Below are 223,165 nucleotides of genomic sequence, written 5' to 3' on the forward strand. Positions count from 1 at the left end.
GGGGGGGGGGGGTTTCCCTTGCCCGGCCCGGGGGGGGGCGGTGGGGGGCGTGGGGGGGGGCGGGGGGGGGCGGGGGGTGGGGGGCCCCGGGCGGCCCCCGGCCCCACGACGCTCAGGAGGTGTGCCGGGCGGCGTTGGCGAGGATCGCGTCGCGCAGGTAGGCGGCGAAGCCCGGCCGGGCCTGGTCGAGGTTTCGCGTGAAACGCTCGTCCGAGACGTACATCTCGCCCAGGCAGGTGTGCATCTCGTACCCGCAGTCGTAGTGGTTGCGGGCGATCCCCTGCCGGTGGTCCTCGGCGGCGTCCATGGCCGCTTCGGAGCCGGCGGGCTCACCGGCGTCCATCAGAGCGACGAAGCGCCGGGTGAGCTCGTCGGCCTCGTCCTGGACGCGCTGCCAGTCCTCCTTGGTGTACGAGGCCGTACGCTGCTGCGACTGGCGGTAGGCGTCCGTGTCGCCCCAGCGTTCCCGCACCTCCTCCTGGTGCTCGTCGGGGTCGAAGTCACCGAAGACCTCGAACTTCTCCTCGGGCGTGAGGTTGATGCCCATGCTGCGTGCCTCCATGGCGTGCTCCACGGCCGCCGCCATCTTCTGCAGCTTCTCGATCCGGGCGGTCAGCAGCTCGTGCTGGCGGCGCAGGTGCGCGCGCGGGTCCGCGGCCGGGTCGTCGAGCAGTGCGGCGACCTCGTCGAGCGGGAAGCCGAGCTCGCGGTAGAACAGGATCTGCTGCAGCCGGTCGAGGTCGGCGTCGCTGTAGCGCCGGTGGCCCGCGTGGCTGCGCTCGCCCGGGGCGAGCAGGCCGATGTCGTCGTAGTGGTGCAGGGTGCGCACCGTCACTCCGGCGAAGCCGGCCACCTGTCCCACGGAGTAGCTCACTTCCGCTCCTTTCTGTGACGCCGTCCACGCTGCCTCCTCACGCCACGTGAGGTGCAAGCCCGGCCGCCGCCGGCGGTCCGGGCCGCGGGATACCGGTCTACCGGCTGAGCCGCGCGAACCGGCGCACCGCCAGCGGGAAGAACACCGCGAGCAGCACCAGCGGCCAGACGACGGCCGCCCAGAGGTGTCCCGACTCGCCGCCGGGGCCGCCGAACAGGTCCCGCACGGCGGTGGTGGTCTGCGACATCGGGTTCCACCGGACGACCGTGCCCAGCCAGCCGGGCATGGAGTCCGGCGCGGCGAAGGCGTTGGAGAGGAAGCCGACCGGCCAGACCAGGATCTGCACCGCCTGCACGAGCTCCGGCTTCCCCGCCACCAGGGCCAGGAAGATGCCGGCCCACAGCATGGCGAACCGGAAGAACAGCAGCAGGCCCACCGCGCCCAGGAACGCGCCGGGGCCGCCGTGGGCCCGCCAGCCGAGCGCGTACCCGACCGCGATCATCACCGCGAGGCCGGCCGTCGACTGGAGCATGTCGGCGGCAGAACGGCCCACCAGCACCGCGCCGTTCGCCATCGGCAGCGAGCGGAACCGGTCGATGACGCCCTTGTCGAGGTCCCGGGTGACGGCGATCATGGTGCCCTCCAGGCCGAAGGCCATGGTGAGGGCCAGCATCCCGGGGACCAGGTAGTCGACGTAGTCGCCGCTCACGCCCCGGCCGCCGCCGACCAGGTAGCCGAACATCAGCAGCAGCATGACGGGGAAGACCAGGCCGACGACGACGGGGACCGGCTGCCGCGCCCAGCGGGCCAGCTCGCGGCGGGTCATGGTCCAGCAGTCGGTCAGGGCGTACGTGGTCACACGGCCTCCTCGGCGTGGTCGGTGAGGTGCAGGAACACCTCGTCCAGGGTCGGCCGGCGCAGCGCCACGTCCTCGGCCTCGATCCCGGCCTGGCGCAGCGCCCGGACGACGCCGGAGAGCGCCGCCATCCGGTCGGTGACCGGCGCGCTGAGCAGCCGCCGGTCGGGGTCGACGCGGACGCCGGTGAGGGGCAGCAGGCCGGCCGTGGCGCCCAGCTGTGCGGCGTCGCGCAGGACGACGTCGATGCGGTCGCCGCCGGTGGCGGCCTTCAGTTCGTCCGGCGTGCCGTCGGCGACGACCCGGCCGGCGTCGACCACGGAGACGCGGTCGGCGAGCTGGTCGGCTTCCTCCAGGTACTGGGTGGTGAGCAGGACCGTCGTACCGCCGTCGACCAGGGAGCGGACCGAGTCCCACACCTCGGCGCGGCCCCGCGGGTCGAGTCCGGTGGTCGGTTCGTCCAGGAAGAGCACCTCCGGCTCTGTGATCAGGGACGCCGCGAGGTCCAGGCGGCGCCGCATGCCGCCGCTGTACGCGGCGACCGGCTTGCGTCCGGTGTCGGTGAGGCCGAAGCGTTCCAGCAGTTCCCCGGCACGCGCGCGGGCACGCCGGGCGCCCAGGTGGTGCAGGCGGCCGAACATCTCCAGGTTCTGCCGGCCTCCCAGTTCCTCGTCGAGCGCCGCGTGCTGGCCGAGCAGGCCGATGCGCAGCCGTACGGCGTACGCCTCGGTGACGACGTCGTGCCCGGCCACCTCGATCCGGCCGGCGTCCGGCCGGAGCAGGGTGGACAGGACCCGGACCAGGGTGGTCTTGCCGGCGCCGTTGGGTCCGAGCACCCCGTGCACCGTGCCGCGCGTGACCGTCAGGCCGAGCCCGTCCAGCGCGTTCCTGCTGCCGTACCTCTTGCGTGCCCCTTCGACGGTGATCGCCGCATCGGCCACTGCGCCTCCCCTATTAGTCAAAGTTGACTACTTGACTGGCGAAGGTAGTGCCCGCTCCCGGTCTTAGTCAAACTTGATTAGCCTCGATCAGCCGGCATCCCCGTGATGCCGCTCCCCCGTCGCGTACGGGTTCTCCTCGCCCTCCGCCAGGACGCCGACGAACGGCTCGCCCTCCCCGGCGAAGGTGTACGCGCCGCCGCGGATGCGCTCCACGAGGGCGCGGGTCCACTCGGCGCCCGTGTCGGCGGAGTGCACCCAGAGGTTCATGATCTCGCCGATGTGACCGAGTTGTCCCGGGCCGTCCTCGGGCGTGTAGTACGTCGTGACGGACTCGCGCCACTCCCCGATGGCCCGGATCCGCTCCTCCAGGAGGGCCAGCACCTCCTCACGGCCGAGGTCGACCATGAAGCCGAGGCCGGCGGAGAGCACGTCCGGCTTCTGGTCGTAGGCGGTGAGGGACTCCCGCAGCAGGGCGAAGTACTCCTCGGTGCCCTTCCCGGTAATCTCGTACTCCGTGCGCGGCGGGCCGCCCGCGGTGGACGGGGCGATCTCGTGCGCGTGCAGCAGTCCCTGCTTGGCCATCTGCTTGAGCGCGTGGTAGATCGAGCCGGGCTTGGCGTTGGACCACTCGTGCGCGCCCCAGTACTCCAGGTCGTTGCGCACCTGGTAGCCGTGGGCCCGCCCGTGCTGGCGCACCGCGCCGAGCACCAGGAGACGGATCACTGACATGCGGTCCAGGTTAGGCGCCGGACGGGGCCGGACCTGACGCCGGTCCGGCCCGCGCCGGTCAGAACGGGAAGCCGCTCCGGCCGTGCTGCACCGAGATCCACTTCTGCGTGGTGAAGGCGTCCAGCATCGTGTCGCCGTTCAGCCGGCCGATCCCGGAGTGCTTCTCGCCACCGAAGGGCACGATCGGCTCGTCGTGCACGGTGCCGTCGTTCACGTGGAACATGCCGGTGTCGATCCGCTTGGCGAACGCCACGCCCCGCTCGACGTCCGCCGTGTGCACGGCGCCGCTCAGACCGTAGGGCGTGTCGTTGACCAGGCGGACGGCCTCCTCCTCGCCGTCGAACGTGACCAGGAAGGCGATCGGGCCGAAGACCTCCTGCTTCAGCAGGGCGGAGTCGGCGGGCAGGCCGGTCAGGACCGACGGCGTGACGAGGTTGTCGGTGGCCGTGCCGCGCACCAGGGCGGTGGCGCCCTCGGCGAGGGCCTGCTCGACCACGCCGGTGAGCGCGTCCGCCTGCGAGGAGTTGATCACGGGGCCGATGACGGTCGCCGGGTCGCCGGGGTCGCCCGCCTTGAGGCTCTTCACCTTGGCGACGAACTTCTCGGTGAACTCGTCGGCGACCGCGCGGTCGACCAGCACGCGGTTGGCGGCCATGCAGACCTGGCCCTGGTGGACGAAGCGGCTGAAGACGGCGGCGTCGACCGCGTAGTCGAGGTCGGCGTCGTCGAGCACCACCAGGGCGCTGTTGCCGCCCAGTTCGAGCACCGAGCGCTTGAAGTTCGCGGCGCAGACCGTGGCCACGTGGCGGCCCACCGTGTCCGAGCCGGTGAACGAGATCACCTTCGGGACCGGGTGCTCCAGGAAGGCGTCGCCGATCTCCGCGATGTCGGTGACCACGACGTTGAGCAGACCGCCCGGCAGGCCGGCGTCCTCGAAGAGCTTCGCGACCAGGGTGCCGCCGACGATCGGCGTGTTCTGGTGCGGCTTGAGGACGACGCCGTTGCCGAGGGCGAGGGCCGGGGCGACCGACTTCAGGGAGAGCAGGAAGGGGAAGTTGAAGGGACTGATCACGCCCACCACGCCGACCGGGACCCGGTAGACGCGGTTCTCCTTGCCGTCGACCGGCGAGGGGATGATCCGGCCCTCGGGGCGCAGCGCCAGGTGGACGGCCTCGCGCAGGAACTCCTTGGCGAGGTGCAGTTCGAAGGCGGCCTTCAGGCGGGTACCGCCGAGCTCGGCGATGATCGCCTCGCTGATCTCCGCCTCGCGCTCCTCCACGAGCCGCAGCGCCTTCTCGAACACCGCGCGGCGCGCGTACGGGTTCGTCGCCGCCCACTGCTTCTGCGCCTGCTCGGCCGCCCGGTACGCGGCGTCGACCTCGTCGACGGTGGCTATCGTGATCGAGGCCAGCTTCTCGTTGTCGTACGGGTTGAAGTCGATGATGTCCCAGGAACCGGTCCCCGGACGCCACGCGCCGTCGATGTACTGCTGGGCGAGGTCGGTGAAGTACGACGACATGTGATCCCTCAATCCCCTAGCTGCCGCGAGCGAGCCGCCTGACTGGGCGTCATCGTACTTACGTTTCAAGAGAGTTGGAGAAGGCCCCGGAGCAGGTCCCGGCTCTCGTCCGGCCCCGGGCTGTCCTGTTGGAGCTCCTTGAGCGCCGTCTCGTACTGGGTGACGTCCTCGCGCTTGTCCAGGTACAGGGCGCTGGTGAGCTGCTCCAGGTACACGACGTCCGAGAGGTCGGACTCGGGGAAGCTGAGGAGCGTGAACGCGCCACTTTCGCCGGAGTGCCCGCCGAAGCCGAACGGCATGACCTGAAGCCGCACATTGGGGCGTTCCGACATGTCGATCAGGTGCTGGAGCTGTCCGCGCATCACCTCACGCCCGCCGTACGGACGGCGCAGCGCGGCCTCGTCCAGCACGATGTGGAACTCGGGGGCGTTCTCGGCGACGAGGTGCTTCTGCCGCTCCAGGCGCAGTGCCACCCGCCGCTCGACGTCCGCCTCGCTCGCGCCCTTCATGCCGCGCCGGACGACCGCGTGGGCGTACTCCTCGGTCTGGAGGAGGCCGTGGACGAACTGCACCTCGTACACGCGGATCAGCGACGCCGCGCCCTCGAGGCCCACGTAGGTGGGGAACCAACTGGGCAGCACGTCGGAGTAACTGTGCCACCAGCCCGCGACATTGGCCTCCCTGGCAAGGGAGAGCAGGGAGGCGCGCTCCTGCTCGTCCGTGATGCCGTACAGCGTCAGCAGGTCCTCGACGTCCCTCGTCTTGAAGCTCACCCGGCCCAGCTCCATCCGGCTGATCTTCGATTCCGAGGCGCGGATCGAGTAGCCCGCCGCCTCGCGCGTGATCCCCCGCGTCTCACGCAGTCGCCTGAGTTGTGATCCGAGCAGCATGCGCCGCACCACCGATCCGGGCTCTCCCGCGCTCACGTTCGCCAGCCTCCCCAACCGTCTTCAGGGGCCGAAGTCTGCCACTAAAACACTCCGAGCAGTACTCGCCCGGTTACGGAAACGGAATCGAGCCAAGGGGAACGCGCGCGAACGGGCTAGGAGTTGACAGCTTCCGTTCGTGATGCGGGATGAAGACGGCGCGAATACGACGGAAAAATTGCATAACAAGCGGTACGGGCAGGTCCATTTCGGTCACGTGCACGTGCATCTGCCCTTGCATCCGCGGTACGCATCCGAAAGCATGGTCCCGCACCACCGCGCCGCATCGCTACGACCGCGAATTCCCGGGAGTGCCTCGCATGGGGACGAATGGATCGACCATGCTCGAGCCGTTACGGCAGGGCCTTCCGCCACTCGACCCCGCGGCCGTCTCCAATGCCGCGTCGTGCGCCCTGCCGCCCCGCTACGAGGCGGTGCGCGAGGCCCGGCGGTTCACCCGGAGAACGCTCGACGGCTGGGAGATGGGCGACCGTTTCGACGACGCCTGCCTCGTCGTGTCCGAGCTCGTCACCAACGCCCTGCGGCACGCCCTGCCGGCCGACGCCCCGCGTCTGGCCGACCAGAACGGTCCCGTACGGCTGCACCTGATGCGCTGGCCCGAGCGGCTGGTGTGCGCGGTGCGCGATCCCAGCCACGACAGCCCGGTCGCCCGGGACACCGACGACTTCTCGGCGGAGTCGGGCCGCGGCCTGTTCCTCGTCGACTCCTTCAGCGACAGCTGGGGCTGGCACCCGCTCGCCGGCACGCTGGGGGGCAAGGTCGTCTGGGCGCTGTTCCGGCTCCGGCAGCCCGCCGGCTGACCGTCCGCGGCGCTCGTGCCGCGCGGTCGGGCGGGGGCGGCGCGTCGAGCGACGGTCCGGGCGCGCCTTCAGATCGCGATCAGGTGGTCGAACTCCCCGTCCTTGACGCCCAGCAGCATGGCCTCTATCTCCGCGCGCGTGTAGACGAGCGCGGGGCCGTCGGGGAAGCGGGAGTTGCGCATGGCGACTCCGCCGTCGGGCAGTCGCGCGAACTCCACGCAGGACCCCTGCGAATTGCTGTGCCGGCTCTTCTGCCAGGCCACGTCGTGCAGCTGCGTGGCCGCCATGCCGTTGTACACGCCGGACGCGTCGTCAACGTCGTACACGTCGTGGTCCACAGGTCGCTCCCCGGTGGTGCACTGGCTGGTATGGCCATTGATGCAGCGGTCAACTGGTCCGGATCATAACTCTGTTCACGTGCCGATGCATGAGCAAATGCACGTGCACGCGCGGTGTTCCTCCGGTTACAACGTCGACGACCGCCTCGCCGAAAGCCCTTGCTCTCTTTGACGCCCGCTCCGTGGAAGTCGTTCCCGCGCCTTCCCCCGAATTCGGAGAACATGCAACAACACGGCGGGCCGTCCGCCGGACCGGGCCCCGGTGCGGCGGGACGGGCGCCGTCGGCCCGTCCCGGGTCGACCCGCGTGACCAGGCACACGCCCGACTTCTGCGGGGAGTTGACACGGAGCCCTGGTAGCTTGCGGCTGACGTGGGGCCCACCCGGCCGTCCGGCTACAGCTTGGAGCTTGCGGTGACACTGGTGACTGCGGAGAGCACGGCGAGTACGGCGAACGCGACGAGCACCGCGGGCACGGCGCGGGCGGCTGCCCGCGCGGCCGGCCCCGGTGGCGCCCGGCGGTCCGTCCGGGCGGCTGCCGCGGCCGCCGTCCTGGTGGGCGCGCTGGCGCTCACCGCGTGCGGCGACGGCGGCGACGCCGACGACGAGTCCGGCAAGGGCACGTCCTCGGCCGCGCCCAGCGCCTCGGCGAGCGCCGGCACGGGCGGTACCGACGGCGGCTCGCCGTCCGCCGCGGCCGGCGAGCTGGAGGGAAGCTGGCTGGCGACCACCGACGGCCACGCCGTCGCCCTGGTGGTCACCGGCGACAAGGCCGCCCTCTTCGCCACGGGCGGGTCCGTGTGCAGCGGCACCGCGGCCGAGCAGGCCGGCACCCGCGCCATCCGCCTGAAGTGCACCGACGGCAGCACCGACCGCGCGAACGGGACGGTCGAGTCGGTCGACGGCACGTCGCTGAAGGTGAAGTGGCAGGGCGCCCTGGGCGAGGAGACGTACACCAAGTCCGAGGGCGGCACCGTGCCGCCGGGACTGCCGACCGCCGGTCCGGGGTCCTGAACCGCACCTACGAAGGAACCACGCCCATGCGCACCACCCAGTCCGCCCTCGCCGTCACGGCCGCCGTCACCGCGGCGCTCCTCCTCACCGCCTGCGGCGGGGGCGGCGACAGCGGCGCCGGAAAGAGCGGCACCGACGACCACGGCCCCGCCGCCTGCCGCATCGGGGAGCTGGGCGTGGAGATCGCGCCCAGTCCCGCCCCGGCCGCCGGGGACACGGGCACCGTCTCCGTGAACCTCGCCAACCACGGCCCGGCGTGCACGCTCGACGGCTTCCCCGCCGTCACCCTCACCACCGACGGCTCCCCCGCGAAGGTCCCCGCGGACGAGGCGGCGACCGCGCAACAACTGACCCTCGCCGCGGACGGCACGGCCGGCTTCACCCTGACCTACGTACGGGGCGGCGCCGACGGCCTCGCCGTCCGGTCGGCGGAGTTCGCCCTGCCCGGCGACGCCGCCTCCCACCGCATCCCCTGGTCGTTCGGGGAGGTGGCGACGAAGGGCGGGGCACCGGACGCCACGGTGAGCGCCTTCCAGCGCGCCGGGGACTGATCGCCGGGGCTGAGCGCGGGGGACTGACCGCCGGAGCTGGGCGCGGGGGCGCCCGTTCTACTGCCCGGGCAGCGGGCGCCGGTGGCCGACCCGGGCCCGGTCGGCCGCGCGGGTGCCCTCCGTCCAGCCCGCCGCGTCGTCGGCCCCCCGCAGCCGGGTCGTGGTCGTCTCCGGGAACATGCGCTCCAGGCGGTCGGTGACCGCGACCTCGCGGGAGGCGAGAACGGGGAGCAGATCGGCGTCCGCCGCCCCGGACTCTGTGGCCGTCCGCTCGGCGACGGCCCGCAGACGGGTGCCGGCGCGGTGGGCGTAGGCCGCGAGGAAGGACTGACGGAAGGTCTTGGTCCGCTTGCGTCCGCCGGCGCGCTGGGCGGCCTCCGCCTTCGTCATCGCCGTCTCGGCCTGCACCAGCAAGGAGGTGTAAAGGAGCTCGACCGCCTCCAGGTCGGTCTCGAAGCCGACCACGGTGGAGAAACCGAGCGCCTCGTTCCACACGGCCCGGCAGTGATTGGCGTCGGCCACCGCGTCCAGCAGTACCGCCTTGGCCTGCTCGTAGGGCCCCTCGACCCCGATGCGGCAGGCGCCCGGCGCGTCGGGCGAGGGCGCGTGGGCCGACAGCAGCGCCTCGTCGACGCTGTGCCGGGCCATCAGTTCCTGCGCCTTGGCGCTGAGCGCCTCCGCCTCCTGCGGGTAGCCGGTCGCCTCCGCCTTGGCGAGCAGCGCGCGGATGCGGGCGAGCGCGCGGGACTCCGGCCGGGGCTCGTCGCGGGACGGCCCCGCCCGCCGGGCCTCCAGCGGCTCCAGCACGGGCAGGCGCAGCAGCAGGCGGTAGAGCTCCAGTACGGCGGTGGCGTGCGAGAAGCGGTCGGTGCGGTGCGGCGCCGGCCGGTCCGGCAGGTCCTCGAGCTGCGCGGCCCAGCGGGGACCGCGCGGGCGGTCGTGGGCCGCCTGGCCCCGGATCAGCTCCGCCACCAGCGCCGCGTGCGCGTCGTCCAGCTCGCGCCGCACGATCCGTACGACGTCGGCGGGCTGCCAGCCGCGCCGCCAGGCCGTGGCCACGAACTCCTCGCCCCGCCGCGTCAGTTCGGCATCGGCCGCCGGGTCGGCCGCGAGCAGCGAGGCCGCGGCGTCGAGGGCGGTGTCGGCGGTGTCGTACAGGGCGGTCCCGAAGGCGCGGTCGACGGTGCTGGACGTGCTCACCCGGTGATGGTGCCACGACGCGACTGTCAACCATCGGTTGACAGTCTCCGGGGTGCAACCTACGGTTGACACATGACGACGAATCCGAGCAGCATCACGTCATCCGTACGTCTCGACGAACTCATCAACGCCATCAAGAAGGCGCACGCGGAGCCGCTCGAACAGCTCCAGGACGCCGTCATCGCCGGTGAGCACCTCGGCGAGGTGGCCGACCACCTCATCGGCCACTTCGTGGACCAGGCCCGGCGTTCGGGCGCGTCCTGGACCGACATCGGCCGGCGCATGGGCGTCACCCGGCAGGCGGCGCAGAAGCGCTTCGTGCCCAGGGAGTCGGCCGACCTCGACGCGAGCCAGGGCTTCAGCCGCTACACGCCCCGCGCCCGCAACGCGGTGATGGCCGCGCACAACGAGGCCGTGGCCGCGGGCGCCACCGAGGGCCTGCCCGAGCACCTGCTCCTCGGTGTGCTCACCGAGCGCGAGGGCCTCGCAGCCAAGGCGATCGCCCAGCAGGGCGTCCCCCTCGACGCCGTCCGCGAGGCGGCGACGGCGGCGCTCCCCCCGGCCGCCGAGGCGGTCCCGGAGCTGGTGCCCTACGGGCCGGCGGCCAAGAAGGTCCTGGAACTGACCTTCCGCGAGGCCCTGCGTCTCGGCCACAACTACGTCGGCACCGAGCACATCCTGCTCGCCCTGCTGGAGCACGAGAACGGCGAGGGCGTGCTGAGCGGCCTCGGCATCGGCAAGGAGGCGGTCGAGCGGTACGTCACCGAGACGGTTTCCCAGTTCCTGGAGACGTCCGAGGAGCCGGGTCAGGAGACGCCCGGGGCCCAGGACGACTGAGGCGAGGGGGGCTCCGGGGCGAGCGGCCCCGGGACCGGCGGGCGTCCACGGGGGGCGAGGGCGTCCCAGCCGTCCGGCGTACCGGGACGCGGTGCCGTCGTCGGCGGGCCGTTGTCGGACCCTCCTGTCACACTCGCGGCATGGCCGACCGGTGGGCGCTCGCCGTGACCGAGGACGGTGGCGTGGACGTCGCCCCCCTCGGTCCCGACGGCCTGCCCGCCGGCCCGGTGCGGCGGGAGCCCGACCTCGCCGAGGCCGTCCGCGGCAGGCCGGACGTCACCCGGTGGGTGTGGCGGTCCACCGCGGAGGTCTGCCCGCGTCTGCTCGCGGCGGGGGTGCGAGTGGAGCGGTGCTACGACGTCGAGGCCGCCGAAACGCTCCTGCTCGGCCACGAGGGTCGGTACGGGCAGCCGCACTCGGCCGCCGCCGCCCTCGCCCGCCTGCGCGGCGGCCCCGTGCCGCCCGACCCGCCCCAGCGGTCGGCGGAGCCGGGAGCGCAGTCCTCGCTGTTCGAACCGCAGGGCGCGCACCTGCCCCTGGACGACCTCCTCGCCGTCTACGCCGAGCAGCAGCGCCGCCACGACCGGTCCGCGCACCCCGACCGGTTGCGGCTCCTGACGGCGGCCGAGTCGGCGGGGATGCTGGTCGCCGCCGAGATGAACCGCGCCGGACTGCCCTGGCGGGCCGACGTGCACCGCGAGGTGCTCCACGACCTGCTCGGCGAGCGGTACGCGGGCGGAGGCGAGCCGCGCCGCCTGGCCGAGCTGGCCGAGGAGGTGTCCGCCGCGTTCGGGCACCGGGTGCGGCCCGACCTGCCCGCCGACGTCGTCAAGGCGTTCGCCCGGGCCGGCGTCAAGGTCGGCTCCACCCGCCGCTGGGAGCTGGAGACGGTCGACCACCCGGCCGTGGAGCCCCTGCTCGCCTACAAGAAGCTGTACCGGATCTGGGTCGCGCACGGCTGGTCCTGGCTCCAGGACTGGGTGCGCGACGGACGCTTCCGCCCCGAGTTCCTCGCCGGCGGCACCGTCACCGGGCGCTGGGTGACCAACGGCGGGGGCGCGCTGCAGATCCCCAAGGTGATCCGGCGGGCCGCCGTCGCCGACCCGGGCTGGCGACTCGTCGTCGCCGACGCCGACCAGATGGAGCCGCGCGTCCTCGCCGCGATCTCCCGCGACCCCGGCCTGATGGAGGTGGCCGGCCGGGAGACCGACCTCTACCAGTCGGTGTCCGACCGGGCCTTCTCCGGCGACCGCGCCCAGGCCAAGCTCGCCGTGCTCGGCGCGGTGTACGGCCAGACCTCCGGCGACGGCCTGAAGAACCTCGCCGCGCTCAGACGCCGCTTCCCCCGGGCGGTGGCGTACGTCGACGACGCGGCCCGCGCCGGCGAGGAGGGCCGGCTCGTGCGGACCTGGCTGGGGCGCACCTGTCCGCCGGCGGCCGGGTCGGCCGGCGACGACCCCGCCGAGGAGGCGGGCATCCCCCAGGACACGCCGTCCGACGCCCCCGGCCCCCAGGAGTGGGTGCCGGGCTACGCCTCCACCAACGCCCGCGCGCGCGGCCGCTTCGCCCGCAACTTCGTCGTCCAGGGCAGCGCCGCCGACTGGGCCCTGCTGATGCTCGCCGCGCTGCGCCGGGCCTGTGCGGACCTGTCGGCCGAGCTGGTCTTCTTCCAGCACGACGAGGTGATCGTGCACTGTCCGCGGGAGGAGGCCGACACCGTCGTCGCGGCGATCCGCGAGGCGGCCGACCTGGCGGGACACCTCACCTTCGGCCGGACACCGGTACGGTTCCCGTTCACCACGGCGGTGGTGGAGTGCTACGCGGACGCCAAGTGAACCCGACGGCAACAACTGAAGGCCAGGTCACGTGAAGTGACCTGGCCTTCGTCTGAGCCGCCTTCGGGATTCGAACCCGAGACCTACGCATTACGAGTGCGTTGCTCTGGCCATCTGAGCTAAGGCGGCGCGCTGTGCACACCATGGTGCGATCAGCAACGTCGGTAAGTCTACACAGTTTCCGGGGGTGCTTCGTACCCGCCCCGGAGGTGGGGGTCCGGGGCGGGAGGGACCGGTGGGGTGGTCACGAGCAGCGTGTGCCGTCCGCCGGCGGGGTGCCGCGCAGGAGGTAGGTGTTGATCGCCCTGTCGATGCAGGTGCTGCCGCGGCCGTAGGCGGTGTGGCCGTCGCCCTCGTAGGTGAGGAGGCGGCCCGAGGAGAGCTGGCCGGCCAGGGCCTTGGCCCAGCGGTACGGGGTGGCCGGGTCGCGGGTGGTGCCGACCACGACGATCGGGGCGGCGCCGGCGGCCTCGATGCGGTGCGGTTCGCCGCTGGGCTGCACCGGCCAGTAGGCGCAGTTCAGCGAGGCCCAGGCCAGACCCTCGCCGAAGACGGGGGACGCCTTCTCGAAGTCGGGCAGGGCCTCGCGCACCTGGTCCGGCGTGGAGAAGGACGGCGGGAGGTCGAGGCAGTTCACCGCCGCGTTGGCGAACATCAGGTTGCTGTAGCTGCCGCCGGCCTCGCGCTCGTAGTAGCTGTCGGACAGCACCAGCAGGCCGGCGCCGTCGTGCCGCTTCATCGCCGAGCCCAGCGACTCGCGCAACTGCTGCCAGGCGCCCTCGTCGTACATCGCCGCGATCACGCCGATGGTGGCCAGGGACTCGGTGAGTTTGCGGCCGTCGGGGTCACCGGTGGGGACGGGCCTGGCGTCCAGGTCGCCGAAGAAGGCCTTCAGCTTCCTGCCCGCCTGACCGGGTGTGGTGCCCGGCCCGCCGAGGGGGCAGCCGGCCCGGCGGACGCAGTCCTTCACGAACGACTGGAACGCCGTCTCGAAGCCCGCCGTCTGCTCCAGGTTCAGGCGGCGCGCGGACAGCGACGGGTCCATCGCGCCGTCCAGGACCAGGCGGCCCGCCCGGTCCGGGAACAGCCCGGCGTACGTCGCCCCCAGGAAGGTGCCGTACGAGGCCCCCACGTACGTCAGCTTCTCGTCGCCCAGCACAGCCCGCAGGATGTCCATGTCCCGGGCCGCCTCGACGGTCGAGACATGGCGCAGCAGCTTCGGCGCGCGCGCTCCGCAGCCCTCGGCGAACCCCTCGTAGGCGCCGACCAGCTCCTCGGTCTCCCCCGCGTCGTCCGGGGTGAAGTCCGTCTGCGTGTACGCGTCCATCCTCCGCCCGTCGAGGCACTCCACGGGCTCGCTGCGGGCCACGCCCCGCGGGTCGACGGCCACCATGTCGTACCGGGCGCGGACCTCCGCCGGGTAGCCGATGCCGGCGTACTGCTGGAGGTAGCCGACCGCGGAGCCGCCCGGCCCGCCCGGGTTCACCAGCAGGGAGCCGAGCCGCTTGCCGGGGCCGGTGGCCTTCTTGCGCGCCACGGCGAGGCGTACGTCCCCCTCGGCCGGCTTCTCGTAGTCGAGCGGCGCCTTCATCGTGGCGCACTGGAAGCCGGGGACGCCGCAGTCGCGCCAGCTCAGCCTCTGCCCGTAGTACGGGGACAGGGACGACGGCGTGGCGCCGGGCAGCGGGGCCAGGGTCGTCCGCGCCGTCCCGGTGGCTCCGCCCGCCTTCTCCGCGGCAGGGGAGCCGGCCGACGTGGACGCACCCCCGGCGGAGCAGGCGGTGGCGAGCAGCGCGGCGGCGAGCAGCGTCGTTCCGGAACGGGTCCTGCGGTGGGTACGCCTCGTGTGCATCCAACGAGCGTAACTCTCCGCGACGACGCGGACGCCTTACGTGCCGACCGTGCCCCGAACGAGTACCCCGGTCAACCGCCGTCGCTGTCCCGTCAGCCCGCTCTGAGCGCCATCGTCATGGCCTCCACCGCGAGCAGGGGCGGCACATTGCGGTCGAGGGCCTCCCCGCAGGCGGCGATCGCCTCGATACGACGCAGGGTGGACTCCGGCGAACCAGCGCGGGCGAGGCGCTCCAAGACGTCCATCGAGTCGGCGTTGGCGATCGCCACGCGGGAGCCGAGCTGGAGGGCCAGGATGTCCCGGTAAAAGGTGGTGAGGTCACTCAGGGCGAGGTCGAGGCTGTTGCGTTGCGTGCGCGTTCTGCGGCGCTTCTGGTTCTCCTCCAGATCCTTCATCACACTCGCCGTGCCGCGCGGCAGCCGACCACCCTGGGCCGCACCCAGGGCGGCCTTGAGCTCTTCCGCCTCCTTGCTGTCCATCTCCTCGGCGAGTTCCTTGGCGTCCGCCGCCGCCGCGTCCACCAGCTCCTGTGCCGCCCTCAGCGCGCTGCCGACGTCGTCGACCCGCAGCGGCAGCTTCAACACAGCGGCCCGGCGGTCCCGGGCGGCCTCATCCGTCGCGAGGCGGCGGGCCCGATCGATGTGCCCCTGCGTGGCGCGGGCCGCCGCGGCGGCGATGTCCGGCTCGACGCCCTCGCGCCGGACGAGCATGTCGGCGACGGCCTCGACCGGAGGCGTGCGCAGATTCAGGTGGCGGCAGCGGGAGCGGATCGTGGGCAGGACGTCCTCGACGGACGGGGCGCACAGCATCCAGACCGTGCGCGGGGCGGGTTCCTCCACCGCCTTCAAGACGGCGTTGCCGGACTTCTCGTTCAGCCTTTCGGCCTCCTCGACGAGGATGACCTGCCAACGGCCGTTCGCGGGGGAGGTGAAGGACTTACGGACGGTCTCCTTCATGTCCCGGTAGAGGATTTCCGCGCCCACCGCGACCACCGTGCTGACGTCGGCGTGGGTGCCGATGAGTGCCGTGTGGCAGCCGTCGCAGAAGCCGCAGCCCGGCGAGCCGCCGAGGGCACGGTCGGGACTGACGCACTGCAACGCGGCGGCGAAGGCCCGCGCCGTCTGCGTCACCCCCGCGCCGGGCGGGCCGGTGAACAGCCAGGCGTGCGTCATGCTCGACGCCTCGGGGAGAGGACCGTCGGTCGCGGCGGCGGTGACGAAGGCGTCCGCGTCCCGGGCGGCGGCGGCGAGCTGATCGCTCACCTTCTCCTGCCCGACGAGGTCGTCCCACACGGTCATGGGTCACGCCGTCCTTCCGTCGCACTCCGCCGCGCACTCTGCGCCGCGCCCTCCATTGTGGGGGGCGCCTCTGACAACGGGCGCCGGCCGGCGGACGCCGTCAGCGCCGTCCCCGGCCCCTCCTGCGGCCGCCACCGTCGCCGTCGCGGCCCTTGTCCCGGTCGTCGTCGCGGTCGTCGTCCCGCGGGCCGAGCAGTTCGTCCGCCAGGGTCGGCAGGTCGTCCAGCGGTGTCTCCTCGGCCCAGTCGGAGCGGCGCCGGCGGGGCGGCTCCTGGTCGGGGTCGACCTGGGGCAGTTCGCGCGTGATCTCCTGCGGCTCCCCGGACCGGTCGGCGCCGGCGGGGCCCTCCTCCCGGAAGTAGCCCGGCGGCACCCGGTCGGCCGGGTCGTCCCCGCGCACGGGGGGCAGCACCGCCGTCTCGTCCGCGGCGCCCGGCGTCACGGGCGGCAGCACCGCCGTCTCGTCGGCGGCGCGGGGGTCCACCGCCGGCAGCACCGCGGTCTCGTCCGCGGCGCCGGACGGCACCGGCGGGACGGGCAGCTCGGTCGTCACCTCGGACTCGGACACGCCGGACGCCCGGTCGTCGTCGCCGCGTCCGCGGGCCCGGTCCCCGGCCGTGCCGCGCTCGTCGCCCGCGTCGTCGTCCTCCACGTCCCGTGCGTCGCGCACCGGCCGCAGTACCGCCGTGTCCTCCGCCGAGCCGCCGGCCGCGTCGGCCGGCGTCACGACGGGCGTCGGCACGGTCAGCGCGTCCGAGGGGTCCGGCGCGGCAGGGGTGCGCCGGGGGCCGTCCGCCGCGGGCGGGGCCGCCGGCCCGGGGCCCGCCGCAGCCGCGGCCGCCGCCCGCTCCGCCGCCCGGCGTGCCTCCTCGGCCCGCATCAGGGCCTCCTCGGCCTTGCGCTGCTTCTCCAGGCGCCGGGCCTCGGCCTCGGCGCGCAGCCGCTCCTCCTCCTCGGCCTGCTTGCGGCGCCGCTCCTCCTCGGCGCGGCGCCGGGCCTCCTCCTCGGCGCGGGCCTTCTCCTCCGCGAGGAGCCGGGCCCGCTCCTCCTCCGCCTTCCGGCGGGCTTCCTCGGCCCGCTGCCGGGCCTCCTCGGCCTGCCGCTCGGCCTCGCGCCGCTGCGCCTCCTCCAGCTCGCGCCGCTTGCGCTCCTCCTCCTCGGCGCGCAGCCGCTCCAGCTGCTCGAGGCGCTCACGCTCCAGGCGCTCCTCCTCGGCCTTGCGCGCGGCCTCCTCCTCGGCCTTCCGCCTGGCTTCCTCCTCGGCCTTGCGGCGCGCCTCCTCCCGGGCCTTGATCTCGGCCTCGGACAGCGGCAGCACCTGGTCGAGACGGTGCCGTACGACGGTGGTGACGGCCTCGGGCTCCTGGCCCGCGTCCACGACGAGGTAGCGGCCGGGGTCGGCGGCGGCCAGCGTCAGGAAACCGGCCCGCACGCGCGCGTGGAACTCGGCGGGCTCCGACTCCAGGCGGTCCGGCGCCTCGGTGAACCGCTCGCGCGCGGTCTCCGGCGGGACGTCCAGCAGGACCGTCAGGTGCGGGACGAGACCGTCGGTCGCCCAGCGGTTGATGCGGGCGATCTCGGTGGGCGACAGGTCGCGCCCGGCACCCTGGTAGGCCACCGAGGAGTCGATGTACCGGTCGGAGATGACCACGGCGCCGCGCTCCAGCGCGGGCCGGACCACGGTGTCCACGTGCTCCGCGCGGTCGGCCGCGTACAGCAGCGCCTCCGCGCGGTGCGACAGACCGGCGCTCGACACGTCCAGCAGGATCGAGCGCAGGCGCTTGCCCACCGGCGTGGCACCCGGCTCGCGGGTCAGCACGACCTCGTGCCCCTTGCCCCGGATCCACTCGGCGAGAGCCTCCGCCTGGGTGGACTTCCCGGCGCCGTCGCCGCCCTCCAGGGCGATGAAGAAACCGTTCGCCGCCGGGGTCGGCGCCGGGTCGTCGCCGCCGAGCAGCGCGTCGCGCAGGTCGTGCCGCAGCGGCACCCCGGAACGGTCGTCGACCTTGGCCAGCACCAGCGCGGCCACCGGCAGCAGCAGCGCGCCGACCAGCATCAGCACGAAGGCGGCGCCCCCGTGCGCGAAGACGAACCTGCCGTTCTCCAGCCGGTGCGGCCCGATCGCCGCCGCCACGACCGGCGCGATCACCGCGCCGAGCGCCACGCAGACCCGGACGACGGCGTGCAGGTGCTCGGTCGTCCGCGCCCGGCGCTGGTCCTCGGTCTCCTGGTCGAGCAGCGCGTGCCCGGTGTTGGCGGCCACGCCCGCGCCGACGCCGGCCAGGGCGAGGAGCAGCAGCACGGTGGTGACGTCCGGGACGAGGCCGGCGGCCAGCAGGGCGACGCCGACGAAGGCGATCGCCAGGGACAGCAGCCGCCGGCGCGACAGGGACGGCAGCAGGGCCGGGGCCGTGCGGATGCCGACGACCACGCCGCCGGTCAGCACGCCGACCGTCAGCCCGTACAGCACCGGGCCGCCGCCCAGGTCCTTGGCGTGCAGCACCGCCACGGCGACCACGGCGGACACGACGGCGGCGACGGCCGCGCAGGCGAACACCAGCAGCGGCACGGCGCCGGTGCGGCCCTTGTCGGCGCCGGCGGCCGTCCTCGGGCGGCGCAGGCCCTCCAGCGGCGACCGGGCGCGCGGCGTGCGGGTCCCGGGCAGTTCGAGGAAGGTCACCAGGGACAGGGAGGCGGCGAACAGCCCGGCCGCCACGTACGAGGCGAGGGCCGCCTGGTGCTGGGCGAACCAGTCGACACCGGTGCCCAGCAGGTTGTTCAGCAGTCCGGCGACGACGAGCACGGCGGCGGCGAGGGGGATCGCCGCGAAGGTGGTGCGCAGCGACAGGCGGCGCAGGGCGTCCATGTGGTCCGGCAGGGGCCGTACCGTCGCGCCCTCCGGAGGCGGCGCGGGCAGCAGCGCGGGGGCCGCGCTCTCCCGGCACACGGTCCAGAAGCGCTCGGCGACGCCGGTGACGAAGCCGGTCACCAGGAGGACGGCGAGGGCGTCGTCCGGGGTCCAGTCGATCCACAGCGGCGCCACGATCAGTAGCGCTGCCCGCAGCCCGTCCGCGCCCACCATGGTCCAGCGCCGGTCGAGCGGACCGTCCTGGGAGGTGAGCGAGGTGAGCGGGCCGAGGAGGACCGCGCCGAAGAGCAGCGTCGCCAGGATGCGCACGCCGAAAACGGTCGCCACTGCGAACGCCACGCCCCGGTAGCCCCCGCCGAACGAGCCCGCGCCTATGGCGGCCTGCACGGCGAGGAGCACCAGCACCAGCAGGGCGAGGGTGTCGCCGACACCCCCCAGGAGCTGTGCGCCCCACAACCGCCTCAACTGCGGCCGGCGCAGCAGGGCGCGGACGGCACGCTCGCGGGAGTCCGCGACCAGGGCGTCGTCCGGGGCGGGGTGAGGGGCCGTTGGCTGGTCGGCTCGCGTCATGCGTTCAGCCTATCGGGCGCGACCGGCAGGCCGTGGTACCCGGCCGAACACACGCACGCCCCGACACCGAATCGATGCCGGGGCGTTCGCTCAGCGAACGAAAGTGTGCCGTGCGAGGGCCTGGGACCGGCTCAGTCCTCCGACGTCCGGGAGGCGGCCGTCTTCTTGGTGGCCGTCTTGGTCGCCGCCTTCTTCGCCGTCGTCTTGGCGGCCGTGCTCTTGGCGGTGGTCTTGGCCGCGGTCTTCTTGGCCGCCGTCTTCTTGGCCGGAGCCTTCTTGGCGGTGGTCTTCTTGGCCGCGGTCTTCTTCGCCGTCTTCTTGGCGGGTGCCTTGGCGCGCTTCTCGGCGAGCAGCTCGTAGCCGCGCTCCGGCGTGATGTCCTCGACGCTGTCGCCGGAGCGCAGGGTCGCGTTGGTCTCGCCGTCGGTGACGTACGGGCCAAAACGGCCGTCCTTGACCACGACCGGCTTCTCGCTGACCGGGTCGGTGCCCAGTTCCTTCAGCGGAGGCTTGGCCGCCGCCCGGCCGCGCTGCTTGGGCTGGGCGTAGATCGCGAGCGCCTCTTCGAGCGTGATCGTGAAGAGCTGCTCCTCGGACGTCAGCGACCGGGAGTCCGTGCCCTTCTTCAGGTACGGGCCGTAGCGGCCGTTCTGCGCGGTGATCTCGACGCCCTCGGCGTCGGTGCCGACGACACGCGGCAGCGACATGAGCTTCAGGGCGTCGTCCAGGGTCACCGTGTCCAGCGACATCGACTTGAACAGCGAGGCCGTCCGCGGCTTCACGGCGTTCTTGCCGGTCTTCGGGGTGCCCTCGGGGAGCACCTCGGTGACGTACGGGCCGTAGCGGCCGTCCTTGGCGACGATGGCGTGGCCGGTGGCCGGGTCGGTGCCCAGCTCGAAGTCGCCGCTCGGCTTGGCGAGCAGCTCCTCGGCGTGCTCGACGGTCAGCTCGTCCGGCGCCAGGTCGTCCGGCACGTCGTGGGACTGGTACTCCTCGGTGCCCTTCTCACCGCGCTCGACGTACGGGCCGAAGCGCCCGACGCGCAGCACGATGTCGTTGCCGACGGGGAAGGAGGACACCTCGCGGGCGTCGATCGCGCCGAGGTCGGTCACCAGTTCCTTGAGGCCGCCGAGGTGGTCCCCGTCGCCGTTGCCGGCGTCGGCCGCGGCGACGGCGCCCTCACCGGTGCCCTCGCCGAAGTAGAACCGCTTCAGCCACGGCACGGACTGGGCCTCGCCGCGCGCGATGGCGTCGAGGTCGTCCTCCATCCGGGCGGTGAAGTCGTAGTCGACGAGCCGCCCGAAGTGCTTCTCCAGGAGGTTGACCACGGCGAAGGACAGGAAGGACGGGACGAGGGCCGTGCCCTTCTTGAACACGTAGCCGCGGTCCAGGATCGTGCCGATGATCGACGCGTACGTCGACGGGCGGCCGATCTCGCGCTCCTCCAGCTCCTTGACCAGCGACGCCTCGGTGTAGCGGGCCGGCGGCTTGGTGGAGTGGCCGTCGACCGTGATCTCGTCGGCCGTCAGCGCGTCGCCCTCGGCGACCTGCGGCAGACGGCGCTCGCGGTCGTCCAGCTCAGCGTTCGGGTCGTCGGCGCCCTCGACGTAGGCCTTCAGGAAGCCGTGGAAGGTGATCGTCTTGCCGGAGGCACTGAACTCGACGTCCCGTCCGTCGGAGGCCGTGCCGCCGATCTTGACGGTGACGCTGTTGCCGGTCGCGTCCTTCATCTGGGAGGCGACGGTCCGCTTCCAGATCAGCTCGTAGAGCTTGAACTGGTCGCCGGTCAGTCCGGTCTCGGCGGGCGTGCGGAAGCGGTCGCCGGAGGGGCGGATCGCCTCGTGCGCCTCCTGCGCGTTCTTGACCTTGCCGGCGTACGTCCGCGGCTGCGCCGGCAGGTACTCGGCGCCGTACAGCTGCGTGACCTGGGCGCGGGCGGCGGTGACCGCCGTGTCGCTCAGGGTCGTCGAGTCCGTACGCATGTAGGTGATGTAGCCGTTCTCGTACAGCTTCTGGGCGACCTGCATGGTCGCCTTCGCACCGAAGCCGAGCTTGCGCGAGGCCTCCTGCTGAAGCGTGGTCGTACGGAACGGGGCGTACGGCGAGCGGCGGTACGGCTTGGACTCGACGGAGCGGACGGCGAAGCGGGTGTTCTCCAGCGCGGCGGCGAGCGCGCGGGCGTTCGCCTCGTCGAGGTGGAGGGTGTTCGCGCTCTTGATCCGGCCCAGGGAGTCGAAGTCGCGGCCCTGCGCGATCCGCCTGCCGTCCACGGTCTGGAGGCGTGCGACCAGCGACGACGGGTCGGAGGCGTCGCCCGCGCGGCCCGTGCCGAAGGTGCCGGTCAGGTCCCAGTACTCGGCGGAGCGGAAGGCCATGCGCTCGCGTTCCCGCTCGACGACGAGCCGCGTCGCGACGGACTGGACGCGGCCGGCCGACAGGCGCGGCATGACCTTCTTCCACAGGACCGGCGAGACCTCGTAGCCGTAGAGGCGGTCGAGGATGCGGCGGGTCTCCTGGGCGTCGACGAGCTTCTGGTTGAGCTGGCGCGGGTTGGCGACGGCGGCCCGGATCGCGTCCTTGGTGATCTCGTGGAACACCATGCGCTTGACCGGGATCTTCGGCTTGAGGACTTCCTGGAGGTGCCAGGCGATGGCCTCGCCCTCGCGGTCCTCATCGGTGGCGAGGAAGAGCTCGTCCGAGTCCTTCAGCAGATCCTTGAGCTTCTTGACCTGCGCCTTCTTGTCAGCGTTGACCACATAGATCGGCTGGAAGTCGTGTTCGACGTCGACACCGAGGCGGCGGACCTCGCCGGTGTACTTCTCGGGCACCTCGGCGGCGCCGCTGGGAAGGTCGCGAATGTGCCCGACGCTCGCCTCGACGACGTAGCCAGGACCGAGATAGCCCTTGATCGTCTTCGCCTTGGCAGGCGACTCGACGATGACGAGTCGGCGGCCGCCGTTCGCGGTCTCGCTGGTCGGGGACAACTTCGCTCTTCTCTCCGGTCGACGCTGGGGGGCCAGACCCAGGCAGTGTTCCCGGGGTCGGGTCGTGCTGCATTTCGGTCGTGACGCTGCGGAGTGTGACGGTACCTCCCGCCCCCGTGTCAAACGGGAAAAGCCCGCAACGGCCACTCGAACGGTAACCCGACGAACCCGGTTCCTGCGTCCGGAGTGCCCACCGGCCCGGATGCGTGTATCCGGAGCGCAGCCCCCCGATTACCGGGGGAGAAAAGCGACAGGCGTCCGGATCCGGCCGCTCACACGCGCGTCAGGCACCATGCCCCGACGGCCAGCGCGGCCACCGCGGCGGCCCCCGCGATCGTCGCCGATGCGACGGGCCTCACACCCAGCGCGACGGGCCGGCCGTGCCGCACCCGTGTCACGGTCCACACCAGCAGGCCGCCCCCGAACAGGGCGAACACCATTCCCGCGAAGATCGCCGGCCCGCTCTCCATGGTCCCCGTGCCCCTTTTCTCCGTCCGCGAGTGCCCAGCCTCCGGGAGGCTGTCACGCGCGGACGGCGGGCAGGCGAACCCGAGGTGAACGGGGAGCCGGCTGCGGCCTGCCCGTGGCTCGTTCGCCCCGGTCCGCCGCCGGTGCCGGGGCGCACCGGGGCGGTTTCCCGCGTCGTCGCACCGGTGCGGGAAACCGCTACGCCGGTTCCAGGAAGCCCTGCTCCACCAGCAGCCGGATCTGCGCGGGCGTGCGGTCGCGCAGCGCCACCGGGTCCTCGCCCACCAGCTGGGCGATGGCGTCCAGGATGCGGCCGGCGCTCATGGTGCCGTCGCAGACGCCCGCGAAGCCGGCGCCGACGGTGTCGACCCGGGTGGCCCGGCGCATGCCCCGGTTCTGGCGCAGGACGACGTGCTCCGGGTCCTCGGCGCCGGGCAGGCCGACCTGCTCCTGGACGACCTCTGCGGCCAGCGCGAAGTGCGCCTCGAGCAGGGCCGCGTCGTCGTGGTCCCGCAGGTAGTCGAGACGGGCGAAGTGCGCCCGCACGGTCTCCCCGAGCGGCTGCTCGATCGGGTGCGGCCACTCCTCCGCCGTGATCGACGGCTCCGCGGCCGCCGTCCTGCGCAGCGTGATCCAGCCGAAGCCGACGGCCTTGACCTTGCGCGCCTCGAACTCGTCCAGCCACGCGTCGTAGCGCGCCCGGTACTCGGTCTCGTCGCCGCGGTGGTCGCCCGCGTCCCTGAGCCACAGCTCGGCGTACTGCGTGACGTCCTGCACCTCGCGCTGCACGATCCACGCGTCGCAGCCGCGCGGCACCCAGGACCGCAGCCGGTCCGTCCACTCCTCCCCCTCCACGTGCTGCCAGTTGGCGAGGAAGTGCGCGAACCCGCCCTCGTTCAGGCGCTCCCCGGTGAGCTGAACGAGCGTGCGGCACAGATCGTCCCCGCCCATCCCGCCGTCCCGGTAGGTCAGCCTGGCCCGGGGGGAGATCACGAACGGCGGGTTCGACACGATCAGGTCGTAGGTGGCCCCCTCCTCGACCGGCTCGTAGAGCGAGCCCTCGCGCAGGTCGGCGGCCGGCGCCCCGGACAGGGCGAGCGTGAGCGCGGTGATGTGCAGGGCGCGCGGGTTGACGTCCGTGGCCGTCACGCGCGTGGCGTGCCGGGCGGCGTGCAGCGCCTGGATGCCGGAGCCGGTGCCGAGGTCGAGGGCGGCGGAGACGGGCGTGCGGACGGTGAGGCCGGCGAGGGTCGTGGAGGCGCCGCCGACGCCGAGGACGACACCCTCGGCGCGGTTGCCGATGCCGCCCGCGCCGCCGACCGCGCAGCCCAGGTCGGACACGATGAACCAGTCCTCGCCGTCGGGCCCGCCGTACGGCCGCACGTCCACGGTGGCCGCCAGCTCGCCGTCGACGGACACGAGCCATCCGCTCTCCAGGCACGCGTCGACGGGCAGGACGTCCGCCACGCGCGCGTGGGGCACCGGCTGCTGGAGGAGGAACAGCCGGACGAGCAGTTCCAGCGGGGTGTCGCCGCGGGTGGCCCGGAGCGCGGGCACGACCTCGCTGCGCGACAGTGCCGCGTAGGCGGGGGCGCCGAGCAGCTCCAGCAGTCCGTCGGCGGTGAAGGACGCCCCGAGCAGGGCGTCCCGCAGCCGCGCGGTGACGTCGGGGCGGTCGGCGGAGGGCAGGGGGGAGAGGCTGGCGTTACTCACTCCCCCATTGTGGCCCGCGCTCCGCCGCGCGCCCGCCGGACGGCGGCCGGTGCACCCCGGCCGCCGTCCCCGCCGTGCCCCGGTGTCAGCTCGTGGCCACCGGTACCGACGGGGTCGCCGACTTGCAGCTGGGCTGCTGGGCCATCGCCTTGCCGACGTCGCCCTCCTCGAGGGTCTTCAGCGCGTCGCTGCCGGACTTGCTGAGCTTGTTCAGCTCGGTGGCGACGTCCTTGAGGCCGTCGGCGAACTTCGCCTGGTCCTTGGTGTCGAGCTTCTCCATCTGCGTCTTCAGGGAGGCGTACGAGGCGGAGAGGCCGTTGAGCTCCTTGACCGCGTCCTGCTGCTTCTTCTCGCCGTTCTCGACGTCCGGCGCCCCGGCCTTCTGGACCGTGGCGGCCATCGCCTTGTAGGCGTCGGACATGTCCTGGAAGGCCTTCGCGTCGGTCTTCTGGACCTGCTCCGGAGTGCTGTTGTCCGAGGTCTCCTTCTGGATGGCGGCATTGGCGGACTCGATCTTCTTCGCCTGCGGCTGCACCCCGTCGCAGACCTGCTTGGCCCAGGAGTCCAGCTTGTCGTTGCCGTCGTCGCTGCTGCATCCCGTCAGCGCCAGTACCAGTACCGCACCGCCGGACAGTGCGGCCGCGAGCTTCTTGTTCACCGGATTGGTCCCTTCCATGGCTCTCGGCCCCGGAACATACACGCCGGACGGGGGACATTCGCAGGACGAGCATCCATTAAGACCGTATTGAAGCCATTTGCACCAAGAGAGAGAAGGCTCACGCGAGAGCGCGCGAACGCACCGCACGGGCGGGCGACGCGTCAGTACGCGCCGCCCGCCCGTGTGTTGAGCGGGACCGCCTGCCGCCGCCGGATCTGGCGGCTACGAAACCACCGCCGGATCGGGCGACTTGGGCTCCTGCCCGGCGTTGTCCTCGTCACCCACCGCGATGCCGCGCCGCTTGGACGCGTACACCGCCGCCGCGATGACGACGAACGCGACGACCGCGACCAGCACCCGCACGCCGACGCTCCGGTCGGCGCCGTAGGAGAACTTGATGACCGCCGGCGCGATGAGCAGCGCCACCAGGTTCATGACCTTCAGCAGCGGGTTGATGGCGGGACCCGCGGTGTCCTTGAAGGGGTCGCCGACCGTGTCGCCGATGACGGTGGCCTCGTGGGCGTCGCTGCCCTTGCCGCCGTGGTGACCGTCCTCGACGAGTTTCTTGGCGTTGTCCCAGGCGCCACCGGAGTTGGCGAGGAACACCGCCATCAGCGTGCCCGCGCCGATCGCGCCCGCCAGGAACGCGCCGAGCGCGCCGACGCCGAGCGTGAACCCGATGAAGATGGGCGCCAGCACCGCGAGGAGCCCGGGCGTGGCGAGTTCGCGCAGGGCGTCCCTGGTGCAGATGTCGACGACCTTGCCGTACTCCGGTGTCTCGGTGTGGTTCATGATGCCGGGCTTCTCCCGGAACTGCCGCCGCACCTCGAAGACCACCGAACCCGCCGACCGCGACACCGCGTTGATCGCCAGCCCCGAGAAGAGGAAGACGACCGCCGCGCCCGCGATCAGCCCGACGAGGTTGTTGGGCTGCGAGATGTCCATCATCAGGCTCATCGGCGCACCGTCGCCGCTGAGTCTCTCGCCCACGTCCCGCGCACCGGTGGTGATGGCGTCGCGGTACGAACCGAACAGCGCCGAGGCCGCGAGGACGGCCGTGGCGATGGCGATGCCCTTGGTGATGGCCTTGGTGGTGTTGCCGACGGCGTCCAGGTTGGTGAGCACCTGGGCGCCGGCGCCCTCGACGTCGCCGGACATCTCGGCGATGCCCTGGGCGTTGTCGGAGACCGGCCCGAAGGTGTCCATGGCGACGATGACGCCGACCGTGGTGAGCAGGCCGGTTCCGGCCAGCGCCACCGCGAACAGCGCCAGCATGATCGACGTGCCGCCGAGCAGGAAGGCCCCGTAGACGCCGAGGCCGATCAGCAGGGCGGTGTAGACGGCGGACTCCAGACCGATGGAGATGCCGGCGAGGACGACGGTGGCGGGACCGGTGAGCGAGGTCTTGCCGATGTCCCTGACGGGCCGCCGGGTGGTCTCGGTGAAGTAACCGGTGAGCTGCTGGATCAGGGCGGCCAGCACGATGCCGATCGCCACGGCGACGAGCGCGAGGATCCGCGGGTCGCCGCCCCTGCCGGCGATGGCGGCGTCGGTGACGCCGTCCAGGTCGGCGTACGAGCCGGGGAGGTAGACGAAGACGGCCACCGCGACCAGCACCAGCGAGATCACCGCGGAAACGAAGAAGCCCCGGTTGATCGCGCTCATGCCGCTGCGGTCGGCCCGCCGGGGCGCCACCGCGAAGATGCCGATCATGGCGGTGAGCACGCCGATGGCCGGCACGAGCAGCGGGAAGGCCAGCCCCGCGTCGCCGAAGGCCACCTTGCCGAGGATCAGCGCGGCCACCAGTGTCACGGCGTACGACTCGAAGAGGTCGGCCGCCATGCCCGCGCAGTCGCCGACGTTGTCGCCCACGTTGTCGGCGATGGTGGCGGCGTTGCGCGGATCGTCCTCCGGGATGCCCTGCTCGACCTTGCCGACCAGGTCGGCGCCGACGTCGGCGGCCTTGGTGAAGATGCCGCCGCCGACCCGCATGAACATCGCGATCAGCGCGGCGCCGAGGCCGAAGCCCTCCAGCACCTTAGGCGCGTCGGCCGCGTACACCAGCACCACGCAGGAGGCGCCCAGGAGGCCGAGTCCCACCGTGAACATGCCGACGACGCCGCCCGTGCGAAATGCGATCTTCATCGCTTTGTGCGAGACGAGGGTGAGATCCTTTTCCGGTTCACCCGGGGCCGGTGTCGCTTCCCGCGCCGCCGCAGCGACGCGCACATTGCTGCGCACGGCGAGCCACATGCCGATATAACCGGTGGCCGCCGAGAATGCCGCGCCGATCAGGAAGAAGACCGATCGTCCGGCACGCTGACTCCAGTCGTCCGCGGGCAGCAGCATGAGCAGGAAGAACACGACGACGGCGAATACGCCGAGCGTGCGCAGCTGCCGGGCCAGATAGGCGTTCGCGCCTTCCTGGACGGCAGCCGCGATCTTCTTCATGCTCTCGGTTCCCTCGCCTGCCGCGAGCACCTGGCGCACCAGGATCCCCGCGAGCACCAGCGCGGCCAGCGCGACGACCGCGATGACCGCGACCAGGGCGCGGTTTCCGTCGGTCAGTACGGCGGCGGCGACGGTCGAGGCATCGCCCAACTGATGAGGGGTGGAAAGCTCCGCCATTCGTCCTCCTTGACGCTTGGGCTGAGCTCAAGATGTGGACGGGATTGTAGGTACCGGAACCTGATCAAAACAGTGCACGACAAATGGAATTGACCTGTCAACCGGAAGGACCCCGGACGTAGTAATGCCCCTTCGGCATTAACGCCGTGATCCTTTCACCTGATCCTTTTTCGCGCGATTGATCGTGAATGAATTCACCTGGCTCCCGCACGGCACCACTGTATGCACGGCCCGCATCTTCCGCACATGACAAAGGGCCCTACGAGGTAGGGCCCTTCGGGTGATGCGAGTGTCAGACGGGCGGCAGCACCACGGTCGCGGTCGGCCACGTCATACGGATCAGTCCGCCGTCCTCGCCGGCCGAGACCTCCACGTCGTCGACGAGGCCGCTGATGACCGCGAGGCCCATCTCGTCCTCCTCGGCCTCCACGTCGTCGCCGGCGCCCCGGCCCGCGGCCCCGGGCACCGCGTGCGGCGCCTTGTCGCCGACCTCGATGGAGAACTGCTTCTCCTCCTCGATCAGCGACACGTGGACCGGCGCGGTGATGCCGATGTGCTGATGCAGGCCGACGGCCCGGGTGCAGGCCTCGCCGACGGCGAGCCTGACCTCGTCGAGGACGGCCTCGTCCACTCCGGCCCTGCGTGCCACCGCTGCCGCCACCAGACGGGCGGTGCGGACATGCTCGGGCAGCGCGCTGAAGCGGAGTTCGACGGTGGCCATGCATCCCCCTCGTACTACGGGCGTGCTGTCGAGGGGCCGGGCTGCCGACAGCCCAGCCCCTCCTTGGTTCGGTCGCCCCGGGCTCCGGCCCGGGGGACAGTCGTCAGTCGGTGGCCGCCACCGCTTCCTCGACCGAGGTGTGAATGGGGAACACCTTGGTGAGGCCGGTGATACGGAAGATCTTGAGAATGCGCTCCTGGTTGCAGACCAGGCGCAGCGAGCCCTCATGGGCGCGCACCCGCTTCAGTCCGCCGACCAGCACGCCGAGCCCGGTGGAGTCGAGGAAGTCCACGCCCTCCATATCGACGACGAGGTGGAAACTCCCGTCGTTCACCAGCTCGACCAGCTGCTCGCGCAGCTTGGGCGCGGTGTATACGTCAATTTCGCCACCGACCTCGACGACCGTACGATCGCCGACGGTACGGGTCGACAGGGACAGGTCCACGGATCCTCCAGCACCTTGCTATCGAGCGGTCGTCCCTCGGGACACCTCGGCTTGAAGCCCCCAGGACGGTTCGCCAGCCGCGATGGCATTCAATCACTTACCGGCAGGCGTGCACGACGCCTTGGCCCCATTGTCCGTCACGCCAGTGACACACTCGGTGCCGATGGCCACGAATCACCGATCCGATCGAACCCCGGCGGGGCCCGGCTCCCGGCCGGATCCGGGCACGGTCCTGGACCGGCTCGCCGCGGGACCGAGCCGGGCTGCGCGCATCACTCATACGGAGCACTTGCCCCCGCGTGCGGGCCGTCATGCCCTCTGGCCGGACCGGATTCGCCCGGAGGTCGTCGCGGCGGTGCGGGACGCGGGCATCGAGCACCCCTGGGCCCACCAGGCACGGGCCGCGGAACACGCCCTGGACGGCGATTCGGTGGTCGTCGCCACCGGCACCGCCTCCGGCAAGTCCCTGGCCTACCTCGTGCCGGTCCTGTCGACGCTCCTGGACGGCTCCGAGGCCCCGAACGGGCGGGGCGCCACCGCCCTCTACCTGGCTCCGACCAAGGCGCTGGCGGCCGATCAGTGCCGGTCCGTGAAGGAACTCGCACAACCACTGGGCACATCTGTGCGAGCCGCCGTGTACGACGGCGACACGCCGTTCGAGGAACGCGAGTGGATCCGCCAGTACGCCACCTACGTCCTCACCAATCCGGACATGCTGCACCGCGGGATCCTGCCGTCCCACCCCCGCTGGTCGTCCTTCCTGAAGTCGCTGAAGTACGTCGTCGTCGACGAGTGCCACACCTACCGCGGCGTCTTCGGCTCGCACGTCGCCCAGGTGCTGCGCAGACTGCGCCGGCTGTGCGCCCGCTACGGCGCGTCGCCCGTGTTCCTGCTGGCCTCCGCCACCGCCGCCGAGCCCTCGGTGGCGGCCCGCCGGCTCACCGGACTGCCGGTGGTCGAGGTCGCCGACGACGCCTCGCCCCGCGGTGAACTGGTGTTCGCCCTCTGGGAACCGCCCCTGACCGAACTGGAGGGCGAGAAGGGCGCACCGGTCCGCCGCACCGCCACCGCCGAGGCAGCCGACCTGCTCACCGACCTCACCGTGCAGGGCATGCGCTCGATCACCTTCGTACGCTCCCGGCGCGGCGCCGAGCTGATCTCGGTGATCGCCCAGGAACGCCTGGCCGAGGTCGACCGCTCACTGACCCGGCGGGTCGCGGCCTACCGCGGCGGCTACCTCCCCGAGGAGCGCCGCGCCCTGGAACGCGCCCTGCACTCGGGCGAACTCCTCGGGCTCGCGGCGACGAACGCCCTCGAGCTCGGTGTCGACATCTCCGGCCTGGACGCCGTGGTCATCGCCGGCTACCCGGGCACCCGGGCGTCGCTGTGGCAGCAGGCCGGACGCGCGGGCCGGTCGGGGCAGGGTGCGCTGGCGGTGCTGGTCGCCCGGGACGACCCGCTGGACACCTTCCTCGTCCACCACCCGGAAGCCCTGTTCGACCAGCCGGTGGAGTCCACGGTCCTCGACCCCGACAACCCCTACGTCCTCGCCCCCCACCTGTGCGCCGCCGCGGCCGAGCTGCCCCTGACGGAGGACGACCTGAAGCTCTTCGGCCCCGCCTGCGAGGAGCTGCTCCCCCAACTGGAGGCGGCGAAGCTGCTGCGCCGGCGGACCCGGGCCTGGCACTGGACGCGGCGTGAGCGGGCCGCCGACCTGACCGACATCCGCGGGGAGGGCGGGCGTCCGGTCCAGGTCGTCGAGGCCGGGACGGGCAGGCTGCTGGGCACGGTCGACGCCGGTGCCGCCCACACGTCCGTCCACGAGGGCGCCGTCCACCTCCACCAGGGCCGCACGTATCTCGTGCGTTCGCTGGACCTGGAGGACTCCGTCGCCCTGGTGGAGCAGGCCACGCCGTCGTACTCCACGGTCGCCCGCGACACGACGTCGATCTCCGTCCTCCGGACCGACCTCGAGGTCCCGTGGGGTGACGGACGCCTGTGCCTCGGCTCCGTCGAGGTCACCAACCAGGTGGTCTCCTTCCTGCGCAGGCGGCTGATCACCGGCGAGGTCCTGGGCGAGACGAAGCTCGACCTCCCTCCCCGGACGCTGCGCACGCGTGCGGTGTGGTGGACCGTGACCGAGGACCAGCTGGACGAGGCCCGGATCAACCCCGAGATCCTCGGCGGCGCCCTGCACGCCGCCGAGCACGCGTCGATCGGCATGCTGCCCCTGTTCGCCACGTGCGACCGCTGGGACATCGGTGGCGTGTCGGTGCCGCTGCACCCGGACACACTGCTGCCGACGGTCTTCGTGTACGACGGCCACCCGGGTGGCGCGGGCTTCTCGGAGCGCGCCTTCCACACGGCCCGGGCGTGGCTCACGGCCACCCGGGAGGCCATCGCCTCCTGCGAGTGCGACGCGGGCTGCCCGTCCTGCATCCAGTCCCCTAAGTGCGGCAACGGCAACGATCCGCTGCACAAGCGGGGGGCCGTACGGCTGCTCACGGTGCTGCTGCGAGGAGCGGCGGAGGCGGAGGCGGCGCCCGGGACGGAGGGACGGTAGGCGCCAGGCGCGGCGCCCACCCACGCCGTCGCGGCGCCCACCCACGCCGTCGCGGCGCCCACCCACGCCGTCGCGGCGCCTCGCCACTCCCCGCGGCGTCACGGGGGAGGTCTCGGCCCAGTCCCCGGGTCCGGTTCCGCCGGGCCGGCCCGGGCCCGGACCTCCGCCCCGAAGGGTCCCCGGCCCGACGCCGCGGTCACGTCGGAGACCTGGCCGGTCAGGACGCACCGCACCAGCCGCGTGCCCTGGGCCCGCGCGATCCGGTCCGCGTGGGCACAGGCCGCCGGACCGCCCAGCGACCAGTGGTCGGCCGCCGCCAGCGCCGCGAGGTCGGCCCCGCCGGCCGCACGGTGCCGGGCCGCGACGGCCTGCCCCAGAGCCAGCACGATGCCGAACACGAGGCACAGGACGGCGATCGCGCCGACACTCCAGACGGTGGCGGATCCCCGGTCGGAACCCTCCAGGGCGTGCCGGACGGCCGGTCGTCGGGACGAGAAACCACCGCTCATGGCCTCGGCCCCGCCGGCGCGTCCGCCGTCCGGCCCGGGGGCGCGTCCGCTGCCGGACCCCCTGCCGGATCGGCCGGCGTCCCACCCGTGTGGACCACGGCCGGGCCGGCCGCTCGCTCGACCGAGGCGACGGCCTCCTCCCGTACCTCGAAGGGCAGGCCGTGCAGTACCGGCGGTGCGGCCACGACCACCACACGGACCCGGTCCGCCTCCCGGGCGACGGTGACCCGCGCACCGTGCGGCGCCGCTTCCCGGGCGACCTGGACGACCGCGTCGGCCGGGTCCTGCCGGGCCGCCGCGCGAGCTCCCGTGCGGGCGGCGTCCACGCACTGGATCTGGGCGGCCACGACCAGCAGACCCCACACCAGCGCCATCGCGAACGCCACCAGCACCGGCAGCACCACGGCGGTCTCGGCCGTCACGAACCCCCCGTCGGCTCTCCACCGCGCTTCCCGCCCCGCCGACCGCTCACATCCGCGCATCGAGCGCCCGCTTCACGATGCCCTGGAGCTCCGCGCTGACCGCCCCGCTCGTCACCACCTTGTAGAGCACCACGGCGAACGCCACCGCCGCGACGATGCCCATCGCGTACTCCGAAGTGACCATTCCCGCGTCCCGCCGCAGCCCGGCCTGCCGCCGCCCCGCGCGTACTGCGCACACCAGGGCACGCAGCCATGCCCGTACCGATCGATTCATCACAACCCCCGTGAGGTTCGGTTCCGTCGTTCACTCGCTCGTCCGTCGGTTCACTCGCTCGCCGGCGCCACGCCGTTGCCCTCCGCTTCCGTCACCCACCTCCTCCGCCGCCCAGCACCCCGCCCGCGAGGCCGATCACCACCGGCGCCACGCCCACCGCGACGAAGGCGGGCAGGAAGCACAGCCCCACCGGCGCGGTGACCATGACGGCCGCCCGGCGGGCCCGGACCGTCGTGGCCCGTGCCCGGTCGGCGCGGGCCTGGGCGGCGAGCCGGGCGACCGGTCCGGCGGCGGGCATGCCGGACACGTCGGCACGCTCCAGCAGCCGCGCCAGGGCCGCGGCGTCCGGCAACGCGGCCAGCCCGCGCCAGGCACCGCCCGGTTCACCACCGAGCCGGACCTCCGCGGCGCCACGCGCCAGCGCGTCCCCGACCGGTCCGCCGAGGGCGTCGCCGACGGCCTGGGCCGCGACCACCGGGCCGGCCCCTGCCGCCACGCACGCCGCCAGCAGATCGGCAGCCAAGGGAAGTTGGCGGGCGGCCTCCACGGCGGTGGTCTCCTCCGCGGCCGATCCGACGGCCGGTCGTTTCGCGCGCCAACGCCACAGTGCTGCCGCCGCGGTCAGCCCCACCACGACACCGATCACGCCGCCCACCAGGGCCCATCCGGCGCCCACCGTTCCCACCAGGGGCAGCCACCTGCGCGCGGCGTCCAGTACCTCGCCGCGCCGTGGGCCGACCCGGGCCCGCTCCGGAACCATCAGCGCCGCGAGCCGCTTGCGCACCGCACGCTCCCGCCGCACAGCGCCGGCCCGGCCCACCAGCCACCCGGCGAGCAGCACCATCCCCAGAACCGTCCCCAGCCTGTGGACGACGTCCCCGTTCACGCCGCCGCCTCCGCGCCCCGCACGATCCGGGACACCCACCACACTCCGAGGCCCTCCAGCACCGCGCCGGCCAGCAGGCACCCCAGTCCCCCTCCGGTGTGCAGCAGGACGTGCAGCGGGTCGGAGCCGAGGGCGACACCGAGCAGGAGGCCCAGCACCGGCAGGCCGGCCAGCATCACCGCCGTGGCGCGGGCGCCCGCCAACTGGGCTCGCAGGTCGGCCCGCTGGTCCCGTTCGGCGCGCAGTGCGGCCTCCAGCCGCTCGAGCCCCGCCGCGAGGCCGGCACCCTGGTCGACGGCCACCCGCCAGCAGGCCGCGAGGCCACGCAGTCCGGCGGCGCCCGGTCGGTGTGCCGCCGCCGCGAGGGCGGCCGGGACGTCCCCGCCGAACCTGGCCGCCGCCAGTACCGCCGCCTGCGCGTCACCGAGTCCTCCGGAGTCGTGCACTGCGCACAGCAGTGCCTCCCCCGGCTGCCGGCCCGCCCGCACCTCGCCCGCGAGCACGCCGCACAGTGCGATGACCGCGTCCTGCCGGTGTTCCCGGCCCCGTCGATTCCGGCCGGCCAGCCGTACGCGCCGCAGCACCGGCACTCCGGCCGCTCCCGCGACGACCGGAAGCACCGAGGCGCCCAGTACGGCCAGCACCAGCCCGGCCGCCAAGGACCACCACTCGCCCCGCAGCCGACCGCGCACCTGCCGCAGCCCGTCCGTCACCCGGCTCACCGTGGGCGGCCCGGTCCCGGCCGTCCCGCCTCCCCGGAGCAGCAGGCGCGCGCGCCGTGTCCCGGTGTGCCACCCGACCGTCAGCCGGGCGCCCGCGCCCAGGCACGCCAGGGCGGCGGCCGTCGTCAGCTCACCTGTTCCCGTCATCGGTCGGCCTCCCTTCCAGGTGCCGCGCTCCGAGTCCTTCGCCGCGCAGCAGTTCCCGCAGCCGCTCCCACCCGCGCTCCGCAACGAACGCCTCCGCGCCCCACCGCAGCGCCGGGACCGTCCGCACCAGGCCCGACGGGTCCCGTTCCAGCACGTGCACTTCGGCGATGCGGCGCCGTCCCGCCCGGTCCCGCACCAGGTGCAGGACGACCGACAGGGCCGCCGCCAACTGGCTGTGCAGAGCTGCCCGGTCCAGTCCGGCGGCGGTGCCGAGTGCCTCCAGCCGGGCGGGTACGTCGGATGCGGCGTTGGCGTGCACGGTCCCGCAGCCGCCCTCGTGGCCGGTGTTCAGGGCGGCGAGCAGATGCACCACTTCGGGCCCGCGCACCTCGCCGACGACCAGCCGGTCCGGCCGCATCCGCAGGGCCTGCCGCACCAGGTCCTCCAGGCTGACCAGGCCCGCGCCCTCCTGGTTGGCGGGCCGGGTCTCCAGACGGACGACGTGCGGGTGGTCCGGCCGCAGCTCCGCCGAGTCCTCGGCGAGCACGATCCGCTCACCGGGGCCGACCAGCCCGAGCAGAGCGCTCAGCAGCGTGGTCTTGCCGCTGCCGGTGCCGCCGCTGACGAGGAAGGAGAGCCGGGCCCGCAGGAGCGCCCGCAGCACCCGGTCGCCGCCGGGGGGCACGGTGCCCGCCGCCGTCAGCTCGTCGAGCGTGAAGGCGCGCGGCCGCACCACCCGCAGCGAGAGGCATGTGCAGCCGACGGCGACCGGGGGCAGCACGGCGTGCAGCCGGGTGCCGTCGGGCAGCCGGGCGTCCACCCACGGCCGGGCGTCGTCGAGCCGGCGCCCGGCGACGGCGGCGAGGCGCTGCGCGAGCCGCCGCACCGCTCCGGCGTCCGTGAAGGCGACCGGCGTGAGCTCCAGGCCGCCGCCACGGTCCACCCAGACCCGGTCCGGGGCGGACACCAGTACGTCGGTCACGGACGGATCGGCGAGCAGCGGTTCCAACGGTCCGCTGCCGACGAGCTCCGACCGCAACTGCTCGGCGGCACCGAGGATCTCCGCGTCCCCCAGCACCCGCCCCTGCTCCCGCAGCGCCTGAGCCACGCGTGCGGGGGTCGGCTCGGCCCCGCTCTCGGCGAGCCGGCGCCGCACACCGTCGAGCAGCCCGGAGACCGGCCCCGCATCGGCCATCCCGGAACCGGCCCCTGGGACCGCCGGGGAACCGCGGCCCGGAGCCACCGCGGAAGCACGACCCGGGGCCACCGCGGGTACTCGCCCAGGAGCCACGACGGATGCGCGGCCCGGGGCTCCCGCAGACGCCTGCCCAGGGCCCACCCCAGCAACCCGGCCCGGGGCCACCGCGGACACTCGCCCAGGAGCCACCGCGGAAGCGCGGCCCGGAACCACCGCAGACGCCTGCCCAAGGTCCACCGCGGACGCACGCCCCGGGGCCACCGAAGACGCTCGCTCGACAGCCACCGCGGCAGCCGGACCCGTCGTCCTCCCGGGCGCTCGGCTCTCCGGCGGCGCTGCGGAGCCCGGACGAGCGTACGCAGTGATCCCCCGGGTACCAGCGGACGGCACCGAGACGACTCCCGTGCCGACGCCTGCCCTCGCACACGACCCGACGGCCGGCCCCGGCGACGACTCCTGACCCCCCGCCCCCGTGGCCGCCCACGCGGGCCGCCCGGACGCCCGCCGACGGCCCGCCCCTGCGGCAGGTTGCCCGGACGACACCCCACCGGCGGTGGCACGCTCAGGACCCACCCCCACGGCCACCGCACCGGTCGGCGTGCCCTCGCCCACGGCGTCGTCGTCATCCCACGCCGTCGTCATGCCGCACCGCCCGTCTCCGCCGCCAGCGCCCGCTCCCAGAACTCCCGGCAGAAGCGCGCCAGCGGCCCCCGCCCGGCGGCGCCCGGCGGCCGCTTGCCCTCGGTCGCCCGTGACAGCCCGGACTCGACGGGCACGTCACCGACCAGCGGAAGCCCGAGCAGCCGGGCCACCTCCCGGTCGTCGAGCCCCGGCGCGTACGGGCCCCGTACCGCGACCCTCAGGTCGCGCAGGACCATGCCGACCGCGGAGGCCACCCGCCCGGCCGCCGCGACGGCACGCAGTTCGGCCGGGACGACGAGGAGGCCGACGTCGATCTGGGCGAGGACCTCGGCGACCCCGTCGTCGATCCGACGGGGCAGGTCGACGACGACCGTGCCGCCCCTGCGCCGCGCAGCGGCGAGGACCGCCCGTACGGCCTGGGCCGGCACGGTGACGCAGTCCCCCCGGTCCCAGCTGAGCACGCGCAGCGAGTGCAGCTCGGGCAGCGACTCCTCCAGCGCACCCCCGCCGACCCGTCCGCGCGAGGCCGCGAACGCCGGCCACCGGAGTCCCTCGGCCGTCTCACCGCCGAGCAGGACGTCGAGGCCGCCGCCCAGCGGATCGGCGTCCACGAGCAGGCTGCGCAGACCCTGGCGTGCGGAGGTGACGGCGAGCGCGCAGGCCAGCGTGGACGCTCCGGCACCGCCCCGGCCGCCGATGACACCAACCGTGAGGGCGGGCCTGCCGACGCCCTCCGCGACGTCGGCGATGCGGTCGACCAGCCACTGTTCGCCGTCGGGCAGCATCAGGACGTGGTCGGCGCCGATCTCGACGGCCCTCTGCCAGACTCCCGGGTCGTCCTGGTCGCGGCCCACCAGCACCACGCCTCGTCTGCGGGTGGCCCCGCGTACGCGCCGGGCGGCGTCGTCACCCACCAGGACGAGCGGCGCCGCCTCCCAGCTGCCGCGCTGCCCGGATGCCGCCGGCCTCCCCGGCACCGAGTGGTGCACCTCGGGCGTGGCGCCCGCCGCCGCGCACAGGCGCAACAGGTCGTCCAGGAGTTCCGTGTCCTCGGTGACGATCAACGGGCCGCTCTGCCGCCCACCGGCGGCGGGCGGCGGATCGTGTGTGACGGTCCCGGTCATGTCTGCGTCCCCCTTCGTTCTCGTCGTGTCCTGCGTCGTCGCTTCACCGCTTCGTTGCGTTCCGCGCAACGGCGAAGCGTGTGAAGAACCGGAAGCCGGCCATATGCGTCCGGCAAAGCGGACCGGCCCTGTGAGTGGGCGCGGCCCGAACGCGTGGAATCACGGTGCAGCGATCCGCGAAATTGTGTGGATCTTGGTCGATAACTGTGGACAACTCCGCGGTTGTGAATATCGCCGTCACCCATACCGGCGGGTCCGGAGCCGCGCCCCGCTCCCGTCCCGCGCGGCTCCCGCTGAGCAGCCCGACAGCTACACACGGTAATTAAGCATGGGCATGACAACGCACTCGCCACTCACCGCCCACGTGCGCGAAACACGCCGACGGCAGAAGGGAAAACCCACCCGGACATGCGACGACCCCCGCCGGGGGGGAGAGCGGGGGTCGTCTCCACGGCCGACTCGGGGGGGGAGGAGTCGGACCGGGTTAGCACGGTCGCGAACGATCCGTGACTTCCATGGTGTACCCGAGAGCCTTCTCAGGCAAACCCACACGCCACACCTTACGCCGAATGGGCTGCGCCTATGCTCGGGGTCGTGGAAAACCACTCCTGGCCCCGTACCGCGGCCTTCTTTGACCTGGACAAGACGGTCATTGCGAAGTCGAGCACACTCACCTTCAGCAAGTCGTTCTACCAAGGCGGGCTGATCAACCGCAGGGCCGCCCTGCGTACCGCCTATGCGCAGTTCGTCTTCCTCGCCGGTGGCGCCGACCACGACCAGATGGAGCGGATGCGCAAGTACCTGTCCGCGCTCTGCCGCGGCTGGAACGTCCAGCTGGTCAAGGAGCTCGTCGCCGAGACACTGCACGACCTGATCGACCCGATCATCTACGACGAGGCCGCCTCCCTGATCGAGGAGCACCACACCGCGGGCCGAGACGTCGTCATCGTCTCCACGTCGGGCGCCGAGGTCGTCGAACCGATCGGCGAGCTCCTGGGAGCGGACCGGGTGGTGGCGACCCGCATGATCGTGGGCGAGGACGGCTGCTTCACCGGGGAGGTGGAGTACTACGCCTACGGCCCGACCAAGGCCGAGGCGATCCGCGACCTGGCGGCTTCCGAGGGGTACGACCTCGCCCGCTGCTACGCGTACAGCGACTCGGCGACCGATCTGCCGATGCTGGAGTCCGTCGGCCATCCCCACGCCGTCAACCCGGACCGGGCCCTGCGGCGCGAGGCCCTGGCGCGCGAGTGGCCGATCCTGGACTTCCACCGGCCCGTGCGGCTCAAGCAGCGGGTCCCCGGCTTCGCCGTTCCGCCGCGTCCGGCCCTCGTCGCCGCCGCCGCGATAGGCGCCGCGGCGGCCACCGCGGGCCTCGTCTGGTACGCGAGCCGGCGGCGGACGGCCGTGGCCTGATACGGACTCCCTCACCGTGTTTGAACGTGCAAGTAAAGAAGTGCGGCAAGGCCTTCCACTTGTTCCCGGCCGGGAGTACAAAGGAGTCAACGGCCCGCGAGACCAAGGACATCCGAAAGGATCACCTTAAGAACGCATTTGGCCCCACGGACCGAGCATGAACACCGGGCACCCACGCGACGTCGACCCGTCGATTACGGGCCAGCCGCACCAGGTGACGGGCAAAGTCCCGACCTGATGGGCATATATCGAGGACGCTTGGTAACTGGGTGAGCATGCCAGCGGCGGTACGAATTCTCGTACCGCCGCATTTGGTTGGGCCTCACCGGCGCCCGGTTACGCCGCTCCGCGCTGGAGCGCCTCGCACACCGCGGTCGACTCGCGCGCGCCCAGCTCCACCGCCCTGCCGCAGTGCGCGATCCAGGCGGCCATGCCCTCGGGAGTGCCGGAGACGTAGCCGTCGAGGGCCGTCAGGTAGGCCTCCCGCCCCAGCTCGGCGTGTCCGACCTCGGCCGCGCAGACCGACTTCGGATCCAGCCCGCTGCCGACCAGGACGATCCGCTCGGCCGCACGCGCGACCAGGCCGTTGTGCGAGGTGAAGGGGCGCAGGGCCAGCAGCTCGCCGTGCACGACGGCGGCGGTCACCAGCGCCGGGGCGGAACCCCCCGCGGCGACCAGCTCGGCCAGGCCGTCCAGCCGGCCGTGCGCCTCCGCGGCATCCGGCAGCGGCAGTCGGACGAGCGGCTCGTCCACCGGCTCGCCGTCCTGGCGCGGCCGTCCCACCTGGCCGGACTTGTCCGCGGCCGCCACCAGATGCAGCCGGGCCAGCACCCGCAGCGGGGACTGGCGCCAGATGGACAGCAGCTGTCCCGCCTCGGCGGTCAGCCGCAGGGCCGCTCCCACCGTGCGCGCCTCGTCGTCACCGCTGAAGTCGGTCCGCCGGCGCACCTCCTCCAGGGCCCAGTCCGCACCGGACAGCGCCGCCGAGCCCCGGGCGCCGCGCAGCGCCGCCTCGGACGTGATCTCGTTGCTGCGCCGCCGCATGATCCGGTGACCGTAGACCCGGTCCACGGCCTTGCGTACGGACTCCACGGACTCGGCCACACCGGGCAGCGATCCCAGGGCCGCGAGCGGGTCGGCGGTCGCGCCTGTCGTACTCATGGGTACGACACTACGCACCCCGGCGCCGCGCCCCACGAATGAGTGGTCTTCTTCACGCACCTCCACTTCCCCCTGCCACGTACAGCTATCGATCCACTACCCTTGGTGAACATGAAAATTGCTTTCGTCGGGAAGGGCGGCAGCGGCAAGACCACTCTGTCCTCCCTGTTCATCCGCCATCTCGCCGCCACCGGGGCACCCGTCGTCGCGATCGACGCCGACATCAACCAGCACCTGGGGGCCGCGCTGGGCCTCGACGAGGCGGAAGCGGCCGGGCTGCCCGCGATGGGCGACCACCTGCCGCTGATCAAGGACCACCTGCGCGGCACCAACCCGCGCATCGCCTCCGCCGACGAGATGATCAAGACGACGCCGCCCGGCGAGGGCTCTCGGCTGCTGCGGGTGTGCGAGGAGAACCCGGTCTACGACGCCTGCGCCCGGCCGGTGGACCTCGACGGTGACACGGTCCGCCTGATGGTCACCGGGTCCTTCACCGAGGCCGACCTGGGGGTCGCCTGCTACCACTCCAAGACCGGGGCGGTGGAGCTGTGCCTGAACCACCTGGTCGACGGCCGTGACGAATACGTCGTGGTCGACATGACGGCGGGCTCGGACTCGTTCGCCTCCGGCATGTTCACCCGCTTCGACATGACGTTCCTCGTCGCCGAGCCCACCCGGAAGGGGGTCTCCGTCTATCGCCAGTACAAGGCGTACGCCCGCGACTTCGGCGTCGCCCTGAAGGTCGTCGGCAACAAGGTGCAGGGGCAGGACGACCTCGACTTCCTGCGCGACGAGGTCGGGGACGACCTGCTGACGACCGTCGGGCACTCGGACTGGGTGCGCTCCATGGAGAAGGGCCGGCCGCCCCGGTTCGAGCTCCTGGAGGACGCCAACCACCGGGCGCTGCGGGCGTTGCGCACGGCCGCGGACGCGACGTACGCGCTGCGCGACCGGGAGCGCTACACGCGGCAGATGGTGCACTTCCACCTGAAGAACGCCCGGAGCTGGGGCGACGAGCGGACCGGGGCCGACCTCGCCGCGCAGGTCGACCCCGCCTTCGTCCTCGGCGAGGAGGCCGTCGCCCCGGCGTGACGACCACCGCGGCACGGCGGCGGCCGTCACCGGCGGCTGTCTACCGCCTGGTCGCCGGCGCGCCGGGCACGCCCTTCGGCGCCGGCGCCGGGGCGGCCGACAGGAAGGCCGCCCAGCCCTTCTCGGGGGCCCTGCCGACGTCCAGGGTGCGCAGCTTCTCCAGCGTCTGCGGGTCCTGTGCGTCCAGCCAGTCCACGAGCTGCCGGAAGGAGACACAGCGCACCTCCTCCTTGGTGCACACCTCCTCGATGACCTCCTCGACGGCCCGCATGTAGGTGCCGCCGTTCCACGACTCGAAGTGGTTCCCGATGATCAGCGGCGCGCGGTTGCCGTCGTAGGCCCGCTGGAAGCCCTGCAGCAGGCTGTCGCGCATCTGGTCGCCCCAGAACTCGCGCTTGGCGGGGTCGCCCTGGGTGGTGGTGCCCGACTGGTTGACCATGAAGTTGTAGTCCATCGTGAGCTGCTCGAAGGAGTGCCCGGGGAACGGCACGAGCTGCATCGACAGGTCCCACAGTCCGTACTTCTTCTTCGGCCAGACCTGGTTGTTCACGCCGCTGCTGTCGTACCGGAAGCCCAGCTGGCTCGCGGCCCGCATGAAGTTCTCCTGGCCCTCCAGGCAGGGGGTGCGGGCGCCGATCAGCTCCTTGTCGTAGTCGAAGGGGAGCGGTGAGGCGTCCCTCAGCCCGGTGTTGGTCTTCCAGGTCTTGACGAACTGCTTGGCCTGACTGATCTCGCTCTTCCACTCCTCGACCGACCACTCGCCGACGCCGCCCCCGGCACCGCAGAAGTGACCGTTGAAGTGGGTGCCGACCTCGTTGCCCTCCAGCCAAGCCTGGCGCAGCTGGGAGACGGTGTCGGTGATGCCCTCCTCGTCGTTGAAGCCGATGTCGGAGCGGCCCGGTGAGTGCTGCGGCGGCTGGTACAGGTCCTGCTTCTCCTTCGGCAGCATGTACACGCCGCTCAGGAAGTACGTCATGGTGGCGTCGTTCGCCTTGGCCACCTCACGGAAGTGGGAGAACAGCCGCTGGCTGTCCTCACCCGCGCCGTCCCACGAGAACACCACGAACTGCGGAGGCCTCTGCCCGGGCTTCAGGCGCTCGGGCCGCGGCAGGTGCGGCTGGGCACCGGTGTAGGCCGTGGAGCCGTCACCGATCAGCCGTACCGCGTTCTTGGGCGCCGGAGCCGCCTTTCCCTTCTCCTTCTGCGGGCCGTTCGTCCCGTGGTCGGACTGGTTGCCGTTGGAGCCGATCGCGCAGCCGGCCAACGACGCGGTGCAGATCGCGGCGATCACGGTGCGCTTGGCGAACCTGTGGGTGGCGGCCATGTTCCGCCCACCTTCTTCCTTCTCTCGGGCCAACGCCGACGAGGGCGATGTCGGGTGCTGTTCCGGGACGTGCCGTCAGCGCCGTCAAGGTGGCACGAGACCGAGAAGGAATTAATACGACAAGCCGATGAAAAGACCGATTCACTCGCCAGAGCGGGGCATTACTCCATTTGCGCGAAAAGTCTATGCCCGCCTTTTACTCTGAATTACTATTCGTTTACTGAGCGCAATCGAAAAGCGCTCAAGCGTCCCGCCGCTGTACGCCGTGCCCCACTGCCGCGAAACCGCCCCCGCCGAGCGGGGGACACCCCCTGACCGCGACCGCACAGCCCCGGAGGAGACGGGAAACATGTCAGCCTGCGTCCCCGCCCGCGCCGATTCGGCCCGGACCGAGCACGTCCACCCACCCCACAGCCCACCACCCGAGCGCCCCCGGCGGTTCCGCGTCGCGGGCGCCGACGTCTCGGCCGCGATCGCGGTCTTCCTGATCGCACTCCCCCTGTCCCTGGGAATCGCCCTCGCCACCGGCGCCCCCCTCCAGGCCGGCCTGGTCGCCGCCGCGGTGGGCGGGATCGTCGCCGGCCGGCTCGGCGGCTGTCCGCTCCAGGTCAGCGGGCCTGCGGCCGGACTCACCGTGGTCACCGCCGACCTCATCCAGCGCTACGGATGGCGTACGACCTGCGCCATCACCGTCCTCGCCGGCCTCGCCCAGCTCGGCCTGGGCTGTCTGCGCGTGGCGCGCACCGCCCTCGCCGTCAGTCCCGCCATCGTGCACGGCATGCTCGCCGGCATCGGCGTCACCATCGCCGTCGCGCAGCTGCACATCGTCCTCGGCGGCACCCCGCAGAGCGCGGTCCCCGACAACCTGCGCGCCCTGCCCGCCCAGATGGCCGACGTGCAGCCCGCCGACCTGGCGGCGAGCATCCTGACCCTGACCCTGCTGCTGCTCTGGCCCCGACTCCCCGGCCGGGCCGGTCAGTTGCTGGGCAAGGTACCCGCCGCTCTGATCGCCGTCGCCGGTGCCACCGCGGTCGCCGTCCTGGCGGGACTCCAACTACCCAAGGTCGACCTGCCCTCCTGGAGCAGCCACGCCCTGGCCACCCTGCCCGACGGCCCGGTGCTCGGCCTCGTCGCCGCCGTCCTCACCACCACGCTGGTGTGCAGCGTGCAGTCCCTGCTCGGCGCGGTCGCGGTGGACAAGCTCGTCGCCGCCCGGCCGGGCCCGACCGGCCGCGTCGGACGGTCCGACCTGGACCGCGAACTGCTCGGCCAGGGCGCCGCCAACGTCGTCTCCGGGTCACTCGGCGGCCTGCCCATCGCCGGTGTGGCCGTGCGCAGTTCCGCGAACGTCCAGGCCGGCGCCGTCAGCCGGAACTCCACGATGCTGCACGGCGCTCTCGTAGTGATCGCCGCACTGCTGATGGTCCCAGCCCTGGAGCTCATCCCGCTCGCCTCGCTCGCCGCCCTGGTCATGGCCGTCGGCCTCAAGATGGTGTCCCTCAACCACATCCGCACGGTGACCCGCCACCGTGAAGTACTGGTCTACGCGGTCACCACCTGCGGCGTGGTGTTCTTCGGCGTCCTGGAAGGCGTCGCGCTGGGCATCGCCGTGGCCGTCGGTGTCGCCCTGCACCGGCTGACCCGCACCCGCATCACGCACGTCGAGACGGAAGGAGTCCACCACGTCCACGTCCGGGGCCAGTTGACCTTCCTGGCGGTGCCACGGCTCAGCCGGGTCCTGCACCACGTGCCGCACGGTGCCGAAGCCGTCGTGGAGCTGGACGGATCGTTCATGGACCACGCGGCGTACGAGGCGCTGCAGGACTGGCAGAAGACGCACACCGCACAGGGCGGTTCCGTCGAGATCACCGGTCGCCGCCCCGGCCTCCGCATCTCCGAGCCGGCCGACACGGACGGCTGCCGCTGCCGCCCCTGGACGCCCTGGCGCAACCATCAGTGCGAACGCCCGCGGACGGCGCCCGCGCACCCGCCCGGCAGCGACCGGAAGTCCCGCACCGAGGGGACGGGGGAGACCGGTGGCACCCGCCTGACCGGCAGTACCGGGAGACCTGCGGGCTCCGCCGGGCCCGCCGGGCTCGGCGGAGCCGGCCGGTCCGGCGAGCCGGCCGGACCAAGCGGACCGACCGGGTCCGGCGGACGTGAACTGGTGCGCGGGATCGACGCGTTCCACCGCAACACCGCCCCGCTGGTGCGCGGCGAGCTGGCCCGGCTGGCGCGCGAGGGACAGCAGCCCTCCCAGCTGTTCCTCGCCTGCGCCGACTCACGGCTGGTCACGTCGATGATCACCTCAAGTGGCCCCGGCGACCTCTTCGTCGTGCGGAACGTGGGCAACCTCGTGCCGCCGCCCGGCGAGGAGAGCGGGGACGACTCGGTCGCCGCCGCGATCGAGTACGCGGTGGACGTGCTGAAGGTGCGGTCCATCACGGTGTGCGGCCACTCCGGGTGCGGGGCCATGCAGGCGTTGCTCGGCACCGGGACCGGGGAGGCGCGGACGCCGCTCGAGCGGTGGCTGCGGCACGGGGCGCCGAGCCTGCGGCGCCTGTCCGAGGACGAGGACTCCTGGACCCGGCTGGCGGGGCGGCGGCCCGCCGACGCGGCCGAGCAGCTCTGCCTGGCCAACGTGGTCCAGCAGCTCGAGCACCTGCGCGACCACGCATCGGTGTCCCGGGCACTGGGCGCCGGGGAGCTGGAGCTGCACGGCATGTACTTCCACGTGGGCGAGGCCCAGGCGTACCTGCTCGCCGAGGGGGAAGGAGCCGGACGGTTCGAGCTGGTGCGGGAGGCCGACCTGACCGCCTGAGCGTCACGACAGCCGGCGCGCGCGGGAGTGTGAGAGGCGTTACACACACTGAACCCCGCGCCGCCGGCGCCCGTGGGTACGGATGACCACTGGTCACGGAGACGGCGTCACCCCTAACAGGTCTAAACCAATTGCCCGTCGACCCTTGTCATCGGCCCCCCGGGTCTGATGAGGTGTGGCCTGGGACACAACGGACAACCCTGAGAAAGGGAGATGTCGTGAGCAATGACAGCTTGGCCAACCTCTTGAAGGAGGAGCGACGCTTCGCGCCGCCCGCTGACCTGGCCGCGAACGCCAACGTCACGGCAGAGGCGTACGAACAGGCCAAGGCTGACAGGCTCGGCTTCTGGGCCGAGCAGGCCCGCCGACTGACCTGGGCGCAGGAGCCGACCGAGACCCTGGACTGGTCGAACCCGCCGTTCGCCAAGTGGTTCAAGGACGGCACGCTCAACGTCGCGTACAACTGCGTCGACCGGCACGTGGAGGCCGGCCACGGCGACCGCGTCGCCATCCACTTCGAGGGCGAGCCCGGCGACAGCCGCGCCATCACCTACGCGCAGCTCAAGGACGAGGTTTCCAAGGCCGCCAACGCCCTGCTGGAGCTGGGTGTGCGCAAGGGCGACCGGGTCGCCGTCTACATGCCGATGATCCCGGAGACGGCGATCGCGATGCTGGCCTGCGCCCGCATCGGCGCCGCCCACTCGGTCGTCTTCGGCGGCTTCTCCTCCGACGCGCTCGCGACCCGCATCCAGGACGCCGACGCCCGCGTCGTCATCACCTCCGACGGCGGCTACCGGCGCGGCAAGCCCTCCGCGCTCAAGCCCGCCGTCGACGAGGCGGTCGAGCGCGCCGGTACCGTCGAGCACGTCCTCGTCGTCCGCCGCACCGGCCAGGACGTCGCCTGGGACGACTCCCGCGACAAGTGGTGGCACGAGACCGTCGACCGGCAGTCCGCCGAGCACACGCCGGAGGCGTTCGACGCCGAGAACCCGCTGTTCATCCTGTACACGTCCGGCACGACGGGGAAGCCCAAGGGCATCCTGCACACGTCCGGCGGCTACCTCACCCAGACGGCGTACACCCACTGGGCGGTCTTCGACCTCAAGCCGGAGACCGACGTCTACTGGTGCACCGCCGACGTCGGCTGGGTCACCGGTCACTCGTACATCGTCTACGGCCCGCTCGCCAACGGCGCGACCCAGGTGATGTACGAGGGCACCCCGGACACCCCGCACCAGGGCCGCTTCTGGGAGATCGTGCAGAAGTACGGCGTGACGATCCTCTACACCGCGCCCACCGCGATCCGGACGTTCATGAAGTGGGGCGACGACATCCCCGCGAAGTTCGACCTGGCCTCGCTGCGCGTCCTCGGCTCGGTCGGCGAGCCGATCAACCCCGAGGCGTGGATCTGGTACCGGAAGACCATCGGCGCGGACGCCACACCCGTCGTCGACACCTGGTGGCAGACCGAGACGGGCGCGATGATGATCTCGCCGCTGCCCGGCGTCACCGAGGCCAAGCCCGGGTCCGCCCAGCGCCCGCTGCCCGGCATCTCCGCCACCGTCGTCGACGACGAGGCCAACGAGGTGCCGAACGGCGGTGGCGGCTACCTGGTCCTCACCGAGCCGTGGCCGTCGATGCTGCGCACCATCTGGGGCGACGACCAGCGGTTCATCGACACCTACTGGTCGCGGTTCGAGGGCAAGTACTTCGCCGGCGACGGCGCCAAGAAGGACGACGACGGCGACATCTGGCTGCTCGGCCGCGTGGACGACGTGATGCTCGTGTCCGGGCACAACATCTCCACCACCGAGGTCGAGTCGGCCCTCGTCTCCCACCCGTCGGTCGCCGAGGCGGCCGTGGTCGGCGCGGCGGACGAGACGACCGGCCAGGCCATCGTGGCGTTCGTGATCCTGCGCGGTACGGCGGCGGAGACCGAGGACCTGGTCGCCGATCTGCGCAACCACGTCGGTGCCACCCTCGGACCGATCGCCAAGCCGAAGCGGATCCTGCCGGTGGCCGAGCTGCCCAAGACCCGCTCGGGCAAGATCATGCGCCGCCTGCTGCGCGACGTGGCGGAGAACCGGGCCCTGGGTGATGTCACCACCCTGACCGACAGCAGCGTCATGCAGCTGATCCAGGACAAGCTCCCGGCGTCGTCCAGCGACGACTGATCCGCGGGACCCTTCCGCGGCCCTTCCGCGGGACTGAATCGGCCGCCCGAGGGGCACCCGGCGAGCGATCCGCCGGGTGCCCCTCCGCATGGGCGTCCCACGGCACGAACACCCCAGCCCGTTCGCGCCGGAGCGACCCGTTAGGTACGCTAAGGAAAGCGTCAAAGTCACAAGTAGATCGTCAGGGTGCGCCGGGAAGTCTGGTCGGCACGTGTTTCGTGCTGCCCATCGACCGGAGGTCCCCCCGTGACGTCGCCCCGCACCCCCCGCAAGGCCTTCGGCCGGCTGTCGCTCCCGGAGCGGACGTACCTCACGGACGCGCTGCGCACCGAGACCGTCGGCGGGGTCCTGCTGCTCGTCGCCGCGGTCGCCGCCCTGATCTGGGCGAACATCCCGGCGCTCCACGACAGCTACGAGAGCGTCAGCCACTTCCACTTCGGCCCCGCCGCGCTCGGCCTGAACCTGTCGGTCGCGCACTGGGCGGCGGACGGGCTGCTGGCCGTCTTCTTCTTCGTCGCCGGGATCGAGCTCAAGCGCGAGCTGGTCGCGGGCGACCTCAAGGACCCGAAGGCCGCCGCGCTGCCCGTGGTGGCGGCCCTGTGCGGCATGGCCGTACCGGCGGTCGTCTACACGCTCACCAACACCGCGGGCGGCGGTTCCCTGGCCGGCTGGGCCGTGCCGACCGCCACCGACATCGCCTTCGCGCTCGCCGTGCTCGCCGTCATCGGCACGTCCCTGCCGAGCGCCCTGCGCGCCTTCCTGCTGACGCTCGCCGTCGTCGACGACCTCTTCGCCATCCTGATCATCGCCGTCTTCTTCACCGACGGCCTGAACTTCGCCGCGCTCGGTGGCGCCGCCGCCGGCCTCGCCCTCTTCTGGCTGCTGCTGCGCAAGGGCGTGCGCGGCTGGTACGTGTACGTCCCGCTCGGCCTCGTCGTCTGGGGCCTGATGTACAACAGCGGCGTCCACGCCACCATCGCCGGCGTCGCGATGGGCCTGATGCTGCGCTGCCACACCCGGGAGGGCGAGGAGCACTCCCCCGGCGAGCACATCGAGCACCTCGTGCGCCCGCTGTCGGCCGGTCTCGCCGTACCGCTGTTCGCGCTGTTCAGCGCGGGTGTGTCCCTGTCGGGCGGCGCGCTGGCCGACGTGTTCACCAGGCCGGAGACCCTCGGCGTCGTCCTCGGTCTCGTCGTCGGCAAGACGCTCGGCATCTTCGGCGGCACCTGGCTCACCGCACGCTTCACCAGGGCCTCGCTCAGCGACGACCTGGCCTGGGCCGACGTGTTCGCCGTGGCGACGCTGGCCGGCATCGGGTTCACCGTCTCGCTGCTCATCGGCGAGCTGGCCTTCGACGGCGACGCGGCCCTGACCGACGAGGTGAAGGCCGCCGTCCTGACCGGGTCGCTCATCGCGGCGACCGTGGCGACCGTGCTGCTGAAGATCCGGAACGCCAAGTACCGCCGCATGATCGAGGACGAGGAGCGCGACGACGACCTCGACGGCGTGCCGGACGTGTACGAGCAGGACGACCCGGCGTACCACCTGCGCATGGCGGCCATCCACGAGCGGAAGGCCGCCGAGCACCGGCGGCTCGCCGAGGAGAAGAAGTCGGCGCGGCTTGCCGAAGTGCCGGGCGGGGCAGGCGAGGAGGGCGACGGTCCGGCATGATCTGACGAGACGGTACAAAAGACGGGACCGTTCGCAGTCGGACAGAAGACGACGACCGCACGGAACCGTACGCAGCAAGCCAGCAGAAGAGGGAGACCGCGATGAGCGCACCCGACGGCAGCCCGGTCGGCACCGAACGCAGCATCGGCCAGCTGTTCGCCTCGGCGACCACCGAATTGTCGGCGCTGGTGCACGACGAGATCGCGTTGGCCAAGGCGCAGCTGAGGCAGGACGTGAAGCGCGGCGCGACCAGCGGCGGCGCCTTCTCGGCGGCGGGACTGCTCCTGGTGTTCTCGCTGCCGATGCTGAACTTCGCCCTGGCCTACGGCATCCGGACCTGGAGCGGCTGGAACCTCGCGGTCTGCTTCCTGCTGTCCTTCGCGGCGAACGTCCTGGTCGCCGGGCTCCTCGCGCTGATCGGCGTCACCTTCGCCAAGAAGGCCAAGAAGGGCCGCGGCCCGCAGAAGGTCGCCGCCTCGGTGAAGCAGTCGGCGGGCGTCCTGCAGAACGCCAAGCCGCACCCGCGCCCGGAGCTGCCCGCCGACCGGTCGCCCGAGGCCATCGAGGCTGTGGCACGCTCGTCCTCATGACGGACCCCGCCACTCCATCGGCGCAGCCCACCTCGGTCGTACGACCCGGCATCCCCGGCGGGCGCGAAGTGACCCACCGGGACGTCGCCGCCAACGGCGCGCGCTTCCACATCGCCGAGCTCGGTGACGGGCCGCTGGTGCTGCTGCTGCACGGCTTCCCGCAGTTCTGGTGGACCTGGCGGCACCAGCTCACGGCGCTCGCCGACGCCGGTTTCCGCGCGGTCGCCATGGACCTGCGCGGCGTCGGCGGCAGCGACCGCACGCCGCGCGGCTACGACCCCGCGGGCCTCGCCCTGGACATCACCGGCGTGATCCGCTCGCTCGGCGAGCCGGACGCCGCGCTGGTCGGCCACGACCTGGGCGGATACCTGGCCTGGACGGCCGCGGCGATGCGGCCCAAGCTCGTGCGGCGGCTCGCGGTGTCGTCGATGCCGCACCCCCGGCGCTGGCGCTCGGCCATGCTCGGGGACGTACGGCAGACGCGGGCGGGCTCGTACGTCTGGGGCTTCCAGCGCCCCTGGATCCCGGAGCGGCAGCTCACCGCGGACGACGGCGCGCTGGTCGGCCGGCTGATCCGGGACTGGTCGGGGCCGCGGCTGCCGGACGACGAGGCGGTGGAGATCTACCGCCGGGCCATGTGCGTCCCGTCCACGGCGCACTGCTCCGTCGAGCCGTACCGCTGGATGGTCCGCTCGCTGGCCCGCCCCGACGGCATCCAGTTCTACCGCCGCATGAAGCGGCCGGTGCGCGTGCCGACGCTGCATCTGCACGGCTCGCTGGACCCCGTGATGCGGACACGGAGCGCGGCGGGATCCGGGCAGTACGTCGAAGCGCCGTACCGCTGGCGGTTGTTCGACGGGCTCGGGCACTACCCGCACGAAGAGGATCCGGTCACTTTCTCCACCGAACTGATCAACTGGCTGAAGGATCCCGAACCCGATCGGTGACCGAACGAGCGCGCCCGGTATCCGAACCGGTGCGCTTGTCCGATGAACGGCCACTTGCCTGGCGCATAGGCCAATTGGGGCCCTCCGGAGCGGTTATAGACCTTGGGGCGGGGGCACACGTCCCGGTATGGGCTGGACGCACGACTACAGTGACGTAGCACGCGACGGCCGCTCCACGAGCGGCGCGAGCACCCACCGACGCGGAGGCACCCCGCAACTGGCGGGGACGGATCTACGGGTGGTGGGAATTCCGCGCATTCTGCGCCGCAGGGCACGCTGGGTCTCCGTACGGCTGCGCCATCCGCGCGGCTGAGCACCCCGCGGGTCGCCTCCGCGCGGCCGGACTCCCGGCCGGACTCCCCTGGGAGCCTGACTCCGTCAGAGCGCGCAGCTGTCGCTGTCCACCTGCTGGTTGGCGGTGCGGCCCTCGCTGATGTCCTCGCGGATCTCCTTCGTGGTGAGCGCGTAGCCGGTGTCCGGGTCGTCGAGGGACTTGGCGAACACCACGCCGTAGACCTCGCCCTGGGGCGTCAGCAGCGGGCCGCCGGAGTTGCCCTGACGGACGGTCGCGAAGAGCGAGTAGACGTCGCGGCGGACCGTGTCGCGGTGGTAGATGTCCGGGCCGCTGGCCGTGATGCGTCCGCGCACGCGTGCGGCGCGCACGTCGTACGCTCCGTTCTCGGGGAAGCCCGCGACGATCGCGTCGTCCTCCCGGTTCGCGTCGTCGTCCGTGAACCGCAGGGCGGGGGCCCGCAGTTCCGGTACGTCGAGTACGGCGATGTCGCGCTGCCAGTCGTAGAGGACGACCGTCGCGTCGTACTTGCGGCCCTCGCCGCCGATCTGCACGGTGGGCTCGTCGACGCCGCCCACCACATGGGCGTTGGTCATCACGCGGCGCTCGGCGAAGACGAATCCGGTGCCCTCCAGGACCTTGCCGCAACCGGTGGCCGTGCCCATCACCTTGACGATGGATCGCTTGGCGCGGGTCGCGACGGGGCTGTTGACGAGGGCCGGGTCGGGCGGCTGGACGTCGGTGATCGGCTCGTTGGAGAACGGGCTGAAGACCTGCGGGAAGCCGTTCTGCGCGAGGACGGAGGAGAAGTCCGCGAACCAGGTGTCGGCCTGCGCGGGCAGCGCACGGGAGACGCCCAGCAGCACCTTGGAGCTGCGGACCTCCTTGCCGAGCGTCGGCAGCGTGGTGCCGGCCAGGGCGGAGCCGATGAGCCAGGCGACGAGGAGCATGGCGACGACGTTGACCAGGGCGCCGCCGGTGGCGTCCAGGGCGCGGGCCGGGGACCAAGTGATGTACCGGCGCAGCTTGTTGCCCAGGTGCGTGGTCAGGGCCTGGCCGACGGAGGCGCAGACGATGACGACGACGACCGCGACGACGGCGGCGGTCGTGCTCACCTCCGCGTTGTCCGTCAGGGCGTCCCAGACGACCGGGAGCAGATAGACGGCGACGAGACCGCCGCCGAGGAAGCCGGTCACGGACAGGATGCCGACCACGAAGCCCTGGCGGTAGCCGACGATCGCGAACCAGACGGCGGCCAGCAGCAGCAGGATGTCCAGCACGTTCACTGATTCAGGCCTCGCCTCGTCGTCCTACGCTCACACCGGTCACCCTGTCATGACCGCCAGTCCAGCGGGACCTGCTTGTCCCTGTCCCAGGGCCGCTCCCAGCCCGCGAAGTGCAGCAGCCGGTCGATGATCCCGGCGGTGAAGCCCCACACCAGGGTCGATTCGACCAGGAATGCCGGTCCCCGGTGGCCGCGGGGGTGGACGGCGGTGACCCGGTTGACCGGATCCGTGAGATCCGCCACGGGGACGGTGAAGACCCGGGCCGTCTCGTTCGGATCGACGACACCGACCGGGCTGGGCTCGCGCCACCAGCCGAGCACCGGCGTGACGACGAAGCTGCTGACCGGGATGTACAGCTTGGGCAGGGCGCCGAAGAGCTGCACACCGGCCGGGTCGAGCCCGGTCTCCTCCTCCGCCTCGCGCAGGGCGGCCCGCAGCGGGCCCTCCCCCTGCGGGTCACCGTCCTCCGGGTCGAGGGAGCCGCCGGGGAACGAGGGCTGGCCGGCGTGCGAGCGCAGGGAACTGGCCCGCTCCATGAGCAGCAGCTCCGGCCCCCGGCCGCCCTCGCTCTCGGGTCTGCCCTCGCCGAACAGGATCAGCACGGCGGACTGCCGCCCGGCGCCGTCGGCCGGGGGAAGGAAGCGGCTGAGCTGCCCCGGCCGTACCGTCCGCACGGCCCGCGCGACCGGCTCCAGCCAGCCGGGCAGGCCCACCTCGCTGAGCGCGACGCCCTCAGTGTTGCCCGCCCGTGTCATCGCCACCCCCGTTCTGCCGTGTCCAACGCCCGACGCACCCGAGATCGTTCCGTCATCCGGCACCGAGGGGCGGCGCCGGGGTGCCGCCCGCGTCCAGGTAGGACTGCGGGGGCCTGAGCCGCTGACCGGGGAGGCCGCCCTTCTCGTACTTCAGCAGCTTCCGCGCCTTCTCCGGGTCCGTCTCGCCCTCGCCGTACGCCGGGCAGAGCGGGGCGATGGGGCAGGCGCCGCAGGCGGGCTTGCGGGCGTGGCAGATGCGGCGCCCGTGCCAGATCACGTGGTGGGACAGGTCCGTCCAGTCGCTCCTGGGGAACAGCGCGCCGACGGCGGCCTCGATCTTGTCCGGGTCGGTCTCCGCGGTCCACTGCCAGCGGCGCACCAGGCGCTGGAAGTGCGTGTCCACGGTGATGCCGGGGCGGCCGAAGGCGTTGCCGAGGACGACGAAGGCGGTCTTGCGGCCGACGCCGGGCAGCTTGACGAGGTCGTCGAGGCGACCGGGGACCTCGCCGCCGTGGTCCTCCGTCAGGGCCTTGGACAGCCCTATGACCGACCTGGTCTTGGCCCGGAAGAACCCGCACGGGCGGAGGATCTCCTCGACCTCCTCGGGGTTGGCGGCGGCCAGGTCCTCGGGGGTCGGGTACCTCGCGAAGAGGGCGGGCGTCGTCTGGTTGACGCGCAGGTCGGTGGTCTGGGCGGAGAGCACCGTGGCGACCAGGAGCTGGAAGGGGTTCTCGAAGTCCAGCTCGGGGTGGGCGTACGGGTACACCTCGGCGAGCTCGCGGTTGATGCGGCGGGCGCGGCGGACCAGGGCGGTGCGCGACTCGTCGCGCGGGGGGTGCGGGGCGATGGTCTTCGCCGGGGCCACGCCCTGGACCGGGGCGGCGGCCTTGGTGGGCACGACGGCGGGCTTCCTGGCCGGCGCCTGCCTCTTGAGCGGCGCCGCCTTCCTGGCCGCGGCCGTCCTCTTTCCGGCCGACGCCGACTTCTTCGCCGGCGCCGTCTTCCCGGCCGACGCGGCCTTCTTCGCGGGAGCCGGCTTCTTCGCCGGCGCCGCCTTCCCGGCCGGCGCCGCCTTCTTCGCGGGAGCCGTCCGCTTCGCCGGCGCCGGCTTCTTCGCGGAAGCCTTCTTCCCGGTCGGCCCCGGCGTCTTCTCGGGCCCGGCCGGGTCGGTCTCGGCGTTCTTCTTCAAGGCACCCTTCTCCGCGGTCACTCGCTTGGCAGGCGCCGCCTTCTTTGCCGTTTTCGCCGTTTTCCTACCGCCATCGGGAGCCTGTTCGCCCACAGCGGAATCGCGACGTACAACCACCCGCGCAGCCCCCTAGGCCTGTGCTCTCACCGGCGATTTGGACACCCGGCCAGCCTACGACCCGGCACGGACATCCGCCCCGGACCCCGAAGATCGGCGTCCAATTGGACCCCTGCCGCTTACCCCAGGACATGTGTGCGGCATCCTTGTGACAGATCACACTGTTTGGACTGTCCGGCAAAATGGGCACCACGGACCCCTGGTACACCGGGGGAACAAGATCCTCTGAGCCGGTCGACAAGGAGAGAACTCGTGGACGACGTTCTGCGGCGCAACCCGCTCTTCGCGGCGCTCGACGACGAGCAATCCGCGGAGCTCCGCGCCTCCATGAGTGAGGTGACCCTCGCCCGCGGCGACTCGCTGTTCCACGAAGGCGACCCCGGAGACCGCCTGTACGTGGTCACGGAGGGCAAGGTCAAGCTCCACCGCACGTCCCCCGACGGCCGCGAGAACATGCTGGCCGTGGTCGGGCCGAGCGAGCTGATCGGCGAGCTGTCGCTCTTCGACCCGGGCCCGCGCACGGCGACCGCCACCGCGCTCACCGAGGTCAAGCTGCTGGCCCTCGGTCACGGCGACCTCCAGCCCTGGCTGAACGTGCGCCCGGAGGTGGCCACGGCGCTGCTGCGCGCCGTCGCGCGCCGCCTGCGCAAGACCAACGACGCCATGTCGGACCTGGTCTTCTCGGACGTCCCCGGCCGCGTCGCCCGCGCCCTGCTGGACCTCTCCCGCCGATTCGGCGTGCAGTCCGAGGAGGGCATCCACGTCGTGCACGACCTGACGCAGGAGGAGCTGGCCCAGCTGGTCGGCGCGTCCCGCGAGACGGTCAACAAGGCCCTCGCCGACTTCGCCCAGCGCGGCTGGCTCCGGCTGGAGGCCCGTGCGGTGATCCTGCTGGACGTGGAGCGGCTGGCCAAGCGCTCCCGCTGACGCACCTCAGTCGGGCCGCTGGATGAGCCCGTGCTCGCCCAGGTACTCCAGCTGCGCCCGCACCGACAGTTCCGCCGCCGGCCACAGTGAGCGGTCGACGTCCGCGTACACCTGGGCGACGACCTCGCCCGGTGTCCGGTAGCCGTCCTCCACGGCCGTCTCGACCTGGGCGAGGCGGTGGGCCCGGTGGGCGAGGTAGAACTCGACGGCGCCCTGGGCGTCCTCCAGGACCGGCCCGTGGCCGGGCAGCACCGTGTGCACGCCGTCGTCGGCCGTGAGCGACCTGAGCCTGCGCAGGGAGTCCAGGTAGTCGCCGAGCCGGCCGTCGGGGTGGGCCACCATCGTCGTACCGCGGCCCAGGACGGTGTCGCCCGTCAGGACCGCCCGGTCGGCCGGGAGATGGAAGCTCAGGGAGTCGGCCGTGTGTCCCGGGGTCGGCACGACCCGCAGCTCCAGGCCGCCGACCGTGATGACCTCGCCCGCCGCCAGTCCCTCGTCGCCCAGGCGCAACGCCGGGTCAAGGGCCCGCACTTCGGTGCGGGTCAGCGCGGCGAAGCGCGCGGCGCCCTCCGCGTGGTCCGGGTGACCGTGCGTCAGCAGCGTCAGCGCGACGCGCTTGCCCGCCCGCTCGGCGGTGTCGACGACGTTCCGCAGGTGGGTGTCGTCCAGCGGACCCGGGTCGACCACGACGGCCAGGTCGGAGTCGGGCTCGGCGAGGATCCAGGTGTTCGTGCCGTCCAGCGTCATCGCGGACGCGTTCGGCGCAAGGACGTTCACCGCGCGAGCGGTGGCGGGCCCCGAGAGGACCCCGCCGCGCGGCTGGCCGGGCAGTGCTGCTGCGTCCGTCATGCGGGGGCTCCCCCGGTCGGGTCGGAAGGCGCCGGGCCGGAAGGCGCCGGGCCGGCGGGCGTGGCCGACGTCGTGGTAGGCACGTGCTTGGTGAACTCGTCGTGCCCCGGCCAGGAGAGCTCGATCTCGCCCTCGACCAGCCGCGCCCGGGCCAGCACGGGCGTCATGTCCCGGCCCGGCGCCGACGCGAGCGCCTCGGCCGCCGTGCCGTGCTCCGCCAGCGCGCGCAGGGTCGCGATCGTCGGCGGCATCATCAGCAGCTCGCCCTTGTCGTACCCCGCCGCCGCGTCGGCCGGGGTGATCCACACCGTCCGGTCGGCCTCCGTGGAGGCGTTGCGGGTGCGCTGGCCCTCGGGCAGGGCGGCCACGAAGAACCAGGTGTCGTAGCGGCGGGCCTCGAACTCCGGGGTGATCCAGCGGGCCCAGGCGCCCAGCAGGTCGGAGCGCAGGACGAGGCCCCTGCGGTCCAGGAACTCCGCGAACGACAGGTCCCGGGCGACCAGGGCCGCGCGGTCGCTCTCCCAGTCCTCGCCCGTCGTGTCACCGACCACCGAGCCGGGGGTGGGTCCGGCGAGCAGGACGCCGGCCTCCTCGTAGGTCTCCCGTACGGCCGCGCAGACGATGGCCTGGGCGCCCGCCTCGTCCACGCCGAGCCGGTCCGCCCACCACGCGCGCGTGGGGCCCGCCCAGCCGATGGCGCGGTCGTCGTCGCGGGGGTCGACCCCGCCGCCCGGGTAGGCGTACGCGCCGCCGGCGAAGGCCATGGAGGTGCGCCGGCGCAGCATGTGGACGGCGGTGCCGTCGCCGGTGTCCCTGAGGAGCATGACGGTGGCCGCGCGTCTCGGCGTGACCGGGGTGAGCGTGCCGTCCGCCAGCGCGCGGATGCGGTCCGGCCACTCCGGGGGGTACCACTGACCATTCGCCTGCCCATTCGCCATGGCCGGAGGCTATCCGGTGACGGGCGGATGTTCGAGTGGCCCCCGGGGCCGGGCGGGCGTCAGCCGGGCAGGCCGGCCAGCCAGTCGGTGAGCAGCCGGTTCGTCTCCTCGGGGCGTTCCTGCTGGAGCCAGTGGCCGCAGCCGTCGAGGAGGTGCGAGGCGGTCAGGCCGGGCAGGGTGGCCGGGTAGGCGGCGATCGCGTCGGACAGCCAGGTGGTGGAGGCGTCCAGGGCGCCGCCGAGGAACAGGGACGGCTGGGTGACCGGGGCGCCCGCGTGGCCGGCCAGGTCCGCCCAGTCGAGGTCCATGGCGCGGTAGCGGTTGAGGGCGCCGGTCAGGCCGGTGCGCTCGAACTCCCCCGCGTAGACGTCCAGGTCCTCCTCGGTGAGCCAGGCCGGCAGCCGCCCGCCGGCCGGGAAGCGGTCGCGCAGTCTGCCGCCGGGGGCGACGAGGTGCGGGTCGGGCGCCTCCGGCCCCGGCATCGTCTCGGCGGACAGGGCGGCGTAGAAGCCGGCGAGCCAGCCGCGTACGTCGGGCTCGATCTCCGCCTCGGCGCGGCCGGGCTCCTGGAAGTAGGAGACGTAGAACTCCTGCCCGGCGAAGGGTCCGGAGGGGGCGCACATGGCGGCGAACGCCTCGCTGGGCCTCGGCCCGCCCGGCGGGGTGTACGGCACGCTCAGCAGGCCGACCGCGCGGAACACGTCGGGCCGCAGCAGCGCGGAGTGCGCGGCGATCGTCGCGCCCCAGTCGTGGCCGACGATCACCGCGGAGCGCTCGCCCAGCGCCTCCACCACGGCGACGTTGTCCGCCACCAGGTCGAGCATCCGGTACGCGTCCACCGCGCCGGGCCGGGAGGACCGCCCGTAGCCGCGTACGTCGATCGCGGCGGCGCGGAAGCCCGCGGCGGCCAGTGCGGGGAGCTGGCGGCGCCAGGAGTACCAGGACTCGGGGAAACCGTGGACGAGCAGGACCAGGGGCCCGCTGCCCTGCTCCACGAGGTGCGTCCGGCCCGCCGGTGAGGGCACGAGCCGGTGGACGGGGGGCTGGACGGGGACGGGCGACTGCGGCATGGATCCTCCGGGCGGGTCGGTCGGTGCGGCGCCGGCGGCCATCCTGCGAGGGCGGCCCGGGCAGGGGCCAGGCTTGTTGCCGGTCCGGCAAAACGGCCCGGGTCACCCGGCCGGCCGCCCGTACCGGCGGCGCCGGACCCCAGGCCCTGCAGCCCCGGGCCCCGGGCCCCGGCCCCGGCCCCGGCCCCGGCCCCGGCCCCACCGTCCCGCGTACTCGGCGCCGTCGGTGCGTCCGCCGCGGCGGGTCACGCCTGGGTGAGCTCCACCTGGATCTCGACCTCCACCGGCGCGTCCAGCGGCAGCACCGCGACGCCGACGGCGCTGCGGGCGTGCACGCCCTTGTCGCCGAGGACCGCGCCGAGGAGTTCGCTGGCGCCGTTGAGGACGGCCGGCTGGCCGGTGAAGTCCGGCGCGGAGGCGACGAAGCCGGTGACCTTGACCACGCGCGCGACGCGGTCGAGGTCACCGGCGACGGACTTCACGGCGGCGAGGGCGTTCAGCGCGCACGTGCGGGCCAGGTCCTTGGCCTCCTCGGGCGTCACCTCGCCGCCCACCTTGCCGCTCATGGGCAGCTTGCCGTCCACCATCGGCAGCTGGCCGGAGGTGAAGACGTACGGGCCGGACTGCACGGCCGGCTGGTAGGCGGCCAGCGGCGGGACGACCTCGGGCAGCGTCAGGCCGAGCTCGGCCAGCTTCTCCTCGACTGCGCTCACGCCTGCTTCTCCCGCTTCAGGTAGGCCACGAGCTGCTCGGGATTGTTCGGCCCGGGCACGACCTGGACGAGCTCCCAGCCGTCCTCGCCCCAGGTGTCCAGGATCTGCTTCGTGGCGTGGACGAGCAGCGGCACGGTTGCGTATTCCCACTTGGTCATGTGGCCGACTCTAGCCGCTGCCCGGGACCCGGCAGACGGCCGACCGATGCCACGTTCTCCACGGCCACCGGCGTACTCCGGGGGCGGACTGGTTACGCTCGAATACGTGAGCAGGCTCCAGGTCGTCAGTGGCAAGGGCGGAACCGGCAAGACCACGGTGGCCGCGGCCCTAGCGCTGGCCCTGGCCACCGAGGGGAAGCGCGCGCTTCTCGTCGAGGTCGAGGGTCGCCAGGGCATCGCGCAGCTCTTCGAAACGGAGGCGCTGCCTTATGAGGAGCGGAAGATCGCCGTCGCTCCCGGGGGCGGGGAGGTGTACGCCCTCGCCATCGACCCCGAACTGGCCCTTCTGGACTACCTCCAGATGTTCTACAAGCTGGGCAGCGCCGGACGGGCCCTGAAGAAGCTCGGCGCGATCGACTTCGCGACCACCATCGCACCGGGGGTCAGGGACGTCCTGCTGACCGGCAAGGCCTGCGAGGCGGTGCGGCGCAAGGACAGGAACGGACGGTTCACGTACGACTACGTCGTCATGGACGCGCCGCCCACCGGGCGCATCACGCGCTTCCTCAACGTGAACGACGAGGTCGCCGGGCTCGCCAAGGTCGGCCCGATACACAATCAGGCGCAGGCCGTGATGCGGGTGCTGAAATCGCGGGAGACCGCCGTGCACCTGGTGACCCTGCTGGAGGAGATGCCGGTCCAGGAGACCGCGGACGGCATCGCCGAGCTGCGGGCGGCCCGGCTGCCGGTGGGACGCGTCGTCGTCAACATGGTCCGGCCCTCGCTGCTGGACGCCACCGACCTGGACCTCGTACGGAGCACCCCGCGCACGGCGATCGCGCGGTCCCTGTCCGGGGCCGGGCTCGGCGGGGCGCGGCGGGGCGGGCACGCCGAACGGCTGGTGGACCCGCTGCTGGAGCAGGCCGACGAGTACGCGGAGCGGTACGCGCTGGAGCAGGAGCAGCGGGCGGTCCTGGGCGCACTGGACCTGCCGCTGCACGAACTGCCACTGCTCGCCGAGGGAATGGACCTGGCGGGCCTGTACGAGCTGGCCACCGATCTGCGGAAGCAGGGGATCGCATGAGCCCGGACCCGGACCGGCGGGGGGAGAGCGGGCGCCGTCTCTCCGCCGCGCGTGTGCTGGACGTCGATCCGCTGCTGGAGGACCCGAGGACACGCATCGTGGTGTGCTGCGGCTCGGGCGGGGTCGGCAAGACGACCACCGCGGCGGCCCTGGGCCTGCGCGCGGCCGAGCGGGGCCGCAAGGTGGTCGTCCTGACCATCGACCCGGCCCGGCGGCTCGCCCAGTCCATGGGCATCGACTCGCTCGACAACACCCCGCGCCGGGTGAAGGGCGTCGACGACTCGGCAGGCGGTGAGCTGCACGCCATGATGCTCGACATGAAGCGCACCTTCGACGAGATCGTCGAGGCGCACGCGGATCCCGACCGGGCGGCGGCGATCCTGGGGAACCCCTTCTACCAGTCGCTCTCCGCGGGCTTCGCGGGCACGCAGGAGTACATGGCGATGGAGAAGCTGGGGCAGCTGCGGGCGCGGGACGAGTGGGACCTCATCGTCGTCGACACGCCGCCGTCCCGCTCGGCGCTGGACTTCCTGGACGCGCCGAAGCGTCTCGGGTCCTTCCTGGACGGCCGGCTGATCCGCGTCCTGCTGGCCCCCGCGAAGGTCGGCGGCCGGGCCGGCATGAAGTTCCTGAACGTCGGCATGTCGATGATGACCGGTGTCCTCGGGAAGGTGCTCGGCGGGCAGTTCCTGAAGGACGTCCAGACGTTCGTGGCCGCGATGGACTCCATGTTCGGCGGGTTCCGTACCCGCGCGGACGCCACGTACAAGCTGCTCCAGGCGCCGGGCACCGCGTTCCTGGTGGTCGCGGCCCCGGAGCGGGACGCGCTGCGCGAGGCCGCGTACTTCGTGGAGCGGCTGGCGGCCGAGGACATGCCGCTCGCCGGTCTGGTGCTCAACCGCGTCCACGGCAGCGGCGCCGACGGGCTGTCGGCCGAGCGGGCGCTCGCCGCCGCGGAAAATCTTGAGGATCCCGGCATTGTGGATCAGGACGACGGGAAAGCTGGAGTTCGTAACTCTCCCGACACGTACGGCAGTTCAGATGCCCCCGGCACGGAGGCCGCCGCCTCGTCCCACGCCGGAAGCCCGACCGACGCCCACGCCGGAGCCGCCACCGAGGACGCTTCGGACACGCCGGAGCGATCCGCCGACCAGCTCACCGCGGGCCTGCTGAGGCTCCACGCGGAGCGCATGCATCTGCTCTCCCGCGAGCAGCGCACGCGTGACCGCTTCACCGCGCGGCACCCCGAGGTGGCGGTCACCGAAGTGGCCGCACTGCCCGGCGACGTGCACGACCTGGCGGGGCTGCGGGACATCGGGGACCGTCTCGCGACGGGCCGGCCCGAGCTGCCCGAGCCCGGTGTCTGAACCGACCGGGGCGTCCGCCGAGGGGCGCCCCCGGCCGCCTCAGCCCACGGCCGCGAAGTTCTCGTAGACCTCGTCGTCGTCGAGGGGCACGATGCCGGCCCCTCGCTCGTACTCCGTCCGCGCCGTCTCCAGCAGGCGGCGCCAGGAGGTCACGGTGGGCCGCCGGCGCAGCAGTGCGCGGCGCTCCCGCTCCGTCATGCCTCCCCACACGCCGAACTCGACGCGGTTGTCGAGCGCGTCGGCCAGGCACTCGGTCCGCACCGGGCATCCGGTGCACACCGCCTTGGCCCTGTTCTGCGCTGCTCCCTGAACGAACAGTTCGTCCGGATCGGTAGTGCGGCAGGCGGCCTGCGCACTCCAGTCGGTAACCCAGCCCATACCGGCGCCGTCCTCTCCCGAATCGAGGCTCCCCCACGGCGGCAGCGGCATATTCACCGCCGCCAGTTGAGGACGTTACGGAAGGTCGGGACAGCGCAACACCCCCGTCGGGCCCAATCTTGAATGGCCCGAACGGACTATGCGTAAGCGGCAGATCACCCGGGGGAGTGAGCCGGCGACATGCGTGACAACCCTGGCATTCGGGTCATCTCCGGTGTGCCACAACGGACACCGCGTGACACACGAGGTGGATCCGGGCACGCATCCCTCGCACCGTGGCACGCGCTCTCCCGCACCAACGCGCCCCCCAGCGGGGCCTCTCGGAAGAAACCCGAGCGGGTCCGGAACGATTCGGGGTCGCCGGACGTATTGATACGTGGCCTCACTGCTGTGACAGTTGGGTGCAGCTTAGGCCAAGGCATATACGCGTGTCCGGCGAATGAGAACGTAGGCTGCCTCCATGCCAAAGAAGCGCTCGGGCGGTGGTCTGTCGCCAACGCAGCAGGCCGCCAAGTTCCTCGGTGTCAGTGTGCTCGCGGGAGCCGTCCTGGCCGGCATCGCGTTGCCGGCCGTGGGCGCGCTGGGGCTGGCCGCCAAGGGTTCGGTGGAGAGTTTCGACGAACTCCCGGCCAACCTGAAGACGCCGCCGCTCAGCCAGCGCACCACCATCCTCGACTCCCAGGGCGGCACCATCGCGTCCGTCTACTCGCGCGACCGCACGGTGGTCGGCCTGAAGGACATCTCGCCGTACATGCAGAAGGCGATCGTCGCCATCGAGGACTCGCGCTTCTACCAGCACGGCGCGGTGGACCTGAAGGGCGTGCTGCGCGCGCTCAACAACAACGCCCGCAGCGGCGGGGTCTCCGAGGGCGCGTCCACGCTCACGCAGCAGTACGTGAAGAACGTCTTCGTCGAGGAGGCCGGTGACGACCCGACGAAGGTCGCCCAGGCCACCCAGCAGACCATCGGCCGCAAGATCCGCGAGCTGAAGTTCGCGATCCAGGTGGAGGAGGAGCTGGGCAAGAAGAAGATCCTGGAGAACTACCTCAACATCACGTTCTTCGGGCAGCAGGCCTACGGCGTCGAGGCGGCCGCGCAGCGGTACTTCTCCAAGAGCGCCAAGGACCTCAACCTCCAGGAGGCCGCCCTCCTGGCCGGCGTCGTCCAGTCGCCCACCCGCTACGACCCGGTGAACGACGAGGCCGAGGCCGTCAAGCGGCGCAACGTGGTGCTGACGCGCATGGCCGAGGTCGGCGACATCTCGCGGGCCGAGGCGGACAAGGCGCAGAAGGCGCCGCTCGGGCTGAAGGTGAGCCGCCCCAAGAACGGCTGCATCACGGCCGTGAAGGGCGCGAGCTTCTTCTGCGACTACGTGCGCTCCGTGTTCCTGAGCGACCCGGTCTTCGGCAAGACGAAGGAGGCCCGGGCCAAGGTCTGGAACCAGGGCGGTCTGACGATCCGCACGACCCTCGACCCGCAGGCCCAGAAGTCGGTCCAGCAGTCGATCAAGGACCACGTCAACTCGGGCGACGAGGTGGCGACCGCCGCGACGATCGTCGAGCCCGGCACCGGCAAGATCGTCGCGATGGGCCAGTCCCGTCCGTACGGTGTCGACGTCAAGCAGCACGAGACGACGCTCAACCTCTCGGTGAACCAGGTCATGGGCGGCGGCGCGGGCTTCCAGCCGGGTTCGACGTTCAAGCCGATCGTGGCCGCGGCGGCCCTCGAGGGCGGGATGCCGGCGACGAAGACGTACTCCTCGCCGTACAAGATGGACTACCCGGCGCCGGTCGCGGCCTGCGACGGCAAGTCGTGGAACGAGCCGGGCGTCGAGCTGACCAACGAGAACGAGACCGAGGTCGGCCCGTACGACATGAAGGAGGCGACCGCCAAGTCGGTCAACACCTACTACGTGCAGATGATCAGTGACATCGGCGTCTGCCCGGTGACGCAGATGGCCGAGAAGATGGGCGTCGCGCGCGCCAACGGCCAGAAGCTCGAGCAGACCCCGTCCATCGCCCTCGGCGTCACCGAGGTGTCCCCGCTGACCATGGCGAGCGCGTACGCGACCTTCGCCTCCCGCGGCATGTACTGCACGCCGGTCGCCATCGAGTCGATCACCCAGCGGCTCGGCAACAAGGACAAGTCCCTCGAGGTGCCGAAGTCCACCTGCTCGCGCGCCATGTCCGAGACCACGGCCGACACCGTCAACACGCTGCTGAAGGGCGTGGTCGAGGACGGTACGGGTACGCAGGCCGGCCTCGGCAGCCGGGCGAGCGCGGGCAAGACCGGTACGACCGACGAGCGGTACGCGGCCTGGTTCGTCGGCTACACGCCCAATCTCGCCGGCGCCGTGTGGGTCGGCGACCCGAAGCACGACCGGCAGATGGTCGACATCACCATCGGCGGCGTCCCGTACGACAAGGTCTTCGGCGGCGCGGTCCCCGGACCGATCTGGCGGGACATGATGTCGGGCGCGCTGGACGGCAAGCCCGCTCCCGAGTTCAGCCTGGTCGACATCCCCGACGCCGACAAGGGCAAGGACAAGGAGAAGGACAAGGGCGACGGCGGCGGCCGCAACGACGGGAACAACGGCGACCAGGGGGGCGGCGGCGACGCCGGCTTCCCGGGTGGCGTGTGGGGCGACCTCTTCCAGGGCCAGGGCAACGGCGGGAACGGCCCCGGCGGCCGGCGCAACTGAGACCCCGGCCCCCCCGCTCATGGCGACGGCCCCCTTCCCGGTGCGGAAGGGGGCCGTCGGTGTGTGTACCGCGCCGGCTCAGCCGGCCAGCAGCTTCCTGACCGCGGCGGCGACCCGGCCGCCCTCGGCCTGACCGGCCACCTTCGGGTTCACGATCTTCATGACGGCGCCCATGGCGCGCGGGCCCTCGGCACCGGCCGCCTTCGCCTCCTCGACGGCCTGGGCGACGATCGCGTTCAGCTCGTCGTCGGAGAGCTGCTTGGGCAGGTACGCGGCGAGCACCTCGCCCTCCGCCTTCTCCCGCTCGGCCTGCTCGGGGCGGCCGCCCTGGGCGAAGGCGTCGGCGGCCTCGCGGCGCTTCTTCGCCTCGCGGGTGATCACCTTCTGCACCTCGTCGTCGGAGAGCTCCCGCTTCTCCTTCCCCGCGACCTCCTCCTTGGTGATCGCGGCGAGCGTCAGCCGGAGCGTCGAGGAGCGGAGCTCGTCACGCTCCTTGATCGCGGCGTTGAGGTCGTCGTGCAGCTTCGACTTGAGCGTGGTCATGGGTGCGATTGTCGCAGGTGCGGCGGGAAGGACGCCCGTTCATTTAGGGGACCTCCCGACGGGCCCCCGTGCGGTCGGCTCCGTCCACCGTTTCTGACACGATGGAGGTATGCGCGCGCGATACGGAGTACCCCTGGGAATCACGGCGGTTGGCGCCGCCGGTCTGGCCTACGCGGCGGGCTTCGAGGTCCGTTCCTTCCGCCTCCGACGGGTGACCGTCCCCGTCCTGCCGTCCGGGATGCGTCCCCTGCGCGTGCTCCAGGTCTCCGACATCCACATGGTCGGCGGCCAGCGCAAGAAGCAGCGCTGGCTGCGCTCGCTGGCCGGGCTCCGCCCCGACTTCGTGATCAACACGGGCGACAACCTGTCCGACCCGGAGGGCGTCCCGGAGACGCTGGACGCGCTGGGCCCGCTGATGGAGTTCCCGGGCGCGTACGTCTTCGGTTCCAACGACTACTACGGCCCCAAGCTGCGCAACCCCGCCCGGTACCTGCTGGAGAAGGCGCAGGGCCGGCACGGGCTGAACGGCAACGCGCCCGCCGTCGGCGCCGTCCACAACCCGTGGGAGGACCTGCGGGACGGTTTCGACGCCGCGGGCTGGCAGAACCTGACGAACACGCGCGGCACGCTCAAGGTCGAGGGGGTGTCGGTCGAGCTGACCGGCCTGGACGACCCGCACATCAAGCGGGACCGGTACGCGGAGGTGGCGGGCGGCCCGTCCGGCGCGGCGGACTTCTCGATCGGCGTGGTCCACGCGCCCTACCTGCGCGTCCTCGACTCCTTCACGGCGGACGACTATCCCCTGATCCTCGCCGGCCACACCCACGGCGGCCAGCTGTGCATCCCCTTCTACGGCGCCCTGGTCACCAACTGCGACCTGGACACGGACCGCGTGAAGGGCCTGTCCACCCACACGGCCGAGGGCCGGACGGCGTTCCTCCACGTGTCGGCGGGCTGCGGCACCAACCGCTACACCCCCGTCCGCTTCGCCTGCCCGCCGGAGGCGACGCTGCTGACGCTGGTGGGGCGCGAGCAGCGGCGGTAACCCGCTCGGACCACTCCATATGGTCCGGAATGTCCGGCCTTCCTAGCGTGAGGCCATGACAGCTCCGATACCCAGGGACATCCCGGACCTGCCCGCGGTCACGCGCCCGCCCAGGCTCCTGCCCTCACCGGTCCCGGCGAGGGCGGTCCTGACCCCGGTCCGGCGCCTGCCGGCCGCCGTCTTCCGGCTGCTCACCGCGCTGCTGGCGCTGACCGGCGCGGCGCTCGAGCTGACCCTCGGACCGCCCCTGCGGGCCCTGAGCCACTTCACGGTGCAGAGCAGCGTCCTGCTGGCGCTGGTCATGCTCGCCTCGGCCCGCCGCGCCTGGTCCGCCCGGCACCCCCTGTCCGGCGGTGTGACGGGCGCGGCACTGCTCTACGCCGTCGTCGCCGGCCTGGTGCACCACGTGCTGCTGGCTAACGCGTCCAGCCCCTTCGCCGTGGCCGACGCCGCGGGGTCGGGCCGGCACGCGGTCGCCGTCCAGATCATGTGCACGGCGGCGCCGGTCGCCGCGGTCCTGGACTGGCTCCTGCTCACCGGCACCGGGCGCCTGCACCTGCGCCAGACCGCCGGGTGGCTCCTCTACCCGCTGGGCTACCTGGGCTTCTCCCTGGCCCGCGGCGAGCTCCTCATCCCCGGCACGGAGGACCGCTACCTCTACCCCTTCCTCGACGTCGACCAGCACGGCTACCGGGGCGTCCTGGGCAACGCCCTCCTCCTGGGCCTCGCCCTTCTCGCCCTCGCCACCCTCCTCGTGGCCCTGGACCACATCCGCCCGGATCCGCTCCGCCGTCGCTGGTAAACCCGATTTCGTGTCCGGGCGCGGGTGGGCTAAAGTAAACGACGTCGCCGCGACGAGCAGCGACAATCGGGGTGTGGCGCAGCTTGGTAGCGCGCTTCGTTCGGGACGAAGAGGTCGTGGGTTCAAATCCCGCCACCCCGACAGAGAAACACCAGGTCAGGCCCGGTGCTGAGAGATCAGCGCCGGGCCTGATTTGCATTCCGACCCCGTTTTGGGAGCCATTTGGGAGCCAACTTCGAAATCCGGCTCCCCGGGGAGCCACTACCGGAGAGCTGCTGCGCGTGCGCGCAGCAGGTCATTCAGCACGCGCACCGGTGATGTGGGACACATCGCCAGCCGCGCGTCGAGCGCCGCCTCCCACTGCTGGGTCAGCCCGGACATGAGGCGCTTGCGCATGCCCGGGGTGACGTGGGCATAGCGCGCCGAGACCGAGCCGTCGATGTGGCCCATGCGCTCGTCCATGAGGACCCTCTCCGTGCCGAGGTCCTCCATCACGGTCCGGTGGGTGTGGCGCAGGCCGTGCGGGGTGAGCCCCTTGGCGATCGGTACCCAGCAGGAGTCGGCCCGCTCGCTGGAGTTGCGTCCTCGTGCTGGCACACCGGGCCACGGCTCCCCGAGCAACGGCACCGGCCGCGCCTCCTGCGGGGCCTTCTTCGGGTACCAGCCGGAGACCGCTGGGGTGAACAGCCAGGTGGCGAAACCGTTTCGGCGCCAGTGGGCTGCGTGCTCTGACACAACACCACCCCGCACGAACCCCAGGTCCGCGATGGCCTGTTCCACCTTTGCCCGCGTAGCCTCGGTGACGCGGTCGGGGTGGTTGAGGACGTTGGACACCGTCCCTGTGGAGACTCCAGCGCGGCGCGCGACATCGACGAGCTTCGCGCCTTGGTGGCCACCGGTGCGGGCTGCGCCCTGACCTCGGAAGACGTATGTCCTGCCGTGACACGGGCACGGCGTCGGCTTCGTTCGAGCGACGTGGTTGGCAACCAGGGCCGACAGCCAGTCCATCGCGTCGATCTTGCGGTAGCTGTCGTCCTTGGGCGGACAGCGCACCAGCTCGCCTGTGTCGAGTTCGTACAGCTGCCACTCGACGCGAACGGCGCCGGGGCGGGCGAACTCCGTCTCCAAGCCGACGATTTCGCCCCACCGCATGCCGGTGTACCCCTTGAGGACGACAGCCACGAACTCGTCGTCGCGCCCAGACAGCAGAGCGGCCCTCTCGGCGGCCATCAGGATGCCGAGCGCGTCGGTGACGACCTTCTCCGGGCCGCGGTCGCGGGAACGGCCGGCGCGCTTGCCGCGTCCGCGCCGTCGGGCAGCCGGGTTGGACGTAATCAACCCCTCGTCGATCGCGTCCTCGAAGATCAGGTGGAGCGTCGAGCGCCAAGTCTTGACGCTGGAGGCCGCGTAGACGGCCCTCTCCTTCTTCTCCCACAGGTCGACGTCCGTGCGCAGGATGCCGGCGAGCGCCTTGTCCTCGAACTCGGGAAGCAGGTGCTCCTCGATGTGGCGCTTGTAGTTCTGCATGGTCGAGGCGGCCAGGTCCTGGGCCTCGTACCAGCGGTTCGCGTACTCGCCAAAGATCTCCTGACCGAGTCCGGGATCGCGCCAGTCGCCGCGCCGGTACTTGTTCTCGGCCTCGCTCGCGGCGCGTTGGGCTTCGCCCTTGGTGGCGAACCGAATCGCCTTACCGTTCTCATCGACGACCGTGAGGTGCTTGCCGGGTGCGGTCTTGTACCGACCGCGCCAGTAGTTTCCGCGCTTCTCCGCGAAACCCACGTACTTCTCTCCTTCCTCGTCGTCTAAGCGGCGGTCCCGAACTGGCTTTGGCGTGCTCGGCGTGGTGGCCGGGAGCGCAGGCGAGCCGAGGGCGCGGCAGACGGCCGGGAAGGCTGGGACGTTGGCGCTTTGGGAGCGGGAGCAGGCGCTGTGGGGTGCTGCGGTGAGGCAGGGCGGGCCTCGTGCATGCGGATGATCTCGGCGAGGTGCTCGCCGGTGAAGCGGTAGGCGCGGCCGACGCGCGTGAAGGGGATGAGCCGTCGACGGGCACGGTCCTTGACCCACCAGGCAGAGCAGCCGAGCACCGCAGCGACCTCCTCGGGAAGGTAGAGGCGCGGGAGGACAGCGTCGGAGTGCGGAGTCGGTGCCGAGACAGGCGGTATCGCAGATTCGAGCAAGGGGTGAGTCCTCTTCTGGCAGGCAAAGTGCGGCAACACCGGCCCGCCGGTCGATCGCAAGGGATGAGGGTGAGGTGCCCGTGCTGGGGGTTTGCGGTCCCAGGACGGGGAGCGGGGTGGGAGGCTACGCCTCGCCGGAAGAGCCGACGTCGCGGTTCTCGCCGGGCGGCAATCCGTACACCTCCATCAAGTGCTTGGTGGACGCCTCGGCGATTGCGGTGGAGACCATCACGTCTGCTTCCTCGCGGATGTCGGGGTGTTCGGCGAGGTACACGTCCAGGTCGTCACGCGCCTTGGTGTAGGCGGCGTTGGCACGCTGGGTCTCGCGGAAGGCGTCGACGACGGCGTCGATGAGTTCCATGGCGCGGGCCTGGGCGGCGAGCTGGGGAGGGCCGACGAGGTTGCGCAGGTCGAGGCCGAAGACCTCGGCGAAGCCGATGGCCTCATCCAGGTTGATGCGGCGCTTGCCGTTCTCGATGCGCCAGACCGCGGATGGGTTCATCTCGAAGCCGGCCTCGTTCAGGCGGTCGGACAGGGCGTTGGTGCTCCAGCCGCGTGCCTCGCGCTCCAGCTTGATGCGCACCGCGACGTTCGCCTCGCCGCTGAGCAGTACGCCCTGCGGGGAGTCTTCGTCGGTCACGGCCACCTCCTTCCCTTCGTAGCGAGCCACTGCCATATGCAGCGACCCCTAAACAGTAGCATGGATTCTGCGAGATGCAGAACACTTCTGCCATCGGCAATTTGTGTGGCATAGTGGTAGTCCCCACCGCAGTAGCCCGAGGAGCCCTCACGCCCCACGTCCCATGACCCCGCACGCAAAAAGCCCCCGGCTGTCACCGGGGGCCAAGCGCAAACCTCTCAACCGCCATCCCTAGCGATCGACCCGCGTGGCCGGGATTGCCGTCCCATATGGCCCGCGAGCAGAGGAGCTAATGCCAAGTATGACCGATCCTCAACCGAATACGCCATCCCTCCAGGCCGACGGCACTCCGCCGGGGCCACCGGCCGCCGCAATCGGCCAGCCGATCCACACCGCGCCGCCCGCGAGCGAGGCCCGCAACGACGACCCCGATGCCGTGCCTGTGTCCGAGGGATCCGAGGGATCCGAGGGATCCGAGGGATCCGAGGGATCCGAGGGATCCGAGGGATCCGAGGGATCCGAGGGATCCGAGGGGACGCAGATACTGGCTGACCTCCGGGCCCGTATCAAGCGCTTCGTCGTGATGCCGAGTGAGGAGGCCCTCACCGCGGTGACCCTGTGGGTGGCGGCCACCCATCTGCAGCCCGCGTGGCAGCACGCGCCGCGCCTGGCGGTGGTCGGTCCGGCCAAGCGGTGCGGCAAGTCCCGGCTGCTCGACGTGGTGACCGAGACCGTGCACGCACCGCTGATCACGGTCAACGCCAGCCCTGCGGCGATCTTCCGCTCGATCACCACCGAGGATCCGCCCACACTCCTCGTCGATGAGGCCGACACGCTGTTCGGCACAGCCAAGGCGGCAGAGCGCAACGAGGACCTGCGCGGCCTGCTGAACGCCGGCCACCAGCGCAACCGGCCCACCTTGCGCGTCACCGGCCCTGAACACACGCCGGTCGCCTTCCCGACCTTCGCCATGGCCGCTCTGGCAGGCATCGGCGACCTGCCCGACACGATCATGGACCGGTCGGTGGTTATCCGGATGCGCCGCCGGGCCCCGGGCGAGACCGTCGCGGCGTTCCGCACCGGGCGGGACACTCCCGCCCTGCATGCCATCCGCGACCGCCTGACCGCCTGGCTCCAGCCCTTGCACGCCGAGGCGATGGACAACGAGCCCGACATGCCGGTCGAGGACCGCGCCGCCGACACCTGGGAGCCGCTGGTGATCGCCGCTGACCTCGCCGGAGGCGATTGGCCCATGCTGGCCCGTACGGCCTGCCGGGCAATGACCGCTCATGAGTCGGGCAAGGACGCGGACACAGGACTGCGCACCCGCATCCTGCTCGACATCCGCCGGATCTTCGCCGCCGAGCGGGATCCCGCCGCGCTGCGGACAAGCCGGCTGCTCGAAGAGCTCAACAACGACGAGGAAGCGCCCTGGGCTGAGTACGGCCCTACCGGGCTGACCTCGCGCCGCCTCGGGATTCTGTTGGAGGACTACGGTATCCGGCCGGGCAATCACCGCTTCCCCGGCGGTGTCCAGGCCAAGGGCTACGCCCGAAACCAGTTCCTCGACGCCTGGGCCCGCTACTGCCCCTCGCTGGAGGCCGAAGCGGCGAAACCCGCCGAGCCCGGCGAAGCCGCAGGGTCCGCCCCCGGCACCGCAGCCTGACCCGACTCGACCCGTCACACCCGTCCCCGCGCAGGTCAGCGCAGGGACGGGTGATCGGCCCGCAACGGGTCAACCCGACATTGTCACGCCTCCCGTACCTGCCCTGACCAGGCATGCAACGGGTGGTACGAGTCGCCGCACCTCTCGCGGCCACGCCTCCTGCGCCCTGGCCGCCGCCCAAACCCACCTGGAGTGCTCCCGCTTGACCTCTCGCACCGCCACCACCGCGCCCTCCGCTATACCGGGTACCGCCGCGATCCGCTTCGGCATCGCCCTGCTCGCAGCGGTGGCCTTCGCCCTGTCCTATGACGCCCTGCGCCAGATGGCCGTCGCCATCCACATCCGCGGGCTGCTCACCTACGCCTTCCCGCTCGTGATCGACGGCTTCATCACAATCGGCGTCGGCGCCCAGCTCATGCTGCGCACGGCCCCACTGCGCTCCCGGCTGTACGTAGGGACACTCGTCGGTCTGGCCACGGGGGTGAGCATCGGGGCCAACGCCCTGCACGCCATCCGCCTCAACCAGCAGAGCCGTCCGAACGGGCTGCACCTGGACAACGCCACCGTCGGCGCCCTGTCCGCCCTCGCTCCGCTCGCCCTGGCCGGCGCCGTCCACCTCTACCTCGTCATCCGCCGCCACCCCACACCTCACTCCGAGGGAGTCGAGGCCACCGAAAGCCACAACCGTGCCCACCGCAGCCACAACGACATCCGACCTGCTGCCATCACCGAAGATGGCTCCGGTCAGCCCGAGCCGGCGGGTCTCGACGTGACGGACCGGCAGGCCAACGTGGCGCGGGGTGTTGCCAAGGTGGCGCAGGCCGCCACCAATGCGCCGGGTCCCCAGCAGCCTTCTCCCGACCCGGAAGACCGGCAGCCCCGCATGGTGTCCGACGAGCTCCTCGCCATCGCCCGCACCGCGCCACTAGGACGCGGAGGCCGTGCCTCGCGCCGCCACATCGAAGCTGCAATCCGCGGCAAGGGCCTCCCCCTCAGCAAGGCCGACGCGGAAACGCTCAAGGACATCCTGCAGGCCGAACTCGACGAGGCCGCCTCGCAACAGCCGGCCGAACCCGACAAGGCCCCCGCTGGCGTCTCCTGAGCCCTAGGGCCACCCCCCGTCGCTCATCCCGCTCAACTCGTACCACTCGTCCCCGCACAGGTCAGCGCGGGGACGAGTGACCGACGAGCAACGACTCCACCCGACATCACCCCGCCCACAACGTCCCTGGAGAACCTTCTCATGCACGTTCCGCACGACGAACCCCCCACCACCAAGCAGGAGATGACCACCACTCCAGCCACAACCGCGCCAGCAAGGTATCCCGCTGGACCGTCCAAGGACGGCCGCAGCGGGGAAGTCTCCGCCCCGGGGGTGGCGGAGGACCTCGGGCACCAGGGGGCACCCGAGGGAGAACAGACCGCCGACACCGCCGCCGCTGTGCAGCTGCCGCGTGCTGCCGAAGCAGCCGCGCTGCACCGTGTCGCCCGACGCCGCAAGCCCGACCCGAACGGCCAGCGCAAGGAACGTGTCGACGCCCGCTACAGCATCGACGAGAAGGCCGAGATCCTCGCCATGGCCCGGTCGCTGAACATCGCCGGCGCCCACTACGTCGGCGCTGTCGTCATGGCACACGTCCACGGCGACCTCGCCCTGCCCGGCCAGCGCACCCCGCTCGACGACTACATCGACGAGCTGACCGCGCTGCGTGGCGAGGTCGCCAAGATCGGCCACAACATCAACCAGATCGCCAAGAAGCTCAACTCCGGCGGTCATCCACACCCTGGGGACACCACACTCCTGGCCCAGGCCGAACACACCCTGACCGCGGTCGGCGCCACCGTCCGCCACATCGCCACAGCCGCGAACCAGGCCGTCGCCAAGAAGGCGGCCCAATGATCGCGAAGATCGGCAGCGGCAAGGAGACCGCGGGCCTGATCCGGTACCTGTTCGACACGAAGAAGGCCAAGGACCACACCGACCCGCACCTGGTCGCCTCCTGGGACGGCTTCGCCCCCGACCCCGGCCGCACCGACGACCTCGACGCCACCAGGAGCCTCCTCGTGGCCGACCTGGACCTGCACGTCAAGCAAGCCCGGCGGCTCGGCCGCGCTCCCGAGCGGCACGTGTGGCACTGCTCGATCCGCGCCGCCGAGAGTGACCGCATCCTCAGCGACGAGGAATGGGCCGACATCGCCCGCCGCGTTGTGGCGGCCACCGGCATCGCGCCCGACGGTGATCCGGACGGATGCCGCTGGGTCGCCGTCCGCCACGCCCCCGACCACATCCACATCGCCGCCACCAAGATCCGGGCGGATCTGCGCACCGCCCGCCACTGGAACGACTACCACACCGCCGACCGTGAACTCGCCGCCATCGAGAAGGAATACGGCCTGCTCCAAGTCGTACGCGGTGACCGCACCGCCGCCAAGCGGACCACCCGTGCCGAGCAGGAGAAGGCCCGCCGCGCCGGCCACGAGAAGCCCGCCCGCGAACGGCTGCGCGCCACCGTGCGCACCGCCGTGGCCGCCGCCACCAGCGTCGAGGAGTTCGTCCACCTGCTCAGCCACATCGACGGCGTGCTCGTCGAGGTCGTCTACTTCCCCTCGGGTGACGTGCGCGGCTACAAGGTCGCCAGCGAAGACACCACCACCGCAGACAACGAGCCCGTCTGGTTCTCCGGCTCCGAACTCGCCCCGGACCTCTCCTTCCCCAAGATCCAAAAGCGCCTGGAGAGCATCGCCCCACAGTCCGCTGGGAAGCCAGGCCGGCGCAGGCCCAACCCCTGGCACCAGGCCACCGCCGCCGCCGAACGCATCCCCCACCACCTCGACCAGACGGACGACGAAGCCTCCCAGGCCCACCTCGCCGCCTTCGGCGAAGCCATCGACGCCCTCCCCCTCCTCGCACCCCAGCCCCTGCGGCCCCAACTCCGAGAGGCGGCCACCGCGTTCGAACGCGCCACCCGCTCCCGCATCCGGGCCGAACACCACCACGCCCGCGCACTGCGCGGCGCAGTACGGGCGATGGTCCGCGAGCCAGCCCCCAAGGACGGCGCCGCCCTGGCGATGTTCCTGGACGCGGCGATCCTCGTGGTCATTGCCGCTGCCCGCTGGCACCAGCTCCGCCACCACGACCAGCAGGTCGCCGCCGCCCAGCAGACACTGCTCCACCTCCAGGCCGCCTACGACCAAGCCGCAGTCGCACCCCTGGCCTCCCTCGCGCAGCGCCAGCCACCCCAGCAGGCCGTGGAACGGCAGATCCGCCGCCTACGCCAAGTCGTGCCCGCGCACGCGGAGCAGATCATCGAAGACCCCGCCTTCGCGGCTCTCACCACCGCCCTCGCCGAGGCAGAAGCAGCCGGACACGACCCCGAACGGCTCCTCCAGCAGGTCGCCGACCAGCGCGCCCTGAACGACGCCCGCCGCCCCGCACGGGTCCTGACCTGGCGCATCCAACGCCTCAGCGAAAGGCCGGCACCCAGCGCACGGGCCCGCGCAGCACAGGCCCGCAGCACAGCACGAGTCGGCAGCGCAGCACGGCGCCCCGACGCTCCAGAGCACACGCCAGGAGCCGCCCCGGCCTCACCGCCGTCACAGGCACGGCGGCGCTGATCACGACCGCACGGACGGCCTGGGAGTGTGCCCTCCATGCGTACGGGCCCTGGGCCGGGGCGCGGCAGTAGGGTCTTTCGGAGCTCAGGTGCGGCTGGGCTGGCAGGTCAGGGCAAGGGCTGAGCCCGTCGGTGAACGCGGTGCCCGCCCTGTCCGAGAGTCCTCACGACACATCAGCCCGAGGCAACCGGCGCCGCCGTCCCCGGCGCTCACGCATCAGCGGCGACCAGCGCAGTGAACGACTCCAGTCGCTGGCGCTGACCGGCGGAAAAAAGCGAAACATAGCCGACGATCGCCGGTTGGGCAAACCGGCGATCCTCCGGACCATTGATGTCTGCACCCACCCGACTCCCGTACAGGAGCACCCGTATGCCCGAAACCGAAGTTCGACCCCGACCCGAGATCGTCGCCCTCCTGTGCGACACGGACTTCAAGCGCCGGCCTGACACCAACACCTACAGCCACCGCGACGGACGCCCGTTCAGCAAGGAGGAACAGGCCCTCGCCTTCAGCGCCACCCGCGTCGAACTCGAAGAGGTGAGCGAACAGCTCGCGCGGTACAGGGAGTACCGCCGTACATGGAAGGAAGCGCCGGAAGCCTTCCAACGTTTCCTCGCCCCGTTCATGGAACAGCTCACCGCGAAGAACCTCGGCAACGCCGTCCAGCTCATGAGCGAGAACGACCGAACCGAGTTCGACCGGCTGCTTGGCCTCATGATCCACCCGCTTCGGCCCTTCACCCCGAACATTTTCTGACGACGGCCCGCGTCCCGCCACGACCCATGCGAAGTCCATCGCTACGGGGGGTGACGCGCGGGGAGACACCAGAACAAAGCACCGCAGTACGAAGCCGGGCCTCCCCAACGGGAGGCCCGGCTTCACAGCGTGGGAAGCCCTGGAGCGTGCAGGATCCGGTCGCGTGTGCTCTCCGACAGCACCCGGCGCAGCGCCGGTGCACTGGAACTGAGGGAATCGGCGAGCACGGCGACAAAGTCATGCGGCACACCGGCGCCGAACGACACCGACAGGGCGGTCACAAGGCTGCCTCGGCCTTGTTGAGCGCCTTGGCCAGGTTGGCGTCCACAAGCCCCGGCGCCCCCGAGACGAGCAACAGGACGTTGCCGATCCGGATCGCCGTCTGCTTGACGACGCTGCGCTGCCCACCGATCGAGTAAGTGAGCAACTGGCTCCACTGCTCGTCGCCCAGGTCGGGGGCCGCCGTCACCTGCGTACCCACGTTGACGACGGTGCTGCCCGACACCACCTGGTACGTCGGGCAGGAGACCATCGCATCGAAGACCTCCCCGATGCCCTTGGACAGCTTCGCCGCGGTGTCGCTGTACAGCTCCTCGGCCAGCTCGGAGTTGCTGCCACCGGCGTAGGTGAAGGACGCCTTCGCCTTGCGGGGGAAGGCGAGGCTTGAGCCGGTCGCGGCGTCGCCGAGCTTGGCCAGTGCCGGGCAGCCGACCACGGCCACATCGTCGTCCGCTGCGGGGCGCTGTGGCATGCGGGTGTAGTCCCCGCCGAGGTCGTTCTCGTCCAAGAGGAGCTTGGCCAGTGCGGTCGAGGACAGCGGGGCGAGCGCCGGGGCACTCTCGCCGTCCGAGTGCACCGGGGCGGTCATGGAGGACATTGGGCCGGAGGAGGCGGCGCTGCCATGGGAACAGCCCGCCAGGGCCAGGATGGCGAGGGCGCTGAGGCTGAAGGCGGTTGTGGTGTGAAGGCGCATAGGAAACCCCTTGGTGGCCTGCGAAGCGGACGGTCTGACCAGGCCGGCCCTCCGGGCGCCGGCAGTGCGAAGGGGAGTGGGGGTTTCGGGAGGTCAATGACCGAGGTGGCGCAGGCCCTCTTCGAGAGTGGGGTGGAACCGGTCGACGGGACCGGAGTGGCGGTTGAACCAGACGGCATCCAGGCCGGGCTCCTTCGTCTCGTGGCCCGCCCGGCAGCGCAGCCATATCGAGTCGTCGCGCATGCAGAAGACGATCCAGTCCCGGTACGCGCCGCACCCGGGGCACGTACGGACCTCGCCGTCGACGACGAGCGGCTGCAGCCAGCGCATCATCACCCCGGCCACCTCCTGGCGCGACGGCACCCGCAACTTCGGCGGCAGGAAGTCGGGCACAATCGCTTCCTCCGCGACAGGGTCCTGTGAGGTCGGCTCGGGGCAGTCGGGCCACGGCCGCGTGGCCTGCAGCCGCAGGAGCAGCGCGTGGCCCGCACGCTGGGCTTCACGGAACGCGCGGTCCTCGCGAGCGCGTCGGAACAAGAACAAGGCTCTCTCCTTCTCTGTCATCTGTCAGGCGCGGGGGCGCGCCTCGCCTGACCTGCTACCACTCGGGAGATCGGCGACGAGCCGCTTACGACAGCGGCTCCTCTCGGGCGCCGTCAGTTACGGCGGAGGACGATGAGCCGCCCTTCGGCGCTTGCAGGGACGGTTCGGCGGCGCACCGGAACCGGTGAAGCGAGCGAGGAGGCGAACGCCGCCACCAGCTCATGGGGGACGCTGGCGCTGAAGCTGGCACACCACAAGTACGGGGCGCTGACGACGGGTTCCGCCCATGCCTGCCAGCCCACCAGGTCGGGGCGCGGGTCGGCGTCCTCGATGAGCGGCGGCAGCATCTCCAGGGAGACACTGCAGGAGAACCCGGGGTCCGTGGCGGTGGTGCGGGGGCGGTCCACATCGCGGATCCAGCCTCGGGCACTCAAAGAGTTGAGGACCGTCTCCGACCCCTCGAAGCCGACGTCGGGTGCCTCGCGGGCGTCGATCGCCACGAGGAGATCGGCGAGCACCTCGTACGGGACGCCGGCCGTGAAGTACGCGTTCCACGCCGGCATCGCGGAGGCGGCATACGGGCGGGCGCTCAGCTGCCAGGCAACCGGGAGACCGCCCAGTTCGAACGGATAGGCCGCGAGGATCCATTCGGCGCCGCGCAGCTCGTCGGGGCTGACGTACAGCAGGGTGTGGCGGGAGGTAGGCCACATGCGCCAGCCGAGGCCAGCCAAGGTGTCGCCGATCCGTTCGGCGAGTGCGCCGTCGTCACCCGCCAGATGGCGCGGGGTGACCCAGTACACAGGGTCCGGCGAGTCGGGATGGGAGGGTTCGCTGGGGTGGTGCGGGTGCAGGGGCGCCTCCGTGGGCTCAGGAGAAAAGGTTTCCGTCAAGGCGTTGTACGTTGACATGCCCCTGCAGCGGTGCACCAGTCATTGCCGGATCTTTCCTGTCTGCCCCCGGCGAACTGTGTTCTTGGACAGCTGTAGGGTCTCAAATTTCGTGTCGGAATCTCACTGTCGATGTCGGATGGAAGTCGGATCCGACACCGAGATGAGATTCGCAGGTCGCTGCTGCACCTCATTCGAGTGGAAGCGTTGCGGATGTGCTCCCGTCGGCGTCTTGGGCGGGAGCATCGTGCTGCCGGGGGGCAACTCCAACTCGAGAGTGGGGATGGAGTCGGAACTCACCGTCGATGGTGCGCCGACACCGGAGAGGCGCCTGCCGGTGAGACGACCGTAGCCTCGCGCTGACGCCGAGGCTCTGGCCAAGTACTCGATAGATCAGGCGTGACCAGCGGTACCGCGCATCTGTACACCTTCGGTGAGATGGGTCGGCTGCTCACCTATGACGAGGGGATCAACTGCGGACCGGTCATCACTCCTGGGCGGAGGTGGTCAACTCCATCATCGCCTGGGCGTAGGTTGCGCCGTCAATCTCCTCCTCGTCGTACTGGCGCATCAGCTCGTCGATCTTGGCCTTTAGCTCTGTCCGGTCCTCGTCATCTCCCAACATGTCAGTGCCGCAAGGTGGGGACAGTAGCGCGACACGTACCGCACGGACGGCGCTTTCCCCAGACGAGGGCACTCTGGCCCCTTCCACTTTCGAGCCGGTCGCGCGCCTACTGTCCACCTTCGGTGAGACGGACCAGCCTCCGTCCATCTTCAGTGAGACACGGCCCAACTCCAGTGAGACAGGTTACGAATCGTCAACTCTGCTTCCCGGAAAGGCCCCGAAAGCGTCGAACCAGTCGACATGTCGAATCGCTCGACATGCCGTGAGGGGCATGGACTCCACTGTCGACCCACTCGACACCGAACCGACAGACGTGCGCGGCGCGGCGCTGGCCGCTCTGCGCGGCTGGGCCACCCGCCGCGACCGCCTCGCCGACAACCGCGCCGACTTGATGGCCGCCGCCTGGTGGGCGGGCACCCGCACCGTCGCCGAACTCGCCCGCGCCGCCGACGTCTCCCGCGACACCGTCTACGATGACCTGCGCGCCCGCGGCGTCGAACCCACCGACAAGACAGCCGAAGGCGTCGGCATCCTTCCGCCCTACGCACCGCTCACCGCCGAGCCCGTGCGGGAACTCGCCCAGCACGCATGGTCCCTAGTCCGGCCCGCGATGCTCACCTGCCGGCCCGACTGGGCGACTTGGGCCGCCTGGCACCTGAGCATCGCCCTGGACCGCATCGGCATCCTGCTGGAGGACTCCACCAACTCCGACCGGAAGGTGGACGCGGGCGAGAGCCTTCTCGCGCTACTGGCTGCTGCCCAGGAGGCCGCGCAGAAGCACTGGGCGGAACTGGACACCCCCCGCAAAGAGCATCTGACGGCGTTTCGGACCGCCGTCCCCGTCGGGGGCGAGGGCCAGGCCGTGATCCACGGCGTCGAGCTGACCCTCGGCCTGTCAGGCTCCCGAGAGACCTTCAGCGTCAGGTTCGACCCCGATCCCTTCGAGCCCGCCGGATGGACCGCCGTGAGCAGCGACCACCCGCAGCTGGGCCCCTAGCTCACGGCCGCCGACCGCCTGGCGATCCAGACCGCCGTGCACACGCTCGGCCGCCTCCTCAACCGCCGCCTGTACCCGGACGACACCGACGGCAGTGACTCGGCGATGTCCGAGCCCGGCCCTACTGTTCCTCCCGTGCGGCCCTGGCCCGCTACGGACACCCGCGGGTGACTCGGCGGTCGGACTCGAAGGGGCCTGAGCTGATCCCGATCACAGCTGCCTCCCTCGCCGAGTGGCAGCGGGCCCGCGACGCAGGCCGCCTCGGTGAGTACGACAGCAGGTTCGGCATCACAGCCGAGCTGCCCGTTTCGGTATGGGAAGGCCACGACCCCGAACAACTCGCCTCCGAGGAGTTCGAGGAAGTCTGGGCTTCTACCCGTCCGCAGATCGAGTCCCGGCCAATCTGACCTCTCGGCGCCGCGGAGGCTTCTTGGGATCATCTCGGCGGCCCCGACCCTTCCCCGCACCGTCCGAGCCGTCGACACCGCTCAGCTCCTGGACCTGGCCCAGGAGGCCGCCATGCACGGCTTCAGCCAGCGGCTCCCGGTCGACTGGCTTCGAGAGCACCTCGCCGCAGATGCGACGCACTACCTGTTCCCGACACTCGTGCAGTGGCTCACGCACCGGCCCGAGACGCCGCTGCAGTGGAGGTGCCAGCAACTGCTGACCGTCAGCACCGGCGAACAGATCTGGGGTCTCCTCAACGTTCTTCCCGACACCTTCGACAAGATCCCGGAGACCTTGGGACACGGCGTCCAAGAAGGACATCCTCAGCCGCATCGAGCGAGCAGTGAAGGTGCATGAGTGGGTGGAACGGATGGTTGCCGATGCAGGTTCGTGACGCCCTTGAGAGTGGTGGAGGCGGCTGGACAGCCCGAGGAAATGACACCGCTCTGAGACAGCCGCCTGCCGACATGTCGTGAGACTGAGGGGGGAACGTCCAGGTCGCAGCGTCGACACATGACGTCGAAAGTGAGAACCTACAACAGCGAAGAGTGTCAAACGCCGTGGTCAGGTTCACGCACGCGGGAACAGGCGATCCAGCTCTTCACGGGCCCAGCGGCAGTGGTCCACACCGCAGGGGGTAAGACCACGCGCCTCTGCTTCGGACTCGAACTGCGTGTGGAACGAGTCAGGATGCCGACCGGCACCGGAGACACGGCCGCAGCTCATGCTGTAGTGGTAGATCTTGAGGGCAGCGCCGATGGTGGTCCGGGTCCAGACAACGGGGTCGTTCCAATGGGCCCTTAGGCTTGCCTCCCGTGCTTCGAGGGCTTGACGTTCACTGGGGATCGGGTCGAGGGCGGTAGCGAAGTCCCCGCGTGCCAGTCCTCGAACGCGCTGACTCTCTCCGCTGTCTTGGAACAGGAGGCGGTCGGCGTCGGTCTCGTGAGTCATGCACCGCTCGCGGATAGCTTGTGCTGCCTGACTGCGCCGCCGCTCATAGGCTTCCCGATCCGCGAGAAGCTGCTTGAGCTGGCGCCCTCGGTGTTCGTTACGCCAGACGAGTAGGTCCGAAGTACTGACGTCCACGGTGCTGGTCCCCCCAATGCGCGTTGTGCGCGCGAGCGTACATCGCGAGCCGAGGACGGGGCCGCAGTCTGCTCGGTGTGTGGACGGAGGGAACCGCACGTCCGTGACTACCGCGACTGGGTTGGCTGACACAGAACGTCAGTCGCCTAAGTACGGTGACACGACGACTAAGTTGGGTGACAACGGACAAACTGAACTGATTCCATCGTTGGTGCGGGCGAAGAAACCCCGTGCGCGCGACAGGCAGGGTGCACATAGTTGCTGCATGGACCCGATTCACGCTGCGCGTGCCGTTGTAGACGAACGTCACTCTGACGCTCGGGCGGCATTCCTAGGAGGCAGCGTCGTCACGGGCCGCCGCACGCCGACGTCTGACCTCGACATCGTGGTGCTGCTCCATGGAGCCCCGGCGCCCTACCGGGCAAGCTTCCGGCACGATGACTGGCCGGTGGAGCTGTTCGTGCACACCGAGGCGAGTTGGTACGCGTACGTCGAGCGGGAAGTACACAAGCGCCGATCGCCACTGCTGTGGATGTGCGCCGATGGGCTGCTGCTCTTCGACATCGACGGAGTCGGTGCCCGCCTCGCTGCTGAAGCCCGAAGGCTGACCGCCGCGGGACCGCCCACCGTGTCGGCCGAAGAGATCGATGACCGCCGCTACGCGATCACCGACCTCCTCGACGACCTCTCGGGAAGCACCGACCAAGGCGAGCGGCTGTTCATCGCCACCGAATTGGCGCGACGAACCGGTGAGTTGGCCTTGGCTATCGGCGGGTCTTGGAATGGAGGCGGGAAGTGGCTGGCTCGTCGACTTGAGTCCACGGCACCAGGGCTCAGCATGCGCTTGCATCACGCCGTCCGTGAGGTGCTGGACGGTCAGATCGAGCCCCTCCTCGACGTGGTGGACGAGGTACTCGGGCAGGCCGGCGGCCGGTTGTGGGATGGCTACAAACGCGGCGGCGTAGCGCCATGAGTGGGCTGGAATCTGGCCGGGCGAGCGGCCTCGCTCGGCACCCGGCGCGGGCGGGGAGTGCGCAGAAACGGGTCGAGAGAGGCGCTGAGGCGCTGGCACTCTGGGGCGATGTTGTTCAAGCTCACCGGGTCCAGCTGCTCGGGCAAGACGGCGCTCGCTTACGCCGCGGTCGGCAGGCTCCGGCGGATCGTCGTGCACGACTTCGATGAACTCGGTGTGCCGGAGGGCGCCGACCTTCACTGGCGCCACCGCATGACCGAGATGTGGGTGCGACGTGCGCTGGAGTACCAGGAACGCGGCGTTGACCTTCTGCTCACGGGACAGTCTCCTCTGGGCGAAGTCCTCGCCGTGCCCTCCGCGCCACTGCTGAACGGTATCGCCGTGTGTCTGGTTGATGTCGCCGACGAGGTCCGGCGCGCTCGCCTCGCCGAGCGTTCCCCCGGCCGGTGGGACGCTCCGGCGGTCGACGCCTTCCTCGGCTGGGCTGCATGGCACCGGCAGCACGCCCTCGACCCCCGCCACCGGCCCGACGTCATCATCGACAACAGCTGGCCCGAGATGGCCTGGCACCGCTGGACCAACTGGCACGCCGATGATCCCCGCTGGCGCACTCAACTGCTCGACACCACGGACCAGCCCGTCACGGAATCCGTAGACCTGGTCGAGCGGTGGATCACCGAGCAGCGCGACGTGTATCAGGCTGGCCAGCTCGCCCTGAGCCATGGTTGGGCTTCATGATCCGTTCGAGCCGTGGGTGAGTTCCTCGGCATCGGCGACCATCGCCCGTCGCATGGCCGCGCTCACGGCAGGTTCTCCCCAGCCAGGTGAGTTTCTTGATTGCCACCGCTGCCGCACGCTCCGTATCCTGCTGGGCAACGCGTTGAAGGAGACGAGTAGCCAGGGATCACGCGAGCAGAGAGAGCCGCCGGAAGCTGGGAAGGTGGTCTCGCGTCCCGAGGTGAAGACCCTCCTGAGCGCGGGGAGGAACGACCCCGTCTGGTGGTCCAATGCCCCGCCGGCCGGCCCCCGTCACCGGGCCTGAATGAGGCCGCCACTCTGTGGCGGCGAAAGTGCGGTGGCACCGCGAGTTGCCCTTCTCGCCCGCACTCCCAAGGGATCATGACGACGTCCTTCGGAGGACCGAAATGATCCACAGCCGCGTACACGTCTCCGACCTGCGAGAACACGTCGGCCGTACCGTTTCCGTCTGCGGATGGGTGAACACCCTCCGCCTGCAGCGCAAGATGCAGTTCGTCATCGTGCGGGACAGCACCGGCATGGTGCAGGTGACCCACAAGCGTGACGACGGGCCACTGGAGGCCCAGCTCGAAGCCCTCACATCCGAGTCCGCCGTGAGGATCACCGGCCGCGTCGTCGACGCGGCCCAGGTCAAGCTCGGCGGCCTTGAGATCGTCCCCGAAGCGGTCGAGGTCTTGAACCCGGCCGCCACGCCGCTGCCGATCGACGAGCACACCGGCCTGGAGCAGCGGATGGACTGGCGCTTCCTGGACGTGCGCCGCCGTCCCGCCACCCAGCTGATGTTCGCCGTGCAGACCACCTTGGAACAGGGCATGCGCGAGTACGCCTACGCGCAGGGCGCCACTGAGATGCACACCCCCAAGCTCATGGGCACCGCCTCGGAGTCCGGCGCGGAGGTCTTCAAACTCGGCTACTTCGGCCGCAACGCCTATCTGGCGCAGTCGCCGCAGTTCTTCAAGCAGATGGCGATCGCGGCCGGCGTCGACAAGGTCTTCGAGATCGGGCCGGTCTTCCGCGCCGAACCGTCGTTCACCTCCCGGCACGCCACCGAGTTCACCGGCGTCGACGTGGAGCTGGCCTGGATCGACGGGGTCGAGGACGTGATGGCGTTCGAGGAGCAGATGCTCGCCCACGCGATCGCCAAGGTCGCCGACGCGCACGGTGAGGCGATCGCCGAGCACTTCGGTGTCGAGGTCACCGTACCCACGACGCCCTTTCCCCGCATCACCATGGCCGAGGCGCACGAGATCCTGCGCAAGGGCGGCTGGGACCCGGCAGGGGTCAAGGAGGACCTGGACCCGGAGGGTGAGCGGGGCATCTCGGCTCACATCAAGGAGGCCACCGGGCATGAGTTCGTGTTCATCACGCACTACCCGGTCGGTATCCGGCCCTTCTACCACATGCGGCCGGCCGATGACTCGAGCGTGACCTTGAGCTTCGACCTGCTGTGGAAGGGCCTGGAGGTCACCACCGGCGCGCAGCGCGAGCACCGGTACAACGTGCTGCTGAAGCAGGCCGCCGAGAAGAGCATGAGCACCGAGCCGATGCAGGACTACCTGAACGCGTTCCGGTACGGGTGCCCGCCGCACGGGGGCCTCGGCATGGGCCTCGGCCGAGTGCTGATGGTCATGCTCGGCCTGGACTCCATCCGTGAGGCCACCTTCCTCTTCCGCGGGCCGAACCGGCTCACGCCGTAGCCGGTCGTGGTTGCGGCCCACGACACGGGCGAGCGCCTCGTGTCGTGGGCCGCGGTATCAGTAGCGGACGTTGCGCAGGTCATGCATCCATGCCTCGCTGGGGTTCTTGTCCCAGTACGCCCGCAGCGCCAGCTCACGCTCGGAGAAGAGGCCCTGGTGGCACAGGCCACCGTGGGAGAGGGTGACGCTCATCGCGAGCTCCGACTCGGTGGTGACCCAGTGGGGTGCCAGAGCGTGGCTCCACAGCTGGTCCCCGGGCCGCATGGTGACGGAGTGGCGATCGGCCACGTCGTGCTCGGGCGGTTCCTCGCCGGTCGTCTCACCGATGACCGCCGCATCGGCTGACAGATGCTTGTCGGGGTCGAGGTAGCTGTGGAACGTCTTGGTGCCGTGGACCTGCCAAACCAGTCCGTGCGAGTTGTCATTGTGGTACGTCGATGACGCACCCTCGGTGGACAGGAACAGGATGGGTGCCAGTCGCTGCCAGGTGAAGCCCCGGGCGGACAGGTGGGTGCGCCAGGGGATCATGACCTCATCCTGAAAGTCGCTCAGGAGGTCGTCGTAGAAGCGACTGAGGTTGAAGTGCACCAGCCGGAACGGCCAAGTGACGACCTCTTCGAGCGGGGCGGTGCGGAAGGCAGCGGTGCGGTCCATGCGCGCCTGCCAGTCGTCGTCCCCAAGGATCGTGAACCGGACCTCTTCGTCCTGGCGGATGTGGTCCAGGACGTCCACGGCGGGCAGGAACGTGTAGTCGAAGCGAACGTCCAGCGGGAAGTTCGGCGGCTGCCGCCACCGGCGGGTGAAGTCATCACGAGTCGTGATCGTCATAGGGCAGTCCATGGAGTCGTGTGCGGGCAGCCCGCCCTCACGCCTGCGCGGCACACGACGCACTGCGTTCGTCGGACGCGGCGGAAGGGCGGCAGATGGCAGCGCAGTCCGGGATCACCCGGTCCTGCGCCGGAGCGGTCAGGAACTGTCTGATCTCGGCACGGGGCGCGTTGACGCTGACCGACGCCTGGCCGTAGGGGCAGCGCCGCATGCGGCCGTCAGCGGACACGTACGCGGTCCCCGAGCGGCACGACCAGCGCTCGCCCCCTATGGCGGGCAGCTGGAGATCCCGCAGCTCGCCGAGGTACTCCCGGTACCGGTCGGACAGATTGAAGTAGCGGCCCAGCACGTCGGCGTCGAGATGTTGCTGGACCAGATAGTCCTGCACCGACTTGCCGTCGCGGCGCAGGGCACGCTCGTCGAGGACCACCGGGCTGAACTGGACCTCCACTCCTGCGTCGGATACGAGGCCGGCCAGGTCTCGGCACTCGCTGTCGCTCAGGCCCCAGCAGGTGACGTGCAGGATCTTCGTCTCGGTACTGATCGCGCGCAGCGTGTCGATGCCCGAAGCCGCTGTGCGGGTAGTGCGTCCCAGCAGCATCGCGCCTTGTGAGTCGGCGGAGACGGTCACGTTGGCCAACAGATGCGCCACCGTGGAGAGGGTGACGACCTCGGCCACGGCCCGAGCTGAGGTCACCATCGACACAGACATACCGAACTGGCGGGCCAGCCGCACGAGCTGCCTGAGCTGCGGGTGGTGGGTCGGTTCGCCGCCGGTCAGGGACACCCCGTCCACGCCCATCTCCTTCAGCCGCGACAAGGTGCGGGCGTAGGTCGCGGTGTCGAGGAAGCCGTGAGCGCGGTCGGCACGGAAACAGAACCCGCAGGCCACCTTGCAGTGCCCCGCCGTGGAGATCAGCGCCGTGCGAACGTGGGCGTTCATTGCACCCCCGTGTTGTCCCACACGGCGATCTCCACGGTGCTCGTGTAGAACGCGCACATCTCGGGGTCCGGGGTATCGCCGCCGATGAGGGCCTGCTCGTTGCGGGACGGGCCGCCACAGATCGCGAGTGCCGGGCAGTTCCCGCACTCGGGGATGGGAGCGACCCTCTTCGCCACGCCGGTCAGGCTGTCCGGATCGGCTCGTACCTCATCGAGGGTGCGCAGGAACGACGGCTCGGTGAAGTTGATGTCGCACAGGCTGACCCGGTTGCCGGGCAGCAGGGCGGCGTTCAGGCTGCGGTCGCCCTGCATGTGGTCGAACAGCATCGGCCGGCGGGTGTCCAGGGCCTGGAAGGCGCGGTCCAGGACGGAGAACAGCATTCCGCCTCGTGCCAGGGCGGTCAGCCTGGCCTCGTACAGCTCGCGTGCCAGGTCGGTGCCGTTGACTTGCCAGCGGCCCGCGGTCGGGATGGGCGTGTTGACGTAGATGAACTTCAGCCCAAGGTCATCGATGATCCACCGGACGGTCTCGGCGAGGCGTCCGATGTTCGCGGCCGTCGGGGTGAGGTTGCAGCCCACGTGCAGCCCATCGGCCTCGACGAACCGGGCGACGTTACGGCGGATCCGGTCGTCTGCGGGCTGGCCGCCGAGCAGAAGGCGGTGCGCGGAGTTGATGCCCGGAGGGCCGTCGATGGAGATACCGACTCCGTACTCGTACGCCACGAAGTGGTCGAGGGCATCGTCGGTCAGACGGGCGCCGTTGGTGACGACTGTGCGCCGCACCCTCGCCACGTCGTAGCGGTCGGCGAGGGCGTCGGCGAGCTGGTCGCCGTACTGCATGAGGTCGAAGCGGATGGTCGGCTCGCCGCCGAACCACTGGATGGACACCTCTTCCTGCCCGGCGTTCTGCTCGAACAGGAACTCCAGGCCCTCGGAGAGCTCTTCCTTCGTCATGTCCGGCTTGCCGGTGTTGGTATCGACGAAGCAGTAGGTGCAGGCCATGTTGCAGCGGTCGGTGAGGACCACGCGCAGACCGCTGATACGAGAGGGGCTGGCGTTCAGGCCGAGGAATCGAAGTCGGTCACGGAGTGCTTCGCGCCGGTCGGCCACGGGGCCGCCGGGGGTGAAGCCGAGCCCTGCGAGGGCTTCATGAGTCGCGGTCGGGGGGACCCCGGCGAGGTCGTGGACCTCGCCGGAGTCGATGAACACACTGTCCAGCGCGACCGGGTCGAGGAGAACCGCTTCCCCGTCCCGCTCGTACTGGAAGTATTTCCCCCACAGCATCCGGGGGACGGCCATGGTGGTCAGGCCGCCGTTTCCTCTTCGGCGATCCCGAGTTCGCCCATGACCTCGCGGACCTTCTCCTCGGCCGCGGCCTGGAGCTTCGCCGAGGTGGCCGGCGAACCACCGTCGGCGAGGACGATCACACCGGGCAGCGTCGGGTTCGGCGCGATGACCGTGATGCCGGCCGGGTCGGTACCGATGACCATGATCGCGTTCTTCAGTTCGACCCAGTCGGTGCGCTCCTTGAGGGCCTCGATGATGCGGCCCTGCTTCTCCTGGAAGGAGGCGCGCTCACCCATCCACACGCCCGCCTTGGACTTGGAGTCCACGACGTCCGCGTAGATCAGGTGGTCCTTCTTCTCTCGCCTGGCTTGAGGCATGGCTGATCCTTCCTCGTGCGCTGGATGTACTCGAATAACCCCCGGAGACCGGCGGGTGCCGCCCCGCTCGGGGGGTGCGGGCGGGGCGGCGCTTGGCAGCACTGCGACGACAACCGGGCACGGGGTTGTGCAGGCCCCCGGTCTTCAGCCCCGCCGCTCTGCGGTGCACAGCAGCGTGGTGAGACGTGGCTTCGCAGTGACGTGGTGACATCATGCTGACCCGTAAGGTCCTATTCGAGGACTCTGGCAGGTCATCAAGAGGTCTTATAGGGGACCTTGTTGCTCTCTGAGGGGTGTGTTTGCGCCACGATGAGGACATCGCATGTCGCTCTCTGACGAGAGCTCGTCCCGGAGGAGATCCATGGCGCGTCCCGCAGGCAACATCAAGCTCAAGGCCGCCCGTCTGGCTGCCGGATACAACTCCCAGCAAGCCCTGGCCGACGCCATCACCAAGGTGGCGCCAAGCCTCGGCATCAGGGGACTGGCTGTCGGCGTCCGACAGATCCGACGCTGGGAATCCGCCTCACCGCCCTGGCCGCAGCCCGATGTGCACCGGGTCCTGACCCACCTCCTGGGGCAGAGCATGGAAGACCTCGGATTCACACCTCCGTGGGGAAGCGCGCGAACCCAGCCCAGCACCGCGACCGGCAGCGCCCCCCGAGCACCCCTGGCCGGAGCCAGGCTCGCTTCCGTCCCCGCTCAAAGCGGAGCCACAACACAGCCGACGACTGTCGGCAGGGATTTCGAGGCTGTCACCCGCGCGCATCGGCACCTGTACTGGTCCGTCGCTCCTGCCGTGCTACATCCGGCGATCCTGGAGCATGCGCGTCTCGGTTGCGCTCTCCTCCCAGAGACGGCGAACCCAACCCGTCAGACCGTCGCGGCCGCACTGGCCGAGTCCTACCTGCTGGCCGGCCGTATCGAGTTCTTCGACCTGCAACAGCCAGGGCAGGCTTCAGAGACCCTCCTACGGGCTCTACAGGCTGCAGGCGAAGCAGACGACCCTCTGCTCGGAGCGGCCATCCTCGCGCACATGGCCTTCATCCCGGGCTGGGCGGACGACCGGGAAGCCGCAGTCGAGCGCATGCTGGCCGCCCGTACCTACGCCCGCCGCGGGTACGCATCAGCGGAGTTCTGGGCGTGGCTGGACGCCGTAGAGGCGGAATGCGAGACCCGCTGCGGAGATCCTCACGCAGCCCTGCGCTTGATCCGCCGCGCCGAGGACACACTCGCTGCCGGCTCCGAACATGCCACCCCCGACTGGGTGGACTGGTTCAGCCCCGTCCGCCTCTCCGCGTTCAAAGGCAACACGCAGTTGAAGGCCGGCCACCTGCCGCAGGCTCGCCAGACGCTCCACGACGTACTCGACGGTCTGCCACCCGAGTCGGACAAACAGCGCACCGTCGTCCTTGGCGACCTCGCTGCGGTCGAAGCCGCGGATGGCAAGCCGGAGGAGGCATGCAGGTACGCCATCATGGCCCTCGACCAGTTGGCTATCACCTGGTACGCCACTGGTATGGATCGCATCCGGGAGGTCCGGCGCACGCTCGCTCCCTGGCAAAACGAGCAGTGCGTCCGGAACCTCGATGACCGTCTCTACGACTGGGGCACGACGGTCAGCGCCCTTCAGCGTTGAACTTGGCGATCTTTTCTGGCAGTTCCGCGAGTGAGTCGATGCGCATGGTCGCGATCGCGTCCGCGTCCGGGTCGCGTTGTTGGATCGTGCCCCAGGGGCCGCGTCGGATGAGGGCGGTCAGGAGCCCCGCCTGCACGGCAGGACGGATGTCGTTGTCGAGCCGGTCACCGACGTAAAGGATCTCGCCGGGCTCGGCAGGCGTCGCCTCGATGGCGTGCTCGAAGAAGCTGATGTCCGGCTTTGACGCCCCCCAGTCGTCACTGGTGGCGATCATGTCGGAAGGAAGGTCCAGCCCGCGCAGCAGACCGCCGGCCCGCACGGTCTGGTTCCCGGCGATGCCAACCCACAGCCCTGCTTCACGCAGGGCGGCCAGGGTGGGCCGAACGTCCGGATAGAGGTCGTCCTCGCCGAACCACTCCGGCTTGCCGGCAGCCGCGCGCTTCTCCCGCTCCTCGGTCAGGTCGAACCCGGGCCGGAACTCCTGGAACGTCTCCCGGTAGTCGCGCCCCTGCGCGATGACCGCCCCGAACATCGCCGCGAAGGTGTGCCGTGGCACCCCCAGCCAGTCCGCCCACGTTCCGTACTCCCGGGTCTCGTCAACGAGACACTCGCCCACGTCGAATACCACCGCACGAATCATGCTCCGCAGGTTAGACGGTCGGGCTCAATGGCGAGGCACCCATGTCGGACCGCGACCAAATACTCCCTCCGCCCTTGGCCTGAGCGCAGAGACCACCACGCCCGCAGCGCGTCTGCAACCGTGCGCTGGAGAGGCGCCTTCCGCGAGGGCTGGCCCCCGAAGCAAGCGGCAGCGATCACACGGACAGGTCATTGACGTCTAGACGTCAAACGCTGTAGCCTCACGGCATGAGTGAACGCTTGCGCCCTGGTCAGGTCAGAGATGCCATCGTAGTGTTCCTGCGCGACCGCAACGGAGCCGACGCCAGCGTCGCGGAAATCCGGGAAGCCGTATCAGGACGAGTCGGGAAAGACGTTCCCGCCTCTTCCGTGCGTTCGTACCTGAATAACAATACCCCGACAGTATTCTCCCGCACTGCACGCGGCCGATACCGACTGACGAGCACCCGATGACAGTCACACAGATGGAATTCGCAGGCTACGCCCCAGCGTTCACTCACGGGAACGCCTCCTTGTATCACGCCGATTGCATCGATTGGCTCGCCGCTCAACCGGATAACTCGATCCACGCAGTGGTCACAGATCCACCGTACGGAATCATCGAGTACACTGAGAAAGAACAGAAAAAACTGCGCCACGGAAAGGGAGGGGTGTGGAGAATTCCCCCCACATTGAATGGGCATAAGCGATCTCCGCTCCCTCGCTTTACGACGCTGAGCGACGCTGAGCGAGATGCCCTAGCCAAGTTCTTTCATCAGTGGGCAAAGGCGCTGGTTCCGGTATTGACTCCGGGAGCCCACGTGATGGTTGCATGTAACCCTCTCCTCTCTTACCTCATCAGTGGTGCAGTAGCTGATGCAGGGCTGGAAAGGCGCGGGGAGATTGTACGAAGGGTAATGACCATGCGCGGCGGCGACCGCCCCAAGAACGCGCATGAAGAATTTTCCGACGTGACTGTGATGCCCCGGTCGATGTGGGAACCGTGGCTACTGTTCCGTAAACCCTTCGAGGGGACCGTGGCAGACAACCTTCGCAAGTGGGGCACGGGTGGGCTCAGGCGGGTGAGTGAGCAGCAACCGTTCGGTGACGTAATTGATTCCTCGCCCACTCGCCCACCTGAGAAAAAACTAGCCCCGCACCCAAGCCTGAAGCCCCAAGCTTTCTTGCGTAAGGTCGTTCGTGCAGCCCTCCCGCTAGGGGAAGGTGTCGTGCTAGACCCATTTGCTGGCTCTGGTTCGACCTTGGCCGCAGCCGAGGCCATCGGGTACAAGAGTGTCGGGGTTGAAAAAGACGCCGACTACGTTTCGCTGGCCTCAGGCTCGATCCCTGCATTGGCAGCCTTCAAAGTGAAGGACTGATCCAGGTTGATGCCTGCTTCTTGGCAGAATCCCTTAAAGCGCTGAATCAGCTTCGGGTGTTGTTGAACCACCGCAAGGTAGAAAAGGAATTCCTGCACCGCAAGACGCTGCTTGGGGAGGTCCCAGTACGCAACATTACTCTCCATGCGGCCACGGTCAAAGGCGAGTATGTCTCGCTCGGCAAGCCACTCAATCGCCTCATCGCTGAAACTTTGCGCAAACGCGACGGCTGTGCAGTTCGGCCATCGACTGAGATGTTTAACGAACTGATTGAACTGGTGGGTATTGTCAAGAGTCATGTCCATGTCTTTGACTTCGACACTCAATTCGAGAGTGTCACCGATCCAGCCATCCACATCCCCTGTGGCGCCAATCCGAGCGGACCCTGAGCCGACCCGTTGAATTCGCAATGTAACGTTCGGACTGTCAGCACGGTAGTAGGCGTAGGCAAGACCCTGGAGAACCGAACCTGCTGGCTCACCCCTCTGGGTATTGGGAAAGTGCCGAATGACGTATTCAAACGGACGAATTGCCCGTTCTTCTCCCGATCGACTCTCCTGCTCTTCAAGAGCCAGAGCCTCATCCCATAGAGCATCCGCCAGTGCAGCACGCTCGCCGGGGCTCATCTCGCAGATCAGCTCGAATTCTCTGCGATGCTGCGTCCAAGATTGGGTAGCATGAGGAGCCGCATTCGGATATCCAATGCGGAGCAGACCTCCAAGGATCACCCTCTCAGCGAGATTATAGTAGGTGCGCAGCGAAACGGAGGGTGTCCCGAGGGTCAGGGTATTGAGTTTCCTGCCAGCAGATTCTTCATGGGGCGGGTGAACTTCAAACACATGTTGAAGTGACTCGACGCCATCTTGAGAGAGGATTTGTTCGGCTACCCCGATGTACGCCAACAAGACGCCGAGAAGAAATCTGCGCCGCTTGTTCTGCTGGCGCAGTGCCAGAACCTCGGTCACCCGCTCGCTGGCCTGAGGGCGTGAGCGAGCTGCGAACCCTTCGGGGAAGCCCAACGCTTCCTCGTACTCTGAGAGCGGGGGGTTACCGCCTAGCGTAGCCATTGGATCATGCTATCCAGATCGCCGCCTCGCGGGAACAGCAAGGGACGAGACAAAGAGGCCAACGCCCTCGGGGCGAGCAGGATCGGAGCGGTCCCCTGACCCATCTGGCCAGAGCCTTGCGGTCCGGTTGACCCTCGCGTCGCCAAAAGCGGATGAACGACTCCATGCTCCACTCTGGTGTTGCCACGGAGAGCGCGCCAGACTGAACCACTGGAGCTTGCATGCTCGCCGAATGCCCGCGCCAACGAGCATGGGATTGGGTGAGTAGGTTGAGGTCCCCGGGGCCACTCAAGGCGGCGTCCTCCTGACAGGCACCGCCTGGGAGGCCCCGGTCTTGTACTGAAACAGGCACAACGCACCCGAGCGGGCTCCTGCGGTCACCTCGAAGTCCAGCACGCCCTCACCGAACGTGTTCTGGACCAGGCAGCCGTCGGCGCGCGACACGCGCTCTGCATTGACCTCGCTGGGAGCCATCTGGGAGCCAACCTGCTCCCCAAGCCCCCTCCAGACCACCCGAGACCACCGCACCCCAACGCCCTGACCAGGCAAAACACCGAACGACCCGGCACCAACCCCGCCCGAACCTCATTCGGGACGAAGAGGTCGTGGGTTCAAATCCCGCCACCCCGACAGTGGTCAGAGGGCCTGGTGTGCAAGTGACACCGGGCCCTCTGTCGTGTTCGCATCCGACCTCGCGGGGCCGGTAGCGGGCCTACGCGTCGACCAGGTCTCTGGCGAAGCGTCAGCGAGCGAACAAAGAGGTCGTTCCTCTGTTACCGGGCGATGACAATTCGTTCATCGGTCGAGGTCAATCGGGCAGCACACTTGGCGCATCGCCCGCTGCCAGGGGCCGGACCGGACGCCGGGACGGAAGGCAGCACGGGCCGTATCTCTCGCTCGCACCACTCACGCTCGTGTCATCCCTGGGGGGATCCATGTCTGCCGCGCTCTCGCGTCCCCGCGTCGTCCTGCGTGCCGCCGTCGCCACCGCCGCACTGGCCGGCGCACTGTGCGCTCCGACCGTCGCCTTCGCCGCCGACCCCGGCACCGCGTCGCCGGAGTGCACGGTGACGAAGACGATCGGCGCGAGCTTCGGCGGCTGGACCATCGACATGACCAACAGCACCGACGGGCCGACGGCCGTCCTCAAGGACGACACCGGCAAGGCCCAGGCGACCGTCGACCGCACCCACCCCGAGGACCTCGCCAACGGCCTCAGGATCAAGGACGCCGACACCACCACGCCCCTGCTCCTCGACCGCTCCCAGGGCGACCCCGCCCCCTGGCGCACCACCCCCTTCCCCACCCTCCCCGACAACTGCACCACCACGGACGACGACGGCAAGGACACCACCCAGCCCGCGGACACCGGCACCCAGCCGGGAACGGGCGGCACGCAGACCAGGGTCGTCCCGGCCGGTGGGGTCGCGGCGGGTGCCGAGAGCACCGAGGGGACGGACACCGTCCTGCTGGCGGGCGGCGCCACCTTGAGCGCGGCCGGTCTGGCCGGTCTGGCCTTCGTGGTGCGCCGCCGTCGTGGAATCGGCGCGGGTGTCTGACACCTCGCCCTCGTGTCGGGCGGGCCACCGGTGCTTCCGGCGGCCCGCCGTACACGTCCCCCCAGTACCTTCGAGGAGGCAGCGATGAACGCCGCACCCCCGTCCGCCTCCGGCACGGCGACCGCTCCGCGTCCTTCTCGCCGTCTTGCGTGGGCCGCCGCCGGGGCTGTGGCCGCCCTGGCCGTCGGCGGCTGGATGACGGTCAGCGGCCTGAACGGCCCCGCGGCCGCACCTCCCGTGGCGGGCGCACACGTCACCGCCTCCGCCCGCACTCCCGCCGCGACGCCCACCCCGGCCGCGGCGGCCAGCCCGGCCGCTGCCGCCTCGCCGGCCGCGTCCGCGCCCCCGCCGGCCCCGCTGGACTCCTCGCGGCCGGTCCGCGTCCGGATCCCGGCCGCCGGTGTCGACACCGGCCCCGTACTCGAACTGGGTCTCGCCTCGGACGGAACCGTCCAGGTGCCGTCCGAGGAGCAGGCCGACCTGATCGGCTGGTACCGAGAGGGCGTCACGCCCGGCCAGACCGGGCCGGCCGTCCTGATCGGCCACTACGACACCGCCAAGGGGCCGGCGGTCATGCGGAACGTCGCGCGTGTCGGGCCGGGCGACACCATCACCGTCGACCGTGCGGACGGCTCCACCGCCGTCTTCGCCGTGACGGACCTGGAGCAGGTGGACAAGAAGCACTTCCCCACACAGCGGGTCTACGGCGACACCACGGCGCCCGAACTGCGACTGGTCACCTGCGGCGGCGACCTGCAGGACGGTCACCGGCCCGACAACATCATCCTTTACGCGGACCTCGTCCGAACCTCCCAGCCCCGACAGTGAGGCGTCAGGCCGTGAAGGCGCGTTCGGGTTCGTCGTGGTGGGTGTGCAGTTCCCAGTAGAGGGGGGCGATCTCCTCGGCCGGGGCCGCCGGGACTCCGGGCGGGGCGTCCGTGCCGACCCACACGCCGATGACCGCGTGTGCGGCCCGGACTCCGGTGTCGGCCAGTTCCTTGTGCAGGCCGAGCACCCAGTTGCGCAGCGCGGCCTGGGCGGCGTTGAGGTTGCCGAGCATCGGGGTGGGGTCGATCGAGCCGGCGCCGTTGGTGTAGATCAGGGTGCCCGCTCCGGCCTCGCGCATCGCGGGCAGCACGGCGCGGGTGGCGGCGATGGCCCCGTGGAGCAGGAGGTCCATCGCCCACTGCACGTCGGCCGGGTCGGTCTCGGACGGAGCGGTGAGCTTGGCGGAGGCGAGGCTGCCCGCGGGGGAGTACTCCAGGACGTCGATGCCGCCGAAGCGCGTGGCGGCGCCCTTGAGCGCCTGGGTGAGCGCTTCGTGGTCGAGGACGTCCGCCGGGAACGCGGCGGCGGTGATGCCTTCGGCGTCGAGCCGGGCGACCAGGTCGTCGAGCTTGTCCCGGTCGCGGGCGATGAGGGCGACGTCGAAGCCGCGGGAACCGAAGGTACGGGCGATGGCCAGTCCCATACCGGGGCCGGCTCCGACGATGGCGATGCTGGGCACAGTGAATCCCTCTCCCGGGCGCTGGAGAAACACGGAACTGAGGTGTTCCGTGTTGTGAGGTGACCATAGGGCCGGGCAAACCCGGAACGCAAGTGTTCCGCGTTTCGGGGTATCGTCGTCGCATGCCCGACATAGACAACGCCGCCGCCCCGGGCCGCCGCCGGGGCACCCGCGGGCCCGCTCAGAACGAGGACGTGTCCGCCGCCATCGAGAAGGCGGCCTTCGACGAACTGACGGCGGCGGGCTGGAGCCGCCTGGCCATGGACTCGGTCGCCAAGCGGGCCGGCGTCGGCAAGGCCGCGCTCTACCGACGGTGGGCGTCCAAGGAGGCCATGCTCCTCGACCTGGTGACCCGCCTGGTGCGCCGGGAGGTGCCCGAGGCTCCCGACACCGGCACCCTGCCCGGCGACGTCCGCGGTTTCCTCGACGTGGCCGCCACCCAGACCGCCGACCCCCGGGTGGTCCGGATCGCCGCCGACCTCCTGGGTGAGTCGGCGCGCAACCCCGCGCTCGCCGAGTCGCTGCGCATCGCCGTCCTCGCACCTCGCCGGGAGGCCGCCGCCGCCATCCTGCGGCGGGCCGTGGACCGGGGCGAACTGCCCACCGGGCTCGACCGTGAACTGGGCACCGACCTGCTGATCTCGCCCCTGCTGCTCCGGCTGCTCGTCCCCGGCGCACCGCCCGTGGACGCGGGTTATCTGGACACGCTGACCGCCGCCGTCGTCGCCGGACTCGCCGCCGCCACCCCGGCCGGGCGGCGGACGAAGCACTGACCGGGTCGCCCTAGCCGAGCGCGGCCGGGGGCCGTATGCCGAGCCACTGCTCGGCGTCCCAGGCCTCGAACCGCTCCACCTCGGTGAAGCCCAGCTTCGCCGCCAGGCGCATCGAGCCGGTGTTGGCGGTCTGGGTGGTGAGCACCACCGGCTCGCCGGGAAGGGCACCGGAGAGCCAGCCGAGTGCCGCCGCGCACGCCTCGGCGGCGTACCCGTGGCCCCACGCCCGCGGCAGGAACAGGTAGCCGAGATCGGGCTTCCCCTCGGCAGCCGGGCGGCCGTGTCCCGTTGCCCGCCTGAGCAGGATCTGGCCGATCATCGCCCCGTCGAGGTCGACGACGAAGTGCCCCGGACGCCGCCCTGGCACCTCCGGCATCTCGCGTTCGAGCTCGGCACGCGGGCGGGGGCCGCCGAGGTAGGTGTGCACCTCGGGCGAGGCGTACAGGTCGACGAACGCCGCGCGGTCCCGGGCCTCGGACGCGCGGAGCACGAGCCTCTCGGCCCTGATCGGCTCGGGCGGCCAGGCCGTGGATTCCAGATCTTCCATCCGGCGCACGCTAACAGCGGGGCGCCGACGTCAGCAGTACGGCGGTTGGTTGGTCAGGGAGGCCGCCACCCGCATCCACACGCCGAACAGCCGGTAGAGGCCGGGCAGGTCGCCCCGCGCCCGGACGGTCCTGGCGTCCACCGACGTGACCCCCGGTATCCCGAGGAGCGTCGAGGCCACCGAAGCCGACTGCCAGCGGACCGTCAGCTCGGACGGGTCCGCGGGAGCCTCCGGCGCCTCGGGCACCGTGGAGAGACGGGCGGCGACCGCCTTCTCGACGGCCGCCCGTGCCTCCTCCGCCGGCCGCAGCTCCGCCGCGAACCGGTCCCGCGCGTACTTCACCGGCACGGTCGTCACCGACGCGTCCCACTCGGTCATCTCCGCGCAGGCCATGTCGTCGCCGGTGAGGACCGCCATCGGTACGCCGATGGCGGCCGCGGTGGCGTGCGCGAGGCCGATCTCGCCCACGGGCCGGCCGTCCAGCCACATGTCCTCTATCTCGTGCCCCATGAAGCTGTGGCTCAGCACGCCGAGGGCACCGGCCCGCGCGTGGTAGCCGACGCAGACCACGGCGTCGTGCTCCGGGGTGAGGCCTTCGAGCATCCCCATCTGCTTGGGCTTGCCGCGGACGAGGCGGGCCGCCGGATGCAGCGACTCGGGCAGGATGTTGCGCATCGGGCCGTGCGCGTCGTTGACGGTGACCTCCGTGGCGCCGGCCGTGACGGCGCCACGGATCGCGGCGTTGACGTCCTCCGCCATCATCAGCCGCCCACGCTCGTAGTCCCGGCCGCCGGGCTGGACGTCGTCGGCATCCACGAGCCCCGAGATGCCTTCCATGTCCGCACTGATGTAGATCCGCACTGCGCAGTCTCCTCGAGCCAAGTCGCTTCGGGACGGAGGAAAGTGCCTGCTCCGCCGGCCCCGGCAAGCCTAAGCTCGGATCATGACCTTGAAGTGGCAGAACGTGATCGTCCACTCGGCGGACCCGGCGGCCCTGGGACAGTGGTGGGCCGAGGCTCTCGGGTGGGTGGTGGTCCACACCTCCGACGTGGAGTTCGCGATCCGTCCGGAGGCGGGCCAGGCACCGGGGCTGGAGTTCGTCCTGCTCGACGAGCCCAAGAAGGCAAAGAGCCGGCTGCACCTCGACTTCGTGCCGGACGACCAGGACGCCGAGGTGGCCCGCCTCGAGGCCCTCGGCGCACAGCGCGTCGACATCGGTCAGGGTGACCAGTCGTGGGTCGTCCTGGCCGACCCCGAGGGCAACGAGTTCTGCGTCCTCGGCCGCCGGCAGCAGTAGGCGACCGCCGCCGGCCGCCTCACCGGCTGTCGCCGGCCGGCACGTCCACCTCCGCCCAGACCGTCTTGCCCACCGGGTCCCGGGGCTCGGCGCCCCAGCGGGTGGCGAGCATGTCCACCAGGAACAGGCCCCGGCCCGACTCTCCTTCCGGCGGTGACGTCGGCGGACTCGCGGGCGGCCGCTTCACGGAGGCCGCGTCCGCGACCTCGATGCGGAGCGTGCCCGCCGTCCCGTCCAGGTCGAGCCGGAGGCCGAAGTCGTGGCCCGGGACACGGCCGTGCCGGACGGCGTTCGCCGTCAGTTCGGCCACGACCAGGGCCACCGCACCCGACACGTCCGACTCCGGCGGGAGCCCCCACTCCTCCAGGCACCGTACGGCCAGGTGCCGGGCCCGCCGGGCGCCGAGCGGGGTGGAGGCGAACTGCCGCCTGAACGTGCGGGGTTCGCCATTGACGGCGGTGCCGGGGTCGTCCGGCGAGGTGGTCGTTCCTGTCAGCACGGCTGGCACGTCCTTGTCCGTCGATCTGGACGACGGCGCGCAGCGCGCACGCGTCGTCACGTTCCGCGTTCAAGGGTCGTCCCGTCGGCCTACGCTCGAAAGGTGACACAGCCTTACCTTTCGGTTCGTAAGCAACGGAAGTGACGCCTTGGCCAACGCAATTGACCCGAGCGCGTCCATGGCCGCGCTCTTCGGCGCGCGCGTACGCAGGCTCCGCACGGCGGCCGGACTGACCCAGGCCGAGCTCGGCGCGATGACGCACGTGGTGGGCACGCGGATCACCCAGATCGAGCGAGCGTCCGGCGCGAAGCCCACGCTGGAGCTGGCGCGGTCCCTCGACGCCGCCCTCGGTGCGGACGACTTGCTCGTCGAGCTGTGGCCGTACGTGTATCGCGAGGCGTTTCCCGACTGGTCGCGCAAGTTCATGGAGTACTCGGAGCGGGCGGTGGCCATCAGGCAGTACGCGGCCCATGTGGTGCCCGGTCTGCTGCAGACCGAGGACTATGCGCGGGCGGTCCTCAGCCTCGATGCGCTGCTCGACAGCGAAGAGGAGCTGGAGGAAAGGGTCGCTGCCCGCATGGGGCGCCAGGAGCGGTTCAGTTCGAGCGACCGGCCGGAGCTGTGCGTCATTCTGGACGAGGCGGTGCTGAGACGTCCGATCGGCGGACGAGACGTGACACGGCAGCAGTTGGGACGCTTGCTGGATGCGGCGGCCGACCGCCACAACACGATCCAGGTCCTGCCGTTCGACCAGGGCGGGCACGAAGCAATGGGTGGATCGCTGACCCTTCTTGCTCTCCCGGACGGCTCGGAGGTGGCCTACACAGAAGGTTCCGACTACGGCCAACTCATCGAGGAACCGGCCAAGGTCGTTCGCTACAAGGTGATTTACGATCGGCTACGGGCGGCAGCCCTGCCTCCTCTCATGTCGCTCGACATGATCCGGTCCATGACGGAGGGCAACTACCGTGCCTCGAATGTCCCGTCCCGATCCGAGCGGCGCCGTCTGGCGCAGGAGCAGCTACAGCAATCAAGCAGGGGGCGACTGCGTGGAGGTGGCCGACGGGGTTCCCTCCCTCGTCCCCGTCCGTGACAGCAAGCGCTCCGGGGGGCCCGTCGTGGCCTTCCGGGTGGGTGCGTGGGCCGCGTTCATAGGTGAGTTGAAGGCCGTCTCGCCCCGCCTCTGAGTCAACCGGGCACCGGTCGCCGACTGCCCTCCGGGTCCGCCGGTGCCTCGTTCGCGAGGGGCCGGTGGGCCACTGACCTCCCCAAAGAACCGGGGAAAGAACTACCCACCCACCCACCCTCCCGGCCGCGTCACCCGTCCGAGTGGCCGGCTTGCGGGGGCGGGATGCGGGCGGTTACGTTCGCCGCGACAACCGCAGATGGACGACGGCCCCCGGCCGGGACGGCAATCCCGATCGAGGGCCTGACCGATCAGGAAGTAGACCCCTTCCCGATGGCTGACTCGCAGTCTAACGCGCGCCTGCGCGCCGACGCCGGAGCTCCGACCTCCGGCGTGATCCACCTCCGCACCCGGCTCACGGCCGACTTCACGGTGATCTCCAACGCCCTCGCCCAGCGGCGCGGCAGCGCGGTCACGATCGGCGTGGCGGTCTACATCCTCTCCCTGCCCGACGGCGCCCCCGTCAGCATCGCCGCGCTGTGCGAGCACTTCACCGAGGGCGAGATCCTCGTCTCGCGGGCGCTGCGGGAGCTGGAGGCCGCCGGGTACCTGGAACGGCGGCGCGAGCGGGTGGCCGGCGGGCGTATCCGCACCCGGACGTACTTCTCCGACGTACCGGGCGGCCCCGCCCCGTCCGCCCCGGACGGCCCGCCCGAGCCGCCGAAGCGGGCCCGGCCCCGTGCGCGGGCGGCCACCGGGGAAGCCGTACCCCCCGCGGCGCCCGCACCCGCTCCGCAGGAGCCCGTACCGTCGGCCGACGCCGATCCGCCGGCCGACGACAATCCGCCGGCCGCCGCCGATCCGCGGGCGGTCGCCGTTCTGGCGGCGCTCCGCCGGGTCGATCCGCGCCTCGTCCTGTCGGAGCGGGAGGCCGTGCGGCTCGCGCCGGACGTCACCCGGTGGCTCGCGGCCGGTGTCACGGCCCACGAGATCACCGACTGGCTCACCGCCCGGCTCCCCGACCGCCTCCTGAGCCGCCCGGCGGGCATCCTCGCGTTCCGCCTGAGGGAGACGCCCCTCCCCGCCCCGCCGCCGCGCCCGCTCCCCCGGGCCGCGGAGCCCCCGGCCGTCCTGCCCTTCCAGACCTGCGACGGCTGCGAACGCGCCTTCCGCGCACAGACCCCGGGCCACTGCCGGGACTGCCGCCCCGCACCCGACCTCCGCGCGGCGGGCTGAGCGGGTGGGCGGGTGTGCGCTCCAGACCCGAGTGGGAGGCTTCATGTGGGACGATGCGAAATGCGGCATCGGTACCGGTGCGAAGAGGAGGTGGGGGATGGTCGACAGGTTCGAGGACGGGCTGCTGACTCCCACCGAGACGGCCTCCTACCTGGAGATTCCGCAGTCGACGCTCGCCTCGTGGCTGAAGGGCACGGCCGCCGGCGCGCCCTTGGTGCACCAGGTGGAACCGGTGCGCAAGGGTCAGCCCTCGGTGCCCTTCATCGCCGTTGCCGAGGCGCACGTCCTTCGCTCGCTCCGCTCCCTGGGCCTGCGCATGAGTGAGATCAAGGAGGCGGCTGCCGCGGTGCGTGACGCGTTCGCCACGCCTTACGGCCTCGTCTCGAAGCGCATCGCCACCGACGGGGTGGACATCTTCGTCGAACACGGCCTCGGCGATCTGCGGAGGGCACGGGACGGGCAGGCGCCCATCCACGAAGTGGTCTCCGGCTATCTGCGCTACCTGAACTGGGACGCGGGCGACGACTTCCCGTCCAGCCTGCGGCTGAGGCAGTACCCGGACTCGGTTCCCGTCGTCATCGACCCGAGGTTCGGCCACGGCCTGCCCGTCGTGGCGGCCAACCGCGTCTCGGTCAAGGCCATCACCGACCTGTGGGAGGCCGGGGAAACCGTCGAGGACATCGCGTACGACTTCGGAATGGCGCCCGAGCAGGTGGACGCGCTTCGCCGTGCAGTGGTGCGCCTTGCCGCCTGAGTTCTTCCTCGACCGGAATCTCGGCCGTCGTGTCGCCGAGGGACTGCGATCCTCCGGATGGACCGTGCACCGCATCGGTGACGTCTTCGCAGACGACGGACAGGACGTAGCGGACGAGGAGTGGATCGCTCACGGCCTCGACCGGTCCTGGGTTCCGCTCTCGAAGGACGGACGGATCAAGACCAGGGATCTGGAGATCCGGCCCGTCCTGGAACGCGAGGCCGTGCTGTTCTACCTCGACAACCAGCAGCTCCGCAGCGTGGACATGGTGGGACGGCTGGTCGCGTGCCGTGACGCGATCCACCGTGCCGTCGAGAAGGGCGGCCCAGCGGCCTACGCGGTGCGCCACGACCGCATCGACCGCACCTGGCCCTGACCGCCGGGCCACTCGACGGGCCGTGGCCCGCATCGTCGGGTGACAGGTTCTTCAAAGGTTCTTCATCGGTCGCCGCCTACCTTCGGGCTGCCCGTCGCGGTCGCGGTCGGGTGGGGTGAGGAGGCGGGAGAACCGATGAGGGCGAAGCGGGTGCTGCTGGGTGCGGTGGCGTCGGTCGCGGTGTGGGGGCTGGCCGGCTGCGGAGGCGACAGCGGTGGGGCCGAGATGCCGTCGGCCGGTGGGGGCGGCGCCTCCGCGCCGGCCGGGAAGCCGGAGGCGGGCAAGGACGTGCTGGCCGAGTACGTGGAGGGCAAACGCACGTGGGTGGCGTGCATGCGCCGGAACGGCATCGACCTCGACGACCCCGACGACAAGGGCCAGATCGACTACGGCAGCGGGGACGCCGTACGAGCCATGAAGAAGAACCCCAAGTTCCTCACGGCCACCGAGAAGTGCGCCTCGGTCGATCCGCCCCTGCCCGAGGGCCTGGAGGAGATGATCAACCCCCGGCCCAGGCTCAGCGCCGAGCAGATCAGGGCCGCGCGCGACTACGCGGCGTGCATGCAGAAGAACGGCGCCCCCGACTACCCCGACCCCGGCCCGGACGGATATCCGGCGAACGACAACTCGGGCGTCTCCGTGTGGGACCAGAGCTCGGCCGGTGCCCAGCGTGCGGCGCGGGTCTGCGCGCCGATCAGCGGCGACCCGACCGGCCGGCCGCCGGCCAAGGGCTGACGATGACGGCGCAGACGGACGACGCGCACATGACGGGGCTCGCGGCGCGTCCGCCGCGCGGACGGCGCACGGCGCTGATCGCCTCGGCCGCGGTCGTGGTGGCGGGGGTCGCGGTGGTCGGCGCGCTCGGGCTGGGCGGCGGCGGGGACGAGGGGCCGGGCGCGCCGCCCCGGTCGGGCTCACTCGTCGCCGTGGCCCGGACGACGCTCACCGAACGCACGCAGGTGGACGGGGAGTTGGGGTACGGGACGGAGCTGCCGCTGCCGGTCAAGGCGGACGGGACCGTCACCCGACTGCCCCAGCAGGGCGCGACGGTCGGACGCGGCGAGGAACTGCTCCGGGTCGACGACCGGCCGGTGGTCCTCCTGTACGGGACGCTCCCCATGTACCGGTCCCTCGGACTGCGCGCGGAGGAGACAGAGGACGAGGCGGGTGACCGGAGCGCCGGTCAGGACGACGCCGGTGAGCCGGACCAGGGGGGCCGGGGTTCCGGGGGCGAGCAGCCGACGGGTGAGGCCGGGAGTGCCGGAGCGCGGCCGGCGCCGCGCGAGATGCGGGGGATGGACGTCATGCAGTTCGAGACCAACCTCGCCGCCCTGGGCTACACCGGGTTCACCGTGGACGAGACGTTCACCGCCGGCACCGCCGACGCCGTCCGGCGCTGGCAGAGGTCCCTCGGCGTGGAGGAGACCGGCACCGTCGGGGTGGGCGACGTCATCTACTCCGCGGGGAGGGTGCGCATAGGCCGGGCCGGCGTCCGCCCCGGCGCGGCGGTCGGCGAGAACGCCCTCACCTACACCGACACGGCACGAAAGGTCGTCGTCGACGCCTCCGCCGCCGACGCCGCCTGGGCGGTGCGCGGCGCGTCCGTCACCGTCCGGCTGCCCACCGGTGCGTCCGTGCCGGGCACCGTGGCGGCGATCGGCGGGCAGGCGTCCCCGGCCGAGGGCGGAGGCGGCGACGGCGGCGGGGAGGGCGGGGCGGGACAGCCCGCCACGGTCCCGGTGACCGTCACCCTCCGGGACCAGAAGGCCCTGGGCCGGCTGGAGAGCGGGCCGGTCACCGTCGAGTACGTGGGCCGGGAGGTCAAGGACGTCCTGGCCGTTCCGGTGTCCGCCCTGGTCGCACTGGCCGAGGGCGGTCACGGCCTGGAGACCGGGGACGGGCGGTTCGTCGCCGTGCGGACCGGGCTCTTCGCGGACGGCAAGGTGGAGGTCAGCGGTCCCGCGGTCCGCGAGGGCATGAAGGTGAGGATCCCCGAGTGACGGCGGTCGTGCGGTTCGAGGAGGTCTCCAAGACCTACCCCGGCGGTGTGGCGGCGGTCCGGGACGTGAGCCTGCGCATCGAGCGCGGTGAACTCGTCGCCGTCGTCGGCCCGTCGGGCTCCGGCAAGTCGAGCATGCTGCACCTCATGGGCAGCCTCGACCGCCCCTCCGCGGGCCGCGTGCTCGTCGACGGGCACGACGTGGCGGGGCTGTCCGACCGGGAGGTGTCCGCCCTGCGGGCCACCCGGATCGGCTTCGTCTTCCAGCAGTTCCACCTCGCGGTCGGCGTCCCCGTGCTCGACTCGGTCGCGGACGGCCTGCTCTACGCGGGCGTCCCGCAGCGGCGCCGCCGGGCCGAGGCGGCGGCCGCACTGGACCGGGTCGGACTCGGCCACCGCGTGCACCACCTGCCGCACCAGCTCTCCGGCGGCGAGCGCCAGCGCGTCGCGGTCGCCCGCGCGGTGATCGGCGGGCCGTCGGTCCTGCTCGCGGACGAACCGACCGGCAACCTCGACACGGCGTCCGGCGCCACCGTCCTCGCCCTGCTGCGGGAACTGAACGCGGCCGGGACGACCGTCGTCGTCATCACCCACGACCGCGGGATCGCCGGGGGGCTGCCGCGCCGGATCGAGATGCGCGACGGCCGGCTGGTCGGCGACACGGCCCTTGGTACGGCGATCGGGGTGCCGCGGTGACGGACGACGGCATGGACCGCGGCAAGGACAGCGGTACGGAGTCCGGCCCGGGCACCTCGCGGTCGCGGTCGGCCGGGCGGGGGCGCTCTCCGCTGCGTGCCGCGCGGCTCGGCCCGGCGGACGTCGTACGGCTCGGCGGCACCGGGCTGCGGACCCGGCCCCTGCGGGTCTTCCTGTCCGCGCTCGGCATCGCCATCGGCGTGGCCGCGATGCTGGCGGTGGTCGGCATCTCCGGGTCCGGGCAGGCGGAGGTGGACCGCCGGCTCGACGCCCTCGGCACGAACCTGCTGCGGGTCGCCCCGGGCGAGACGGCCTCCGGTGCCGCGGCCGAACTGCCCCCGGAGTCCGTGGCGATGATCCGCCGCATCCCGCCCGTGCAGCGGGCCGCGGCGACCGGTGCCACCGGCGTCGACGTCTACCGCAACGATCACATCGCCGTCGGCCGCACCGGCTCGCTCACGGTCCTCGCCGCCGATGCCGAGCTGCTGCCGGCCGTCGGCGGGCACGTCCGCAGGGGGCGGTGGCTGGACTCCGCGACGCAGGACTACCCGGCCGTCGTGCTCGGGTCCACCGCGGCCCGGCGACTCGACGTGTACGCGCCCGGCACCCGGCTCTGGCTCGGCGGACGCTGGTTCTCGCTGGTCGGGGTGCTCGACCCGGTGCCGCTCGCGCCGGAGATCGACAGCGCGGCGCTGGTCGGCTGGCCGGCGGCCCGGACCTGGCTCCGCTTCGACGGACACCCCTCGACGGTCTACGTCCGCGCCCAGGACAGCCGCGTCGCGGCCGTACGGGCGGTCCTGCCGGCCACGGCGCACCCCGAGAGACCCGGCGAGGTGCAGATCTCCCGCCCCTCCGACGCGCTCGCCGCGCGGGAGGCCACGGAGTCGGCGCTGACCGGCCTGCTGCTCGGCCTCGGCGGGGTGGCGCTGCTGGTCGGCGGGGTCGGGGTGGGCAACACGATGGTCATCTCGGTCCTGGAACGCCGCCCCGAGATCGGCCTGCGCCGGTCCCTCGGCGCGACCCGGGGCCAGATCCGCACCCAGTTCGTCGCGGAGTCGCTGCTGCTGTCGCTGATCGGCGGGCTGGGCGGGACCGTGGCCGGGACGCTGATCACGGCCGGCTACGCGCTCAGCCGCGGCTGGCCGACGGTCGTGCCGGTCTGGGCGAGCGCGGCCGGGGTCGCCGCCACGCTCGCCATCGGCGTGATCGCGGGCCTGTATCCGGCGGTACGGGCCAGCAGACTGTCCCCGACGGAGGCCCTGGCCGGGAGCTGAGCCGGAGCCTCCCGGCCGGGACACGGTCCCCGTGCGGGCCGGGGCCACGTCCGGGCCGGGGCCACGTCCGGGCCGGGGCCACGTCCGGGGCGGGGTCGTGTCCGGGCCGGGGCCACACCCGGGGCAGGGCCACACCCGGGGCAGGGCCACACCCGGGCCGGGGCCACACCCGGGCCGGGGCCACGTCCGGGGCGAGGCCACGTCCGGGGCGGGGTCGTGTCCGGGCCGGGGCCACGTCCGGGGCGGGGTCGTGTCCGGGCCGGAGGCACGTCCGGGGTGGGGAGCGGTGGCGCTCCGGGCGGCGCCCGGGTGTCCCGTACCGTGCAGGTCCGACCGAGGGGGTTTTCGTTGAGCGCACGCGTGCGCGTTCCGGCGGGCGGTGCAGGGGGAGGACGGTCATGAGTTTCCGTGTCCGGGTGCTGGGGCTGCTCATGCTGGTCGCCCTGACCGCCACCGCGGCCACCGCCTGGCTGACCCTGCGCCAGGCCAACCGCCAGGTGCGGGAGACCGTCAGCGCCGGGCAGCAGGACGTCGCCCGGATCACCGGCGAGCTGCGCGCGTACGGACTCGCGCACGGCACCTGGGACGGGCTCTCCCCGACCGTGGCCGGGCTGGCCCGGGCCACCGGGCAGCGCGTCCGCGTCGCCACCGAGACCGGTGTCCTGCTCGCCGACTCGGACGCCCTCGCGGGCCGGACCCCCCGGCCGCCGTCCGGCCGGCCCCCGGTCCTCGTGGACCCGCGCCCGGTGCTGCGCGTGCCGGACGGGCAGGTGCCGCGGATGGTGCTGAAACAGGCCGCCGCCGCGATGGCCGACTACCGGGCGACGGCCGCGTACGCCGCCTGCCTGACCCGGGCCGGGGCCGAGGTGACGACCCGGCCGGACCGGAACGGGGTGCCCCGGGTCGCCACGGGCCACCGGCCCGCGCAGTGCCGCGAGCCGGGGGACGGCGGGACGGACCCGCTGACCCGGCAGGACCTCGACGCGCTCGGGCCGTGCACCGCCGACGGGCGGTTCGCCGCCTGCGTACGGCGGGTGTTCAACGAGCGCGTCCGGTCCGCCGCCCCGCCGCGCCTGGAGGTCCGCGTCGGCGTCCGGGACGAGTCGCCGCCCACCCTGCCCGCCGCCCCCGCCGTCGCCGTCGCGGCCGGCGTCGCCCTCGCCACGGTCCTCGGCGCGCTGCTGCTCAGCCGCGCGGTGCTGCGCCCGGTACGGGCCATGACGCTCGCCGCCGGAGGGCTCGGCGCGGGCGACCTCAGCCGGCGCGTCCCCGTCTCCGGGCGGGACGAGATCGCGCGGCTCGGCAGCGCCTTCAACCGCATGGCCGACTCCCTCCAGGCCGGTGAGGAGGGGCAGCGCCGCCTCACCGGTGACATCGCGCACGAGCTGCGCACCCCGCTGGCCAATCTGCGCGGCTATCTGGAGGCCCTTCGGGACGGTGTCGTCGAGCCGACCCCGGAACTGCTGGCCTCCCTGCACGAGGAGGCGCTGCTGCAGCAGCGGATCGTGGACGACCTCCAGGACCTGGCCCTCGCGGAGGCCGGCGCCCTCACGTACCACCCGTGCGAGGTCGATCTGCGCGAGCTGCTCGACACCTGCCGCACCGCACACCTCGCCCAGGCCGAGACGGCACGGGTCGCGCTGGAACTGGCGGCGCCGCACCCGGTGCGGGTCACCGCCGACCCGGACCGGCTGCGCCAGGCCGTCGGGAACCTCCTCGGCAACGCGCTGCGCGCCACGAGGCCCGGGGGCACCGTGACCCTGGCCCTGGGCGTGCGCGGCGGACGGGCCGCGGTGGAGGTGCGGGACACCGGCACGGGCATACCTGCCGAGGACCTGCCGCACCTCTTCGACCGCTTCTGGCGGGCGGACCCCTCCCGGGGGCGGGCGACCGGGGGCAGCGGACTGGGGCTGTCCATCGCCCGGCAGATCGTCACCGACCACGGCGGGAGTGTCGAGGTGCGCAGCGAGGTCGGGGTGGGGACGGTGTTCACGCTCGCCCTGCCGACCGCTCCCGGCGGGCCGGCGGCGCGCTGAACCGGCCACCGCCGCGCGACCCGGCCCCGGCGGGTCAGGAGCGCGCCGGGCCGGTGCCGTCCGCGAGGCGGTAGCCGCGTCCGTAGACCGTCTCCAGGCGGTGGGGCAGGCCGGGCTCGGTCGCCAGCTTCCGGCGCAGGTTCATCACGTGCGCGTCGACGGTCCGCTCCTGCACGTCCCGGTCGAAGCCGAAGACGCGCTCGATGATCTGCGCCCGGGTGAAGACCCGGCCGGGCTCCCTGGCCAGGGCCTCCAGGACGGAGAACTCCTTGGCGGTCAGTGTCACCGGCCGCCCCGCCACCCGGACCTCGAAGCGCGCGGTGTCCACCTCCACGTCGCCGACGCGCAGCACCGCGGGCTCCGCCGCCCCGGCCCTCTTCCCGGACCGGCGCAGCAACGCCCTCACCCGGGCGGTGAGTTCGCGGGGGCTGTAGGGCTTGGTGAGGTAGTCGTCGGCACCGAGGTCGAGGCCGAGGAGCATGTCCTCCTCGGTCGTGCGGGCGGTGAGCAGCAGGATCGGCACGTCCGACTCGGCGCGCAGGATCCGGCACACGTCGAGTCCGTCGACCAGCGGCAGCATCACGTCGAGGACGACGAGGTCGGGCGCGGACGACCGGGCCCGTTCCAGCGCCGCGCGGCCGTCCGCCGCGACCTGGACCGCGTTGCCCTCCCGCTCCAGGTAGATCCGGATCAGCCGGGACTGCTTCTCGTCGTCCTCCGCCACCAGAATCCGAGCGCTCACCGCTTCTCCCCCACCCAGGCCCCGCGCATGTCCAGCACCGTAGTACAGGCGGCCCCGCGCCCGGCCCGGATCCACGGCTTGCATGACCATGCGAAGTGATGCATACTTTTTCCATGTCCAAAGTCCTCACCTCCCTGCCCACCGGTGAGCGCGTCGGTATCGCCTTCTCCGGCGGCCTCGACACCTCCGTCGCGGTCGCGTGGATGCGCGACAAGGGCGCCGTGCCGTGCACCTACACCGCTGACATCGGTCAGTACGACGAGCCCGACATCGCCTCGGTGCCCGGCCGTGCGAAGACCTACGGCGCCGAGATCGCGCGCCTGGTCGACTGCCGTGCGGCACTGGTCGAGGAGGGACTGGCCGCGCTGACCTGCGGGGCGTTCCACATCCGCTCGGGCGGGCGCGCGTACTTCAACACCACGCCCCTCGGCCGCGCCGTCACCGGCACGCTGCTGGTGCGGGCCATGCTCGAGGACGACGTCCAGATCTGGGGCGACGGCTCGACGTTCAAGGGCAACGACATCGAGCGGTTCTACCGCTACGGCCTGCTCGCCAACCCGCACCTGCGGATCTACAAGCCCTGGCTGGACGCGGACTTCGTGACCGAGCTGGGCGGCCGCAAGGAGATGTCGGAGTGGCTGGTCGCCCACGACCTGCCCTACCGGGACAGCACGGAGAAGGCGTACTCCACCGACGCCAACATCTGGGGCGCCACCCACGAGGCCAAGACGCTGGAGCACCTCGACACCGGCGTGGAGACCGTGGAGCCCATCATGGGCGTGCGGTTCTGGGACCCGTCGGTCGAGATCGCCACCGAGGACGTCACCATCGGCTTCGACCAGGGCCGCCCGGTGTCGGTCAACGGCAAGGAGTTCGCCTCTCCCGTCGACCTGGTGATGGAGGCCAACGCCATCGGCGGCCGCCACGGCATGGGCATGTCGGACCAGATCGAGAACCGGATCATCGAGGCCAAGAGCCGCGGCATCTACGAGGCGCCGGGCATGGCCCTGCTGCACGCGGCCTACGAGCGCCTCGTCAACGCGATCCACAACGAGGACACCCTCGCCCAGTACCACGCCGAGGGCCGGCGGCTCGGCCGGCTGATGTACGAGGGCCGCTGGCTGGACCCGCAGTCGCTGATGATCCGCGAGTCGCTCCAGCGCTGGGTCGGCTCGGCCGTCACCGGCGAGGTCACGCTGCGGCTGCGGCGCGGTGAGGACTACTCGATCCTCGACACCACGGGCCCGGCGTTCAGCTACCACCCGGACAAGCTGTCGATGGAGCGCACCGAGGACTCCGCGTTCGGCCCGGTGGACCGCATCGGCCAGCTCACCATGCGCAACCTCGACATCGCCGACTCGCGCGCCAAGCTGGAGCAGTACGCCGGCCTCGGCCTGATCGGCACCGCCAACCCGGCCATCGGTGCCGCGCAGGCGGCGGCGACCGGGCTGATCGGCGCCATGCCCGAGGGCGGCGCCGAGGCCATCGCCTCCCGCGGCGAGGTCTCCGGCGAGGACGAGCTGCTGGACCGCGCCGCGATGGAGTCCGGCACGGACTGACGCGGACGCCCGGTCCACGGCCGAGGGGCCGGTCCGACGCACAGGCGCCGGACCGGCCCCTCGTCGTGTCGGGCGGGCCGGGTCGGTCCGAGTGGTCCCCGGGGGCCGCCCGGGCGCACTCTGGGAGAGGATCTCCTGGCCCACAGGCACCCAACCGGGAAGGACCCGCCCCGTGATCATCTTCGGCACCAAGGGCTACCTCTACCAGCTCGCGATACTGACGCTGGTCTGCCGCTCCTGCGGCACCCCCTCCGCGCACACGCTCAGGAAGCGCGTCGTCAAGTTCACCCTGTTCTTCGTGCCGCTGTTCCCCTTCTCCACGAAGTACGCGCTCCAGTGCACCTTCTGCGGCGCCGAGCAGCGGGTGACCAGGGAACAGGCCGAGCAGCTCCAGGCCCAGGACGCCGCCGGACAGGGCGGACCCGTGTACGGACAGCCGCAGCAGCAGCCGTACCAGTCCTAGGCCCCCGCCCGCGTTGCCGGTTCCCGGCAGCGTTGCATACCCTCTCGTTGCCGGACCCGCGCACCGGGCGTGACCGGCAGGGGGAGGCGGGGCGTGGGGGAACGGCAAGAGACGTATCTGACCGGGTACGCCGACATACTCGCGCAGGCCGCCGCCACCGGACGCCGGCTGAACCGTGACGAGCTTGAGGAGCGGCGGCGGCTCGGCGAGCAGGCCGCGGAGGAGGGCCACAGCCTGCGCGCCCTCGTCCGGGGGCACCTGGACGCCACGCGCGCCCACTGGCCCGGCGAGGCGAGCGGCGCGGGCACGACGGACAGCGTGCTCGGTGCCGTCGGCCAGGCCGTCGACGCCTTCGCCGAGGGATACGAACGCGCCCAGCGCCTCGCCGTACGGCAGGAGGAGGCCGCGCGGCGGGAGTTCATCGACGACCTGCTGTACGGACGCAGCGACCTGGGGCGCCTCGCGGAGCGGGCGGAACGTTTCGGCCTGGTGCTGTCCCGGGCCCACGCCGTGGCGGTGGCGCAGGCGCCCGAGGCGTACGACGACACCTCGCCCGTCACCCGGCTCGTCGAGACCGCGCTCATCGCCCGCTTCGGGGACCGGCGCATCCTGATCGCCACCAAGAACGGACAGCTCATCTGCATCGCGCCCGGCGACCAGGAAGAGATCCTCGCCTTCTTCGCCAAGCAGGCCTACGCCGCCACGGAAGGCAGCCGCGTCGCCGTCGGCCGGGCCCGGACCGGCGCGGGCGGCGTGGTGCACAGCTACGAGGAGGCGCTGAGCACCCTCGAACTCGCCGACCGCCTGGAACTCGACGAACCCGTGGTGCGCGCCGCCGACCTGCTGGTCTACCCGGTGCTCACCCGCGACCGGCAGGCCATGGCCGACCTCGTCCTGAGCGTGCTGGGCCCGCTGCGCGGCGCCCGGGGCGGTGCCGAGCCGCTGCTGCGGACCCTGGAGGTGTACTTCGACGCCGGGTGCACCGCCGCCGAGGCCGCGCGGCGCCTCGCGCTCAGCGCGCGGGCGCTGACCTACCGGCTGGACCGCATCCACCAGCTGACCGGGGCCGACCCGGCCGACCCGGCCGACCGCTACACCCTGCAGACCGCGGTCATCGGGGCCCGGCTCCTGGGCTGGCCCGCCCAGGAGATCTGAACGTCAAAGATCAGCGACAGGGCGGGCGGCACGTCCCCCGTGGTGCCCGGCCCGATGAGCCGGCCCCTGCGTGCCGTCCCCCGTCCCGCCCGTCGCTGAGCTTCGATGAACGCATCGTGGCACGGCAGTTGACGGTGCGTCACTGCCGCAGTCCGGCAATCTTCACGCGTGTTCAGTGCCGCCTCGCCCTCTGGAACCGGCCGGGCCGCTCGGGCAGTCTCCTCCGGTGTGGTGAGCCTTCCGAACCAGGTACCGCCGGGCGGGGCGCCCGGCGACGCGTCCGCGCACATGGTGGTGTGCGGCGACGACGGGCTGGCCCACCGGCTGGCGGCCGAACTGCGCGGGGTCTACGGCGAGCAGGTCACGCTCGTCGTCCCGCCCTCCGTGGGCCGGGTGCGCCAGCCCGTGGTGGGCCGGGCCCGTGCGGCCTCGGCGGCGCTGCTGGACCGCTTCAACGCGGCCGTCAACCGCACCGGCAACGGCGACGCGGGCGGCCTCGGGCGGGAGCTGGAGGCCGCCGAGCCCACCGAGGACGTCCTCGCCGAGGCCGGCGTCGACCGGGCCGCCGCCCTCGCCCTCGTCTACGACGACGACGAGACCAACATCCGCGCCGCCCTGACCGCCCGCCGGCTCAACCCCCGGCTGCGGCTGGTCCTGCGCCTGTACAACCGGCGGCTCGGGCAGCACATCGAGGCCCTCCTCGACCAGAGCGCCGCGCTCGCGGCCGGCGACGGGCGCCCCGCCGGACCGGACGGCGTCGAGGCCTCCACGACCGTGCTCTCCGACGCCGACACGGCGGCACCCGCCCTCGCGGCGACCGCGCTCGTCGGCACCAGCAAGGTCGTCCAGACGGACGGGCTGCTGCTGCGCGCGGTGGAACGGCAGCCGCCGCGCGCCGGCGAGGTCGCCGACCCCGGGCTGTGCACCCTGGCCCTGCTGTCCGCGACGAGCAACGACCCCGCGGGCGCGGACGGTTCGGAGGGCAGCGGCGAGCAGGGGCCGCAACTGCTGCCCGACGCCGCGGCGGTGGAGGCCGCCACCGGACGCGGCACCGTCGTGCTGGAGCAGGTGTCCTACTCGGGGCCGCCGCTGCCCGCCGGACGGGCCGCGGTGCCGCCGTTCGCCTCGCTGTTCTCGCGGCGGCTGCGGTGGTCGCTGTTCGGCCTGGCGGCCTGCGTGGTCGCGCTCGCCGTGGCGCTCATGTTGCTCACCGGCGACCATCCCCTGCACGCGACGTACGTGACGCTGCTCGACCTGTTCGCCATCAACGAGCCCGCGCACAACAAGGACTCCGGGGAGCAGGTCCTCCAACTGCTCTCGGGCTTCGTCGGACTGCTGCTCCTGCCGGTGCTGCTCGCGGCGGTGCTGGAGGCCCTGGGCACCTTCCGCAGCGCCTCCTCGCTGCGCAAGCCGCCGCGCGGGCTCGGCGGCCACGTCGTCCTGCTCGGCCTCGGCAAGATCGGCACGCGGGTGCTGACGCGGCTGCGGGAGATGGACATCCCCGTGGTGTGCGTCGAGGGCGACCCCGAGGCGCGTGGCATGGCGACCGCACGGCGGCTGCGGGTGCCGGTGGTGCTCGGCGACGTCACCCAGGAGGGCGTCCTGGAGGCGGCCAAGATCCACCGCGCGCACTCGCTGCTCGCGCTGACCAGCGTGGACACCACCAACCTGGAGGCGGTGCTGTACGGCCGGTCCGTGCGGCCCGACCTCCGCGTGGTGCTGCGCCTGTACGACGACGACTTCGCGACCGCCGTGTACCGCACCCTGCGCGGCGCGCACCCGGGGGCGCTGACCCGCAGCCGCAGCGTGACCCACCTGGCCGCGCCCGCGTTCGCCGGGGCGATGACGGGCCGCCAGATCCTGGGGGCGATCCCCGTGGAACGGCGGGTGCTGCTGTTCGCGGCGGTGCGGGTGGCGGGGCATCCGCAGCTCGAGGGGAAGACGGTCGGGGAGGCGTTCCGGGCGGGGGCGTGGCGGGTGCTGGCGCTGGAGGTGCCCGGTGAGGGACGGGACGGTGCCGGTACGGGCGCCGGTGCCGGCGCGGAGAGGGGCCGGGAGTCCCGGCTGGTGTGGGAGCTGCCCGACACGTACGTCCTGCGGGGCGAGGACCGGGTGGTGCTGGCGGCGACCCGGACGGGCCTGGCCGAGCTGCTGGGACGGCGGGCCCGACAGCGGGCGGGGCTGTAGGGACGCCGGGCCCTGCTCCCCGGCCAGGGGGCTCCGCCCCCTGGACCCCCGGCCTACGCCCACCCACCACCCGACTCCGGCGGCCGAGAGGCCAGGCCCCGGGCCGATCCGGCTGGCCGGGAGGCCGGAAGGCCACACCCGAGGCCGATCCGGGTGGCCGGAAGGCCACACCCGAGGCCGATCCGGGTGGCCGGAAAGCCGCTTTCCCGGGTCGGCCTCGGCGCCGGGGACTACCCCTGCGGGAGGTGCCGCTTCGCGAAGTCGAGCTCCAGGGCTACCTGCTTGATGCGCTCGTCGACCACCAGGGAGCCGTGGCCCGCGTCGTAGCGGTAGACCTCGTGGACCGCGCCCCTCGCCTCGAGCCGCTCCACGTAGTTCTCGATCTGGCGGATCGGGCAGCGCGGGTCGTTGACCCCCGCGGAGATGTACACCGGGGCCTCGACCCGGTCCACGTAGGTCAGGGGCGAGGACGCCTCGAAGCGGTCGGGGACCTCCTCGGGGGTGCCGCCGAGCAGCGTGCGGTCGAGGGCCTTCAGTCCCTCCATCTCGTCGTGGTACGCGGTGACGTAGTCGGCGACCGGGACGGCGGCGATGCCCAGGGTCCACGCCCCGGGCTGGGTGCCCAGGCCGAGGAGGGTCAGGTAGCCGCCCCAGGAGCCGCCGGTGAGGATCAGCCGGGCCGGGTCGGCGAGGCCGGAGGCGACCGCCCACTCGCGCACCGCCGCGATGTCCTCCAGCTCGATGAGCCCGACCCGGTGCTTGAGGGCGTCGGTCCAGGCCCGGCCGTATCCGGTGGAGCCGCGGTAGTTGACGCGGACCACCGCGTACCCGTGGTCGACCCAGGCCGCCGGGCCCGCCGCGAAGGAGTCGCTGTCGTGCCAGGTCGGCCCGCCGTGGATGTCGAAGACGGTCGGGAGCGGCCCGGTCGCGCCCGCGGGCTTCTGCACCAGGGCGTGGACGCGGCCGCCGGGGCCCTCCACCCACACGTCCTCCACCGGCACCGAGCCGGGCGACTTCATGCCGGGCGGGTCGAGCACCACCCGGCCGGTCGTGGAGCGCACCGCCGACGGCTCGGCGGCCGAGGACCACAGGTACTCCACGCTGCCGTCGGGACGGGCCGTCGCCCCGGAGACGGTGCCCGCGGGGGTCCCGACCTCCACCAGCTCCCGCTCGGCGAAGTCGTACCGGAACAGCTCGCTGCGGGCCTCGAAGCCGTGCACGATCAGCAGGCCGCTGCCGTCCGGGTACCACTCGGCGCTCACGTCGCCGGGCAGCTCCAGCGCCAGGTCCGTCTGCTCGCCGGTCACCACGTCCCACACCAGGGGCTCCCAGCGGCCCCGGCGCTGGTGCCCGATGAGCAGGCGGGTGTCGCCGTCGACGGGAGCGAAGCCCAGGACCTCCAGGCCCAGCTCCTTCTCGCCGCCGTCGGTGTCGTCGAGCTCGGCGACCGTCGTGCCGTCCGGGCGCAGGACGCGCAGCGCCGAGTGCATGGCGTCGCCGTGCTCGGTGTGCTCGATCGCGATCAGCGTGCCGTCGTGGGAGAGGTCGCCGACGCCCGCCGACTCGCGGTGGCGGTAGATCTCCGACGGGGCGCCGCCCGTCTGCGCGAGGTGGATCGTCGTACCGTCCTCGTCGGTCGAGCGGCCGACCACCGCCGTACGCCCGTCCCGGCCGAGGGCGAGGCCCGCCGGGTAGGAGGGGTCGAGGCCCGGCACCGCGAGCTCGTCCTCACCGCCCGCGAAGGACTGGCGGCGCCAGACGCCGAACTCGTCGCCGTCCTTGTCGTCGAACCACCAGATCCACGCGCCGTCCGGGGAGAGCACGCCGTCCGTCGTGCCGTTGGGCCGGTCCGTGACCTGCCGCTGCTCACCCGTCGAGCGGTCCCAGGCGTACAGCTCGTACGTCCCCGTCGCGTTCGACACGAACAGGGAGCGGTCCGGCGCGTCCTCGGCCCAGTCGGGCAGCGAGACGCGCGGTGCCCGGAACCGCTTCTCCCAGTCCGGCATCCCCTCGCCCTGCCCCCGCACGCCGTCCCGTACGTCCCGCGCGTCCTGCCGATCCGGTGAGACCGGCCCGTTGCTCTCAGTCATGGCCCCATAGTGCCTCGTCGCGGCGACAACGCGCGGATCGGATCCCCAGCCTGTGGACAACCTCGTTCATCCACGGCCCCGCGGACGGGTCACCGGCGCGCGCCCCGTACCGTGGGGGCGTGTACCGGTTTCTGCTGACCCCCCGATGGTGGGGAATCAACGTCTTCGTCGTGCTCGCCATCCCCTTCTGCATCTTCATGGGGTCCTGGCAGCTGGGCCGGTTCGAGGACCGGGTGCAGGACCACAACAGCGCCACCACCCAGGCGGAGTCGGCCCGGCGGGAGGCGGCCCGCCCGCTGGCCGAGCTGCTGCCCGTCGACCAGGCGACGGTCGGCAAGCAGACCACCGTGAGCGGCCGGTACGGCGAACAGCTCCTCGTACCCGACCGGAAGCTGGACGACCGGCAGGGGTACTACGTCCTCACCCTGCTGCGCACCGACGCCGGCCGGGCACTGCCCGTCGTGCGGGGCTGGCTGCCCGGCGAACCCGACCCGGCGAAGGCCCCGGCCCCGCCCGCCGGCGAGGTCACCGTCACCGGCGCGCTCCAGGCGTCCGAGACGCCCGGCAACAACGGCGTCAGCTCCCGCTCCGGGTGGCCGCAGGGCCAGACGGGCGTGATCAGCGCGGCGTCGCTGGTGAACCTCGTGCCGTACGACGTGTACGACGGGTGGGTCACGCTCAACACGGGCGACTCCGGGATGCGGGCCGTGCCGGTGAGCGCGCCGCAGAACACCGGGCTGGACCTGAAGGCCTTCCAGAACCTCGGTTACACCGCCGAGTGGTTCGCCTTCGTGGGCTTCGTCGTCTTCATGTGGTTCCGGCTGCTGCGCCGGGAGGTGGAACTCGCCCGGGACGCGGAGCTGGGCATCGTCCCGGACGCCGGGAACGCCGGGGATGCAGACGGGACCGCCCCCGACGCCGAGCGGGAGCCCCGGCCCAGCCCGTCCGGCGTCTGAGCACGGACGCGCGGGTCGCCGCCCGGCCCGCCGGTCACGTACCGGCCAGCACTCCCGTCCAGTACACGGTCCCCGCGCACGCGTGGGGCACCGTGACCGCGGCCGATCCCGAACCCGTCTCCGGGGTGTAGGACACCGTCACGCTGCCTTCGGCCGGTCCCTCCGTGGTGACCAGCTGGGTCGTGGTGCCGGTGTCGCCGCCGGTGGAGGTGCCGGTGGTGGCGGTCGGGTCCCCGGTGGGCGTCGGGTCGGGCGTGGGATCGCCGGAGCCGCCTCCCGTGCCGCCGCCGGTGGTCGGGCAGGTCTCCGAGGGGACCCAGGCGAACCGCACCTCGTAGGAGGCGCCGGACGCCAGCGTCCGCGGGGCCGACTCCAGCGACGGGTCGGGCAGCGCCGCCGCGGCGTCGCCTGCCGCGTGCCGGGCCGTGCCGATCCTGGCCGGGTCCGCCGCGCCCTGCGGGGTGACGGCCACGCTGCCGGGACCGCTGACGGTACAGCTGTCCGGGGAGACGTTGGTGACGCGGAAGGAGCCGTAGACGGCGCCCGCGGAGTCGGGGTCGGCGCTGCTCGCGACGGCCGGGCCGAGCTGCTGCGCCAGGCACGCCGGGAGGTCCGCGGGACTGCTCGCGGAGGGGCCGGCGCCGGTGGCCGAACCCGTGGCGGCGCCGGTCTCCTCGTCCTTCGGCCGCTGCGTCGGGTCGGACTTCTCCTTGTCCTCGGTGCTCCCGGAGGAGCCGGCGATGCCGCTCTCGCCGCCGGCCGGGTCCTTCCCCTGGCTGGTGCCGCCCTGCGCCTGCGAGGCGTTGCCGGCCACGGACGGGTCGGCACCGGGGCCGGTGGACTTGGTCACGTGGACCAGGGCGGGGACCGCCGTGCCGATGAACAGGGCGGCGGCGGCCATGCCGACCGCGGCCTGGCGCTTGCGGGCCCGCCGCGCCGGTACCGCCCGGCGGAGGTGGTCCAGGGTGCCGTCGCTCGGCTCCATGTCCCGCACGGCGCTGTGCAGCATCCTGCGCAGCGCCAGCTCGTCGGCAGCGAGCCCGGCGGGGCCCCCGGTGCCGGGGCCCTTGTCGGCGGGGCCGTCGTTCACAGTTCCGTTCCCAGCGTGCGTGTGCTTCGGCTCGTGCCCGGCCGGCTCGGCCGGTTCGTGGGCGTCGTGTCCCTCGCGGGCGTCGTCGGCGTCACGGCCCTCGGGGGCCTCGCTCCGTGCCTCGTTGCCGTCGCCGCTCATGCCGGCGCCTCCATGGCCACCCGGAGCGCCGCGATGCCGCGCGATCCGTACGCCTTCACCGAGCCCAGCGATATGCCGAGCGTCTCGGCGACCTGCGCCTCGGTCATGTCGGCGAAGTAGCGCAGGACCAGAACCTCGCGCTGGCGGCGCTGGAGTCCCTTCATCGCCTTGATCAGGGAGTCGCGCTCCAGCTGGTCGTAGGCGCCCTCCTCCGCGCTCGCCATGTCCGGCATGGGCTTTGAGAGCAGCTTGAGGCCGAGGATGCGGCGGCGCAGTGCCGAGCGCGAGAGGTTGACGACGGTCTGCCGCAGGTAGGCCAGCGTCTTCTCGGGGTCGCGCACGCGCTTGCGCGCCGAGTGGACGCGGATGAAGGCCTCCTGGACGACGTCCTCGCAGGACGCGGTGTCGTCGAGGAGGAGGGCGGCGAGACCGAGCAGCGACCGGTAGTGGGCGCGGTAGGTCTCGGTGAGGTGGTCGACGGTGGTGCCCGCCGCCACGACGTCCTCGGCGCCGTCACGCTGATTCGGAATGCGGGCCGGCCGCGCAGCGGGCATCGGCGCGATCACCGGCATGCCACCGGCCGCGCCGGCCGCACGGGGACGGACCGGCCGGACGGGGGCCCGCACGGCGGGACCACGCGCTGCGGTGAATTCGAGTACCTCTGCCACGCCAGTTGGACACGTCCGGCCCCGTGAGGGTTGTACGTGCCGGGCGTCACGTTCCCGTGTCCGCCGGGCAGGTGTCCGGCTGACGGTGCGTCATAGGCCCTCATCGTCCCGCTCTTCCCTTATGTCCCATGTGAACGAGCGTCCCCACGCCCGCCCCCGGCGCCCCCGCGCCGGTCGCGCGCCCCCGCGCCCTGGATGGGTGACCGCAAAGACGCTCCCCGCCCTTCGCACGGTTGCGGAGGGCGGGGAGGAAATCCTCTGATGTCAGGGCTGCCGGGTACAAGTGGTCCGGACCGACTTCCGGATCACATCTCGCTCATGGATCCTACAAAGCAACCCCACGGCGGCCAGGGCTTTTTGCGCGCCGGCCCGGTCAGCCGAACTCGGCCGCGACCAGTTCGGCGATCTGCGCGGTGTTCAGGGCGGCCCCCTTGCGCAGGTTGTCCCCGCACACGAAGAGCTCGAGCGCCGTCGGGTCGTCCAGGGCCCGCCGCACCCGGCCCACCCAGGTGGGGTCGGTGCCGACCACGTCGGCGGGGGTGGGGAACTCACCGGCGGCCGGGTTGTCGAAGAGGACGACGCCGGGCGCGGTGGCCAGGATCTCGCGGGCCCGGTCGACGGTGACCTCGCCCTCGAAGCGGGCGTGCACGGTCAGGGAGTGCGTGGTGACCACGGGGACCCGTACGCACGTAACCGCCACCGGCAGCCGCGGCAGTCCGAGGATCTTGCGGGACTCGTCCCGCACCTTCATCTCCTCCGACGACCAGCCGTCCTCACGCAGCGACCCGGCCCACGGGACGACGTTCAGGGCGACCGGCTCCGGGAACGGCCCGGTGTCGTCACCGACGGCCCGCCGCACGTCGCCGGGGTGGACCCCCAACTCGGTGCCGGCCACGAGGGACAGCTGCCGGCGCAGGGTGTCCACGCCGTCCCGCCCGGCCCCGCTCACCGCCTGGTACGAGGAGACGACCAGCTCGCGCAGCCCGAACTCGGCGTGCAGCGCGCCCAGCGCCACGATCATGGACAGCGTCGTGCAGTTGGGGTTGGCGACGATGCCGCGCGGCCGCATCCGCACCGCGTGCGGATTGACCTCGGGCACGACGAGGGGCACGTCCGGGTCCATCCGGAACGCGCCCGAGTTGTCGACCACCACCACGCCCTTGGCGGCGGCGACCGGCGCCCACCGGGCGGCCACCTCGTCGGGAACGTCGAACATGGCGACGTCGACCCCGTCGAAGGCCTCCTCGGTCAGGGCCGTCACCTCGACCTCCTCACCGCGCACGGCGAGCTTGCGGCCGGCCGAGCGGGGCGAGGCGATCAGACGGATGTCGCCCCAGATGTCCGCATGCTGGGACAGGATCTGGAGCATCACCGAACCGACGGCGCCGGTCGCTCCGACGACGGCCAGGGTCGGCCGTCCGGAGCGCCCGGCGCCCGGGATGTCGGACATCAGCGCCCGGTGCCTCCGTAGACGACGGCCTCGTCGCTGTCGGAGTCCAGCCCGAAGGCGGTGTGCACGGCGCGCACGGCCTCGTTCACGTCGTCCTTGCGGGTGACGACCGAGATGCGGATCTCGGAGGTCGAGATGAGCTCGATGTTCACGCCCGCCTGGGACAGCGCGGTGAAGAAGTCGGCGGTGACGCCCGGGTTGGTCTTCATCCCGGCGCCCACCAGCGAGATCTTCCCGATCTGGTCGTCGTAGCGCAGGGAGTCGAAGCCGATGCCGGGGCGGTTGCGCTCGAGCGCGTCGATGGCCTTGCGGCCCTCGGACTTCGGCAGGGTGAAGGAGATGTCCGTCAGGCCCGTGGAGGCGGCGGACACGTTCTGCACGACCATGTCGATGTTGACCTGGGCGTCGGCGATCGCCCGGAAGATCGCGGCCGCCTCACCCGGCTTGTCCGGCACGCCGACGACCGTGATCTTGGCCTCCGACGTGTCGTGCGCGACTCCGGAGATGAGGGCCTGCTCCACCTGCTTTTCCCCTTGCTTGATCGGCTCGCTGCTGACCCATGTGCCCTGCAGTCCGCTGAAGCTGGACCGCACGTGGATCGGGATGTCGTACCGGCGGGCGTACTCCACGCAGCGGTGGAGGAGCACCTTGGAACCGGAGGCGGCGAGCTCCAGCATGTCCTCGAAGGAGATCCAGTCGATCTTCTTCGCCTTCTTCACCACGCGCGGGTCGGCGGTGAACACGCCGTCGACGTCGGTGTAGATCTCGCAGACGTCCGCGTCGAGCGCGGCGGCGAGCGCGACGGCCGTGGTGTCCGAGCCGCCCCGGCCGAGCGTGGTGATGTCCTTGCTGTCCTGGCTGACGCCCTGGAAGCCGGCCACGATGGCGATGTTGCCCTCGTCCACCGAGGTGCGGATGCGGCCCGGCGTGACGTCGATGATCCGGGCTTTGTTGTGGACCGAGTCGGTGATGACACCTGCCTGGCTGCCGGTGAACGACTGGGCCTCGTGCCCCAGGTTCTTGATCGCCATGGCCAGCAGGGCCATGGAGATACGCTCTCCGGCGGTCAGCAGCATGTCGAGCTCGCGCCCGGCAGGAATCGGGGAAACCTGCTCCGCGAGATCGATCAGCTCGTCCGTCGTGTCGCCCATCGCGGAAACGACGGCGACCACCTGGTTGCCGTTCTTCTTCGCTTCCACGATCCGCTTGGCGACGCGCTTGATGCCCTCGGCATCGGCTACGGAGGAGCCTCCGTACTTCTGCACGACAAGGCCCACGTGCGCTCCTCGCTCATCCGTCTGTTTCCGCACGTACGTACCTGTACTGCGGTCGGTTCATTCTATCGAGCGTCCGAAATCCCCCCTTGCGGTATCGCATGGTGAGACCGGGTACTCGCTCAGGCTGGCTCATGCCCAGGAGGGCCCGGGTCACTCGGGAAAGTGCCCTGTGTCACACGTTCACAAGAGCCATGGTGGGCCCCGACCGGCACGTCCCGCACGCCTGCTTCGCCCTCTCGGGCGGGTGCTCCTACTTGACCGGGCGGAGGCCCAGGGGGCCCGCGATCTCCTGCACCATGACCCGGCCGGCCTCCCGCTCCAGGGCGTCGTCGCCGAGGTCCTGGTCGGTGTCGAGACCGTCCAGCTCCTCGAGGGGCTGGTTCAGACGGACGTGGGCGACCACCGACTGGAGCGCCCGCAGGGTCGCCGAGGCCGTGGAGCCCCAGTTGGAGAAGTAGGAGAACTGCCACCACCACAGGGCCTCCGTGGTGCGGCCCGCCCTGTAGTGGGCCATGCCGTGGCGGAGGTCGGTGATGACGTCGGTGAGGTCGTCGGAGACGCGGGCCGGGACAGGGGCCCTGCGCGGCTCGTAGGGGTCGAAGACCTCGGAGTAGACATCGATCGGTTCGAGGAGACGGGCGAGGTTCTCGCGGAGCTCGTCCACGTCCAGCTCCGGGCCCAGGTCGGGCTCGTACCGCTCGTCGGGGACGATGTCCTCGTGGGCGCCCAGGCGCCCGCCGGCCAGCAGGAGCTGGGAGACCTCCAGGAGGAGGAAGGGGACGGCCGAGTCCGGTTCGTCGCCCTTGGCCACTTCCGTGACCGCGACCAGGAAGCTCTCGATCTGGTCGGCGATCTGGACCGCGAAGTCGTCGGGGTTCTGGTCGGTGGCGTGCAGCGTGGCGTCAGACATCTAGGAGTCGTCTCCCCTCGAAGGCGCGGCCGAGGGTCACCTCGTCCGCGTACTCCAGGTCGCCACCCACAGGGAGGCCGCTGGCCAGGCGGGTGACCTTGAGGCCCATGGGCTTGATCATGCGGGCGAGATACGTGGCCGTGGCCTCGCCCTCCAGATTCGGGTCCGTGGCCAGGATCAGTTCCGTGACCGTGCCGTCCGCCAGGCGCGCGAGCAGCTCACGGATCCGCAGGTCGTCCGGGCCCACTCCGTCGATCGGGCTGATCGCGCCGCCGAGCACGTGGTAACGGCCGCGGAACTCGCGGGTGCGCTCGATGGCGACGACGTCCTTCGGCTCCTCCACCACGCAGATGACGGAGGGGTCACGGCGCGCGTCGCGGCAGATGTTGCACCGCTCCTCCTGCGCGACGTTCCCGCAGGTCGCGCAGAAGCGGACCTTCGCCTTGACCTCCATGAGCGCCTGGGCGAGGCGCCGGACGTCGGTCGGTTCCGCCTGGAGGATGTGGAAGGCGATCCGCTGCGCGCTCTTGGGACCGACGCCGGGCAGCCGCCCCAGCTCGTCGATGAGGTCCTGGACCACGCCTTCGTACAACGGACTGCCGTCCTTCCTGAGGTTCCTGCACTACGTACGGTAGAGGTCCCCGGCCCGTCTTAGAAAGGCAGACCCGGGATGCCGCTGCCGCCCAGGCCCTGGGCGAGGGGGCCCAGCTTCTGCTGCTGGAGGCTCTGCGCGTTCTCGTTGGCCGCCTGCACGGCGGCGACGATCAGGTCGGCGAGGGTCTCGGTGTCCTCCGGGTCCACCGCCTTCGGGTCGATCCGGAGACCGCGCAGCTCGCCGGAGCCCGTGACGGTGGCCTGCACCAGGCCCCCGCCCGCCTGTCCGTCGACCTCCGTCCGCGCCAGTTCCTCCTGCGCCTTGGCGAGGTCCTGCTGCATCTTCTGGGCCTGCTGGAGCAGCTGCTGCATGTTGGGCTGGCCACCACCGGGGATCACGTTCAGCTCCTGTCACCGCTGTCGCCGCGCCGCCGCGGCGGGTTGTTTCCCGTTCGGCACGAGCCTACGTGGTCCGGGCGGCCCTCGCCCAAGCACTCTTTCGAGTGACTGTGGCGCGCGCCCTCTACCTGATCACGGCCCTCTTCCGGGCGGAGAAGCGGCCGAAACCGGCTCCGCGCCACCCATTGGGCGGTAGGAAGGATCCGGCGCGTCAGCCTCGGGTGCCGCCCGAGCGCGGCGGCGTCGTCACGGACGGTGATCAGTAGGGAGTGCCGGGTGGGTCAGCCGGAGATGCAGCCCGAGGGGCCGCCGCAGGACGGGCCGCGCGGCGAGAGCCCTGCCGCGGCCGCGGCGTTACCGGGCGACGACCTGGCCGGACGGGCGCTGCCGCTCGGCGACTGGGCGCTGCCCGCGGAGCGGCTGGACGAGCTGTACCGGTGGGTGGAGCGAGGCGCGCTGGAGACGGCGGCCTGGTATCTCACGGACCGGGTGTGGAAGCGGCGGGGGGCACGGCTGCTGCGGGGCGGGACCGCGGTGGGGGCGCTCGCCGGGGCGGTGCTGCCGCTGCTGGACATGACGGGGGTCGCGGGCGGGGGCGCGCCCTGGGGGTATCTCGCGCTGCTGCTCGGGGCGGCGTGCGTGGCCGGGGACCGGTACTTCGGGGTGACCTCCGGGTGGATGAGGGACGTGGCGACGGCGCAGGCGGTGCAGCGGCGGTTGCAGGCGCTGCAGTTCGACTGGGCGTCGGAGAGCGTCCGGGAGGTGCTGGGGCCGGCGGACGGGACGGCGAGTGAGGCGGCCGAGCGGTGCCTGGGGGTGCTGCGGCGGTTCACGGAGGACGTGACGGAGCTGGTGCGGGCGGAGACGGCCGACTGGATGGTGGGCTTCCGGAGCGGGGCGGCGCCGTTGGGGTTGCAGGTGGTGGGGGACGGTGCGGGGCGGCCGGACGCGGGGGCGGGGGCGCCGGGGAGGTTCTCCGTGGCGCCGAACGGGGCTCGGCCGAACATGCCTCGGCAGCGGCCGCCCGAGCCGAGGTGAGGGGCGGGTGCCTGGGGGTTCCTGCGGTGGGCCGGTGTTCGGGGGTGCCCTGTGCTGATGGCGGGCGGGGGTGGGTCGCGTTGCCCGGCGCTGCGGGGTGCCGCTGCGCCCACCCGTGCCGCCCCAGCGGCACGACTGCCCGCAGCTGGGGCGGTGTGAATGACCGCAGCTGGGGCGGCGCGGAGTGGTGGGCCGCAGCCGGGGCCGGCGGGGTGGTGGGGCGCGGCTCAGCGGCTGGTTACTCCGGGGTGTAGGTCAGGGATTCCCCTGTTGTGGTGTTGGTGCGGGTGAGGGTGCCGTTCGGCTGGACGGTGACCTCGGTGGGTTCTCCCGGGGTGCAGGAGGAGGCCGGGCCCGTCGTCACCGTGGAGGGGCCGAGGCGCAGGGGGCCGTCGGTGCCCGGGTCGGTGGTCAGGTCGGCCTCGAAGACGCAGTGGTAGGTGCCGTTGCCGGCGGGTCCGTCGGCGACGAGGGACATGACCGTGTCGCCGACCTCGCCCTGCTGGATGGTCAGCCGGCGGGTGTGCACGCCGGAGGCGTTGTCGATGGTCGTGGCCCATGTGCCCAGGTACGCGGCCGGGACCGTGCCGTCCGGGGACGTCGGGGTGTCCGCCGGGCTCGGCGTGCCGTCGGTCGGGGCCGGTCCGGCCGTGTCGGTGCCCGGGGTCCCGGGGGCGGTCGACGCGGTCGTCGGATCGCCGCCGGCCCCGTCGTCCTTGCCGCCGCTCATCAGCGCGTAGACCGAGCCGCCCGCTCCGAGCGCGACGACCAGGGCGACGACGGCCAGCAGCGCGGTGGAGCGGCCCCTCCGGGACGGTTCCTGCGGAGGCGGGTAGGGCGCCGGTCCGTACGGCGTGGTGCCGCCGGGCGCCGGCCCGTAGGGCGGGGTCGAGCCGAGGCCGCCGTACGGGTGGTGCGGCGGCACACCCTGCGCCCCGGGCGGCTGGAACCAGGGCGGTGCCGGGGCGTAGCCGTGCGCGGGCGGCGGGGAGGGGTGCGGTTGCGGGTGGCCGGGCGCGGGGCCCGCGGGCGGAGGCGTCGGGGCGCCCGGGCCGCCCACCACGAGCGTGGGGAGGTGGTTCGTCGGCGCGCCGCTGCCCGGCTGCCGCGGGGGCGGCGGCGCCTGGGCGGGGTCGCCGGAGCCGGCCGCGGGTGTCTGCCCCGGCGACCCGGCCGCGGCGGCGGACCCGGCCGCGGCGGAGCCCACGGCGGGCGGCGACGCCGGTACCGGCGGGACCGCGCCTCCCGCGGCTCCCGCGACTCCCGCGTCCGACGGGTTCTCCGGGTTCTCCGTGTCCAGCAGCCGTACCGCGTGCCGGCCGAGCTGGGCCACCAGCGCACCGGGCAGCCACGGGTCCGTGGACCGGCCCTGCGAGACGGTGTCCTGCGCGCCCGTGCGTTCCAGCACCGCGGCGAGGGAGGGACGGGCCGCCGGGTCCTTCCTCAGGCAGTCGCGGACCAGGTCGGCGATGCCCTCGGGCACGCCCTCCAGGTCGGGTTCCTCCTGCGCGATGCGGAACATCAGCGCGTGCACGCCGCTGTTGGCGGTGCCGAAGGGCAGGACGCCGGTGGCGGCGTAGGCGAGGACCGAGCCGAGGCAGAAGACGTCGCAGGCGGGCGTGATCCGGTCGCCGCGCACCTGCTCGGGCGCCATGAAGCCGGGCGAGCCGACGAGCGCGCCGGTGCGGGTGAGCCCGCCGTCGGTCACCGTCTCCAGGGCCCGCGCGATGCCGAAGTCGATGACGCGGGGGCCGTCGATGGTGACGAGCACGTTGGACGGCTTGAGGTCGCGGTGCACGATCCCGGCGGCGTGGATGTCCTGGAGGGCGTGCGCGAGCCCGGCCGCCAGGATCCGTACCGAGCGCTCCGGGAGGGCGCCGTGGTCGTGCCCGACGACCTGCTGGAGGCTGGGCCCGGCGACGTATCCGGTGGCGACCCACGGCACGGCGGCCTCGGTGTCGGCGTCCAGCACGGGCGCCGTCCAGTACCCGCCGACCCGGCGCGCGGACTCGACCTCCTGGCGGAACCGCTGGCGGAACTCCTCCTGCGCGGCCAGTTCCTCGCGCACCAGCTTGACGGCGACGGTGCGCCCGCGGTCCGACCGGGCGAGGTAGACCTGGCCCATGCCGCCCGCACCGAGCCGCCCCAGCAGCCGGTAGCCCCCGATGCTCCCCCAGTGCTGACCGCCTGGGGGAACCCCCAGCGGGTCCCCGCCCCCGAGCTCTTGCATGTTGCGCCGCCTTCCCCCCGCACGTGAGCAACATCCCGAGGATAGTGCGGGGCGGCGCCGCGGGGCGCGGACATCGTGTCTACGGTTCCGTAACAGGCGCGCGCGAGGCGGCGGCCCGGTCCGCGCCGCGTGGACAACCTGTCGTGGAAAGCCCCCGACCGCAGACAGGACGCCGATTCCGTTTCCGCATCGCGGACATCTACCCTCGGCCGCATGACCCTTCAGCCCAATCCCCAGGCCGGCGCCGCCGTGAAGGCCGCGGACCGCGCGCACGTCTTCCACTCCTGGTCCGCCCAGGAGCTCATCGACCCGCTCGCCGTCGCGGGCGCCGAGGGGTCGTACTTCTGGGACTACGACGGCAAGCGCTACCTCGACCTCGCCAGCGGCCTCGTCTACACCAACATCGGCTACCAGCACCCCAAGGTCGTCGCCGCGATCCAGGAGCAGGCAGCGCGGATGACGACGTTCGCGCCCGCGTTCGCCGTCGAGGCACGCGCGGAGGCCGCGCGGCTGATCGCCGGGCGGACGCCGGGCGACCTGGACAAGATCTTCTTCACCAACGGCGGTGCGGACGCCGTCGAGCACGCCGTGCGCATGGCGCGGCTGCACACCGGGCGGCCGAAGGTGCTGTCGGCGTACCGCTCGTACCACGGCGGCACCCAGCAGGCCGTCAACATCACCGGCGACCCGCGCCGCTGGGCCTCGGACAGCGGCACGGCCGGTGTCGTGCACTTCTGGGCGCCGTTCCTGTACCGCTCGCGCTTCTACGCCGAGACCGAGGAGCAGGAGTGCGAGCGGGCGCTGGAGCACCTGGAGTCGACGATCGTCTTCGAGGGCCCGGCGACGATCGCGGCGATCATCCTGGAGACGATCCCGGGCACGGCGGGGATCATGATGCCGCCGGCCGGCTACCTGGCCGGGGTGCGCGAGCTCTGCGACAAGTACGGGATCGTCTTCGTCCTGGACGAGGTCATGGCCGGCTTCGGGCGCACCGGCACCTGGTTCGCCGCGGACCTCTACGACGTCGTGCCGGACCTGATGACCTTCGCCAAGGGCGTGAACTCGGGCTACGTCCCGCTGGGCGGCGTCGCGATCTCCGCACGGATCGCCGAGACGTTCGCCGAGCGGCCGTACCCCGGCGGGCTGACGTACTCCGGGCACCCGCTGGCCTGCGCCGCCGCCGTCGCCACGATCAACGTGATGGCGGAGGAGGGCATCGTCGAGCACGCGGCACGGCTCGGCGCCGAGGTCGTCGAGCCCGCGCTGCGGGACCTGGCCGAGCGCCACCCCAGCGTCGGCGACGTGCGCGGCACCGGCATGTTCTGGGCGCTGGAGCTGGTCAGGAACCGGGAGACCCGGGAGCCGCTGGTGCCGTACAACGCGACCGGCCAGGACAACACCCCGATGGCCGCGTTCTCCGCCTCCGCCAAGGCCCACGGCGTGTGGCCGTTCGTGAACATGAACCGGACCCACGTGGTGCCGCCGTGCAACATCGGCGAGGCGGAGCTCAAGGAGGGCCTGGCGGCGCTGGACAGGGCACTGTCCGTGGCGGACGAGTACACGGAGTAAGCCCCGCCGTACGGCCGGCCTCGCGGGTCCCCGGGGCGCGTAAGGTGACGTGCTCGTACACGCTGGACAGGTGTACGAGCACGCGCCCGCACCCTACGAGGAGACGTTCGACCATGCCCGGCCCCAGCGGCGCCGTGACGCGCAGCACCCTGCGGCGCCAGATCGCCGACGCGCTCCGCGACGAGGTGCTGGCCGGACGGCTCCTGCCCGGGCAGGAGTTCACCGTCAAGGAGATCGCCGAGCAGTACGGGGTGTCCGCGACGCCCGTGCGCGAGGCCCTGGTCGACCTGTCCGCACAGGGGCTCCTCGACACCGACCACCACCGCGGCTTCCGCGTGCACGAGTACTCCGTCGCCGACTTCCGCGCCATGATCGAGGCCCGCAGCCTCGTCACCGACGGGATGTTCGTCGCCCTCGACGAGGACCACCAGGGCCTGCGCTTTCCCTCGGGCCAGCGGCTCGTCGCCGCCCTCTCGGGGGTGCGCCGGCGCGGCGAGGAGGCCCGGCGCGCCGCCGTGGCCGGGGACCTCACCGTCCTCATCGGCTACGACCTGCGCTACTGGCGGGAACTGGCGCTCCTGTTCGGCAACCCCTACCTGTCCGACTTCCTGCACCGGCTGCGCCTGCAGAGCTGGGTGTGCACCGTGCGGCACCTGCGCCGGCTCGGCGACCCGCGCGGTGCCCTGTGGTCCGGGCACACCGAGCTGGTCGACGCCCTCGCCCGCCGCGACGCCCCGGCCGCCCGCGCCGTCGTCGACGCCTACAACGCCCACTCCCTCGCCCTCATCGAGCGGATCACCGGGGAATGAGCGGCCGGCGAATCCGGCGGGACGACCGGCGCCGACGTGTCGTGCCGCGTCCCCAGATGGGTATGGGACCTGCACGTACCGCGCACCGACTACGCTTCCTTGACCACCGTGCTGTGTGAGGAGCCCTCTTTTGGCCTGTGACCTGTGGCTGGTACCGCTCGTCGACATCCTGTGCCACACGCCGGACAACCCGTTCGCCGAGGAACTCGCGCAATACGACAAGGTGCTCGCCGAGGCGGGCCTGCCGCCGGTGCCGGTGTACCAGTACATGCCGGGCCTGTCCGGCGAGGTCGCCCCGGTCGCCGGCTTCGACTACGACGCGCTGCACTTCCTGCGCCGGGCGTACCTGCTCCAGGTGTGCGGGCTGCCGGTGACTCCGGTGGACGAACTCGGCGGGGACTACGAGCAGTTGCTGGAGATGTTCGAGGCGACGGCCCAGCAGTCGCACCTGGTCTGGCACTACGACCACGCGGGGGCCTACGTCCCGGTCGACTTCCCGCATCCGCTGTCCAGCGACGAACTCCTCGAGAACGGCGGCCCGTTGGGGTCGTCGCACACCCTCCTGCGGGAACTGGAGGCCGTCGCCCCGGCCCTCGGCATCGATCCGGCCAACCCGCCGGCCACGCCGCAGCCGCCGCTCGCCCCGACGGAGCTGGAGGAGCCCGCCGTGGCGGCGCCGTACGATCCCAGCCCCTTCGCCCGTGAGCGCCATGTGTGGCTGGGGCTGCACGCGGCGGCCACGCGGAGCCTGGCCCAGGGGTCGATGATCGTCTTCAGCTGACCGGCCGGACCGGCCGGCGCGGCTCAGCGCATCTGCGAGAGCCCCTTCGCCAGGTCGTCGCCGTTCATGATCGGGCAGACCTCGACCTCGGCGCTCATCTCGGTGAAGAACCGCTCGTTGAGCGCGGGGAGTTCCGAGCTGTCCTGCATGTGGAAGAAGAGCAGCGCCGTCCGCCGGCCGTCCAGGGCGCCGAAGTACGCCGCCTCCGGCTTGATGTGCTCGAGGGTCTCCCGCATCACGTCGGACATCCTGCCGCTGCGGACGAGCTCGTTGGCCCGCTCCGTGTCCAGCGTCGCCTTGAGCATCACGCGCATCGCACTCACCTTCTCCTGCCGACGCGCCGTGTACGGCCAGCCTATGCCCGCCGGGAGGCCCGTGCCCCTCGGCCCGGCACGGCGCCCAAGGTCAGCGGACCAGGGAAATCCCCGGTGGCCAGAGCACGCCTTCGGCCAGCAGCAGCGACGGTCCCAGATGCACGGGGCACACCCTCAGCGGTGCCCGGCGGTGCCGGGCGACCTCGAAGCGGACGGGGTCGCCGCAGCTCCCGGGGTCGCCCTCGGCACCGTACGGGCCCTGGCAGGAAGCGGCACGGTCGCGGTCGGTCATGTCCCCGATCCCACACCGTGCCGGGGGCTGCCGCCCGGCCGGGAGGGCCGAACGGCAGCCGGGAGGACCCGGTGGGCCTAGAGGAACGAGTTGATCTCGATCGTCTCGGTCCGGCCCGGGCCCACGCCGATCGCGGAGATCGGGGCGCCGGACATCTCCTCGAGCGCCTTGACGTAGGCCTGCGCGTTCTTCGGCAGTTCGGCGAAGGTCTTCGCCTTGCTGATGTCCTCGCTCCAGCCCGGCAGCATCTCGTAGACCGGCTTCGCGTGGTGGAAGTCGGACTGCGAGTACGGCAGCTCCTCGACGCGCTTGCCGTCGATCTCGTACGCCACGCAGACCGGGATCTGCTCCCAGCCGGTGAGGACGTCGAGCTTGGTGAGGAAGAAGTCGGTCAGGCCGTTCACGCGGGTGGCGTAGCGGGCGATCACCGCGTCGAACCAGCCGCAGCGGCGGTCGCGGCCGGTGGTGACACCGCGCTCGCCTCCGATGCGGCGCAGCGCCTCGCCGTCCTCGTCGAACAGCTCCGTCGGGAACGGGCCGGCGCCGACGCGGGTCGTGTACGCCTTGAGGATGCCGATGACCCGGCTGATCTTCGTCGGGCCCACGCCGGCGCCGGTGCAGGCGCCGCCCGCGGTCGGGTTCGACGAGGTCACGAAGGGGTACGTGCCGTGGTCGATGTCGAGGAGCGTGCCCTGGCCGCCCTCGAAGAGGACCACCTTGTCCTGCTCCAGGGCCTGGTTGAGGACCAGGACCGTGTCGGCGACGTACGGACGGAGCTTCTCCGCGTAGCCCAGCAGCTCTCCGACCACCTGGTCGACGGCGATCGCGCGCCGGTTGTAGAGCTTGGTGAGCATCTGGTTCTTGACGTCGAGCGCCGCTTCGACCTTCTGGGTGAGGATCGACTCGTCGTAGAGGTCCTGGACGCGGATGCCGACGCGGTTGATCTTGTCGGCGTAGGTCGGGCCGATGCCGCGTCCGGTGGTGCCGATCTTGCGCTTGCCGAGGAAGCGTTCCGTCACCTTGTCGACGGTGACGTTGTACGGCGTGATGATGTGCGCGTTACCGCTGATCAGGAGCTTGGACGTGTCGACGCCTCGCTCGTTCAGCCCGCTCAGCTCGGAGAACAGGACCGACGGGTCGACGACGACGCCGTTACCGATGACCGGCGTGCAGCCGGGAGACAGGATTCCGGAAGGGAGCAGGTGAAGGGCGTACTTCTGGTCGCCCACGACTACCGTGTGGCCGGCGTTGTTGCCGCCCTGGTAGCGCACCACATAGTCGACGGAACCACCGAGCAGGTCCGTCGCCTTTCCCTTGCCTTCGTCACCCCACTGAGCACCGAGCAGCACAAGTGCGGGCACGCGCGTACACCCCTTCCGGGCGGGGCATGTCCATGGTCGAGGGCGTACGCGGAGGTCTCCGCCGCGTGCACCGCGACCGTCGTTGGCCGCCAACCGTCGGACCGGATGCCCCGGAATAGACGAAGCCCCTGGCGCAATAGCGCAAGGGGCTCTTGCACAAAGATGCTACCCGAGGAAGCGAGGCATGGCCGAGGTGGCGACTTCCGCGAGATCATCCGCGACGCCCGATCAGCTTCTGGTGGTCGTCGATCCGGTCGCCCGGCGGACGGACGGCGAGTCCGTCCGGATCGCGAAGGACGTGCTCGGCGCGGGAGTGGCGCACACCAAGGTGTGCCTGCCCCAGGACCCGGAGGAGTTCGCGCGGGCGCTGCGGAGGCGGGGTTCCCGGCACCCCGTCGTGATCGGCGACGACCGGGCGCTGCTGCGGGCCGTCACGCTGCTGCACCGGCAGCGGGAGCTGGCGGGGTGCGCGCTGTCGGTGGTGCCGGTGGGGCCGGTGCTCGGCCTCGCCCGGTCGCTCGGGCTGCCGACGGGCGCGGTGGCGGCGGCGCGGGCGGTGCTGGACGGGGCGGTGCGGCGGCTCGACCTGCTCGTCGACGACAGCGACGGGGTGGTGCTGGGCGAGGTGGGCATTCCGCCGGCCCCGGGGCGCGAGGACGCGGAGGCCGACACCGGGGCGCACGCGATGGCCCGGCCCTGGCTGCGGACCTGCCAGTCCCTGGTCCGGACGCTGGCCCCCGCGCGGCCGGCCCGGGTCGCCGCCGGACCCGGCACGGCCGGCCCGGCCCGGCTGCGGGTGGAGGTCGACGGGGTCACGCTGGTGGACCTGGACCGGCCGGTCGAGGCGGTGTCGGTCCTGCCGGGGTCCGGGGGGCTGGCCGAGGTGGAGGTGCGTCCGCTGCCGGCGGGCGCGGAGACGGCACCGCTGACGGCGACGGGGCGGACGGTGACGGTGTCGGGGGCGCACTACCGGTACCGGGCCGACGCGGTGGTGTCGGGCCCGGTGCGGACGCGGACGTGGGTGGCGCGGGAGGGGGCGTGGGGGCTGACCCTGCCGGAGTGAGGCCGGGGGGCCCGCCCGGTGGCCTAGCCGGGGCCGAAGGTCCTCTCGCGGTGCTCGCGCCAGCGCTCCATCATGGCCACGATCTCGCCGTCGACGAACTCGAAGAAGGCGAGCGTCTCGGCCATGCGACGGCCCGCCGGAGTGCCGGCGCCGAGGCTGGTGACGCCCTCGCGCAGGGCGCTCTCCCACCGCTTGAGGACCGCCTCGCGGCTGGTCAGCGCCTCGTACCACTGGTTGCTGTGCACCCGGTACCGCTCCCGCCGGGAGCCGGGTTCCCGCTCCCGCGACACCATGTGCTGCTGGGCGAGGTAACGGACGGCCCCCGAGACGGCAGCGGGGCTGACCCGGAGCTGCTCGCCCAGTTCGGCGGAGGTCAGGGAGCCCGAGTCGGAGGCGAGCAGCGCGGCGAACACCCGGGCCGGCATGCGCTGCATCCCGGCCTCGACGAGCTGCGCGGCGAAGCCCTCCACGAATCTCGACACCGCCTCGGGGTCGCGCCCCGGCTCCCTCGCATCCGCTTCTTCCGTCATCGTCCGATCATCCCTCACGACCCTGACGGTTTCTTAACTTCACAAACTTCTGAACGAAGCGTACTTTCCGAATCATGACGAAGGCAATCAGCGTCTCCGGACTGCACAAGTCGTTCGGCCGGACGCACGCGCTGGACGGCCTCGACCTGGACGTCGAGGCCGGCGAGGTCCACGGCTTCCTCGGCCCGAACGGGGCCGGGAAGTCCACCACCATCCGCGTCCTGCTCGGCCTGCTGCGCGCCGACTCGGGCGCCGCGCAGGTGCTCGGCCGCGACCCGTGGGCCGACGCCGTGGAGGCCCACCGCCGGATCGCGTACGTGCCCGGCGACGTGACGCTGTGGCGCAACCTCTCCGGCGGCGAGGTCATCGACCTCTACGGGCGGCTGCGCGGCGGCCTCGACACCCGGCGCCGGGCGGAACTGGTCGAGCGGTTCGAACTTGACCCGACCAGGAAGGGCCGTACGTACTCCAAGGGCAACCGGCAGAAGGTCGCGCTGGTCGCCGCCTTCGCCTCGGACGTGGACCTGCTGATCCTCGACGAGCCGACCAGCGGTCTCGACCCGCTGATGGAGGAGGTCTTCCAGCGGTGCGTGGCCGAGGAACGGGACCGGGGCCGCACGGTCCTGCTCTCCTCCCACCTGCTGAGCGAGGTCGAGGAGCTGTGCGACCGGGTCAGCATCATCCGCAGGGGGCGGACCGTGGAGAGCGGTTCGCTCGCCGACCTGCGCCACCTGACCCGGACCAGCGTGACCGCGGAACTCGCCGGCGCCCCGGACGGGCTGGCCCGGCTGCCGGGCGTGCACGGCCTCGACGTCCGGGGACGCCGGGTGCGGCTCCAGGTCGACAACGACCGGCTGGACGCGGTGCTCAGGTCCCTGACCGAGTCCGGCGTGCGGTCGCTGACGTCGACGCCGCCGACGCTGGAGGAGCTGTTCCTGCGGCACTACCGCGCCGGGGCGGCCGGGGAGGTGGCACCGCGATGACCACCACGACCGCCACCACGGCCTTCGCCGCCCGGTCCGGCGGCTCCCGCCACCTGGCCGGCACCGGGACGCTGCTGCGGTTCGCCCTGCGCCGCGACCGGGTGCTGATCCCCGTCTGGGCCGGGGTGAACGCGCTCATGGTGCTCTCCATGCCGGGCACCCTCCAGGGCCTGTACGGCACCCCGGCCGAGCGCGCCGGTCTGGTGCGGCAGACGGAGACCAACGCCTCCCTGCGCGCGATGGTCGGCCCCGTCTTCGACGACTCGCTCGGCGCGCTCACGGCCTGGCGCGTCGGCGTCTACGCCGCCGTCCTCGCGGCCGTCATGAGCCTGCTGGTCGTCGTCCGCCACACCCGCGACGAGGAGGAGAGCGGCCGGCAGGAGCTGGTCGCGTCCGGGGCGGTCGGCCGCCGAGCCCCGCTGACCGCGGCCCTGCTGGCGGCGGCGGTCGCGAACGGCGTCCTGGCGGTCCTGGTGGCCGCCGGGCTGGCCAGGCGGGGAGCGGCCGGCGCGGTGGCCCTCGGCCTCGGGATCGCGGGCGTCGGGATGGTTTTCGCCACGGCGGCGGCGGTCGTCGCACAGCTCACGGAGAGCGCGCGGCTCGCCCGGGGGCTGACCGCGTCCGTGCTGGGCGCCGCCTTCGTCCTGCGCGCGGCGGGCGACGCGGCCGAGCACGACGGCTCGTCGGTGCTGACGTGGCTGTCGCCGCTGGGCTGGCTGGAGAACCTGCGGGCGTTCGCCGCCGAGCGGTGGTGGGTGCCGGCGCTGATCGGCTGCGCGGCCGTGGCACAGGGCGCGGTGGCCTACGGGCTGGCGGGGCGCCGGGACCTCGGCATGAGCTTCCTGCCGGCCCGGCCCGGCCCGGCGCACGGCCGCCTGGCCACGGCCGGCGCGCTGGCCTGGCGGCTCCAGCGGGGCGGCGTGCTCGGCTGGAGCGCCGGGTTCCTCCTCGCCGGGGTCGTCTACGGCGGGCTGACGGAGGGTGCGGCCGATCTGGTCGGTGACAACGAGCGGGCCCGCGCGGTCGTCGAGCGGATGGGCGGGCAGGCCGGGCCGGCGGACGCGTTCGTGTCGGCGATGGTCGGGATGCTCGGGCTGGTCGCCGCGCTGTACGTGGTGGCGTCGGTGCTGCGGCTGAGCGGTGAGGAGACGTCCGGAAGGGCGGAACCGGTGCTCGCCGGGGCCGTGGGCCGGCTGCGGTGGGCCGCCGGGCACCTGGTGATCGCCTTCGGCGGCGCGGCCCTCCTCATGCTGCTCGCGGGGCTCGGCTTCGCCGCCGGGTACGGCAGGGACGCCGGGGCGGTCCTGGGCGCGTGTCTGGTGCAGGTGCCCGCGGTGTGGGTGGTCGGCGGGGTGGCGGTGCTGCTCCACGGGGTGCTGCCGCGGGGGGCGGTGGCCGCGTGGGGGGTCGCGGGGGCGGTGCTGCTGCTCGGGTGGGTCGGGCCGGCGCTGGACGTGCCCCGGGGGGTGCTCGGTCTGTCGCCGTTCGGGCATCTGCCGAAGGTGCCGGGCGGGGCGATGAGCTGGCCGCCGGTGCTGGTGCTGACGCTGCTCGCGGGGGTGCTGGTGGGCGTGGGGCTCGCGGGGCTGCGGCGCCGGGACGTCGCGGGGTGACCGGGCGTCGGTGCGCGGCGGGGTGGGTGCGCGGGCCGGCGCTTGCCGGTGCCTCCCCCACTCTCGGCTTCGCTCGAGCGGGGGGACCCCCACCGCCCACCCGTGCCGCCCTGGGGGTACCTCCCAGGCCCTTCAGGCACTGGGGGAGGCACGACTGCCCGCGGCTTCGTTGGCCGGGACGCCGGGGTGGGTTACGTGGTTACGTGCAGGGCTTTCAAGCCACGCATGACGAAGTTGGGCCTGCGCTTCGGTTCCCCGGCCAGGGTCAGGGCCGGGGCACGGGTCAGCAGGGCGGTCATCGAGGCCGCCAGCTCGATGCGGGCCAAGGGGGCGCCGATGCAGTAGTGGATGCCCGCGCTGAAGGAGATGTGGGGGTTGTCGCGGCGGGTGAGGTCGAGGCGGTCCGGGGCGGTGAAGACGGCCGGGTCGTGGTTGGCGGAGCCGAACAGCATCGCGATCTCCGCGCCGCGCGGGATCGTCGTCCCGTCGATCTCGATGTCGTCCAGCACCCAGCGTTCGAAGAGCTGGAGCGGGGTGTCGTAGCGCATCAGCTCCTCCACGGCGGAGGGGATCAGCGAGTGGTCCGCGCGCAGCGCCGCCAGCTGGTCCGGGTGGCGGAACAGGGCCAGCCAGCCGTTGACCGTCGCGTTCACCGTGGCCTCGTGGCCCGCGTTCAGGAGCAGGACGCAGGTCGAGATCATCTCCTGCTCGGTGAGGCGGTCGTCGTCCCCGTCGTGCGCCGCGATCAGACCCGAGATCAGGTCGTCGCCCGGCTCCGCGCGGCGGGCCGCGATCAGTCCGCGCAGGTAGTCGGAGAAGTCGAGCGACGCGCGGACCGCCTTCGCCGCCGTCTCCCCGGACGGGTTCAGCTCGTACATCCCGCAGATGTCCGCCGACCAGGGGCGCAGCGGCGCCCGGTCGGACTCCGGGATGCCCAGCATCTCGGCGATCACCGCGACCGGCAGGGGTTCCGCCACGTCGGTCAGCAGGTCGCCGCCGCCCGCCGCGACCAGCCGGGCCACCAGGCGGTCGGCCAGCGCATGCACGTAGGGCCGCAGCCGCTCCACCGTGCGCGGGGTGAACGCCTTCGACACCAGGCGCCGGATACGGGTGTGGTCCGGCGGCTCCAGGTCGAGCATGCCGTGGTCGTTGAGCGTGTGGAACGGCTCGTGCTCCGGCGGGGGCGGGGTGCGGCCGAAGTCCTCGTGGGTGAAACGGTGCCGGTAGGTGCGGCCCAGCCGGCGGTCGCGCAGCAGCGCCGAGACGTCCGCGTGGTGCGGGACCAGCCACTGGTCGGTGGGCTCGTAGTAGTGCACGCGGCCCCGGGCCCGCAGCTCGGCGAAGGCGGGGTAGGGGTCGGCGACGAAGTCCGCACTCCACGGATCGAAGGCTGCCATGGCCGGACGCTAGCGCGGCCGGACCGTCCCTGACCAGGGCCGCCGTTCAGCCCGGGGTCACCAGGCGGGCCTCGTAGGCGAAGACGGCCGCCTGGGTGCGGTCCCTCAGGCCGAGCTTCACCAGGATCCGGCTGACGTGCGTCTTGATCGTCGACTCGGCGACCACCAGGCTCTCGGCGATCTCCCCGTTCGACAGGCCCTGCGCGATCAGCACCAGCACCTCCGTCTCCCGGTCGGTGAGGTCGCCGTACGCCCCGTGCGCCGACGGCAGCGCGCGGGGACCGTCGGACAGCTTGGAGAACTCGGTGATCAGGCGCTTGGTGACCGACGGGGCGAGCAGCGCCTCGCCGGCCGCCACCACCCGGACCCCGTCGGCCAGTTGGCGGGCCGAGGCGTCCTTGAGGAGGAAGCCGGAGGCACCCGCGCGCAGCGCCTGGTACACGTACTCGTCCAGGTCGAAGGTGGTCAGCACGAGCACCTTCGCCGCGCCGTCCGCGGCGATGATCCGCCGGGTGGCCTCGATGCCGTTCAGCTCGGGCATGCGGATGTCCATCAGGACGACGTCCGGGGAGAGTTCGCGGACCTTCTCGACCGCGTCCCGGCCGTTGACCGCCTCGCCGGCGACCTCGATGTCGGGCATCGCGTTCAGCAGGACCGAGAAGCCCTCGCGCACCATCATCTGGTCGTCGGCGATCAGGACCCGGATCGTGCGGTCGGTCATGCGTCACCTTCGCTCACGGCGGTGACCGGCAGGAACACCGCCACCTCGTACCCGCCGTCGCCGGTCGGGCCGGCCGTCATCTCGCCGTTCAGCATCGACACCCGCTCCCGCATGCCGGTGATGCCGTGCCCGGCGCCGGGCGAGGGCTTGACCAGGGACGGTTCGGGCGCCGGGTCGTTGACGATCCTGAGGCCCAGGCCGCCCAGGACGTAGGAGACCTCGACGCGGGCGGTGGCGCCGGGCGCGTGCCGCAGGGTGTTGCTGAGCGCCTCCTGCACGATCCGGTACGCCGACAGCTCCACGCCGGGCGGCAGTTCGCGCACCGCGCCGGTCACCGCCCGGTCGACGGCGAGGCCCGCGTCGCGCACGTTGGCGAGCAGTGCGTCCAGGTCGGCGAGCGTGGGCTGCGGGGCGTCCGGCGCCTCGTAGTCCTCGGCGCGGACCACACCGAGGACCCGGCGCAGCTCGGTCAGGGCCGCCACCGCGTTCTCCCGGATGGTGGCGAAGGCCCGCTCCAGCTCCTCGGGCGGATGCTCCACCCGGTAGGGCGCGGCCTCGGCCTGGATGGCGACCACCGACATGTGGTGGGCGACCACGTCGTGCAGCTCCCGGGCGATGGTGGTGCGCTCCTCCAGCAGGGTGCGCCGGGACCGCTCGTGCGCGGTGACGGATCGCTGCGCGGTCACCTCCTGCCGGGCCTCGCGGCGGACGTGCCGGACGGCGACCAGCAGCAGGGCCAGGGCGGAGAGCACCAGCATGGGCGCGGAGGTGTTGAACTCGCCGTCGCCGATCAGGGTCTGCACGACGAAGGCGTAGGCGGCGGTGAGCACCCACATCCACGCGGCGGTGCGGGGCCGGGTGCGTATCGCCACGATCACCAGCACCGCCAGGTGGCAGATGAACGCGCCGGGCTGCCACGGCCATTCGCCCAGGCTGCCGTCCAGCAGCGCGACCAGCGGCGTCGCCGCCATCGACATCCAGAAGGCGCCGACCGGCCGGAACAGCGTGGCCAGCACCGGTGCCGCGCACACCAGCCCGCTCAGCAGGGCCACCGGCCCGGTCAGGGAGCCGTCGGCGACGGACCCGCCGAACATCGCGATCAGGGCCACGGCCGCCACCACCGAGTGCGGCAGGCGGGCGGCGTACCCCCGCGACCTGCCGGTGAGCCGACGGGTCAGCGGGCCGTCCGTCGCCATCGGCGGCAGCGGACGGCAGGCGAAGGCGTCGTGGAACAGGTCCTGGCGCAGTCCGCTCAGGGCGTCCATGGCCAGCCGGTACTCGGGGCTGCGCACGCCGCCACTCCCGGAGGGGACGGTCCGTGTCTGGGTCGTCTCGGTCACCCGGTAAACGGTAGGCGCGGCCCGGACCGCGGTCGTCAGCAGTGAGAAGGGTTCTCCGGCGTCCGTCTCAGGTACTACGGGCCCGGCCGCTCAGTACCCGGAGGGCCGCACCAGACCCGACTCGTACGCGAACACCGCCGCCTGCGTCCGGTCCCTGAGCCCCAGCTTCACCAGGATCCGGCCCACGTGCGTCTTCACCGTCTGCTCGGCGACGACCAGCCGCGTGGCGATCTCCGCGTTCGACAGGCCCTGCGCGATCAGGGCCAGCACCTCGGTCTCCCGCTCCGTCAGGCCGCCGACCCGTTCCTTCAGCGGGGCCCGGGGCCGGTCGCGCAGCCGGGAGAACTCGGTGAGCAGCCGCCGGGTGATGCCCGGCGCGAGCAGCGCGTCCCCGGCCGCCACCACCCGGACCGCCTCGGCGAGCTGGTCGGCGGACGCGTCCTTCAGCAGGAACCCGGACGCGCCGGCCCGCAGCGCCTCGTACACGTACTCGTCCAGGTCGAAGGTGGTCAGCACGAGCACCCTGATCCCGGGGGTCGCCGTGGTGATCCGGCGGGTGGCCTCGATGCCGCCCAGTTCGGGCATGCGGATGTCCATCAGGACGACGTCCGGGGCGAGTTCCGCGACCTTGGCCACGGCGTCCAGGCCGTCCACCGCCTGCCCGACCACCTCGATGTCGGGCTGGGTGTTGAGCAGCACGGTGAAGCCCTGCCGGACCATCTGCTGGTCGTCGGCGATCAGTACGCGGATCACACGGCCGTGGCTGCCGGTCGTCATGGGGTGTCGTCCTCGGTGGAGTGGTCGGTGGAGTGGCCGGTGGAGAGGTCCTGGCCGTCGGCGGGCAGGAACGCGGTCACCCGGTAGCCGCCGTCGGGCAGCCGCCGCGCCTCGAGGGTGCCGTCGAGCATCGCCACCCGCTCCCGCATGCCGAGCAGCCCGTGTCCCGCCCCCTGCGACGGCGCCGGGGCCCGCGTGGGCGGGGTGTTGGAGACGTCGACGCGCAGCCCGGCCGGCAGATGCGTGAGGTGGACCCGGGCGGTCGCGCCCGGCGCGTGCCGCAGGACGTTGCTGAGCGCCTCCTGCACGATCCGGTACGCCGACAGCTCCACGCCGGGCGGCAGCGGCCGGCGCCGGCCGTCCTGCCCGGCGGTCACGGTCAGTCCGGCGGCCCGGGTGTTCTCCACCAGCGCGTCGAGCCGGTCGAGCGTGGGCTGCGGGGCGTGCGGGGCGGTACCGCTCCGGTCGGGCGCCGTCCCGGGGGCGTCGGGATCCTCGGAGCGCAGCACGCCGAGGACCCGGCGCAGTTCGGTCAGCGCCTCCAGGGCGTTCTGCCGGATGCCGGCGAGGTTCTCCTTCAGCTCGTCCGGCGGGTCCGCGACGAGGTGGGGGGCGACCTGGGCCTGGATGGAGATGACGGACATGTGGTGGGCGACGACGTCGTGCAGCTCGCGGGCGATGCGGCTGCGCTCCTCCAGCAGGGTGCGCCGGGCGCGTTCCTCGGCGGTGAGCGAGGTCTGCTCCGCGAGCTGCGTGCGGGCCTCGCGGCGGCCGCGCAGGGCGATGCCGAGCACCGTGGCGACCGCGAACAGGATGACGGCGAGCAGGCCGGTCGGCTGGTAGTCCGGCGCCCCCACCACGCCCTGCACGACGTAGGTGGCCAGCACGCTCAGGGCGAGCGCCTCCAGGGGCACCCGGGTGTGGACCCGCAGGGCGAGCAGCAACAGGACGAACAGGTGCGCGATGAGTCCGGCGGCCGTCCAGGGCCAGGTGAACTTCGGTCCGCCCGCGGTCATCTCCGCCCGCACCGCGAAGGCCCCCACCAGCATGGCCGCCGTCGACAGCCACCACGCCGCGACCGGCCGCCACAGCGCGAGGACCATGGCGCCGGCCTCGGCGACGGCTATCAGGAAGGCGAGCAGGGGATCGATACCGCCGCCCGCCCCGGACCGGGCGGAGGGGTCGGTCCCGCCGCCCTCGCCGAGCTGGGCCGCGTCGCCGAGCAGCACCCCGAGCGCGGCCAGGCAGACGATGCCGTGCGGGACCCAGCGCAGCCACACCGACGGCGGCAGCGGGTCCGTACGCCAGGTCCACAGGTCGTCGCGCAGCACCCTCAGCCCGCGCGCGCCGGTCGCACGCTCGTTCCCCCCGGATCTCACGCCGCCCAGCCTAGACATGACGGGCCCCCTTCGTCGTCGCCCGGGTCCGCGGGCGGTGGGTGCGGACGACGCGCGAGCGGCGCCGGCCGTTGCCGCGCTCGAAGGCGTGGAAGGCCGCCCAGCAGACGCCCAGGGCCAGTGCGAAGACCGGCAGCCAGCCGAGCCGGGCCGCGATCCAGCCCGGTCCGTCGGGCGGCGTGTGCAGTCCGGGCAGCCGGCCCGCGAGGAGACCGGTGGCGGTGGTCGCCATCATGGCCGTCTGGTGCCACAGGAAGACCGTCATCGCGAAGAGGTTGACCAGTGCCACCGCCGCCCAGGCCACCGGCCGCCGCAGCGCGCGGCGCAGCCGTCCGCGCAGCAGCAGGGCGAGGCCGCACTGGGCCAGACCGAAGGCGACGGCGGCCAGCGTCGGCGGGTTCAGGTTCGAGACGGCCGCGCCCGGGACGCCGACCATGGACGCCGGGTAACCCGCCCCGGCGACGAGTGCCGCGGTCGCCGCCGTCCCGCCGGCGAGCAGGATCCAGCCGGCCCTGCGGTGCTCCAGCTCCCCGCGGGTCCAGGCGGCGCCGAGCGTGTAGGGCACCGCCCAGCCCGCGGCGAGATTGATCCAGCCGAGCCAGGACGGGCCGCCGAGGCCGAAGCGCAGCAGGTCGACGTGGAGGACGACGACCAGCGGCCACAGCGGGTGCAGCCGGGCCAGCAGCGGCGTCGCGGCGGTCAGCGCGGCGAAGACCAGCAGGAACCACAGCGGGGACAGGGCCAGTTTGACCAGCGTACGGGCCGTCCCGTGGTCGGCGCCGGTCAGGAACAGCAGGGCCGCCGTCACCGTCCACAGGGCGAGGACGGCCACGACCGGCCGGAACAGCCGGCCCAGCCGGGCGGCCAGCCACCGCCGGTACGGTGTGCCCCGGTCCCGGGCCGCGGCCCAGCCACGGGTGGCCACGTGCCCGCCGACCAGGAAGAACACGGCGAGGGTCTGGAAGGCCCAGGACACCGGGGCCAGCCGGGGCATGTGCTGGAGGGGGCTGGCGGTGTGCAGGCCGCCGCCGCCGGACACCAGGGCCGTCACCAGCCAGTGGCCGAGGACGACGCCGAGGACGGCGAGGGCGCGCAGCGCGTCGACCGCGCGGTCCCTGCTCGCGGGCGTCGCCGCGTCGATCCGGGCGGCGGTGAGCCGCACGGCCTCGCGGACACCGGTCCCGGCCGGTCGCCCCGGGTCAGTCACGGGTCACCTCCGTGGTCTCGCCCAGGACGATCCGGGCCAGGTTGGCAAGGGAGCGGGAACCGGCGTCGAAGTAGTCGCTGTGGCCGCCGTCGCCGGCGTCGAAGACCCGGGCGCCGAACGCCGGGGAGACCGGGTCGGTGCCGAAGCCGACGGTCGTGCCGAACAGCCCGGCGCTGACGTGCGGGACGTTCTCCACCCAGTCGTCGGCGCCCCGCGCCGCCCAGATCCGGGCGCTCGTGCCCAGGCCCGCGGCGGAGCCGGCGCCGGTGCCGGGGCTGCCGACCAGGGCGATGTCGGCGACGTCCAGGCCGGCGGCGGCACGGGCGCAGACGACCGAGCCGTAGGAGTGGCAGACGAGGCTCACCCGGGCGCGGGGGCCGGTGACGCCGCGCAGGTCGCCGACCAGGCCGCGCAGCTCCGGGGCGGCTTCGTCGGCGCGGCCGGTCGTGGCGACCGCGGTGCTGACGGTGCCGGGTGTCCGGTAGCCGAGCCAGGCCACGACCGCCGTGCGGGTGCCGTCCGGCGCCCGCACGACGAGCTGCCGGTGCAGGGCGAGGGCGGCGGCGCGGAACCGGCCGTAGGTGTCGAGGCCGGTGTCGGAGCCGGGGACCAGGACGGCGACGCGGTCGGCGTGGGCCAGGTCGCCGAGGACCTCCGTGGCCAGACCGGCGCCCCGGCCGTCGAAGGCGAGCAGCTGCCGGGCCGGGCCGGCCAGCGAGCGGTCCGCCGCCGCGCGGTGACGGTCGCCGTGGGCGCCGGCCATCCGGGCCGCCTCGGCCGCGTTGGCCCGGTTGGCGGCGTAGACGTCCGCCAGCGTGTCCGCCGTCGGGGCGGCCAGCACGGCGGGCGGCGGGGCGGGGATCCCGGGCCGCGCGGCGGCGGAGAGGGGGAACGCCACGGCACCGGCGACGAGTGCCGCCAGTGCGGCCCTGCGTGCTCTTCCCGCGCGCCGCCGCCAACGTACCGCCGTACCGGGCCCCATGGCCGCTCCCCTCCCGCACGCCCGCTCATCGGGCGTCCTGGGAAAGGACGTTATGGATCGGAGCGGGTAACCGGCGTCCCGCCGGAGAGCTCACCCCGGGGGTAGCTCTCAGGTACTACGGGGGTGACGGGGCGCCCCGTCCGGGTGCCGCCGCCGCTCACCACGCGAGCTGGGCGATCTCCTCCGCCACCACCGCGCACGCGTCCGCCGCCGGGTCGATCAGCGGGAAGTGGCCGACGTCCTCCAGCAGCGTGACGCCCACCATCTCACCGGCCCTCGCCGCCGCGTCGGCGTATGCCTCGGCGACCGCCTGCGGGACGTCCACGTCGGCGCGGCCCTGCACGACGGTGGTGGCGATGCCGGTGGGCAGCAGCAGGGCCGGGTCGGCGTACGGCCGGCGCCCGGCGTAGTGCTCCTCGCCGCCCAGGAGCTGCCGCGCCGCCTGGCCGCACACGTCCAGCTTCCCGGCGACCTCGAAGTCGGCGATCGGGGCGAGCGCGACCACACCGCGCAGGGACGGCGGGCGGTCGAGGCGCCACGGCGCGCCGGCCGGCAGCACGTGCCGGGCCGCCGCCCACAGGGCGAGGTGGCCGCCCGCCGAGTGGCCGGTGAGCACCGTGCGGCGCGCGTCGGCCCCCGGCAGGTGCCGCTCGGCCAGGGCGGGCAGCGCGTCCAACGCGGCGGCCACGTCGTCGAAGGTGTCGGGCCAGCGCCCCGCGACCGCGTCGTCGTCCGTCCCGTGCCGGTACTCCACGTTGGCCACGGCGAAGCCCCGGCCGGCCAGGAAACCGGCGAACGGGCTGACATGGCGCCGGTCGTACGGCGCCCGCCACGCGCCGCCGTGCAGGACGGCCACGACCGGCGCGGGCGTGCCGGGGCCGCCCGCGCCGCGCGGGAGGTAGAAGTCGATCACCTGGTCGGGGTGGTCGCCGTACCCGGCGGTGCTGTCGGGGCCGACCGCCGGATGCGAGAAGGCCGACCTCTCCTCCGCGGCGCTCCGCGCGGCAGCGGTGCCCGGTCCTGCGGCGGCGTCCGGCATGCTCCAACCTCTCAGCGTGGAAACGATGTTGGCGGACCGGGGAGGGGAATCGGCCGTCGGCGGGACGTTATCAGGCCGGTGACGTGCGCGGACACGGGGATGTCACGCTGGGTGAGTGCGGCGCCCGGGCCGGCCGGGACCGGCCGGGCGCCGCGCTCACCCGCGGACCGTCCCTCAGTCCGTCCGCGCCGGGGCCTCCGCCAGGACCTCCGCGAGCACCCGCGCCGCCCGCTCCACGTCCGCGAACCCGACGTACAGCGGGGTGAAGCCGAAGCGCAGCACGTCGGGGGCGCGGAAGTCGCCGACCACGCCGCGTCCGATCAGGCGCCGCATGACCTCGCCGGCGTCGTCGCAGCGCAGCGCCACCTGGCTGCCCCGCTCGGCATGCGCGGCCGGCGTCACGGACTCGACCCGCCCGCCGGGGACGTACTCCCCGACGCAGCGCAGGAAGAAGTCCGTCAGGGCGAGGGACTTGGCGCGCACCGCCTCGACGGTCACCCCGTCCCACACGTCGAGGGACGCCTCCAGGGCGAGCATGGACAGGATGTCCGGCGTGCCGACCCGGCCGCGCACCGCACCGGGGGCCGGGGCGTAGCCGGGCCGCATGCCGAAGGGCTCGGCGTGCGAGTTCCAGCCGGGCAGCGGGGAGTCGAAGCGGCCTTGGAGGTCGTGGCGCACGTACAGGAACGCGGGCGAACCCGGGCCGCCGTTGAGGTACTTGTAGGTGCAGCCGACCGCCAGGCCGACGCCGTGCTCGTCCAGCCCGACCGGCAGGGCGCCCGCGCTGTGGCACAGGTCCCAGACGGCGTACGCCCCCGCCGCGTGCACGGCGGCCGTGAGCGCGGGCAGGTCGTGCAGCCGGCCCGTGCGGTAGTCGACGTGGTTGAGGAGCACCGCGGCGGTGCGGTCGCCCAGCGCCGCGGGCACCTCGGCCGGGGCGACGGCCCGCAGCGTGCACCCGGTCATCCGGGCCGCGGACTCGGCGACGTACCCGTCCGTGGGGAAGGTGGTGGCGTCGACGAGGATCTCGTCCCGCCCCTCCCCCGCCATCCGGACGGCCGCGACGACCGCCTTGAAGACGTTCACGCTGGTGGAGTCGCCGACCACGATCTGCCCGGCCGCCGCCCCGACCAGCGGGGCGATCCGGTCGCCGATCCGCTCGGGCGCGGTCCACCAGCCGCTCTCGTCCCAGGACCGGATGCGCAGCTCGCCCCACTGACGCCGCACGACGTCCGCGACGCGGTCGGGGACGTGCGCCGGCAGGGCGCCCAGCGAGTTGCCGTCCAGGTACGTCACGTCGTCGAGGACGAAACGACCGCGCACCCCGGCCAGCCCGTCGGCGGCGTCCAGCCTCTCCGCCTCGCTCATCAGCTCAGACATACGACCGCGCCGTCCACAGCTCGGGGAACACGCTGCCCCGGGCCCGCTTCTCCAGCCAGGCCACCCCGGCGGAACCGCCGGTGCCGGTCTTGGAGCCCATCGCGCGGCGGGTGGCGACCAGGTGGTCGTTGCGCCAGCGCCACACCAGCTCGGCGACGTCGGTGAGCGCCTCGCCGAGACGGGCCAGGTCGCCGTTCTGGTCACCGGAGTACACGGCCGTCCAGGCGGCCTCCACCTCGGGCGCCGGCTCGTACTTCCGGGTGACGTCCCGCCGGAGCACGGCCTCCGGGATGTCGTACCCGCGCCGGGCGAGCAGCCGGACCACCTCGTCGTACAGGCTCGGCTCGTGCAGCGCCTTCTCCAGCTCGGCGTGGACGCGCGGGGCGCCGCGGTGCGGGACGAGCATGGAGGCGGACTTGTCGCCGAGCAGGAACTCCAGGCGGCGGTACATCGCCGACTGGAACCCGGAGCCCTCGCCGAGGGCGCTCCGGTAGGAGTTGAACTGGGCGGGCGTGAGGCCCGCCAGGGGCGTCCAGGAGGCGTTCAGGGCCTCCAGCTCGCGCACCGAGCGCTTCAGCGCGTCGGTCGCCGGCCGGACCCGGTCCTCGCGCAGGGCACCGGCAGCGGTCTCCCACTCGTGGACGATGACGGTGAACCACAGCTCCATGACCTGGGTGGTGACCAGGAAGACCATCTCTCCGGGGTCGTCGGAGAGGGTGTGCTGGAGGTGGGTGAGCACGTCCGCCTTGACGTAGTCCTCGTACGGCGTGCTGCCCTCGAAGTCGAGATTCGGGGCGTCGTGGGACATCGCTGTCTCCTGATGGCACTACGGGTAGCGGTCCGCCCTGCCGTTACCGGCACGGGGCCCCGGTCCCCAACGGCATCCTCCGCAATGCTCCCAGGAAACCGCAAGGCCCGCCCGTCGCGGGCCCTGCGGGACGCGGTGTCAGCCCAGCACCTCGGCCGCCGTCGGCGAGGAGTCCCTCAGGAACTGGCTGCAGCGCTCGTACTCCTCCTTCTCGCCGATCGCCTGGGCGGCGCGGGCGAGGGCGTGCAGGGCGCGCAGGAAGCGCGGTTGGGCTCGTGCTCCTAGGAGAATGGTGAAAGATGTAACTGAGAGCATGAGGGGGAACGGTATGACCGAGCAGGAGTGGCTGGACAGCCTTGCGGCCCAGCTGCCGGAGCGGGACCTGGAGTGGGTGGTGGAGCTTGCCAGGATCTGCTCCGCGGAGTGGGCGGGGGACAAGCCTCCGACGGGGGAGATTTGCGAACCCGCCGCGCCAAGCGTCGCTGTCCATGACGGAGGCGATTCGAGGGCGCCAGCGAGTCGAGGAGGTTTCCAGGTTCCGCCTCAGAGCGACGGGATCTGAACTCATGATCTCTACGTCCCGAATGGCGTTCGGTTCAACCCAATGCGGTCCCGCCACGCCCGGACGACCCATGGCACTACGGGCGTCGGCCGCGCGGCCATGCGTTAACAGCCTCCTCTGGGGGATGCCGCTGTAGCCATTTGCGTGCGGCCTCTTCGCCGAAGCCGTGTAGCTGGAGGACTTCAAGGGCGGCTGCTCGTACGGTTCGCGCTTTGTCTACGTGGTCCAGGTGGGCTTTCATCCGCGCCACCACGTCGTCGTAGTCGTAGTCGTAGCGGCCGTTGACCTTCTGAGCGAACAGCGGCAGGAGTTTGTAGTAGCGACGTTCACTGATACCGATCTGCGTCCACGGGTACCGCTCCGGCGCCTCACCCTTCCGGTGCTGCATGACCGCGATGCTCGCCTTCCGGCGCACGTACCGACGAGTAGCCTCCGCGCCCCGCGCTGGATCGAATCCGGGGTGGATCAGTTGTTCGAGCAGCGTTGCGGCCGCAGAAGCCCTGTCTGGAGCACGGGTCTCACGCTGGATGCGATCGACCTGCCGCGGGTACGCCCTCGCGACGGCGTTCGCCAGCGCCGGCTCATCGCCGCTGATGTAGCCGTGCCAGTAGCCCTTCAAGACCACCTGGCATGCGATCTCGTACGAGGTCGAGACCGGGTCGACGGTGATAGTCGGAATGCCGTGGCCGTGGATAGCCTTCGCAAGCCTTCTCCATGGCCGATCGGTAGGGACCTGAACCTGCTCGGGCCAGATGCGGGCCGTGAATGCCCAGTCTGCGGGGTGTCGCGTCATTGGAACCGCGATCAGGATGGCCTCGACAGCTGCAAGCGGTGAAGTCTCTTCGCTGGTAGTCGCCTTCTCCAATAGAAGCTCGATAAGCCGTCCGTCGTCCTCGGTCTCACTCGTCACCCAGATGAGGCGCCGGGAGATTTGGAACCACCACCCATTGACGGAGACCCCGAGGACCGGGACATAAAAGCGAACAGCAGGGTCCATGATGTGTCGAAATAGACCTTTTCGCTGCTCGTGATCCACCGATGTGCCCAGCCAGTGGAGGACGTAGTCCGCCGACAGGCGCCCCGACTCTGAAGCCCCAGCGACGAGCTGACCGGCAATCCAGAGTGCGTCAGCGGCACGCGCGGCCTTCGACACAGGGCTGGCCAAGGGTGAAACCTGCAGGACGGCCGCAATCTCGCCGTTCACCGGGTCCGGGACCTCCCATGCTCCCGCCCCCGGCTCCATCGATCCGACCCGCAGATCTGGGACGTCCACAAAGGGCAAGCCGTTGGGGTCGATGACCGAGGTCGTTCGGCGCAGCGGCTGGAAGCTTCGGCCCGAGAGCACGTCGATCTCGCGACCAACCCCGGCAAGCGTGTCCCTCAGCAGGTCGCGGTCTGGGCTACCACCGATCATCTTCGCGGCGTCGTTGACAAGACCCTCAGACCAATGTCCCATCCGGGCAGTATACGAGGGCATGGAGAACGAAAATCCCGCTCTCGCGCGGGCGCGATCGTACGAATCCGAGCCGCAAAGCATCCGCGCGCCTGAGGGCAAGTCCGATTTGACGCCCCGCTTCAAACTGATCTTTTCCACGGTGACTGCACTGACGGTCCTCGCCCTTATCTTGAATGTGCTACTGGCAGCGTTCGGGGGAGACTCCGAGCAGGTGCAGGCCGCCGCCGAGGCATGTTCCACGACCTACATGATGGGCTTTGGGGCGATCGTGGGACTCATCGGCGGCAAGGTGGCGTGAGACGTGCTTCTGCAGGTTGAGCGAGCCGCCGCTGGCAAGGGGGACCCGGCTTCCGCCTGTCACCTGAGCACTGGCTCGATGTCCGCCGGATCGAAGATCGGCCCGTTGGAAGCGGGCTTGATGATGACCGCGCGGAAGACCTTGAGGACCGCGGCGCGCTGCTGTTCGATCGCCAGGTTCTCCCACCGACCCCGTATGTCGATGGGGCCCGCCGCGAAGGTCGCGGCCTCGGCCCGGTGCAAGGCCCGCTCCCGGAGCAGCTCCGCGATCTGCTGCTCCAGATCCTCGGTGAGCGCGATGTAACGAGCGGCCGACATGCGCTTCTCCTGCCACGCCTGCTTGAACTCGGCCATGTCCCGTTCCAGGGAGGCCAGTTGCTCCTCCTTGGTCCATTCCGGCGCCCGCTCACGGACGCTCGCCAGCGCCTTGTCCGAGCTGAGGAACACGGCGTTCCTGATGAGACGGTCGACCGGTTCGCCAGCCCTGGCCACTCCCCCGCATCCACCGTCGTTCTTCCCGGGGCACGCGTACTTGAACTGCGATGACGTCTTCGACTTCCGGTACGACGGGAAGGCCCGCATCTTCGTGCCGCACCGCCCGCACCGGGCGATGCCGGAGAGCAGGTACTTGGTGGCGTTGTCCCGTACGGCACGCCCCTCCGACTCCCGCCTGACCTTCTCCGTCAGCAGGTACCAGTCGTCGGGGGTGATGATCGGCTCCCAGTCACCGACGACGGGAGCACCGCTCTCATCCAGGAACAGCTCCCCCTGGTGCATCCGGTAGCCGCAGATCCGCGGGTTCATCAGCATCCGCTTGATCTTGGAGTCGTCGAAGACGCCTCCGCTGTGCGACCTGACCCCCTTGTCCCGCCACTCACGCGCGATCGACGCCCAGCGGATACCGCCCAGGAAGCCCTTCACCGCCTTGCGGAGGTTCTCCGCCTCTTCCGGCACCAACGTCCGCCGGTCCTCGCGGTTCCATCCGTACGGCGCCCGGCCGCCGGGGAGCTTGCCCTGCGTCGCCAGTTCCAGGTGCTTGCGCTTCGTACGCCGTGAGGTGTCCGCCGAGGACTTGTTGGCGATGGTGACCTTGATCCGTGCGATGAACCGGCCGTTCTCCGTGGACAGGTCGATGTCCGAGGCCGAGACGGAGTCGAAGACGAGGTGACGCTTCCGGCGCTCGGCGTCCTCGTACTCGTCGATCCATGCCTCCAGTTCACGCGGCTGACGCGTGAAGCGGTCGATGTCCCAGGCGACGACCCCGTCGATCCGACCGGCCTTCAGGTCTTCCAGCATCTTCCGGAACTCCGGGCGGACCGTCTTGCGCTTGTACGCGGAGAGGTCGTTGTCCTCGTAGACCTTGGCGACCTCCCACCCCCGGGCAGCGCAGTGCAGTCGGCAGTCCTCCTCCTGCCGTGCGACGCCCAGCCCCTCGGCCTCGTCGTCCTTGCTGATCCGGGTGTAGATGCCCACCTGTACGACCCCGGAGGATCCCCGTCGTGCTGCCATGCGTCGGATCGTCCCATGGCTCGATCAGGTACATCAAGCGCCCTTCTCATATCCACTTGGTCCACGGTCTATATTCCGCAGAGGCATCCCGGAGACCCATCCCCAAGTGGCAGACTGCTTACATGACGACGCACAAGAACTTGCTCGGCGGCCCGGACCCGACATACCTGCCGGAGAACGAAGAGGCATACCGCCTGCTGGGCGAGGAGTCCCAGCCCCCGGCCGAGGTCGCGGCGAAGCATCCGACGTTCTCGCTCGCCTGGGCGATGCTCGCGGACGACGCCTTCGAGGCGGGGCGAGTGATCGAGTCGTACGCCTACGCACGCACCGGCTATCACCGCGGTCTGGACTCATTGCGTCGCGCCGGCTGGAAGGGACACGGGCCCATCCCTTGGGACCACCGGGCCAATCGCGGGTTCCTGCGCTGCCTCGCCGCCCTCGCTCGTGCCGCCGGCGAGATCGACGAGAAGGACGAGACGGAGCGTTGCTGGCAGTTCCTCAAGGACAGCAGCGCCGAGGCGTACACCGAACTGAAGCGGTAGTCACCGCAGTTGAGACGTCTGTGCCGCCGTCACTCAGACAGCGTCGGCGGCACGGAATGCAAGAACAACCCGATTACATGCAGCGCCATTCTCCCACGGCACCGGCCCGTGGCCCTTCCAGCCGCTGCGGCGCAGGGCGTCCAGACCGCGGTGGTAGCCCGTACGGGCGTAGGCGTAGGACTCCACGACGCCGCCGCGCTCGTACGCCTCGTCGGCCAGGCGGGCCCAGGCCAGCGAGGACGTCGGGTACTTCGCGGCGACGTCGGCGGCCGGGGTGCCGCCCGCCAGCAGCTCGCGCGGCCCGGGGTCGTCGGGGAGGTGGGTCGGGGGCGGTCCCCCGAGGAGGTTCTCGTGAATGGCCATGGGGACAAGTCTGCGCCATGCCCGGGTGCGGACGTGCGAGGGCCCGGCACCGCGGTGTCCCGCGGTGCCGGGCCGGTCGTGCGTCGCGCGGGTTACTTGATCTTCTGGCCCGACGAGCGCAGGTGGCCGCAGGCCTCGAGGACGCGCGCGGCCATGCCGGCCTCGGCCAGCTTGCCCCAGGTGCGCGGGTCGTAGGTCTTCTTGTTGCCGACCTCGCCGTCGATCTTCAGGACGCCGTCGTAGTTGGCGAACATGTGGCCGGCGACCGGACGCGTGAAGGCGTACTGGGTGTCCGTGTCGAGGTTCATCTTGATCACGCCGTTGTCCAGCGCGGTCGCGATCTCCTGCTCGGTGGAGCCGGAGCCGCCGTGGAAGACGAAGTCGAACGGCTTGCTGCCGGCGGGCTGCCCGTACTTGGCGGCGACGCCCTCGTTCAGCTCCTTCAGCAGCTCGGGACGGAGCACCACGTTGCCCGGCTTGTACACGCCGTGCACGTTGCCGAAGGATGCGGCGAGCAGGTAGCGCCCCTTCTCGCCCAGGCCCAGCGCCTCGACGGTGCGCAGCGCGTCGTCGACCGTGGTGTAGAGGGAGTCGTTGATCTCGTGCGAGACGCCGTCCTCCTCGCCGCCGGTCGGGGTGATCTCGACCTCGAGGATGATCTTCGCGGCGCGGGCGCGCTCCAGCAGCTCCTCGGCGATGGCCAGGTTGTCGGCCAGGGTCTCGGCGGAGCCGTCCCACATGTGCGACTGGAACAGCGGGTTGCGGCCGGCCTTGACGCGCTCCTCGGACACAGCGAGCAGCGGGCGCACGTACCCGTCGAGCTTGTCCTTGGGGCAGTGGTCCGTGTGCAGCGCGATGTTCACGTCGTACTTCTCGGCGACGATGTGCGCGAACTCGGCCAGCGCGACGGCGCCGGTCACCATGTCCTTGCTGTGCTGGCCGCCCAGGAACTCGGCGCCGCCGGTGGAGATCTGGACGATGCCGTCGCTCTCCGCCTCCGCGAAACCGCGCAGGGCCGCGTGCAGCGTCTGGGAAGAGGTCACGTTGATGGCCGGGTAGGCGAACTTTCCTGCCTTCGCCCGGTCCAGCATCTCGTTGTAGACCTCGGGAGTTGCGATGGGCATGTCCGCTCCTTGTATGTGCGGGTGGGCGTGATAGGTGCTTACGGCCCTGACCTAGACCTTGGGGGCGACGTCATCGTCGGCCCCATCCTTCCAGACGGGGCGGAATACTCCGAGTGGACCTCAGTCGAGGCCCAGCTCGTCCTTGGAGTAGGCGTACCGGTACGGCACCCCCGCGCCCTCCTGGATCTTCTCGGCGGCGCCGGTCGCCCGGTCGACGATCGTCGCGACGGCCACGACCTCGGCGCCGGCCTCGCGCACGGCCTCGACCGCGGTGAGCGGGGAGCCGCCGGTGGTGGAGGTGTCCTCGACGACGAGGACGCGGCGGCCCCGGATGTCCGGGCCCTCGACGCGCCGCTGCATCCCGTGCGCCTTGGCGGCCTTGCGGACGACGAACGCGTCCAGGCGCTTCCCGCGCGCGGCGGCGGCGTGCAGCATGCTCGCGGCGACCGGGTCGGCGCCCATGGTCAGCCCGCCCACCGCGTCGAACTCCAGGTCGTCGGTCAGGTCCAGCAGCACCTGCCCGACCAGCGGCGCGGCCTCGCCGTCCAGGGTCACGCGGCGCAGGTCGACGTAGTAGTCGGCCTCCAGCCCCGAGGAGAGGGTCACCTTGCCGTGCACCACGGCCTTGTCCTTGATCTGCTGCAGCAGCGCCGCGCGTACATCCGTCATGCGCACCAGCTTAGAGCCGGGTCCAGCTCCAGGCCGTCGTGGCCTCCAGCGGCTCCAGCGGCGTGACCAGGCGCGGGAGGGTGTTCAGGCCGTTGGGCGGCCCGGTCTGCGGCTCCACGCAGACGGCGGCCTCCTGCTCGTCGTAGACCACGGCCCACTGCTCCGGGCTGGTCACCCTCAGCTCCAGCCGGCCGGGCCAGGTCAGGGTCACGTCGACGCCGTCCGGCATGCCGAAGCAGTCGTCCCAGGGGCCCGGCTTCGGGTCGGTCCGGTTGCCGGTGGGCAGGTGGTCGTCGCCGCGCTCCTCCTGCCAGGCGGGGTCGAAGGCGATCGCCACGTCCGACCCGTCGAGGCTCCGGTTGAACCACGGGTGCCAGCCGATCTGCGCCGGGAAGGACGACTCGTACGTCTCCACGGACATGGTCAGCGTCAGCGCGTCCTCGGCGAGCGCGATCACCTGCGTGACACGGCCCGAGTAGGGCCAGGGGTCGACGAGGTCGTACGTGATGACGGCCTCGTCGTCCGAGACGCGGGCGGTGCGCCAGGCGCCGTCGCGGGCGGTGCCGTGGATGGCGTGCGGCGGGGAGTTCAGCGGCATCCGGTGGACGGCGGCGCCGTCCCGGAAGCGGCCCTCGCGGATCCGGCCGCACCAGGGGACCATCGGGAAGCAGCCGTAGCGTTCGCCCTGGCGGAGCAGCTCGGTGCCGCCGACGCGGAGCCCGCCGATCCGGCCGCCGTTGCCCGGCAGCACGGTCGCCTCCGCGTCACCCGCGGTCAGCGTGATGGGTTCGTTGCTCACGCCACGACCCTACTGGGGCGATCAAGGGGGCGCCGGTGCCGGCTCAGTGGCGTCTGTTGCGCAGGGCCCGGCCGGCCACGATCGCCGAGGCCACGACCAGCGCCGCCGCCGGGGCGGCCCAGCGCAGGGGGGTGGCGGAAGCGTTCGCCTGCGGCGCCGGCACGGGCGCGTACCGGCCGCGCGGCGGGGCGTGGTCCACCTCCTCGGCACTGCGGCCGATCATCGTGCGCCGGGCGTGCGCGGCCTCGGCGGGCGGTCCGGCGGCCTCGGGGCCGGCGGGGACCTCCGGGGCCTCCCCGGCACCCTCGTGGGCGCCGGCCGGGCCCTCCTCCGCGTCGGCGTCCGGGCCGAGGGAGGACGGGGGGACCTCCGTGTCGAAGACCGACGTGGGCCGCGGCTCCACCTCCGCGGCGGGCGGCGCCTTCTCCTCCGCCGCCGCCGCGCCCAGGTTCTCCGCGAACCGCGTCAGCAGGCGGCCGGTGGCCGACGTCACCGTCTCCTCCGGCAGCTCCGTCACCCGCCCGTCCGCGGTGGCCGTCCCGGTGAACGCGAGAGTGGCGCCGTCCTCGGCGTCCCGCACCCGCAGGACGAGCGCGAGCGTGACCGCACCGGTGCCGCGCGACTCCGTGGCGTCGCCCTCGACGACGTACGCCCCGTCGTCGCGCGCGGACAGGCGCAGTGAGCCCCGGTAGGTGATGGAGTGGCTCCCGATGCGGACCTTCAGCCGTCCCGCGACGGGCTCGGCACCGGCGTCCTGCTGGAGCCCCGGGATCGCCCGGGCGACCCGGACGGGGTCGGCCAGCACGTCCCTGAGCCGCTCGGACGGAACCGGAACGAACACCTCATGCTCCATGTCAGCGCAGCCTACCCAGCGGGCGCCCCGCGCACCCCCCGTCGGCACAAACTCACCCGCCGCCCGCGGCTCCCCCCGGCGTCACGAGGCCCGTCTCGTACGCCAGCACCACCGCCTGGGCCCGGCTGGTCAGGCCGAGCTTGGACATCGTGCGGTTGAGGTGGGTCTTCACCGTGGCCTCGCTGATGAACAGGCGGTCGGCGGCCTCGGCGTTGGTCAGGCCGCGGGCCACCAGCCCGAGGACCTCCGCCTCCCGGCCGGTCAGCGACGTCAGCGCGGGCGGCGGCCCGGCGTCGGAGGGCTTCGCGGACCGCGTGTCCGACATCCGCGTGAACGCCTCCACCAGGCGCCGGGTGACCGCGGGGGCGAACAGCGCGTCACCGCCGTGCACCGCGGTGACCGCGGCCAGCAGCCGTTCGGGACCGGCGTCCTTGAGCAGGAACCCGGAGGCTCCGGCGCGCAGGGCGCCGTACACGTACTCGTCCAGGTCGAAGGTGGTGAGGACGAGGACGCGGGGCGCGGGGTCCACCGCCTCGGCGAGGATCCGCTCGGTGGCCTGGATACCGGACATGCCGGGCATGCGGATGTCCATCAGGACGACGTCGGGCCGGGTCTCCGCGGCCAGCGCCACCGCCTCCGCCCCGTCGGACGCCTCGCCGACGACCTCCATGCCGGGGGCGGCCCGCAGCAGCGCGGCCAGCCCGCTGCGGACGAGGAACTGGTCGTCGACGACGAGCAGCCTGATCGGACGGTCGGGCGGGCGGTGGGCCGGACGGTCTGCGTCGGTCATTCGCGGACGGTGTCTCCCCGGCGTGCGGTCTGTACCGGCGTCGGCAGGGTCAGGCGCACGCCGAATCCCCCCTCGCTGCGCGGGCCGACGGCGATCGTCCCTCCGTAGAGCTTGGCCCGCTCCCGCATGCCGATCAACCCGTGGCCGCCGCGCTCGGGGATTGTGTCCGAATCCGCCCCCTGCCGCCGGCCGTCGCCGGGGCCGTCGTCGGTCACCGACACCGTCACCTCGCCCGCGCGGTAGGCGAGTTCGACGGCGGCGTGCGCGCCGGGCGCGTGCTTGAGGACGTTGGTCAGGGCCTCCTGGACCACCCGGTACACGCACAGCTGCACGCCGGGCGGCAGGGGGCGCGGTGTGCCCGTGACGCGCAGGTCGACGCCGACGCCGCCGGTGCGGACCCGGGCGGCCATCTCGTCCAGCTGGTCGAGCCCCGGCGCCGGGGCGCCGTCCGCGCCCTGCACGCCGTCGGCGCGCAACAGGCCCAGCATGCGGCGTAGTTCGGCCAGGGCCTCGCCGCTCGCGCCCTCGATGGTGTCGAGGGCGTCGCGGGCCGTGGGGGCGTCGGAGTGGAAGACGAAGCGGGCGAGGCCGGCCTGGACGTTGATGACGGCGATGTGGTGGGCGACCACGTCGTGCAGCTCGCGGGCGATCCGCACCCGCTCCTCGGCCACCTCGCGCCGGGCCCGTTCGGCCTGCTCGGCGCGGAGTTCCCGGGTGAGTTCGCCGGTCCGGCGGGCGACGTACCCGAACCTCCACAGGACGAGCGGGAAGCCCACGGCCTGGCCGACGACGGAGGCCATGGCGTCGGCGCCGCTGACCAGGCCGGCCCAGATCCAGACACCGGCGAGCAGGCCGGCGGAGGCGGCGGCGACGCGGGTGGCGCGCAGGGAGGCCACGGTGTAGACGGCGAGCATGGGGCCGAAGGAGCCGGCCACGGGCCACTGCCCGAGGGCGATGTAGACCGCCCAGCAGCCGTGCGAGACGAGGCAGACGGTCACGGGGGCGCGGGTGCGCAGGGCGAGCGGCAGGTTCACCAGGGCGACGAGCGTCCAGGCGAGCGGGCCGAGCGCGGGCCACCCCTGGGCGACGGCCTCGGTGCCGAGCAGGACGGCCACGGTCGTCAGCGCCGCGGCGATCAGGCCGTCGGCCGCCAGGGGGTGGAGGCGCATTGCCGCAGGGTAGGCCCGCCCGCCGGGCGGCGGCGTCATCCTTCCGCGGTACCGCGGAAGTTGCAGGAACCGCGCGTCTGCCGCGCCGGATCGGCCCCGGTGTCCACCCGCTGCGGGATTCCGGGGCGGGCGGGGCGGCCGTAGGTTCTCGGTGCGAGCGATCCACAGGGGGGCGCGGCGGCCCGTCCGGGTCCGGGGGAGGGACGGGCCGCCGCGCGGGGTCGTACGGGGGACGACCCCACGCACGCACCGGGGCGGCGCAGAGGGGGACGCGTGCCGGGCGCTGGGCACTGCGGCGGGCCCGGCACCGCGGGCTCAGTACCGCGGATGCACCAGCGTGGACGGCGGCAGGCCGGGCACGCGCGTGCGGGCCGCCGACCGGGCGGCGGCGGTGAGGGACTGCCGGGTCAGGGTGCGCGGACGCGGGGCCGCCGCGTCGAGGCGCAGGCCGGGGGGTGTGCGGGCGGCGAGCAGGAAGCCCCAGTCCCCGGGGACGCGGGAGGTGCCGGCCGTCCGGTCGGGGTCCGCGGTGAACCCGGGGGCGCGGCCGCCGACGCGGTAGGCCACGGTCCGCAGACCGGCCGCGCGCAGCGTCGCGTCGACGGTCCAGAACGTGCGGGGCCGCGCGGAGACCGGGCCGGCGTGCACGACCAGCCGCCCGTCCGGCGCGAGCACCCGTCGCAGCAGGCCGTAGAACTCCTGCGAGTACAGCTTGGTGGCGGCGGTGATGCCCGGGTCCGGCAGGTCGCAGACCACCACGTCGTACGCGGCGGTGGGCGTCGAGCGCAGTCCGCGGAAGGCGTCCGCGGCGGTGACGTGGACGCGCGGGTCGCCGTAGGCGTGCTCGTTCAGCGCGGACAGGCCGGGGTCGTGCCGGGCCAGCCGGGCGAGATCCCGATCGGGTTCCACGAGGTCGACGCGGCGCACGTCCGGATGGCGCAGCACCTCCCGCGCCGCGAGGCCGTCGCCGCCGCCCAGGATCAGCACGCGCGCCCGCGGCCCGGTCATGGCCGGCCGCACCAGGGCCTCGTGGTACCGGCGCTCGTCACCGGCGCCGACCCGCAGCCGGCCGTCCAGGAAGAGGCGGAGGGACCGGCCGTCGGTGCCCCCGGTGAGGACCACCTCCCGCACGTCGGTCCGGACGGCCACGCGGACGTCCTGCCCGTAGAGCGCGTGCCGGGCGGCGCGTTCGAAGTCGCCGGAGAGGGCGGCCGCCGAGGTGAGGACGGCGAGCACGACGGCGTTGGCGACGACCAGCAGCCGGCGGGCCCGGCGGGTCAGGTCCCGCCGGAACAGACCGAGGACCAGGGCGGCGCCGACGGCCGCGTTGACCGCGCCGGTGAGCAGGGCGCCGGTCAGCTGGCCGAGGAAGGGCAGCAGCACGAAGGGGAAGGCGAGGCCGCCCACCAGGGCGCCGACGTAGTCCGCGGCGAACAGGTCCGCGACGGCGCCGCCCGCGTCCTGCCGGCGGATGCGCTGGATCAGCTCCATCAGCAGCGGCACCTCGGCGCCGATCAGCAGGCCGATGGTGAGCGAGAACGCGACCAGCAGGAAGCGCGGGCCGTCGGACCAGGGGCCGCTCCAGCCGCCGGTCCAGGCGAAGACGGCGTACAGCGCCATGGCGCTGGTCCCGCCGACGAGGGCGAGGACGGCCTCGATCGCGCCGAAACCGGCCGCCGCGAACCGGCGCAGCCGCTTGGCGGCGAGCGAGCCGATGCCCATGGCGAACACCATGACGGACAGGACGACGGACGCCTGGGTGACCGAGTCGCCGATCAGGTACGAGGCGAGGGCGACCAGTTCGAGTTCGTACACCAGTCCGCAGGCCGCGCAGACGAAGACGCCCGCGAGGACCAGGAACCGGCCGGTGCCGGGCGGCACGGGCAGCGGGGCCGCCGTGCCGGGCGCCGCCGGTCCGGGTCTTCCCGCGCCCTCCCAGGACGGCGGTGCGGGTGGAGCGGGAGCCTGCGCTTCGATCACGCAGTGACGTTACGTCACACCTCCACTGCGCATCGTCACCCGCAGGTGTGAAATCCGTGCGCCGTGGCGCCTTGCGGGTTTGCGCGTCTCACGCCCCGGAGGGACTGAGCTGCGCCGCCGGCACCCGGACGCCGACCCGGGTCCGGGTCGCCACGAGCTGGCCGTCCTGCGGATAGGCGTGCCAGGTGCGCCAGTGCACCTGCCCCTCGTGCCGGTGCGCGAGCAGCGCGGTGAAGGCGTGCGGGCTGCCGGGGAAGACCCCGGCCAGACCGTGCGGGTGGTCGGCGACCAGGGCCAGCAGTTCCTGGGCGCGGCCCGCGAAGGAGCCCGGCGTGAGCAGCTCCACGCGGGCGGCGAACTCGTACTCCCAGTCGCCCACCCGCTTGGCCACCCCCAGCGGAAGCGGGGTGCTGCCGCCCGGGATGCACGCCACCGTCTCCGAGCAGCCGCCCCGCTCGTCCTCCAGCAGCACTTGGTGGGAGGCGCCGAGAAGCCTCAACTCGAGTCTGGCCCCCGTCAGTTCGATGTCCAGGCTGGCCAGCGCGGGCAGCGGCTCGCGCCCCAGCGCCCAGGCGAGGTCGGCGGCGCGGGTGTCGGTGTAGGCGGTGTTCAGGGTCGTGAGCATGGATCGGCTCCGCAGGCACACAGGAGAGGAAGGCGGGCCTGCACCCCCCGGTCACTGTCGGGGAGGCGGCCCGGTCAGCCCGTTCGGCCGGTCAGGAGGGGGGTCAACAGGTCGTCCGGGGGCTGCGTGGATGAGGGAGAGGGAATCATGAACTGCTACGGCAACACAGCGTTTTTACCCAAGTTCGTGGGCTTTCCATCCCTCGGGGGGCTCCACAGCTCAACTGTTCAACCACGGCGTGCGCCCGGACCGCCCGACGGGCGCCGGTGTGCGAGAGCGCCCGCCGGGTGTGAATCCCGGCGGGCGCTCTGGGTGGGGCCGCGGGGGCCCGGCCCAGGTGCGGGCCCCTCGGAACGGATGCGGTTGTCTCTGGCAGGAGCTCAGCTGCCCCGTGTCAGCTGCCTCCACCGCATCCGCCGCCCCCTCCCCCGCAGGACGACCCGCCTCCGCAGGACGAGCCGCCACCGCAGGACGAACTGCTTCCGCAGGAGGTGCCGCCCGAGGACGAGCCGCCGTCACCCCCGCCGGCCCACCAGCTGTTGTTGCCGCTGTTGTGGCTTCCGCCCGACGACCGCGAGCCCCGGCCGCGCCTCCGGGCGGCGGAACTCCGCCGTCCACCGGATGCGGCCCTCGCGACGACCAGAGCGACGATCACGATCAGGATGATGCCGAAGACCATGGCGTCACCCTCCTTCCGATTCCCCCGGACCCACGCCCGGAAGTTCCCCCGAAGCAACCCCCCGTGGGCGCCTCGCTTTCCGTGGTGCTCGTTGCGTGAACGGGGGATGCCCTCGCCCGCCACGCGCCAAAGCAGAGTTGAGGAACTCCAGAGCTTCGGCGCAGGATGGCCGCCATGACCTCCAGCGCACGCCCCTTCCTCAACCGCCGGCTCGCCGCGTTCGGGACCACGGTCTTCGCCGAGATGTCCGCCCTGGCGGCCAGGACCGGGGCGATCAACCTGGGCCAGGGCTTCCCCGACACCGACGGCCCCGAGGAGATCCGCGAGGCGGCCGTACGCGCCCTGCGCGACGGGCGCGGCAACCAGTACCCGCCGGGCCCGGGCGTCCCCGAGCTGCGCGCCGCCGTCGCCGCGCACCAGCAGCGGCGCTACGGCCTGTCCTGGGACCCGGACACCGAGGTCCTCGTCACCGCCGGCGCCACCGAGGCCATCGCCGCCTCACTGCTGGCCCTGCTGGAACCCGGCGACGAGGTGGTCGCGCTGGAGCCGTACTACGACTCCTACGCGGCCTGCATCGCCATGGCGGGCGGTACCCGGGTGCCGGTGACCCTGCGCCCGCACGACGGCACGTTCCGCCTCGACCTGGACGAGCTGCGCGACGCGGTCACCGACCGCACCCGGCTGCTGCTGCTCAACACCCCGCACAACCCGACGGGCACCGTCCTGACCCGCGCCGAACTCGCGGCGATCGCCGAGCTGGCCGTGGAGCGGGACCTGCTGGTGGTGACGGACGAGGTCTACGAGCACCTGGTCTTCGGCACGGCCGAGCACGTCCCCCTGGCGTCCTTCCCCGGGATGCGCGAGCGCACCGTGACCATCAGCTCGGCCGGCAAGACGCTGTCGTTCACCGGCTGGAAGGTCGGCTGGATCACCGCCCCGCCCGCCCTGGTCACCGCGGTCCGCTCGGCCAAGCAGTACCTGACCTTCGTGACGTCGGGCCCCTTCCAGTACGCCGTCGCCGAGGCCCTCGCGCTGCCCGACTCCTTCTTCGCCGGCTTCCGCGCGGACATGGAGGCCAAGCGGGACGTCCTCGCGTCCGGCCTCGCGGAGGCGGGCTTCGGCGTCTTCCGGCCCGCCGGGACCTACTTCGTCACCACCGACATCCGCCCCCTCGGCGAGAGCGACGGCTTCGCCTTCTGCCGCGGCCTGCCGGAACGCGCGGGTGTCGTCGCCATCCCCAACGCCGTCTTCTACGACCACCGCGAGGCGGGCGCCCCGTTCGTCCGCTTCGCGTTCTGCAAGCGGACTGGCGTGCTGGAGGAGGCCGTCCGGCGGCTGAAGACGCTGGGGGGCTGAGAACGGCGAGAGCCCGGCCCCGGCACACGACCCCGTACGGCGGTCGGTGCCCGGCCGGGCTCCCCGGTGGCGGGGGCGGACTACTCGCCGCCCTCGTCCTCGGGCTTCTCCGCCTCGTTGACCTCCTGCTCCAGTCCGAGCTGCTCCACCAGCCAGCGGTCGAACTCGATGGCGGCGCGCACCCAGCTGACCGTCGAGGAGACGAAGTGCTCCAGGCTGACGCCCATGCCGATCAGCATCTGCGCCTCGCCGATCAGGCGGACGGTGCCGTCGTCGTGGGTGTGCGAGTAGACCTTGGGCCACAGGGTGCGCCGGTTCCAGTCGTCGAGCGACTCCAGCAGCTGCGGCTTGTCGTCGATCTGGTGGGGGCGGTCGTAGAACGTCCGCACCGAGAAGATCTGCTGATCCCCCTCGCCGCGGAACATGAAGTACGTACGGAACTGCTCCCACGGCGCCGCGAGGTCACCCTCGTCGTCGACGACGTACTTGAGCTCCATCTGTTCGAGGAGCTGCTTCACGAGATCCTGATCCGGGACGACGGGGCCCGCCGGTCCTTGGGGCTGCGGCTCGGGCTGGCCCCCGAAGTTCGGAATCGAGGACGGGTCGATGCTCACCGTGTTTTTCCCTTCGTACGGATCACACCATCCTCCCCCATGCGGGGAGGGGGGTGGCAAGCCCGCCGTGGCACTGTCAGCCGTGGGCTGACACGATCCGTCCGGTCGGGCGGGAGCAGCGCGGGCCGCAGGGGGACGGGCATGGGGCGGGGACGGATCCGGTGGGGGCCGGTGGCGGCGGTCGCGGCCCTGCCGGTCCTGTTGCCGACCTGGCTGGTCGTGGCGGTGGTGCGGTTCTCGACCAGCGACCATCCGCTGGGCGGGGGTCCGGAGGAGGTGCCGTGCGCCGAGGCGCCGGCCTTCGGCGGGGCGGAGCCGCCCGCGGGGGCGTACGACACCGAGTGCACGGTGCGGACGTGGCTGGACACGAGCTACTACGCCGCCTTCCGGATGCCGCGGTCCGGCGTCGGGGACCGGCTGACGCACACCTGCGGCGAGCGGCCGGGGACGAGCCTGTGCAGTGGGGGCGGCGACGTCTGCCTGGACCTGGACGGCGCGGCGCACCCGCCCCCCGCCGGCGTCGGCGCGAACGCCGTGACGGTCGACGTGGTCCACGAGAGCGCGGGCACCGCGCGGGTGCGGTTCCCGGCGTTCACCGTGTGACACGGGGTGGCCGTGTCACACGGTGGACCGGCACGTCAGAGGGTCTTGCCGGTGGCCGGGCCCACGATCAGACCGTCGCCCTCGCCGTCGCCGAAGCGGTCCACGCGGACCGTGTCGCCGTCCTTGATCTCGCCGGCGAGGATCTCGCGGGCGAGCCGGTCCCCGATCGAGGTCTGGACGAGGCGGCGCAGCGGGCGGGCGCCGTAGGCCGGGTCCATGCCCTCGTCGGCCAGCCAGGCCAGGGCCTCGTCGGTGACCTCCAGGGTGAGGCGGCGCTCGGCGAGCCGCCGGGCGAGCGCGTCGATCTGGAGCCTCGCGATCCGGCTCAGCTCGTCCTTGCTCAGGGCCGAGAAGACCACGAGGTCGTCGAGCCGGTTGAGGAACTCCGGCTTGAACGACGACCGGACCACCTCCAGGACCTGCTCCTTCTTCTCCTCCTCCCCGGTCAGCGGGTCGACCAGGTACTGGCTGCCCAGGTTGGAGGTCAGCACCAGGATGGTGTTGCGGAAGTCGACCGTGCGGCCCTGTCCGTCGGTGAGGCGGCCGTCGTCCAGCACCTGGAGCAGGATGTCGAAGACCTCGGGGTGCGCCTTCTCCACCTCGTCCAGCAGCACGACGGTGTACGGCCGCCGCCGCACGGCCTCGGTGAGCTGGCCGCCCTCCTCGTACCCGACGTATCCGGGCGGGGCGCCGACCAGCCGGGCGACGCTGTGCTTCTCGCTGTACTCCGACATGTCGATGCGGACCATGGCCCGCTCGTCGTCGAAGAGGAAGTCGGCGAGCGCCTTGGCCAGCTCGGTCTTGCCGACACCGGTCGGGCCGAGGAAGAGGAACGACCCGGTGGGCCGGTCCGGGTCGGCGATCCCGGCGCGGCTGCGCCGTACGGCGTCGGACACGGCCCGTACGGCCTCGGTCTGCCCGATGAGCCGCTTGCCGAGCTCGTCCTCCATGCGCAGCAGCTTCTGCGTCTCGCCCTCCAGCAGCCGCCCGGCGGGGATGCCGGTCCAGGAGGCGACGACGTCCGCGATGTCGTCGGCGCCGACCTCCTCCTTGACCATGGTGTCCCGGGCGACCTCCTCCTCGGCCTCGGAGGCGGCCTCCAGGTCGCGCTCCAGGTCCGGGATCTCGCCGTACAGCAGCTTGGAGGCGGTGTCGAAGTCGCCGTCGCGCTGGGCGCGTTCGGCCTGCCCGCGCAGTTCGTCGAGCTTCTCCTTCAGCTCACCGACCCGGTTGAGGGACTGCTTCTCCTTCTCCCAGCGGGCGGTGAGGCCGCGCAGCTCCTCCTCCTTGTCGGCGAGGTCGCGGCGCAGCCGCTCCAGGCGCTCCAGGGAGGCCGCGTCGGTCTCCTTGCCGATCGCCAGCTCCTCCATCTTCAGCCGGTCGACGGCACGCTGGAGCTCGTCGATCTCGACGGGGGACGAGTCGATCTCCATGCGCAGCCGGGACGCGGCCTCGTCGACCAGGTCGATGGCCTTGTCGGGCAGGAAGCGGGAGGTGATGTACCGGTCGGAGAGGGTGGCGGCGGCCACCAGGGCGCTGTCGGCGATCTGCACCTTGTGGTGGGCCTCGTAGCGGCCCTTGAGCCCGCGCAGGATCGCGATGGAGTCCTCGACGGTCGGCTCGGCGACCAGCACCTGCTGGAAGCGCCGCTCCAGCGCGGGGTCCTTCTCGATCCGCTCCCGGTACTCGTCCAGCGTGGTCGCGCCGACCATGCGCAGCTCACCGCGGGCGAGCATCGGCTTGAGCATGTTCCCGGCGTCCATGGCGGAGTCGCCGCCGGCCCCGGCCCCCACGACGGTGTGCAGCTCGTCGATGAAGGTGATGATCTGGCCCTCGGAGTCCTTGATCTCGGCCAGGACGGTCTTCAGCCGCTCCTCGAACTCGCCGCGGTACTTGGCCCCGGCGACCATCGCGCCCAGGTCCAGCGCGACCAGCCGCTTGCCCTTCAGCGACTCGGGCACGTCCCCCTTGACGATCCGCTGGGCGAGTCCCTCGACGACGGCGGTCTTGCCGACGCCGGGCTCACCGATGAGGACGGGGTTGTTCTTGGTGCGGCGGCTGAGCACCTGCACGACCCGCCGGATCTCCTGGTCCCGCCCGATGACCGGGTCGAGCTTCCCGTCCCGGGCGGCGGCCGTGAAGTCGGTGCCGAACTTCTCCAGTGCCTTGTACTGGCCCTCGGGGTCCGCGGTGGTCACGCGGCGCCCTCCCCTCGCCTTGCGGAAGGCCTCCTGCAGCTTCTTCGCACTGGCTCCCTGCCCCTCCAGTACCTCACCGGCCGCGCCGCCCTTCGCGGCGATGCCGAGGAGCAGGTGCTCGGTGGAGAGGTACTCGTCCCCGAGCTCCTTGGCGCGGGCCTGGGCGTCGGCGACCACGGCGAGCATCTCACGGTTGGGCTGCGGCGGCGCGACCGTGGACCCGGCGACGCTGGGCAGCCCGGCGATGATGCGCTCGGCGCCGGAGCGCACGGCCGCGAGGTCGGCCTCGACGGCGGCGAGCAGGTCGGTGATGTTCTCGTTGTCCTGGCCCTGGAGCAGCGCCAGGAGCAGGTGCGCGGGGGTGAGGTCGGGGTTTCCCTCGGTCAGGGCCCGGTTGCTGGCCGCGTTGATCGCGTCCCGGCTCCGGTTGGTCAGCTCGGCGTCCACGTTCTGGCTTCCCTCCTAGCGTCGGCCGTCGACGGTCCGGCCATGTCTCCCAGTGCTGACTCGTCCAACTGGCACAAAGTTGAGTCTATTCCACTCAAGGGAGAAGCGGCGCCGGGTCGGTGCCGTGGGCGCGTTTCGGCCAGGCCGGGAATCCGCCGGTACCCGGAAATGTCCCCGCATACGACAGCGGCGTCACCGTGTTCAGGTCACGGTGACGCCGCTGCCGGGGGGAAGCACCTGAGCGATTTGTTACGACGGGGGAATCGCGTCAGGCACTGCGGGGGGTGGCCGAGATGGTCCTCACTTCGGAGACCTCCGGCTGCGCGAGCCGGTGGTCCCTCTGGTCCAGGTTCACAAAGATCATTCCGTAGCGGACGGCGCACCGGACGGGCTGCGGCGCCCCCCGAGGCCGCCGCAGACACCGGTACGCCCGCACGTCACCGTCATCGTCCAGCGTGACGACGACCGGCTCACCGAAGACGGTCACCATCAGGGAGTCACCGGAGTGGGGGATCGCGGTGACCAGGTCGATGAAGTGCCAGCCGGAGCGGTAGGCGGTGGCCATCTCACGGCGGAAGGATCGGTCGTCGGGTGGAGTGGTCACGGCGATCAGTCCCACACGCTGTCGCCCGGGAAAGCCGCCGGCTCACCGCCGGGGCCCGCGATCGCCACTGAGTGAACGCCACCCGCCTCGTGCTCACCGCTCTTCGCATCGAGGCCGGCCAACGCACCGAAGGCCACGACGGCGGAGAAGGCGGTAACAAGCACCGAGCGAAGCATTCTCATACGCATAGTCGGCTTCGTCCTCACTTGATGGTCCCCTCATTCCCCCGTCGGATAAGACGATGTCTCATTCGGGCACGTCATGGCCACACAATCGGTGCATCATGTTCCTGCACGTTCAGGACCCTGGGGGGTGGAGATTTGGTAGCAAAATGGACTAAGAGGGATCATCCCCATACGGGAACCGAGTTGTGCACCGAAGGGAGCCGTCTGTACGCGCACGCCCTCAGGGCTGGGCGCATACCGCGGACCGACGCCGAGGCCGCTCCGTGTCTGATGGATCTGGCCCTGCTCCACCCCGATCCCGACGACGCCGAGTGGCTGCGCCCGGTCCCGCCGTCGGTCGCCCTCGCCCAACGGCTCAATCCCATCGAACGGGAGATCACCCAGCAGCGCCGGCAGTCGATCGCGCTCGCCGAACTCTTCGAGCCGTTCATGGACATCAGCACCCAGGAGACGAGCCCCGCCCACTCCATCACGGTGCTGGAGGGCCTCGACCGGATCAACGCGGCGCTCGACCTGGCGACCGCCCAGTGCCAGACCGAGATGCTGACGGTCCAGCCCAGCGGCCACCGCCGCCCGGAGAACCGGCTGCTGGAAGGACTCGAACGCGACCGGCCCCTGATCGAGCGAGGCGTGCGGATCCGGACCCTCTACCAGCACACCGCCCGGTTCAGCCCGGACAGACTCGCCTACACCGACCAGTTCGCCGACGGCAAGGTCGAATACCGCACCATCGACGAGCTGGTGGAGCGTCTCATCATCTGCGACGAGACCGTCGCGTTCATCCCCGTCCGCGAGGACCGGCAGGTCGCACTGGAGCTGCGCCACCCCGGCCTCGTCCGGTACCTGATGAGGGTCTTCGAGTTCATCTGGAACCGAGCGGTCCCGCTCACCGCCGGCGCACCCTACGAGACGGCCCCCGACGGCATCACCGACATCCAGCACTCCATCGCCAAGCTCCTGGTGGAAGGCCACGTCGACGAGGCCATCGCCCGCCGCCTCGGCATGAACGTGCGCACCTGCCGCGCGCACATAGCCAAGCTTGCGACGGCCCTGGGCAGCGGCAGCCGCGCCCAGCTCGGCTACCTCATCGCCCAGTCGGGGATCCTCGAACAGGAACAGGGCGACCAGGCCGGGAGCCCCTCGTGACCGAGGCGGCGCACCGGCACGCGGGGGAGGAGCTGTGCGAGGCGGGCCTCGGCCTTTACGCCCGCGCCCTGCGCGAGGGCCACCTCCCCGGCGAGGAGGCGGCCGGCGCGCCCTGCCTGGTCGACACCGGCCTGCTGTATCCCTCGGTCGAGGACCTGACCCGGCTGGTGCCCGTCGCACCGGCCGTCGCCCTGCAACGCCTGCTCCGCTCCTCCGAGGAGCGGATCGCCGGCGAACGCCGCCGCGGAGAACGGCTCGCCGACGCCTTCGAGCCCCTGATACGGCACGCGGGACCGACGGCCGCGGGCGAGGACACCCCGTTCCTGCGGATCCTCACCAGCAAGGAGCGGACCGGCCGGGCCATCGCCGAGGCCATGGCCGAGGGCCGGGACCAGCTCCTGACCGTGCAGCCGCACGACGGCCTCGTCACCGCCTCGCACCACAACCACGAAGCCGCCATGCAGCGCGACCAGGCGTTCCTCGACAACGGCGGCCGGGTGCGCGCGCTCTACCAGCACACCGTCCGCCACGCCCCCCTGATCATCGGGCGGTACGAACGCCTGAAGGGCGACGTGGAGGCGCGGACCCTCAACGAGGTCACCGAACGCCTCGTCATCGTGGACCGCACCGTGGCCTTCATCCCCGCCAGCCCCGACCGTTCACTGGCCCTGGAAGTCCGCCACCCGGCCCTGGTCGCCTACTTCGTCACCACCTTCGACCGCCTCTGGCACCTGGCCACCCCCATGCACCCCCGGGCGGTCCGGCAGCCCACCCTCAACGGCATCTCCCCGCGCCAGCGCGCCATCGCCGCCCTCCTCGTCGAAGGGCACACGGACGCGGCGATCGCCGACCGCCTCGGCATGAACGTCCGCACCGCCCGCGTCCACATCGCCAAACTCGCCGCCACCCTCCGCAGCGAGAGCCGCGCCCAGCTCGGCTACCTCATCGGACAGTCGGGGATTCTCGACCAGGAACGCTGAGGGACGGCGAACCGACCAGGCCCGCCTGGGCGATGCGCACCCCCAGCTGGGTGCGGCTGGCCGCCCCCAGGGTCTCCGACAGACGGGCGATGTGCGCCCGGCACGTCCGCACGCTGATGCCCAGCCGCTCCGCGATCACCGCGTCCTGGTGACCCTCCGCCAGCAGCGCAGCGATGGACTGCTCGCGGTGCGAGACGCCCTCGAAGCCGGTCTCCGGAAGCGGCGCCGTGAGCGGGATCGCCAGGCGCCACAGGCGCTCGAAGACCGTCACCAGGTAGCCGACCAGCGCCGGGTGACGCAGCTCCAGGGCCATCGTGCGGTCGGTGTTGGCGGGGATGAACGCCACCGTGCGGTCGAACAGGATGAGACGGTCGACGACCTCGTCCAGGGTGCGGGCCTCCACCGTGCCGCCCATCAGCTCCAGGTAGTTGAGCAGCCCCTGCCCGTGCCGCGCCACGTGCGTGTACAGGTCCCGCATCCGCACCCCGCGCCCGCGCAGCGCCAGCGCCCGGTGCAGGCCCTCCGACAGCTCCGCCTCGCGCCGGATGCCGCCGGGCTGGACGGTGATCACCTCGGTCGTGCACGCCTCCGTCGCCTCGTCCATCGCGGCCTGGATGCGGGCCAGTCCGTCCAGGACGCGGATCGCCGTGCCCTCCGTGGCGGCCGACGCCTGGATGCGCCGGCCGAGACCCGCGTACCGCTCGAAGGCCTCCACCGCCGACCCCACCCGCCGCTGGCTGGACCTCACCTCGTCGTACACCCCGCGCAGCAGCCGGGTCATGACCTCCTGCGGGGAGGTCGGCACGAGCCAGTCCATGTCGTCCGGGTCGGGGTGCAGCAGGGCCAGCTCCAGCAGGCAGGGCACCGGCTCCGCGTCCCGGCGCGGCACCCGGCCGCGCCGTACGGCCCGGGAGTACACCCGGTCCCCGGCGGCACACAGCCGGTCGGCGCCGTGCGGATGCTCCTCAGCCCCGTGCCCGGCCATCGCCCATCCCACCCCCGGTTCCGGCTCTTTCCGCAGCGCAACTATGCGCGGCCGGGACCGGGTCCGCAACACGGCTCGGTGCCGGGCGACGGGCGGAAGACGGCGGTTCGCTCCGGTATGACCGGGCGGTGGGCGACGGCTACTTCAGCCCGATCTCCGCGCAGTCCGCCGCGAACTTCGCCGTGCAGATGTCGGAGACCTTGTAGAAGCCGTCCGCCACGACGGTGTCCTTGATGTTGTTCTTCGTCAGGGCGACGACCGGGACGAGCTGCGCCGGAATGCCCTGGTGGCTGGGGCTGTCGACCTTGTCGCGGGTGAGCGCGTCGAACTGGATGTCCCGGCCCTGGATGTGCGCCACGACCATCTCCGCGGCGTTCTCGGCCTCCTGCGGGTAGGACTTGTAGACGCTCATGTACTGCTCGCCGCCGACGATCCGCTGGACCGCCGGCAGCTCCGCGTCCTGACCGGTGATCGGCGGCAGCTCGGTGACGCCCGCGGACTCCAGGGCCTTGATGATGCCGCCCGCCATGCCGTCGTTGGCGGAGTAGACGCCGGCGATGTTCTTCTTGCCGATCGCCTCGATCGCCTCGGCCATGTTCGCCTCGGCGTTCGCCGGCTTCCAGTCCTTGGTGTCGTAGGACTGGGCGATCGTCACCTTGCCGTTCAGCTCGGACATCGCACCGGCCTTGAACTGCTTGGCGTTCGGGTCGGTGGGCGAGCCGTTCATCATGACGATCCTGGCCGAGTTGTCACGTCCGCCGAGCGCCTCGACGAGGGAGCGTCCCTGGACCTCGCCGACCAGCTCGTTGTCGAAGGAGATGTAGGCGGTGATCGGACCCTCGGCCAGCCGGTCGTAGGCGAAGACCGGGATGCCGGCGTCCTTGGCCTTCTGCACGCTCGGCGCGATCGCCTGCGCGTTCACGGCGTCCAGGACGATCGCGTCGACCTTGTCGTCGATCATCTTCTGCATCTGCGTGGCCTGCTTGGTCTCGTCCGCCCCGGCGTTGGCGTACTGGACCTTGCCCTCGTCCCGGGTCAGCGAGGCGATCTTCTTCACGAAGTAGGGGTGGTCGAACTGCTCGTAGCGGGTGTTGTCCGTCTCCGGAAGCAGCAGGCCCACCGTGATGTCGTTGCCCTTGGAGGGGCTCGCGTCGTCGCTGCTGTCCGAGGCGCCCAGCACTCCGCAGCCGGCCAGCGAAACGGTCATCGTGGACGCTGCCACGGATATGGCGATACGACGGATGCAGGAGCTCACTTCTGGTGCCTTCCGGACGCGGGGGCCGCATTGCAACCCAGGTGACTGAAAAGCCAACGCGTCGGCGCCCCCAGCGTCAAGCGGAACCACTTAACGAGATGACAACACCACGCTGCGCAGCCACTGTGGAGACGGAGCGGAATCGCCTCCCGCATCCCTTCACGCGCCCGGCACGCGAGGCGCACGCGAAGGGGCCCGGAGGTTCGGCTGAACCTCCGGGCCCCTTCCGGGAAATCCGACGCGTCGTCAGTCCGGGGACTGCTGCTGCCGCTTGGGCCGCCACACCACCAGCGCACTGGTCTGCTGGACCTCCTGGTACGGCACCAGGTCACGGCGGTACGAGGCGTGCACCGCCGCCTCCCGCTGGCGCATCGCCGTGGCCGCGCCGTCCAGCGCGTCCGACAGCTCCGCTATGCGGGACTGGAGCGCGGCGACCTGGTTCTCCAGTTCGATGATGCGCTTGATTCCGGCCAGGTTGATGCCCTCGTCCTGCGACAACTGCTGCACCTGACGGAGCAGTTCGATGTCGCGGGCCGAGTAGCGCCGGCCGCGCCCGGCCGTGCGGTCGGGGGAGACCAGGCCGAGGCGGTCGTACTGGCGCAGTGTCTGCGGGTGGAGGCCGGAGAGCTGGGCCGCCACCGAGATGACGTAGACCGGGGTGTCCTCGGTCAGTTCATACGGATTGCGTCGACGACCGTCCATTCCCGTCAAGCTCCCTTCGCGGCCTGGAACAGCTCCTCCCGCGGATCCTCGTCCGCGGTCGCCTCGCGATACGCCTCGAGCGCGTCACGAGCCTTCCCCGTCAGATCCTTCGGGACACTCACCTCGACGGTGACCAGGAGGTCGCCGCGGGTGCCGTCCTTGCGGACCGCGCCCTTGCCCCGGGCCCGCATGGTGCGGCCGTTGGGCGTGCCCGCCGGCAGCTTCAGCGTGACGGGCGGTCCGCCCAGGGTCGGGACGCGGACCTCGCCGCCGAGGGCCGCCTCGGCGTAGGTGACCGGGACGGTGACGGTGAGGTTGTCGCCCTTGCGGCCGAAGACGCGGTGCTCCTTGACGTGCACCACGACGTACAGGTCGCCCGCCGGGCCGCCGCGCTCGCCCGGTGCGCCCTTGCCGCGCAGCCGGATGCGCTGCCCGTCCGACACCCCGGCCGGGATGCGGACCTGCATCGTCCGGGAGGACTTGGCGCGTCCGGAGCCCTTGCAGACCTCGCAGGGGTTCTCCGCGATCAGGCCGCGGCCCTTGCAGTCCGGGCAGGGGTCGGTCAGCGAGAAGCCGCCGCCCGAGCCCCGGGCGACCTGCCCGGTGCCGACGCAGGTCGGGCACACGCGCGGCGTGCCGTTCTCGTCGCCGGTGCCCGAACAGGCCTTGCAGGGCTGCTGGCTGGACATCCGCAGCGGGACCGTCGCGCCCTCGATGGCCTCCGTGAAGCTGAGGGTGACCTCGGACTCGATGTCCTGGCCGCGCCGCGGCTGGGTCCTCGTGCCGGCGCCGGGACCACCGGTGCCGGTCCGGTTGAACAGGCCCCCGAAGACGTCGCCGAGGCCGCCGCCGAAGCCGCCGGCCCCGCCGCCCTGGGCGCCGCCTCCGAAGAGGTCGCCCAGGTCGAAGTTGAAGGTGCCGCCGCCGCCCGCGCCCGGACCCGGGCGGAAGCCGCCGTTGCCGAAGAGCGCGCGGGCGTCGTCGTACTCCTTGCGCTTCTTGGGGTCACCGAGGACGTCGTTCGCCTCGGAGATCTCCTTGAAGCGCTCCTCGGCCCGGGCGTTGCCCTTGTTGGCGTCCGGGTGGAACTCGCGGGCGAGCTTCCGGTACGCCTTCTTGATCTCGGCCTCGGTGGCGTCCTTGGGGACGCCGAGGACCTTGTAGTAGTCCTTCTCGATGAAGTCCTTGGTGCTCATCCCCGACGTCCCTCCTCTCCTGCGTCCGTGTTCGTCGTGACGTCAGCCCTCCTCCGGGCCACCGTTCTCCTTGTCGTCGGCCGCCTCGGCCGGCTCCTCGGCCTTGACGGTCTGCGCACCCGGCTGCGGCTCGGCCACCGCCACCCGCGCGGGGCGGATGGTGCGCTCGCCGATCCGGTACCCGGGCTGCAGGATCGCCACGCAGGTCGTCTCGGTGACGTCCGGTGCGTAGGAGTGCATCAGGGCCTCGTGGATCGTCGGGTCGAAGGGCTCGCCCTCCTTGCCGAACTGCTGGAGGCCCATCTTGGCCACGACGGTCTCCAGCGACTCCGCGACGGACTTGAATCCGCCGACGAGTTCGCCGTGCTCCCGGGCGCGGCCGACGTCGTCGAGCACGGGGAGCAGCTCGGACAGGAGGTTCGCGATGGCGACCTCCTTGACCGCGATGCGGTCCCGCTCGACCCGACGGCGGTAGTTCTGGTACTCGGCCTGGAGGCGCTGGAGGTCCGCCGTGCGCTCACCGAGCGCCGTGCGTGCCTGATCCAGCTGGGCCACCAGGCCCGCGTTCTCACTCGCGTCCCCGGCCGGGGCCGCCTCCTCCTCGGAGGCGGCCTTCGGTTCGGCGGCGTCAGGCGTGGCGCCAGAGGGGACGTCGGGCTTCTCGTCGAAGCCCGGGGTCTCCTCCGTCACGCCGCACCGTCCTTGCGCTCGTCGTCCACGATCTCGGCGTCGACGACGTCGTCGTCGGCACCCTTGTCACCGGCACCGGCACCGGCACCGGCGCCCGGGGCCTCGCCGCCGGCGGCCTGCGCGCCCTGGGCGTCGGCGTACATGGCCTGGCCCAGCTTCTGCGAGACGGCGGCGACCTTCTCCGTGGCGGTGCGGATCTCGGCGGAGTCCTCGCCCTTGAGCTTCTCCTTCAGCTCGGCGACGGACTCCTCGACCTCCGTCTTGATCTCGCCCGGGACCTTGTCCTCGTTGTCCTTGAGGAACTTCTCGGTCTGGTAGACGAGCTGCTCGCCCTGGTTGCGGGTCTCGGCGGCCTCGCGGCGGCGGTGGTCCTCCTCCGCGTACTGCTCGGCCTCCTGGCGCATACGGTCGACCTCGTCCTTCGGCAGCGAGGAGCCGCCGGTGACGGTCATCTTCTGCTCCTTGCCCGTGCCCAGGTCCTTCGCGGTCACGTGCATGATGCCGTTGGCGTCGATGTCGAAGGCGACCTCGATCTGCGGGACGCCGCGGGGCGCCGGCGGCAGACCGGTCAGCTCGAACATCCCGAGCTTCTTGTTGTACGCCGCGATCTCGCGCTCGCCCTGGTAGACCTGGATCTGCACGGAGGGCTGGTTGTCCTCGGCGGTGGTGAAGATCTCCGAGCGCTTGGTCGGGATCGTCGTGTTCCGCTCGATGAGCTTGGTCATGATGCCGCCCTTGGTCTCGATGCCGAGGGACAGCGGGGTGACGTCGAGGAGCAGGACGTCCTTGACCTCGCCCTTGAGGACACCGGCCTGCAGGGCGGCGCCGATGGCGACGACCTCGTCCGGGTTGACGCCCTTGTTGGCGTCCTTGCCGCCGGTCAGCTCCTTGACGAGCTCGGCGACGGCGGGCATGCGGGTGGAACCGCCGACGAGGACGACGTGGTCGATCTCGGACAGCTGGATGCCGGCGTCCTTGATGACGTTGTGGAACGGCGTCTTGCAGCGCTCCAGCAGGTCCGCGGTCAGCTGCTGGAACTGGGCGCGGGTGAGCTTCTCGTCCAGGTGCAGCGGGCCCTCGGCGGACGCCGTGATGTAGGGCAGGTTGATCGAGGTCTCGGTGGACGAGGACAGCTCGATCTTGGCCTTCTCGGCGGCCTCGCGGAGGCGCTGGAGGGCCATCTTGTCCTTGGACAGGTCCACGCCGTGGCCGGACTGGAACTGCTTGACCAGGTAGTCGACGACGCGCTGGTCCCAGTCGTCACCACCGAGGTGGTTGTCGCCGTTCGTGGCCTTCACCTCGACGACGCCGTCGCCGATCTCCAGCAGCGAGACGTCGAAGGTGCCGCCACCGAGGTCGAAGACGAGGATGATCTGCTCGTCCTTGTCGAGGCCGTACGCCAGCGCGGCGGCCGTCGGCTCGTTGACGATGCGCAGGACGTTCAGGCCCGCGATCTCGCCGGCCTCCTTGGTGGCCTGGCGCTCGGCGTCGTTGAAGTACGCCGGGACGGTGATGACCGCGTCGGTCACCTTCTCGCCCAGGTAGGACTCGGCGTCCCGCTTCAGCTTCTGCAGCACGAAGGCGCTGATCTGCTGCGGGTTGAAGTCCTTGCCGTCCAGGTTGATCTTCCAGTCGGTGCCCATGTGGCGCTTGACCGACCGGATGGTCCTGTCGACGTTCGTGACCGCCTGGCGCTTGGCGACCTCGCCGACGAGCACCTCACCGTTCTTGGCGAAGGCGACGACGGACGGCGTGGTCCTGGCGCCCTCGGCGTTGGTGATGACGGTGGGCTCGCCGCCCTCCAGAACGCTGACGACGGAGTTAGTCGTGCCCAGGTCGATGCCGACCGCACGTGCCATGGTGATTTCCTCCAGCTGACTTGAGTGCAACAGGCTCAAGTGTGCATGACGCCCACCGCTCGGTCAACAGAGGTGAGTCGAGCAGACTCAACTCTTATCCGTTCCTTACACGCAACGACGCTCTGACCTGCGCGTTCTCCGGGCCGACGGCCTGACGAACCGGGAAATCCGCTCGCCGAAGGGGCGATCGGTGGGGCCCGTGGACCCCCGTACCGGGCGTCCCGGGACGCGACGGCGGCACCCGGCCGGTCCCGCGCACGGCGGTGTGCGGCCCCGTCCCCCGCGGCTCGTACACCCGCACCCGCAGCAGACCCAGCACCACGGCGGCCGAGGCGCCCGCCACCCACAGCGCGGCCGTCTCCCCCACCCGGCCGACGTGCACGAGCACCCCCGTGAGTACCCCGCAGAACGTGCCCCCACCGAGCAGCACGACCACGCCCTGCGGAGTGACCCCCAGCCGCCGCAGCCGGTGGGCGAGGTGGTCGGGCCCGCCGCGCAGCGGGGGCCGCCCGGCCAGCCGGCGGGACAGCAGGACGAGGACGGCGTCGGCGCTCGCCGGCACGGTCAGCGCGAACAGCACCCCCGCGCTCGCACCGGGCGCCTGCCCCGCCCGGGTGAACACCGCCGCCCCCGCGAGCAGGAAGCCGGCGAAGAGCGACCCGGACGCCCCGAGCGCGATCCGGGCCGGGTGCCAGTTGTGCAGCAGGAACCCGGCCAGCGCGGCGGCCAGCGCGCTCAGCAGCACCGCGAGCCCGTCCATCAGCTCCGCCGCCGCGCACACGCCGGCACCGAAGGCGGTCACGACCCCGACCGCGCCGGCCAGCCCGTCGGCGTGGTCGAGCCCCCGGAAGGCCGTGGCGACCAGCGCGATCCAGGCCACCGCCAGCGCCCCGGCCAGCGGCCCGGTCCCCTCGTACGGCACCACGCAGGCCGCGGCGACGGCCGTGCCGGCCAGCAGCCAGCGCCGCCGCAGCCGCCACAGGTCGGCGGCGAGGCCCAGCAGCCCGACGACGCAGCCGGCGACGAGCAGCCGCACCACTCCGGGGCCGAGGTGGACGACGCCGGCCCACTGGCAGGCCCCCGCGACCAGCCCGGTGACGAGGAGGACGGCCACGCCACCGAGCAGCGGCACCGGTCGCACCCGGCGCCGGTCCACCAGGGCCAGACGCAGGGCGGCCGCCCTCAGCAGCGCGGTGAGCCCGGCGGCGAGGAGAAAGGAGACGGTGGCGGCAGTGATCCCGTAGAGCACGGACCTAAACTAAGCCGAATATCACGATGTGCGACGAATGTCCTGTCCAGTCCGGCGTGGCGGCGGCGGGCGACGGCTCCCCGGGCGGTCAGGGTTGCCTCAGCGACGCAGATCACCGCGGTGCTGACTACAGTGCGACAGGAGATACGGGTAGTCTCAGACGGACTGCATAAGTTACCGCTTAGTAATGTCGGGGTAGGTGAAGAACCCGCCCCACCCCTCGCAGGCCCGAGGAGCCCCCAAATGCAACTCGCCGCGATCGTCGTGTCGCTGGTTCTGATTGTGGTCGGCGTGGCCCTGTTCGCCCGCGCCATCCTCCAGATCGTCAACTACATGCGGCTCGGCCAGAGCGTGCCCAAGGGCACCCGCACCGACGCCCCCGGGCAGCGCACCCTCACGGTGGTCAAGGAGTTCCTCGGCCACACCCGGATGAACCGCTGGGGCATCGTCGGCGTGGCCCACTGGTTCGTGGCGGTGGGCTTCTTCTCCCTGCTGCTGACGATCGTCAACGCCATCGGGCAGCTGTTCCAGGCCGACTGGATCCTGCCGGTCATCGGCGACTGGGCGCCGTACAACGTCTTCGTCGAGTTCATCGGCACGATGACGGTGCTCGGCATCCTGGCCCTGATCGTCATCCGGCAGCTCAGCCACCCGAGGAAACCGGGCCGCAAGTCCCGCTTCGCGGGCTCCAACTTCGGCCAGGCGTACTTCGTCGAGGCCGTCATCCTCGTCGTCGGCGTCTGCATCTTCATGCTGCACGCGCTCGAGGGCGCCCTCCACCACGTGGACGGCTACGAGGCGTCGTTCTTCATCTCGTACCCGGTCGTCTCCGCGCTCCGGGACCTGGACCTCTCCGCGCTCCAGAACCTCGTCTACTTCTTCGCCGGCCTGAAGATCGCCACCTCCTTCATCTGGATGATCACGGTCGCCCTGAAGACCGACATGGGCGTCGCCTGGCACCGCTTCCTCGCCTTCCCGAACATCTGGTTCAAGCGCGAGGCGGACGGCGGCACCGCCCTCGGCGCACTCCAGCCCATGACCTCGGGCGGCGAGCCCATCGACTTCACCGACCCGGGCGACGACGACGTCTTCGGCGTCTCCCAGGTCGAGCAGTTCTCCTGGAAGGGCCTGCTGGACTTCTCCACCTGCACCGAGTGCGGCCGCTGCCAGTCGCAGTGCCCCGCCTGGAACACCGGCAAGCCGCTCTCCCCGAAGCTCCTGATCATGTCCCTGCGCGACCACGCGCACGCCAAGGCCCCCTACCTGCTGGCCGGCGGCGGCAAGACCATGGAGGGCGAGGAGAAGGCGTCCGAGGAGCAGCTCAAGGACGTCCCCGCGGCCGCCCTCGCGGAGGCCGAGCGCCCGCTGATCGGCACCGCCGAGGAGAACGGCGTCATCGACCCCGACGTCCTGTGGTCCTGCACCACCTGCGGCGCCTGCGTCGAGCAGTGCCCTGTCGACATCGAGCACGTCGACCACATCGTCGACATGCGCCGCTACCAGGTGATGATCGAGTCCGCGTTCCCGTCCGAGGCGGGCACGATGCTCAAGAACCTGGAGAAGAAGGGCAACCCCTGGGGCCTCGCCAAGAAGCAGCGCCTGGAGTGGACCAAGGAGGTCGACTTCGAGGTCCCGGTCGTCGGCAAGGACATCGAGGACCTCACCGAGGTCGAGTACCTGTACTGGGTCGGCTGCGCCGGCGCCCTCGAGGACCGCGCCAAGAAGACCACCAAGGCCTTCGCGGAGCTGCTGCACATGGCGGGCGTCAAGTTCGCCATCATGGGCGGCGACGAGAAGTGCACCGGTGACTCCGCCCGCCGCCTCGGCAACGAGCCCCTGTTCCAGGAGCTCGGCATGGAGAACGTCATGTCCCTCAACGCCGCCTTCGGCGAGGAGATGGACGACGACGGCAAGGTCGTGCCCGAGTCGGCGAAGCCGAAGTCGGCCAAGAAGATCGTCGCCACCTGCCCGCACTGCCTGAACACCCTCGGCAACGAGTACCCGCAGCTCGGCGGCGACTACGAGGTCATCCACCACACCCAGCTGCTCCAGCACCTGGTGGACGAGGGCAAGCTGATCCCGGTCACCCCGGTCGAGGGCATCATCACCTACCACGACCCGTGCTACCTGGGCCGGCACAACAAGATCTACACGCCGCCGCGCGAGATCATCGCCGCCGTCCCGGGCGTCCGCAACGAGGAGATGCACCGCCACAAGGAGCGCGGCTTCTGCTGCGGCGCCGGCGGCGCGCGGATGTGGATGGAGGAGCGGATCGGCAAGCGCATCAACAACGAGCGCGTCGACGAGGCCCTCAGCGTCAACCCGGACATCGTGTCCACCGCCTGCCCGTTCTGCCTCGTCATGCTGACCGACTCGGTCAACGGCAAGAAGAACGACGGCAAGGCCAAGGAGTCGATCCAGGTCGTCGACGTCGCCCAGCTCCTGCTGGAGTCCGTCAAGACCCCGGCCGACCCGGCCGGCGAGGCGGAGCCCGAGACCGAGCCGACGCCCGAGCCGGTGAAGTAGCCCCACGGCCACCACAGCCGGCCGACGCCCCCGGATCCGCCAGGACCCGGGGGCGTCGCCGTTTCCGGACTGTCCCCCTCACTCGAACACGTGCATCATGACCGGGGCGTTGTTCGGTGATCGGTGATGCGGACGAGGTGAACGGTGCGGGTGCGAAGAAACGCGCGACGAGCGACCGGCGGTGCGGTGGCCCTCGGCTCCCTGCTGCTGCTCGCCGCCTGCGGCCACGGCCCGTCACCCGCCACCGGCGAGGCCACCGCGGACGCCTCCGCCCGCGCCGCCCAGGCACCGGCCCTGCCCGTACCGCACGGCAAGGGCAGCAGGACCGCCGACGACTTCAACGGCGACGGCCACCGCGACCTCGTCCTGAACAACCTCGTCACGGCCGAGAGCCACGCCGACGACGCCGGCATCGGCATCGTCTACGGCTCGCCCCGCGGACTCGTGCCCGACACCCGGCAACTGCTCTCCCCGGCCACGCACGCCGCCCGCACCCAGGACCAGCTGCCGGCCGTCTTCGAGGCGGAGGCCCGCTGCGACCTCGACGGCGACGGCTTCACCGACCTGGTCGTCACCACCGACCCGCCCTACGACGGCCAGGGCAGCCCTCCGGTCCCCCTCCAGCTCCTCTTCGGCTCCCCCGACGGCCTCACCGGCCGCGGAGTGGTCCTGACCGTTCCCGACCGGGCACGGCTCGGCGACGACTGGCCGGACCGGCCGGTCTGCGGCGACTTCGACGGCGACGGCGCCGAGGACCTGGTCCTGCACGCCTCCGCCGGCCACCTCAGCTACCTGCGCGGCCCCTTCACCCGCGCGGGCGCCCCGAAGGCGGCCGGCGCCCCGCTCGCCTCGACGGGCGAGGCCCCCACCGGCCCCGCCGCCGACGTGAACGGCGACGGCTACGACGACCTGATCGTCCGCGCCTCCGCCGACACGGGCACCGCGTCCGTCGTCCTCGGCGGCCCGGACGGCCCCACCCGCACCGGCACCACCCTGCCGTCCGGCACCGACGTGGCCCTCGGCGCCTTCGGCGGGGGCAAGGCCCTGGACGCGGCCGTCGCCACCACGACCGGCACGGCCCTGCGCTACGACCTCCCCACCGCCACCCGGGGCACCCTGGACGTCCCCGGCCCGGTGCTCGACGCCGCCGACTTCGACGGCGACGGCCTCAGCGAACTGGTCACCGGCGGCACCGGCGTCCGCGTCCTCCCGGGCAGCACGGCGGGCCCCACCACCCGCGGCGCCGTCACCGTCACGCCCGCCGCCCGCGGCACCACGCAGATCCTCGACGTCGGCGACTTCGACGGCGACGACCTCGCCGACCTGGTGATCCGGACGTCCCAGGGGGACACCGCCGACTCCGTCGAGGTCCACCGCGGCACCGCCGAGGGGCTGCTGACGGAACGGCCCGCCGTCACGTTCTCGACGTCGCGGTTCCTGGGCCCGTAGGGGTCGGGCTCCCGGACGCAGCAACGCCCGGGAGCGCCTCGGGGGCCTCCCGTAGGGGATGTCACAGCTCGGCCGCAAAGGACCCCCCAAAAGCCCGGCCCCCGCACGTCACTCTCCGGGACCAGGTACGTTCGAAGGCGTGGCTGGATTCAGGAGAGGACGCGGCCGGGACAACGGCGCTCCTCACGCGCGACCGCAACACCCTCCGTACGGGCAGCAGGCGCCGCAGGGACCGTCGTACGGCGCTCCCGCGACGCCGCGGCAGCCGTACCCGCAGCAGCCGTACGGGCCCGGCGGCCCCGGCGGCGGCCAGTGGCCGCAGGCCCACGGCGGCCACGGGGAGCCGGAGTACTTCGGCGACGGCGGCCACCAGGGCGGCCCGCACCACCCGCAGGGCGCACAGGCCCCGTACGACCCGTACGCGGCCAACAACCCCGGCCACACCCAGGCGTTCGCGATCGGCGAGGACCCCTACACCCAGGGCGAGACCTACCGCGCCGGCTCGGCCGCCCCGCCCCCCGGCCCGGTCGGCCCGCGCCTGCACTGGAAGGCACTGCTCAAGGGCATCGTCACCGCCCCCAGCCAGACCTTCCTCCAGATGCGGGACTACACGATGTGGGGCCCCGCCCTCGTCGTCACCTTCCTCTACGGCATGCTGGCGGTCTTCGGCTTCGACGGCGCCCGCCAGGACGCGATCAACGCGACCCTGTCCAACGCGGTCCCGATCGTCCTGACCACGGCCGTCGCCATGGTGCTGAGCGCCTTCGTGCTGGGCGTCGTCACACACACCCTGGCCCGCCAGCTCGGCGGCGACGGCGCCTGGCAGCCCACCGTCGGCCTGTCCATGCTGATCATGTCGATCACCGACGCGCCCCGCCTGATCGTCGCGATGTTCGCCGGCGGCGACGCGCCCTTCGTGCAGATCCTGGGCTGGGCGACGTGGGTCGCGGGCGGCGCCCTGCTCACCGCGATGGTCGGCCGCTCCCACGACCTGCCCTGGCCGAAGGCGCTCGGCGCGTCCGCGATCCAGCTGGTCGCCCTGCTGTCGCTCGTCAAGCTCGGCACGCTCTGACCCGAACACCCGAAAGGGCCCCCGACGCCAAGCGCCGGGGGCCCTTTCCGTGTCCCGCCCGAGCCGCCTCAGGCGTCGAGCACCTGCCCGTCCCGCCGCACGACGGGCGGCTCGATAAAAGCGCTGAATTGACTCGATGAGAGTAGTAGCCTGCTTCAGAAGGCAGGGGAGGCCCGATCTTGGCACGCAGGGTGGGTATCTACACCCGCATCTCGCGGGACGACGAAGGTGACGCCCTCGGTGTCGCCCGGCAGCAGCAGGACTGCGAGCGTCTCGCGGACCTGCGCTCGTGGCAGGCCGTGAAGGTCTACGAGGACAACGACGTGTCCGCGTTCAAGCGCAACGTCGTGCGCGACGAGTTCGAGCTGATGTTGCGGGACCTCCATAGCGGCCTGATCGACGGCATCGTGGCCTACGACCTCGATCGGCTCACCCGACAGCCGAGGGACCTGGAACGCCTCATCGAGATCTACGACGAGCGCTCGCGGCTGGAGTTCGCCACCGTCACCAATGACATCGACATCGGGACGCCGGACGGACGCACCATGGCGCGCGTCATGGTCGCCTTCGCCAACAAGTCCTCGTACGACACATCGCGCCGTATCAAGCGAAAGCACCTGGAGCTGGCCCAGAAAGGCAGGGACAGCGGCGGACCGGCGCCCTACGGATGGCGGAAGGACGACCGGACCAAGGTCGAGCCGGAGGCGGCCCAGGCGATCCGCGAGGCACAGCGTGAGATCCTCGCCGGCGTCCGCATCGGCACCATTCGTACGAGATGGCAGGAACAAGGCCTGGGCAACCCCCGCGAGGGCACCAAGCGCATGGCTCACCACCACGTCGAGCACATCCTGACCAACCCAAGGTTGGTCGGCTACCGGACCTATCACGGCGAAATCCTCAACGGGGAGGACGGTCGACCGGTAATCGGCGAATGGGAGCCGATCAACACGCTCGAAGAGTGGGAAGCCGTGTGCGCAGCGATCGCAGAGCGGAAGCAGCGGCGCCCCGGAATGTCGCTCGCCCGCAAGTACCTCCTGTCCGGGATCGCCCGCTGCGGACTGTGCAAGACCAAGATCCGAGGCCAGATCAACCAGCGCTGGACGCCGGAGTCAAAAGCCGCCAGGTTCACGTACCAGTGCTCTGTGGTGAACGGCGGTTGCGGAAGGGTCGGCCGTACCGGAGAACCCGTCGACCGGCTGATCGCCCAACTCGTGCTGGAGGAGCAGCGTGCCCGAGCGTCGGAGACGGGCATACCGATCGACCGGCGATGGCCGAAGGAGGCCGAGTTGGAGCAGGTCACCCAGGACATTGCCCAACTGGTCGAGGCCGAGCGGACCAAGCAGATCACCGTGGCCACCCTTTTGCAGCTCCTGCCGGCGAAGGAGCGGGCGCGGGACGAGCTGAAGTTGGAGAGAGCCCGCTTCTACAAGGAGCAGAAGCAGGCGGAGGCGAAGGGCCAGACGACGAACCTGACGGTCGAAGAGTTCTTCGGGCTACCGATCGAGCGACAACAGGAGATCGTGCTGCACAGTCTCTCGGCCGTGCTCATCCACCCGGCCGGCCGGGGGCGTCGCAAGTTCGATCCCAGCTTGATCGAGCCGGTCTGGCACTGACGATCAGACTCGTCCTTGCAACACGACTGCTCGGCGCACCCGCTGGGCGGGGAGCTTGGGTAAGTGGTGAGCTGATGTAGCTGTGAGCCGAGGAGGCGACTGCGGCTCAGTACCAGAAGGCCTTGACGACGGCGTGCCCCGTGGGGCCGGTCCGGTTGTAGAAGGCCCGCAGGTCGTTGTGATGGCCGAGGAACCAGCCTTTGACCTCGGCCTCGTCGAAGGCGGAGAAAGGAGGCAGCACCTTCGGCCGGGCCGCCTCCCAGATGTCGTCGAAGGAGACCGCCGCCAGGAAGGAAGCCACCTCGCGCACCTGGACGGGGCGGAGTATCAGAAACGGCGGCCGGCGGTGAGTGGCGTGGTACACGGCACTGCCCCCGAAGACAGCGAGCTCCCAGTCCGGAGAACCCTGCGGAGCGTACGCCGCCCGGTAGACCTCATGGAGGGCGGGGAAGTGGGACTCCACGACTTCGGCGATTCCGTCCCGGCACTCGGCCTGGAAGCGGTCGACGTCCCCAACGTCCCCCATGAACTCGTCAAGCCATGCCCAGTCCTCTCGGATGTCGGACTCCGGCATGGCCCGCAGCTGCATCTCGATGCTCATGCCGCGCATTCTGGCCGAGGCAGGGAGACCGGCCGGCATGGCCGGGTCCCTGTGATCGTCCGTCAGCGGACCGGGCTCACAGCGCCTCCTTGTTCGGCTTCGCCGCCTCTCCCGACTTATGTACCGGAGGCAGGACACTCCACGGAAAGTTGATCCAGTCGTCGGTGCGCTTCCACACGTACTCGCACTTGACGAGCGAGTGGGACTTCTCATAGATCACCGCGCTGCGCACCTCGGCGACCGTGTCGAGGCAGAAGTCCCGCACCAGCTTGAGCGTCTTGCCGGTGTCGGCGACGTCGTCGGTGATGAGGACCTTCTTCCGGGAGAAGTCGATCACGTTGGGCACGGGCGCGAGCATGACCGGCATCTCGAGCGTGGTGCCGACGCCGGTGTAGAACTCGACGTTCACCAGGTGGATGTTCTTGCAGTCCAGCGCGTAGGCCAGCCCGCCGGCCACGAAGACCCCGCCGCGGGCGATGGAGAGCACTATGTCCGGCTCGTACCCGTCGTCGGCGACGGTCTGCGCGAGCTCGCGGACGGCGACGCCGAACTGCTCGTAGGTCAGGTTCTCCCGTACTTCACTCATGCGCGCGTCCTGCTCATACCTGGGTCCGATGGAAGTTGATGAAGGACCGGGAGGCGGTCGGCCCCCGCTGCCCCTGGTACCGCGATCCGTACCGCTCGCTGCCGTACGGATGATCGGCGGGCGAGGTGAGCCGGAACATGCAGAGCTGCCCGATCTTCATCCCGGGCCACAGCTTGATCGGCAGGGTCGCGAGGTTGCTGAGCTCGAGCGTCACGTGCCCGGAGAACCCGGGGTCGATGAACCCGGCGGTGGAGTGCGTGACCAGCCCGAGCCGGCCGAGCGAGCTCTTGCCCTCCAGCCGCGAGGCGAGGTCGTCGGGCAGCGAGACGACCTCGTACGTGCTGGCCAGCACGAACTCGCCCGGGTGCAGGATGAACGGCTCGTCCCCCTCCGGCTCCACGAGCCGGGTCAGATCCACCTGCTCGACGGAGGGGTCGATGTGCGGGTACCGGTGATTCTCGAACACCCGGAAGTAGCGGTCGAGGCGCACGTCGATGCTCGACGGCTGCACCATGGAGTCGTCGAAGGGATCGATACGCACCCGCCCGGAGTCGATCTCGGCCCGGATGTCCTTGTCTGAGAGAAGCACGCACCGAGGATACGCAAGGCGCGCGGAGCAGCGACAACCGCCGCCGCGCCGCGCGCCCGGTACTACTGGTGTCTCCGTGTCCCGAGGCCGGCTACCGCTTCGCCGACACGACCGGCACGGCGCTCCGCAGCCGCGCACACCGCGGACATCGGACGAGCCGGCCGGGGCCGAGTCGCTCGGCCTTCTGCATCGGGAACGTGGCGGTGGTGAACACGTGCCCGTCGGCACAGCGGAGGACGGTGCGATCCATCAAGTCCTTCAAGTCCCTTCCCCAAGAGCCGCGTCTGGCTGGACTACCCTGACGACGAAAGCCACATTACGGGATCAAAGAGACGACTCTCCAGGCGGCACTCCGCCCTCCCGGACGCCCTCGGGAACGGCCCCACGGTACGCCTCAACTCCAGTACCCCGCAGCCGCTTCCCAACCCTGAAACCTCGTCAGGCCCCACGGCGCGAACACCGGGGGCCTGCGATGAGGTAGAGTGAGCGAGCGTCCAGCACCGACTCCGGTCGGCGGACTACGCGGGTGTAGTTTAATGGTAGAACATCAGCTTCCCAAGCTGAGAGCGCGAGTTCGATTCTCGTCACCCGCTCCACGAAGAAGGCCCGGGTCATCGACCCGGGCTTTTTTGCTGTGCGGATTCGCTCAGTCGTCGCGTGCCACATCCGTGCCAGATGCTTGATCATCCGGTTTCCGTGCCACGGCACCACGGGCCCTTCCGCACACTGCGGTCGAGCGCCGACCTGTCGTGTCCGGCGTTGCGGAAGACGTCGGCCTCAGCGCGTCGGCGAGCGTCTGGAACACACCGCCTGTCAGGCGGCAAAGGCACGTCGGACGACGTCGTGGATGTTGTGCTCGGTCAGATCGGATGCGTGCCGGGCGACAGTGCTGTAGTCGGCATCGTCGTGGAGGACGGTCAGGCCGTGGTGGGCGGCAGTGGCTGCGATGACAAGGTCTACTGCCGAGGCACTGCGGTGCTCCCCGGCCTGAGCCATACGGTGTTGCACCGCGCTGATCCAACGCCCTGCGTTCTTCGGCACCGCCGATCCCGATGAGGGGCTGCTCGGTCTGCGACGTTGGGCCCGGCAGGCTCATGCGGATCGTGTGCGGATGCGATCGGGCCTCCGGAACACGGAGGCGTGGGGCCCTTGCGGGGACACCACCGCACCTCTGGTGGGACCGCTGGGCGATGCCGTGCCCACCGCGTGCCCCGCAGAGCGGACAACCACGGTCAACAGGAGTGCGTCCCGAAGTCAAGCGCCGTCGCTTCCCAAGGTGAGAGCGGGAGTTCGACTCTCGTCGTATCAGAGCGGGAGGTCGTCGGGGAGTACCCGGAACGCCTTGTGGTGGCCCAAGGGCCGTACGGCCCGGAAGGCACGTCGGTCGAGGGTGAGGATCGCGTCCGTGTCGTAGTCGGCGGCGAGCGCCACGTTGACCGTGTCAGTGAGGTCGAGGTCCAGCGCACGGTAGCGGACACGGACGGACTGGGCGGCTCCCAGATGGTCCTCCGTGATCTCCGGCATGACGACACGCCCCCGGCTCATCCAGCGCCGGAGGTCGTCGACCGCGCCGAGGGCCGCCACCCTGCCGAGCTCGCGCGTGGCTACGTGATCCAGCTCGGCCAGCAGCAGCGGGGACATGACCAGGAGGCCGGCCGCCATGATCGCTTCGTTCGCCGCCCGGTGTTCCGGATGAGCCGAGTCCAGGGCCGCCAGGAGGCCGGACGTGTCGGCGATGACAATGATCACGCGGCGGTTCCGGGATCCGAGTCGGTCTCACGGCGGACAGCGTCGGCCACCGCGTCACGGACCTCCGCCTTGGAGGACGTGCGACCTGGCCCCTCGAAAGTGCGCGAGAACAGCGGCTCGTCCCAGACCCTGTTCGCCATGGCCGCGAGGTGGATGCCCTGGCGGATGATCTCGGCCTCGCTTATCCCCCGGCGCTTCGCGGCCTCCTTGATGATCGCCAGGTCCTCGGGGTCGGCGTAGACGTTCGTGCGCTTCATGGACATGTACCAAGGGTAGTCCATGTACCGGTTTGACACACGCAGGTACCTCGTCCCTCGCCTCATCGGATGCCGCGAGCGCAGACGACAGAACTGGCCGCGCCCGCCACGGGTGTGCGACATCGAGCTGCGGCACCGCACCGTGCTCGCCGCCCGTTGCGCCAAAGTCCGACGTGGCTGGGACATGCAGGTCGCGCCTGTCCCCGGTCGCATCGGACGCCGACGCCCGGAAGGCCACGTGGCCCCACCGGGAACAGCCGGTGCGTACGGCGCGGTTGCACCGACCGAGGGGCCGGCGCCAGACGGCGGGAGACTTGAGGCCGCAAGGTCCGCCCCACCACGATCCGGGATCCAGGATCGCGGCACGCCCGCCGCGTACTCGGGCCAGGACTTACATCCGCAGGAGGACTGTTTCATGACTGACCGGCCCTTGACGCTCATGGCGGTACACGCCCACCCCGACGACGAGGCCACCGGAACCGGAGGTGTCCTGGCGCGGTACGCGGCGGAAGGCATCCGCACGGTTCTCGTGACGTGTACCGACGGTGGTTGCGGTGACGGGCCGGGGGGCGTCAAGCCGGGCGATCCCGGGCACGACCCGGCGGCGGTCGCCTTGATGCGTCGTCAGGAACTCGAAGCGAGCTGTGACGTCCTGAAGGTCAGCGATCTGGAGATGCTGGACTACGCCGACTCCGGAATGATGGGCTGGCCGAGCAACGACGCCCCCGGGTCCTTCTGGCAGACCCCCGTGGAGGAAGGCGCGGCCCGGCTCGCGGAACTCATGCGGCACTACCGGCCTGATGTGGTCGTCACCTACGACGAGAACGGCTTCTACGGCCACCCCGACCACATCCAAGCCCACCGCATCACGATGGCGGCGCTGGAGATGACCGCGCTGACACCGAAGGTGTACTGGACCACGATGCCCCGCTCGGGGATGCAGCGGTTCGGCGAGATCATGCGCGAGTTCCATCCGGACATGCCGGAGCCGGACCCTGCCGAGGCCGCCGCGATGGCCGAGATCGGCCTACCTGACGACGAGGTCACCACGTGGGTGGACACCACCGCGTTCAGCAGCCAGAAGTTCGACGCGCTGGCCGCGCACGCCAGTCAGGGAGAGAACATCTTCTTCCTCAAGATGGGCAAGGAGCGGTTCGGCGAGTTGATGGGCACGGAGACCTTCGTACGTGTCCAGGACACCACCGGCGCGGCCCTGCCCGAGAATGATCTCTTCGCAGGACTGCGCTGATCTGATCTGAACCACGGCTCGCGCCATGGGCCTGCACCACGCAAGGGTGTCGACGGGAACAGCGCGGCCTTCGCCGCTCGGTCCCCGCCGGCGCTCGCGGCGAAGACGTTCGGCCAGGCGCCGTCCGATCGCCGGGGCTCGAACCGGACGACGCCCTGCCCCCAGGCGCTCGCGGTCTCGGCTGTGAAAATCACTGTCCGGTTGTCGGAACACGGTGATAGAGAGTCCGAGTGACGACGACGACACTCACGTTCCCCGTTCTGTTGCGACTGATCGACGAACGGTCGAGCGCCTTCCGCGCCGCGGTCGCCTCCGCGCCGAGCCTCGACGTGCAGGTGCCGACCTGCCCGGAGTGGACGCTGTTCGATCTGGCGGAGCACATCGGCGAGGGGCGCCGCGCCTGGGCAGCCACCGTCGCCGCGGGGCCCGCTCCGGCCAAGTCCGTACCGGAGGACGCCCCCGCCGCGCCTCGGGAGCGCGAGGCCGTGCCGGCCTGGCTGGCGGAGTCCACGGAGCAACTGCTGGAAGCACTGCGGGAGGCCGGCCCGGATCGCGGTTGCTGGACGTGGTGGGGTGCGTCCCAGTCGCCGCAGACCTGTGGCGCCGTCGCCCGGCACCAGCTCCAGCAGATGGCGGTGCACACCTACGACGCCCAGATCACCGTGGGCGCCCCGGAGCCGCTGCCGGCCGAGGTGGCACTCGACGGCGTCGAGGACTTCCTGTTCACCTGCGTCGCTACGACGAGTGCCTGGCCGCACAAACCCACCGCCTTCGACTTCCACGCCACCGAGGGCCACTCCTGGCGCCTCACGGTCGACGGCGACGGCGCGCGCTCCACCCGTATCCCCGCACCTGGCACGACGCCTGTCGCCGCTGCCGGCGAGGGCCCGGACGCGGCCGGCGTCTCCGTTCACGGAACGGCCAGTGAGCTGGTTCTCTTCGTGTACGACCGTATCCCGGCGGACTCCCTGCGGATCGAGGGGGACGCGGGTCTGTTCGACCTGCTCCGCGCGTGGGAACCGGAGGAGTAGGACGGGTGCTGCGGAGCGGCGAAGGGTCGGTGGATCGCCAGGGCGGGCCTGGGCGCGGTTCCCCGCGAGGTGGGTGAGGAAGGCCGCGGCCGTCCGTGAGCGTGCCCCGTCACGCTCTGCTCGGGAGCGGCACTGCTCACGAAGCGGCTCGGGCCGGCGCGGAGCTGTCAGGCAGAGGCTCGCCCATGGGGCGGGTCAGGATGCTCGCCAGCCGGTCGGTCGTCTCCGGGACCAGCCAGTAGTGGACCCAGGTGCCGCGCCGTTCGCAGTCGACGAGACCGGCCTGCCGCAGCAGCTTCAGGTGATGCGAGATCGTCGGCTGGGACAGGTCGAAGGCCGGGGTCAGGTCACGGACGCACACCTCACCGCCCGCCCGTGAGGCGATCATCGACAGCAGGCGCAGCCGCGCCGGGTCACCCAGCGCCTTGAACACCTTCGCCGGCTCCGCGGCCTGGTCCTCGTCCAGCGGAGCGGTCAGCACCCGGGGCAGCAGGCCCCGGACTCGTCGGTCCGGCCGGGCACGACCGATTCTTGTTTCGACATGCCTCTATGTTGACGTCCTTCGATTCAGCGCGCACTGTTGTATTGACGGACATCGAAACAACTGGATGGGAGTCCTGCCATGTCCCGCGCTCAGCTGGCCCTGCGTGTCCCTGACCTGGAAGCGTCGATCACCTTCTACTCGAAGCTGTTCGGCACCGGCCCGGCCAAGCGGCGCGAGGGCTACGCCAACTTCGCCGTCACCGAGCCCCCGCTCAAGCTCGTCCTCATCGAGGGCGAGCCCGGCGAGGACACCCGGCTGGACCACCTCGGCATCGAGGTCGAGGCCACCGACCAGGTCACCGCGGCCACGACCCGGCTCAAGGAGGCCGGCCTGGCCACCTTCGAGGAGAACGACACGTCCTGCTGCTACGCCCTCCAGGACAAGGTGTGGGTGCACGGCCCCGGCAAGGAGCCCTGGGAGGTCTACGTCGTGAAGGCCGACACCGACACGCTCGGCAGGAGCGCCGACCCCCACGCCACCGGCGACGGCTGCTGCACCGGCCGGACCGCCGAGGAGGCCCCGACCGCCGCGGGATGCGCCTGCGGCTAGGAAGTACGAGGAGCGAGTGAAGGCGGGCCCCGGCTGCGGGCGGGGCCCGCGTCGGCGCGCCCTGCGAACAGTCGCGGGGCGCTCCTGGGGTTTTCCCCAGGGCGGGTGTCCACCGACCGGTGGACGTCAAGTTCAACCGAGTACCTCTGTCCGGCAACTGCCCTGTTCAGCAACGCTTTTGGGCATGAAGTCATTCTCTGTGCGCATGGCGCGGTGGAGCGCTCGGCACCCCTGGCGGGCGATCGCCGGCTGGCTGGTGTTCGTGGCGCTCTGCCTTGGCGCCGGCAGTGCTGTCGGTACGAACAGCGCGAAGACGGCGGACTACCGGGTCGGCGAGGCGGGCCGCGCCGAGGCCCTTGCCGCCGAAGGGCATCTGGAACGCAGGTCCGCCGAGCAGGTGCTGATCTCCGCGAGGTCCGGCGCCCTCGACCGGCGCACGGCCGAGGCCGCCGCCGCGGATCTCACCGCCCGGATGAAGCGGCTGCCCGACGTCGCGGGCGTGGCCGACCCGCTGCTCTCCGGCGACCGTACGGTCCTCATGGTCGAGGTGGCGCTGAAGGGCGAGGAGCGGGACGCCAAGGACAAGGTCGACGCGCTCGTGGAGCAGACCGCGGCGGTGCAGAGGGACCACCCCGGCCTTCTCCTCCAGGAGACCGGGAGCCCGTCCATCAGCAAGGGCGTCGATCAGCAGCGCGGGGACGACCTGGCGCTCTCGGAGGCGATCACGCTTCCGGTCACGCTCGTCACCCTGCTGGTCGTGTTCGGGTCGGTCACCATGGCCGGGGTGCCGCTGCTGCTGGCGCTGTCGTCGATCGCGGCGGCGATCGGGCTCTCCATGGCCGCCTCGCACCTCTCCCCCGACGCCGGGGTCGGCACGAACGTCATCCTCATGATCGGCCTGGCGGTCGGCGTCGACTACACGCTCTTCTACCTCAAGCGCGAGCGCGAGGAGCGGGCCCGCTCCGGCGGACGTCTCGGCTCCGCGGCACTGGTCGAGCTGGCGGCCGCGACCTCGGGCCGGGCGGTCGTGGTCTCCGGGCTCGCGGTCGTCGCCTCCACGGCGACGCTGTACCTGGCCTCCGACGTGATCTTCTCCTCGCTGGCGACGGGCACCATCATCGTCGTCCTGGTCGCGGTGGCGAGTTCGCTGACGGCTCTGCCCGCGCTCCTGGTCAAGCTCGGGCAGCGGGCGGAGCGCAGGGAACTGCGACGGGCACGGGGCGGGAAGCCCGCGCGCCGGGTGCGGGGCCGGGGAGGCGACGGCCGGGTGTGGGCGGCCCTGCTGCGGCCCGCGGCCCGGCATCCCCTGGCCACCCTGTGCTGTTCGGTCCTCGGCCTCCTCGCGCTCGTCGCTCCGCTGGCCGGACTGAGGATCACGGAGATGAGCCGGGACACGCACTCCCGCGACAACCCCGCGATGCGGGTGTACGACCGGCTCAACGAGGCGTTCCCCGAGCAGCGGGTGACCCACCAGGTCGTGGTGCGCGCCGACGCCCCGCACGCCGCGGAGGTCGCCTCGGCCCTGCGTGAGGTGGCCCGGCGGGCCGGGGACGACGCCCTGTTCACCGGCGCCTCGCGGATACGGACGTCGGCCGACCACCGGACCAGTGTCCTCGAGCTGAAGGTGCCGTACCTGGGCAACTCCGACCAGGCGTACGACTCCCTCGACCGGCTGCGGGACGACTACCTGCCCGCCACGGTGGGCCGGATCGACGGCGCCGAGTTCGGGGTGAGCGGTGACGTCGCCCGCTACACCGACTATCCCGCCCACCAGAACGGCAAACTCCCGCTGGTACTGGGGGCGTTGCTCCTGGTGACGTTCGCGATGACCGTGTACGCCTTCCGGTCGGTCGTCCTCGGCCTGATCGGCGTCGCGCTGAACCTGCTGTCCGCGGCGGCGGCGCTCGGACTGCTCGTCCTGGTCTTCCAGGGGACCTGGGCCGAGGGGCTGCTGGACTTCGACTCCACGGGGTCGATCGGGTCCCGCGTGCCGCTCTTCCTCTTCGTGATCCTCTTCGGGCTGTCGATGGACTACCAGGTGTTCGTGGTGAGCCGGATCAGGGAGGCCGTGCTCGCCGGCGTCCCGACGCGGCAGGCGGTGCTCGACGGGATCCGCTCCTCGGCGAGCGTGGTGACCAGTGCCGCGGTCGTGATGACGACCGTCTTCGCCAGCTTCGTGTTCCTGCACATCATCGAGATGAAGCAGATCGGCTTCGTGCTGGCGGCGGCCGTGCTGATCGACGCCGTCGTCGTCCGGGTCCTGGTGCTGCCGTCGGCCATGCTCCTGCTCGGCGAGGCCAGTTGGTGGCCCGGGCGGGGAGCGCGGGGTGCGGCGGCCGGTGTGGGGAAAAGGGAGCCGGTGCGGGCGGCGGTCGACGTACGTTGATCGGCATGACCACTCTCGCCGGGCCCGCCGCCGACGCCTTCTGGGCCACCTCGCTGCGCCGGTGGAACGCGGTGTGCTGGGCGCTGTTCGCCCTGATGGCCGTGGGACTCGTCGCCATGGACCGGCCCGGCGGGAGCAAGTACGCCGCGCTCGCGCTGCTGGGCGGCGTGGTGCTGTGCTACGCGGTCCTGCACCGGTTCCCGGACCACCCCGTCGTACGGCCCCACGTCTACCTCTCGGTGCTGGTGGTCGCGCTGGGCGGGCTCGCGTACCTGCGCGGCAACTACGCGGCGCTGTTCATGGTGACCCTGCCGCACTACTGGATGTTCGGCCGGACACCGAGGGCCTCGATGGCCTTTCTGGGACTGGCCACGGCCGGCACCCTGATCGGAAGCGTCCTGCGGCAGGACGGCTGGACGGTGGAGTTCTTCAGCGAGACGCTCGTGTCCACGCTGATCGTCGTCGCGGTGGGGGTGCTGATCGGGCTGTGGGCGCATTCGGTGGTCGCACAGAGCGAGGAACGGGCGCGGCTCATCGACGAGTTGGAGCGGACGCAGGCGGAGCTGTCCGAGGCCCATCAGCGGCAGGGGGCGGCGGACGAACGGGAGCGGATGGCGCGGGACATCCACGACACGCTCGCGCAGGGATTCGCCTCGATCATCGTGCTCGCGGAGGCGGCCCGCGCGGGGCTGGACTCCGGTACCGCGCGCAGCGCGCAGCAGTTGCGGTCGATCGAGTCGACCGCGCGGGAGAACCTCGCGGAGGCGCGGGAGCTGGTCGGTTCCGCGCGGGGGCCGGGACCGGGCCAGGTCGCGGCCGGTTCGGTGGCGCAGACGCTGCGCCGGACCGTGGACCGCTTCGCGGAGGACACCGGGCTCACCGTGGACGCCGACCTGGAGGACCTGGAGTGCGACCAGCAGACCCGGATCGCGCTGCTGCGCTGCACCCAGGAGTCCCTGGCCAACGTACGCAAGCACGCGGACGCCTCCACGGTCGGTGTGGTCCTGACCCGGCAGGCGTACGGGGTGGAGCTGGAGATCACCGACGACGGGACCGGTTTCGTGGTGGGGGAGTCGGCGGGCTTCGGCCTGGACGGGATGCGCAAGCGGCTGGCGGAGCTGGGAGGGAGGCTGACGGTGACGAGTTCGGTGGGTGACGGTACGCGTGTACTGGCGTCGATACCCCTGGCTTCCCCGGCACCGGGAGAGAGCGGGGCCGGGGCATGACGGGCGGAGGGATTCGCATCGTCGTGGTGGACGACCACACCGTGATGCGGGCCGGAGTGGTGGCTCTCCTCTCGTCCGAGACGAGCGTCGAGATCGTCGGCGAGGCGGGCGACGGCCGCGAGGCCCTCGAACTCGTCGAGCGGTACGAGCCCGACGTCGCGCTGGTCGACCTGCGCATGCCGGTGCTCGACGGAGTGGCCACCACGACCGAGATCGTGGCCCGCTTTCCCCGTACCCGCGTGCTGATCCTGACGACGTACGACACCGACGCGGACATCGAGCGCGGAGTGGAGGCCGGGGCCATCGGCTACCTGCTCAAGGACACCACCCGTGAGCAGCTGGTCGACGCGATCCACGCCGCCTCCCGGGGGGAGACGGTGCTGGCGCCCCGGGTGGCCGAGCGGCTGGTCGCCCGGATGCGGCAGCCCGCCCAGGTCCCGCTCACGGCCCGCGAGGCGGACGTCCTGCGTGCGGTGGCGGACGGTCTGACCAACGCCGAGATCGGGCGGCGGCTCGTCATCGCCGAGGCGACGGTGAAGACCCACCTGCTCCGCCTGTTCGCCAAGCTCGACGTGAACGACCGGACGAGGGCGGTGGTGGTGGCGATGGAGAGGGGACTGCTGCGCGGGGCTTCCGGCACGGGGAACTCCCCGTGACGTCCCTGCGTGACGGTCCCGGCCGTCGTCCCCGGCCCGCTCGCTCGGCGAGCACCGTCTCCGCGCACCGTCTCCGCGCTCCGTCTCCGCGCACGGGCCTCCGGGCCGATGGCAGGGCGTTCAAGGGCGTTCCCCGTGCTGCAGGAGGCCGGCGAGGGTGAAGCAGGACGCGCCGGTGAGGGTGGCCCAGTTGGCCAGGCCGGCGTTGACGAGGCTGCCGGTGGCGGGGCGGGTGTAGGCGGCGATCGCCGAGACCATGAAGAGGACGGAGCCGAGCTGGTTCACGGCCACGATCCACCAGCCCAGGTCGCGGCGCCGGAGACAGGGCCGGCCGCGGTGGCAGATCTCGGTGAAGCCCAGGTGGCCGGAGATCAGGAAGAGCAGGCAGCCGATCACGTCCGGGGCCCAGACCAGCCGGTTGACCTGCTGGACGGAGAGTCCCTGGAGGAAGGAGTCCAGCAGGTCCACGGCGAACACCAGGGTGCCGGCGAACAGGACGAACGCGCCCAGCCAGTCCGCCCGCCCCGGCTCGTAGCTCCACCAGCGCCAGCCGTGGGTGACCAGACGGCCCTCGCCGCCGGGTTCGTGACGGGGGGCGTTGACGACCTGGAGCAGCGAGACGTAGCCGCCGGTGTTGAAGAAGAGGCCGCCGGCGAAGTAGACCGAGGCGCACGTGGTGGCGTCGCCGGAGCCGAACTGGGCGATGCCGGCGCCGATCGCGAAGAGCGCGCCGCCGATGACGAACGCGGTCGCGGCGACGGCGTTGAGCCTGCGCAGCCGCGCCAGTCCGGCCTCGTCGGCGCGGGCGTGCCGGACGGTGGGCGCGCCGGGCCGGCGGACGGCGATGACTCCGCGCCGCCGGGCGGGCCGTGACTCCCAGACGGCGGTGCCGCCGCCCGGAGGGTGCCAGGTGAGCCGGGTGGCGAACGGTCCCGCACCCTCGGCGTGCTGCTCGGGCTGTCCCACGGGCCGAGACTAGACCGCGCGCCGAGGCCTTCCGCGAGCGAAACGCCACCCGTGGGCGGTGCGCGGAGCCTCGTTCTCCGTCGTCACGCCCGGGTGGAGTACGTCCGGTGTCGGGGGCGCGGGGCCGCCCATAGCCTCCGAGAGACACGGCAGGACGACGCGAAAGGCGCACCCGTGGCTCTGCACAACGCCAAGGAGACGGCCGCCGATCCGGCCGCCGACATCTTCACGTCACCGATCAGCGAGAAGCCCCTCTCCAAGCGGCTGATGCCGGAGCTGCCGGCGCCCCCGCACGTCGTCTACGAGCTGCTGCGCAACGAACTGCTCCTGGACGGCAACGCCGCCCAGAACCTGGCCACGTTCTGCACCACCTGGACGGACGACGAGGTCCGCCGGCTGATGGACCTGTGCCTCGACAAGAACATCGTGGACAAGGACGAGTATCCGCAGACCGCGGAGATCGAGTCCCGGTGCGTCAACATCATCGCCCACCTGTGGCACGCGCCCGGCGGCGGGACGGCACCGGCCGTGGGGTGCTCCACCACCGGCTCCAGCGAGGCCGCCATGCTCTGCGGGCTCGCGCTGAAGTGGCGGTGGCGCGACCGGCGGCGCGCGGCCGGCCTGCCCACCGACCGGCCGAACCTGGTGTGCGGGCCGGTGCAGGTCTGCTGGGAGAAGTTCGCCCGCTACTTCGACGTGGAGCTGCGCCAGGTGCCGGTGGAGCCGGGGGCGACCGGTCTCCAGCCGCACCAGCTCCGGCAGTACGTCGACGAGAACACCATCGGCGTCGTGGCGATCCTCGGGGTGACCTACACCTGCACCTACGAGCCGGTGGCGGAGATCGCGGCCGAACTCGACCGGATCCAGGCGGAGACCGGGGTCGACGTCCCCCTGCACGTCGACGCGGCGTCCGGCGGGTTCATCGCCCCCTTCCTCCACCCCGACCTGGAGTGGGACTTCCGCCTGCCGCGGGTCGCCTCGGTCAACGCCTCCGGCCACAAGTACGGCATGGCGCCGCTCGGGGTGGGCTGGGCCCTGTGGCGCGACAAGGAGGCCCTGCCGGGGGACCTGGTCTTCCACGTCGACTACCTCGGCGGCGACATGCCCACCCTCGCGCTGAACTTCTCCCGGCCCGGCGGCCAGGTCGTCGCGCAGTACTACATGTTCCTGCGGCTGGGCACCGAGGGATACCGGCGCGTCTACCAGGCGTGCGCCGACACCGCGCAGCACCTCGCCCGGCAGGTCGCCGACATGGGTCCCTTCACGCTGCTCTACGACGGAACCGACGCGCTTCCGGCCGCCTCCTGGACCCTGACCGACCCGGCCTCGGTCGGCTGGAGCCTGTACGACCTGTCCGACCTGCTCCGCATGCGCGGCTGGCAGGTGCCGTCGTATCCGCTGCCGCCCGACCGCCAGGAGACCGTGATCCAGCGCGTGCTCGTCCGGCACGGCGTCGACCGGGACGCGATCGAACTCCTCGCCGAGGACATGCGCAGGGCGATCAGGCGCCTCGAGCAGGGACGCCCCCACGACGAGGCCCGCGTCGGCTTCCACCACTGAGCAGGCTCGGCCGCCGCCCCGGAGACGGGTCCCGACGGGTGAATCCGGCCGTCCGCCGACAGGCGGGCGACCCGGCGGCGGGAAGGCATCCCACCCAGCACACGCGAAGGCACGGAGCGTCCCTATGCCGAAGTTCCTCATCCAGGCCACCTACACGTCCGAGGGTGCGAAGGGCCTCCTCAAGGACGGCGCGAGCGGCCGCCGCGCCGCCGTCGAGCAGGTCGTCACCGGCCTCGGCGGGACGGTCGAGGCCATGTACTTCGCCTTCGGGGAGGACGACACCGTGATCGTCGTCGACTTCCCCGACGCGGTCTCCATGGCCGCCGTCAGTCTCGCGGTCAAGGCGAGCGGCGGCCTGCGGACCCGGGCCACACCGCTGCTCACCCTCGACGAGGTCGACGAGGCCGCCCGCCGGCAGGTCGCCTACCGGGCCCCCGGCGCGAAGGCGTAGAGGCCGTCCGGCGCCGTCACGCACCGTCGCACGGTGGTTCCGGCGGGGTGCCGGGCGGGAGGTGTTCGCGTTCCTCGGCGGTGAAGGCGCGGTCCGCGCGGGCGCAGAGGTCGTGGAACCAGGTGCCGGGGTCCAGGGCGTAGGCCGTGCGCCGGCCCGCGTCCTCCACGACCAGCTCGGTGCCCCGCAGGACCGCCGTGGAGTACGGCCCGCTCGGGATCGTGCCGATGCGGACGCCGGCGAGGTCCCACAGCCCGTATCCGACGCCCGCCTGGGATGTGATCAGCATCCCGCCGTCGGTGACCGCCAGGACTTCTACGGCCACGGAGACGGGGACGGGTGTGCCCACAGGGGCCTTCTTCTCCAGGTCCCACCGGTGCACCCTGCCGTCGTTGTGGGCCGCGGCCAGGTACCGGCCGTCCGGGGAGAACACCAGGTCGTCGGAGCCGATCCCTTCGAAGGCCCAGCCGACCTCGTCGCCCTTCAGCGGCGCCAGCCGGGTCCGGGTGCGCAGGTCCCAGAGCTGGATCGTGCCCTCGTCCGCGTCGTCGGGCGTCACCACGGCCACCTGCTCCGGGTGGCCCGGGCGGCTCACGATCCGGCTCCGGAGCGGAGGGAAGCCCCGGTTGCGCGGCGAGGGGTCCACCGCCAGCGGTTCGCCCGTCCGCACGCCGCGCTCCGGGTCCACCCGGAGCAGGGTGCCGGCCCGGGTCAGGGCGACCACGTCGCCGTCGGGCAGGGGCTCGACGGCGCCGGTGAACGTCCGCTCCTCCGTGGTCGCCGGGCCCTCGCCCGCCGGCACGTCGGTGCGGTGGGACGGCGCGTCGGCGTCGTACACGTGCAGGCGCGAACCGTCCTCCTCGACGAGCACGAGGTACCTGCCGTCCTGGGTCCAGACGAGGTTCGACCCGTACGACTCGAAACCGGCCGGCAGTGCGCCGGCCGTGGATCCCCCGTGCACGAGGTCCACCACCCGCACCTCGTCCTCCGCCAGCCGCGCGCTCCGGTCGCCGTCCGGCGACAGGACCGACGCCTCGTCTCTCTCCGAGGAGTCGGGCCGGGGCACGGCGGGCGCGTGGGCCACCACCAGGGTGTCCCCGACCGGGGAGAGCACGGTCAGCCCGCCCTCCTCCCGCCGCGCGACGGTGAGCGTCGTGTCCTGGTAGCCCGGCTCGTCGTCCAGGGGCAGCCGGGTGACGTACGTGTCGTCCGTGCCGCGTCGGCCGAGGGTCAGGTCGGCGTAACCGGCGTCGTCGTTCTCCGCCGTGTCGAAGCCGTAGGCGCCCGTGGCGTCGGAGCTCACCCACTCGCCGGGGGCACCGGCGGCCGGGATCTTCCGCAGCACGCGGCCCGTGCGCAGGTCGCGCAGCACGGTGCCGTCGGGGGTTCCGGCGTCCTCGGAGTCGGTGGTCGTGACCTCGACGGTGCCGGTGTCCTCGCCGAAACGCACGGTCTGGTCCCCGGCGGTCGACACCACGGTGTCCGCCACCGGGAGCGGCTTCAGGTCCGCGAGGTTCCAGGCGCCGAGCAGGGCCCGCGGCTCCACTCGTTCGTCGGCGGGGGTGTGGATGTCGAGCCACCGCAGCAGCCGGGTGCCGTCCGCGCTGAAGTCCAGTCCGGCCGAGACGATGTCGCCCTCGGCCGTGTGCCGTCCGCCGAGTTTCGCCGGCCCGCCGCCCTGTCCGTCCAGCCGCCACAGCCACACCGTGCCGTCGGGCATGGCGGCGGCGTAGTGCCGTCCGTCGGGGCTGATCGCGGAGTGCTGCTGGGTGGCGGGGACGCCGTCGAGCAGGTGGTGCCGCGGTGTGCCGTCGAGTACGCCGGTGACGACGGACACCTCGTACGGGTCCTTGCCGTCGGGCTTGGAGCGCACCGCGAGGGTGCCGCCGTCCGGGGTGGCGACCAGGTCTTGGACGCGGCCCCGCCACAGGCCGGTGTGCAGGCCGCGGACGTACCGGGTGCGGGCGTACTGCGCGAGCAGGGCCTCCCGCGCCCGCGGTGCGGTCCGGTCGGCGTGCCAGGCGGCGAGCGCCCACTGCACGGCCCTGCCCGGCTGCCGGGCCTGCACGCTGCCGGACTCCTCCGCGAGCGCGCGGGCCGCGAGGGTGCGCAGCTGGGTCCGGAGCTCGCTGCCGGTGTTCCATGCGACCGTGCCCAGCGTGCCGGCCACCAGCAGCAGTGCCGTCAGCAGCGCGCCTCCCGCCAGCAGCCTGCGGACCGTCCGCCGCGCGTAACGGCGGCCCGCCTCGATGTAGGCGCGCTCGTCCGCGGTCACGTCCTCGGGCAGCCGCTGGAGCCATTCCTCGGCCTCGGCGAGGGTCCGGCCGCGCTGGAGGGCGCCCGTCTCGCGGCCCTTCTCCTCCCAGCGCGCCAGGTCCGTGCGCAGCTGCTCCTGCCACTGCCGGAAGTTCCTGCTGTCGTCCAGCCAGGCGCGCAGCCGGGGCCACAGCCGGGTGAGGGCTTCGTGCGTGAGGTCGACGATCTCCGTGCCGTCGGCCGTCTCGCCGAGGACGACCAGCTTGCCCCGGGCGAGGCGGCGGGCGAGCGCCGCGGCGGCCGGGTCGAGCCCGGCGGCGGGTACGGCGCGGCGGATGTAGCCGCCCCGGTCGTCGGGGCGGGCCAGCTGCACGAACAGCCTACGGGCCAGGCCCTCGTCGGCATCGGGCACGTGCGTCCGGTAGGCGTCGTCCGCGTAGCCCACCAGCGTCCCGGTGACGCCGCCGAGTTCGTCGTAGGCGGCGTGGGTGAGCATGGAGCGTTCGCGCCGCTCCCAGAGCCGGGTGAGGGTGAACTCCACCAGCGGCATCCGGCCGGGCTCGTCCGCGGCGTCCTCGACGACGCGCTCGGCGAGGCCGGGCTCCAGCCACAGCCCCGGTACGGCGTCGACGGGGCCGGTGACCGCGCGGTGCAGGTTCTCCGCGTCGAGCGGGGCGAGGAAGAGGACCGCGTCGCTCAGGGAGCGGGACGTTCGGGAGGTCAGCAGGACGTCGAGGGACTCCTGACGTGCGGTGGCCACGACGCGCAGCCCGCGCCCCGCGCCCGGGTCCTCGGTCAGCGCGAGGAGGAGGCGGAGCAGGGTGCGCGCGGCCGCCGGTTCGGCGCCCGCGTACTCCTCGAGCTGGTCGACGACGATCAGGTGACCGGCCCGGCCGGCCCGCTCCTCGAGCGAGGCGCGCAGGGCGGCGACGGCGGGCGGGACGCCTTCGCCGTCCGCTCCGGCCGGGCCCGCGTACCCGCCGGACTCGCCGGACTCGCCGGACTCGCCGTCCAGCATGCGCGCCAGTCCCTCCGCCGCGCCGATCCGGTCGATCTCCCCGCGGTCCGGCTCCAGGACGGGTGCGAGCGCGTGCGCCAGCAGTGCCCCGGGCGGGCTGCCGGGCACGGGGCGCAGCACGGTCACCCCCGTGCCGTCCGCGCGCAGCCGCGGCAGCAGACCGGCGCGGATCAGCGAGGACTTGCCGCATCCCGAGGGGCCGACGACCACGGTGAGGGGACGCCCGGTGATCGACGCGAGGAGCCGCTCCACGTCGTCCTCGCGCCCGTGGAAGAACGCGCTGTCCTCCTCCTCGAACACGTCGAGGCCGCGGAACGGGCACGTGGGGCGCAGCACCTCCTCGTCCACGAGCGCGGCGGAAGGGACGAGGAACGCGGTGCCCGCCAGATCGCCGCGACCGGCCGCCACGGCCAGCCCGACGACCCCGCCCTGCACGTCGTCCCACACCGCCGCGCCGCTGTAGCCGTTGGTCACCCGCGGGCCACCGGGGCCGGTGTCCATCTGCACCCAGCCCGCGCCCTGGACGCTCCGCAGCGTGCCGGCCGCCCACACCCCGTGGTCGGCGCCGCCCGGGAACCCGTAGGCGCGGAAGGAGTGCCCCCACACGGACGTCCCGTCCACCAGGGGCACCGGCCGGGCGCCGGAGACGGGTGCGTCGAGGCGCAGCAGGGCCACGTCACCGGTGTCGTCGCCCAGCAGCGGCTGCCAGGACACGACCCGGGCGTGACGGGCCGGGACGCTTCCCCCCGCGTCCCGCGCGAGCGGGAACTCCACCCGTACGGTCCCGGAGGGCGGGGCCGCGGTGTCCCGCGGCAGCCCCAGCGCGTCCGCGACGACATGGGCGCAGGTGCAGACGACGTCGGCCGCCACGAGGAACCCCGCCCCCGCGATCCCGTCGGCGCCCTGTACGCGGGCGAGGCCCGACTCCAGCGCCGCTTCCCCCCGGAACGCTGACATGTACCCGATTATCCGGGGTCCCGGTTGTCCCATTCCAGGTGTACGGCGAAGTTGGCCTCGCTCGCCGCCCTGGCCACCACGACGCCCGCTTCCGCGGACAGTTTGATGCCGAACTCCACGCTCACCGTGTCGGGCCGGTTCGCCAGGCCCCGGACACTGTCGGCCACCGCCTCGACCGCGGGCCTGATGTGCGCGAGCGCCTCCTGGAGGGTGTGGGCCGAGTCCCGGACGACGGCCGACCCCCGGCCCACCCGGTCGACACCGCTCTCGTCCCGCCCGTCGACCTCGACCCGCACCGCGGTCCCGTCACCGAGCCGCATCTCCCCGATCCGCACCACGCGGCCCTCCGCACTCGACACCGTCACGCACCCGCACCGCATCAACTGGGCCAGTTTATAAGCCTTTTCACGGGTCGCACAGGTGCGGACGCCCAGGGTCGGCGCTCCCGCGATCCGGCGGAGCGAGGAAGTCAGTCGCGTCGCGCCCCGCCCGCCGAAATCCGCTGTCGCCCTCGCCCGCCGCGTGGTCGACTGGGGCCGCCCTCGTCCCGCCGGTCCCCTCGGAGCACCCCTTGTCCCTCCGCGTCACCGCCCTCGCCGATCCCGAACGCACCTCGTCCGGCCACCGCCTCGCGTGGCTGGCCGCCCGGGACGACGGCGAGCCCCTCGGGTCCGCGTTCCTGCGGGTGTTCACCCGGGAGGGACAGGAACACCTGGCGGAGCTCCAGGTGAACGTGCACAGCGCGGAGCGGCGCCGACGGGTCGGTTCGCGGCTGCTCGAGGCGGCGGTGGCCGCCGCGCGGGAGGCCGGCCGGAGGTCGGTGCTGGCCCAGGCCGACGCGGGGACGCCGGGCGATCACTTCCTCGCCGCACACGGCTTCCGCAGGGTGCTGGCGCTGACGTACGCGCGGCTCCCGCTGCAGGGGTGGGACAGCGACAGGGCGGGCGGGATCGACGCGGCGGCCCGGCGGCCGCACCCCGGCTACCGTCTCGTGTCGTGGCGCGGCACCGTCCCCGGGGAACTGGCCGAGAGCTTCGCCGCGTCGCGCCGCGCCATGGACGACATGCCCATGGACGACACCGACTACGGCGTCGTCGCCTGGGACGTCGAGCGGGTCCTGGCCGCCGCCCGGGCCGTCGCCGACCGCGGGGACCTGCTCACCACGGTGGCCGCCGTAGACGAGTCGGACGGCTCGGTCGTCGGCTTCTCCGAACTCGTCGTGCCGGGCGGCGGCGAGGGCGACGGGCTGCACTACGGCACCGGCGTGCTGCCCGAGCACCGCGGCCACGGCCTCGGCCACTGGATGAAGGCCGAGTCGATCCGCCTCGCCCGTGCCGACCACCCCGCACTCGCCGGCCTGGTCACCGACACGGCGGACAGCAACACCCACATGCGGGCCGTCAACGACGCCCTGGGCTACGTCCCCACGCACCGGGCCCTGGAGTACCAGCTCGACCTGTGACGCCGGGGCCACGATCCGCCCCCGCCCGCCGAGTTGTTCACGAATCCCCCCGGAATTGTCCGTGATCGGTAACGGACGCATCCCCCGGCCGCCGTTCGTCGTCATGCCAGGTGGACTCGAGGTGACCGAGACGGGCAACGGCGTGGAAGCGGGGCGGACATGGCACGGCACAGTGGCGGACGGGGCTGGTACGGCAAGGTCGTCGGGGCGGCGCTCGGGGTGACGATGCTCGCCGTCGGCGCCTCGGTGTGGACCGCGCAGGCCGACTCCGTGGGCGCCTCCTCGCCGGAGGCGACCGCGTCGGCCACCCCGGGCGAGGACGCCGGACACGTCGCCGTGACCATCGCGCACGCCTCGGACGCGGGGGCGAGCGGCGTGAACATCACCATCGACGACGGCCCCGACCCCGCCTGGACCCCCCAAGTGCTCGACGTGCTGCGGGAGTACGAGGTGAAGGCCACCTTCTGCATGACGGGCATCCAGGCGCAGGCCCACCCGGACCTCGTGAAGGACGTGGTCGAGGCCGGGCACAAGCTGTGCAACCACTCCGTCTCGCACGACACCTCCATGGACAAGAAGTCCGAGGCGTACCAGGCCAAGGAGATCCTCGACGCCGAGCGCATGATCACCGAGGCGTCCGGGGGCGTCCGCCCGGTGTACTACCGGGCACCGGGCGGCGCCTTCACCCCGTACAGCCGCAAGCTGGCCGCCTCCCACGGCATGCGCCCGCTGGGCTGGAACGTGGACACCAAGGACTTCGAGCGGCCGGGCACGGACGCCATCGTCGCCACCGTGGAGCGGGAACTGCCCAACGGGCCGACGCTGCTCTTCCACGACGCCGGCGGCGACCGCTCCCAGACCGTCGAGGCCCTGCGCCGCATCCTGCCCTGGCTCAGGGAGCAGGACCGCGCCTTCGGCTTCCCGGTGCGCTGAACCTCCCGGCCGACGACCGCCCGGCCCGCCCGACGGCGGGCGGAACCGCGCGAATCCGACCCGTCGTCCCGGAATCGCCGGGTGCCAGGCAGACTTTGCGTAGTAGTTACCTGACGGAGGAGGACGCGCGCATGATCACGCTCACCAAGGAAGACGGCCCGGCGGACCTGGACGGAGTGACCCACCTGTCCATCGGCGTCTCCTGGGACCCGACCGCCGGAAGCAGCGGCGGAGTGCTCGGCAAGCTGCGCCGCAAGTCCGGCACCGACCTGGACCTGATCGCCATCGCCATGCAGGGCGGGGACCCGGTGCGCCTCGCCGGGATCGACTCGCTCGACCCGATGGGCAACGGTTCGCTGCTCCACAGCGGCGACAACCAGACGGGGCACGGGGACGGGGACGACGAGACGGTGACCGTCGAGTTCGCGCGGCTCCCGGCGGTGATCACGTCGATCGTCTTCGTCGCCGCCGCCTACAAGAAGGGCAGCTCCTTCCAGAAGGCCCGCAACGTCAGCTTCAAGGTCTACGACGCGACCGGCGGCAGCACCCAGCAGGTCGCCGACATCTGGCCCAGCATGCTCAGCCAGGACAACGGCTGCGCCGTGGCCAAGGCCGTGCGGGTAGGCGGTTCCTGGAAGCTGGAAGTGATCAACGAGACGGGGAAGATCAAGCAGGGGGACGAGCACGCCCTGATGCGTTTCGCCGTCAGCAAGTAGTGCCGGCGCGGCGGGCGTTGCCCTCGGGCGGGGCGCGGCGGGGCGGATCCGGGGTGCGGGGGCCGCTGGGAGTGCCCGCGCCGGGGGCGCTCCCGCCCCGCCCGTCCGCCCGGTCCCGGGCGGACGGGCGACGTCAGTCCTCCTCCGCGGCCCGCGCGTCGCCCAGCAGGTCGCGCAGCAGCCGTTCGTCGGCCGGGTCGAGGCCCGTCACGAAGCTCGCCAGCACCGCCCCGCGGTCGCTCTCGGCGTCCAGCACCCCGCGCATCCGGCGCGCGGCCAGACCGGCCTGGTCCGCGGCAGGCGTCCAGGCGAAGGACCGGCCCGCGCGCTCCCGGCTCACCGCGCCCTTGTCCAGCAGGCGGGTCAGGATCGTGACCACGGTCGTGTAGGCCAGGTCCCCGCCCAGGCGCTCCTGCACCCAGCCGGCCGTCGCCGGACCCTCCGCCCCGCGCAGCACCGAGAGCACCAGCGCCTCCAGCTCGCCCTGCCCCCGTCGCCGGGGACGCCGGTCATCCGCCACGCCCGCACTCCCTTCTCTCCGCCGCCGCCCGTTTCCGGGCGGACATCGTATAGACGCCCCGTGCCGGGCGGACCGCCCGCCCGACATCTTCTACATTGCTGTAGATTCGAGACCGTGTCCGCGCCGTGGACCACGACCGCACTCGCCGAGAAGGAGTACGCAGTGGGAGTTTCCCTGGCCAAGGGTGGCAACGTCTCGCTCAGCAAGGAGGCGCCGGGCCTGACCGCCGTCCTGGTCGGCCTCGGCTGGGACGTGCGCACCACGACCGGCACCGACTACGACCTCGACGCCTCCGCGCTGCTCCTGGACGCCTCGGGCCGGGTGCCCACGGACGGGCACTTCGTCTTCTACAACAATCTCACCAGCCCGGACGGATCGGTCGAGCACACCGGCGACAACCTCACCGGCGAGGGCGAGGGCGACGACGAGAGCGTCAAGGTTGACCTCGCCGCCGTCCCGGCCGGCATCGAGCGGATCGTCTTCCCGGTCTCCATCCACGACGCGGAGAACCGCGGCCAGAGCTTCGGCCAGGTCCGCAACGCCTTCATCCGGGTCGTCAACCAGGCCGGCAACCAGGAGATCGCCCGCTACGACCTCTCCGAGGACGCCTCCACCGAGACCGCGATGGTCTTCGGCGAGCTCTACCGCCACGGCACCGAGTGGAAGTTCCGCGCCGTCGGCCAGGGCTACGCCTCCGGGCTGGCCGGCATCGCCGCCGACTTCGGCGTCAACGTCTGACGGCGGGCGCCGCTCCCCTCCGGACTGCACGCGCTTCGAACGGGCATCCGTAAGGACGAGATAAAACCACCCGAGGGGCAAGCATGGAGATATCAGGCATCATCAGCGCCGTCGTGATCGGCATCGTCATCGGCGTCCTGGGCCGGCTCGTCGTTCCCGGACGTCAGCGCATCGGCATCCTGTGGACCATCGCGGTCGGCATCGTCGCCGCCCTCATCGGATCGGCCCTCGCCGCGGCCTTCGGCGTCGCCGACACCAACGGCGTCGACTGGGTCGAGTGGCTCATCCAGATCGTCCTCGCGGCGCTCGGTGTCGCCGCCCTCGACCGGGCCAAGGCCCGCCGCTGACGGGCTCCGCCTCACTCTCGCGGCCGGTGTGCTCCTTGTCTCGGCACGGGACGGCGACGACGCCCGCGGCGTCTCCCGTGCCGAGACGGACACCGGTGCCCCGTGACGCCGTCGGCGGAGGTCAGGGCGCCGCGAGGGACGAGGACGCCGGCGGACCCTGCGTTCGGGGCGGAGCAATATCTGTGACCATGACGGGAGATACCGGCGTCACGCGCCGGGAATATTCCCCTCCCGGCCCTCCGGGGCGGGATTATCCCCAGCGCCCGGCCGATCACGGCGTGCTACTGTCGATGGAAGTTGCAGTAGTGGTTGCCTGAAGGTTTTTCCGACGGGGTGATCATCGCGGCGACCGGGGCGCGCACAGGGCGGGCTCCGAGCACCGTTTCCGAAGGAGATTCAAATGGCTACCGGTACCGTGAAGTGGTTCAACGCCGAAAAGGGCTTCGGCTTCATCGAGCAGGACGGCGGCGGCCCCGACGTCTTCGCCCACTACTCGAACATCAACGCCCAGGGCTTCCGCGAGCTGCTGGAAGGCCAGAAGGTGTCGTTCGACGTGGCGCAGGGCCAGAAGGGCCCGACGGCCGAGAACATCGTTCCCGCCTGACGCTCACACACACTTCGCAGCTGGGGCCCGCACCTGAAGGGTGCGGGCCCCAGCTCGCGGCGTTTCAGGGCGTGAATCCGAATTCCCGCGATTTACTCCGTCCCTGACCATTCCATTCTTTTCGATTCACCCGATTCTCCCGGTCCCACGGCCCACTCGCGCCGAATCCGACCGGGGCCGGCTCGTTCTTGCGATTCCCTGCGCTGCTCCAACGCTGCGGGACTCCCTCGATACGTGCCGTATCAAGGAAGGTTCCGCATGAACCGCACACGCACGAACACCCGATCCACCCGTACGCGCAACGGGGCCCCGGCCTCCGGCAAGGGCGGCGGCCGGTACTCCGAAGGGGCCGGGCGGTCCGGCGGCCCGCGCCGCTCCCAGGGTTCCTCCGGGCGCCGGCCGGCCGCTCCCCAGGGCGAGTTCGCGCTGCCGAAGACGATCACCCCGGCGCTGCCGGCCGTGGAGGCCTTCGCCGACCTCGCCATGCCGCCGGCCCTGCTGGCCGCGCTCGGCCGCGAGGGCGTGACCGAGCCGTTCCCGATCCAGGCGGCGACCCTGCCCAACTCGCTGGCCGGCCGTGACGTGCTCGGCCGCGGCCGTACCGGGTCGGGCAAGACCCTCGCCTTCGGCCTCGCCCTGCTGGCCCGTACGGCGGGACGCCGTGCCGAGCCGCGGCAGCCGCTCGCCCTCGTGCTCGTCCCCACCCGTGAACTCGCCCAGCAGGTCACCGACGCGCTCACCCCGTACGCCCGCGCCGTGGGACTGCGGTCGGCGACCGTCGTCGGCGGCATGTCGATCGGCAAGCAGGCCGGCGCCCTGCGGGCGGGGGCCGAGGTCCTCGTCGCGACGCCCGGACGCCTCAAGGACCTCATCGACCGGGGCGACTGCCGGCTGGACGACGTCGAGATCACCGTCCTGGACGAGGCCGACCAGATGACCGACATGGGCTTCATGCCCCAGGTCACCGCCCTGCTCGACCAGGTGCGCCCGGACGGGCAGCGGCTGCTCTTCTCCGCCACCCTCGACCGCAACGTCGACCGGCTGGTGAAGCGCTACCTGACGGACCCCGTGGTCCACTCCGTCGACCCGTCGGCCGGCGCGGTCACCACGATGGAGCACCACGTGCTGCACGTGCACGAGGCGGACAAGCACCGCACGACCACCGAGATCGCGGCGCGCGACGGCCGGGTCATCATGTTCCTCGACACCAAGCACGCCGTGGACCGGCTGGTGAAGCACCTGCTGAGCAGCGGCGTCCGCGCGGCGGGCCTGCACGGCGGCAAGTCCCAGCCGCAGCGCACGCGCACCCTCGCCCAGTTCAAGGACGGACAGGTCACCGCGCTGGTGGCGACCAACGTGGCGGCCCGCGGCATCCACGTCGACAACCTGGACCTGGTCGTCAACGTCGACCCGCCCAGCGACCACAAGGACTACCTGCACCGGGGCGGCCGTACCGCCCGCGCGGGCGAGTCCGGCAGCGTCGTCACCCTGGTCACCCCCAACCAGCGGCGCGACTTCAGCCGGCTGATGGTGTCGGCCGGCATCACCCCGCAGATCACCCCCGTCCGGTCGGGCGAGGAGGAACTGACCCGCATCACCGGCGCGCAGGCACCGTCCGGCGTTCCCGTGGTCATCGCCGCGCCGGTCGTGGAGCGTCCCCGGCGCGCCGCGTCCGGGGGCTCCTCGTCCCGTGGCCGCCGTGGCCGCGGCGGCGGCGCGGGCCGCGGCGCGCAGGGCGGCGGCACCGGCCAGGGCCGCGCGGGGCAGGGCCGGTCCGTGCAGGGCGGCTCCGGCCAGGGGCGGCCCGCCGGCGACGCTCCCCGGCGCCGGCCGCGGCGGCAGTCGACCGGCGACTCGGCGGCCTGAGTCCGGCGGCGCGACCGGGGCCCGGCACCGGGTCCCGCCGCGCGGCTCTCCCCCACCCGGGGGCCCGCCCGGTCCGGCCGCACGGCCGCCAAGAACGCCACACCCCCTCCCGATCCCTCTCCGCTCCCCTGTGAGGCCTCATGCGCTGCGTCATCGCCCGGTACCCGTTCGACCTGACCAAGGACGGGGTGATCAGCTCGATGAAGGGCATCACCCCCGAGCCCATCACGGGTGAGTCCGTGACCATCGGCCGCCGCCGCTACCCCGTCAAGCAGGTGGGCGCGGTCGTCACCCGCCAGGACCGCCGCGACTTCACCGGCGGCGAGGTCACCCGGGCCATGGCCCGGCTCGGCTTCACCTGCCACCCCGACCCCGCGGCCGTGCCCGCGCCCGCGCCCGCCGCCACCGCGGTGGAGACCGCGTCGGCACTGCTCGGCGGCGCCTCCGAACAGGACGGCTGAGCGGCACCGGCACGCGGAACGGACGAGGGCCCCGGCGTCAGCCGGCGGCGGCCAGACCGGCCGCCCGGCCCTCGTCGTCCCACCGGACCTCCAGGATCCGCACGACGGCGTCCCGGTCGACCGGGCCGAACACGTGCGGGAACAGGGTGCCCTCGGCCACCCCGGGCGGCGGGGCGGGAGCCGCCGCCTCCCACACGCACGGCACGGTGAGCCGCTCCTCGTCCACGACCAGGGCGAGCAGCGGCCGGGGAGCCGTGCGGTAGAAGGCGTCGACGACGGCGAGGGTCGTCGCCTCGTCCGGGGAGCAGTGGACGAACCCCTCCGCGGCGAGGGACGCGGGCGCGTACGGCCGGCCGGGATCGGCGTCCCAGTCGGCGAGCGGTACGACGTGATAGATCATCGTCCGATTGTCCCAGCGGCACGCCCGCGACGGCTCACTCCGAGGGCGTGGCGGCGGTGCTCGGGCGGGCCGTCGGCGTCGCCCCGGCCGGGGAGGAGGTCTCCGGTGCCGGCCGGCCCACGGCCGGTGACGTGCTCGGAGTGGCGAACGGCGCGGCGGGCACGGACGTACTGGGGGCCGCCCGGCCCGGGCCCTGGGGCGGGACGTCGGACGGGGACGGCGTGGGCGCGGACGTCGGGGACGGGGACGACGACGGCGAGGGCACGGCCGGGGACGGCGGGGCCAGCGGAACGGCCGGGCGGGGCGGCGGTGTCGGTTGCGTCCACTGGAGGGGCAGCGTGAACAGGGCGGCAGCGGCGGCACAGGTCGCGGCGGCCCCGGCGGCGGCGCGCAGCAGGCGGCGCCGGGACGCCGCCCGGCGGATCGCCTCGTAGTGGCCCGGCGGCGGGCCCAGGAAGTCCGGTCCCGGGCGCAGGACGACCAGCAGCGGATCGTGCGGATCGTCGTGGACGGACTCCGGACCGTCCGGATCGCCCTCAAAGCGTGTGGTCAAGGCTTCTCCTCAGATGGACGCGGAGCAGTTCGCGGGCCGCGTGGAGGTCGGCCTTGACGGTTCCTTCCTTGCGCCCGGTCAGCACGGACACCTCCCGGATCGGCATGTCAGCGTAGTAGTGGAGAAGGATCGGCACGCGCAGTCGCTCCGGCAGGGACTGCACGAGCAGGCGTACCGACGGGTCGGCCTGCTGGTCGTGCGGGCGGACGGCGACCTCCGCGGTGACCCGGCGCACGGCCCGGCGTTCGCGCTCCAGCCTGCGCCAGTGGTCCCGGACGAGGTTGGCGGCGGTGACGTAGAGGAAACCGCGGGGCTCGTCCACGGACGTCCAGCGGGCCCACAGCCGGGTGAAGGCCTCGGAGGCGATCTCGTGGGCCGTCCCGTCGTCGTCGACGAGACGGCGGCACCAGCCGGCCAGGCGGGGGTAGAGGGCGGCGAACAGCTCGGACGCCGCCCTCTCACGGGACCGTTTCAACGCTCTCCATGGTCGTGTGGGGGGCAGGGGGAAGACGCCGGAGCGGACGTCCGCGTTCCCGTGGTCACGACGGCGCGGAGGCCGTCGGCGCGGTGGCGGTCAGCTCGGCGAAGGCGATGACGTTGTCCCGGTAGCCCTCGCCGTCGTGCGGGCCGCCGCACGTGATGAGCCGCAGCTCCGGCCGGTCCACGTCCCCGTACACGTCCTGCGTGGGGAACTCCGCCTTCGCCACCGTCCGCAGGGACGTGACGGTGAACACCGCGACCGTGCCGTTCTCCAGGCGCGCCTCGATCCGGTCGCCCCGGCGCAGCCGCTCCAGGTGGCGGAAGACGCCGTCCCCGTGGGTGCCGACCGTGACGTGGCCGAGGACGACCGACGGCCCCACCTGTCCCGGCGTGGGCGAGTGCCGGTACCAGCCCGCGCGGTCGTGGTCCGTGACGGGCGGCACCTGCACGGTGCCGTCCGGTCGCAGGCCCAGGGCCATCACCGGGGTGTCGACCCCGATGGCCGGGATGCGCAGGCCGACCGGGGCCGACCGCTCCAGGGGCCGCGCCGGCCCGGCGTCGGACCGCGCGGGCGGCGCCGTACGCGCGGCCGGCGCGGTCGTCCCGGCTCCCTCGGACCCGGGCCCGCCGCCGCAGCCCACCAGCAGCGAGGCCAGGGCGAGGCCGGCCAGGGCGCGCCTGGAGAACGGGGTCATGCCCCGGTCGCCCGGCGGCGGCGCACGACGAAGGCGACCGCGCCGCCCGCGGCGAGGAGCGTGCCGGCGCCCGCGCCGACGAGGGCACCGCCGCCCCCGGCGGACTCGGAGGCCGTCACCCCGGTGTCGGGCGCGCCCGCGGGCACGGCGGAGACCTGACCGCCGGACGCCGGGCTGCTCGGCTCGGCGGCCGGGGCGGGGGAACTGACGGACGGCGTCGGCACCGGCGTCGACCCCTGGTTCGGCTCGGAACCCTCCGCCGGGGAACTGACGGACGGCACGGGCGTCGGCACCTGGCTCGCCTCGGGAACCGGGCTCGGGGTGGCGGCCGCCGGGGGGTTGCTGGGGGTCGCGGTCGGGCCGTCGGCGAACGCGGGGGCGGTGCTCGCCAGGACGGCGGTGCACGCGAGTGCCAGGGCACTGAGGATGGTGCGGCGCATCGGGTCGCTCTCTCTCTGCGGTCGGTCCGCCCGCCCGTGGTCGGTGGGCGGGAACGCGTGGTCGCGTGGTCGCGGATCGAGCGGAGAGACGACGCGGCGGCGGAGCAGGTTGTAAAGAGATGGCAAAGTCACCGGTCCGTCGTTCCCGCACCCACCTCGCGGACCCGTGACGTGCCGGGGCCAGGCACCACCGGGCCCCGGTGCCCTCGCGGACCTAGCGTGGCCGTATGCGCGTACTGGTCACCGGCGGTGCCGGGTTCATCGGGTCCCACGTCGTGGAGGCCCTGCGGGCACACGGGCACGAACCCGTCGGCTTCGACGTCCGGGAGGACCCCCGGGCCGACGTGCGCGACCCGGAGGCCGTCGCCCGTGCGCTGGCCGGGGTGGACGCCGTGTGCCACCAGGCGGCGATGGTGGGACTGGGCGACGGATTCGCCGACGCGGCGGAGTACGTCTCGCGCAACGACCTGGGCACCGCCGTCCTGCTCACGGCCATGGCGGAGGCGGGCGTACGGCGGCTGGTCCTCGCCGGGTCGATGGTCGTGTACGGGGAGGGCCGGTACGCGTGCGGCCGGCACGGTGCGGTGCGGCCCGGGCCGCGCGCCGTCGCCGACCTGGACGCGGGCCGGTTCGAACCCGCGTGCCCGGTCTGCGGCGCGGACCTCTCCGCCGGACTGGTCGGTGAGGACACCCCGGCCGACCCGCGCAACGTGTACGCCACCACCAAGCTGGCCCAGGAACACCTGGCCGTCGCGTGGACCCGGACGACCGGCGCGACGGCGGTGTCGCTGCGCTACCACAACGTGTACGGGCCGCGGATGCCCCGCGACACCCCCTACGCGGGTGTCGCGTCCTTCTTCCGCTCCGCGCTCGCCCGCGGCGAGGCCCCGCGCGTCTTCGAGGACGGCCGCCAGCGCCGCGACTTCGTGCACGTCCGGGACGTGGCGGCGGCGAACGTCTCGGCGCTGGAGGCCGATCCGCCGTCCGGGACGCTCACGGTCTACAACACCGGCAGCGGCACCCCGCACACGGTGGGCGAGATGGCGACCGCCCTGTCCGTCGCCCACGGCGGGCCCGAGCCCGTCGTCACCGGTGAGTACCGCCTCGGCGACGTACGCCACATCACCGCCGACTCCGCACGGCTGCGGACGGAACTGGGCTGGCGGCCACGAGTCGGGTTCACGGAGGGGATGCGGGAGTTCGCGCGGGCGGACCTGCGCGGGGAATGACGCGATGTGTCCCGTTCGGCTTCGTAGGGTGAAGGCCGTGACCACCTCGCCCCCCGCGGATGTCGACGTCGTACTCCCCTGCCTGAACGAGGCCGGTGCCCTCCCCTGGGTCCTGGCCCGCATCCCCGACGGCTGGCGCGCGCTCGTCGTCGACAACGGCTCCACCGACGGCTCGGCGGACCTCGCCCGCGCCCTCGGCGCGACCGTCGTGTCCGAGCCGCGTCGCGGCTTCGGCGCCGCCTGCCACGCCGGACTGGAGGCCGCCACCGCCGAGGTCGTCTGCTTCTGCGACTGCGACGCCTCCCTCGACCCGGCCCTGCTGACGCCCTTCGTGGACGAGGTCCGCGCCGGCACGGCCGACCTGGTGCTCGGCCGCAGGCGCCCACAGGGCCGGGGCGCGTGGCCCGCGCACGCCCGCGCGGGCAACCTCGCCCTCGCCCGGATGCTGCGCCGCCGCACCGGCCTGGGCCTGCACGACCTCGGCCCGCTGCGCGCCGCCCGGCGCGAGCCGCTGCTCGCCCTCGGTCTCACCGACCGGCGCAGCGGCTACCCCCTCCAGATGGTGGTGCGTGCCGCCGACGCGGGCTGGCGGATCACCGAGCACGACGTCCCCTACCTGCCCCGCACCGGCGCCTCGAAGGTGACGGGGACCTGGCGCGGCACCTGGCACGCGGTGCGGGACATGCGACGGGTGCTGTCCGAGGAACCGGTGCGCCCCGTCCCGTGTGACCCGGCCCGCGAGGGGAAGTCGGGGTGAGCATGGCGGCCACCCTCCTCGTCATCGCCAAGGAACCGCGGCCCGGACGGGTCAAGACCCGCCTCACCCCGCCGTTCACCCCGGCCCAGGCGGCGGCGCTCGCCGAAGCGGCCCTCGCCGACACCCTGCACGCCGTCGCCGCGACCCCCGCGCGGCGCCGGGTGCTGGTGCTCGACGGTTCCCCGGGGCCCTGGCTGCCGGCCGGCTTCGACGTCGTACCGCAGTGCGCGGGCGGGCTCGACGAACGGCTCGCGGAGGCCTTCGCGGGGTGCGCCGGGCCGGCCCTGCTCATCGGGATGGACACGCCGCAGGTGACGCCGGAGCTGCTCACCGTGGACTTCGCCGGTTGTGACGCGTACGTCGGCCCGGCCGAGGACGGCGGTTTCTGGGCCCTGGGGCTGGCCCGCCCGGACCCGGCCCTGCTGCGGGGCGTGCCCATGTCGACGCCGGTGACGGGGGCGGTGCAGCGCGAGCGGCTCGTCGCGGCCGGCCTGCGGGTGCGCGACCTGCCGCCCCTGCGCGACGTCGACACCGCCGCCGACGCGCGGGCGGTCGCCGCGCTGGCCCCGCACGGCCGCTTCGCGGCCCGCCTGGCCGCGTGCCCGGCGTTCACGGCCCGGCCGGCGGACCGGTGAGCGGCTCGGTGAACGGACCGGCGGGCCGCCGCTCAGTGGACGTCCGGCGCGCGCCGCTTCGTCGGACTGCGCGGCGCCCGCAGCGCCAGGAGCAGAGCCGAGACACCGAACAGCGCGGCCGTGATCAGCAGCCAGCGGGACAGGAAGCCCTCCGCCGAGAGCCCGGCGACCGACCGGTAGCGCCGGTCCACCCGGCCACTGATCAGCGGGAACCACACGAGCAGCAGCAGCCCGGAGAACGCGGCCGGCACCCGCACGTACAGGACCCACGCACGACGTCCGGCCGCGCCCAGCCCCCGGACCACCACCCGGTCGGCGACCGTGTACAGGGGCAGCAGCACGAGGTCGTGCACCAACGCCGCCCCCACGAACCACAGCGCCACGCCGAGCCAGTCGCCGGCGAGCAGCCGCACGCCCGCGTAACCGGCGAGCGCGAACGAGCAGAGAAGCAGAAGGAGGGAGAAGGGACCGCCGATCGCGGACCGCAGCCCGCCCTCGCGGTCCCGCACCCGCTTCGTCACGGCCCTCATCCCAGGTCCCCGAACGTCAACCGCGTCACCCACTTGGTGTTCAGCACGCCGGGCGCGGCGGGCACGATGATCCGCGCCGGATACCCGTGGTCCAGGCTCAGCGTCTCCCCGTTGACGGACAGCGCGAGCAGGGAGCGGCCCTCGGCCACCTGGTTGGCGCGCAGTGCCCCGCTGCGGAAGGCACCGTGCCGCTGGAGGGACTCGACGAACACGTCCGGCGGGTCCTCCCCGAAGCCCACGCGCGCGGCGAGGTCCCGCAGCCGCACCCCGCGCCACCACTGGTCGGACGTGGACCAGCCCTCCACGCAGGCGATCGGCAGCGCGGCGCTGTGCTGCTCCATGTCCAGCAGTTCGGCCCGGCCGAGCCGGACGGTCCCCGTGCGCCCGACGACGACGAGCCGCCAGACGTCGTCGCGCGTCCCGGCCGGGTCGATGCCCAGGTAGGCGGCCGTCTTGTTGATCTGGAAACCGTTGGGGCCGTTGCCGGGTTCGGGCCCGCCGTGCGGCGAGAGCACGGCCGTCTCCCGCAGCGGTGCGTCGAAGCTGCGGCCGGCGTTGGTGGCGAACATCAGCAGCGATCCGCCGCCGACCAGCCACAGCGCCCCGCGCCGCGAGACGGTGGGCGGGTCGGGCCGGGGTGCGGCCAGGTCGTCGCCGCGCTCGTCGCGCGGCCCCCTGAGCGCGCGCAGCGCCATCGGCGCCTTGAGCACGACGTGCGCGACGAACGCGGCGAAGAACACCCAGGCACCGTAGAAGTGGAGCGGGTAGAAGGAGCCGGGGAACACGTAGTCCAGCTGGGCGTTGAGCACACCGGTCACGAACTGGAAGAGCCCGCCGCCGACCAGCAGCAGTAGCGAGACCCGCTCCAGCCCGTGGGCGAGCGAGCGGACCGGCGGCAGCGTGAACAGCCTCGGCACGACCGACCACAGCTTGGCCAGCAGCACCGGGATCAGGGTGAGACCGAGGGTGACGTGGACGCCCTGGCTGAGGCGGTACAGCCAGTCCGGCCCGGCCGGCCACGGGAAGAGGTAGAAGCCGAGGATCCCCTTGTCCGGGGTCTTGTCGTTGACCGGGTCCAGACCGGGGTTGTAGGCGGCGTACGACAGCAGGCCCGTCACGAACAGCACGGTGATGCCAGCGAGCAGGACGAGGCCGAGCACCGCCGTGAACCGGCGGCCCCGCACCGGGCTGCGCCAGAAGCCGGGGGAGGTCGGAAGCCGTGAGGCGAGGTCGCGCATGTCCCGACCGTAGGACGGGCCCGGCCCCGGGAAGGGGCCGCGACCCGTGGCGAAACGCCGACGTCCGCCGCGTGCACCAGCGCGGGACGATCTTCCGGCCTACGGTGCCCGTGTGACCCGCCACCGCCCCGGCCTCCGCGACCTGTACGCCGTCGTGCCCGCCGTGCTCCTCGTGGTGGCGGCCGTACTGGTAGGCCGGCACATCCAGGCCACCGACCACTCCCTGCTGGTCGGCTGGCCGCCCCTGACTGGCCGCTGGGACCCGCACCCGGGCCCCGGCACGCCCGCGGCCGTCCTGCTGGCGGTGGCGACCGTGGCGTACGGCCCGTCCCTCGCCGCCCGGCTGCCGTGGCGCGCCGTGCTCGCCGCGTCCTGGGGCACGGCGACGGCCTGGATCTGGTCCCTCGCCCTGATCGACGGCTGGCACCGGGGCATCGTGGTCCGGCTCACCACCCGTTTCGAGTACCTCCAGGCCATCGACCGCTGGAACGACATCCCGGCGACCCTGCGCGACTTCACCCGGCACATCCTGATCGGCTCCCCCGACAACTGGCCCGCCCACGTCGCCGGTCACCCTCCGGCGGCCACGCTCACCTTCGTGCTGCTGGACCGGGCCGGGCTGCGGGGCGGGGGCTGGGCCGGGGCCTGGTGCATCACCGTGGGTGCCACGGCGTGCGTGGCGGTGCTGGTGGCGGTGCGGGCGCTGGCCGGCCAGCGGCTCGCCCGGCGGGCGGCGCCCTTCCTGGTGACGGCGCCGGCCGCGGTGTGGACGGGCACGTCGGCCGACGGGTACTTCGCGGCGGTCGCGGCGTGGTCCGTGGCTCTGCTGGCCCTCGCGGTGACCGGACGCTCGCCGTGGTGGGCGGCGGGCTCGGGGCTGCTGTTCGGCCTGGCCTGTTATCTGTCGTACGGACTGACGCTGTTCGCGGTGATCGGCGCGGCGGTGCTGTGGCTCGGCCGGCGCGGGGTGCGGGAGCGCCCGGTGCTGCTCGTGCCGCTGGTCGCGGGGGCGGCGGTCGTGCCGGTGGCGTTCACCGCGGCCGGGTTCGACTGGTGGGAGGCGTACCGCCTGCTGGTGGAGCGGTACTACCAGGGTGCGGCCGGCGTACGCCCCTACGGCTACTGGGTGTGGGCCAACCTCGCCTGCACGGTGCTCGTCACCGGCCTGGCGACGGTGGCGGGGCTGCGGCGGGCCGGGGGCGTGCTCCTGGCCCGGCGGGGCGGCGGGACCGCGGCCCCCGAGGACACCCGGGCGGCCGTTCTCGTGGCCGCTGCGCTCCTCGCCCTGCTGGTCGCCGACCTGTCCGGCATGAGCAAGGCGGAGACGGAACGCATCTGGCTGCCCTTCGCCCTGTGGCTGCTGCCGGCCTGCGCCTTCCTCGGCCGCCCGCGTGCCTGGCTGGCGGCGCAGGCCCTGCTGGCGCTGCTCCTCAACCACCTGCTCGCGACCGGCTGGTGAGCGGACCGCCGGGCACACGCAGGAGGGCCCGCACCGTACGGTGCGGGCCCTCCTGTGCGGTTCGCGCGTTGTTACGCGGGAACGATGTTCTCCGCCTGCGGGCCCTTCTGGCCCTGCGTGACGTCGAAGTTCACCCGCTGGCCCTCCTGGAGCTCACGGAAGCCCTGGGTGGCGATGTTCGAGTAGTGGGCGAAGACGTCGGCGCCGCCGCCGTCCTGCGCGATGAAACCGAAGCCCTTTTCGGCGTTGAACCACTTCACGGTACCGGAAGCCATTTTTACTCCTAGGCAGTGTCTGGAGACCCGCACCGCGCGGGTCTTCTCATCGCTGCGATGATCACCTGCCCGGAAACCCGGTAACGCAAATGGCAACCACAACTGCAACTGATGTCGAGCCTAGCACGGAAAGCACCGTCCGCCCGGGCAACAAATGACGGCGAATATCACCGCGAGAATGGGAATGCGGTTATCTTCTCGCCCACCCGCGAATATCTGTTTCGCCGGGGTCAGATTTTCACCCGCCGCCGCGTCCGCCACCGCCGGGCCGCCCGGCGGTGCGGCGCAGTTCCTCGTTGGCGCGCAGCGCCTCCTCCAGCTCGTCCTCGAGCCGGACGATGCGGCAGGCGGCCTCGATCGGCGTTCCCTGGTCGACCAGCTCGCGGGCCCGGGCGGCACGGCGCAGTTGCCGGCGCGAATACCGGCGGTGGCCGCCTTCCGACCGCATCGGGCTGATCAGTTCCGCCTCGCCGAGCGCGCGGAGAAATCCGGGCGTGGCACCGATCAGCGCGGCCGCCCTGCCCATGGTGTACGCCGGGTAATGATCGTCGTCGAGCCGGTCGGCGGCCTGCGCCCGACCTTCGGCGTCCAGCCTGCTCTCCGAGGGCATGCATACCTTCCCGCGGACCGCAGAGGACACGGCCCGCCGCGGGGAATCCGGTTCCCCCACACCTGAACTCTAGTCGCGCCGGTCGGATACCTGCCGCGGCGAACACACATCCGGCCCTTGCGGACCACGCCGACCACGCCGGACGCGGAAGGGGCGGGCGGACCGAAGTCCGCCCGCCCCGTGCCGCCGCGTCCCGTCACCTCACGGAGGACGGGACGCGGGGCCGGGTCACGACGCCACCGGCGCCGGCCCCACCAGCTCCGTCAGGACGTCCTCCATCGTCACGAAGCCCAGGACGGTGCCCGTCTCGCCGGTGACCGCGGCCAGGTGGCTGTCCTCGGCGCGCAGGGCGGTGAGGGTGTCGTCGAGGGGGGTGTCGATGCGGACCCGCGTGACCCGGTGCAGCGCGGTTCGGGGGAAGGGGCGGTCACGGTCGGTGATGCCCAGGGTGTCCTTGATGTGCAGGTAGCCGAGCACGGTGCCGCCGGGGCCGGTGACCGGGAAGCGGGAGTAGCCCGCCTCGGCGGCGAGGCGTTCCAGCTCGGCCGGGGTGACGGTGTGCGGGGCGGTGCGCATCTTGGGGGTGGGCACGAGGATCTCGCCGACCGGGCGGGTGCCCAGTTCCAGCGCGTCGCGCAGGCGCTCGCCGTCGGCCGGGGTCAGCAGCCCGGCCTCGCTGGCGTCCACGACCATGCGGGCCAGCTGGTCGTCGGTGAAGACGGCCTCGACCTCGTCCTTCGGCTCCACCCGCAGCAGTCTGAGCAGCGTGTTGGCGAAGGCGTTGATGCCGAAGACGACCGGCTTCAGGGCCCGGGTGAGGGCGACCAGCGGCGGGCCGAGGATCAGCGCGGTGGCGGCCGGGGCGGCCAGCGCGATGTTCTTCGGGATCATCTCGCCGATCAGCATGTGCAGATAGGTCGCCAGGGCCAGGGCAATGGCGAAGGCCACGGGGTGGACCAGCGCGCCCGGCATGTGGACGGCCTCGAAGACCGGCTCCATCAGGTGGGCGATGGCCGGTTCCGCGACCGCGCCGAGCACCAGGGAGGACACCGTGATGCCGAGCTGGGCCGTCGCCATCATGGCCGAGAGGTGTTCCAGGCCCCACAGGGTCATCCGGGCCCGCTTGTCGCCCGCCTTGGCGCGCGGCTCGATCTGGCTGCGGCGCACGGAGATCAGGGCGAACTCGCCGCCGACGAAGAACGCGTTGGTCAGCAGCGTCAGGGCGCCGATGAGGAGCTGTACGGCGGTCATCGGGCGACCTCCGGCTCCCGCTGGGACGACCGGCCGGCGGCCACCGGCTCGGCCGGCTCCCCGGCCGGCTCCCCGGCCGGCTCCCCGGCCGGCTCCGCCGGAGCGGGCGCGGCGACGCGCAGGCGGTCGGCGCGGTGGTGGTCGATGTCCAGGACCTCCAGGCGCCAGCCGTCCAGGTCGACGACGTCGCCCTCGGCGGGGATGCGCGTCAGATGGGTGGCGACGAGACCGGCCAGGGTCTCGTAGGGGCCGTCGGGGGCGGTGAAGCCGATCCCGGCGAGCCGGTCCAGGCGGAGCGATCCGTCCGCCTCCCAGGCCGTGCGGCCGTCCGCCCCGGTGGGGACGGGCAGCAGGTCGGGCACCTCGACGGGGTCGTGCTCGTCGCGCACCTCGCCGACGACCTCTTCGACGATGTCCTCGACGGTCGCCACGCCCGCCGTGCCGCCGTACTCGTCGATGACGACGGCCATGGTGCGGGTCCGGCGCATGCGCTCCAGGAGGCGGTCGGCGGGCAGGCTGTCCGGCACCAGGAGCGGCGCGGTGGCCAGCTCGGTGACCGGGGTGGCCGCGCGCCGCTCCGGCTCCAGGGCCAGCACGTCGCGGATGTGGACGGTGCCGACGACCTCGTCCAGGCTGGCCCGGTAGACCGGGAAGCGGGACAGGCCGGTGGCGTGGCTGAGGTTGGCCGCGTCGGCCGCGGTGGCGTGGGCCTCCAGGGCCTTGACGTCCACGCGCGGGGTCATGACGTTCTCCGCGGTCAGCTCGCTCAGGTGCAGGGTGCGCACGAACAGCTCGGCGGAGTCCGCCTCCAGGGCGCCCTCGGCGGCCGAGTGCTGGGCGAGGGCGACCAGTTCCTCGGGGCTGCGGGCGGAGGCGAGCTCCTCGGCCGGTTCCAGGCCGAAGCGGCGGACGAAGTGGTTCGCCGTGTTGTTCAGGTGCCGGATGAAGGGGCCGAAGGCGGCGGTGAAGCCGCGCTGCGGACCGGCGACGACCTTGGCGACCGCCAGCGGGCTGGAGATCGCCCAGTTCTTGGGGACCAGCTCGCCGACGACCATCAGGACGACGGTGGAGAGGGCCACGCCGAGGATGGTCGCCACCGTGGGGGCGGCGCCGCCCAGGCCGATCGCCGTGAGCGGGCCGCGCAGCAGCGCCGCGAGCGACGGCTCGGCCAGCATGCCGATGACCAGCGAGGTCACCGTGATGCCGAGCTGGGCGCCGGAGAGCTGGAGGGTCAGGCCGCGCACGGCCTTCAGGGCGCCGTCGGCGCCGCGCTCGCCGGACTCGGCGGCACGCTCCAGGTCACCGCGCTCGACGGTGGTGAGAGAGAACTCGGCCGCGACGAAGACCGCGCAGGCCAGGGTGAGGAGGAGGGCCAGCAGGAGCAGCAGGACCTCGGTCACCGTGCCACCCCGCTTCCCTCACGCGCATGCAGGGGCACTGGCGGGCCGTCCGTGGCACGGCCGGTACTGGGAGGCTCCATTACGGAACGGGACTCCTTAACGGGGTCGGTGGGCGCCGCTCGGCGGGCGCCCGAGGTTTTCCCTCTCATGGTAAAGGACGAGCAAAGAGATCGGGAGTCCGTGGACCCCTATGCTTCTACTCGCCTGTAGAGAACGGCGGGACGGTTCCGGTTGTTCCCGCACGACATGTTTCCCCGCACGAACGTGAAGGAGTGAACGCCTCGATGGTGTTCAAGCGGCTGCTCGGTTCCCTCGGCGTGGGCGGGCCCACGGTGGACACGGTCCTCGACCCGGGCGCGGCCCGGCCGGGCGGCGTGCTGTCGGGCCGGGTCGACCTCGTCGGCGGCACCACCGGATTCGACGTCGAGCACATCGCGCTGGAGCTGGTGGCCCGGGTCGAGGCCGAGCACGCGGACGGGGAGAGCGAGGGCGTCGTCGCCTTCGGCCGGTTCACCGTCGGCGGCGGCTTCCGGCTCGACGCCGGGGAACGGCACGGCCTGCCCTTCTCGGTGACGCTGCCCTGGGAGACCCCGGTCACCGAGCTGTACGGGCAGCCGCTGGGCGTCGTCCTCGGCGTGCGGACCGAGCTGGCGGTCGCCGGCGCCCGGGACAAGGGCGACCTGGACCCGCTGGCCGTGGCACCGCTGCCCGCGCAGGAGGCCGTCCTGGAGGCCCTCGGGCAGCTGGGCTTCGGCTTCCGCTCGGCCGACCTGGAGTACGGCCGCATCGGCGGCACCGGGCAGCAGCTGCCCTTCTACCAGGAGATCGAGCTCACCCCGGCGCCGCGGTACGCGCACCAGGTCAACGAGATCGAGCTGACCTTCTTGGCCGCGCCCGGCGGCCTGGAGGTGGTCCTGGAGGCGGACAAGCGCGGGGGGCTGCTCGGGGACGGCCACGACGCCCTGAGCCGCTTCACCGTGCCGCACGAGGGGGCCGCGGCGCAGGACTGGGGCGCCCTCGTCGACGGCTGGATCCGCGAGCTCGTCGAGCACCGGGCCTCCTACGGCTCCCACGCCGTGTACGGGCACGCGGGCGGCCACGGACACGAGCCGGCGCACCACTCCGGCCCCGGCGTCGGCACCGCCGTCGCGGCGGGCGCGGCCGGGCTCGCGGTGGGCGTCGCCGGCGGCCTGGTGGCGGCCGAGATCGTCGACGAGGTCGGGGACTTCCTGGAGGGCGACGAGGACGGGGGCGAGGACGAGGAGGGCGGGGGAGACGAG

General features: G+C 72.2%; 212 protein-coding genes, 3 tRNA genes and 5 pseudogenes (1 of these 220 running past the window's edge). 92 read left to right on the forward strand and 128 right to left on the reverse strand.

The annotated features are described in order from the left end of the window. Positions 1-112 precede the first annotated feature (112 nt). The 6 genes from ACFWJB_RS00330 to ACFWJB_RS00355 all read right to left on the reverse strand — a co-directional run bounded on the left by ACFWJB_RS00330 (position 113) and on the right by ACFWJB_RS00355 (position 5,809). Positions 113-874: a MerR family transcriptional regulator gene (locus ACFWJB_RS00330; protein ID WP_386919267.1), complete on the reverse strand. Its 762-nt coding sequence runs from the start codon at positions 872-874 to the stop codon at positions 113-115. Between the two features lie 97 nt (positions 875-971). After that, complete coding sequence (locus ACFWJB_RS00335) at positions 972-1,733, reverse strand: ABC transporter permease (RefSeq protein ID WP_385458848.1); 762 nt, start codon at positions 1,731-1,733, stop codon at positions 972-974. Next, positions 1,730-2,671, reverse strand: a complete 942-nt coding sequence (locus tag ACFWJB_RS00340; protein WP_386919270.1) for an ATP-binding cassette domain-containing protein — start codon at positions 2,669-2,671, stop codon at positions 1,730-1,732. The genes ACFWJB_RS00335 and ACFWJB_RS00340 overlap by 4 nt, the downstream gene beginning before the upstream one ends. Positions 2,672-2,758: 87 nt before the next feature. After that, the gene (locus tag ACFWJB_RS00345) at positions 2,759-3,400 is read right to left on the reverse strand and encodes a PadR family transcriptional regulator (RefSeq protein ID WP_386919272.1); all 642 of its coding nucleotides are present in this window, start codon (positions 3,398-3,400) and stop codon (positions 2,759-2,761) included. A gap of 58 nt (positions 3,401-3,458) precedes the next feature. After that, positions 3,459-4,919, reverse strand: coding sequence for an aldehyde dehydrogenase family protein (locus ACFWJB_RS00350; RefSeq protein WP_386919274.1), 1,461 nt, complete (start codon positions 4,917-4,919; stop codon positions 3,459-3,461). A 65-nt stretch (positions 4,920-4,984) separates the two neighbouring features. Then, positions 4,985-5,809: a helix-turn-helix domain-containing protein gene (locus ACFWJB_RS00355; protein ID WP_385458930.1), complete on the reverse strand. Its 825-nt coding sequence runs from the start codon at positions 5,807-5,809 to the stop codon at positions 4,985-4,987. 377 nt (positions 5,810-6,186) lie between these two features. Between ACFWJB_RS00355 and ACFWJB_RS00360 the strand changes: the two genes are divergently transcribed. Then, positions 6,187-6,666: an ATP-binding protein gene (locus tag ACFWJB_RS00360; RefSeq protein ID WP_385458856.1), complete on the forward strand. Its 480-nt coding sequence runs from the start codon at positions 6,187-6,189 to the stop codon at positions 6,664-6,666. Positions 6,667-6,734: 68 nt separating this feature from the next. Here ACFWJB_RS00360 and ACFWJB_RS00365 read toward each other — a convergent pair whose 3' ends face one another. After that, entirely contained in the window at positions 6,735-7,004 is a 270-nt protein-coding gene (locus ACFWJB_RS00365) for a DUF397 domain-containing protein (protein ID WP_385458858.1), read from the reverse strand. A 413-nt stretch (positions 7,005-7,417) separates the two neighbouring features. On the opposite strand from ACFWJB_RS00365, the gene ACFWJB_RS00370 reads away from it, so the two are divergent. Further along, positions 7,418-8,017: a hypothetical protein gene (locus ACFWJB_RS00370; RefSeq protein ID WP_386919277.1), complete on the forward strand. Its 600-nt coding sequence runs from the start codon at positions 7,418-7,420 to the stop codon at positions 8,015-8,017. Between the two features lie 26 nt (positions 8,018-8,043). After that, positions 8,044-8,568: a DUF4232 domain-containing protein gene (locus ACFWJB_RS00375; RefSeq protein WP_386919279.1), complete on the forward strand. Its 525-nt coding sequence runs from the start codon at positions 8,044-8,046 to the stop codon at positions 8,566-8,568. A gap of 57 nt (positions 8,569-8,625) precedes the next feature. Here ACFWJB_RS00375 and ACFWJB_RS00380 read toward each other — a convergent pair whose 3' ends face one another. Further along, complete coding sequence (locus ACFWJB_RS00380) at positions 8,626-9,768, reverse strand: DUF2786 domain-containing protein (protein WP_386919281.1); 1,143 nt, start codon at positions 9,766-9,768, stop codon at positions 8,626-8,628. A gap of 72 nt (positions 9,769-9,840) precedes the next feature. Between ACFWJB_RS00380 and ACFWJB_RS00385 the strand changes: the two genes are divergently transcribed. Continuing rightward, positions 9,841-10,605 (forward strand): Clp protease N-terminal domain-containing protein, encoded by a 765-nt coding sequence (locus ACFWJB_RS00385; protein WP_385458866.1) that lies wholly within the window; start codon positions 9,841-9,843, stop codon positions 10,603-10,605. A 140-nt stretch (positions 10,606-10,745) separates the two neighbouring features. Beyond that, complete coding sequence (locus tag ACFWJB_RS00390; protein ID WP_386919283.1) at positions 10,746-12,440, forward strand: bifunctional 3'-5' exonuclease/DNA polymerase; 1,695 nt, start codon at positions 10,746-10,748, stop codon at positions 12,438-12,440. Between the two features lie 55 nt (positions 12,441-12,495). Here ACFWJB_RS00390 and ACFWJB_RS00395 read toward each other — a convergent pair. The 11 genes from ACFWJB_RS00395 to bldG form a co-directional block, all read right to left on the reverse strand. Then, positions 12,496-12,569: transfer RNA gene (locus tag ACFWJB_RS00395), tRNA-Thr, on the reverse strand. 115 nt (positions 12,570-12,684) lie between these two features. Continuing rightward, positions 12,685-14,292, reverse strand: a complete 1,608-nt coding sequence (locus ACFWJB_RS00400) for an alpha/beta hydrolase (RefSeq protein WP_386919285.1) — start codon at positions 14,290-14,292, stop codon at positions 12,685-12,687. Between the two features lie 92 nt (positions 14,293-14,384). Then, a complete protein-coding gene (locus ACFWJB_RS00405; protein ID WP_386919287.1) occupies positions 14,385-15,590 on the reverse strand; it encodes a DNA polymerase III subunit delta' in 1,206 nt (401 codons plus the stop codon). A 100-nt stretch (positions 15,591-15,690) separates the two neighbouring features. Continuing rightward, positions 15,691-19,029 (reverse strand): dTMP kinase, encoded by a 3,339-nt coding sequence (tmk, locus tag ACFWJB_RS00410; RefSeq protein ID WP_386919289.1) that lies wholly within the window; start codon positions 19,027-19,029, stop codon positions 15,691-15,693. A gap of 131 nt (positions 19,030-19,160) precedes the next feature. Further along, the gene (gene topA / locus ACFWJB_RS00415; protein WP_386919291.1) at positions 19,161-22,013 is read right to left on the reverse strand and encodes a type I DNA topoisomerase; all 2,853 of its coding nucleotides are present in this window, start codon (positions 22,011-22,013) and stop codon (positions 19,161-19,163) included. 272 nt (positions 22,014-22,285) lie between these two features. Continuing rightward, positions 22,286-22,483 (reverse strand): hypothetical protein, encoded by a 198-nt coding sequence (locus ACFWJB_RS00420; RefSeq protein ID WP_385461596.1) that lies wholly within the window; start codon positions 22,481-22,483, stop codon positions 22,286-22,288. A gap of 196 nt (positions 22,484-22,679) precedes the next feature. Continuing rightward, positions 22,680-24,194 (reverse strand): methyltransferase, encoded by a 1,515-nt coding sequence (locus tag ACFWJB_RS00425; RefSeq protein WP_385461593.1) that lies wholly within the window; start codon positions 24,192-24,194, stop codon positions 22,680-22,682. 85 nt (positions 24,195-24,279) lie between these two features. After that, complete coding sequence (locus tag ACFWJB_RS00430) at positions 24,280-24,870, reverse strand: small secreted protein (RefSeq protein ID WP_385461590.1); 591 nt, start codon at positions 24,868-24,870, stop codon at positions 24,280-24,282. Positions 24,871-25,074: 204 nt separating this feature from the next. Beyond that, entirely contained in the window at positions 25,075-27,480 is a 2,406-nt protein-coding gene (locus tag ACFWJB_RS00435) for a sodium-translocating pyrophosphatase (protein ID WP_385461587.1), read from the reverse strand. 292 nt (positions 27,481-27,772) lie between these two features. Beyond that, a complete protein-coding gene (locus ACFWJB_RS00440) occupies positions 27,773-28,201 on the reverse strand; it encodes an ATP-binding protein (RefSeq protein ID WP_386919294.1) in 429 nt (142 codons plus the stop codon). A 103-nt stretch (positions 28,202-28,304) separates the two neighbouring features. Then, positions 28,305-28,646 (reverse strand): anti-sigma factor antagonist BldG, encoded by a 342-nt coding sequence (bldG, locus tag ACFWJB_RS00445; protein WP_003975386.1) that lies wholly within the window; start codon positions 28,644-28,646, stop codon positions 28,305-28,307. A gap of 82 nt (positions 28,647-28,728) precedes the next feature. On the opposite strand from bldG, the gene ACFWJB_RS00450 reads away from it, so the two are divergent. Then, positions 28,729-31,209 (forward strand): DEAD/DEAH box helicase, encoded by a 2,481-nt coding sequence (locus ACFWJB_RS00450; protein ID WP_386919296.1) that lies wholly within the window; start codon positions 28,729-28,731, stop codon positions 31,207-31,209. 98 nt (positions 31,210-31,307) lie between these two features. On the opposite strand, the gene ACFWJB_RS00455 is transcribed toward ACFWJB_RS00450, so the two are convergent. From ACFWJB_RS00455 to ssd, 7 genes are all read right to left on the reverse strand, one after another. Further along, positions 31,308-31,718 carry an Rv3654c family TadE-like protein gene (locus ACFWJB_RS00455; RefSeq protein WP_386919298.1) on the reverse strand — a complete coding sequence of 137 codons (411 nt, stop codon included), beginning with the start codon at positions 31,716-31,718 and terminating at the stop codon, positions 31,308-31,310. Continuing rightward, the gene (locus tag ACFWJB_RS00460) at positions 31,715-32,200 is read right to left on the reverse strand and encodes a TadE family type IV pilus minor pilin (protein WP_386919300.1); all 486 of its coding nucleotides are present in this window, start codon (positions 32,198-32,200) and stop codon (positions 31,715-31,717) included. The genes ACFWJB_RS00455 and ACFWJB_RS00460 overlap by 4 nt, the downstream gene beginning before the upstream one ends. Further along, positions 32,187-32,414 carry a DUF4244 domain-containing protein gene (locus ACFWJB_RS00465; RefSeq protein ID WP_386919302.1) on the reverse strand — a complete coding sequence of 76 codons (228 nt, stop codon included), beginning with the start codon at positions 32,412-32,414 and terminating at the stop codon, positions 32,187-32,189. The genes ACFWJB_RS00460 and ACFWJB_RS00465 overlap by 14 nt, the downstream gene beginning before the upstream one ends. A 91-nt stretch (positions 32,415-32,505) precedes the next feature. Further along, on the reverse strand, positions 32,506-33,300 hold the full coding sequence (locus tag ACFWJB_RS00470; protein WP_386919304.1) for a type II secretion system F family protein: 795 nt from the start codon (positions 33,298-33,300) through the stop codon (positions 32,506-32,508). Next, complete coding sequence (locus ACFWJB_RS00475; RefSeq protein WP_385461566.1) at positions 33,297-34,169, reverse strand: type II secretion system F family protein; 873 nt, start codon at positions 34,167-34,169, stop codon at positions 33,297-33,299. Before ACFWJB_RS00475 ends, ACFWJB_RS00470 begins: the two co-directional genes overlap by 4 nt. Continuing rightward, positions 34,153-35,364, reverse strand: coding sequence for a TadA family conjugal transfer-associated ATPase (locus tag ACFWJB_RS00480; RefSeq protein WP_385461563.1), 1,212 nt, complete (start codon positions 35,362-35,364; stop codon positions 34,153-34,155). The genes ACFWJB_RS00475 and ACFWJB_RS00480 overlap by 17 nt, the downstream gene beginning before the upstream one ends. 641 nt (positions 35,365-36,005) lie before the next feature. Further along, positions 36,006-37,133, reverse strand: a complete 1,128-nt coding sequence (ssd, locus tag ACFWJB_RS00485; protein ID WP_385461560.1) for a septum site-determining protein Ssd — start codon at positions 37,131-37,133, stop codon at positions 36,006-36,008. Between the two features lie 582 nt (positions 37,134-37,715). Here ssd and ACFWJB_RS00490 point away from each other — a divergent pair. Next, the gene (locus ACFWJB_RS00490) at positions 37,716-38,549 is read left to right on the forward strand and encodes an HAD family hydrolase (protein ID WP_385461557.1); all 834 of its coding nucleotides are present in this window, start codon (positions 37,716-37,718) and stop codon (positions 38,547-38,549) included. A gap of 336 nt (positions 38,550-38,885) precedes the next feature. Here ACFWJB_RS00490 and ACFWJB_RS00495 read toward each other — a convergent pair whose 3' ends face one another. Further along, positions 38,886-39,710 (reverse strand): oxidoreductase, encoded by an 825-nt coding sequence (locus ACFWJB_RS00495; RefSeq protein WP_385461554.1) that lies wholly within the window; start codon positions 39,708-39,710, stop codon positions 38,886-38,888. A 111-nt stretch (positions 39,711-39,821) separates the two neighbouring features. On the opposite strand from ACFWJB_RS00495, the gene ACFWJB_RS00500 reads away from it, so the two are divergent. Beyond that, a complete protein-coding gene (locus ACFWJB_RS00500) occupies positions 39,822-40,802 on the forward strand; it encodes an ATP-binding protein (protein WP_385461551.1) in 981 nt (326 codons plus the stop codon). 40 nt (positions 40,803-40,842) lie between these two features. Here ACFWJB_RS00500 and ACFWJB_RS00505 read toward each other — a convergent pair whose 3' ends face one another. After that, the gene (locus tag ACFWJB_RS00505) at positions 40,843-42,126 is read right to left on the reverse strand and encodes a hypothetical protein (RefSeq protein ID WP_386919308.1); all 1,284 of its coding nucleotides are present in this window, start codon (positions 42,124-42,126) and stop codon (positions 40,843-40,845) included. A 349-nt stretch (positions 42,127-42,475) separates the two neighbouring features. Here ACFWJB_RS00505 and ACFWJB_RS00510 point away from each other — a divergent pair, with 349 nt between their 5' ends. The 6 genes from ACFWJB_RS00510 to ACFWJB_RS00535 all read left to right on the forward strand — a co-directional run bounded on the left by ACFWJB_RS00510 (position 42,476) and on the right by ACFWJB_RS00535 (position 50,642). Continuing rightward, positions 42,476-44,947 carry a SulP family inorganic anion transporter gene (locus ACFWJB_RS00510; protein WP_385461545.1) on the forward strand — a complete coding sequence of 824 codons (2,472 nt, stop codon included), beginning with the start codon at positions 42,476-42,478 and terminating at the stop codon, positions 44,945-44,947. Positions 44,948-45,165: 218 nt separating this feature from the next. Next, positions 45,166-47,121, forward strand: coding sequence for an acetate--CoA ligase (acs, locus tag ACFWJB_RS00515; RefSeq protein WP_385461542.1), 1,956 nt, complete (start codon positions 45,166-45,168; stop codon positions 47,119-47,121). A 246-nt stretch (positions 47,122-47,367) separates the two neighbouring features. Next, a complete protein-coding gene (nhaA, locus tag ACFWJB_RS00520) occupies positions 47,368-48,792 on the forward strand; it encodes a Na+/H+ antiporter NhaA (RefSeq protein ID WP_386919311.1) in 1,425 nt (474 codons plus the stop codon). 101 nt (positions 48,793-48,893) lie between these two features. Further along, positions 48,894-49,382, forward strand: a complete 489-nt coding sequence (locus ACFWJB_RS00525) for a phage holin family protein (RefSeq protein WP_385461536.1) — start codon at positions 48,894-48,896, stop codon at positions 49,380-49,382. Then, the gene (locus ACFWJB_RS00530; RefSeq protein ID WP_385461533.1) at positions 49,379-50,329 is read left to right on the forward strand and encodes an alpha/beta fold hydrolase; all 951 of its coding nucleotides are present in this window, start codon (positions 49,379-49,381) and stop codon (positions 50,327-50,329) included. The genes ACFWJB_RS00525 and ACFWJB_RS00530 overlap by 4 nt, the downstream gene beginning before the upstream one ends. 127 nt (positions 50,330-50,456) lie before the next feature. Continuing rightward, the gene (locus ACFWJB_RS00535) at positions 50,457-50,642 is read left to right on the forward strand and encodes a hypothetical protein (protein WP_356203044.1); all 186 of its coding nucleotides are present in this window, start codon (positions 50,457-50,459) and stop codon (positions 50,640-50,642) included. Positions 50,643-50,707: 65 nt separating this feature from the next. On the opposite strand, the gene ACFWJB_RS00540 is transcribed toward ACFWJB_RS00535, so the two are convergent. Genes ACFWJB_RS00540 through nth form a run of 3 tightly spaced genes read right to left on the reverse strand, consistent with a single transcriptional unit; the run spans position 50,708 to position 53,851 of the window. Continuing rightward, a complete protein-coding gene (locus ACFWJB_RS00540; protein WP_386919314.1) occupies positions 50,708-51,907 on the reverse strand; it encodes a MarP family serine protease in 1,200 nt (399 codons plus the stop codon). Between the two features lie 47 nt (positions 51,908-51,954). Beyond that, positions 51,955-52,662: an NUDIX hydrolase gene (locus tag ACFWJB_RS00545; RefSeq protein ID WP_386919316.1), complete on the reverse strand. Its 708-nt coding sequence runs from the start codon at positions 52,660-52,662 to the stop codon at positions 51,955-51,957. 52 nt (positions 52,663-52,714) lie between these two features. Then, positions 52,715-53,851, reverse strand: a complete 1,137-nt coding sequence (gene nth / locus ACFWJB_RS00550; protein WP_386919318.1) for an endonuclease III — start codon at positions 53,849-53,851, stop codon at positions 52,715-52,717. Between the two features lie 369 nt (positions 53,852-54,220). Here nth and ACFWJB_RS00555 point away from each other — a divergent pair, with 369 nt between their 5' ends. Next, complete coding sequence (locus ACFWJB_RS00555; RefSeq protein WP_019329813.1) at positions 54,221-54,895, forward strand: Crp/Fnr family transcriptional regulator; 675 nt, start codon at positions 54,221-54,223, stop codon at positions 54,893-54,895. Positions 54,896-54,901: 6 nt separating this feature from the next. Here ACFWJB_RS00555 and ACFWJB_RS00560 read toward each other — a convergent pair whose 3' ends face one another. The 5 genes from ACFWJB_RS00560 to ACFWJB_RS00580 all read right to left on the reverse strand — a co-directional run bounded on the left by ACFWJB_RS00560 (position 54,902) and on the right by ACFWJB_RS00580 (position 58,623). Beyond that, positions 54,902-55,744 (reverse strand): MBL fold metallo-hydrolase, encoded by an 843-nt coding sequence (locus ACFWJB_RS00560; RefSeq protein WP_386919320.1) that lies wholly within the window; start codon positions 55,742-55,744, stop codon positions 54,902-54,904. Next, positions 55,741-56,682, reverse strand: coding sequence for an NUDIX hydrolase (locus ACFWJB_RS00565; protein ID WP_386919322.1), 942 nt, complete (start codon positions 56,680-56,682; stop codon positions 55,741-55,743). The genes ACFWJB_RS00560 and ACFWJB_RS00565 overlap by 4 nt, the downstream gene beginning before the upstream one ends. 59 nt (positions 56,683-56,741) lie before the next feature. Further along, a complete protein-coding gene (locus ACFWJB_RS00570; RefSeq protein ID WP_386919323.1) occupies positions 56,742-57,752 on the reverse strand; it encodes an alpha/beta fold hydrolase in 1,011 nt (336 codons plus the stop codon). Positions 57,753-57,997: 245 nt separating this feature from the next. Next, positions 57,998-58,465, reverse strand: coding sequence for a RidA family protein (locus tag ACFWJB_RS00575; protein ID WP_386919325.1), 468 nt, complete (start codon positions 58,463-58,465; stop codon positions 57,998-58,000). After that, positions 58,462-58,623, reverse strand: coding sequence for a DUF4177 domain-containing protein (locus tag ACFWJB_RS00580; RefSeq protein WP_003975360.1), 162 nt, complete (start codon positions 58,621-58,623; stop codon positions 58,462-58,464). Before ACFWJB_RS00580 ends, ACFWJB_RS00575 begins: the two co-directional genes overlap by 4 nt. A 106-nt stretch (positions 58,624-58,729) precedes the next feature. Between ACFWJB_RS00580 and ACFWJB_RS00585 the strand changes: the two genes are divergently transcribed. Beyond that, positions 58,730-59,707: an ArsA family ATPase gene (locus tag ACFWJB_RS00585; protein WP_386919327.1), complete on the forward strand. Its 978-nt coding sequence runs from the start codon at positions 58,730-58,732 to the stop codon at positions 59,705-59,707. After that, entirely contained in the window at positions 59,704-61,074 is a 1,371-nt protein-coding gene (locus tag ACFWJB_RS00590; protein WP_386919329.1) for an ArsA family ATPase, read from the forward strand. Before ACFWJB_RS00585 ends, ACFWJB_RS00590 begins: the two co-directional genes overlap by 4 nt. A 39-nt stretch (positions 61,075-61,113) precedes the next feature. Here ACFWJB_RS00590 and wblA read toward each other — a convergent pair whose 3' ends face one another. Next, positions 61,114-61,452, reverse strand: a complete 339-nt coding sequence (gene wblA / locus ACFWJB_RS00595; protein WP_385461502.1) for a transcriptional regulator WblA — start codon at positions 61,450-61,452, stop codon at positions 61,114-61,116. Positions 61,453-61,912: 460 nt separating this feature from the next. Here wblA and ACFWJB_RS00600 point away from each other — a divergent pair, with 460 nt between their 5' ends. Further along, positions 61,913-64,153 (forward strand): transglycosylase domain-containing protein, encoded by a 2,241-nt coding sequence (locus ACFWJB_RS00600; protein ID WP_386919331.1) that lies wholly within the window; start codon positions 61,913-61,915, stop codon positions 64,151-64,153. 78 nt (positions 64,154-64,231) lie between these two features. Here ACFWJB_RS00600 and ACFWJB_RS00605 read toward each other — a convergent pair whose 3' ends face one another. Then, positions 64,232-64,696: a GatB/YqeY domain-containing protein gene (locus ACFWJB_RS00605; protein ID WP_386919333.1), complete on the reverse strand. Its 465-nt coding sequence runs from the start codon at positions 64,694-64,696 to the stop codon at positions 64,232-64,234. 109 nt (positions 64,697-64,805) lie between these two features. On the opposite strand from ACFWJB_RS00605, the gene ACFWJB_RS00610 reads away from it, so the two are divergent. From ACFWJB_RS00610 to ACFWJB_RS00620, 3 genes are all read left to right on the forward strand, one after another. Then, positions 64,806-65,741, forward strand: coding sequence for a metallophosphoesterase (locus ACFWJB_RS00610; RefSeq protein ID WP_386919335.1), 936 nt, complete (start codon positions 64,806-64,808; stop codon positions 65,739-65,741). Positions 65,742-65,796: 55 nt separating this feature from the next. Further along, positions 65,797-66,543, forward strand: a complete 747-nt coding sequence (locus tag ACFWJB_RS00615; RefSeq protein ID WP_385461492.1) for a Pr6Pr family membrane protein — start codon at positions 65,797-65,799, stop codon at positions 66,541-66,543. Positions 66,544-66,610: 67 nt separating this feature from the next. Next, a tRNA-Pro gene (locus ACFWJB_RS00620) sits at positions 66,611-66,684 on the forward strand. A gap of 120 nt (positions 66,685-66,804) precedes the next feature. On the opposite strand, the gene ACFWJB_RS00625 is transcribed toward ACFWJB_RS00620, so the two are convergent. The 3 genes from ACFWJB_RS00625 to ACFWJB_RS00635 all read right to left on the reverse strand — a co-directional run bounded on the left by ACFWJB_RS00625 (position 66,805) and on the right by ACFWJB_RS00635 (position 69,396). Next, positions 66,805-68,322, reverse strand: coding sequence for a LacI family DNA-binding transcriptional regulator (locus tag ACFWJB_RS00625; protein ID WP_386919337.1), 1,518 nt, complete (start codon positions 68,320-68,322; stop codon positions 66,805-66,807). Positions 68,323-68,345: 23 nt separating this feature from the next. Next, positions 68,346-68,720, reverse strand: a complete 375-nt coding sequence (locus ACFWJB_RS00630) for a helix-turn-helix domain-containing protein (RefSeq protein WP_386919853.1) — start codon at positions 68,718-68,720, stop codon at positions 68,346-68,348. A gap of 124 nt (positions 68,721-68,844) precedes the next feature. Further along, positions 68,845-69,396 carry a helix-turn-helix domain-containing protein gene (locus ACFWJB_RS00635; protein WP_386919339.1) on the reverse strand — a complete coding sequence of 184 codons (552 nt, stop codon included), beginning with the start codon at positions 69,394-69,396 and terminating at the stop codon, positions 68,845-68,847. 265 nt (positions 69,397-69,661) lie between these two features. On the opposite strand from ACFWJB_RS00635, the gene ACFWJB_RS00640 reads away from it, so the two are divergent. The 4 genes from ACFWJB_RS00640 (at position 69,662) to ACFWJB_RS00655 (ending at position 74,641) form a co-directional block, all read left to right on the forward strand. Continuing rightward, positions 69,662-71,026, forward strand: a complete 1,365-nt coding sequence (locus ACFWJB_RS00640; protein WP_386919341.1) for a DUF3631 domain-containing protein — start codon at positions 69,662-69,664, stop codon at positions 71,024-71,026. A 202-nt stretch (positions 71,027-71,228) separates the two neighbouring features. After that, positions 71,229-72,128, forward strand: a complete 900-nt coding sequence (locus ACFWJB_RS00645) for a DUF2637 domain-containing protein (protein ID WP_386919343.1) — start codon at positions 71,229-71,231, stop codon at positions 72,126-72,128. Between the two features lie 141 nt (positions 72,129-72,269). Then, positions 72,270-72,926 (forward strand): plasmid mobilization relaxosome protein MobC, encoded by a 657-nt coding sequence (mobC, locus tag ACFWJB_RS00650; protein WP_386919345.1) that lies wholly within the window; start codon positions 72,270-72,272, stop codon positions 72,924-72,926. After that, positions 72,923-74,641 (forward strand): relaxase/mobilization nuclease domain-containing protein, encoded by a 1,719-nt coding sequence (locus tag ACFWJB_RS00655; RefSeq protein WP_386919347.1) that lies wholly within the window; start codon positions 72,923-72,925, stop codon positions 74,639-74,641. Before mobC ends, ACFWJB_RS00655 begins: the two co-directional genes overlap by 4 nt. A 209-nt stretch (positions 74,642-74,850) precedes the next feature. Here the strand turns inward: ACFWJB_RS00655 and ACFWJB_RS00660 are convergent, their stop codons facing one another. After that, entirely contained in the window at positions 74,851-74,985 is a 135-nt protein-coding gene (locus ACFWJB_RS00660; protein ID WP_386919349.1) for a hypothetical protein, read from the reverse strand. Between the two features lie 25 nt (positions 74,986-75,010). On the opposite strand from ACFWJB_RS00660, the gene ACFWJB_RS00665 reads away from it, so the two are divergent. Next, on the forward strand, positions 75,011-75,397 hold the full coding sequence (locus tag ACFWJB_RS00665; RefSeq protein WP_386919351.1) for a hypothetical protein: 387 nt from the start codon (positions 75,011-75,013) through the stop codon (positions 75,395-75,397). A gap of 122 nt (positions 75,398-75,519) precedes the next feature. Here the strand turns inward: ACFWJB_RS00665 and ACFWJB_RS00670 are convergent, their stop codons facing one another. The 5 genes from ACFWJB_RS00670 to ACFWJB_RS00690 all read right to left on the reverse strand — a co-directional run bounded on the left by ACFWJB_RS00670 (position 75,520) and on the right by ACFWJB_RS00690 (position 78,425). Continuing rightward, positions 75,520-75,678, reverse strand: a complete 159-nt coding sequence (locus ACFWJB_RS00670) for a hypothetical protein (protein WP_386919353.1) — start codon at positions 75,676-75,678, stop codon at positions 75,520-75,522. After that, entirely contained in the window at positions 75,675-76,370 is a 696-nt protein-coding gene (locus ACFWJB_RS00675; protein WP_386919355.1) for a hypothetical protein, read from the reverse strand. The genes ACFWJB_RS00670 and ACFWJB_RS00675 overlap by 4 nt, the downstream gene beginning before the upstream one ends. Positions 76,371-76,463: 93 nt before the next feature. Next, positions 76,464-76,913 (reverse strand): hypothetical protein, encoded by a 450-nt coding sequence (locus tag ACFWJB_RS00680; protein WP_386919357.1) that lies wholly within the window; start codon positions 76,911-76,913, stop codon positions 76,464-76,466. Positions 76,914-77,026: 113 nt separating this feature from the next. After that, positions 77,027-77,713 carry a DUF317 domain-containing protein gene (locus tag ACFWJB_RS00685; protein ID WP_386919855.1) on the reverse strand — a complete coding sequence of 229 codons (687 nt, stop codon included), beginning with the start codon at positions 77,711-77,713 and terminating at the stop codon, positions 77,027-77,029. Positions 77,714-78,287: 574 nt separating this feature from the next. Then, the gene (locus ACFWJB_RS00690) at positions 78,288-78,425 is read right to left on the reverse strand and encodes a hypothetical protein (RefSeq protein WP_386919358.1); all 138 of its coding nucleotides are present in this window, start codon (positions 78,423-78,425) and stop codon (positions 78,288-78,290) included. A 271-nt stretch (positions 78,426-78,696) separates the two neighbouring features. Here ACFWJB_RS00690 and ACFWJB_RS00695 point away from each other — a divergent pair, with 271 nt between their 5' ends. The 3 genes and pseudogenes from ACFWJB_RS00695 (at position 78,697) to ACFWJB_RS00705 (ending at position 80,263) form a co-directional block, all read left to right on the forward strand. Beyond that, entirely contained in the window at positions 78,697-79,422 is a 726-nt protein-coding gene (locus tag ACFWJB_RS00695) for a hypothetical protein (protein ID WP_386919360.1), read from the forward strand. Between the two features lie 188 nt (positions 79,423-79,610). Then, positions 79,611-79,829 (forward strand): annotated as a pseudogene (locus ACFWJB_RS00700) (hypothetical protein); the annotation flags it as partial. A 112-nt stretch (positions 79,830-79,941) separates the two neighbouring features. Further along, positions 79,942-80,263, forward strand: a pseudogene (locus ACFWJB_RS00705) (hypothetical protein). Between the two features lie 176 nt (positions 80,264-80,439). On the opposite strand, the gene ACFWJB_RS00710 reads toward ACFWJB_RS00705, so the two are convergent. Beyond that, positions 80,440-80,955: a hypothetical protein gene (locus ACFWJB_RS00710; RefSeq protein ID WP_386919362.1), complete on the reverse strand. Its 516-nt coding sequence runs from the start codon at positions 80,953-80,955 to the stop codon at positions 80,440-80,442. Between the two features lie 265 nt (positions 80,956-81,220). Between ACFWJB_RS00710 and ACFWJB_RS00715 the strand changes: the two genes are divergently transcribed. The 3 genes from ACFWJB_RS00715 (at position 81,221) to aspS (ending at position 84,384) form a co-directional block, all read left to right on the forward strand. Further along, complete coding sequence (locus tag ACFWJB_RS00715; protein ID WP_386919364.1) at positions 81,221-81,928, forward strand: nucleotidyltransferase domain-containing protein; 708 nt, start codon at positions 81,221-81,223, stop codon at positions 81,926-81,928. Between the two features lie 108 nt (positions 81,929-82,036). Next, positions 82,037-82,666, forward strand: coding sequence for a hypothetical protein (locus ACFWJB_RS00720; protein ID WP_386919366.1), 630 nt, complete (start codon positions 82,037-82,039; stop codon positions 82,664-82,666). A 407-nt stretch (positions 82,667-83,073) separates the two neighbouring features. Continuing rightward, positions 83,074-84,384, forward strand: coding sequence for an aspartate--tRNA(Asn) ligase (gene aspS, locus ACFWJB_RS00725; protein WP_386919368.1), 1,311 nt, complete (start codon positions 83,074-83,076; stop codon positions 84,382-84,384). A gap of 57 nt (positions 84,385-84,441) precedes the next feature. Here aspS and ACFWJB_RS00730 read toward each other — a convergent pair whose 3' ends face one another. The 4 genes from ACFWJB_RS00730 to ACFWJB_RS00745 are packed head-to-tail and all read right to left on the reverse strand — an operon-like array spanning position 84,442 to position 87,818. Next, the gene (locus ACFWJB_RS00730; RefSeq protein ID WP_386919370.1) at positions 84,442-85,212 is read right to left on the reverse strand and encodes a hypothetical protein; all 771 of its coding nucleotides are present in this window, start codon (positions 85,210-85,212) and stop codon (positions 84,442-84,444) included. A gap of 37 nt (positions 85,213-85,249) precedes the next feature. Further along, positions 85,250-86,155 carry a radical SAM protein gene (locus ACFWJB_RS00735; protein WP_386919372.1) on the reverse strand — a complete coding sequence of 302 codons (906 nt, stop codon included), beginning with the start codon at positions 86,153-86,155 and terminating at the stop codon, positions 85,250-85,252. Next, positions 86,152-87,438 carry a radical SAM protein gene (locus ACFWJB_RS00740; RefSeq protein ID WP_386919374.1) on the reverse strand — a complete coding sequence of 429 codons (1,287 nt, stop codon included), beginning with the start codon at positions 87,436-87,438 and terminating at the stop codon, positions 86,152-86,154. Before ACFWJB_RS00740 ends, ACFWJB_RS00735 begins: the two co-directional genes overlap by 4 nt. Positions 87,439-87,458: 20 nt before the next feature. Continuing rightward, on the reverse strand, positions 87,459-87,818 hold the full coding sequence (locus ACFWJB_RS00745; protein WP_386919375.1) for a hypothetical protein: 360 nt from the start codon (positions 87,816-87,818) through the stop codon (positions 87,459-87,461). A gap of 361 nt (positions 87,819-88,179) precedes the next feature. On the opposite strand from ACFWJB_RS00745, the gene ACFWJB_RS00750 reads away from it, so the two are divergent. Further along, positions 88,180-89,454 carry a transcriptional regulator gene (locus ACFWJB_RS00750; protein WP_386919377.1) on the forward strand — a complete coding sequence of 425 codons (1,275 nt, stop codon included), beginning with the start codon at positions 88,180-88,182 and terminating at the stop codon, positions 89,452-89,454. Here the strand turns inward: ACFWJB_RS00750 and ACFWJB_RS00755 are convergent. Then, a complete protein-coding gene (locus ACFWJB_RS00755; RefSeq protein WP_386919379.1) occupies positions 89,435-90,094 on the reverse strand; it encodes an HAD family hydrolase in 660 nt (219 codons plus the stop codon). The genes ACFWJB_RS00750 and ACFWJB_RS00755 overlap by 20 nt on opposite strands. 463 nt (positions 90,095-90,557) lie before the next feature. Here ACFWJB_RS00755 and ACFWJB_RS00760 point away from each other — a divergent pair, with 463 nt between their 5' ends. Then, positions 90,558-91,451, forward strand: coding sequence for a DNA-methyltransferase (locus tag ACFWJB_RS00760; RefSeq protein WP_386919381.1), 894 nt, complete (start codon positions 90,558-90,560; stop codon positions 91,449-91,451). Here ACFWJB_RS00760 and ACFWJB_RS00765 read toward each other — a convergent pair. Further along, the gene (locus ACFWJB_RS00765) at positions 91,391-92,416 is read right to left on the reverse strand and encodes a hypothetical protein (protein WP_386919383.1); all 1,026 of its coding nucleotides are present in this window, start codon (positions 92,414-92,416) and stop codon (positions 91,391-91,393) included. The genes ACFWJB_RS00760 and ACFWJB_RS00765 overlap by 61 nt on opposite strands. A gap of 390 nt (positions 92,417-92,806) precedes the next feature. Further along, positions 92,807-92,992, reverse strand: coding sequence for a hypothetical protein (locus tag ACFWJB_RS00770; protein WP_386919384.1), 186 nt, complete (start codon positions 92,990-92,992; stop codon positions 92,807-92,809). Positions 92,993-93,453: 461 nt separating this feature from the next. On the opposite strand from ACFWJB_RS00770, the gene ACFWJB_RS00775 reads away from it, so the two are divergent. Both ACFWJB_RS00775 and ACFWJB_RS00780 read left to right on the forward strand, forming a co-directional pair. After that, entirely contained in the window at positions 93,454-94,077 is a 624-nt protein-coding gene (locus ACFWJB_RS00775) for a hypothetical protein (RefSeq protein WP_386919386.1), read from the forward strand. A gap of 195 nt (positions 94,078-94,272) precedes the next feature. Then, positions 94,273-94,905: a class F sortase gene (locus ACFWJB_RS00780; protein ID WP_386919857.1), complete on the forward strand. Its 633-nt coding sequence runs from the start codon at positions 94,273-94,275 to the stop codon at positions 94,903-94,905. A gap of 4 nt (positions 94,906-94,909) precedes the next feature. Here the strand turns inward: ACFWJB_RS00780 and ACFWJB_RS00785 are convergent, their stop codons facing one another. Next, on the reverse strand, positions 94,910-95,584 hold the full coding sequence (locus ACFWJB_RS00785; RefSeq protein ID WP_386919388.1) for an SDR family NAD(P)-dependent oxidoreductase: 675 nt from the start codon (positions 95,582-95,584) through the stop codon (positions 94,910-94,912). Positions 95,585-95,706: 122 nt separating this feature from the next. Between ACFWJB_RS00785 and ACFWJB_RS00790 the strand changes: the two genes are divergently transcribed. Then, on the forward strand, positions 95,707-96,357 hold the full coding sequence (locus ACFWJB_RS00790) for a TetR/AcrR family transcriptional regulator (protein WP_386919390.1): 651 nt from the start codon (positions 95,707-95,709) through the stop codon (positions 96,355-96,357). Positions 96,358-96,367: 10 nt separating this feature from the next. Here ACFWJB_RS00790 and ACFWJB_RS00795 read toward each other — a convergent pair whose 3' ends face one another. Both ACFWJB_RS00795 and ACFWJB_RS00800 read right to left on the reverse strand, forming a co-directional pair. Continuing rightward, the gene (locus ACFWJB_RS00795; RefSeq protein WP_386919392.1) at positions 96,368-96,904 is read right to left on the reverse strand and encodes a GNAT family N-acetyltransferase; all 537 of its coding nucleotides are present in this window, start codon (positions 96,902-96,904) and stop codon (positions 96,368-96,370) included. Positions 96,905-96,934: 30 nt separating this feature from the next. Further along, the gene (locus ACFWJB_RS00800) at positions 96,935-97,765 is read right to left on the reverse strand and encodes a M55 family metallopeptidase (RefSeq protein WP_386919394.1); all 831 of its coding nucleotides are present in this window, start codon (positions 97,763-97,765) and stop codon (positions 96,935-96,937) included. Positions 97,766-97,847: 82 nt separating this feature from the next. On the opposite strand from ACFWJB_RS00800, the gene ACFWJB_RS00805 reads away from it, so the two are divergent. Beyond that, on the forward strand, positions 97,848-98,201 hold the full coding sequence (locus ACFWJB_RS00805; protein WP_386919396.1) for a VOC family protein: 354 nt from the start codon (positions 97,848-97,850) through the stop codon (positions 98,199-98,201). Positions 98,202-98,220: 19 nt separating this feature from the next. On the opposite strand, the gene ACFWJB_RS00810 is transcribed toward ACFWJB_RS00805, so the two are convergent. Next, the gene (locus ACFWJB_RS00810) at positions 98,221-98,697 is read right to left on the reverse strand and encodes an ATP-binding protein (RefSeq protein ID WP_386919859.1); all 477 of its coding nucleotides are present in this window, start codon (positions 98,695-98,697) and stop codon (positions 98,221-98,223) included. Positions 98,698-98,878: 181 nt separating this feature from the next. Here ACFWJB_RS00810 and ACFWJB_RS00815 point away from each other — a divergent pair, with 181 nt between their 5' ends. From ACFWJB_RS00815 to ACFWJB_RS00860, 10 genes are all read left to right on the forward strand, one after another. Further along, positions 98,879-99,793 (forward strand): helix-turn-helix domain-containing protein, encoded by a 915-nt coding sequence (locus ACFWJB_RS00815; RefSeq protein WP_386919861.1) that lies wholly within the window; start codon positions 98,879-98,881, stop codon positions 99,791-99,793. Further along, positions 99,756-99,887 carry a DUF397 domain-containing protein gene (locus tag ACFWJB_RS00820; RefSeq protein ID WP_386919863.1) on the forward strand — a complete coding sequence of 44 codons (132 nt, stop codon included), beginning with the start codon at positions 99,756-99,758 and terminating at the stop codon, positions 99,885-99,887. Before ACFWJB_RS00815 ends, ACFWJB_RS00820 begins: the two co-directional genes overlap by 38 nt. Before the next feature lie 272 nt (positions 99,888-100,159). Further along, the gene (locus ACFWJB_RS00825; protein WP_386919398.1) at positions 100,160-101,062 is read left to right on the forward strand and encodes a hypothetical protein; all 903 of its coding nucleotides are present in this window, start codon (positions 100,160-100,162) and stop codon (positions 101,060-101,062) included. Between the two features lie 97 nt (positions 101,063-101,159). Then, positions 101,160-101,816, forward strand: coding sequence for a DUF433 domain-containing protein (locus ACFWJB_RS00830; protein ID WP_386919400.1), 657 nt, complete (start codon positions 101,160-101,162; stop codon positions 101,814-101,816). Then, positions 101,806-102,192, forward strand: a complete 387-nt coding sequence (locus tag ACFWJB_RS00835) for a toxin-antitoxin system, toxin component, PIN family protein (RefSeq protein WP_386919402.1) — start codon at positions 101,806-101,808, stop codon at positions 102,190-102,192. Before ACFWJB_RS00830 ends, ACFWJB_RS00835 begins: the two co-directional genes overlap by 11 nt. A 135-nt stretch (positions 102,193-102,327) precedes the next feature. Further along, on the forward strand, positions 102,328-102,927 hold the full coding sequence (locus ACFWJB_RS00840; RefSeq protein ID WP_386919404.1) for a hypothetical protein: 600 nt from the start codon (positions 102,328-102,330) through the stop codon (positions 102,925-102,927). 2 nt (positions 102,928-102,929) lie between these two features. Further along, entirely contained in the window at positions 102,930-104,192 is a 1,263-nt protein-coding gene (locus ACFWJB_RS00845; protein WP_386919406.1) for a peptidoglycan-binding protein, read from the forward strand. After that, on the forward strand, positions 104,189-104,887 hold the full coding sequence (locus tag ACFWJB_RS00850) for an ABC transporter ATP-binding protein (protein ID WP_386919408.1): 699 nt from the start codon (positions 104,189-104,191) through the stop codon (positions 104,885-104,887). The genes ACFWJB_RS00845 and ACFWJB_RS00850 overlap by 4 nt, the downstream gene beginning before the upstream one ends. 11 nt (positions 104,888-104,898) lie before the next feature. Continuing rightward, on the forward strand, positions 104,899-106,161 hold the full coding sequence (locus ACFWJB_RS00855) for an ABC transporter permease (protein ID WP_386919865.1): 1,263 nt from the start codon (positions 104,899-104,901) through the stop codon (positions 106,159-106,161). Between the two features lie 398 nt (positions 106,162-106,559). Beyond that, entirely contained in the window at positions 106,560-108,197 is a 1,638-nt protein-coding gene (locus tag ACFWJB_RS00860) for a sensor histidine kinase (protein ID WP_386919410.1), read from the forward strand. Positions 108,198-108,231: 34 nt separating this feature from the next. Here ACFWJB_RS00860 and ACFWJB_RS00865 read toward each other — a convergent pair whose 3' ends face one another. Next, the gene (locus tag ACFWJB_RS00865) at positions 108,232-108,939 is read right to left on the reverse strand and encodes a response regulator transcription factor (RefSeq protein WP_385467101.1); all 708 of its coding nucleotides are present in this window, start codon (positions 108,937-108,939) and stop codon (positions 108,232-108,234) included. A 113-nt stretch (positions 108,940-109,052) separates the two neighbouring features. Here ACFWJB_RS00865 and argG point away from each other — a divergent pair, with 113 nt between their 5' ends. From argG to ACFWJB_RS00885, 4 genes are all read left to right on the forward strand, one after another. Beyond that, on the forward strand, positions 109,053-110,498 hold the full coding sequence (argG, locus tag ACFWJB_RS00870; protein ID WP_385467098.1) for an argininosuccinate synthase: 1,446 nt from the start codon (positions 109,053-109,055) through the stop codon (positions 110,496-110,498). A 172-nt stretch (positions 110,499-110,670) separates the two neighbouring features. Beyond that, a complete protein-coding gene (locus tag ACFWJB_RS00875) occupies positions 110,671-110,961 on the forward strand; it encodes a zinc-ribbon domain-containing protein (RefSeq protein WP_386919413.1) in 291 nt (96 codons plus the stop codon). A 93-nt stretch (positions 110,962-111,054) separates the two neighbouring features. Continuing rightward, entirely contained in the window at positions 111,055-112,116 is a 1,062-nt protein-coding gene (locus ACFWJB_RS00880; RefSeq protein WP_386919415.1) for a PucR family transcriptional regulator, read from the forward strand. 288 nt (positions 112,117-112,404) lie between these two features. Continuing rightward, positions 112,405-114,303: an NAD-binding protein gene (locus ACFWJB_RS00885; RefSeq protein ID WP_386919867.1), complete on the forward strand. Its 1,899-nt coding sequence runs from the start codon at positions 112,405-112,407 to the stop codon at positions 114,301-114,303. A 230-nt stretch (positions 114,304-114,533) separates the two neighbouring features. On the opposite strand, the gene ACFWJB_RS00890 is transcribed toward ACFWJB_RS00885, so the two are convergent. Next, complete coding sequence (locus ACFWJB_RS00890; RefSeq protein ID WP_386919417.1) at positions 114,534-116,393, reverse strand: S9 family peptidase; 1,860 nt, start codon at positions 116,391-116,393, stop codon at positions 114,534-114,536. Positions 116,394-116,512: 119 nt separating this feature from the next. Between ACFWJB_RS00890 and ACFWJB_RS00895 the strand changes: the two genes are divergently transcribed. Then, positions 116,513-117,349, forward strand: a complete 837-nt coding sequence (locus ACFWJB_RS00895; protein ID WP_386919419.1) for an SURF1 family protein — start codon at positions 116,513-116,515, stop codon at positions 117,347-117,349. Between the two features lie 34 nt (positions 117,350-117,383). Here the strand turns inward: ACFWJB_RS00895 and ACFWJB_RS00900 are convergent, their stop codons facing one another. The 7 genes from ACFWJB_RS00900 to ACFWJB_RS00930 all read right to left on the reverse strand — a co-directional run bounded on the left by ACFWJB_RS00900 (position 117,384) and on the right by ACFWJB_RS00930 (position 123,878). Next, on the reverse strand, positions 117,384-118,580 hold the full coding sequence (locus tag ACFWJB_RS00900; protein WP_386919421.1) for a hypothetical protein: 1,197 nt from the start codon (positions 118,578-118,580) through the stop codon (positions 117,384-117,386). Then, positions 118,577-119,152, reverse strand: coding sequence for a SigE family RNA polymerase sigma factor (locus ACFWJB_RS00905; RefSeq protein ID WP_289938324.1), 576 nt, complete (start codon positions 119,150-119,152; stop codon positions 118,577-118,579). Before ACFWJB_RS00905 ends, ACFWJB_RS00900 begins: the two co-directional genes overlap by 4 nt. A gap of 469 nt (positions 119,153-119,621) precedes the next feature. After that, the gene (locus ACFWJB_RS00910) at positions 119,622-120,698 is read right to left on the reverse strand and encodes an aspartate-semialdehyde dehydrogenase (protein WP_386919428.1); all 1,077 of its coding nucleotides are present in this window, start codon (positions 120,696-120,698) and stop codon (positions 119,622-119,624) included. After that, entirely contained in the window at positions 120,698-121,975 is a 1,278-nt protein-coding gene (locus ACFWJB_RS00915; RefSeq protein WP_385468438.1) for an aspartate kinase, read from the reverse strand. The genes ACFWJB_RS00910 and ACFWJB_RS00915 overlap by 1 nt, the downstream gene beginning before the upstream one ends. Positions 121,976-122,225: 250 nt before the next feature. Then, complete coding sequence (locus tag ACFWJB_RS00920; RefSeq protein ID WP_385468435.1) at positions 122,226-122,885, reverse strand: DUF5063 domain-containing protein; 660 nt, start codon at positions 122,883-122,885, stop codon at positions 122,226-122,228. Next, positions 122,878-123,477: a recombination mediator RecR gene (gene recR, locus ACFWJB_RS00925; RefSeq protein WP_385468432.1), complete on the reverse strand. Its 600-nt coding sequence runs from the start codon at positions 123,475-123,477 to the stop codon at positions 122,878-122,880. Before recR ends, ACFWJB_RS00920 begins: the two co-directional genes overlap by 8 nt. A 59-nt stretch (positions 123,478-123,536) precedes the next feature. Continuing rightward, complete coding sequence (locus tag ACFWJB_RS00930; RefSeq protein WP_385468429.1) at positions 123,537-123,878, reverse strand: YbaB/EbfC family nucleoid-associated protein; 342 nt, start codon at positions 123,876-123,878, stop codon at positions 123,537-123,539. Positions 123,879-124,154: 276 nt separating this feature from the next. On the opposite strand from ACFWJB_RS00930, the gene ACFWJB_RS00935 reads away from it, so the two are divergent. Continuing rightward, positions 124,155-124,916 carry an SLATT domain-containing protein gene (locus ACFWJB_RS00935; protein ID WP_386919431.1) on the forward strand — a complete coding sequence of 254 codons (762 nt, stop codon included), beginning with the start codon at positions 124,155-124,157 and terminating at the stop codon, positions 124,914-124,916. 238 nt (positions 124,917-125,154) lie between these two features. Here the strand turns inward: ACFWJB_RS00935 and ACFWJB_RS00940 are convergent, their stop codons facing one another. Then, positions 125,155-127,146: a protein kinase gene (locus ACFWJB_RS00940; protein WP_386919433.1), complete on the reverse strand. Its 1,992-nt coding sequence runs from the start codon at positions 127,144-127,146 to the stop codon at positions 125,155-125,157. A 213-nt stretch (positions 127,147-127,359) separates the two neighbouring features. On the opposite strand from ACFWJB_RS00940, the gene ACFWJB_RS00945 reads away from it, so the two are divergent. The 3 genes from ACFWJB_RS00945 (at position 127,360) to ACFWJB_RS00955 (ending at position 130,305) form a co-directional block, all read left to right on the forward strand. Then, on the forward strand, positions 127,360-128,715 hold the full coding sequence (locus tag ACFWJB_RS00945) for an aspartate aminotransferase family protein (protein WP_386919435.1): 1,356 nt from the start codon (positions 127,360-127,362) through the stop codon (positions 128,713-128,715). 113 nt (positions 128,716-128,828) lie between these two features. Continuing rightward, positions 128,829-129,524: a GntR family transcriptional regulator gene (locus tag ACFWJB_RS00950; protein WP_385468417.1), complete on the forward strand. Its 696-nt coding sequence runs from the start codon at positions 128,829-128,831 to the stop codon at positions 129,522-129,524. A 130-nt stretch (positions 129,525-129,654) separates the two neighbouring features. Then, positions 129,655-130,305, forward strand: a complete 651-nt coding sequence (locus tag ACFWJB_RS00955) for a hypothetical protein (RefSeq protein ID WP_385468414.1) — start codon at positions 129,655-129,657, stop codon at positions 130,303-130,305. 23 nt (positions 130,306-130,328) lie between these two features. On the opposite strand, the gene ACFWJB_RS00960 is transcribed toward ACFWJB_RS00955, so the two are convergent. The 3 genes from ACFWJB_RS00960 to ACFWJB_RS00970 all read right to left on the reverse strand — a co-directional run bounded on the left by ACFWJB_RS00960 (position 130,329) and on the right by ACFWJB_RS00970 (position 132,272). After that, positions 130,329-130,619, reverse strand: a complete 291-nt coding sequence (locus ACFWJB_RS00960; RefSeq protein WP_385468411.1) for a hypothetical protein — start codon at positions 130,617-130,619, stop codon at positions 130,329-130,331. Positions 130,620-130,710: 91 nt separating this feature from the next. Then, positions 130,711-130,911, reverse strand: a complete 201-nt coding sequence (locus ACFWJB_RS00965) for a hypothetical protein (RefSeq protein WP_385468408.1) — start codon at positions 130,909-130,911, stop codon at positions 130,711-130,713. A gap of 77 nt (positions 130,912-130,988) precedes the next feature. After that, entirely contained in the window at positions 130,989-132,272 is a 1,284-nt protein-coding gene (locus tag ACFWJB_RS00970) for an adenylosuccinate synthase (protein ID WP_385468406.1), read from the reverse strand. Positions 132,273-132,456: 184 nt separating this feature from the next. Between ACFWJB_RS00970 and ACFWJB_RS00975 the strand changes: the two genes are divergently transcribed. Further along, a complete protein-coding gene (locus ACFWJB_RS00975) occupies positions 132,457-133,335 on the forward strand; it encodes a diacylglycerol kinase family protein (protein WP_385468403.1) in 879 nt (292 codons plus the stop codon). 23 nt (positions 133,336-133,358) lie between these two features. Here ACFWJB_RS00975 and ACFWJB_RS00980 read toward each other — a convergent pair whose 3' ends face one another. After that, a complete protein-coding gene (locus ACFWJB_RS00980) occupies positions 133,359-133,865 on the reverse strand; it encodes a GbsR/MarR family transcriptional regulator (RefSeq protein WP_386919438.1) in 507 nt (168 codons plus the stop codon). 74 nt (positions 133,866-133,939) lie between these two features. Between ACFWJB_RS00980 and ACFWJB_RS00985 the strand changes: the two genes are divergently transcribed. Both ACFWJB_RS00985 and ACFWJB_RS00990 read left to right on the forward strand, forming a co-directional pair. Continuing rightward, positions 133,940-134,848: an ATP-binding cassette domain-containing protein gene (locus tag ACFWJB_RS00985; protein ID WP_386919440.1), complete on the forward strand. Its 909-nt coding sequence runs from the start codon at positions 133,940-133,942 to the stop codon at positions 134,846-134,848. After that, positions 134,845-136,461: an ABC transporter permease gene (locus tag ACFWJB_RS00990; protein ID WP_386919442.1), complete on the forward strand. Its 1,617-nt coding sequence runs from the start codon at positions 134,845-134,847 to the stop codon at positions 136,459-136,461. Before ACFWJB_RS00985 ends, ACFWJB_RS00990 begins: the two co-directional genes overlap by 4 nt. Positions 136,462-136,652: 191 nt before the next feature. On the opposite strand, the gene ACFWJB_RS00995 is transcribed toward ACFWJB_RS00990, so the two are convergent. The 12 genes and pseudogenes from ACFWJB_RS00995 to ACFWJB_RS01050 all read right to left on the reverse strand — a co-directional run bounded on the left by ACFWJB_RS00995 (position 136,653) and on the right by ACFWJB_RS01050 (position 149,527). Beyond that, positions 136,653-137,858, reverse strand: coding sequence for a cytochrome P450 (locus ACFWJB_RS00995; RefSeq protein ID WP_386919444.1), 1,206 nt, complete (start codon positions 137,856-137,858; stop codon positions 136,653-136,655). A 46-nt stretch (positions 137,859-137,904) separates the two neighbouring features. Next, positions 137,905-138,579, reverse strand: coding sequence for a response regulator (locus ACFWJB_RS01000; protein ID WP_385468389.1), 675 nt, complete (start codon positions 138,577-138,579; stop codon positions 137,905-137,907). Then, a complete protein-coding gene (locus ACFWJB_RS01005) occupies positions 138,576-139,958 on the reverse strand; it encodes a sensor histidine kinase (protein WP_385468441.1) in 1,383 nt (460 codons plus the stop codon). The genes ACFWJB_RS01000 and ACFWJB_RS01005 overlap by 4 nt, the downstream gene beginning before the upstream one ends. 51 nt (positions 139,959-140,009) lie before the next feature. Then, the gene (locus ACFWJB_RS01010; RefSeq protein ID WP_385468386.1) at positions 140,010-140,696 is read right to left on the reverse strand and encodes a response regulator; all 687 of its coding nucleotides are present in this window, start codon (positions 140,694-140,696) and stop codon (positions 140,010-140,012) included. Beyond that, entirely contained in the window at positions 140,693-142,093 is a 1,401-nt protein-coding gene (locus ACFWJB_RS01015; protein WP_386919447.1) for a sensor histidine kinase, read from the reverse strand. Before ACFWJB_RS01015 ends, ACFWJB_RS01010 begins: the two co-directional genes overlap by 4 nt. Next, complete coding sequence (locus ACFWJB_RS01020) at positions 142,086-143,300, reverse strand: acyltransferase (RefSeq protein ID WP_386919449.1); 1,215 nt, start codon at positions 143,298-143,300, stop codon at positions 142,086-142,088. The genes ACFWJB_RS01015 and ACFWJB_RS01020 overlap by 8 nt, the downstream gene beginning before the upstream one ends. Further along, positions 143,293-144,282, reverse strand: a complete 990-nt coding sequence (locus ACFWJB_RS01025; RefSeq protein WP_386919451.1) for an alpha/beta hydrolase — start codon at positions 144,280-144,282, stop codon at positions 143,293-143,295. Before ACFWJB_RS01025 ends, ACFWJB_RS01020 begins: the two co-directional genes overlap by 8 nt. A gap of 157 nt (positions 144,283-144,439) precedes the next feature. After that, positions 144,440-145,321: an alpha/beta hydrolase gene (locus ACFWJB_RS01030; RefSeq protein WP_386919453.1), complete on the reverse strand. Its 882-nt coding sequence runs from the start codon at positions 145,319-145,321 to the stop codon at positions 144,440-144,442. A gap of 174 nt (positions 145,322-145,495) precedes the next feature. After that, a complete protein-coding gene (gene kynU, locus ACFWJB_RS01035) occupies positions 145,496-146,701 on the reverse strand; it encodes a kynureninase (RefSeq protein ID WP_386919455.1) in 1,206 nt (401 codons plus the stop codon). Beyond that, positions 146,694-147,509, reverse strand: a complete 816-nt coding sequence (locus ACFWJB_RS01040; RefSeq protein ID WP_386919457.1) for a tryptophan 2,3-dioxygenase family protein — start codon at positions 147,507-147,509, stop codon at positions 146,694-146,696. Before ACFWJB_RS01040 ends, kynU begins: the two co-directional genes overlap by 8 nt. Positions 147,510-147,647: 138 nt before the next feature. Further along, positions 147,648-147,790 (reverse strand): annotated as a pseudogene (locus tag ACFWJB_RS01045) (DUF3151 family protein); the annotation flags it as partial. Positions 147,791-148,147: 357 nt separating this feature from the next. Next, the gene (locus tag ACFWJB_RS01050) at positions 148,148-149,527 is read right to left on the reverse strand and encodes a hypothetical protein (RefSeq protein ID WP_386919459.1); all 1,380 of its coding nucleotides are present in this window, start codon (positions 149,525-149,527) and stop codon (positions 148,148-148,150) included. A gap of 19 nt (positions 149,528-149,546) precedes the next feature. Here ACFWJB_RS01050 and ACFWJB_RS01055 point away from each other — a divergent pair, with 19 nt between their 5' ends. Next, positions 149,547-149,825 carry a hypothetical protein gene (locus tag ACFWJB_RS01055; protein ID WP_386919461.1) on the forward strand — a complete coding sequence of 93 codons (279 nt, stop codon included), beginning with the start codon at positions 149,547-149,549 and terminating at the stop codon, positions 149,823-149,825. A 59-nt stretch (positions 149,826-149,884) separates the two neighbouring features. Here the strand turns inward: ACFWJB_RS01055 and ACFWJB_RS01060 are convergent, their stop codons facing one another. Further along, positions 149,885-151,333: a recombinase family protein gene (locus ACFWJB_RS01060; RefSeq protein WP_386919463.1), complete on the reverse strand. Its 1,449-nt coding sequence runs from the start codon at positions 151,331-151,333 to the stop codon at positions 149,885-149,887. 122 nt (positions 151,334-151,455) lie between these two features. Between ACFWJB_RS01060 and ACFWJB_RS01065 the strand changes: the two genes are divergently transcribed. Then, positions 151,456-151,875: a DUF3151 domain-containing protein gene (locus tag ACFWJB_RS01065; RefSeq protein ID WP_385730082.1), complete on the forward strand. Its 420-nt coding sequence runs from the start codon at positions 151,456-151,458 to the stop codon at positions 151,873-151,875. Between the two features lie 87 nt (positions 151,876-151,962). Here ACFWJB_RS01065 and ACFWJB_RS01070 read toward each other — a convergent pair. The 9 genes and pseudogenes from ACFWJB_RS01070 to ACFWJB_RS01110 all read right to left on the reverse strand — a co-directional run. Beyond that, positions 151,963-152,238: pseudogene (locus tag ACFWJB_RS01070) on the reverse strand (DUF3151 domain-containing protein); the annotation flags it as partial. A 92-nt stretch (positions 152,239-152,330) separates the two neighbouring features. Then, a complete protein-coding gene (gene fbaA / locus ACFWJB_RS01075; RefSeq protein ID WP_386919465.1) occupies positions 152,331-153,362 on the reverse strand; it encodes a class II fructose-bisphosphate aldolase in 1,032 nt (343 codons plus the stop codon). 120 nt (positions 153,363-153,482) lie between these two features. Then, positions 153,483-154,031, reverse strand: a complete 549-nt coding sequence (gene pyrE / locus ACFWJB_RS01080) for an orotate phosphoribosyltransferase (protein ID WP_386919467.1) — start codon at positions 154,029-154,031, stop codon at positions 153,483-153,485. Between the two features lie 10 nt (positions 154,032-154,041). Beyond that, positions 154,042-154,830, reverse strand: coding sequence for an aldose 1-epimerase (locus tag ACFWJB_RS01085; protein WP_385459999.1), 789 nt, complete (start codon positions 154,828-154,830; stop codon positions 154,042-154,044). A 43-nt stretch (positions 154,831-154,873) separates the two neighbouring features. Continuing rightward, positions 154,874-155,683 carry an SRPBCC domain-containing protein gene (locus ACFWJB_RS01090; protein ID WP_386919470.1) on the reverse strand — a complete coding sequence of 270 codons (810 nt, stop codon included), beginning with the start codon at positions 155,681-155,683 and terminating at the stop codon, positions 154,874-154,876. 52 nt (positions 155,684-155,735) lie between these two features. Next, the gene (locus ACFWJB_RS01095; RefSeq protein WP_386919472.1) at positions 155,736-156,473 is read right to left on the reverse strand and encodes a response regulator; all 738 of its coding nucleotides are present in this window, start codon (positions 156,471-156,473) and stop codon (positions 155,736-155,738) included. Then, positions 156,470-157,642 carry a sensor histidine kinase gene (locus ACFWJB_RS01100; RefSeq protein ID WP_386919474.1) on the reverse strand — a complete coding sequence of 391 codons (1,173 nt, stop codon included), beginning with the start codon at positions 157,640-157,642 and terminating at the stop codon, positions 156,470-156,472. The genes ACFWJB_RS01095 and ACFWJB_RS01100 overlap by 4 nt, the downstream gene beginning before the upstream one ends. Before the next feature lie 315 nt (positions 157,643-157,957). Continuing rightward, entirely contained in the window at positions 157,958-159,622 is a 1,665-nt protein-coding gene (locus ACFWJB_RS01105; RefSeq protein ID WP_386919476.1) for a polyamine aminopropyltransferase, read from the reverse strand. Between the two features lie 88 nt (positions 159,623-159,710). Continuing rightward, positions 159,711-160,247, reverse strand: a complete 537-nt coding sequence (locus tag ACFWJB_RS01110) for a DUF2617 family protein (protein ID WP_385459989.1) — start codon at positions 160,245-160,247, stop codon at positions 159,711-159,713. Between the two features lie 844 nt (positions 160,248-161,091). Here ACFWJB_RS01110 and ACFWJB_RS01115 point away from each other — a divergent pair. Then, positions 161,092-162,282 (forward strand): pyridoxal phosphate-dependent aminotransferase, encoded by a 1,191-nt coding sequence (locus ACFWJB_RS01115; protein WP_385459987.1) that lies wholly within the window; start codon positions 161,092-161,094, stop codon positions 162,280-162,282. A gap of 80 nt (positions 162,283-162,362) precedes the next feature. Here the strand turns inward: ACFWJB_RS01115 and ACFWJB_RS01120 are convergent, their stop codons facing one another. Beyond that, positions 162,363-162,896 carry a YbjN domain-containing protein gene (locus tag ACFWJB_RS01120; protein WP_161167873.1) on the reverse strand — a complete coding sequence of 178 codons (534 nt, stop codon included), beginning with the start codon at positions 162,894-162,896 and terminating at the stop codon, positions 162,363-162,365. A 141-nt stretch (positions 162,897-163,037) separates the two neighbouring features. Between ACFWJB_RS01120 and ACFWJB_RS01125 the strand changes: the two genes are divergently transcribed. Then, positions 163,038-163,499, forward strand: a complete 462-nt coding sequence (locus ACFWJB_RS01125; RefSeq protein ID WP_386919479.1) for a hypothetical protein — start codon at positions 163,038-163,040, stop codon at positions 163,497-163,499. A 35-nt stretch (positions 163,500-163,534) separates the two neighbouring features. Here ACFWJB_RS01125 and clpB read toward each other — a convergent pair whose 3' ends face one another. Together clpB and ACFWJB_RS01135 are read right to left on the reverse strand one after the other, a co-directional pair. Further along, a complete protein-coding gene (clpB, locus tag ACFWJB_RS01130) occupies positions 163,535-166,144 on the reverse strand; it encodes an ATP-dependent chaperone ClpB (RefSeq protein ID WP_385459982.1) in 2,610 nt (869 codons plus the stop codon). A gap of 268 nt (positions 166,145-166,412) precedes the next feature. Beyond that, positions 166,413-166,748 (reverse strand): hypothetical protein, encoded by a 336-nt coding sequence (locus tag ACFWJB_RS01135; RefSeq protein WP_385459980.1) that lies wholly within the window; start codon positions 166,746-166,748, stop codon positions 166,413-166,415. Between the two features lie 305 nt (positions 166,749-167,053). Between ACFWJB_RS01135 and ACFWJB_RS01140 the strand changes: the two genes are divergently transcribed. Further along, complete coding sequence (locus ACFWJB_RS01140; RefSeq protein ID WP_385460007.1) at positions 167,054-168,079, forward strand: helix-turn-helix transcriptional regulator; 1,026 nt, start codon at positions 167,054-167,056, stop codon at positions 168,077-168,079. Further along, a complete protein-coding gene (locus tag ACFWJB_RS01145; RefSeq protein ID WP_386919482.1) occupies positions 168,076-169,059 on the forward strand; it encodes a LuxR C-terminal-related transcriptional regulator in 984 nt (327 codons plus the stop codon). The genes ACFWJB_RS01140 and ACFWJB_RS01145 overlap by 4 nt, the downstream gene beginning before the upstream one ends. Here the strand turns inward: ACFWJB_RS01145 and ACFWJB_RS01150 are convergent. From ACFWJB_RS01150 to ACFWJB_RS01180, 7 genes are all read right to left on the reverse strand, one after another. Beyond that, complete coding sequence (locus tag ACFWJB_RS01150; RefSeq protein ID WP_385459976.1) at positions 169,022-170,044, reverse strand: LuxR C-terminal-related transcriptional regulator; 1,023 nt, start codon at positions 170,042-170,044, stop codon at positions 169,022-169,024. The two genes, ACFWJB_RS01145 and ACFWJB_RS01150, sit on opposite strands and share 38 nt — an antisense overlap. Before the next feature lie 139 nt (positions 170,045-170,183). Beyond that, the gene (locus ACFWJB_RS01155; RefSeq protein ID WP_386919484.1) at positions 170,184-171,299 is read right to left on the reverse strand and encodes a sugar ABC transporter substrate-binding protein; all 1,116 of its coding nucleotides are present in this window, start codon (positions 171,297-171,299) and stop codon (positions 170,184-170,186) included. A 246-nt stretch (positions 171,300-171,545) separates the two neighbouring features. Further along, positions 171,546-172,001: a heat shock protein transcriptional repressor HspR gene (locus ACFWJB_RS01160; protein ID WP_386919486.1), complete on the reverse strand. Its 456-nt coding sequence runs from the start codon at positions 171,999-172,001 to the stop codon at positions 171,546-171,548. A gap of 5 nt (positions 172,002-172,006) precedes the next feature. Then, positions 172,007-173,197 (reverse strand): molecular chaperone DnaJ, encoded by a 1,191-nt coding sequence (gene dnaJ, locus ACFWJB_RS01165; protein WP_385459970.1) that lies wholly within the window; start codon positions 173,195-173,197, stop codon positions 172,007-172,009. Between the two features lie 42 nt (positions 173,198-173,239). Then, complete coding sequence (grpE, locus tag ACFWJB_RS01170) at positions 173,240-173,887, reverse strand: nucleotide exchange factor GrpE (RefSeq protein ID WP_385459968.1); 648 nt, start codon at positions 173,885-173,887, stop codon at positions 173,240-173,242. Continuing rightward, positions 173,884-175,746 carry a molecular chaperone DnaK gene (gene dnaK, locus ACFWJB_RS01175; protein ID WP_385459966.1) on the reverse strand — a complete coding sequence of 621 codons (1,863 nt, stop codon included), beginning with the start codon at positions 175,744-175,746 and terminating at the stop codon, positions 173,884-173,886. The genes grpE and dnaK overlap by 4 nt, the downstream gene beginning before the upstream one ends. Positions 175,747-175,840: 94 nt before the next feature. After that, the gene (locus ACFWJB_RS01180; protein ID WP_386919489.1) at positions 175,841-176,995 is read right to left on the reverse strand and encodes an MraY family glycosyltransferase; all 1,155 of its coding nucleotides are present in this window, start codon (positions 176,993-176,995) and stop codon (positions 175,841-175,843) included. 243 nt (positions 176,996-177,238) lie between these two features. Here ACFWJB_RS01180 and ACFWJB_RS01185 point away from each other — a divergent pair, with 243 nt between their 5' ends. From ACFWJB_RS01185 to ACFWJB_RS01200, 4 genes are all read left to right on the forward strand, one after another. Further along, positions 177,239-179,521 carry a (Fe-S)-binding protein gene (locus tag ACFWJB_RS01185; protein ID WP_385459962.1) on the forward strand — a complete coding sequence of 761 codons (2,283 nt, stop codon included), beginning with the start codon at positions 177,239-177,241 and terminating at the stop codon, positions 179,519-179,521. Positions 179,522-179,671: 150 nt separating this feature from the next. After that, positions 179,672-180,970, forward strand: coding sequence for an FG-GAP repeat domain-containing protein (locus ACFWJB_RS01190; RefSeq protein WP_386919491.1), 1,299 nt, complete (start codon positions 179,672-179,674; stop codon positions 180,968-180,970). 58 nt (positions 180,971-181,028) lie between these two features. Then, positions 181,029-182,042 carry a YIP1 family protein gene (locus tag ACFWJB_RS01195; RefSeq protein ID WP_385459958.1) on the forward strand — a complete coding sequence of 338 codons (1,014 nt, stop codon included), beginning with the start codon at positions 181,029-181,031 and terminating at the stop codon, positions 182,040-182,042. A 191-nt stretch (positions 182,043-182,233) separates the two neighbouring features. Further along, positions 182,234-183,655, forward strand: a complete 1,422-nt coding sequence (locus ACFWJB_RS01200; RefSeq protein ID WP_386919494.1) for a recombinase family protein — start codon at positions 182,234-182,236, stop codon at positions 183,653-183,655. Positions 183,656-183,761: 106 nt separating this feature from the next. Here the strand turns inward: ACFWJB_RS01200 and ACFWJB_RS01205 are convergent, their stop codons facing one another. From ACFWJB_RS01205 to ACFWJB_RS01220, 4 genes are all read right to left on the reverse strand, one after another. Then, entirely contained in the window at positions 183,762-184,256 is a 495-nt protein-coding gene (locus ACFWJB_RS01205; protein ID WP_385459954.1) for a DUF1877 family protein, read from the reverse strand. Positions 184,257-184,332: 76 nt separating this feature from the next. Next, entirely contained in the window at positions 184,333-184,842 is a 510-nt protein-coding gene (locus ACFWJB_RS01210) for a phosphoribosyltransferase (RefSeq protein ID WP_385459952.1), read from the reverse strand. A 13-nt stretch (positions 184,843-184,855) separates the two neighbouring features. Further along, positions 184,856-185,431, reverse strand: a complete 576-nt coding sequence (dcd, locus tag ACFWJB_RS01215) for a dCTP deaminase (protein WP_385459950.1) — start codon at positions 185,429-185,431, stop codon at positions 184,856-184,858. Between the two features lie 91 nt (positions 185,432-185,522). Further along, positions 185,523-185,681, reverse strand: a complete 159-nt coding sequence (locus tag ACFWJB_RS01220; RefSeq protein ID WP_385459948.1) for a hypothetical protein — start codon at positions 185,679-185,681, stop codon at positions 185,523-185,525. A gap of 272 nt (positions 185,682-185,953) precedes the next feature. Here ACFWJB_RS01220 and ACFWJB_RS01225 point away from each other — a divergent pair. Further along, positions 185,954-186,027: transfer RNA gene (locus ACFWJB_RS01225), tRNA-Gly, on the forward strand. Positions 186,028-186,244: 217 nt separating this feature from the next. Here ACFWJB_RS01225 and ACFWJB_RS01230 read toward each other — a convergent pair. The 3 genes from ACFWJB_RS01230 to ACFWJB_RS01240 form a co-directional block, all read right to left on the reverse strand. Continuing rightward, entirely contained in the window at positions 186,245-186,472 is a 228-nt protein-coding gene (locus tag ACFWJB_RS01230; RefSeq protein ID WP_381843558.1) for a hypothetical protein, read from the reverse strand. A gap of 264 nt (positions 186,473-186,736) precedes the next feature. Next, on the reverse strand, positions 186,737-187,180 hold the full coding sequence (locus ACFWJB_RS01235) for a PIN domain-containing protein (protein WP_386919497.1): 444 nt from the start codon (positions 187,178-187,180) through the stop codon (positions 186,737-186,739). Then, positions 187,177-187,443 (reverse strand): CopG family transcriptional regulator, encoded by a 267-nt coding sequence (locus tag ACFWJB_RS01240; protein WP_385459945.1) that lies wholly within the window; start codon positions 187,441-187,443, stop codon positions 187,177-187,179. The genes ACFWJB_RS01235 and ACFWJB_RS01240 overlap by 4 nt, the downstream gene beginning before the upstream one ends. A gap of 409 nt (positions 187,444-187,852) precedes the next feature. Between ACFWJB_RS01240 and ACFWJB_RS01245 the strand changes: the two genes are divergently transcribed. Together ACFWJB_RS01245 and ACFWJB_RS01250 are read left to right on the forward strand one after the other, a co-directional pair. Next, positions 187,853-188,686: a PIG-L family deacetylase gene (locus ACFWJB_RS01245; protein ID WP_385459942.1), complete on the forward strand. Its 834-nt coding sequence runs from the start codon at positions 187,853-187,855 to the stop codon at positions 188,684-188,686. Positions 188,687-188,916: 230 nt separating this feature from the next. Beyond that, complete coding sequence (locus tag ACFWJB_RS01250) at positions 188,917-189,717, forward strand: maleylpyruvate isomerase family mycothiol-dependent enzyme (protein WP_386919500.1); 801 nt, start codon at positions 188,917-188,919, stop codon at positions 189,715-189,717. 136 nt (positions 189,718-189,853) lie between these two features. Here ACFWJB_RS01250 and ACFWJB_RS01255 read toward each other — a convergent pair. Further along, positions 189,854-190,260 (reverse strand): annotated as a pseudogene (locus tag ACFWJB_RS01255) (ArsR/SmtB family transcription factor). 79 nt (positions 190,261-190,339) lie between these two features. Here ACFWJB_RS01255 and ACFWJB_RS01260 point away from each other — a divergent pair. The 4 genes from ACFWJB_RS01260 (at position 190,340) to ACFWJB_RS01275 (ending at position 195,078) form a co-directional block, all read left to right on the forward strand. Then, positions 190,340-190,810: an ArsI/CadI family heavy metal resistance metalloenzyme gene (locus ACFWJB_RS01260; protein ID WP_386919502.1), complete on the forward strand. Its 471-nt coding sequence runs from the start codon at positions 190,340-190,342 to the stop codon at positions 190,808-190,810. Positions 190,811-190,994: 184 nt separating this feature from the next. Continuing rightward, on the forward strand, positions 190,995-193,196 hold the full coding sequence (locus tag ACFWJB_RS01265) for an MMPL family transporter (protein WP_386919504.1): 2,202 nt from the start codon (positions 190,995-190,997) through the stop codon (positions 193,194-193,196). Positions 193,197-193,201: 5 nt separating this feature from the next. After that, positions 193,202-194,422, forward strand: coding sequence for a sensor histidine kinase (locus tag ACFWJB_RS01270; RefSeq protein ID WP_386919506.1), 1,221 nt, complete (start codon positions 193,202-193,204; stop codon positions 194,420-194,422). Further along, positions 194,419-195,078, forward strand: a complete 660-nt coding sequence (locus ACFWJB_RS01275; protein WP_386919508.1) for a response regulator — start codon at positions 194,419-194,421, stop codon at positions 195,076-195,078. Before ACFWJB_RS01270 ends, ACFWJB_RS01275 begins: the two co-directional genes overlap by 4 nt. A gap of 120 nt (positions 195,079-195,198) precedes the next feature. On the opposite strand, the gene ACFWJB_RS01280 is transcribed toward ACFWJB_RS01275, so the two are convergent. After that, complete coding sequence (locus ACFWJB_RS01280; protein WP_386919510.1) at positions 195,199-196,044, reverse strand: hypothetical protein; 846 nt, start codon at positions 196,042-196,044, stop codon at positions 195,199-195,201. Positions 196,045-196,218: 174 nt separating this feature from the next. On the opposite strand from ACFWJB_RS01280, the gene ACFWJB_RS01285 reads away from it, so the two are divergent. Continuing rightward, positions 196,219-197,604: a glutamate decarboxylase gene (locus tag ACFWJB_RS01285; protein ID WP_386919512.1), complete on the forward strand. Its 1,386-nt coding sequence runs from the start codon at positions 196,219-196,221 to the stop codon at positions 197,602-197,604. A 124-nt stretch (positions 197,605-197,728) separates the two neighbouring features. Next, positions 197,729-198,055 carry a GYD domain-containing protein gene (locus ACFWJB_RS01290; RefSeq protein ID WP_385459926.1) on the forward strand — a complete coding sequence of 109 codons (327 nt, stop codon included), beginning with the start codon at positions 197,729-197,731 and terminating at the stop codon, positions 198,053-198,055. Between the two features lie 16 nt (positions 198,056-198,071). Here the strand turns inward: ACFWJB_RS01290 and ACFWJB_RS01295 are convergent, their stop codons facing one another. Next, positions 198,072-202,286, reverse strand: a complete 4,215-nt coding sequence (locus tag ACFWJB_RS01295) for a hypothetical protein (protein WP_386919514.1) — start codon at positions 202,284-202,286, stop codon at positions 198,072-198,074. An 8-nt stretch (positions 202,287-202,294) separates the two neighbouring features. Then, positions 202,295-202,651 carry a CU044_2847 family protein gene (locus tag ACFWJB_RS01300; protein WP_386919516.1) on the reverse strand — a complete coding sequence of 119 codons (357 nt, stop codon included), beginning with the start codon at positions 202,649-202,651 and terminating at the stop codon, positions 202,295-202,297. 206 nt (positions 202,652-202,857) lie between these two features. On the opposite strand from ACFWJB_RS01300, the gene ACFWJB_RS01305 reads away from it, so the two are divergent. From ACFWJB_RS01305 to ACFWJB_RS01315, 3 genes are all read left to right on the forward strand, one after another. After that, a complete protein-coding gene (locus ACFWJB_RS01305; RefSeq protein ID WP_386919518.1) occupies positions 202,858-203,748 on the forward strand; it encodes a GNAT family N-acetyltransferase in 891 nt (296 codons plus the stop codon). Positions 203,749-203,907: 159 nt separating this feature from the next. Continuing rightward, a complete protein-coding gene (locus tag ACFWJB_RS01310) occupies positions 203,908-204,681 on the forward strand; it encodes a polysaccharide deacetylase family protein (RefSeq protein WP_386919520.1) in 774 nt (257 codons plus the stop codon). A gap of 131 nt (positions 204,682-204,812) precedes the next feature. Continuing rightward, positions 204,813-205,397: a TerD family protein gene (locus tag ACFWJB_RS01315; protein ID WP_385459916.1), complete on the forward strand. Its 585-nt coding sequence runs from the start codon at positions 204,813-204,815 to the stop codon at positions 205,395-205,397. Positions 205,398-205,530: 133 nt separating this feature from the next. Here ACFWJB_RS01315 and ACFWJB_RS01320 read toward each other — a convergent pair whose 3' ends face one another. Further along, positions 205,531-205,917 (reverse strand): BlaI/MecI/CopY family transcriptional regulator, encoded by a 387-nt coding sequence (locus ACFWJB_RS01320; RefSeq protein ID WP_386919522.1) that lies wholly within the window; start codon positions 205,915-205,917, stop codon positions 205,531-205,533. Positions 205,918-206,079: 162 nt separating this feature from the next. Between ACFWJB_RS01320 and ACFWJB_RS01325 the strand changes: the two genes are divergently transcribed. From ACFWJB_RS01325 to ACFWJB_RS01345, 5 genes are all read left to right on the forward strand, one after another. Beyond that, positions 206,080-206,655, forward strand: a complete 576-nt coding sequence (locus ACFWJB_RS01325; RefSeq protein ID WP_385460005.1) for a TerD family protein — start codon at positions 206,080-206,082, stop codon at positions 206,653-206,655. Between the two features lie 83 nt (positions 206,656-206,738). Then, complete coding sequence (locus ACFWJB_RS01330; protein ID WP_385459912.1) at positions 206,739-207,002, forward strand: GlsB/YeaQ/YmgE family stress response membrane protein; 264 nt, start codon at positions 206,739-206,741, stop codon at positions 207,000-207,002. A gap of 400 nt (positions 207,003-207,402) precedes the next feature. After that, a complete protein-coding gene (locus ACFWJB_RS01335; protein WP_077796268.1) occupies positions 207,403-207,606 on the forward strand; it encodes a cold-shock protein in 204 nt (67 codons plus the stop codon). Between the two features lie 258 nt (positions 207,607-207,864). Beyond that, positions 207,865-209,472: a DEAD/DEAH box helicase gene (locus tag ACFWJB_RS01340; RefSeq protein WP_385459909.1), complete on the forward strand. Its 1,608-nt coding sequence runs from the start codon at positions 207,865-207,867 to the stop codon at positions 209,470-209,472. Positions 209,473-209,612: 140 nt separating this feature from the next. Further along, entirely contained in the window at positions 209,613-209,933 is a 321-nt protein-coding gene (locus tag ACFWJB_RS01345; RefSeq protein WP_385459907.1) for an SCO5918 family protein, read from the forward strand. Between the two features lie 37 nt (positions 209,934-209,970). On the opposite strand, the gene ACFWJB_RS01350 is transcribed toward ACFWJB_RS01345, so the two are convergent. From ACFWJB_RS01350 to ACFWJB_RS01370, 5 genes are all read right to left on the reverse strand, one after another. Further along, positions 209,971-210,333: a DUF952 domain-containing protein gene (locus ACFWJB_RS01350; RefSeq protein ID WP_385459905.1), complete on the reverse strand. Its 363-nt coding sequence runs from the start codon at positions 210,331-210,333 to the stop codon at positions 209,971-209,973. A 34-nt stretch (positions 210,334-210,367) separates the two neighbouring features. After that, positions 210,368-210,886 (reverse strand): hypothetical protein, encoded by a 519-nt coding sequence (locus tag ACFWJB_RS01355; RefSeq protein WP_386919526.1) that lies wholly within the window; start codon positions 210,884-210,886, stop codon positions 210,368-210,370. Then, positions 210,870-211,361 carry an RNA polymerase sigma factor gene (locus ACFWJB_RS01360; RefSeq protein WP_385459901.1) on the reverse strand — a complete coding sequence of 164 codons (492 nt, stop codon included), beginning with the start codon at positions 211,359-211,361 and terminating at the stop codon, positions 210,870-210,872. The genes ACFWJB_RS01355 and ACFWJB_RS01360 overlap by 17 nt, the downstream gene beginning before the upstream one ends. A gap of 64 nt (positions 211,362-211,425) precedes the next feature. After that, the gene (locus ACFWJB_RS01365; protein WP_386919528.1) at positions 211,426-212,061 is read right to left on the reverse strand and encodes a class F sortase; all 636 of its coding nucleotides are present in this window, start codon (positions 212,059-212,061) and stop codon (positions 211,426-211,428) included. After that, entirely contained in the window at positions 212,058-212,501 is a 444-nt protein-coding gene (locus tag ACFWJB_RS01370; protein ID WP_385459897.1) for a sortase-dependent protein, read from the reverse strand. The genes ACFWJB_RS01365 and ACFWJB_RS01370 overlap by 4 nt, the downstream gene beginning before the upstream one ends. Positions 212,502-212,728: 227 nt before the next feature. On the opposite strand from ACFWJB_RS01370, the gene ACFWJB_RS01375 reads away from it, so the two are divergent. From ACFWJB_RS01375 to ACFWJB_RS01385, 3 genes are read left to right on the forward strand one after another with little or no spacing between them, the layout of a single operon-like run. Further along, positions 212,729-213,730, forward strand: coding sequence for an NAD-dependent epimerase/dehydratase family protein (locus ACFWJB_RS01375; protein WP_386919530.1), 1,002 nt, complete (start codon positions 212,729-212,731; stop codon positions 213,728-213,730). A 28-nt stretch (positions 213,731-213,758) separates the two neighbouring features. Beyond that, positions 213,759-214,487 (forward strand): glycosyltransferase family 2 protein, encoded by a 729-nt coding sequence (locus tag ACFWJB_RS01380; protein WP_386919532.1) that lies wholly within the window; start codon positions 213,759-213,761, stop codon positions 214,485-214,487. Between the two features lie 2 nt (positions 214,488-214,489). Continuing rightward, positions 214,490-215,122 (forward strand): DUF2064 domain-containing protein, encoded by a 633-nt coding sequence (locus ACFWJB_RS01385; protein WP_386919534.1) that lies wholly within the window; start codon positions 214,490-214,492, stop codon positions 215,120-215,122. Between the two features lie 32 nt (positions 215,123-215,154). Here the strand turns inward: ACFWJB_RS01385 and ACFWJB_RS01390 are convergent, their stop codons facing one another. Together ACFWJB_RS01390 and ACFWJB_RS01395 are read right to left on the reverse strand one after the other, a co-directional pair. After that, positions 215,155-215,652, reverse strand: coding sequence for a hypothetical protein (locus tag ACFWJB_RS01390; protein WP_386919536.1), 498 nt, complete (start codon positions 215,650-215,652; stop codon positions 215,155-215,157). Continuing rightward, complete coding sequence (locus tag ACFWJB_RS01395; RefSeq protein ID WP_386919538.1) at positions 215,649-216,890, reverse strand: molybdopterin-dependent oxidoreductase; 1,242 nt, start codon at positions 216,888-216,890, stop codon at positions 215,649-215,651. Before ACFWJB_RS01395 ends, ACFWJB_RS01390 begins: the two co-directional genes overlap by 4 nt. Positions 216,891-217,002: 112 nt before the next feature. On the opposite strand from ACFWJB_RS01395, the gene ACFWJB_RS01400 reads away from it, so the two are divergent. Beyond that, entirely contained in the window at positions 217,003-218,349 is a 1,347-nt protein-coding gene (locus tag ACFWJB_RS01400) for a hypothetical protein (protein WP_386919540.1), read from the forward strand. A 71-nt stretch (positions 218,350-218,420) separates the two neighbouring features. On the opposite strand, the gene ACFWJB_RS01405 is transcribed toward ACFWJB_RS01400, so the two are convergent. The 4 genes from ACFWJB_RS01405 to ACFWJB_RS01420 all read right to left on the reverse strand — a co-directional run bounded on the left by ACFWJB_RS01405 (position 218,421) and on the right by ACFWJB_RS01420 (position 221,885). Next, the gene (locus ACFWJB_RS01405; protein ID WP_003975194.1) at positions 218,421-218,624 is read right to left on the reverse strand and encodes a cold-shock protein; all 204 of its coding nucleotides are present in this window, start codon (positions 218,622-218,624) and stop codon (positions 218,421-218,423) included. Between the two features lie 238 nt (positions 218,625-218,862). Beyond that, positions 218,863-219,234: a MerR family transcriptional regulator gene (locus tag ACFWJB_RS01410; protein ID WP_385470578.1), complete on the reverse strand. Its 372-nt coding sequence runs from the start codon at positions 219,232-219,234 to the stop codon at positions 218,863-218,865. Between the two features lie 228 nt (positions 219,235-219,462). Next, positions 219,463-220,485: a hemolysin family protein gene (locus ACFWJB_RS01415; protein WP_386919542.1), complete on the reverse strand. Its 1,023-nt coding sequence runs from the start codon at positions 220,483-220,485 to the stop codon at positions 219,463-219,465. Continuing rightward, positions 220,482-221,885 (reverse strand): hemolysin family protein, encoded by a 1,404-nt coding sequence (locus tag ACFWJB_RS01420; protein ID WP_386919544.1) that lies wholly within the window; start codon positions 221,883-221,885, stop codon positions 220,482-220,484. The genes ACFWJB_RS01415 and ACFWJB_RS01420 overlap by 4 nt, the downstream gene beginning before the upstream one ends. A 284-nt stretch (positions 221,886-222,169) precedes the next feature. Between ACFWJB_RS01420 and ACFWJB_RS01425 the strand changes: the two genes are divergently transcribed. Continuing rightward, positions 222,170-223,165 carry the 5' portion of a sporulation protein gene (locus ACFWJB_RS01425; protein ID WP_386919546.1) on the forward strand. Its footprint extends 6 nt past the window's final position, so the window shows 996 of its 1,002 coding nt (coding positions 1-996); it begins with the start codon at positions 222,170-222,172; its stop codon lies off the right edge, out of view.

This window comes from Streptomyces sp. NPDC127100 (assembly GCF_042724095.1).
In the GTDB taxonomy this organism is placed as follows: Bacteria; Actinomycetota; Actinomycetes; order Streptomycetales; family Streptomycetaceae; genus Streptomyces.

Excerpts from the sequence above, each read along its gene's own strand:
- ACFWJB_RS00920 (WP_385468435.1), bottom strand. The coding sequence starts at position 122,885 with ATGTCTGACGCCACGCTGCACGCCACCGACCAGAACCCCGACGACTTC.
- ACFWJB_RS00430 (WP_385461590.1), bottom strand. The coding sequence starts at position 24,870 with ATGGAAGGGACCAATCCGGTGAACAAGAAGCTCGCGGCCGCACTGTCC.
- ACFWJB_RS01030 (WP_386919453.1), bottom strand. The coding sequence starts at position 145,321 with ATGCCGGACGCCGCCGCAGGACCGGGCACCGCTGCCGCGCGGAGCGCC.
- ACFWJB_RS00740 (WP_386919374.1), bottom strand. The coding sequence starts at position 87,438 with ATGCTGTGGGGGAAATACTTCCAGTACGAGCGGGACGGGGAAGCGGTT.
- ACFWJB_RS01220 (WP_385459948.1), bottom strand. The coding sequence starts at position 185,681 with ATGGATCGCACCGTCCTCCGCTGTGCCGACGGGCACGTGTTCACCACC.
- ACFWJB_RS00570 (WP_386919323.1), bottom strand. The coding sequence starts at position 57,752 with ATGCCGCAGTCGCCCGTCCCCGTCCAGCCCCCCGTCCACCGGCTCGTG.
- ACFWJB_RS00905 (WP_289938324.1), bottom strand. The coding sequence starts at position 119,152 with ATGCCGGTGATCGCGCCGATGCCCGCTGCGCGGCCGGCCCGCATTCCG.
- ACFWJB_RS00605 (WP_386919333.1), bottom strand. The coding sequence starts at position 64,696 with ATGACCACGCTCAAGTCGAAGCTGCACGACGACCTCAACGCCGCGATC.
- ACFWJB_RS01370 (WP_385459897.1), bottom strand. The coding sequence starts at position 212,501 with ATGCGCCGCACCATCCTCAGTGCCCTGGCACTCGCGTGCACCGCCGTC.
- ACFWJB_RS00510 (WP_385461545.1), top strand. The coding sequence starts at position 42,476 with ATGTCAGCCTGCGTCCCCGCCCGCGCCGATTCGGCCCGGACCGAGCAC.
- ACFWJB_RS00590 (WP_386919329.1), top strand. The coding sequence starts at position 59,704 with ATGAGCCCGGACCCGGACCGGCGGGGGGAGAGCGGGCGCCGTCTCTCC.
- ACFWJB_RS00465 (WP_386919302.1), bottom strand. The coding sequence starts at position 32,414 with ATGAATCGATCGGTACGGGCATGGCTGCGTGCCCTGGTGTGCGCAGTA.
- ACFWJB_RS01100 (WP_386919474.1), bottom strand. The coding sequence starts at position 157,642 with ATGCGCCTCCACCCCCTGGCGGCCGACGGCCTGATCGCCGCGGCGCTG.
- ACFWJB_RS01160 (WP_386919486.1), bottom strand. The coding sequence starts at position 172,001 with ATGGACGGTCGTCGACGCAATCCGTATGAACTGACCGAGGACACCCCG.
- ACFWJB_RS00750 (WP_386919377.1), top strand. The coding sequence starts at position 88,180 with ATGGCGCGTCCCGCAGGCAACATCAAGCTCAAGGCCGCCCGTCTGGCT.
- ACFWJB_RS00545 (WP_386919316.1), bottom strand. The coding sequence starts at position 52,662 with ATGACACGGGCGGGCAACACTGAGGGCGTCGCGCTCAGCGAGGTGGGC.
- ACFWJB_RS00845 (WP_386919406.1), top strand. The coding sequence starts at position 102,930 with ATGACGGCGCAGACGGACGACGCGCACATGACGGGGCTCGCGGCGCGT.
- ACFWJB_RS00355 (WP_385458930.1), bottom strand. The coding sequence starts at position 5,809 with ATGCTGCTCGGATCACAACTCAGGCGACTGCGTGAGACGCGGGGGATC.
- ACFWJB_RS00960 (WP_385468411.1), bottom strand. The coding sequence starts at position 130,619 with ATGCGCGTGATGCTCAAGGCGACGCTGGACACGGAGCGGGCCAACGAG.
- ACFWJB_RS00460 (WP_386919300.1), bottom strand. The coding sequence starts at position 32,200 with ATGCGCGGATGTGAGCGGTCGGCGGGGCGGGAAGCGCGGTGGAGAGCC.
- ACFWJB_RS01210 (WP_385459952.1), bottom strand. The coding sequence starts at position 184,842 with ATGAGTGAAGTACGGGAGAACCTGACCTACGAGCAGTTCGGCGTCGCC.
- mobC (WP_386919345.1), top strand. The coding sequence starts at position 72,270 with ATGCACGTTCCGCACGACGAACCCCCCACCACCAAGCAGGAGATGACC.
- ACFWJB_RS00565 (WP_386919322.1), bottom strand. The coding sequence starts at position 56,682 with ATGGCGAATGGGCAGGCGAATGGTCAGTGGTACCCCCCGGAGTGGCCG.
- ACFWJB_RS01390 (WP_386919536.1), bottom strand. The coding sequence starts at position 215,652 with ATGAGGGCCGTGACGAAGCGGGTGCGGGACCGCGAGGGCGGGCTGCGG.
- ACFWJB_RS00790 (WP_386919390.1), top strand. The coding sequence starts at position 95,707 with ATGCCCGACATAGACAACGCCGCCGCCCCGGGCCGCCGCCGGGGCACC.
- ACFWJB_RS00755 (WP_386919379.1), bottom strand. The coding sequence starts at position 90,094 with ATGATTCGTGCGGTGGTATTCGACGTGGGCGAGTGTCTCGTTGACGAG.
- tmk (WP_386919289.1), bottom strand. The coding sequence starts at position 19,029 with ATGACGCGAGCCGACCAGCCAACGGCCCCTCACCCCGCCCCGGACGAC.
- ACFWJB_RS00385 (WP_385458866.1), top strand. The coding sequence starts at position 9,841 with ATGACGACGAATCCGAGCAGCATCACGTCATCCGTACGTCTCGACGAA.
- ACFWJB_RS00475 (WP_385461566.1), bottom strand. The coding sequence starts at position 34,169 with ATGACGGGAACAGGTGAGCTGACGACGGCCGCCGCCCTGGCGTGCCTG.
- ACFWJB_RS00735 (WP_386919372.1), bottom strand. The coding sequence starts at position 86,155 with ATGAACGCCCACGTTCGCACGGCGCTGATCTCCACGGCGGGGCACTGC.
- ACFWJB_RS01310 (WP_386919520.1), top strand. The coding sequence starts at position 203,908 with ATGGCACGGCACAGTGGCGGACGGGGCTGGTACGGCAAGGTCGTCGGG.
- ACFWJB_RS00940 (WP_386919433.1), bottom strand. The coding sequence starts at position 127,146 with ATGCAAGAGCTCGGGGGCGGGGACCCGCTGGGGGTTCCCCCAGGCGGT.
- ACFWJB_RS00350 (WP_386919274.1), bottom strand. The coding sequence starts at position 4,919 with ATGTCGTCGTACTTCACCGACCTCGCCCAGCAGTACATCGACGGCGCG.
- ACFWJB_RS00560 (WP_386919320.1), bottom strand. The coding sequence starts at position 55,744 with ATGACGGACGCAGCAGCACTGCCCGGCCAGCCGCGCGGCGGGGTCCTC.
- ACFWJB_RS00950 (WP_385468417.1), top strand. The coding sequence starts at position 128,829 with ATGCCCGGCCCCAGCGGCGCCGTGACGCGCAGCACCCTGCGGCGCCAG.
- ACFWJB_RS01290 (WP_385459926.1), top strand. The coding sequence starts at position 197,729 with ATGCCGAAGTTCCTCATCCAGGCCACCTACACGTCCGAGGGTGCGAAG.
- ACFWJB_RS00600 (WP_386919331.1), top strand. The coding sequence starts at position 61,913 with ATGCCAAAGAAGCGCTCGGGCGGTGGTCTGTCGCCAACGCAGCAGGCC.
- ACFWJB_RS00580 (WP_003975360.1), bottom strand. The coding sequence starts at position 58,623 with ATGACCAAGTGGGAATACGCAACCGTGCCGCTGCTCGTCCACGCCACG.
- ACFWJB_RS00450 (WP_386919296.1), top strand. The coding sequence starts at position 28,729 with ATGGCATTCAATCACTTACCGGCAGGCGTGCACGACGCCTTGGCCCCA.
- ACFWJB_RS00770 (WP_386919384.1), bottom strand. The coding sequence starts at position 92,992 with ATGGCTCCCAGCGAGGTCAATGCAGAGCGCGTGTCGCGCGCCGACGGC.
- ACFWJB_RS00965 (WP_385468408.1), bottom strand. The coding sequence starts at position 130,911 with ATGACCGACCGCGACCGTGCCGCTTCCTGCCAGGGCCCGTACGGTGCC.
- ACFWJB_RS00665 (WP_386919351.1), top strand. The coding sequence starts at position 75,011 with ATGCCCGAAACCGAAGTTCGACCCCGACCCGAGATCGTCGCCCTCCTG.
- ACFWJB_RS00360 (WP_385458856.1), top strand. The coding sequence starts at position 6,187 with ATGCTCGAGCCGTTACGGCAGGGCCTTCCGCCACTCGACCCCGCGGCC.
- ACFWJB_RS01365 (WP_386919528.1), bottom strand. The coding sequence starts at position 212,061 with ATGACCCCGTTCTCCAGGCGCGCCCTGGCCGGCCTCGCCCTGGCCTCG.
- ACFWJB_RS00615 (WP_385461492.1), top strand. The coding sequence starts at position 65,797 with ATGACAGCTCCGATACCCAGGGACATCCCGGACCTGCCCGCGGTCACG.
- wblA (WP_385461502.1), bottom strand. The coding sequence starts at position 61,452 with ATGGGCTGGGTTACCGACTGGAGTGCGCAGGCCGCCTGCCGCACTACC.
- ACFWJB_RS00980 (WP_386919438.1), bottom strand. The coding sequence starts at position 133,865 with ATGACGGAAGAAGCGGATGCGAGGGAGCCGGGGCGCGACCCCGAGGCG.
- ACFWJB_RS00760 (WP_386919381.1), top strand. The coding sequence starts at position 90,558 with ATGGAATTCGCAGGCTACGCCCCAGCGTTCACTCACGGGAACGCCTCC.
- ACFWJB_RS01245 (WP_385459942.1), top strand. The coding sequence starts at position 187,853 with ATGACTGACCGGCCCTTGACGCTCATGGCGGTACACGCCCACCCCGAC.
- ACFWJB_RS00975 (WP_385468403.1), top strand. The coding sequence starts at position 132,457 with ATGGCCGAGGTGGCGACTTCCGCGAGATCATCCGCGACGCCCGATCAG.
- ACFWJB_RS01205 (WP_385459954.1), bottom strand. The coding sequence starts at position 184,256 with ATGAGCATCGAGATGCAGCTGCGGGCCATGCCGGAGTCCGACATCCGA.
- ACFWJB_RS00420 (WP_385461596.1), bottom strand. The coding sequence starts at position 22,483 with ATGGAGAGCGGGCCGGCGATCTTCGCGGGAATGGTGTTCGCCCTGTTC.
- ACFWJB_RS00830 (WP_386919400.1), top strand. The coding sequence starts at position 101,160 with ATGGTCGACAGGTTCGAGGACGGGCTGCTGACTCCCACCGAGACGGCC.
- ACFWJB_RS00900 (WP_386919421.1), bottom strand. The coding sequence starts at position 118,580 with ATGAGCGGCGACGGCAACGAGGCACGGAGCGAGGCCCCCGAGGGCCGT.
- fbaA (WP_386919465.1), bottom strand. The coding sequence starts at position 153,362 with ATGCCCATCGCAACTCCCGAGGTCTACAACGAGATGCTGGACCGGGCG.
- ACFWJB_RS01265 (WP_386919504.1), top strand. The coding sequence starts at position 190,995 with ATGAAGTCATTCTCTGTGCGCATGGCGCGGTGGAGCGCTCGGCACCCC.
- ACFWJB_RS00635 (WP_386919339.1), bottom strand. The coding sequence starts at position 69,396 with ATGGCAGTGGCTCGCTACGAAGGGAAGGAGGTGGCCGTGACCGACGAA.
- ACFWJB_RS01415 (WP_386919542.1), bottom strand. The coding sequence starts at position 220,485 with ATGACCGCCGTACAGCTCCTCATCGGCGCCCTGACGCTGCTGACCAAC.
- ACFWJB_RS01340 (WP_385459909.1), top strand. The coding sequence starts at position 207,865 with ATGAACCGCACACGCACGAACACCCGATCCACCCGTACGCGCAACGGG.
- ACFWJB_RS00995 (WP_386919444.1), bottom strand. The coding sequence starts at position 137,858 with ATGGCAGCCTTCGATCCGTGGAGTGCGGACTTCGTCGCCGACCCCTAC.
- ACFWJB_RS00405 (WP_386919287.1), bottom strand. The coding sequence starts at position 15,590 with ATGACCGTGTGGGACGACCTCGTCGGGCAGGAGAAGGTGAGCGATCAG.
- ACFWJB_RS01410 (WP_385470578.1), bottom strand. The coding sequence starts at position 219,234 with ATGCCCTCGGAGAGCAGGCTGGACGCCGAAGGTCGGGCGCAGGCCGCC.
- ACFWJB_RS00910 (WP_386919428.1), bottom strand. The coding sequence starts at position 120,698 with ATGTCCGACATCCCGGGCGCCGGGCGCTCCGGACGGCCGACCCTGGCC.
- ACFWJB_RS00455 (WP_386919298.1), bottom strand. The coding sequence starts at position 31,718 with ATGAGCGGTGGTTTCTCGTCCCGACGACCGGCCGTCCGGCACGCCCTG.
- ACFWJB_RS00435 (WP_385461587.1), bottom strand. The coding sequence starts at position 27,480 with ATGGCGGAGCTTTCCACCCCTCATCAGTTGGGCGATGCCTCGACCGTC.
- ACFWJB_RS01330 (WP_385459912.1), top strand. The coding sequence starts at position 206,739 with ATGGAGATATCAGGCATCATCAGCGCCGTCGTGATCGGCATCGTCATC.
- ACFWJB_RS00720 (WP_386919366.1), top strand. The coding sequence starts at position 82,037 with ATGTTGTTCAAGCTCACCGGGTCCAGCTGCTCGGGCAAGACGGCGCTC.
- ACFWJB_RS01195 (WP_385459958.1), top strand. The coding sequence starts at position 181,029 with ATGTCACAGCTCGGCCGCAAAGGACCCCCCAAAAGCCCGGCCCCCGCA.
- ACFWJB_RS01385 (WP_386919534.1), top strand. The coding sequence starts at position 214,490 with ATGGCGGCCACCCTCCTCGTCATCGCCAAGGAACCGCGGCCCGGACGG.
- ACFWJB_RS00730 (WP_386919370.1), bottom strand. The coding sequence starts at position 85,212 with ATGACGATCACGACTCGTGATGACTTCACCCGCCGGTGGCGGCAGCCG.
- ACFWJB_RS01095 (WP_386919472.1), bottom strand. The coding sequence starts at position 156,473 with ATGACCGACGCAGACCGTCCGGCCCACCGCCCGCCCGACCGTCCGATC.
- ACFWJB_RS01345 (WP_385459907.1), top strand. The coding sequence starts at position 209,613 with ATGCGCTGCGTCATCGCCCGGTACCCGTTCGACCTGACCAAGGACGGG.
- ACFWJB_RS01065 (WP_385730082.1), top strand. The coding sequence starts at position 151,456 with ATGACGACGCACAAGAACTTGCTCGGCGGCCCGGACCCGACATACCTG.
- ACFWJB_RS01060 (WP_386919463.1), bottom strand. The coding sequence starts at position 151,333 with ATGGCAGCACGACGGGGATCCTCCGGGGTCGTACAGGTGGGCATCTAC.
- ACFWJB_RS00525 (WP_385461536.1), top strand. The coding sequence starts at position 48,894 with ATGAGCGCACCCGACGGCAGCCCGGTCGGCACCGAACGCAGCATCGGC.
- ACFWJB_RS00840 (WP_386919404.1), top strand. The coding sequence starts at position 102,328 with ATGAGGGCGAAGCGGGTGCTGCTGGGTGCGGTGGCGTCGGTCGCGGTG.
- ACFWJB_RS00345 (WP_386919272.1), bottom strand. The coding sequence starts at position 3,400 with ATGTCAGTGATCCGTCTCCTGGTGCTCGGCGCGGTGCGCCAGCACGGG.
- ACFWJB_RS01375 (WP_386919530.1), top strand. The coding sequence starts at position 212,729 with ATGCGCGTACTGGTCACCGGCGGTGCCGGGTTCATCGGGTCCCACGTC.
- ACFWJB_RS00805 (WP_386919396.1), top strand. The coding sequence starts at position 97,848 with ATGACCTTGAAGTGGCAGAACGTGATCGTCCACTCGGCGGACCCGGCG.
- ACFWJB_RS00775 (WP_386919386.1), top strand. The coding sequence starts at position 93,454 with ATGTCTGCCGCGCTCTCGCGTCCCCGCGTCGTCCTGCGTGCCGCCGTC.
- ACFWJB_RS00390 (WP_386919283.1), top strand. The coding sequence starts at position 10,746 with ATGGCCGACCGGTGGGCGCTCGCCGTGACCGAGGACGGTGGCGTGGAC.
- ACFWJB_RS00610 (WP_386919335.1), top strand. The coding sequence starts at position 64,806 with ATGCGCGCGCGATACGGAGTACCCCTGGGAATCACGGCGGTTGGCGCC.
- ACFWJB_RS01275 (WP_386919508.1), top strand. The coding sequence starts at position 194,419 with ATGACGGGCGGAGGGATTCGCATCGTCGTGGTGGACGACCACACCGTG.
- ACFWJB_RS00400 (WP_386919285.1), bottom strand. The coding sequence starts at position 14,292 with ATGCACACGAGGCGTACCCACCGCAGGACCCGTTCCGGAACGACGCTG.
- argG (WP_385467098.1), top strand. The coding sequence starts at position 109,053 with ATGTCCAAAGTCCTCACCTCCCTGCCCACCGGTGAGCGCGTCGGTATC.
- ACFWJB_RS01015 (WP_386919447.1), bottom strand. The coding sequence starts at position 142,093 with ATGTCTAGGCTGGGCGGCGTGAGATCCGGGGGGAACGAGCGTGCGACC.
- ACFWJB_RS00655 (WP_386919347.1), top strand. The coding sequence starts at position 72,923 with ATGATCGCGAAGATCGGCAGCGGCAAGGAGACCGCGGGCCTGATCCGG.
- ACFWJB_RS01090 (WP_386919470.1), bottom strand. The coding sequence starts at position 155,683 with ATGGAGCATGAGGTGTTCGTTCCGGTTCCGTCCGAGCGGCTCAGGGAC.
- ACFWJB_RS01025 (WP_386919451.1), bottom strand. The coding sequence starts at position 144,282 with ATGGGGCCCGGTACGGCGGTACGTTGGCGGCGGCGCGCGGGAAGAGCA.
- ACFWJB_RS00480 (WP_385461563.1), bottom strand. The coding sequence starts at position 35,364 with ATGGCCGATGCGGGGCCGGTCTCCGGGCTGCTCGACGGTGTGCGGCGC.
- ACFWJB_RS01055 (WP_386919461.1), top strand. The coding sequence starts at position 149,547 with ATGGAGAACGAAAATCCCGCTCTCGCGCGGGCGCGATCGTACGAATCC.
- ACFWJB_RS01150 (WP_385459976.1), bottom strand. The coding sequence starts at position 170,044 with ATGGCCGGGCACGGGGCTGAGGAGCATCCGCACGGCGCCGACCGGCTG.
- ACFWJB_RS01050 (WP_386919459.1), bottom strand. The coding sequence starts at position 149,527 with ATGGGACATTGGTCTGAGGGTCTTGTCAACGACGCCGCGAAGATGATC.
- aspS (WP_386919368.1), top strand. The coding sequence starts at position 83,074 with ATGATCCACAGCCGCGTACACGTCTCCGACCTGCGAGAACACGTCGGC.
- ACFWJB_RS00990 (WP_386919442.1), top strand. The coding sequence starts at position 134,845 with ATGACCACCACGACCGCCACCACGGCCTTCGCCGCCCGGTCCGGCGGC.
- ACFWJB_RS00795 (WP_386919392.1), bottom strand. The coding sequence starts at position 96,904 with ATGGAAGATCTGGAATCCACGGCCTGGCCGCCCGAGCCGATCAGGGCC.
- ACFWJB_RS00530 (WP_385461533.1), top strand. The coding sequence starts at position 49,379 with ATGACGGACCCCGCCACTCCATCGGCGCAGCCCACCTCGGTCGTACGA.
- ACFWJB_RS00890 (WP_386919417.1), bottom strand. The coding sequence starts at position 116,393 with ATGACTGAGAGCAACGGGCCGGTCTCACCGGATCGGCAGGACGCGCGG.
- dnaK (WP_385459966.1), bottom strand. The coding sequence starts at position 175,746 with ATGGCACGTGCGGTCGGCATCGACCTGGGCACGACTAACTCCGTCGTC.
- ACFWJB_RS00860 (WP_386919410.1), top strand. The coding sequence starts at position 106,560 with ATGAGTTTCCGTGTCCGGGTGCTGGGGCTGCTCATGCTGGTCGCCCTG.
- ACFWJB_RS01335 (WP_077796268.1), top strand. The coding sequence starts at position 207,403 with ATGGCTACCGGTACCGTGAAGTGGTTCAACGCCGAAAAGGGCTTCGGC.
- ACFWJB_RS00375 (WP_386919279.1), top strand. The coding sequence starts at position 8,044 with ATGCGCACCACCCAGTCCGCCCTCGCCGTCACGGCCGCCGTCACCGCG.
- ACFWJB_RS01125 (WP_386919479.1), top strand. The coding sequence starts at position 163,038 with ATGGGGCGGGGACGGATCCGGTGGGGGCCGGTGGCGGCGGTCGCGGCC.
- ACFWJB_RS01270 (WP_386919506.1), top strand. The coding sequence starts at position 193,202 with ATGACCACTCTCGCCGGGCCCGCCGCCGACGCCTTCTGGGCCACCTCG.
- ACFWJB_RS01110 (WP_385459989.1), bottom strand. The coding sequence starts at position 160,247 with ATGCTCACGACCCTGAACACCGCCTACACCGACACCCGCGCCGCCGAC.
- ACFWJB_RS00695 (WP_386919360.1), top strand. The coding sequence starts at position 78,697 with ATGGACTCCACTGTCGACCCACTCGACACCGAACCGACAGACGTGCGC.
- ACFWJB_RS00855 (WP_386919865.1), top strand. The coding sequence starts at position 104,899 with ATGGACCGCGGCAAGGACAGCGGTACGGAGTCCGGCCCGGGCACCTCG.
- dnaJ (WP_385459970.1), bottom strand. The coding sequence starts at position 173,197 with ATGAGCACCAAGGACTTCATCGAGAAGGACTACTACAAGGTCCTCGGC.
- ACFWJB_RS00985 (WP_386919440.1), top strand. The coding sequence starts at position 133,940 with ATGACGAAGGCAATCAGCGTCTCCGGACTGCACAAGTCGTTCGGCCGG.
- ACFWJB_RS00675 (WP_386919355.1), bottom strand. The coding sequence starts at position 76,370 with ATGCGCCTTCACACCACAACCGCCTTCAGCCTCAGCGCCCTCGCCATC.
- ACFWJB_RS01040 (WP_386919457.1), bottom strand. The coding sequence starts at position 147,509 with ATGTCCCACGACGCCCCGAATCTCGACTTCGAGGGCAGCACGCCGTAC.
- ACFWJB_RS00745 (WP_386919375.1), bottom strand. The coding sequence starts at position 87,818 with ATGCCTCAAGCCAGGCGAGAGAAGAAGGACCACCTGATCTACGCGGAC.
- ACFWJB_RS00495 (WP_385461554.1), bottom strand. The coding sequence starts at position 39,710 with ATGAGTACGACAGGCGCGACCGCCGACCCGCTCGCGGCCCTGGGATCG.
- ACFWJB_RS00535 (WP_356203044.1), top strand. The coding sequence starts at position 50,457 with ATGGGCTGGACGCACGACTACAGTGACGTAGCACGCGACGGCCGCTCC.
- ACFWJB_RS00780 (WP_386919857.1), top strand. The coding sequence starts at position 94,273 with ATGACGGTCAGCGGCCTGAACGGCCCCGCGGCCGCACCTCCCGTGGCG.
- ACFWJB_RS01240 (WP_385459945.1), bottom strand. The coding sequence starts at position 187,443 with ATGTCCATGAAGCGCACGAACGTCTACGCCGACCCCGAGGACCTGGCG.
- ACFWJB_RS01000 (WP_385468389.1), bottom strand. The coding sequence starts at position 138,579 with ATGACCGACCGCACGATCCGGGTCCTGATCGCCGACGACCAGATGATG.
- ACFWJB_RS01260 (WP_386919502.1), top strand. The coding sequence starts at position 190,340 with ATGTCCCGCGCTCAGCTGGCCCTGCGTGTCCCTGACCTGGAAGCGTCG.
- kynU (WP_386919455.1), bottom strand. The coding sequence starts at position 146,701 with ATGTCTGAGCTGATGAGCGAGGCGGAGAGGCTGGACGCCGCCGACGGG.
- ACFWJB_RS00500 (WP_385461551.1), top strand. The coding sequence starts at position 39,822 with ATGAAAATTGCTTTCGTCGGGAAGGGCGGCAGCGGCAAGACCACTCTG.
- ACFWJB_RS01115 (WP_385459987.1), top strand. The coding sequence starts at position 161,092 with ATGGCCGCCATGACCTCCAGCGCACGCCCCTTCCTCAACCGCCGGCTC.
- ssd (WP_385461560.1), bottom strand. The coding sequence starts at position 37,133 with ATGACCGGGACCGTCACACACGATCCGCCGCCCGCCGCCGGTGGGCGG.
- ACFWJB_RS00885 (WP_386919867.1), top strand. The coding sequence starts at position 112,405 with ATGGTGGTGTGCGGCGACGACGGGCTGGCCCACCGGCTGGCGGCCGAA.
- pyrE (WP_386919467.1), bottom strand. The coding sequence starts at position 154,031 with ATGACGGATGTACGCGCGGCGCTGCTGCAGCAGATCAAGGACAAGGCC.
- ACFWJB_RS00640 (WP_386919341.1), top strand. The coding sequence starts at position 69,662 with ATGACCGATCCTCAACCGAATACGCCATCCCTCCAGGCCGACGGCACT.
- ACFWJB_RS01295 (WP_386919514.1), bottom strand. The coding sequence starts at position 202,286 with ATGTCAGCGTTCCGGGGGGAAGCGGCGCTGGAGTCGGGCCTCGCCCGC.
- ACFWJB_RS00690 (WP_386919358.1), bottom strand. The coding sequence starts at position 78,425 with ATGTTGGGAGATGACGAGGACCGGACAGAGCTAAAGGCCAAGATCGAC.
- ACFWJB_RS00815 (WP_386919861.1), top strand. The coding sequence starts at position 98,879 with ATGGCCGCGCTCTTCGGCGCGCGCGTACGCAGGCTCCGCACGGCGGCC.
- ACFWJB_RS01405 (WP_003975194.1), bottom strand. The coding sequence starts at position 218,624 with ATGGCTTCCGGTACCGTGAAGTGGTTCAACGCCGAAAAGGGCTTCGGT.
- ACFWJB_RS00440 (WP_386919294.1), bottom strand. The coding sequence starts at position 28,201 with ATGGCCACCGTCGAACTCCGCTTCAGCGCGCTGCCCGAGCATGTCCGC.
- ACFWJB_RS00825 (WP_386919398.1), top strand. The coding sequence starts at position 100,160 with ATGGCTGACTCGCAGTCTAACGCGCGCCTGCGCGCCGACGCCGGAGCT.
- ACFWJB_RS01395 (WP_386919538.1), bottom strand. The coding sequence starts at position 216,890 with ATGCGCGACCTCGCCTCACGGCTTCCGACCTCCCCCGGCTTCTGGCGC.
- ACFWJB_RS01010 (WP_385468386.1), bottom strand. The coding sequence starts at position 140,696 with ATGACGACCGGCAGCCACGGCCGTGTGATCCGCGTACTGATCGCCGAC.
- ACFWJB_RS01315 (WP_385459916.1), top strand. The coding sequence starts at position 204,813 with ATGATCACGCTCACCAAGGAAGACGGCCCGGCGGACCTGGACGGAGTG.
- ACFWJB_RS00490 (WP_385461557.1), top strand. The coding sequence starts at position 37,716 with ATGCTCGGGGTCGTGGAAAACCACTCCTGGCCCCGTACCGCGGCCTTC.
- ACFWJB_RS01185 (WP_385459962.1), top strand. The coding sequence starts at position 177,239 with ATGCAACTCGCCGCGATCGTCGTGTCGCTGGTTCTGATTGTGGTCGGC.
- ACFWJB_RS01350 (WP_385459905.1), bottom strand. The coding sequence starts at position 210,333 with ATGATCTATCACGTCGTACCGCTCGCCGACTGGGACGCCGATCCCGGC.
- ACFWJB_RS00945 (WP_386919435.1), top strand. The coding sequence starts at position 127,360 with ATGACCCTTCAGCCCAATCCCCAGGCCGGCGCCGCCGTGAAGGCCGCG.
- ACFWJB_RS00505 (WP_386919308.1), bottom strand. The coding sequence starts at position 42,126 with ATGGCCGCCACCCACAGGTTCGCCAAGCGCACCGTGATCGCCGCGATC.
- ACFWJB_RS00715 (WP_386919364.1), top strand. The coding sequence starts at position 81,221 with ATGGACCCGATTCACGCTGCGCGTGCCGTTGTAGACGAACGTCACTCT.